This is a genomic window from Fusobacteria bacterium ZRK30 (genome assembly GCA_024628785.1).
Taxonomy (GTDB): Bacteria; Fusobacteriota; Fusobacteriia; order Fusobacteriales; family Fusobacteriaceae; genus Psychrilyobacter.
Map to the genome: position 1 here is coordinate 749730 of CP102405.1, position 230686 is coordinate 980415.

The window sequence follows — 230686 nt, forward strand, 5'->3', positions numbered from 1 at the left end:
CTTATAAAAAACAAAAGTGAATATAGTTAGTTCTATTTTTTTAAATTTAAAATATATTCTTCCATTGCTGCTGCTACTTTTTTGGTAGTGACAACAGCTTCGACAACAGTTTTGGCTCCCGTAACTATATCTCCAGAAGCAAATATACCATCCTTTGTAGTGTGTCCGACTTCATCAATTAAAACAAGACCGGATTTATTTGTTTCTATATTTTCCTGAGTATTTGAGACAATATTATTTGCAGGGCTTTGACTTACAGCTATGATTATAGAGTCATATTGAATGAGAGTTTCAGAACCATCAATATTTATTAATTTATTATTATTATTATTATTATTATTATTATTATCTATACCCGATACAAGTTTTGTCTGGGTAACAATGATACCTTCATCGACTATTTCTTTGGGAGCTGTGTATAAACTGAATTGAACACCATCTTCCTCAGCTTCTCTAATTTCTGTCTTAGTTGCTTTCATATCTTCAATGCCTCTTCTATAAAGAACAGTTACTTTATCAGCTCCTAATCTTTTGGCAGTTCTGGCCGCGTCCATAGCAACATTCCCGGCACCGATTACAGCTACTTTTTGTCCTAAATCAAATGATCCTGGAGATTTTAGGTAGTTAATAGCATAATGAACATGTCCAAAGGTTTCGCCTTTTATTTTCAGAGGTCTTGGATTCCAAACCCCTGTACCGATAAAAACAGCATTATATCCATCCTCTAATAATTTTTCAACATTATTTACAGGGCCGATAAGATCGTTATACCTGATCTTGACTCCTAATTCTACTAGTCTTTTTTCTATAAGATCTAATCTGTCTTTGGGTAACCTGAATTCAGGGATTCCATACCTCAAAACTCCTCCCAATTTGGAGTGCTTTTCAAATATAGTAACTTTATAACCTTTTTTGGCAAGGATAAAAGCCAGGGTAATTCCTGAAGGTCCAGATCCGATTACAGCTATTCGGTCATCTAATTTAGTCTCTTGAGAAAAAATATTTTCATTCAGGTATTTTGTAGAAATTTCTTTTTCTATGGAAGGAAAATCAATGGGTTCACCCTTTATTCCTAAGATGCAGTTACCCATACAATTATCTTCATGGGGACAGACCATAGAACATATGAGGGAAAGCGGGTTATTTTCAAAAAGTATCTCTCCTGCTTTATCTAAGTCACCATTACGATATAGTTCTATTATTTGTGGGATAGCTGTGGATATAGGGCATCCGCTGCTGCATCTTGCATTTTTACAAGTTAAACACCTGTTAGCTTCCCTGGTTGTTTTATTATTTTTCATTTTTACCTCCTAAAGGTACAGACTTTATTATTTTTATTTTAACAAAGAAAAAAGGCTAACTGAACAGTCAGCCTTTTCTATAAAAATTTCTAGAATGTTACTTTTTCACCGTAGTAAACAGCTTTAAATAAGTTTTTCATCTCTTCTACAGATATCTCCCTTGGGTTTGTACCTGTACATGGATCTGCTACAGATGTTCTAGCGATCTCATCTAAGTTAGCCAAGAAGAACTCTTCTTCTACTCCAAATTCTTTTAATGAATGAGGCATATCCATCTGTTCTCTTAATTCTTTAACTAAGTTTACCAATGATTCTACTAATTCAGTTTCATTGTTTCCAGCTAATCCTATTGTTTTAGCTGCATGGGCATATTGTGCTTTTCCAACTTTATCTTTTGCATTGAATTCAATAGCATAAGAAAGGTAGATTGCATTGGCTAATCCATGGGCAATGTTTAATACCTTACCAGTTTTATGAGCCATTGAATGAACTATACCAAGGATAGCGTTTGAGAATGCCATTCCTGCTAAGTTTTGTGCAATATGCATATCTTTTCTAGACTGGTCCTCTCCATTGTAAGAGTTGATTAAAGTATCTGCGATCATCTCAATAGATTTCATTGCAAGTGCATCTGTAAATGGATTTCTAGCTTTAGAAACATAAGCTTCTAGTGCATGAGTTAATGCATCCATTCCTGTGTTTGCAACTAATCCCTTAGGCATTGTCTGTACTAAGTTAGTATCTACAATAGCTACATCTGGTGTGATGTTGTAGTCTGCGATTGGATATTTGATATTAGTTTCATTATCTGTGATTACAGAAAATGATGTAACTTCTGTAGCTGTACCACTTGTAGTAGGAACTGCTATAAATTTAGCCTTGTTTCTTAATTCTGGTAAGTTAAATGGTTTTGCAGCTTCTTCAAATGTGAATGTTGGGTGCTCATAGAAGATCCACATAGCTTTGGCAGCGTCGATTGGTGAACCTCCACCGATTCCTATTATTACATCTGGCTGAAATTTATTCATAGCTTCTACACCTTTCATAACAGTAGCGACTGAAGGGTCATTTTCTACACCTATAAATAATTCGCTCTCTATTCCAGCTGCTTTTAAATATTCAACAGCACTAGGTACTGTCCCGTCATTTACTAATCTTTGTGATCCTATAACGATAAAGGCCTTAGTTCCTTTAATAGTATTTAAGTGTGATAGTGCGTCCTCTCCGAAATATAGATCTCTTGGTATTGTAAATCTTTGCATATTTGTTTCCTCCTAAAATTCTTTAATATTTTCTACATGGGATTAGTATATATTAAAATTTTCAGAAAAAAAAGAAGGCACTTTTCGGTGGTGTAGTTACCAAAAGGTAGGAATTGGAGGATTAAAAGGCTTTAGATAGATGAAAAAATTATTTATTTTTTAGGAGCACAAGAGAATGTATAAAATATTGGGGCAAAAGATTTGTCAGATTGAAAAAAAGTGTATTATCTGATATAATTACCTTTAGAAAATTATAAAATAAAATAGAAAAATAAGGAATAAAAAATCATCTATAAAGAACAAAAATTTGATTTAATAGTGATTTTAATAAAAGGAGATAAAGATGGGAAAATTATTAAGAGGTTCAAGTAAAAATGCAAGGTTTTTTATAGTTGATACAAAGGATATAGTACAGGAAGCATTGGATATCCACAAATGCAGTCCTACAGCAATAAAAGCTTTTGGAAGATTTTTGACAGGAGCAGTTATGATGGGAGCTACTCTAAAGGGAGATGACCTATTAACTGTAAGAACGAACACTGATGGTTTATTAAAACAAATGTTAGCTACTACCGATGCTAATGGAAATGTAAAGGGATATCTCAGTGATCCGGAAGTTGACTTAGAGTTAAAAGATGGAGAAGTGCCTAAGGTTGGAGACTTAATAGGAAGAGGTTCATTAACTGTGATAAAAGATATGGGATTAAAAGAGCCATATGTAGGGGTATCACAAATAGTCAGTGGTGAAATTGGAGACGATATAGCTTATTATTACTATACGTCGGAGCAGACACCATCAGTAGTGGTCTTAGGAGTGTCGTTAGGTCCTGATATGAGGGTAAAAAATGCCGGAGGATATATGATTCAATTACTGCCGGATGCCAGCGAAAACTTTATTACAAAGTTAGAGGCTAAGGTAAAAGCTATGAGACCAATGACTGAATTATTAGCAGGTGGTATGAACTTAAAGAGGATAGCAAAATTAATCTATGAAGATATGGATTCACAGGATGAATTAGCACTGATTGAAGATTATAGTATCTATGAAGAAAAGAAGATATCTTATAAATGTAATTGTAATAAAGATAAGTTCTATAAAGGATTAATTACTATAAGAAGGGAAGAATTAGAGGAAGTATTTACAGAAAAACCTGAATTAGAGGTAGAGTGTCACTTCTGCAGAAAAAAATATTCATTCACAAAAGATGAATTATTAGGATAGATTTTAAGACTACTAAATTTAGTAGTCTTTTCTTTATATGATATAATAAATTAAAGTAAAAATAAAAGATTTTTTGACGCAGAATATGAAAGATTAACGTAGTTTCTCTTATATATTCAGTATGAATTTTTAATGACTAAAGAAATTAACTTGTGTTCAAAAAACTTAGAATTTTGGAGGTAAAGATGAAATTAGTAGATACACACTGTCATATAGACAGTGATAGATATGATGAGGATAGAGATAATATTTTAAAGGATATAGAAGAAAATTTACAATTTGCAGTAAATATCGGATATGATTTAGAATCTTCTAAAAGATCGATAGATTTGGCAGACAGATATGATTTTATGTATGCTGTGGTAGGAGTTCATCCTACAGATATAAATGGATATAACGATGAATTAGAGGAACAATTAGAGGCGTTAGCTAGTAATCCTAAGGTAGTTGCAATAGGTGAGATAGGGCTAGATTATCACTGGATGAAGGATGAAAAAGAGGAGCAGAAAGCTGTATTTCGAAAACAGTTGGAGATGGCTAAAAGAGTAGATAAACCAGTAGTTATCCATACCAGGGAAGCTACCCATGATACTCTAGAAATTTTAAAGGAATATCCTGAAATAAAAGGGATAGTTCATTGCTATCCGGGGTCTTATGAAAGTGCAGCAGAGATTATGGATAACTATTATTTTGGAGTAGGAGGAGTGATTACCTTTAAAAATGCTAAAAAACTTGTAGAAGCAGTATCGAAGATACCTTTGGACAAACTGGTAGTAGAAACAGATTCTCCATACCTGACTCCTACACCATTTAGAGGGAAGAGAAATCATCCTATCTATGTGGAACATATAGCCAGAAAGATAGCAGAGATAAAGGAAGTATCCTATGAGGAAGTAGTGAGAGTGACTACGGAAAATGCCAAGAAAATTTATGGAATATAAGTTTATTTTTACCAAGAAAGTTTAGTAATAGAATTAAATATTGAGAAAATCCTATTCATAGCAAAAAAAGAATTATGTGTAAATTATAAAGAATACGAGCTTGTATAAAAATATATTCCAGACATTATTTGTTATGAAAAAATAATTTTAGAATTAAAAGCCGTAAAAAAATATCAAATGAACACAAAGCACAGTTATTTTATTATTTAAAAGCTACAGGGTATAAACTTAGGTATATTAGTTAATTTTGGAAACTATCCTAAATTAGAATATTATAGAATTGTGCTCTAAAAATTTATGTGATAAGTGTTATTTGTAGTGAACAAAAAAGGAGAAAAAATATGAGTATATTAAAGTGTCCTGTATGTCAGGAGGAATTAAATAGAGTTGAAAAAAGTTATAGATGTAAAAATAATCATACCTTTGATATGGGGAAGCAAGGGTATGTGAATCTGCATATGTCCAACGAGAAGAGGAGTAAAAATCCCGGGGATGATAAGGAGATGATAGTCTCCAGAAAAAACTTTTTGGAGAAGGGGTACTATAAAAAAATATCAGAAACTTTGAATGGAAGGATAAAAAAGGAGATAGGCAATAAAAGTGGTATAAATATCTTAGACATAGGTTGCGGGGAGGGTTATTATACCAACCTTTTGAGAAACAGTCTGCAGGAGGAAAACACAGACTCCCATATCGTAGGAATAGATATATCTAAAGAGGGGATTATCCATGCTGCCAGAGCCTATAAGGGGATTGAATGGATTGTAGCAAGCGGGTCAAATCTTCCCGTTGCAAATGAATCACTGGATTATGTGATCTGTATGTTTAGTTATATAGATCCTTCTGAGTATAAAAGAGTACTAAAAAAAGGCGGAAAATTAATAACTGTCAGTACAGGAGAATACCATCTGGTGGAGATCAAAGAGGTGGTATACGACAAGCTGAAGATGGATTATTACAGACCTACCCAGGATATAGTAGATGGATACAGCCATGAAGAATTGATAAATGTGAGATATGAAACGAAATTAGAAGACGGTAAAGATATAAAAAGTTTATTTGATATGACTCCCTACAGGTGGAAAAGTCCCAAAGATGGAGTTGAAAGGCTGTTGAATTTATCTAAATTAAAGATAACGGTAGATGTGAATATAGATATTTTTGAAAAAAACTAAAATTAAAAATTGAACCACGAATTAAAGGAATTTACACAAATTTGCACAAAAATAAAGTATAAATGAGGAAAGGCAAAAAGACACAGAGTAAAATTTATTTTTTAATCAAAAAAGTTAAGAGATAGATTACGGAGTAATCTATCTCTTATATAATATGTTGGTTTTCCCTAAAGGGAAAACCGTAAAGGAAAAGGGTGGATTGCCATGATTATAGGATTAGGAACAGATATAGTAGAAATTTCCAGGATAAAAAAAGCTATTGAAAGGACTTCGACTTTTTTAGAAAAGGTATATACAAAAAAAGAGATAGAATATATTTCCAAGAAAAAAAATCCATACCCCAGTTATGCTGGAAGATTTGCAGCCAAGGAAGCTATCTCAAAAGCCTTTGGAACTGGTGTCAGGGAATTTGGACTACTGGATATAGAGATTTTAAATGATGACTTAGGAAAACCTGTAGTTTACCTGTCGGATAAACTGATTGAAAAATATAAGGGAAAATTAAATTTAAGTATCTCCCATTCTAAGGAATATGCAACTGCAACTGCTATTTTAGAAGGGTAAGCAGATGAAATTATAAGGGGGAAGATTGAGAGTTATAATTGTATATTTTACATTAATAACAACTGTATTTGCCATTAAATTAACAGATGGGAATTATTCAGTTGTGGAAAATGTGGTAAGGGGAAAAAAATGGAGAACCAAGGTGGATTTGAGGGTGAAAAACAATCAAATTGACTGGATAGATGTAGATATGGTAACTAAAGAGGGAAAGTTAATTAGTCAGGATAAAAAAGACTTGAAGGTAGTTTTAAAGGATACAGGGGGAATAGATCCATATGCAGAACTACCTAAAGAGTATATGAAAAAACTAAAAGAAGTTAGAAATTATAAGATGTCCAGGGTAGATACCATAGCAGGAGCCACAGCTGTCTGTAATAAATTTAATAAGATGACTGTGTTTTTGATAAAAAAATCTGAAGAGGGGAAAACAGGTAACTTTGAAGGTTGGTTTCATTAAGAGTAAATTATAAAATAGGAGGAAGCTATGAAGAAAATAATATTATATCTAATTATGGCAACAAGTATTTTAGGAGCGCAATTGATGGATGGACATTATGTAGCACAGGAAGCCAAATATTATGCAGATGGATATGCGGCAATTACCAGTATCAGGGTAAAAAATGGTGAGATAGTAGAAGTGGTAGCAGATTTGGTAGATAGAAAGGGTAATTTAGTCAGTGAGGATAAAAAGTATAATGAGGAGATGAAGGCTGTAACAGGAACTGATATGAAAGAATTTTCAATGAGAGTCCCTGAAAATTTTATGAATTCATTGAAAGAAAGAGATACTATGGGAGGGACATCCATGGAAAACGTGGATTTTCAGATGCCATATATAGATACTATTGCAGGTGCTACCAGTTCCAGTAAAAAATTTAAAAAGATGATGAAATTTTTGGTAAAAAAGGCTGAGTCTGGAGATACAGGAAAACATAAGATTAAATTATAAAAATAGGGGGAGTTTATGAAAAAAATAATATTATATCTAATTATGGCAACAAGTATTTTAGGAGCACAATTGATAGACGGGGAGTATTTTGTACAGCAAGATGAGTATCCCCATGGATGGGCTTCAACAGCAGGTATCAGGGTAGAAGATGGAAAGATAGTGGAAGTTAGGACTGATAAGGTGAATAAAGCAGGGGAATTAGTCAGTGAAAATGTAGAATATAGTAAGAGGATGAGGGCTAAATCAGGAACTGATCCTAAGGAATATTCGGTAGTACTGACTGAAAATTTTATGAAAGAATTGAAAAAAAATGATGGTATGAAAAGAAAAGATGATTTTCGAATGCCTGAGATCGATATTGTAGCAGGGGCTACAAGTTCAAGTAAGAAATTTAAAAAGATGATGGAGTTTTTAGTGGAGAAGGCAGAATCTGGAGAGGTTGGAGATCACAGGATGAAACTATAGATTTAGGGGGGAGGATCATGTTTTTTAAGCCTACATTTTTCAGGGGGGGAATCCACCCCAGAGAGAAGGAGATAACTTCCGATAAAAAGATTGAAAAGATGCCAGAGGTGGGGACTTACAGAGTAACGACCCTGCAGCATATAGGTGTCCCTGCAGCTGTTATAGTTAAAGTGGGGGATCGAGTAAAAAAATACCAAAAAATAGCTAGAGCAGAGGTGAAATTTTCTGCTTTTATTCACTCTCCCTGTTCCGGGAAAGTTACACAGATAAAAAAAATTCATATAAAGGGAAGGGAAGCAGAAGAGATAACTATAGAAAATGATTTTTTAGGAGAAGAATTTAAGAGGGAAAAACTGCAGAGTTTTACTCCTGAAAAATTACAGGAATTGGTGGATGATTTGGGGATAGTAGGTCTTGGAGGAGCTACCTTTCCTACCCATATCAAACTGGAAGGAAAATTAAAAACTATCATAATAAACGGTGTTGAATGTGAACCTTATTTAAACGCTGATAACAGAGTAATGATCGAGAATACAAATGAAATCTTAGAGGGGATAAAAATCCTTATGACAACATTTGAGATGGAAGAGGGAATAATAGGCATAGAGGAAAATAAAGCCCAGGCCATTGAAAAAATGGAAGAGGCTGTAAAGGAATACCCAGAGATCAAGGTACAAAAATTGCCAACTATATATCCCCAGGGGGGAGAAAAACAGCTTATAAAAGCGTTGTTGAAAAAAGAGATAAAATCTTTTCCAAGGGAGATAGAGGCTGTAACTTTAAATGTAGGGACTATTTTGGCTATCTATAGGGGAGTAACCTATGGAACACCAATAGTTGAGCGTATAGTTACAGTATCTGGAGAAGGGATAAGAGATCCTAAAAACCTGTCTATTCCTATAGGAACTCCCATAGAAAACATTTTAGATTATGTAGGAATTAAAGAAGATACAGTGACTAAAATAATAGCTTGCGGACCTATGATGGGTCATGAAATAGGGGAAACAGATGTTACTTCTAAAGGAATGAATGGAATTTTGGCCTTAGGAAAGGAAAAATTTCCTCCGAAATTACCCTGTATAAGGTGTGGCAGGTGTGTAGATGTGTGTCCTATGGGACTGCTTCCCCTGGAATATGACAGACTGGCAAAAAAAGGGAAGTATCATCAGATGGAAAAAGAATTTTCCCTCTCATCCTGTATAAAGTGTGGCAGTTGTGAATACATATGCCCTAGTCAGGTTCCTCTGATGGAAGCTATATTTTTAGGATTGGAAAAGGGAAGGGATGACCATGATTAAAAGAGCTCCTTATATCAGTTCAGAGAATACAACTCAAAATCTTATGATAGAAGTTGGTATAGCACTTTTTCCATGTGCGGCAGTGAGTATCTATTTTTATGGAATAGCAGCAGTAAAGATCCTGTTGGGAACGGTAATATTTTCATTTTTTACTGAAATTTTTTGGCAAAATATAAAAAAAGAACGAACTAAAGATGGAAGCAGTATAATAGCCGGGTTGATTTTGGGGCTGTCTCTTCCATCCACAACTCCATTTTATGTAGCAGGAATAGGAGGAGTTGTAGCTGTTTCAAGTAAATATATCTTGGGAGGGCTGGGAAAAAATTTATTTAATCCGGCAATCTTAGGAAGATTATTTTTAATGATACTATTTCCTATGTACCTCTATCAGGTAAATAACTTTGATGGAACTGCCGGAGTATCCCTCTATCCTATTATAAAATATGGGGGACTGACTAAAATCATAAGTGACTTAGGAGAACCTTTATTTTATAGGGATTTAATCCTGGGAAACAGGCTGGGAAGTATAGGAGAAAGTTCTATAATAGCAGTCTTTTTAGGGTATGTTTATCTGGTCTATAAAAAATCTATAAAATGGGAGGGGCCGGTAATTTTATTGGGAACAATATATGTATTGAACAGTTTTGTTTCTCCTAATCCATTTTTAACTATGATTCTAGGGGGGGGATTATTTGCTTCGGTATTTATAGCTACAGATCCCGTTACCAGCCCATATACAAGGCTGGGATATACCTTCTATCTGGTATTGATGGGAATCTTTATTTTTGGAATAACTGAATTTACCAGCCAGCCCACAGGGATAACCATGGGGGTATTAGGAGCAAATTTAATGGTTCCCATAATCAATAGATATACTCCAAACAGGATTTTTGCAAGATCCTATCCCTATATTAAACTTGTAAAAATGATCCTGATCAGTGTTTTAGCTGTAATGGGAGGATTTTATGCAATTACCTATAAAAGTGAAGATGTGATTCCTAAGGGGATAAACTATATAAATTTGAGAAAATATTTTGGAAGTGATGTGGAGTTTGAGGATAAAATAATTGTGGATGGATTTATCTATTATCCCCTAAAAAAAGATGAACTGGATATAGGAACTTATGTTGTAGGAGACTCTAAGGGATATGGAAAGGAAAGGATAGGTTTTGATCTGGCTATAGATACAGAACATAAGATAAAAGGACTGACAATAATTCATGAGAAGGAAACCTGGAGGTTGGGAGACCAGATCTCTTCTTCCTACTGGCAGGATCAGTGGATAGGAAGGGACAGCAGCTATAAGTTTAATAAAGAAGTAGATGGATTTTTAGGAGCTACATATACCTGTAAAAACCTGCATAAAACCTTAAGAAAAATCTTGAAAACTCATGAGGGGCTTTTTGATAGTGGTTATTCTGAGATAGACGGAACCGGAGGAGCTACAGATATGGAAAAGACAACAACAGATCCAGATGAAACTATGGATATAGACGGAGTCGGCGGAGCTACAGACTAGAAAGATAAAAGGAGAGGAAATATATGGATCTACATAAAGAGGTAGAAAAAATTATAGAAAATTTAGAAGATAAAAATAATGAATTAGAGGTGTTGGAATTTATTCAAAATGCCCAGGGGTATATATCTAAAGATATGGTAAAATTTGTTGCAGATAAGATGGATAAATTTGATTTTTCTATTGAGAATACAATAAAATTTTACCCCCATCTGAAGGATGAGGGGAAACAAGTCATAGAAGTCAAGGTATGCACCCATACAGCCTGTAAAAATAATGGTAGCGGGAAGATATTGGAGGAAGCTAAAAAAATATTGGGAGTAGAGATAGATGGAATAACTTCTGATGGAAAATACAAATTGATGACCCAGAGATGTTTTGGTCAGTGCGGAAAGGGTCCTAATGTGAAGGTTGGCAGTGAGATCTATAATAAGATGACACCTGAGATACTGGGTAATTTATTAAAAAAATAGAAGAGAATTTAAGTGGAAATTTCACTGAAAGATATAAAACAGAAAATAAAAATATGAGTAGTTATAAGAAGAGGAGATATAAGATGACAATAAAAGATTTAAAGATAGATCAAGTTTTAGAAAATAAGGAGATAGCAGAAACTTTTTTGTGTTCAAACCAGGGGGGAGTGAGAAAGAGTAAGAAAACTAATACTATAGTCCTGCTGGCTAAATTTAATAATTGTTCATATAAACACAGGAAAGATGGAGATATCTTATATTTTACCGGAATGGGTAAAAAAGGTGACCAGGAGATGAAAAGACAGAATAAATCTATCCTAAATGCTAAGGAGGAGGGGTTTGCCCTTCACCTGTTAGAACTGTATGAGGATAAAAAATATATCTATAAGGGAGAAGTAGAACTGATCTCAACTCCTGTAATAGAGAGACAATTAGACGACAATAAAGAGGAGAGGGATGTTTTTATGTTCCCCCTAAAGGTAAAGTAAAAATAAAAAAAGGACACTGATCTTGGTGTCCTTTTTAATACTGGCTTTACTGGATTAAATAGGAGGAAAAGGATGAGAATATTTCACTTTGAGGAGCTGGGATCAACCAGTGACTATCTGAAGGAAAAAAAAGATAAAAAGGAGTGGGATCTGGTTGTAGCAGATATTCAAACTTCTGGACGGGGACGTAGGGGGAATCTTTGGGTATCTCCTCAAGGAGCAGGGCTGTTCAGTTTTGCGCTAAAGGAAGATCCCAACCTGAGTATGGAAGAGTACAGTAAATTGCCCTTGATTGTAGGGATTGGACTGTTAGAGGGATTGAAAAATATGGTAGAATTAGACTATAAATTTAAATGGACCAACGATATCTATTTGTTTGATAAAAAACTGTCTGGAATCCTGGTAGAAAAAGTAGGAGATTTTTTTATTATAGGTATAGGGATAAATATAAATAATTCAGAGTTTTTAGGAGAGTCTAAAAATGGTATCTCCTTAAAAAGTGCAACTGGAAACAAGTATGAAGTTCTGGATACAATAAAAATAATTGTAAATTCATTTGAAAAATATTGGAATAGATACATAAGGGGAGAATGGAATGAAATTTTATACGAGATAAATGAAAAAAACTACCTTTTAAACAAGGATATAGAGATAGATTTTTTAGGGAGTAAAATATCTGGTATAGGAGGAAAAATCTTACCAAATGGAAGATTAGAGGTAGAAACTGCAGAAGGAATAAAGGAATTTATGGTAGGAGAGATCCATATAAAATTATAGAGGGAGGCTGTGGTGAGAAAAAAAATGAAAAAAGGACTGATAAATATAATAATTCTTATGATCATCTCTATTATTTTAGGAACTACCTTGAGGATAGATGCGGACATAAATGAAAGTTTGAGAGTTAGAATGTATTATAGTTTGGCTATATTTATGAATTTAATCCCCATAGCCTATTTTTTACTCAAATTTAGAATAGCTAAAAAAAGACCGGTATTCTTCATAGGTTTTATCTTCTACTATCTGATAATTCTGCCCATATGGATGAGTTTTGCCTTTGAAGAGGGAATGGTGGGTAAATTTGGTTTAACCAGGGATAATTTAACATCATTGAAATGGGTAATAATATTAAACTTAATACTTTTAGTGATCTCCCAGTTTTTTATAATCAAATATGTATTTGTGGATATTTTATCCGGCAGAAGGAGAGCTAAGAGTGATGACATAGGAATAGTTCTTCTAACCTATATAACATTGGGAATAATTTTTGGTTTTTTCTATATATTATTAATAGAAAATAATCCTAATGCATTAGATGGGATTATATCAAAGGGATTAGGAGCAAGAGGTTTGTATTTCAGAGGGATGTATTTTAGTTTCATAACCTTAACCAGTGTAGGCTATGGAGAGATAGTTCCTGTATCTCTGGCTGCCCAGGCATTGACCATATTAGAGAGTGTAATGGGGGTTTTACTCCTAAGTTTTTCTTTGGGAATTGTATTTAGTTCAAACCTAAATATAAAGGAGGAGCAGGAGAAAATCGAAAAAGAAAGGTTGGAGAAAGAAAATGTAGATAGAGATATTTCGCCGAAAAAATATATGGCATTGAAAAGAAAGTTAATGATGGAATTTGAGGAAAGTTTAGATAGGAATATCGAAAGATATATTGAGGAAAAAGATGAAAGTTAGTGTGAAATTTATCTAAAAAAGATAAGTTTTAGACAGATTAACAATAAAGAAAATTTGAAAAATATGTAACAAAAAAAGGAGAATAAAAAATGGAAAAAGTAATAGTTGGATTAAGTGGAGGAGTTGACTCCTCAGTAACATCGTATATTCTGAAAGAAGAAGGATATGAGGTAATAGCGGTAACTCTCCAGGTAGATAAAAAAAACCAGGGAGAGATAGGAGAAGCTAAAAAAGTAGCTGATTCGTTAAAAATAAAACATGTAGTCTTGGATGTATCAAAAGACTTTGAAAATATAGTGATTAAGAACTTTTTAGATGGATATAGTAGTGGTACTACCCCATCTCCTTGTGTAGTATGTGATGAGAGGATAAAGATAAAAACTCTGATAGACTATGCAGATTCAGTAGGAGCAAAATATATAGCTACAGGACATTATTGTAATTTGGAATATTCTCCTGAAATGGATAAATATCTCCTGAAAAATGCAGCGGATATACGTAAAGATCAGACCTATATGCTTTACAGGTTAGATGAGGACACTCTCAAAAGGATGAAATTCCCCCTATATAACTTTACCAAAACTGAGGTCAGAGAGATGGCCAAAAAAATAGGGTTGGTAACTCATAATAAAAAAGACAGCCAGGGAATATGTTTTGCCCCGGAAGGGTATAAAGAGTATCTGCAAGAGAAATTAAAAGATAAGATAGAAAAGGGTAACTTTGTAGATGAAGATGGAAATATAATGGGAACTCATGATGGATATCAACTTTATACCATCGGGCAGAGAAGAGGTTTAAATCTAAAAAAACCAAGACCCTATTTTATACTGGATATAAGACCTTCTAAAAACGAGATCCTTTTGGGCGATTATGATAAACTCTTTATAAAAGAGGTGGAGCTCATAGACTATAAGTTTATAGTTGAGATAGATAAATTGTTGGAGGTAGAACTCATGGGAAGGCCGAGGTTTTCAAGTCACGGGTCTATGGGCAGGTTAAAAAGAGTCGCTGAACCTGGGGAAAAAGACAGGATATATTTTGAATACGAAGAAAAAAATCCCCAAAATGCTAAAGGACAGCATATGGTGTTATATTATGGTAAATACCTTATAGGAGGAGGAGTTATAGGATGAAAAAAATATTTATAATGTTAATAATTTTAATCTTTATAGGGTGCAGCAGAGCAGATGAAAAAACTGAAAAATTAGTTTTTAACAGACAAATGATTCAGGTTACTATAGATAGTTTAGAAGAATTAGATCTTGGAAATGATTCAAAAATAACTTTTAAATTATGGGGGTATGACCTGTATATAGCCGATGTCAGTGCTACTTTGTTGAAAGAATATAAATATAATCTTTCGAAATTACCGGTGACCTATGGGGTAGACTATGAAAAAGAATGGGAGAAAAAAATAGAACCTGCTGGAAGTGGTAAATACGGATATTATATAACTTTGGAAATGGAAAGCCCAGATGGTAAAAAATATAAGGTAGATTATGAGGCAACTGACAAAGGTTATTTTGGGACCAGAAAAACTAAGATTGAGGAACTCTCAGGAAAGATCTATATAAAAGAAATAAAATAAATTATTATTTTAATATTTTAAATTTATAGAGTATACTCAAAATAGAAATGGAGGCGATTATATGGGTAAGAGTGTTGAAATAACTTTTAAACAAATAATTTTCATCTTAATAATAATATTTGGTTTTATATTTTTTGAAATGGCCGATAAAAATGACACACACTCATTAAATTTTTTTTCAAGTAGAACTCATTCGAAAGGTGATATTATAGCAAATAAAATGTCTAAAATTGTAATTTTAAAAAAAGTAGGAGTAACAGCTAAACAAGAACTCGCTAATGAAATAAAAAAATCTGGGAACTATAATTTTTCGTATAATATATTGAAAATAGATGAAGCAATAAGAGAACTTAACGAATTAAAAGTATTTGATGAACTATTACATTACAAAGGTTTAACTTTATCTTATTTAAAAGAAATTAAGAAATTATTAGAACTTGGAGAAGAAACATTCAAAGATTATAATAGTGTAACAGCATCTAGATTTAATATTCAAGCAAAAATAGTTGAAAAATTGTATAAATTAGATAGAGAAGAATTATTAAAAATTCTCCAGAAAAATAATATTGAATATGATATAAGAACTGATGGTGGAATTAGATTTACTTGGAAAAAATTAAAATAAATTTTATACAAAATATATCAAAATTAGTAATAAAAAATCAGGAGGAGGGAAAAATGTCGCACAGAATAAGAAAAGATGAGTGTATTTCGTGTGGAGCATGTGAAGATGTGTGCCCAGTAACTTGTATTTCAGAGGTAGAAGATGGTAAGAGGTTGATAGATGAGGATGCATGTATCGACTGCGGAGCATGTGTAGGGGTGTGTCCCGTAGTTTGCATAGATCAGGTATAAGGTTATCAGGGGATTAAAATATTCTATGAATATTTTAATCCTCTTTTTTTGTGTAAAAAAGTTTATTAGTCTCTTTTCTGATCTTGTAATTATATAGGATTAAAGGGAAGGAAAAATAAAGTTCATATAAAATTAACTTAAAAAAGTCTAAAATATTGTTGACATTATCCATATATATGTTATAGAATGATACGAAATTAATTAATAAAATACATTTTAGGAGGAAATATGAGATTTTTTCAATGAAAGTGACAATCACTTAAAACTTCCGGTGGAAGTTATGAGATCTATTATAAATGGAGAAAACGAATAAATTAATTAAGGTTATAATATCTTTCTTTTCCTGTAGTTTAAAGCTACACCTATTCATTCTTTTTTTTACCACAGATCACTTTTTATATTTTTAAACAATTTCCAAACTTTTATGAAACAAAATCCCAAAGGGATCCATATTTTATGCCACCGATCATAGGGGCTTTTTTTAGATGAAAAATAATTGATATAAAATAGAGGACGCTCTTTTTTGTATTTTTTTATGATGTCAAAATATTTGTTAGGAAAAGGTTGTTATACAAAACTTACCATTTGGAATTTTTAAAATTAGTACAGCTGGGATTACTTTCCAGTTGATCAAAATCTATTCAAAATTTAAGGAGGAAAAAATGAAAAAAATAATGATATTAATCGGTCTGCTTATGCTAGCTTTTACCTGCTTATCTGCGGAACAGAAAGTAAAAAAAATATCTTCTAAACAAGCTATCGAATATTTAACAGATGAAAATTATTTATTTGTCGATACCAGAAGTGTTGATGAATATATAGGTTGGCCTGTTAATATAGAAGCAGAAGGACATATCCAGGGGGCTGTTGATTTCCCGATAACATGGTTTTCAATGCTCAATAAAAAAAACTTAGAAAAAGAACTTCTAAGACGGGGAATATCTAAAAATAAAACTTTAATTTTATATGATAATTTTGGAGAAAAAATAGAAACCCCTCTAGCTCAAATGGGATACAATATCCAAATTTTAAAAGGCGGAATAGAGGAGTGGAATAATTTAAAATATCCAATTGAAAAATTGAAAGGATATAAAATGTACGTTTATCCTCAATGGATTGATGACCTGATTGACGGAAAAAAAGTTGCTAACTATGATGGCAGAAAATACGTAATTTTAGAAGTCAGTTATAGACAAAAGCCAAAGGGACAAATAAGAAATTCTATTCACATTGATGACTCGCTCAATCACTTAAGAGGTGAAAGAAATGTTTTCAAATATAAAAATATACCATTAGAAATAAAAGAAAAATTTTGGAATCGACCAAATGACGAAAAGATAAAGGAAATATTGTTATCTAAAGGAATTACCAAGGATACAATGGTTATTTTATATGGACCAAATTTATTAGCTGCAAACAGGTGTGCCGCTGTAATGAAATATGCCGGAGTTGAAGATATTCGTATCTTAAACGGTGGTACCAAAAGACTGGAAAAAGAAAATTATCCCTTTGTTAGAGGTTATATAAAGCCTATTCCTGTTTCAGGATTTGGAGCTGAAATTCCTGTAAATAAAGATGTATTGATTGATTTTGATAAAGAACTAGACTTAGTTAATTCTCCAGATGCAGTTATAGCTTCAATAAGAAGCTGGCCGGAATATATAGGGAAGGTCACAGGATATACCTATATAAATGTAAAAGGTGATATTGCAAATTCAAGATTTGGATATGCGGGAAGTGATCCCTATCACATGCAGGATTATAGAAATATAGATAACACTATGTTTAATTACAATATCATGAGAAAAAGATGGGAAAAATGGGGTATTACTCCAGATAAAGAAGTCAGTTTCCATTGCGGTACCGGCTGGAGAGCAAGTGAAACATATTTTTATGCCAAAGCTATGGGCTGGGATAATATCCATGTGTATGATGGTGGATGGTATGAGTGGCATATGAGAAAAGACGCACCTAGAAAATCTTTTGGGGTTCCTAGTGATGCTCCATTTTCAAAACTATAAAGAGGTTTATAATCTCAAGAAATTAAAAAAAATAATAGAAAAAAAGGTCTGGGTTTTCAAATCCAGACCTTTTTTTCTATTTCCTAGATCGATATCCAATTGTCAAATTAAATGTAATAATAGGTTTTTCTAAGAGTGATATATGGGAGTAAAATTAAGACCATAAGAAGGACAAAATCTAGATTTGCAAGGAACAGGGATGTAAGCTTTAAAACTTTTAGCTATTTATTTATAGATGAATAAATTAAAAAAAAATGATATAATAAACCAAAACAATAGGGGGACCAATGGATATAAAAAAATATGCTCAGGAAATATTTGATATTGAAATAGAAGAACTAAAAAAAGTAAGAGATAAGATAGGAAAAGAGATAGAAAAAACAGCTAAGCTGATCATGGATTGTAAAGGGAAAGTTGTTGTTACAGGGATCGGAAAATCCGGGATAGTAGGGAAAAAAATAGCTGCAACGCTAGCTTCTACAGGAACATTGACAGTATTTATGAACTCTGCTGAAGGTCTTCATGGAGATCTTGGAATGGTAGACAGGGAAGACGTGGTAATAGCTATCTCAAATTCAGGAAACAGTGATGAAGTGGTGTCAATAATCCCATCCATAAAAAAAATTGGTGCAAAATTAATAGCTATGACTGGAAATAAAAATTCTAAATTAGGGATGGCCTCTGATGAAATATTGGATATAGGTGTTGAAAGGGAAGCCTGCCCTATGAATATAGCTCCTACATGCTCTACAACAGCTACTATAGTTATGGGAGACGCTCTGGCATCGGTACTTATCAAACTCAGAAATTTCAAACCAGAAAATTTTGCTGTATATCATCCGGGAGGAAGCTTAGGAAGAAGGCTCCTTATGAAGGTAAAAGATGTGATGCATAGTGGAACTGATCTTGCAGTTGTAGAAAAAGATACCGATATAGATGAGATATTAGTGACTATGACAAAGAAAAAATTAGGAGCTGTCTGTGTATTGGAAGATGGGAAGATGACAGGGATAATCACAGAGGGTGATATCAGAAGAGCATTGGGAAATAAAGAGGAGTTTTTTACTTATAAAGCTGTGGATATTATGATCTCAAAATTCACCTATATTGAAGCTGAAAAGATGGCTGTAGATGCACTGGAACTCATGGAAAACAGGGAAAGCCAGATCTCGGTTTTACCTGTATTAGAAGGGCAGAAATTAATAGGTATGGTAAGGATTCATGATTTATTAAATAGTGTCAATTAATCTTGACAAGATTACTATGATAATATATACTCTATATATTAAGAGAACATAATATTGATTTTAGGAGGAGTTAAAATGGTAAATAAAGATATGAACATATTAGAAGCTGTACAACAGTATCCAGTAATCGTTCAAGTATTCCAAAGATACGGACTTGGGTGAGTAGGTTGTATGGTAGCCTCAGGTGAGAGCTTAGGAGAAGGAATCGCATCACACGGATTAAATGCAGATGTTGTAATCGAAGAAATGAACAAATTAATCGAAGAGACTAAGTAATTTATTAAGTGATTTATATAAAAAAGACCTTTGAAAATTTCAAAGGTCTTTTTTTGTATGCTTTTTATAATTTTCTTAGACAACCATACTGTAAACCATCTTGCTGGCCATTACTAAAGACATAACTATAAAGATAGGTTTTATAAATTTAGCTCCATTTTTTACAGCCATCTTAGAACCTAATTTAGAACCTAAGATCATAAAGACAGTGGAGATAAGACCATACCTAAGATTCACTTGTCCGTTGTATAAAAAAGTAAGGAGAGCTGCAATACCGGTAGTTAAATTCAATACCTTAGTATTGGCAGTGGCAACGGTGAAATCAAATTTAAAGATTTTGACCAAACCAAACATAAAAAATGTTCCTGTCCCGGGACCAAAAAATCCATCATAAAATCCCAATACGGAAGTTAAAACTTTACCTAAGAATTTATTTTTAGGAGTAAATCCATCAAAGGAATTTGTCATTCCTACTTTTTTAGAGATAACAGTATAGATAGCTACTCCAAAAATCATAAATGGAATTATCATCTCCAGGATATCAGGAGTAATAAATTGTAAAGCGGTTACACCAATAACTGCTCCTATAAATGCAAAGGGGATCATAAGTTTAAGTAATTTAAAATTTAATTTATTACTCTTAAAAAATTCATGACTACTGACCATTGTTCCGGCAGAAGCAGCCAGTTTATTTGTTCCTAAGGCAAGGTGGGGAGGGAGACCTACTAACAGCAGTGTAGGAGTACTAATAAGACCTCCTCCTCCAGCAATAGAGTCTATAAATCCAGCAATAAACATACCTAATCCAATCAATAAAATTTCCATAATACCTCCATAATTTTTAATAACTAATATAATATAGCAAAATCAAGAAAAAATCAAGTACAACTATATCAGATAAAAGTAAAGTTTAAAAATCAATTATAACGAATAATCAAGAAAAATTGATATTAAAATTTAGATTTATTGGTTTTTGTTTTACTTTAGATGATAAAATTTATAATCTTCACTAAAATATTGTTAAAAAAATATCAAACAAAAAATAATTTCTATTTGGAATGTTAAAAAAATAAACGTTTTGAATTAAAAATGAACTAAAACATTGTTAAAAAATAATCAATTATTGATTTAACTTAAATATAGTTGTATATAAGTGATGTAGCTAATGTGTTGCTGAGCTTGACTTTTTAGTAGTGTTGTTGTAAAAATTTGGACAGGTTTGAATTTTGATAGATAGTTTATTAAATTAATTATCATCAAGATGTTTGGATTTTTTTTTAGTAATGATGTTTATAAAATTTTGAGTAAAAATTTTTTTAGGAGGTTTTATGAAAAATAAAGATGTGTTTATATTTGGTTTGGCGATATTTGCCATGTTTTTTGGTGCGGGAAATTTAATTTTTCCACCAGAAATAGGGATGGTATCTGGAAAAGAGTGGTTAAAAGCTACTATAGGTTTTTTTGCAACGGGGATATGTCTGCCTGTCTGTGGTCTGTTGGCTTTTAGTCAGGTTGGGGATATAGATAATTTTGCAGTAAAGGTATCGGATAAATTTAATACGGTGTATTTTATGCTTTTGATTATAGCGATAGGTCCAATGTTAGGGATTCCAAGGACTGGGGCTACAGTATATGAGATGGGGATAGTGCCGAATTTCGGGAATATAAATTCACTGGTAGTCTCTTCTATATATTTTTCCATTGTACTTATGTTGGTTATAAAGCCCACTAAATTAATAAATACAATAGGGAAATATCTTACACCTATAATTCTTGGTATATTGGCAATTATAATAGTAAAGGGAATTTTATTTAAAATAGGAACGCCAGGGGAAAAAATGATAGAGCAAAGTGCATTTTCTTATGGTTTTTTAGGCGGGTATCAGACTATGGATGCTATTAGTTCTGTTCTTTTGGGAATAATAGTTATAAAAGGACTTAAGGAAAGCGGGTATACAGATATAAAGGTTCAAAAGTCTATGATTATGAAATCAGGATTGATAGCAGGATTAGGGATGGCTTTGGTTTATGGAGGACTGTTATATCTAGGGTCTATGGTAAATGGAAGCGGATTAACATTAAACAGAACAGGGCTGACTATGTATCTTGCTGTGGCTACTCTGGGAAAATTTGGAAAGGTTGCCCTGGGAGTATGTGTAACGGTGGCATGTTTGACAACTTCTATAGCCTTAGTTGCTATAACTTCTGATTTTTTTTCCAATCGGTTAAAAATATCTTATAAGATAACAGCCATAGTGATTTGTGTGTTGTCAGCGATATTGGCGGCTACAGGGGTTGGATTCATAGTGAAAATTGCGATTCCTATCCTAACTTTACTCTATCCTGTAACCATAGTACTCATATCTTTAAATATCTTTAAAGTTAAGGAAAATTTGGTTTTTAAAATAGGTGCCTATACAACATTATTTTGCAGTGTATTTGAGTTGATCAACAAATATGAGATTCTGCCTGCAATTGGAGGTTATTTTGAACTTATACCTCTTAGTTCATTTGGTTTTGGTTGGGTGATACCGGCGATACTGGCAATTATGTCGACAAAATTAGCCATAGATATATTTCCTAAATTGGGAGTTGAAACAGAAAAAAAAGCACATTAAACATCGAGAGTAATTATAGTCGATTGGATAAAAAACTAAAAAACTATATAAAGAAAAACCTCTGAATTTTCAGGGGTTTTTCTTTATATAGTTTAGAAGACCCTGGAAGACTAAATAAATATACATTTAATAGACGTTTAATATACACTCAGTATATATTAGATATATGTACTGGTTGAACGTAGTTATAAATTTGAATGGAAATGGGAGAGAATTATATTGAATGAAAGTGGCAGATGTTCTATAATAGATTGTTATGTTAAATTATTAAAGGAGGATTGGTGTGGAACATAAGGGGTACGGACTTGCATTTTTAGCAGGAGTTACATGGGGGACTCTAGGAATCATCTCATATTATTTAGGGGAAACAGGAGTTGGACCATTTGAAATAGCTTTTCTGAGGTTATTATTTGCTTTTTTATCGATGTTTATTTTTTATTTGATTACAGATAGAAAAAAGTTAAAAGTAAAGAGAGAAGAGGTAAAACATTCTCTATTAATCGGTATAATAACACAGGGAACCATGAGTTTAGCAATCTATAAATGTATATCTCTTACATCTACCACAGTAGGAGTAATGATGGTATGCTTAGGGCCGCTTTTTACAGCAATATTGTCGAGAATATTCTTCAAAGAGAAGATCACTCTCTTTAAAGGTTTAGCCCTGACACTGGCATTTTATGGGGCATTTCTTGTGGTAACCGGGGGAGATGCATCTACTTTACAAGCTAATGTAATTGGACTTTTGATAGGTTTAGTATCAGCACTGGCATATGGTTTTTTTCCGATATTGACTAAGAGAATACCTGAGAAATGTAATTTAACAGGGATACTTATGTACAGTTTTTTAGTAGGAGCTGTATATGTATTTTCCATGGTGGATATCAAAATATTATTAGAAGCACTTAGCTTGAAAATGGTCATAATATCTGTGATATTAGGGTTGATTCCGACGGTTTTATCTTGTACTTTTTATTCTTTGGCACTTAGATATACTACTCCTACAAAGGCAGGAATAATGAGTCTGGTGGAACTTCCAACAGCTGCTATTATAGGGCACTTTTTCTTGGGTGAGTACTTATTTGTTGTGAATATAATAGGAATTGTCGTATTACTGTTAGGAACAGTAGTATCAAAGATAGAACTGCCTAAGAAAAAAAATATACTTGTAACAGGAAATTTGAATTAAAAAAAGACCCCTAAACTTTAATTTTAGGGGTCTTTTTTTTTATGAATATTTAAATTAAAGAGTTCTAATTTCAACTAATATACCGAGAGTAAAGTCATTTTTATTCTTTAATATTTATATTTTGATCTTGTATTTTACTTCGGGACGTCCTACACTTCCGTAAGAAATATCGCTTTTTATCTTTCCTATTTCAGTTAAATAATCTAGATATTTTTTCACAGTGACAGCACTGCTTTCTAAAAGATCAGCTATCTCTTTAGAGGACCATTCTTTCATGGGATCTGAGATAACAGCATTCATAACTTTCTCTAAAGTTTTTTCACTTATTCCTTTAGGGAGTCCATTTTCTAAAGTGTTTATCTCGCTGTTTCTTCCATGATAAAGTTTATCTAACTCATTTTGTGTTAAAATTTTCTTTTTAGAAGAAGAAAGCATTTTTTTGGAAAGATATCTAGCTAAGGCTTCCTGTAACCTTTCGAATTCAAATGGTTTTATAAGATAATCAACTATTCCTAACTGAAATGCTTTTTCTATATGATCCTTGTCGTTAGAAGCTGTAACAAATATGGTGTTTATATATTTATTTTCCCCGACTTCTCTTTTTCTCAACTCCTCTAAGATATTCAAACCTTCAGTGTCAGGCAAATACATATCTAAAATGATTAATTCTATATTGTTTTCTATTATATAATCTACTACCCCTTCTCCTTTAAAGAAAGTTTTAGAGACATTAAACTCTTTTTCAGTATTGATTATCTTCTCTGTTATCATACTTACCATGGGATCGTCTTCTATAATAACTACGTCTATCATTTGTATTCCTCCTTGATTGCCTGCTGCAACATCAAACTTTTGTGTTATTTTAACATTTTAAAGTTAGAAATTCTTTATTTCTTACTATTTATTTAATTTTATATAAAAAGTTTTATAATTTTCTTTGTTAATGATTTCAATATTTCCATTATATAATTTTACAAGATTTTTAATAAGTGCCAGTCCAGAACCGCGTCCTTGTCCTTTAGAGGAGTAACCTATCTCAAAAATTTTATCGATATCTAAATCTCCTATCAGACCACTATTATCACTGACCTGGATGAGTATTTGTTTGCTGTCCTCTAAAACTTGAAGGATAATCTCTTTATTGTCAATCTCTTTTAAATCAAAAGATTCAGTGGCATTTTCAATGAGATTTCCAATTATAACGATGAGATTATCTGACTCTATATTACCATGGGTTTTCATGAGATTACTCATTTCATCGATGGTAAGGGTGATCTTCCTTTCTTTGGCCAGACTTATCTTAGTGAGGAGGAGTGCAGAAATAATAGGGTCATGGATTCCTTCGATCTCTTTATTCTCATTGTCTAATTCATTTTTTATAATTGAAATATACTTTTTAAGCTCTTGGTATTCTTCTAATCGCAGTAAGCCGGATATTACGTGGATCTTATTTTTAAATTCATGTACATTGGCTCTCATGGAGTTGATTATCTGGGTAACTCCTGTAATCTCCCGGGCTAATTTTTTTATTTTTTGACCTTGTTTAATAATAAATAAAACTTCAGAATCATTATTTTCCTGGATGATATTTATGGCAGTAATAAAAACTTTACGATTAGTTAAAATTATTTCCCGGTTATCAAAAGTAATATTTTTAGAGATAATTTCATTGTATAAATCTCTCAAAATAATTTCATCAGAGGGCTGTAATCTTTCTTTTGCAACTTTATTGGCTTTAGTTAGTTTTCCACTATTGTTTATAGTTACGATCTTGTCGCTGAGATGATCGAATAAGATTTGTCTTTCAGCGTAGATATGTGCAAATTCAATAGGTTCATATCCAAAAATTTGTTTCTTTATGTTTTTGGCTAAAAAGACAGCGAACAGTATAGACATAACAATAACAATGAGAATAGCAACTAAGACTTCTATAAAGAATATATTTTTTAAATCTTCATTTTTATGGTGATATTCCTGAACTCCTAACATTCCAATTAATTTATTGCGATAGGTTATTGGCACAAACTCCTGGAGGAAATTATTGGCAGGATCTAAATTATAATATTGAGTCGGTTTATCTATTATTTTTTTTAACATATTCTTATAATTTTCTTCTGGAAGGGGAGTATTATCTTTATTTTTATAGGAAAAAACCTCTCCTTTTAGATCCATAATAATAACATAGTTTAAATTGATTAGTTTTGGCCAGATAGATGCTATATATATATTGAGGGTATCCTGATTTTGTTTGGATAAGTTTTTTATAATAATTGGATCTTTAGAGAGAACATAAGCATAGCTGTTTAGAACACGTTTTTTATTTGAATCCAATAATTTATATGAATTTCTAAAAAAGATAAATTGCATAAGAAACATAGCTAGAAGTACTAATATCAACATATATATAGTCATTTTTTTTTCTAATTTCATAGGGGTCACCTCTTAGAATTAATTTTGGATATATTTCTTATACTAGTATATACTATATATTAAAAATAATCTTAGTTATCATTTTATTTCTTTTAAAAAAAATCTTATTATGTTATAATTAGGAAAATATAGACTAAGAAATTAGGAGAAAGACATGAAATTTAATGACAACCAAACTTATTATTACTATTATTAATTGAGGGACTGTGTAGAAATATTACAGCCCATTTTATAGTATACTAATAGGGGTTGTATCTGAATTAAACTTTTTAAAGCTTGCAGATATAATCTGTGAGCTTTTTTTTATAGTACAGGAAATCATACCCGCAAGGGGCATCACCAAAATCTCTACTCGATAAAGAATATCACCAAAGTATCTATAAATTTACGATGTAAGTTAAGAACTTTGAGATAAAGATTATTACATAATCTAAGGGTTTTGAGATGAAATTTATGAAGTAAATAAAAAGTTATAAAAGATTGAATTGCGCTTGTCTAGATGCAACGTCATGTTGCTTTTTTAATAAAAAATAAAATTATATATAGAAAAGGAGATTAACTATGGATATCAATGTAGAGGTTCAAAGACAGTTAAATATATTAAAAAGGGGAGTAGAGGAATTAATTTCTGAAAAGGAATTAGAAAAAAAGTTAAAGAAATCATTAGAGACTAACACTCCGTTAATCGTAAAATTAGGGATAGATCCAACTGGTTCAGACTTACATATAGGTCATGCAGTACCCCTTAGAAAGTTAAAGCAATTTCAAGATCTAGGACATAGAGTGAAGTTTTTAATAGGTACATTTACAGCTAGAATAGGAGATCCTACAGGAAAATCTGAAACTAGACCAATGTTGTCTTCTGAAGATATCACAAAGAATATCCAAACATATTTAGACCAGTTAAAGCTGATCTTAGATATGGAAAAAACAGAAGTTGTATATAACGGTGACTGGCTGGAGAAATTAAAATTAGAAGATGTACTAAAATTATTATCTCAATTTACAGTAGCACAAATGATTCAAAGAGATGATTTTTCTAAAAGATTAGCAGCAGGAAAACCTGTATCATTGGTAGAATTTATGTATCCGATCTTACAGGGGTATGACTCTGTAGCTATCGATGCAGATGTAGAATTAGGAGCAACTGAGCAGACATTTAACTTATTGAGAGGTAGAGATCTGCAAAGAAATGCAGGAACAGAACCACAAATATGTATGATGATGCCTATCTTAGAGGGACTAGACGGAGTAGAAAAGATGTCTAAATCATTAAATAACTATATTGGGATAACAGAGGCTCCCAACGATATGTTTGGAAAGGTAATGTCTATCTCAGATGAACTTATGTGGAACTACTATGAAGTAGCTACAGATGTTCCTATGGAAGAGATCGCAAGATTAAAAGCAGGAGTAGCCGATGGAAGTATCCATCCTATGGACTGTAAAAAGAGGTTAGGAGCAGAGATAGTAACTATCTACCATAATGAAGAAGAGGGAAAAAAGGCCTATGACTGGTTTGAAAATGTATTCTCTAAGAGAAATATGGATGTAGATTTACCAGAGGTAAAGGTAGATGAAGATGAAGTAGGAGCAATCGATCTATTGGTAAAAAAATTAAACTTCTTTAAGGGAACTTCAGATGCCAGAAGACTGATCACTCAAGGTGGATTTAAAGTAAATGATGTGGCAATTAAAGATGTAAAAGCAATTATAAAGATTGAAGCTGGAATGATAGTAAGAGCTGGAAAGAAGAAGATAGTTAAGATAGTTAAATAATATGTACCTCCATGACAGGAGGCCGAAGGAATCCTTAATTTTTTAGGGATTCCTTTTATTTTTATAACCTTTATACTTTTAATTTTTTTAATTTATCCACAAACATCTCTATGGGCTGCACACCTAACAGGTCATCTTTGTCATTAAAAAAGATCCTAGGAACAGAACTTATTCCAAATTTATTGGCAAGATCACTGTATAGGTTGGTCTGTATCATCTCAGCATCAATATTTTTATTTAATAGAGCTATTTTGTAAGCTGTCATAACTGCCTTGGGACAATGTGGACATTGTAAACTTACAAATACCTTGATATTTATTTTTTTGTTGATCTGTTTAATGGCATCTACTAATTTAGGATCTAATGGAGTAACTATTCCAGAACTTTCCAGTACAGCAAATAGAAGTGAGTTGATTTCATGTCCGCTGGGAATTCCATAAAATTTAATACCGGTAGGCTTATCTTCTGCCAGAATAGTAGTTCCCGGGACTTTGTCAATTCCATATTTTTCAGCTAGATCAGAATTTTTAACAAGATCATATTCTGTAAATTTTATCTTATTATTTAATGCGGCTAACTGCATCATCATAGTTACTACCTCATCACATAGAGGTTTTCCGCTTTCTATAAAGGTAACAATTTTAATTGGATTTTTTATTTTATTCAGACCTTGTTTCAATTGATTTAAAATTTCTTTTTTGAATATTTCTAACATTTTTTCCCTCCCTTTTCATCTGTTCTGAAACTTGTATCGAATATTTGTTCTCTAAAGTTTGAGTTATTCTCTAATTATATATTTACCATAGATAAAAAAATCCTTTAAGAAAAGAGAAAAAATATGCTAAACTTTTATCATGTTAGTTCATTTGATTAAAAAGCAGGGGGAGAATATGAGGTTAGAAAAGAAAATATATATATATTTAGTGGTTTTGATAACGGTTATACTACTTATAACTCACTTTATTGTTTTTAAAAATAAAGTTAAAATAGAAAATTTAAATGAACGGAAAAACCTTGGAAATATAGCACTGACTCTCAGTCAGGACCCCTTTATAATAGAAAATTTATATGAAAAAAATTCTGAAAATATCCAGGCTTACACCAATAAAATATGGTCTAAATTAGGGGATGTAGATTTTATAACCATAGCTGATATGAACAGCAGGAGATATTCCCATAGAGATCCCCAATATATAGGTAAAATATTTAAGGGTGGAGATGAGAAGATGGTTGTGGAAGAGGGAAAATCCTATTTTTCAATGGCCAAGGGAACCCAGGGAGTATCCCTTAGAAAATTTGAGCCCATAAATTATAAGGGAAAGCAGATAGGATTTATAAGTGTAGGAAAACTACAGGTAGAGAGGGATAAGTGGAAAAATAATTTTATTTTTGAATCAGTATTTTTATTTTTGATAATCCTTTCATTTGGAGCTCTTTTATCATATTTTTTAGCCAAGAGTATAAAAAAAGAAATTTTTGGATATGAACCTGTGGAAATAGGAAGATTTTATGCAGAAAAAAAAGTTATATTTGATAATATGCATGAGGGGATAGTCACTATAAATGGTAAGGGAGAGATTACCAAAACCAATATAGCGGCTCAAAATATGCTGACTTCCAAGGACGATGATATATTTAAACGGTTATTTGAAACTGTGATAGATACCCAGTCGGGATTCAATGACAGAGAGATAATGGTAGAAAGCGGAAAATTATTTGTAAGTGCGATAAAATTAAATAAAACAAAAAAAATATTGGATGTTATCTTTATATTGAGAGATGGTGGAGAGGTAAAGAGGGTAGCTGAGGAGATAACGGGAGTTGCACAGATAATTAACTCTATGAGAGCCAATGTCCATGAATTTAAGAATAAGATCCATGTAGTTTCTGGACTTCTTCAGTTGGAGGAGTACGAGAAAGCTAAAGATTATATACTCTACTTAGAATATGAAGTTGAAAATGAAAAACATAACGTTGTAGGAGTAAAAGATCCGATAATTGAAGCACTTCTTCTGGCAAAGATGAGTTTAGCCAAAGAAAGCAGGATAAATTTTAAGGTAGATGAAAAAACGAAATTAGATAAAAATCATGACAATATAGATACCAATGATCTGGTTGTAATAATAGGGAACCTATTGGAAAATGCCAGAGAAGCCTGTGAAAAAAGTGTAGAGAAGAACATACAGGTCAGTTTTTTTGAAGATGAGAGTAAATTAAGAATAGAGGTTACAGACAGCGGTCGAAGTATAGATACCAATGAGATGGAAAAAATATTTAATGTAGGTTATTCCTCCAAGGGTGAGGGCCGAGGCTCTGGACTGGCACTTATTAAAAATCTTGTTGAGGTATATAAGGGGAGCCTGAATATTAAGAGTCGAAAAAATAGTAAAACATTTTGTGTGGAACTAAGTAAGGAGGGGAAGTTATGATAGATGTAGTTATTATAGAAGATGATCCCATGGTAAGTATGATAACGGAGAAGATAATAAATTCTGTAGGAGAATTTCGTGTAGTAAAAACTTTTAAAGAGGGGAAAAAAGCCATTAAATATTTGGAACAAAATCATGTGGAACTGATAATATTGGATATGTTTTTACCCGATACCAATGGTTTAGTAACTTTAGAAACTATAAGAAAGAAAAAAATTGGTGTGGAAGTTATTTTCCTCACAGCTTCAAATAATACTGTGGAGATAGAGAGAGCATTTAAATTAGGAGCTATAGATTACCTCATAAAACCCTTTGATTTTAATAGATTAAAGGATTCTTTGGGAAGGTATTTAAATAAAAAATCAAATATTTTAGGAAAGGAAGTTTTAAGCCAAGGTGAGGTAGATAAATTATTTTTAAGGAATAAAACTAAGGGGAGCAGTGTCAAAGGGATTAGTGAAAAAACTTTGAAAAAAATAATGGATGTATTATTATTGGATCCATCCAAGGAGTGGTCCTCTAAGGAGATTTCCGATATTTTAAATACAAGTACAGTAACAGTAAAAAAATATTTGGATCACCTTATGGAGTTAGGAAGGGTAGAAAATTCAATCTACTACGGTAGTGTAGGTCGTCCTGAATATAAGTATAAGGTAATACTGTAAAAATTATAACTAAAAGCATTAAAAAAAGCATCACTTTAAATGAGCAATAAACTTAGAACATTCACAAAATAAATAATTGAATTATTTATTTTTACAGATATAATATGTTAATTAGTTTAGAAGAAGGGATTGAAAAGATGGAAATAAGAGAAAGTTTAAAAAGATTACAGATTGCTAAAAATTTAATTTCAAATTTAAAAGTTTTAGAAGTCTTAAAAAAATATGGAACACCTCTTGTTATAGGAAGCGTAGCTCAAGAAGTTGTTTGTAAAAGAGATATTGATATTGTCATAGAAACTACAAACTTGAGGGATACCTCTAAAAAAATCCTCTATGAATTTATTGAAAATGAAAACTTTAAAAAGATACAATATGGAGATTTTATTAAGTTTCCAAGGAATAATAGACCTAAAGGATTTATTATAAATATTTTTGTAGATGACGTTGAAGGGAACCCTTGGGAATTTGAAATATGGATTTTAAGCGATATTAAAAATTATAAAATGGAACTAAAAAAATTAAATCATAGGTCACAAGAAGAAAAAAATAATATTATTATAGGAAAATTTAGGAGTAGTAAAAATTTAAATAAAGTTGTATAAATCATTTATAAAAATTATTTGTAGTAATCAAACGTAGATATAGTTATGGTTAGACTCAATGAAATTAAAGGTAAAAGGACACTAAAATTAGTGTCCTTTTACTTTGTATCCTAAAAAAATTACTTACGATTTTTGGTTGAATTTGTCTTCTAGATCAATTAGATCTTCTAAATCTTTCTCCAATTGATCTATTTTTCCATTTCTATTTTCAGATTTATAATCTTTTTCTAATCTCTTTAATTCTTCTTCAGCGGCTAATTTTCTTATTTTTCTTAATTCTTTGATTTCTTTTAATTTATTAATCATAAAAAACGACCTCCCAGATGATCTTATTTAAATTATTCAATTAAAAATAATTTTTCCTTTAAGCCTAATTCTAGTTTTTTCCTATTTATTTTCAGGGTGTTCTTCAAATACACCTAAAGTATCACCGCTACAGAGATCACAGATGAGAACCAAAACAATAAAGGCTGATTATGATATTGCACTTCCTTCTGTTATGATAGTTTTGGAAAATCAAGGGTATACAGTTGAAAATACAGATATAGTTCAGGGAGCATACGGATCTAAATCTGCTAAAGATATAGACGATCCGGCGGTATATGGATCTTTATTTAATGAACTTAGAACAGAAACAGAAAGAATGAAGGCTATCAACTATACCTCTATATATGAGGAGCTTAGAACGGAACTTGAAAGGGTAAAATCTATTAAATAATTTTTAAGAAAAAGATTGCGATTAAATTAGCAATCTTTTTTTAATTTAATAATTATTTTTTTAGTTTTGTTTTATATCTTTAGGAAAAAATAAGGAATATACTAGACATATAGAAAATAAAGATAAAAAATGAAACAGGGGGGAAGAAGATGAAAACAGCAGTTTTGTCTAAGGATAAGGTACAGAAAAAATTTAAATTATTAGGTTTGGAGATGAAATATTTTATACCTATAACAGCAGTAGTATTAGGTGCAGCATTTACAGGAGCACTGCCAAAAGGGATGGAAGGTGTGATACCTTTTTTACTGATAATGGGAGTATTATTAAATGAAATAGGTAACAGGACACCTATTATAAAAGATTATTTTGGTGGTGGACCTATAGTAGCTATATTTGCAGCAGCAGCATTGGTTACATATAATGTTTTACCGGAAACAGTAGTTAGTTCTTCTGCAACGTTTATGAAAAGTGGAGGATTTTTAAATTTTTATATAGCTGCCCTTATAACAGGTAGTATATTAGGTATGGACACGAAACTATTGATAAAGGCTGGATTAAAATATCTTCCAGTAATAATAGGTGGAGTATTTGTATCGATCTTAATGACTGGAACAGTAGGAGCATTGATGGGTTATGGATTCACCAATGCAGTGTTTTATATAGCTATCCCAATAATGGGTGGTGGAATGGGAGCAGGAGCTGTACCACTGGCTCAAATTTTTGGTAAAGCTATGGAGCAGGATCCCACTAAGCTTCTTTCTATAATGGTTCCAGCAGTAGCATTAGGTAATGCAGTAGCAATAGTTTGCGCAGGAATATTGAATAAATTAGGAAAAAAACATAAGAAATTTTCAGGTGACGGGAAATTATTAAAGGGACAGGATGACGTAGGTATTGAAGAGGAAAAAGAGTTAAAGGTAGACTATGCATCTCTAGGAAAAGGTCTGTTGATAGCCACATCATTCTATGTATTAGGAAAGCTTTTAGGAAAATATATACCACTGCATCCATATGCACTTATGATCTTATCGGTAGCTTTTGCTAAGTTGACAGGTATTTTAAAAAGAGAGCATGAGGAAGCAGCAACAACATGGTTTCAATTTGTAATGAAAAATTTTACACTGGCACTATTAGTAGGGATCGGGATAGCGTACACAGATTTAGGAGCAGTAATCAGTGCATTTAGTTTAACTTATCTATTGTTGGTAGTTACAACTATAGTAGGTGCTATGATAGGGACTGCAATAGTTGGTCGTATGTTAGGATTCTACATGATCGAAGGAACTATAACAGCAGGATTATGTATGGCAAACATGGGTGGTACAGGAGATATCGCAGTATTATCAGCTGCTAATAGAATGGAATTGTTGCCATTTTCACAGATATCATCTAGGATTGGAGGGGCATTTATGCTCATCCTGACATCATTACTTATAAATTTATTTGTTTAAAAAAAGGTGCCCCAGGATACTATACCCTGTCAAGTTCCGATTAATAAAAAAACTAATTCGAATTTAAAAATTGAATAGGTGATTGGTAGTTTAAATCTTTTTGAATGCGTTCAGTGTTGTACCACTGAACGTATTTTTTTCTACTTTTTCTTGTCTCAGATTTAGACTGCTTTCCTATCCTTCGTAATTGTTCTTCTTTTAATTGGGAAAACCAATTTTCTATTGGGGAGTTTTCCCAACATGCACCTGGGCGCGACATACTCCTTAAACACTCATTCTTTTCTAAGTGATTCCTATAACTCCAGCTATGATATAATGACCCCTGATCGGAATGGAGAATGCTCCCCCTAAGGTTAACTCCCTTTAAAGTGTTTATTATAAGATCGGTGTCATTTTTATTAGATAAATCATATGAGATAATTTGCTTAGAATACAAATCTTTTATAGCTGAAAGGTATAACCTACCATCAGAACAATTTATATAACTAACATCTGTTGAATATTTACTACGGGGTTTTTCTGCTTTAAAGTTACAGTTTAAAAGATTTTCAGCCATATAAGACTTATTTCTTTTAACTTGAATTCTTCTACTTATAGATTTCTTTTTGCGCGTGATTGTTTTTAAATTTAAGATATTTTTATATCTTAAGATCTTCTTATGGTTAAAATTTACATTAAGTTTTTTCAACAAATGGTATTTAAGCCTCAGCGTGCCATAGACTTCAAAATTGTTTAAATGCTCAACTAATATTAATTCCGCGTGGTCGTCATTAAAATTATTAGCTATAGGTTTTCCCTTTGAAATCCATTTTCTATAAGCTCTAGAAGTTATATTTAATAAACTAGCTAATTTTTCAATAGTATAAACTTTTTTAAGAGAATCAATAATTTGATATTTTTCAATATTAGTTATTTTGAACGGATTTTCATCAATTGAGCAAAGCACTTTTTTAAAATTTCAACATCATCAACTTCACATTTTTTTCGTCCCTGTTTGCTATCTTTAGTAAGGGTTCCATCTAAATAGGATTTCTTCCAATTCGCTAACATTCCAGTACTTTTAACGTTATATTCTTTAGCTAAATAAGAATATGATTCACCTGCAATTAAGCGTTTACAGATTTCAACTTTTAATTCGTAGCTCCATTTTCTATTTTTTGACATAAAAAAATACCTCCTAAAGTTCTCAATTAAATAATAACATAAATGCTTTTTATTTAATCGGAACTTTAAAGGTATTATAATCCCAGGGCACCTTTTTTTTACATAATTTAGTAAAAAAAATATGCTTCTAAAGGTTTGAAATAAAAAATAAAGTTTTATTTTTTAAAAAAAAATGATAATCTTTTAGAAAGGAGGCTGAGAAAATGAAAGTAACCATAAAAGATGTAGCTAAGGATGCAGGAGTAGCTCCTTCTACAGTATCCAGAGTAATATCTAATACTTCCAGGATAGGAGAAGCAACCAGGATAAGGGTTCTAAACTCCATTGAAAAATTAGGGTATACACCGAATATACTAGCTAGAAGTTTGGTGAATAAACAAACTAAGATAATTGGTGTAGTCATGCCCCATGAAGCTGACTCCCTCTTTTCCAATCCCTTTTATATTCAAGCTATGAAGGGAATAAGTATAGCTGCAGAAAAACATAAATATCATATTATGTATGCCTTTGGAAAAAATAAAGACAATGAATTAGAAGCAGTAAAAAACTTTATTTCATCTAATATAGTGGATGGGATATGCCTGCTGACTACCAGAAAAAAAGATGAATGTCTTGAGTATTTAGAAAAACATGAATTTCCATGTGTAGTAATCGGCCGGCCGGAAAAAATTGATTCTGCCAACATTCTCTGGGTAGATAATAACAACGAAGAAACTACAAAACATCTTGTAAGAAAATTAATCTTAGATGGTCATAGGAATATAGGTTATCTTGGGGCAAAAAAAAATTGGACTGTATCCATTAACAGAGAAAAAGGGTTTAAAGAGGAGTGTAAAAGGGAAAATATAGATGCAGAAATTATATATAAAACTGATTTTAGCAGGGAAAATGGTTATAGCGGGGCTGAAAAATTACTTTCAAATAAAAATTTAACAGCAATAATATGTACCGATGATATCTTAGCTTTTGGTGTTCAAAGATATTTAATTGAAAGAAATATAAAGGATATAAAGATAATAGGATTTAATAATATTGATCCACTGGGAAACTTTGGACCTAAATTTTCATCTGTTGATATAAATGCATTAAAACTTGGAAAAGAAGCCATGAGTTTACTCATATCAAAACTTAATAAAAGTAATAAAAGTAATAATAAAATTGTTAGATCAAAATTAAGAGACATAGAGGAGGAATAATATTGAAATATTATGCAGGAGTAGATTTAGGAGGGACAAATACAAAAATAGGCCTTTTAGATGAAAACGGTGAAATTTTAACAAAGGAAACAATAAAAACGTTTTCGGAAAAAGGTATGGAAATAACATTGAAGAGGATATGGGAAACAATAGAAAAACTAATGGATCAAAAAAAAATAAGTAAAGAAAAGATGGGTGGAATAGGAATAGGGATTCCAGGGCCTGTAATAGATCAAGAGATCGTAGCTTTTTTTGCTAATTTTGACTGGGAAGCTAATGTAAATATCAGTGAAGCAATGGAAAAAATCTCAGGTGTATCGACAAAATTAGAAAATGATGTAAATATGATAGCCATTGGAGAGAGTAAGTTTGGAGCAGGAAAAGGAAGTACCAGCAGTATTACAGTGGCTCTTGGAACTGGAGTTGGCGGTGGAATAGTAGTAAATTCTAAATTAGTTTCCGGAATGAATGGTGCTGGTGGAGAGATTGGTCATATGAAATTAGTTGAAAATGGAAAATTATGTGGATGCGGTCAAAGAGGTTGTTTTGAAACTTATGCATCTGCCACCGGAGTAATCAGAGAAGCTAAGTCACGTCTGGCTGTAAATAAAAATAACCTTTTATATAAGAGCTTAGATGGGGATATGGAAAAATTAGAAGCTAAAGATGTCTTTGATTGCGCTAAAGCTGGAGATGAATTTTCTATGGAAATAGTTAATTATGTAGGAAATTATTTAGGTATGGGAATAGGAAATTTATTAAATGTAATAAACCCGGAAATTATTATTTTGTCAGGTGGAGTTGCGTTAGCAGGAAAGATACTTTTAGACGTAGTTAAGGAAAAATTAAAACAATATGCTATGCCGGTAACTTTGAAAAATTTAGAAATCAAATTAGGAGAACTAGGAAATGATGCAGGGATTAAAGGTGGAATCGCCCTTTTCTTATAGAAAAGTGTGCATAAAATAGAAAAATGTATTTATTTGAGTACATTTTTCATTATATTTAACTAGACAATGAAAAAAAAATATGATATAAATTATCTATAAAATATCTATGTGTGGATGTTTAAATTTTTATTTATTTGCGCAAACGTTTGCGCAACTAGGAGGAACTATGGATAAAAAATGGTGGAAGGAAGCTATAGGGTACCAGGTATATCCTAGAAGTTTTAAAGATTCCAACGGAGACGGAATAGGTGATTTACAGGGACTTATTTCTAAATTAGATTATTTAAAAGACTTGGGAATAGACATTATTTGGATATGTCCTATGTATAAATCACCAAATGATGACAATGGATATGACATCAGTGATTATAAAGAGATATTAGAAGAATTTGGAACAATGGAAGACTTCGACGAACTATTAAAAGAAGTTAAAGATAGAGATATGAAACTTATTATAGACTTGGTGATAAATCATACAAGTGATGAACATCCGTGGTTTGTAGAATCGGCATCTTCAAAAGATAATCCAAAAAGAGATTGGTATATCTGGCGTGATGGTAAGGGTGAAAAAGAACCAAATAACTGGGAAAGTATTTTCAGCGGTTCTGCCTGGGAACACTCAAAAGAAAGAGAGCAATACTATCTTCATCTTTTTTCTAAGAAACAGCCTGATTTAAACTGGGAAAATAAAGAGATGAGAGAAGAGATCTACAGTATGATCAACTGGTGGTTAGAAAAAGGAATAGATGGATTTAGAGTAGACGCAATAAGTCATATAAAAAAAGAAGACGGCCTTAAAGACATGCCTAATCCAGATGGATTAAAATATGTATCTTCTTTTGATAAACATATGAATCAAAATGGAATTCATAAATATTTAGATGAACTTAAAGAAAAAACATTTGAAAAATATGACATCGTAACTGTTGGTGAAGCAAATGGCGTTAGTTCTCACAATAGTAAAGATATCAAGGATTGGGTATGTTCAAAAGATGGGAAATTTAATATGATCTTTCAATTTGAGCATTTAGATCTATGGAATAGTTGTGGAAATAAAGCGTTTGACGTAAAAAGATATAAAAAAATATTGAGTAAATGGCAAAACACAGTAAATGACATAGGGTGGAATGCATTGTATATTGAAAATCATGATATTCCCAGATCTATCTCTACACTGGGAAATGATGAAAAGTATAGAGTCCAGTGTGCAAAATCATTTGCTGCAATGTATTTTTTACAAAAAGGGACACCTTTTATATATCAAGGTCAGGAGATAGGAATGACAAATATTTCTTACCCTAGGATAGATGATTATAACGACGTTAGAATCATGAATGAATACAAAGAGTTAGTTTTAGATAATAAAGCAACTGAAGAAAATATAGAAAATTTAAAAAGTTCTTCTAGGGATAATGCAAGGACACCTATGCAGTGGGATGATGGTCAAAATGCCGGATTTACCAGTGGTACTCCTTGGATAAAGATAAATGAAAATCATAGTTGTATAAATGTAAAAAATGATTTAGAGGACGAAGATTCAGTTTTAAACTTTTATAAAAAAATGATTGAGTTGAGAAAAAACTCAAAAGAGATTTTATATGGAGACTATAATTGTCTGATTGAATCAGATGAAAAAATATATAGTTATACAAGATTAGTGGATGGGAAAGGTTATATTGTAATTTGTAATTTAACTGAAGCAATATGTGAGTTTAAAGAGGAAAATTATCCTTTAAATTCTAAAAATCTTGTATTGAATAACTATAAAGTAGAGGATCATAAGACAACATATGAATTATTATTGAAGCCTTATGAGTGCAGAGTTTACACGTTGAAATAAAAAACAAAAGGGGGGAAAGATGAAAAAATTTAAATTCGGTTCATTTGATTTTTGGCAGAAATTTGGAAAGTGTTTAATGGTAGTTATTGCAGTAATGCCTGCAGCCGGGCTTATGATTTCACTGGGGAAATTAACGACTACATTTTTAGGAATAGATTTAATTGGAAGGGTAATGGAAGATATTGGTTGGGGAATAATTGTAAATTTACACCTGTTATTTGCAGCAGCTATTGGTGGATCTTGGGCTAAAGAAAGAGCCGGAGGAGCTTTTGCAGCGGTACTGGCGTTTATTTTAACAAATAGACTTACAGGAACAATATTTGGTGTTAATGGTGGGATGATGAGTGATCCTACTGCAACTATCAGTGTATTCGGTGGGAAAGAATTATTAGTGAAAGATTTTTTTACAACAGTATTAGGAGCTCCGGCTTTAAATATGGGAGTATTTATAGGAATAATCACCGGGTTCTTAGGAGCCGCTCTATACAATAGGTTTTATGATTTTGATGGTTTACCAGAACCATTGGCATTCTTTAATGGTAAAAGGTTTGTGCCCTTTATGGTAATATTCGGTTCAGTTATAATGGCATTTTTCTTATCATTTACATGGCCGTTTATTCAATATTCTCTTAATATGTTTGGAAATTGGATTGCAACATCTAGAGATACAGCTCCAGTAATTGCTCCCTTTGTCTATGGGGCATTAGAGAGAATGCTGTTACCATTTGGTCTGCATCATATGTTAACTATTCCAATGAATTACACGGAGTTAGGAGGGACATATCAGGTATTAACCGGATCGGAAGTCGGTGCAGTAATTGCCGGTCAGGATCCTATCTGGTTAGCTTGGATTACAGATTTAAATAACTTGAAAGAACTAGGGAATGCAGACGCGTACAAGGAATTATTGAAATCGGTTGTGCCGGCTAGGTTTAAAGCCGGACAGGTTATTTTATCATCAGCATCACTATTAGGATTTTCATTAGCTATGTATAAAAACGTAGACAATGATAAGAAGCATAAATATAAGATGATATTCTTTTCAGCCATATTAGCTGTATTTTTAACAGGAGTAACGGAACCTATCGAATTTATGTTTATGTTTGTAGCACCTATTTTATATGTGGCTCATGCAATATTAACTGGTTTAGCATTTGCATTGACAGATATTATTGATTTAAGAATACAAGCTTTTGGATTCTTAGAGCTGCTTACTAGAACACCTCTAATGATTCATGCTGGAATTGGAAGAGACCTAATAAATTTCGTGGCAAGTTGTGTCGGGTTCTTCGGATTGAATTTCTTCATTGTAAACTTTTTAATCAAAAAATTTGACCTACCTACACCAGGAAGAAAAGGGAACTATCTAGATGAAGAAGTAGAAGAAAGCGGAGATAAAAAAGTTAATCAAAGCAATGATACGTTGATTGAAACAATTATCGACCTTTTAGGAGGAGGATCTAACATAGCAGAGGTAGATGCCTGTATGACTAGATTACGTGTGTCTGTAAAGGATAACGCCTTGGTGAAGGAAGAGTCGATGTGGAAAAAAGCAGGAGCCATTGGACTGATAGTAAAAGGAAACGGGATCCAGGCTATCTATGGTCCTAAAGCTGATAACATTAAAAATAAAATAATTGATGTTTTAAATTAATAGGGGATAAAAATGAAAATTCTTACATTAAACTGCCATTCGTGGCAGGAGGAGGATCAGCTGGAGAAGATCAAGTATCTGGCTGAGACTATATATGAAAAAAACTATGATGTCGTAGCTCTTCAGGAAGTCAGCCAGCATAGGGATAGTCAGATAATTTATGATAATATAAGGGAAGATAACTTTGCACTTCTACTGGTTGAAGAGATAAAGAAGTTAGGAAAAGCTTATAATTTTATCTGGGACTTTTCCCACTATGGGTATGATATATATGAAGAGGGAGTAGCTCTTTTGAGTAAGGAGCCCTTTATTAAATCTGAAAGTATATACATTTCCCAAAGCAGCAGTATAGAAAACTGGAAAAGTAGAAAAATTGTAGGCGGATCTATTGATCTGCATGATGAGATCTACACTTTTTACAGCTGCCATACAGGATGGTGGAATGATGAAGAAGAACCTTTTAGATATCAGGGGGAAAAAATATTAGAAATTTTAAAAAATACAGATAATAAAGTATTTTTTATGGGAGATTTCAACAATGATGCCAATGTAAGTGGAGAGGGGTATGATTTTTTAATAAAGGATGGTTTGATAGATACTTTTATAACAGCTGAAATAAAAGATGATGGCTGCACTGTCCCAGGGGAAATTGCAGGATGGGAGAATAACTCATCTAAAAAAAGACTGGATTTAATTTTAGCAGGAACACCTATGAAAATATACTCGAGTAATGTTATTTTCAATGGGAAAAATAAAAAGGTAGTTTCGGATCATTTTGGTGTTGAAATAATTTTATAAGAAAGAATCGAGAATTAATTCTCGATTCTTTTTTTGACACAACAAAATTTATAGTGAAATATATAGTATAAAGAAGTATATATTATAGTATAAAAGAATGTTCAAGGTGGTGAGAAAAATGAAGATAGGTTTAGCTCTGGGAAGCGGCTCATCCCGCGGATGGGCACATATAGGTATAATAAAGGCTCTGGCTGATCTGGGGATCGTGCCGGATATTGTGTGCGGGACTTCTATAGGTGCAGTGGTTGGAGCATCTTATCTGTCAAATAATCTTGAAAATTTAGAAGAATGGGCATGCTCACTGACTAAATTTGAGGTGGCTAAATTTTTTGAGATAAATATGTCTTTGAATGGATTTATTGATACCCACAGACTTCATCATTTTTTAAATAAATATGTAGCATCTGATAATGCCAGCATAGAAGAATTTAGTAAACAATATGCAGCTGTAGCAACAGATTTAGAGACCGGGAAGGAAATATGGTTAACTAAAGGGTCGGTTTTAGAAGCAGTTTGGTCTTCAGTTTCGTTGCCGGGATTATTTCCTGCTATAAAAACCAATGACAGGTGGCTTGTAGATGGGGGATTGGTGAATCCTGTACCAGTATCTACATGTCGTGCTTTGGGAGCTGACATAGTAATAGCTGTGGATTTAAATGGTGACATTGTTGGAAAACATTTTAAAAAATCTCCCCCTCCTAAAAAAAGATCGGGAATGATAAGTAAGATAAATAATTTGGTCAGAGAGTATACGCCTTCTATATTTGATACAGATGAAAATAATGAATCTCCTCCAAATTTATTTGATGCTATAGCCAGCTCAATTAATATAACCCAGGATAGAATAACCAAAAGCCGTATGGGAGAAGATCCGCCGGATATCCTTCTTTCTCCTAAGTTGGCTCGTATCAAACCACTGGAGTTCTATCGGGCAAGGGAGGCCATCGATGAGGGGATAAAGTGTGTTAAAAATAACATGAGAGACTTAAATGCTATTCTAGAAGTTATAGACAGGGAATAGTTCTCCTTAGAGTTCCAAAGTAGAAAAATAGGAAGTAATATGATAGAATATAAAGAATAGAATGTATTAAAGTTAAGGGGAGATAGATGATACCAAAACATATAGCAATTATAATGGATGGAAATGGAAGATGGGCTCAAAATAGGCACCTGCCTAGATTTGTCGGGCATCGTGAAGGTGCTAAAAGGATAAAAGCAATAATAGAGCACGCAGGGAATATAGGAATTAAATATTTGTCTGTATATGCTTTTTCTACAGAAAATTGGAAAAGACCTCAAAAAGAGGTGGATGCTCTTATGGATATCTTTCAAAAATATCTAAAAGCTGAAGCTAAAAATATGTTAAGAGATAACATAAGACTGATAGTTACAGGAAGAAAAGAAGGGGTATCTCCTAAACTTCTAAGTGCTATATCTGAAGTAGAAGAATTGACTGCAGGTAATGACGGATTGACCTTTAATATCTGTTTTAACTATGGAGGAAGATCGGAAATAATAGATGCAGTGAAAAAAATAATTGAATCTGGAGAAAAAAATATCAATGAAGAGAACTTTAAAGATTATCTTTATTCCGATATACCGGACCCTGAGCTAGTTATAAGAACCAGCGGGGAATTCAGAATATCTAATTTTTTACTTTGGCAGATGGCTTATTCAGAAATATATGTAACAGATGTATTGTGGCCTGATTTTGATGAGAAAGAATTTGACAGGGCGATAGAAAATTTTAAAAATAGAGACAGAAGATTTGGAGGAGTAAAAGATGTTAAATAGGATATTGGTGGCTTTAATATTGGTTCCTCTGACGGTATATGTATACCTCTATGGAGATAAGAGTTTTATGGCATTTACAGTGCTTTTAATTGGGATAGGAATATATGAGATCTATCAAATGATGGAATCTAAAGGAGTAATTGTAAATAAGGCTGCGGGGATAATACTTGGAGGAGCAATACCACTGGCATTGTATTCTAGTATATCATCGAGTAAAGATTTACTGGGGAAATTTATTGGAAATAATGTGGATATGTCCAGAGGAACAATGGTTCTTATTTTGGGAATATTTATCCTGATGTTTATCAGAATATATCAAAATAAAGTAGAGGGCAGCAGCAGCTATATAGGATATACAATGTTAGGAGTACTCTATGTAGGATTTTTATTTTCCCATATAGTTCCTATAAAATATATGTTAAATGGAAGTAAGTGGCTGATGACCATTCAAATACTGGTCTGGATATCGGATACATTTGCATACCTTGTAGGAGTAAAGTTTGGAAGAAAATTCTTTTCTCGTGGACTCTGTGAGATAAGTCCTAAAAAATCCATAGAGGGTTCTTTGGGGTCGATAATATTTACCGTGATAACTATGTTACTCATAAAAGCATTCCTATTTAAAGATCTGAATATATCAGGGATTCATCTGATAATAGTCCCTATATTGGTGGCTGTAACCGGTCAAATCGGTGATTTAGCAGAATCGGTATTCAAAAGAGAATTTGGTGTAAAAGATTCAGGTAAAATATTAGGTGGACATGGGGGGATCTTAGACAGATATGATAGTTTAATCTGGGTATTCCCGCTTATGTATTATTATATTAATTTTTTCCTATAAAAAGCAACGTGACGTATGCATCCAAACAAGTACAATTTAGGTTTTTATAATCTTTTATTCATTTTATAAATTTTATAAATTCCTAGATAATAAAAAAAGAGAGCGAAAGCTCCTTTTTTTTTGTATAATATAATAATAAACTCTCATTCTTTTTAAATATGAATCTCATAGGAGATATTAAGGGTGATTGAGAAAAATAGTGTCCGTTAGGATGAGTGATAAACTAAGGGGTTGATTAAGATTAAAAATATAACAATATTAGGAAGTACTGGAAGTATTGGAACCAATGCACTGGAAGTAATTAGGAATAAAAGTTCGGAATTTAATGTGGTTGCTATGAGTGCTCACTATAACCATAAATTATTGATGGAACAGATAGAGGAATTTAAACCATCCTATGTATCTATAGGGACACAAGATGGGTACGAAGAGATAGTCAAAAAATATCCTGATCTAGAGGTATATTTAGGAAATGAAGGGCTTAAAAAATTAGGAGCTTTAGATGAAGCAGATATAGTCCTTACAGCAGTAAGTGGTGCAGTAGGAATCGAAGCAACTATAGAAGCGATAAAAAAAGAGAAAAGGATAGCCCTTGCTAATAAGGAAACTATGGTAGCAGCAGGGGATCTGATAAATAATATGTTAAAGGAATATAAGGCAGAGATAATTCCTGTAGACAGTGAACATTCAGCTATCTACCAGTCTCTTTTAGGTGGGAAAAAAAATGAGGTAAATAAGATAATCATCACAGCAAGTGGGGGAACTTTCAGGGGAAAAACATTGGAAGAATTAAAGGATGTAAAGGTAGAAGATGCGTTGAAACATCCAAATTGGTCCATGGGAAAAAAAATAACTATAGATTCATCTACCCTTTGTAATAAAGGGTTAGAAGTTATAGAGGCACATCAGCTCTTTAATGTTTCCTATGATGATATAGAGGTATTGGTACACCCACAGAGTATAATTCATTCAATGGTGGAATTTAATGATATGTCTGTAATAGCTCAATTAGGGGTTCCGGATATGAAGGTGCCTATCCAATATGCTTTTACTTATCCAGACAGAGTATCTAATAGGGTCTTGGAAAGTTTAAATTTTAAAACACTCTCCAACCTTACCTTTGATGAGGTAGATAACGATGTATTTAAAGGTGTAGAGTATGCATATTTTGCAGGAAGAACAGGGCAGTCTATGCCGGCAGTCTATAATGCGGCCAATGAAATAGCTGTAGATCAATTTATAAATGGAAATATTAAATTTTTAGAGGTCTATAAAGTTATAAAAAATACCATGGATAACCATGAAGTGCATCCAGTGGATACCTTAGAAGCAGTTATAAAAGCTGATAGCTGGGCAAGGAAAGAAGCCACAAGAATAATTAAAACTTATCAATAGGAAAAGCTAAATTAACGACTCTACAGCTCAAAAATAGGAGAGGAATATGTTGAAATTAATTGTATATTATCTACCTATGCCCTTTGTTGTGTATCTCTTGTATTTATTGACAGGGAGTTATCTGGCAGGAGGATTATTTTTTCTAGGTTCTTTTTTATTTTTAATAAGGACCACCGAGATAAAGAGTGAAAATTTAAGGAAGAAATTAAAGATCGTTGTAGCCAATTATTTATTTATATATAAAACCCTATGTTTTATAACTATTTCAGCCATTGGTTTAGAAATTTTCGGATGGGGAAGTATAGTCAAGACACCTGTATTTCTTTTTTTGAGTCTTATATTCTATATTTTATTGATGTGTAGAGGATACCAAAATTATATTAAAATAAATATAAAGGAATACACGGTGGAAATATCTGACTATGACACCGAATTAAATTTGGTATTTCTATCGGATATTCATCTGAGCGAATTAAGGTCTATAAATTATGTGGAAGAGATAGTTGAAAAAGTAAATGAATTATCTGCAGATTGTATATTGGTAGGGGGAGATACAATAGAGTCCCATATGGAATATCTGGAAGGTAGAGGATTTGATAAAATATTGAGAAAGATGAGATCTGAATATGGAGTTTACGGTGTACTGGGGAATCATGACTATACAGGTGATTTGGATAGAAATATAGAGTATTTAGATAGGTGTGGAATTAAAATTTTGAGGGATGAATCGATTGTAATAAAAAAATTAGAATTTATCTTTAGAGATGATGAGACAAATCACTCTAGAAAAAAAATAAAAAATATCTATAGAACCGCTTGTCCAAAAGTTGTAGTGGATCATCGGCCAAAATTTGATGAAGCAATCAGTGAAGGGGCAGAACTACAACTTTCAGGACATACCCATGGAGGGCAGTTTTTTCCTATAAATTTAGGGTATATGCTTAAATATAAGGTTATCTACGGATATAAAAAAATAAAAAATATGGCAGTTATAGTGTCTTCCGGGGTAGGAACAGGATTTTTTACTTATAGAACCTGGAGTAAGTCTGAGATAGTAAAGATAATCATTAGGGGGGAAGCTCATGAATAAGGTTATAATAACTTTAGTAGTGGTGGTTTTCATCCATATGGGTTATAATTTTTTAAATAAGGATTTAGGTGAGACTAATTTGACTAAAGAAAGTATTTTAATCTGTTACGGGGATAGTTTAACAGCTGGATATGGTGCTCCTACAGGGGGCAGTTACCCGGATTATTTACAGTCTAAACTCAAATTAAAGGTTATTAATAAGGGGATAAATGGGGATACGACAGTATCTGCACTCCAGAGGTTTAAAACTGATGTCTTGGATTATAATCCGGATGTGGTCATAGTAGAATTGGGAGCAAATGATCTGATCCAGGGAATAGATGCATCTGAAACAAAAATGAATTTAAACTATATTGCAGATGAACTCCTAAAAAGAAATATAAGAGTTTATGCAGTTAAATTTTATGGTAACCAGTTAATTTTTAATATTTTAAAAAATGATTCTAAAAAAGAATTTGATAAAATTTTTGAAGAGTTAGAGGATAAAGAGGGCGTATATCTTATAGAAGATATATGGAAAGGGGTATGGAATAAACATATGTACGATAGTATCCATCCCGATGAAACAGGGTATAAAAAAATGGGAGAGATTTATCTAGAGGAATTGAGACCCATCTTAGAAAAAAATAGATTGATTATAGGAGAGTAGAAATGGGCAAATTAATAGTAATAGAAGGAACTGATTCCAGCGGGAAGCAGACTCAAGCAGAATTATTGTATGAAAAATATAAAAAAATGGGGAAGAAGGTTATGAAAGTTACCTTCCCAAACTATGAAAGCCCGTCATCAGCACCTGTAAAGATGTATTTAAATGGTGAATTTGGAGAAAATGTAGGAGAGGTGAATACCTATGCTGTATCTACTATGTTTGCAGTGGATAGATATGCATCTTTTAAGACTATTTGGGAGAAGTTCTACAACGATGGAGGAATAATCATCTCAGACAGATACACAACTTCTAATATGGTCCATCAGGCATCTAAGATGGATGATAAGGTGGAAAAAGATGGATATTTAGAGTGGCTGACTGAGTTGGAATATGAAAAAATGGGGATACCCAAACCAGATATGGTAGTGTTTTTAAATATGCCTACTGAGATGGCATATAAATTGATGGAAAAAAGAAAAAATAAGATCACAGGGGAAGACAAAAAAGATATTCATGAAAATGACCGTGAATATATGCAGAAATCCCACGACAATGCGTGCTATATAGCAAATAAATATTCGTGGAAGGAAATAATGTGTGTAAAAGGCGGAGAATTGAAAACTATAGATGAGATTGGCAATGAAGTTTTGAGAGTTTGTGAGGAGTTGTCTAGATGAATATAATAATAACGATACTTATACTTGGAATCATAATAATGGTTCATGAATTGGGGCATTTTTTGACAGCTAAATATTTTAAGATGCCGGTGGAGGAGTTTTCCCTGGGAATGGGACCTGTTTTATTTTCCCATGAAGGACTGCATACGAGATATTGTCTGAGAGCTATACCTATTGGAGGATTTGTAAATATCAAGGGGATGGAGGTAGAATCTGTAGTAAAAGACGGATTCAACACTAAATCGCCATTTCAAAGATTTGTAGTTTTGGTTGCAGGTGTGGTGATGAACTTTATATTGGCTTACATTATAGTCTTTGGAAGTTTACTCTATAACGGAAAGGCAGTTCAAAATGAAAAACCTGTAATTGGAAATATGGTAGAAACTTCTAAATCTTTTGGAAATTTAAAAACAGGAGATGAGATCCTGGAGATAGATGGAAATAAGATAGACAGGTGGGAAGATATAAGCCGTGTAAACGGCGAGATAGACAGCAGCAGTATGGAATTTCTTATAAAAAGAGATGGAGAAATCATAAAAAAAGAAGTTGAACTTACCTTTGATGAACAGAGAAACGACTATTATATTGGGATACTGCCAGAATATAGTATCGAAAAATATGGGTTTATAGATGCTGTATCTGAATCCGGGACTGCCTATAAAAATTTATTTACAATGATCTTAAAAGGATTTAAACAACTTGTCACAGGGCAGGTAAGTGCTAAGGAGATATCAGGGCCTGTGGGAATAGTTAAGATTGTAGGAGATGCCAGTCAAGGTGGGATGGGAATCTTATTTTGGTTAACGGCACTTCTCTCAATAAATATAGGGTTCTTTAATCTGCTTCCGTTTCCTGCTCTAGATGGGGGAAGGATAATATTTGTCCTTTTAGAAGTGGTAGGTATAAAAGTAAATAAAAAGTTTGAGGAGAAATTCCATATGGTGGGAATGATAATCTTATTTGGGCTTATTATTCTGATAACTTTTAACGATGTATTAAATATATTTAACGGATAAAAATAAAAAAAGAAGGTGAAATTCTTAAATTTCATCTTCTTTTTAAGTATCTAGGTAATTATAAAGTTTATAGAATAACTAAAAAATTATAAAATCTGAATTGTGTTTATCTAGATGCAACGTTACGTTGCTTTTAATTTTATTAAGAATGGTGACCCTGACGCGATTCGAACGCATGGCCTACTCCTTAGGAGGGAGCCGCTCTATCCATCTGAGCTACAGAGTCATCCCATAGATTATATAATATTTTTTCAAAAAAAGAAATATAGTTTTTATTTTTTTTTGATTATTAGGAGGAAAAGTAGACAAAAAATTAGTTTTTTGAGAAAATCTTTAATTATTTTCTAAGAAATTAGTTATCGTTGATAGCTACATATGTTATAAAAAGTAGTTAAAAAATGATACTTTTGCTTTTTTTATTTAAGAAAATTACAAAAAACTTTGAAAACTTATAAAATTGTGCTAAAATATATTGGAAACAAAACGTATTCTTCGTTTTATGTACAGTTTATGTACAGACGAAGAGACGTTGAAAATAGTTAAAAACAGTTAAAAACAGGAGGATATTCAAATGATAACAAGTGTATTTAGTTATTTTTCGTTATTGATATTATTCATAACGGCAGTATTGTATTGTGAAAAAACATTAAAATTAAAATTATTCAAGGTTATACCGGGATTAACATTTATTTATTTTGGTGGAATGATAGGTGCAACATTGCACGTTTGGGAATTAACACCACAATTATCGAGTTTTATCGGACAATTAAAATATTTTTTACTACCAATGATGTTATTTTTATTACTATTAAAAAATGATATTAGAGATGTATTTAAATTAGGACCAAAGTTAATGGGTTCATTTTTAGCGGTAACAGCCAGTATCATAATTGGATTTATAATTGTATTCGTTGCATTAAAATCAAGATTTGATGCAGATGCATGGCAAACATTCTCAATCTTATCTTCTTCATGGGTTGGAGGGTCAACAAATATGGCTGCTGCTCAAGCAGGATTAGGAGTAAAAGATGGATCACAGGCACTGACATATGCATTCTTAATGGATAATATCTGTGCATCATTCTGGTTAGTATTACTTATCAGTTTGGCTCCAATGAGAGAGAAGTTTAATAAGTTCTCTGGTGCAAACAGTGATGAAGTAGATAAAATCATAAGTCATATCCATGCTACAGCAGCTAAAAATGAAGACAAAAGAGACTATGAATTTATGGACTTTATGTTAACATTAGGACTAGGTCTTGGAGTAGCAGGAATAGTATTAGTTCTTGGAAAACAAGTAGTTAACCCAGGTGGATTAACTGATGCGAACTTCTTATCTGGTCTTAGAGGATTCTTTAGTGGATCTGGATGGGTAGTAATCTTAGCTACAATGTTTGGTATCTTAGGAAGTATGACTCCGTTAAAGAGAATCAAAGGAACTGACCATGTAGGTAGTGTACTTTTATATGTAGTAGTAGGATTAATAGCAACAGCAACAGATTTCTCTACTATTGATATGGGTCAAGCAGCTATCTATATTGTAGCAGGTGTATTAGTATTATTATTCCATTTAGTGGTATTATTAGTATTAGCAAAAGTATTCAAGTTAGATCTTTATATCTGTGGTATAGCTTCTCAAGCTAACGTAGGTGGATCTGTATCAGCTCCAATCTTAGCAGGAACATATGATGAAGCATTGATTCCGGCAGGGCTTATGATGGGAATATTTGGATCGGCAATAGGAACGGTAACAGCTCTTATGTTAGCCAAACTATTAATGACATTATAAAAAAATAGATAATAAAAACAGGAGAGTCCATTGGACTCTCCTATTTTTATTATCTGAGAAATTCTACCAGTGGGGAGAAAGAGCAAGATTTCTAGAAATAGCAATTTACTTTGGAGTAATAAAATTATAAAATTTTATATTAGACTATCTGGATGGAGCATTACATTGCTATACGATCTTAATATCGAAATCTCTGACTAATCCAACCAGGTCAGGGAGGGAAAATTTGGCTCCTTTAATACGATTTGTCAGAGGATTTATCCTATAATCAGCCGCTCCTTTAAAGTCAGCCCTTTCCAGGTTACATCTGTCAAAAGATGAACCCTCTAAATTTGAGTTATTGAAAGCAGCCTGACTCAGGTTAGTTTCAAAGAATAGACATTCCTTTAAAGTTGAATTTGAAAAATCTGTTTTATTCAGATCTAATTTACTGAGATCGCAATACTTTAAATAGGAATCAGTAAATGAGACTTCAACTATAAATTTATTGATAAGACTTAGATTGATACTGATAAGTTCAGAATTTTCAAAATTAAGGTCTATAAATTTAGAATCCTGGAAGGTGGAAGAAGTTAACTGGCAGGATTTAAAGGTACAATTTTCCAGTGTAGTTCCATTAAAACTTATCCTATCAAAAGTTATACCTTTAAAAATACAGCTTAAAAATTCACTATTTTCAAAAACTAACAGAGCTATATCTTCTTTGGTAAAGATCATATCTTCGTAATACATATATCACTTCCTTTAATATAATTTAAATCTTGTATATATAATTATTTTTTAATTAATTTATTGTATAGAAATTATATCATTTCCTTTAAATTATATCTATTTTCTTGTTTTAATATCATATTCTCTATTATTTTCTAGGTATAGAAAAAAATTAATAAAGATTATATATTTAAATAGTTGATTTCAACCAAAATTCATATACATTTCCATAGATTAAATTTAATTTCATAAAAAATAAAAGTAATTTATGAAAAATTAAGAATATTCGAAAATAGAGATAAAAAATATAGTTAGGTGAATAATTAAAATTAAATAGTCTGTTTCACAGGGACTAGTCCGTCTAAAAAAGAGTTTTATTTCATTTTTCTGTAATAAAAGTTATTTAAGTGATTGTTTTCTTAAGTAAAACATCACTATTTTAAACTTAATTTAAGTTTTTTAGGAATAACTTGTATTTTAAAACAAAACAAAATGCAAGTTATGTTACAGATAAACGAACTTTCGTGTCAAAATATAGGTTCTTGACTTAAAACCGAAAGAAGGTTATCATTATTGTACAATATAGTGAAAATTAACTTTATTGAAATTTAAGGAGGAAAGAAATGAACGAGAAGAAACATCAATTTAAACCTTTTGTATCTATGGATACAGCGATGTCTGAAACTACAGCAGTTTCTATAGGATTAGGAATCTTATTTGCAGTAATATTTGCAGCATCAAATGTATATTTAGGATTAAAGACTGGATTAACAATTGCAGCAGCAATTCCAGCTTCAATATTAGGAACAGGAATATTAAAGGCTGTATTTAGAAAGGATTCTATATTAGAAGCTAACTTAGTGGCTTCAGTAGCCGCAGTAGGAGAATCTATCGCAGGTGGAATTATCTTTACATTACCAGCTATTATTATATGGGGACATGATTTAAGCATGGTTTCTATAGCTATCATAACTATATTAGGTGGATTAATCGGAACTTTATTCGTAATTCCATTTAGAGAATATCTAATAGTTGAGGAACACGGAGTATTAATGTTCCCTGAATCAGTTGCAGCTTATGAGATTCTGGTAAATGCCAATAAAGGTGGAGAAGGATTTAAAACTGTATTGAAAGGTTTAGGAATGGGTGGAGCTTTCAAATTCCTATCTGGTGGATTAGGACTTTGGTCAGAAGGACCAGTTTGGGCTATCACAAAGTTAGGAACAGCTTTTGGATTTAATGCAGTAGCATCATTATTAGGTGTAGGATTTATCGTAGGAACTGGAGTAGCTATCTTAATGTTCTCTGGAGCATTATTAGCATGGTTTGGCTTCATACCATTAATCAAATTTATAGGTTCAGGAGCTACAACTCCTATATTCCCGGCAACTCAATTAATATCAGAGATGTCAGCTATAGCTATCTGGTCTAACTATATTAGATATATAGGAGCAGGAGCAGTAGCAACAGGTGGATTTATCTCATTAGCTAAATCAGCACCAGCTATCATCAGCTCTTTCAAAGAAGCTATGAAAGGTTTAAAAGCAGAAAAAACTGCTCATAAAGTTGAGAGACAACACATCGATACTCCACTAACATTTGTTGGAGCAGGAGCTATCGCAGTATTCTTAATAGTATGGTTATTACCATTATCAGCAGGAATACCTAAAGTAGGATTTATCGTATCATTCTTAGTAATATTCTTTTCATTCTTTTTCGGTGTAGTATCTGCAAGAATGACAGGAATCATGGGTGCATCAAATAACCCTGTATCTGGAATGACTATCGCTTCATTATTAGTAATCGCATCAGTTATCAAAGCAACTGGTGTAAACCCTGAATTAGGAAAAATCATGGCTATCATAGCTGCTGGTGTAGTTTGTATCTCAATTGCAACTTCTGGTGGAGTAGCACAAAGTTTAAAGCATACATACTTAATTGGTGGAACACCAAAGAAAATAGAGTGGTCAATGTTTGCTGGATTAGTAGTATCAGCATTTGCAGCTGGTGGAGTAGTACTTATGCTGCATAAAGCTTTCGGATTAGGATCGGCAGACGTTCCTGCACCTCAAGCTGGATTGATGAGAATGTTATCTGAAGGTGTTATGACAGGAGAGATCCCTTGGACATTGGTTATCATCGGTGTAGTTATCGGTATAGTTATTAACTTCTTAGGATTATCTATCTTACCTATCGCTTTAGGATTATACTTACCAATTCAATTATCAGCTGCTATCTTAACTGGAGCATTAGTAAGAGAAGTTGTTGAGATGAAATTTAAGAAAAATAAAACAGAGCAAAAAGGAAGAATAGAGAAAGGTATCTTATTATCTTCTGGATTAGTTGCCGGAGATGCTTTAATCGGTATATTACTAGCGGTATTCATCACTTTAGGAAAAGACTTATCTGCATTCGGAAGAAAATTTGGAGCTATCACTACAAATTCTACTGTAGGATTTGTAATCTTCTTAGCGTTAGCTATCTGGATCTATACTCAAGTAGTTTCTGGAAAAGCTTCGGATGAACAACTACCTGAATAATAAAAATTAATAAGCTACATTGAGAATAAGGAGCAAAAATGAAAAAAAATGAAGAAAATTTTCTAGATATTGTCCCTGTAAAACTTCATTTGGATTGTAAAAGGCAGGATGGAAACATCCATCTTGTCTTTACCCATACTAGTTTTCTTCAAAAGACTTTGAGGTGGATGACCAAAAAATCTAATACCAGTACCCTGGAATTGGATGGATTAGGTAGTTTAGTCTGGGAGAATATCGATGGAAAAAATACAATATATGACATCATTAATATTCTTTTGGAAACAGAGGAAGATACATATGAATCTATGCAAGAAAGAGTATTTATGTTTATCAGAATATTAAAAAATAGAAAAATAATTGCTTTTAAAGAATTTGATTAAAAGCAAAAAACTCCTCCAAAACACAGTTTTGGAGGAGTTTTTTTATCTACATTTTAACCTTAATTTTAATTGAACCATCCTTTGATTCCTTTAAATATCTTTTCAGTGATTGTATCAGGAACCTGTCCCTTTTTAAATAAGACTTCCCTTCTGAATTCCTTGGAAGCTCTCTTTATCTCTCCACTCCGGAGATCAATACTTCTACTGACTAATTCATCACTCTTGATATTTTCATCTATAAAATCAAATGAGGAAGGGTTATATATTCCCTTATCGATCATTGTCTGATAGTAGTTTTTCCATAGAGGAACTGCCATACGTCCACCGGAGGAGCTCTTTGGCATAGGAGTATTGTCATCATAGCCCATATATACTACAGTGACATAGTCAGGGGTGAATCCGGCATACCAGGCAGATCTAAAGTCGTTGGAAGTTCCTGTTTTTCCACCCTGATCCACATTAAATCCAAGACGTGAGTTTAATTTTGCTCCCCTTCCAGACCCATGTTCTACTACTTTTTCAAGCATATAGGTCATGAGGGAGGTATCTATTGAATCATAGACATTTTTGCCCTTTAAATCTTCATTTTCATAGATAATATTTCCATCTGTATCTTCAATTCGAGTAATAAAGGAATTTCTATGTGCAATACCACCATTAGCAAATGGAAGGTATGAACTAGCTAACTCCAATGGGGTAGCACTGGTAGAACCTAGAGCTATTGTAAGATCTCTGGTAAATTCTACATTTACTCCTGTCTTATTAAAATTATCTATGACATCATCTATTCCCACATCGTTTAACAGCTTTACAGCTACTGTATTAATTGATTTTTCCAGGGATTGTATGAGGGTAATGTTTTTATACTTGGCATTACTATAGTTTTTAGGAGACCAGTTACCATATTTGGTATTGGAAGCATCTATAATTTGATTCATAGTATACCCCTTTTCCAGGGCTGTATAATATATAAATGGTTTAAAGGTTGATCCAACCTGCCTTTTAGCATGGATACCACGATTAAAGTTACCGGATCTATAACCCTTTCCTCCTATGATACTCCTAACTTCCCCTGTCTTGGCATCCAAAGTAACCATGGCACCCTGGAGCTTTTTATCGGATTTAAATTTTGAATAACTTTCAAAGGTGTCCTTTGCAATTTTCTGCATCTCATTATCTAAAGTAGTATATACTTTGAATCCACCCCGGGAAAAGGTAGAGGGATCCACCAGATCGGCGAGCTTTTCTTCGACTATATCCATAAAGTCGGGAGCTTTGGTAGATTCTCTTTTTCTTCTTCCGTCTTTTACGATGACAGTTATATCTCTGTCAGGAAAAAAAGTTTTTTTGTAGTCAGCTTCCATAACAAATTTATGTTTTATAGCTGAATCATACTGATTTTGAGAGATATAATTTTGATTTAGCATAAGTTTTAAAATAAGGTGGGCTCTCTTCATGGCAGCTTTTAAATTTTTTCTGGGATTATACATGTTAGGTCTATTGGGAATACCAGCCAGCATAGCACTTTCAGCCAGGTTTATCTTTGAAATATCTTTATTAAATATATCTTTGGCAGCTTCCCTGACCCCATAGGACCCGGAACCAAAATAGATCTCATTGAGATATTTTTCCAAGATCTCATCTTTAGAATAAACTCTTTCGATCTCCAATGTTATGATAACCTCTTTAAATTTACGACTGAATGTACGTTCATTGGATAAAAAGGCGTTTTTAGCCAGTTGTTGTGAGATTGTACTTCCCCCTTGGGCGATCCTTCCTCTGGAAAGGTTTACCAGAACTGCTTTTCCAAGACGCCATATGTCTACTCCATGGTGGGAATAAAATCTTCTGTCCTCAACAGAGATAAAGGCTTTTTGAAGATAATCAGGGATCTCCTCAATATCAGCACTTTCACCTTTTTGTTTAGACAGGTAATCTACAATCTGTTGATCCTTATCATAGATTATAATTGGTTCCGAAGCTGTGTAGGAGGTTATTTTTCCTTTGACACTAAAATATGTGATGGTTGTTAATGCTGTGAGACATAATATTAGCCCCAGGATGGCAATAAATATATTTTTCCTTTGTTTTTTCAAAAAATTGCTGATTTTTTTTACATAGTTCATTGAATAATCATTCCCTTTATTTTATTTTTATCAACTATATTATATCATGAATATAATAAAAAAGGAGTCAGACATTTGTCTGACTCCTCGGTCTTTGTTTGAGTTATTCAACGTTAAATTCTTTTTTAGAAAGAACGTTGTCATCCTCACCGACTACCTCTACACTCCATTTCCCGGATAAAAATAAATTTTTTCTGGACCAGGTTCTCCACCTAGGTCCTGAAATTTTTAACGGAACACTGGCCATAAGGGTTTTTTCCCCATCTTCTTCTAGAAGGTACCAATTGTGATAGATAGTTTTTTCTGCCCCTATATCTTTAAATTCAGTATAAAAATAACCCTGGGAATACAGCTTAAAGGTATCCATTATTTTTACCGGTTCTTTTTCTGCAATTTCATTGGTTAAAACTGCTCTGCTGAGATAATAAGAACTTTCCCCATTGGGTTTTCCATAGGCTGCAAGAGTCCCAAGAATAATTAGTATACATATCAATAATTTTTTCATAATTTTCTCCCCCTTTGAAATATTTATTATATAAATTTAATCTGAATATAATTTACAGATATTCATTCTATTAATATTTTAGCCTTAAATCAAAAGTTTTACAAGTGTTTCTAAAGAATTAAGAAAAACTTATATTTTTATTAATTCTTTACAGTTGTGGTAAAAAAACTTGTAAATATTCTATTTACGTTATATAATCTTTTCATAAAGTTTGTTAGTCAAAGCTTTTTATTGTGGCTTACAAATTAAAATATTATCAGGAGGAAAGAAATGAAAAAAATTATACCGTTTATATTATTATCTGCCGGTTTATTAACTGGATGTTTTAAAGGAAAAGAAGAAGTAAAAACTGTTGAAGAAACAAAAGTACCAAAGGCTACAAAAGAATTAAATATATATACAGAAAGACATTATGACATAGACAAAGAATTGATTGCAGAATTTGAAAAAGAGACTGGAGTTACTGTAAATGTAGCTAAAGCCGGGGCAGACGAACTGTTAAAAAAGTTAGAGATAGAAGGAGCTGATACTCCTGCTGACCTATTCATTACTAAAGATGCAGCAAGGCTTGGGAGAGCAAAAGATTTAGGATTATTACAACAAATAAAAGATAAAGAAGTATTGGAATTAGTTCCTGCAAACATAAGAGATAAGGACAACTACTGGACTTCATTTACTTACAGAGCCAGAATATTTGCATACAACAAAGAAACTACAGATCCTTCTATATTTTCTACATATGAAGATTTAGCTGATCCTAAGTGGAATGGAAAAGTGTTAGTTAGAAGTTCAACAAACTCATATAATCAGGCATTGATAGCTTCTATGATAGCTGCTAATGGTGAAGAGGCAACTAGAGAATGGATCCAGGGGTTAGTAGCTAATATGGCAAGGGAACCTAAGGGTAATGACAGAGACCAAAGTAAAGCAGTAATTGCCGGAATTGGAGAAGTTGCTATTATGAACTCTTACTATCTTGGAAAAATGATCCACTCAGCAGATCCTGAAGAGAGAAAAGTTGGGGAACAAATAGCTATATTCTTCCCTAATCAAGATGGCAGAGGAACTCATATCAACGTAAGTGGAATGGGAATTACAAAATATTCAAAAAATATTGTAAATGCTGAAAGATTCATAAAGTTTTTCTTAAATGAAAAATCACAAAGTAGATTTACAAATGAAAACTATGAATACCCTTCAAATAAAAACGTAGCAGTAAACGGTACAGTTAAGTCATGGGGAGATTTCAAAGTAGACAGCTTAACTTTATCTGAGTTAGGAAAGAACTTTAAAAAAGGAACGATCATAGCCGATGAGGAAGGTTGGAAATAAGCCAATGAATTTAAAACTTTTAAAGAGGAATCTAAATATTAATTTAGATTCCTGGCTTTTTATAAGCATAATTTTGTCGTTTTTCTTGTTAGCTCCCATTATAACTCTATTTACAAGTTTAGCGACTCAAAATATAGAAACTTTTATCCATATAGCTGAAACTCTTTTACCTGAGTATATAAGAAACAGCTCTATAATAGCATTATTTACCGGTTTATTTACCATGATTATAGGGGTATCTACAGCCTGGATTTTGACTATGTATGAGTTTAAATTTTCTAAACTATTTCATGTGGGGTTAATTTTACCCTTGGCAATACCCAGTTATATAGCAGGATATGTCTATTCAGGGATCTTTTCCTATACAGGGATAATCAGCAGAACAGCCAGGAATTTATTTGGATACAATTTAAATTTAGATATTATGAACATATATGGTGTGATATTTATCTTTACATTTTTTCTCTATCCCTATGTGTTTATCATAGCCAGATCATTTTTCGCCAAACAATCGTTATCTATGCTAGAATCAGCTAAGGTACTGGGAAAATCGGATACACAGACATTTTTTTTAGTGGTATTACCCATGGCAAGAACAGCTATTATTGGAGGAGTTACCCTGGTTATAATGGAGGTTTTAAGTGCCTTTGGATTGCCTAGTTATTTTGGTGTTCAGACCTTTAGTACAGGTATATTCAGGACATGGCTCACATTAGGAGATACCGATGCAGCTATAAATTTAGCTATTATTCTTATGGGACTTATCTTTACAATAATCTTTATAGAGAGAAAATCCAGGGGAAGAAAACAGTATTCTTTTACTAATACTAAGATAAAGCCGATAAATAAAAAGTCACTTTCAACTAAGCATAGTGTTATAGCAATTATTGTCTGTATGATCCCTGTATTATTTGGATTCATCATACCTCTGATGCAGCTATTTTCATGGTCACTCATGACCTATAAAGAGGTTATAGATGGAAAATTGATAAAAATAATAATGAATACATTTTTTATAGCTATCATAGGAGCAGTCCTTGCAACTATAATAGCAGTTATTATATCCAATACATCCAGGTTGAAAAAAGGAAAGATATCTAAATTCTTATCTAAATTAACTACGATAGGGTACTCTATTCCAGGGGCAGTTATAGCCATTGGAGTTATGACATTTTTTATCTTTATAGACAGAAAAATTTTAGGAGAAAGAGTATTCTATGGCACTTTATTTTTAATGGTCTTTGCTTATGTAATAAGATATTTAGCTGTGGCATACAATAGTATAGAGAGTGGATTTGATAAGATTGGAATGAAGTTTCACGAAGCTTCCAGGAGTCTGGGAGAAGGGAAAACCAAAACATTTTTTAGGGTAGATCTGCCTATGATAAAGGGAAGTGTTATAGGGGCGGTTATTTTAACGTTTTTAGAAATCATAAAGGAATTACCCCTTACCTTGATTTTGAGACCATTTAATTTTCAAACTCTATCTGCCTATGCTAAACAGTATGCAGATGACGAGATGGTACAGCATAGTGCCATTCCATCTATTATACTTATTCTCATAGGGATAATAATAATTCTATTTTTTGAGATAATCAACAAAAAAAAGGAGAAATAATAATGAATTATATAGAATTAAAAAATTTATTTTTTAAATATAGAAACTCTACAGAAGATATTTTAAAAAATATAAATTTTACTGCAAATAAGGGAGAAATTACGGCTATCATAGGTGAGAGTGGAAGTGGAAAATCTACCCTGTTACGTATTTTGGCAGGGTTAGAAGTTCCCCAAAAGGGAGGATTAACCATCAATGAGAGGATTTTTATAGGAGAAGAAACATTTGTTCCAGTGGAAAAAAGAGGAATTGGAATGGTTTTTCAAGATTATGCCCTTTTTCCCCATCTATCTGTGGAAAAAAATATTTTATTTGGAATGGGAAAGGTAGAAAAAAAATCAGCAAAAAAAAGAGCTGACGAGGTATTAGATCTAGTTAGTATGAAAGATTTTATAAAAAGATATCCCCATGAATTAAGTGGAGGTCAGCAGCAGAGAGTGGCATTAGCACGTGCTTTAGCTCCTAAACCAGAAGTTATTCTTTTGGATGAACCATTCTCAAATTTAGATGCTAATCTTCAGGGAAAGATAAGGAATGAGCTGAAAGCGATTTTAAAAACTACTGGAGAAACAGCTGTTTTTGTGAGTCATGATAAGGATGATTTAGAGATAGCAGATAGAGTTGTTATCCTGTATATGGGTGAAGTTATTCAGACAGGAGCTCCTATAGAAATTTTTGAAAACCCTAAAAATGAATATGTAAGGCACATTTTAGGTATATAAATAAAATATTAGATCAACTTATTTAGTATGTTAAATATAATACAGTTAAAAAAAGGAGGCTGCCCAATAGGCAGCCTCCTTATATTATTTGCTTAAACTTTATAAGAGGTAATGTGCTATCTAACTACCAGTTTTCCAGCCATTTTTTTATGTCCTGAACCACAGTATACGGAACATATAATTTCATAAATACCAGGTTTAGGAGCTATGAAATCACCCTCTGCAGGCTTTCCTTTTTTAGCTCTTAGATCAAAATTTATTTCAGAAATTTTAAATCCATGTTCTGTGTCCTGAGTAGAAAATTTTATCCTTATTTTTTCACCGTTATTGACAACAATAACATTGGGAGAATAGGAATATCTAAAAGATTCAACCTCTATCACTCTGACACCTGAAATTGTTTCACCGGAGAGATCATAGGTTGAATAATCCATCTTTTGAGTAGTGGCGAAACTAAGCATAGAAATAATAAAAGTAAATAAAAATATTAATTTTTTCATATATCTTCCTCCTTATATTTTTTTTAAAAGTTGTTCTATTGATTTTACCCTGTATTAACTAAAATTCCTTTAAAATTAATTTTCAAGACATAGAAGAATTTTTTTAGTATAATACTAAAGTAAATATAAATTTAGGAGGATAATATGAACTTTACATCACTTTTTTTTATCTCTATAGGATTAGCAATGGATGCATTTGCAGTATCGCTGACTGAGGGAATATCACTGAGAAAACTATGTGTCAAATCGATCCTTAAAGTAGCATTGGTATTTGGGTTATTTCAAGGGGTTATGCCCTTATTAGGCTGGGCAGTAGGAGGATTATTTTATGATAAAATAGCGAGATTTGACCATTGGGTAGCTTTTGGACTCCTTGCTTTTATAGGTGTTAAGATGATAATAGATGCCAAAGAATTTGGGAAATGTGATATTCATGGAAATTGTGAGAAAAGTACTAATATTATAGTTTTAGGAATAGCCACTAGTATTGATGCACTGGCAGTTGGATTTTCATTTTCATTACTACCAGGGTTAGATATCTATTATTCAATAGCTGTAATAGGAGTGATTACTTTTATTTTATCCTCTGTAGGAGTTTATCTGGGAAATAAAGTGGGGCAGCTATTGGGAGCTAAGGCTGAGTACATTGGAGGAATAATCCTTATAGGGATGGGATTTAATATACTAATACAGCATTTGACAGCTTGATTTAACTTTTAAAAGTAAATTTTAGAAGAATGCTGGATTATTATTTAAAAATATTGATAGTATTGAGTTGGAGTATATTATTACAAATAAAAAGATGAGTTAACTAAAATAGTTAACTCATCTTTTTATTTGTAAGTTATTTAGATCTGGAAAGAAAAATTTCTGCCATCATACACCTGACACTTCCACCTCCATATTTTTGGATTGTATCTATATCTACACTTAATATCTTGGAAGTTCTTTCTATGGATCGTATCTGATCTTCAGACAGGATCTCTTTAGCTGTTTTGGATAAGATAAGATATTTATCACCTCTAGAATTTTTTACCTGAAGAGCATTTCCGGCAAATTTCTCTACCTGTTTCTCTGTGATATCTATAATGGTCTTTCCATGGGAGCTCAATTCTGAAATAACTTTGTTTTTTTCACTTATATCATCGATAGAGCTAGAACAGAGGATGGCAAATTCCTCCCCTATAGCCATTAAAACATTGGTGTGGTAGATAGGAAGCCTCTCTTTATTAGACCATTGATAAGCGTGAAATAAAATAGGTATATAATCAAAATCACTGCAAAATTTATTTAAGAGATTAAGGTCAGCTCTGGGAGAGAGGGCACAGTAAACTTTTTTGGCTGGCCTGTCTAGGATCATGCTGCCTGTTCCCTCAAGAAAGATGCCTTTTTCCTCAAATTTTGAATAGTCTATAATATCATAAATCTTAAATTTTTTATCCCTTAATATATCTAGGATATCCATCCTTCTTTCAAGTCTTCTATTTTTGGCAAACATTGGATAGAGAGCTATCCTCCCATCGTGATGAAAAGATATCCAGTTATTTGGAAAGATGGAGTCAGGTGTAGGAGGGTATAAGGTGTCTTCTACAACCAAAACTTCAATACCTTTATGTTCTAAAGTATTTACAAAGTTATCGAATTCTATTAGTGCCTTTTCCTGGATTGAGGTGTTATTTATTCCACAGGGAGGAGTCTGATAGTAGTTGTTGACCGCAGTTTCAGGATTATAGTGAAATCTTACAGGTTTGATCATCAAGATAGTGTCTGTAATCTGGGAAACTTTATTGTTCATATTAATATCTCCTTTTATAAAATATTGTATATTAGATAATATTTTAATACTTCATAAATCTGGTAATAGTCAAGTATTATGATTATATTTAGACAAAAAAAGACCTCAGAATTTTCTGAGGTCTTTAATTTATTTATTCTTATAGATTAACTTCTTTATTGATAACAATTTTCTTTCCTGCTTTTCTCCATTCAGCAAATTCAGCTACAGCTGTAAATAATGCGTCTGTTGAAGAGTTAAGACCAGTTTCTACTGAATCCTGAATTACTCCGATTACGAATCCTACTCCAACAACCTGCATTGCTACTTCATTTGGGATACCAAATAAGCTACAAGCTAATGGGATAAGAAGTAATGATCCACCTGCTACACCAGATGCTCCACAAGCACTGACAGCTGATAAGATACTTAAGATAAGAGCAGTTCCGAAGTCTACTTGGATACCTAATGTATGTACTGCTGCAAGAGTTAATACAGATATTGTAATAGCTGCTCCTGCCATGTTTATTGTAGCTCCTAAAGGGATAGATACTGAATACATGTCTTTATCTAATCCTAATTCCTCACATAATTCCATATTTACCGGGATGTTAGCAGCCGAACTTCTAGTGAAGAAAGCTGTAAGTCCACTTTGCTTTAGACATCTAAATACTAATGGATAAGGGTTTTGTCTCATCATAACAAATGCAATAGTTGGATTTACTACAAGTGCCATAAATGCCATAGATCCTAATAATAATCCTAATAATTTACCGTAAGCTAATAATGAACCTAATCCACTAGTTGCGATTGAGTTGAATACTAATCCCATGATACCGAATGGTGCTAAGTGAATAACCCATCTAACAACTTGAGATAAAGCGTTTGAGAAATCTGTGATCATTGTTTTAGTAGAAGCTGGTGCATGCTTTAATGCTACTCCTAATAATAATGCCCAAACTAAGATTCCGATATAGTTAGCATTTGATAATGCATTGATTGGATTGTCTACAACGTTCATTAATAATGTTTTTAATACTTCACTTACACCACTTGGAGGAGATACATTTTCTACTCCTTTTCCTAAAGCGATAGTTACCGGGAATATGAAACTTCCTACTACTGCAACTACACCGGCTAAGAATGTTCCGATAAGGTAAAGACTGATAACTGATTTCATATTTGTTTTTTGACCAGGTTTATGTTGCGATACTGCTGACATTACTAAGAAAAATACTAAGATAGGTGCTACTGCTTTTAGTGCTCCTACAAATAATGATCCTAATAATCCAACTGGTGCAGCTGCCACTGGTGCAGCGATTGATAAGATAATACCAACGATTAGACCTATAACTATTCTTTTTACTAAACTTAATTGATTCCATTTACTAAACATAATTTTACCACCTTCTAAATTTATTTACCCTAATCAGTTAATTGATCTCCTTTAATTTGTTTTTTGAAATGTTAATCTGATAGGATACTTTTTTATTTGATAATATAATACCACACTTTCAGTTTATTTTAAAGTTAAAACGTAATAAAAAAGGTTTTTTAGTGCGATAAGAATACAAAAGTTATGAATTTTGCATTTTAGTAGTGGCGTAAAATTACTTTTTTAAAAAAGATACCATTTTTTTGTGACGCTTCGAGAAAAAATTAAAAAATAATAATTTCATTTTTTCATTAAAGTGAAAAAAGTATCTTAAAAAAGAGCTAAGCCAAAGGCTTAACTCTTAATATTTGATAAAATTATTTCATTATTTTTTCTCCGGCTCTCTTTCCAAAGACTAAGATGTCGGTTATTGCATTCCCTCCCAGTCTATTTGTTCCGTGAATACCGCCTACAATCTCTCCTGCAGCATAAAGACCTTTTATTATATTTCCTTTAATATCTAAAACTTCATTTTCGCTGTTTATCTTTATTCCACCCATAGTATGATGAACTGCCGGTGCAACAGTCTGGATATAGAAAGGACCCTTTTCTATCTTTATAAGATTTCCTCTTCTATTAAATTCTTGATCTTTTCCATTTTCCACATATGAATTATAGGTATTTACAGTATCTTTCAGTGTGTCTAAATTTATACCAAGTTTCTTGCTGCACTCCTCCATACTACCTTCAATAAATAGATCGGCTCTTTTTAAGCTATCTACCTCTCCTTTATTTTCAGTCGTTCTATTTGCAACTGCTTCTATTTCCTGTGCCCATACAAGATATCCTACCCCGCCATCTTGAGATAAAATAGCTTGAGAGACTACATCTCTTCTCTCTAATTCTTCTACAAATCTTTTTCCTGATCTATTAACCAGGATTGCACCATCAAACCTAGAACCACCTACATGAGATAATGCTCCAGTTAAAGGGTTAGCAATAGGAAAGGTTTGTATATATGACATATGGACAAAATCTACTCCCAGTTTTTCACACATCAGGTGTCCGTCTCCAGTTATTCCACTTTGATTAGTTGTTTTATATCTTTCATCTAACTCAGGATTATATTTTTTTCTCATCTCTATATTCCCAGAAAACCCACCTGTAGTAAATATAACTCCTTTACTGCCGAAAAATTCAACAGTCTTTCCCTCAGTGATAGCTTTGATGCCAACTACTTTTTTATCTTCTGTTATTATATCCTTGGCTTCTACTCCTGTTCTGATCTCTACTCCCAGGTTTTCAGCTTTTTTTCTTAACTTAGAGATTAATTCTACAGCATATTTACCTTTAAATATTGCTGCCCTTGGAACGGTATGACCACCAAAATGAATAAGTTCATCTTTTTTAAACTCCACTCCTACCTCTTCTTTGAGCCAGTTATATGTGTCTAAAGCATTTTCAGATAAGATCTTAAACAACTCCTTATTGTTTTCGCCATCTCCTCCAACAAGAGCATCATTATAGTAAAGTTCAGGATTATCTTCTATTTTTTTAGATTTTTGAGCATCACTTCCAGGAATATTTATTCCACCCATAGATACTAGGGTATTTCCCCCCACAGCTGCCATTTTTTCAAGGAGAACAACTTTAGCTCCTAAGTTTGATGCAGAAATTGCTGCACTGAGACCAGCTCCTCCTCCACCAACAATAACTATTTCGAAATTTTCAACAGGTTTGAATTTATTTTTACTTACTACAATCTTCTCTAAATTTTCAGCATCTTTGAATTCCTTTAGTAAATCTTCTTTATTTTCTCCAGAAAGGATAAGAGCATTCATAACAGCTTCCTTTATACCACGGGAACTCATAGAACATCCCTTTACATTGGGAACCATTATAGTGTTTTTTTCTATTATTTTAGAAGGGACATGATTAAAAGCTGGTTCTGATATTACCGGTGTCTCATTATGTGATAAAAATTCAATACTATTAATTCTACCTTGAACAACCGTGACTAAAGCCTCGATCTCTCCTGCATACCCAATACCAATACCTTTAAATGAACCATCTTTATATATTTTCATATTATTTACTCCTTAAATTAATTTATTAATACTATACTCTATATAGTACGATATCGTACTATATAGAGTATAGTATCCCAATATGCAAAATAAGTCAATTAAATTTTTATCTGACTTATTGCTTTGGATCCTGTACTTAATTTAATATTTGGGTTATTATATATGTAAATAATAATATTTAAGAGCATATATTATAGATAATAATATTCAGGAGGTGTTTATGAGAACAGATATAGTAATTGGTATAATATCAAATATCAGAGAAAAGAGTGCTCAGTTTATAAATGGAGAATTAAAAGAAAGAGAGGTCTCTGGACTTATCAATAGTCATGGGACTATTTTATCTGCAATGTATGATAATGATGGTCTAATGACAATGAACGGGATCGCTAAATTTATAGGGAAGAGAAAATCTACAGTAACTGATATGGTGAAAAAATTAGAAAAATTAGGCTATATAAGTCGTCAAAAGAGTGAAAGAGATGCCAGAGTCATAGAGGTTACCCTTACAGAAAAAGGATGGATTTTTAGAGATACTTTTAAAGAGATCAGTGCAGAACTTTTGGAAAAAACCTATGATGGTTTTACAGAGGAAGAAAAGGAAGTTTTAATGGGGCTGCTTTTAAAAATCAGGAAAAATTTTAAAGACTAAAATCTTTTGGAATTTTATAGTCTTTAAAATTTTTATTTTTTATAGTCTATTCACACTGGGTGCAATAGTTTTCTTCAATATTAACAGACATAAATTTTTTTCCGCAGTTTTTACAAGAATGCATCTTTAATTTCCCTAGGATACTATTAGAAGGTTTTTTCATAGATTTTTCCTTATTAGCCTGAATACGACACCCTTCACAACAATAATATTCATTGATATCAAATGTTGTAAATTTTACTCCACAGACCTCACAGATACGAGTTATAAGTTTATCTTCTTTAATTTTTGTCATCCCAGACCTCCAATGTTACCTTTTTATAATTGATTTAATTTCTTATTGAGTTTTGCATAGATCCTTTCTTTAAACCATACTTCTGTAGATTTATCTATAGATTCATCTAATTCAAACCACTCCACTCCGCTATTTTCATCTGCTTTTATAGTCAAAATTTCTTTTTCATCGGCTTCAAATAAGTATGTTATATTTAAATGCAGATGGGAAGATACGTATTCTCCTTTTTTTATATGCCCGTCAACTGTCAGTATTTCAAGGGAAAATATATCTTTTGATATAGGTATAATTTTGTTGAGACCACTCTCCTCCTGAACTTCCTTTATGGCTACAGCAAATAGATCTTCTTCTCCATCAGCGTGACCTCCCATCCAAGACCATGAATTATAGATATTATGATATATCATCACTACCTTATTTCTATCTTTATTTACAACCCATGCAGATGCCGTCATATGTGCTATTTTATTGTCTCTGCTGAAAATATTCTTTTCTTGTTTTAAATAGTTTAATATTCCTACTTTATCATGTTCTTCTTGTTCATTATATGGCTCATATTTCTTTATTTGATCGAGTATATCCATCTCTAAAACTCTCCCCTTTATATAGTTATTAATAGGTATTATAACATATAATTATTCAATACAAAAGCAACGTGAGGTTGCATCCAGAGAAGCGAAATTTAGATTTTTATTGATTTCATTAATTTTATCTCAAAATTTTTTAATTAATATCGTAAATTTATAGATACTTTGGTGATGCCTTTGTGGGTATAATTTTCTATAAAAAAAGGAATTAGACAATTGCCTAATCCCTTTTTTTATTAATCAGCTTCTACAGCTGTCATAGTTTTATTCTTTATTAAAGCTGCACCAACCGATCCAATCAATGTTGGAGCCAGCCATGCAAACCCTTCTGAAGCCATGGGTAAAGAATTGAAGGTATCTGTTAATATAGGTAAAATATTAAAACCAGCCAGAACCTCAAAGACACTAAAAACCAGTCCAATGGTAACGCTGACTTTAAAAACCCCGGTATTTTTTATTTTAAGGATATTTAAAATTATAAGTATAATAGTTACCGGATATAGAATTATAAGTATTGGGACAGCTATATCAACTATGAAGCCTAAACCAGTAGCGCCTAGGATAGTTGAGATGACACAGGTTACTATAGTTATGGTTTTGTAAGAAAACTTTGATTTTGCAGCAAAGAAATTAGATACTGTAGCTACCAGAGCTATAGATGTCGTAAGGCACGCTACTATTGCACATATTCCAAAAGCCATTACACCAAATGATCCTAAAGAATTTTTTGCAAGATACATAACAAGTTCCGCTTTTCTAAGGTTTAAATTGTTGCCATTGGCCATGGCACCTAGATATAACAGTCCTCCATATACCAATGCTAACCCAAGGGCTGCTATGATACCGGATTTGACGATCATAGAACTCTGTACCCTATCATCTGTATATCCATTTCCCTTTAAGCTTTCGACAATTACAGAACCAAATATAACAGAAGCTATTGCATCCATTGTCTGATATCCTCCAAAGAAACCATAGGAGAATGAATTTTGAATTATAGTTTTTTCTCCAGGAACTCCAAAACCTAAGAATATCCCCTTAACTATAACCAGTGAAAGGATGATAAGGATAATAGGAGTCATATATTTCCCGATATTATTAAGCAGCCGAGAAGGCTTTATTACCAATATATAAACTATTACGAAATATACAATTGAGGCCACCAAGGGGTTGATCTCTCCAAAATTTGGAACGATTCCCATCTCATAGGCAGTGGCTGCTGTTCTTGGGATGGCCAGCATAGGACCTATAGCAAGTATTAACAGCGAAAAGTAAATTGTGTTAAAATTTTCCGAGACTTTGTTGGCAAAATTATCGGTGTTTCCTGCTTTACTGAAAGCTATCAGTCCGCCCACAGGAAGACAAATCCCTGTAAGAAAAAATCCTGCTGAAGACATAAGCCATTCTTTACCGGTGACGATACCTATCTCCGGTGGGAAAATAAGGTTTCCAGCTCCAAAAAACATAGCAAATATTGCTAATCCAAATATAAATATATCATTATTTTTTTTCATCGTAGTTTCCTCCCTAGTAGTACTATATTTATGTAGTATTGTACTTGTTTTTGATGATTGTATAAGTTTAACATAAATAAAATAAAAAGTATATTGATTTTGTGCTTTTATTCACTTCTATACAAAAAAATTGTAAATTGACGGGTTATTTGATAGAAAGAAGATTCTCAGTGATAAAAAAAGCAGATAGAAGGTTCTATCTGCTGATTGACTATAATAATTATATTTTTCCAATGAACTAGATAAATAAGTATATAAATATCGGGATAAATGGAGCAAGACTGAGATTTGCAACTTTTATCTTGGTTACCCCTAAGATATTAAACCCTATGGCCATGATTACCAGTGATCCCACACATGTTATTTCATCAATAACAACTGCTGATAAAAATGGTGAAAGTGTTCCTGCAAATAAAACTATGGCTCCCTCATAAAATAGGATCAGAAATGCTGAGAAAAATACACCTATTCCCATTGTTGCTGACATTGCAAGGACTACAAAGAGGTCTATAAATGCCTTGGCATATAATATTTCGTGGTTACCAACAAGTCCGCTTTGAAGTGAACCCACGATTGCCATTGCTCCTACACAAATTACCATGGTAGCATTTAGAAATCCTTCTACTAAGGACTCTTTTTTTTCTTTATTTGTCTTAAATTTAGTCTCTACAGCCAGTCCGAATTTTCTGAGTCTGTTATCTATATCGATTAATTCTCCGATAATACCTCCTAAAGCTATTGAACCTATTGCTACCAATATGTTCTGCCCTTTCAAGGAACCTGATATTCCAATATATAATACACAGAGCCCCATACCACTCATAACAGTATCAATTATTTTTTTATTAAATTTATTTCTGAAAAAAACTCCCAATAAAGACCCGAAGCCCACTGCAACAGAATTTACGATTACACCACTTAATATCATTTTTCAGCCTCCAAAATTTGATTTGAAGTATTTTAGCAGTTCTTTTTACTTTTGTAAAGGAGGTCTCGGTGAGAGAATAAACTGAAAAAAGAAAATAGAGAGCTAAGGTTTTCCATGAACTCTCTATATATTATAAAATTACAATCTTATATTTTTTGTCGAAAGGAGTTATTTTTAGCAGGATTACTTTTGAATTTATTGTTTACAAGGAGTCCAGATATGGCTAAGAAGGAACCCCAAAAAGTATATGTTGTCATCCCTTCATGAAATAATATATTAGAGGTAATGGTAGCGACTAAAGGGTTGAGATAATTAAAAACGGAAGTTCGGGAAGCTCCTAATTCCTTAATCCCTCTATACCATCCATAATAACCAATCACTGTACAAAACAGAGCTAAATATAGGGCTGCTAAATATGTTTTACCTTGGATACCCCCGATCACGTTAAATAAAGAGGTCTTGGAGATAAAGTTATTTGTAAAAGTGATGGGGATTAAAGTAATTAGTGCACTAATATTCATATAAGCAATTATAACAAATGGGTCATATTTTTTTAAAAGATCTTTTGTGCTGATTGTAAATATTGCCAGCATTGCAGCATTTATAATCATTAAACCGTCACCTATTACTGAAGTTCCAGAAAATAAACCATCTATTTTACCATTTGTAATGATAAGACAAACTCCTAAAAAACTCAGCAATATTCCAGAACCTTGCAGTTTATTGATAGATTCATTTTTGGAAAAATGCATATACAGTGCTACAAAAATTGGAGATATAGCTATGAGTAAAGATGCATTTACTGTGGTGGTGTATTTTAAAGCTGAATATTGAACAATAAAATAACCGCTAATTCCAATAAAGCTTAAGATTACTAGGTGATAGAGATCTTTCAATGAGATTAATTTTTTTGATTTCGGGATGACCATTAAGCTGAGGCCAAAAATAACACTAGAAAACAGTACCCTTAAAAATAAAAAGTGAACAGGGCTCAGATCAGCTATCCCTATCTTACTAAATGCAAAGGATGTTCCCCAAAGTGTTACTGTTAATAAAACCCAAAGATAAATTCTTGTGTTTTTCAATTTTATCATCTCCTAATTGATTGGCACTCTAAAAATAGATACAGAGCCCTGATTGCTTTTATGTTAACATAAAGTACATAATAATGACACTTTCTTTTAATTAATATCTCTACTAGATATTATGCTGCCTTACTCAGCTTTTAAAAGGCCTCGAAAGACTATGCCTGCCAAAATGTTGAAATCAAAATAAGAGTTAGTGCTTCTATATTCTTTTAAATAATTACAGTACAAATTCTAATTGACGATCATAGGGTTCTTCTTCAACATGTTTTTTATCTATTTCTATTACATCAACACAACCTAATTTGTTATAAAATGCTTGTGTTTCAATTGCTGAATGAGAAGATATATATAATTTTTTAGCCCCTTGTTCCTTAGCCCAAGATGTAACATATCCAAATAACATTTTGCCAATGCCGCGACCACGCATATCATTAGATGTATATATATGAGACAATTCAATATACTCTTGCTTACTTCCGAATAATTTAGATTCCACAGAAGCAAAACCTTTTAGTTGATTTTCTAAAAAAACACCTACAACCAACCCTCCTGTTTTATCTGTATTCTGTAAACATTTTATTAAAAAAGTATATTCGTCTTCTTTCCAATCATCTACAAAGTTAAAATCTATTTCCTTCCATTCATCGCCTATCTGCTCCAAACGTGTAGTAACTACTTGTCTACGTTCAAAATTATTAAACAAAGATATGTGTATATCATTAACTTTTAACTCTCTATATTCCATTATTTACTCCTATGATCTTTATTTTCACTATTGATTATACCCTCTAAAAAAAGGAAGTCAAAAAAGTATTATAGAAAAAAGAGTTAGGTAATGGTCTAACTCCTTTCTCTATTTAAAACTCCTTTATAGCAATTAAAAAGTGTAAAAAAGGTTAAAATTTTGAAAAAATCAGAAAAAAAGGTTAGAATAGTTTTAACATAATTTTTTAAGAAAAGATTAGAAAAATTTGGGATTTAATTTAATGTGACACCCAGTCAGATATCTAGGTGGACCAAAGAGCTTAAAAGTAAAGTATTTTTTTTTCAAAAGATAAAAATACTTTTTACAATATAGATCAAAGGGGGAAGATTATGGATGAAAAGTTTTTAAAACACGAAATGGAAAACTATAAGAAGGAACAGGAAAAAATAAAAAAACTCATAGGAAGTATAGGAGCTACTCATAGTAGTAGAAATCATAAGATCTTTAACGGACTTTTTCTTATGCTTGTTGTTCTTTCATTCTTTGCAGGGGGAGTTTTACACTATATTCCATTCAATCTATCTATAGAGTTGGGAGTTCTATTGGTTTCCATAAAGATAGCATGGATGATCCACGAACAGCAGAAAGTTAATCATTTTCAGTTCTGGATATTAAACTCAATAGAGCTAAGGTTAAATTCTCTTCAAACAAATTTCAGAAAGATGGATAAGGAACTTAAAAAGCAGGGAGAAGAAAGGAAATAAATTGGGACTAAGTACGGTTATGAAGTTTATAATTATGAATTCAAATAAAAAAGGCTTGACCTTTAGATCAAGCCTTTCTCTATTTAAAACTCCTACAAATTTCTAGAACATTTGCAGTCGTGGATTTGTTGGTGGAAGTGACGGGAATTGAACCCGTGTCCAAGAACACCAGTATCATAGGTTTCTACAAGCTTATTTCGTGAATTAGTCTCATATAAACTCGTCTCACAAACAGAACCAGTCTATACCAGTCAATTAAAGATGTCCCGCAGGTTTAATGACGAAACCCTTGGTAAGCCTGATGTTAATTATATTCTACCAGCCTGCACAGGCCTTAGGAAGGTAGAACACGCTGCACTATTAGGCAGCTATTGCGTAATTTTCGTTTCCATTTAAAAAAATGGTTTGACCTCTCACAGCGATCAACCTGACCTGCTTCCTATAACCTGATGCCCCTGTCGAAACCAGTGCACTCCCGTAATGTCGAACCTTTATATTAAAGTCATATATCTTATCTATATGAATCTTTAAGAGCTCTGTCAATCTGCCTTTTGGCATCTTTTTTTGCCAGGGTATCTCTTTTGTCGTAGTTTGTTTTACCCTTCCCCAAAGCTATCTCTATCTTGATTCTTCCAGCTTTTTGGTATACTGAGATAGGTACTATAGCGTATCCTTTTTGAGATACTTTTTCATGGAGTTTTGTAATCTCTTTTCTATGAATAAGAAGTTTTCTTACCCTTTTCTCTTCGGGGTTGTATACACTCCCAAAGTTCCAGGGAACTACACTCATACCCATAATGAAGATCTCTCCATTTATTATTCTAACAAAGGCTTCCTTTATACTTACCTGACCAGCCTTTATAGATTTTACCTCACTACCAATTAATTCTATTCCAGCTTCAAGTCTATCTTCTATAAAATATTCATGAAACGCCTTTTTGTTTTTAGCCAATGCCATAATATCACCTCATTCTACTAGGATATTATACTATATATACATATATTTTACAACTTCTAATCGAAGACCTTGCTGTCAATGAACCCTAATTTACAGTACAGATAATTAATGAACTATCCTCCAGAAATTAAAATAAAAAAAAAGCAACATTTGCTGCTTTTTAGAAATTAAATCTATAACCGACTGAAAGGGAAATTCTATCATAGTCAGCTCTTTTTTTTGAATCACTGCCCTTAGCTGAGGCTTTACACTTATTAATTGCATACATTAATTCCATAGTGTAATTTTTGTATTCTATCCCGGCACCTATCCCTAAGTATAGACCACTATCTACATCTGTTTCGGTTTTTTCTGTATGGCCGGTGGATGTATTTTTAGCTTCTAAATCAGAAGAGTCAAAATTGAATGAGTATCCTAAATTGGTCTTTAAATATGGGGCTGCTTCTGAGTTGAAAAGAAAGTTGTATCTGCCGGTTACATATACCGGTACAGAACTGTATTGTATACCTGAGGTATCAACATTACCTGTATAATCAAAATGTTTTCTATCAGCATGAACCTGATAAGCCACACCTAAACCTAAATCTATATGTTCATTTAAAACTTTATATCCCTCTATTGCGATTTCTTTACCCAACCCTTTTGTTTTGCCATCTAAGAGAGTTTTTCCATTCTCATCATAAGTTCTTTCATACCCGGATATTATATCTACACCAATTTTTGGATTTATATAAAAACCAGACTGGGCAAATGATACAGTTGATAAGACCATTAATACGAATAAAAAGAATTTTTTCATGATTAAATTTCCTCCGTAAACTTAAAAATTTAGCACAAAAATCAACTTTTTCGTTATTAATGTGCTTATTTTATACTAGCATGTCATTTTATTTTAATCAAATTAATTTATTTTAATCAATTTTGTGTGTGATTTGTAATTTAAATTTTTTAATGCTAACATATTTACTACAAAGCATATGGGGGAAGAAGGGGTTATAATGGATATTTTATTGGGAACTAAACAGATATTATCCCAGAAAAACATAAGAAAATTAAAAATTTTAGAGATGAATACAGATGAACTGAACAGTTTTTTATGGAAATTTAAAAATGAAAATTTTATACCTACAACAGAATTAACAGATGAGATCTATGAGAAAAAAGAGGAATCGTTAGAGGAATTTTTATGGGATCAGCTCAGATTTTTAAAAATAGGCAGGCTGGAAAAAGAGATCTGTAGATATTTTATAGAGAGTCTAGATGATAAAGGTTATTTAAATATTTCATTGAATTCAGCTGCAAAAAAATTTAAAACGACAGTTTTTAAGATTAAAGAAGCAAAGGAAATGTTGGAGCCCCTGGAGCCGGCAGGGATAGGGTCCGAAAACTTAAAGGAAGCTATTATTATCCAGAGCAGGGATTATGAGGAATTGAAAAAGATATCTCCTAAGATATGGGATGATATTTTGAATATGAGGCTAGATCGTGCAGCTATAAAATTAGATATATCAATGAATGATCTAAAGGTTCTTATAGCTCCAGTGAGAAATTTTATATCCCATCCCAGGAGAGATTTCTCGGCTAAAAAAGCTATGATTCAAAGTTCAGACATAATAATATCCAATGAACTCATTTTAACTTTAGATAGGAGATATGAGTATCAATTTAATGGAGATGAACTGTCTCAATTTTTATCTAAAAAAAAATTAAAGGAGATAGACCTAATTAATACAGCTTTAGAGGAAAGAAGGAAAACACTTCTAAATATAGGTAAAATAATTTTAAAGAGGCAGATGGAATTTTTTAAAGGGGGGTATATGATTCCTTTAAAGTTATCGGATATTGCAGAGGAGTTGGAGCTGCATATATCTACAATAAGCAGAGCATGTAAGGATAAAATATTGGAATATAACTATAAACAATATAAATTAAATGATTTTTTTGTAGGAGAGGCAGGAGAGGGATGTTCATCCCAGAGGTTGTCTGTTGAGATCCAGAGGATAGTGGATGCAGAGAATAAAACTAACCCATATTCCGAAGAGGAGATAAGAAAAAGGCTGGAACAAAAGGAAATAAAGGTTGCCAGAAGAACTATAACTAAATACAGGGAAAAATTAGGAATATTAAAGGGGAGGCTGAGAAAGATCTATGAATGATAAAAATGAACTGAAATATTCAGTATTTAAAAATTTAGTAGATAATCTCTACGATGAAGTGATCGTATGGGATGAGAACTATAAGATAGTCTATGTGAATAAGGCCAGCTATCGACACTATGGAGTATCACCGGAAGAGCTTATAGGAAAATCATTTTTTGAATTGACGAAAAAAGAATATTGGTACCCCTCTGTTCTTCCTGATGTATATAAAAATCCAAGGATTGTAAGTATAATTCAAAAAACTCATTTGGGAGCAAAAATAAAAACCACGGCAGTACCTATTTTTTCAACTAAGGGAAAATTAGAATATGTGGCTATGAATGTAAAGGATGTCGTTTCAGAAGAAACTTCTACGGTCAAAGATACTGTGGAATTAGAAAATAAAAATTTTATTACCATGAGTAAGGAGATGAGTGATCTCTTAATCTTAACTGAAAAAATAGCAAAGATAGATTCAACAGTTTTGATTCAGGGAGAATCAGGGACAGGAAAAACATTTTTAGCCAAACATCTACATAAAAAGAGCAGGAGAAATAAAAATCCATTTATTTTTATAAATTGTGCTTCTATCAATGGGAATCTTTTGGAATCGGAGTTGTTTGGGTATGTAAAAGGAGCTTTTACAGGAGCTATGGGAAGTGGAAAGAAGGGATTTATCCAGATGGCAGATAAGGGGATTTTATTTTTAGATGAGATAGGTGAGATGCCCCTTGAATTGCAGGCTAAACTTCTCCATGTGATTCAGGACAGGGAGTTTATCCCGGTAGGAGGAACTAAACCTGTTAAGATAGATATTAAAATAGTGGCTGCGACCAATAGAAATCTAAAAGAGATGGTAAATATCGGAAAATTCAGGAGAGATCTTTATTATAGGCTGAATATTTTTGAACTTCTCATCCCACCTCTAAGAAAAAGAGAAAGAGATATAACCCCCTTGGCTAATTATTTTTTGAATAAAAATAATGAAAAATATGGAAGGAATTGTTATTTAGATGAAAAAACACTGAAAATAATGCTGGGGTATTCCTGGCCGGGAAATGTCAGGGAGCTCTCCCATATAATTGAACGATTGGTAGTGACATCTGAAAATACTAAGATAAAGCCTGATATTTTACCTAGTGAATTCTTCACACTTCAAGATGAAGGGGAAAATGATTTTGAAAGGACAGATATAAATTTAGATGAAATAATGAGAGAATATGAAGAAAAAATAATAAAAAAATACTATGAATTGTATCCCAGCTCTAGAAAATTAGCCAAAGAGTTAAAAATAAGCCAGAGTAAGGCAAATAGGTTAATAAAAAAATATGTTAAACCACAAATGACTCACGAGTCATAAGAGACTCTCCAGTTAGAAACCTATATGTTCTATAAACAACCTAAAAAAACCATAAAAAAACGAGTTATTTATGACTCGTTTTTTTAATTATTGCTTGTTTATTCCAAATTTAAACTTGTGTTACATATTTTAACTTTGATAAATAAGGTTTGGCACGATTTTTGCTAAAAGTATAAATGAGAAGATAATAGGAGGTTAAAATGAAAATAATAGATATTGAAGTGATTATACTTCGGGTTCCAGAAATAGGAAAAACATGTACTTGGGGTGATGACGCAGTTATTGTAAAAGTACATACTGATTGTGGAATTACAGGAATAGGTGAAAGTGATTCATCACCACTGGTTATAAAGTCAATAATAGAGACTCCCAATTCAAATCTATATTGCTATGGGTTAAAGGAATTATTGATTGGTGAAAATCCACTGGAAATTGAAAAGTTATGGAATAAGATGTACTGGGCATCTAACTATATGGGAAGAAGAGGAGCAGGGATTCATGCAATCAGTGCAATAGATATAGCTCTTTGGGATATTGCAGGAAAATACTATGGTGTTCCGGTTCATACACTTTTAGGCGGGAAATATAGAGATGAAATAATGGCATACGGGACTTTTATTCCGTACAGTGATTTAGAAAAGAACAAAGAAGAGGCAAGGCGTCTTGTGGACAAGGGTTTCAAAAGTCTTAAGTTTGGTGGAGGAGTTTTCGGAGAAGATCCAGATACAGATTATAATATTGTTAAGGCTGTTAGAGATGAAATCGGAGGGGATATCGAACTTCAAATAGATCTAGCAACCAAGTGGAGAACATCAGGTCATGCTATCTATATGGCAAATAGATTAAAGGAATTCAATTTAAATTGGATAGAGGAACCTATCTTGGCTGATGATTCGAATGGATATGCAAAATTCTCTAGCTGTGTAGAAGCTAAACTAGCAGGAGGAGAAGCTCTGACTACCGTACATGAATTTAGAGAATTTTTAGACAAATATGATGCTGATATAGTTCAGCCGGATATCACCAGGTGTGGTGGTATCACTGAAATAAAAAAAATATATGATATGTCTCAAATGCATGGGGTAAGATTGATTCCTCATGGATTTAGTACTGGAATTTTACTTGCGGCTTCTGTACAATTTTTAGCTTCAAGAGAGTATGGAACATTGATGGAATTCTCTGAAAGTCAAAGTCCTTTAGTGACAAAATTGGTTAAAGGAGCTCCAATGTTTAAAGGTGGATATGTCAATGTCAGTGATAAACCAGGGCTTGGAATTGAACTTGATGAAGAAATAATTGAAAAATATAGGGTTAAGATTAGTGATTTATTTAAGTAAAAAATAGGGGGAAGAAATGAGTAAAAAAACAGGTGTAAATGTAGGAGAATTAAAAACAGAAAAAAAAATAGAAGGAGCCAGAATTGATAAAGTATTAATCTCGATTAGTATATTTTTCGTTATTCTGCTAGTCGGGTTATTGTATACCAATCCTGAAACTTCTCAGAAAATTGCAAATATTATATTTGGTAAAATGACAAATTGGTTTGGGTCATTTACATTAATATTTACTTTTTCAGGTTTTGTACTATTAATAGGAGTAGCATTATCCAAATACGGGAACATTAAATTAGGTGACCATAAACCTGAACATACGACCTTTAAATGGGTTGCAATGATGATTAGTTGTGGGCTGGGGTCAGCTACTATTTATTGGGCATTTATAGAATGGGCTTATTATATAGGAACTCCTGGATTAGGAATAGAAGCTAACTCAATAAGAGCATTTGAAATGGCACTGCCTTACAATATGTTCCACTGGGGATTCAGTGCTTGGACATTATATGCTTTAGTTGGATTACCAATGTGTTATCATTTTTATGTTAGAAAAAACGAAGGTCTTAGCCTTAGTTCTATAATCAGTAAAATTACCGGAATTAAAAAAGATGGTGTTCTTGCTACGATCATTAATGTTATGTTTATTTTCATCTGTTTTGGTGGATTAAGTATTACTTTAGGAGTATCAGTACCTTTAGTTTCACAAGTATTATGTGCTGTAATTGGAATCACACCTACTTTCGGAATGAATGTTGCATTAATTTTATTAATTTCCATAGTTTATTCCCTCAGTTCATATATTGGTATCGAAAAAGGAATGGCCAGAATATCAGATTGGAATGGTAAATTAGCGATTTTCTTCCTATTAGCAATTGTAGTTTTAGGTCCTAGTTTATTTATCATGAATAATATTACTAATTCACTTGGATTAATGTTACAAAATTTCGTTGGTATGAGTTTATTTACAGATTCAATAGGGCAAACTGGATTTCCTCAATTATGGACAATATTTTACTGGTTATACTGGATAACTTATGCTCCATTTACAGGGATATTTATCGCAAAAGTTTCAAAAGGAAGAACTATCAGGTCAGTGATTATAAATACTTTAGTTATTGGAAGTATTGGTTGTTTTTCTTTCTTTGGAGTTATTGGAAGTTTATCTATAGACAGACAATTGAGAGGCTTAGTTGACATGACTGGCTTATTAGGTGCAGGTAAAGATACATTCGCCATAATCGAAGTTATGAAAACTTTACCTTTAGGTAGTATATTCATGATGATGTTCTCAATTATAGCTGTATTATTTTTGGCAACAACTTTAGACGGAGCAGCATTTACAATGGCATCTACAGCTACACCTGGATTAAAATCAAATGAAAACCCACATCCAATTCATAGATTGTTCTGGTGTGTATTATTAGCTTTAGTTCCTTTAGTAATGATATTTATAGGAGCAAATTTAAATACAATCAAAACAGCAGCAATTATTACAGGAGTGCCCATAATATTCCTTATGATAATAATGGTTTATGGATGGATAAAATGGATGGTAAAAGATTATCAAGTTCATACAAAAAAAGAAAATAATTATATTTTAATTGATAATGAAAAAGAAAATAATTATAAATAAATTTAGTAAAAAGGATGAAATTATGAATAGATTTAGTAAAAAGGATGAAAAAGATAATGTTGCAACAGCATTAGTTGATTTAGGAAAAAATAAAGTAGCCCATATCTATCTATCTAATGGTGAACATTTGATAAATATACAGTCTAACGAAATGATACCCCATGGAAATAAAATTGCTCTAAATGATATTAATAATGGAGATAAAATTTATAAATATGGTGAAGTTATAGGGATATGTACAGAGGATATAAAAAAAGGAGACTTAGTACATGTACATAATGTAAAAAGTTTAACAGTAGATATTCCACAAGAATTTAAAAAAGAAATAATGAGACAAATTAAAGTTATACAAAAAGAAGGTGAAGTAAATGAACTTTAAAGGATATAGAAGAGAAGATGGAAGTATCGGGATTAGAAATAAAACTCTGATTATAGTAGTAGATGAATGTTGTGATGGAATTGCCAGAAATATTTCAGAAAAAGTAAAAGATTCAGTAGTTTTGACTAATTCGTATACTTGTATGCTAGGTGGAAATGAAGAAACTTTTAACCAAATGATAGCAGTTGGAAAAAATCCAAATGTAGGAGGAGTTTTAGTTATTGCAATGGGGTGTGGAAGTATTTTACCTGAGCAAATCGCTGAGCCAATTGCTAAAATAGGTAAGCCTGTAGATATACTGACATGTCAAAAAAATGGTGGAACACGTAGAACAATTGAGGTAGGAATACAAAAATTAAAAACAATATCAGATGATATTAATAAAACTCCAAGAGAAAATGTTTCTATTGATGAATTGATAGTAGGTGTGAAGTGTGGTGGATTGGATACAAGTTCTGGAATGGCATCTAATCCTAGTGCAGGAAATGCTATTGATAAATTAATTGATGCAGGTGCCATAGGAATTGGTGGTGAATTGTTTGAACTTCAAGGGTGCCAGGAAAATCTAAGAAGGCGTGCTGTTTCTGAAGAAGTGTTTAATAAAATAGATTCACTGATTGAAGCTGAAAAGTTAAGATGGAGTGTAGAAGGAACAAATGTTGAAACAATGAGTATTGGTAATAGTGTAGGAGGACTTATTACTATTGAGGAAAAATCACTTGGTGCACTTTATAAAATGGGTACCAAACCAATAAAAGATATTTTAGAGATCAATAAAGATTTTATTGATAAACCGAAAGAGAGTGGATTTTATTTATCGGAAGCAACAATGTTATGTGGTGGAGCTGGGGTAAACTTTGCATCTTTAGGAGCTCAAATGGTTTTATGGACAAGTGGAGCTGCGGGATTTAACAATCCAATTATTCCCGTAATTCGTATAAGTGGAAATGAAGATCTATTCAACGCTGATATGGATATTGATGCTAGAGGAATAATGAATGGATCAGATACTGTTGATAATGTTGGTAATAATATAATTAAAAAAATTATTGAAGTTGCAAGTGGTGAAAAGACACAGTTAGAAGATCTAGGAAGTGCAACTCTGACGTTATATCAAAAAGATCAAAGATTAGATAAGCTATTGGGGAATTGTAAAAACAGATAAAAATGAGAATAAAAAAGCTCCTCCTAAATTAATTTAGGAGGAGTTTTTTTACTATCTAGAATTGTGCTTGTTTGGATACAACGTCACGTTGCGTTATTATTGTAAGTTTTTTTAGGAAAAGAGCTATAAATATTTCTTTAAAAATTCTCCGACTCCAGATTCATCGTTAGAGGCAGTAACATGGTCAGCAACCTGCTTTAATTCTTCGAAGGCACCGTCCATAGCAACTCCAACTCCGGCAGTTTCCAACATCTCCTTATCGTTTAACCCGTCCCCAAAGGCTATAACCTGAGATAGAGAAATATTCTCAGCCTCCATGATATTTTTCATAGCTGTGCCCTTGTTGACATTCCCGTCTAAAATTTCCAGGAAAAATGGTCTTGAGAAGGTAGTGTAGACACTTTCTCCTAACTTATCTTTTATATCTTTTTCTATCTTTAATAGATCTTCGTGTTCTCCTACATAGAGAGCCTTTGTAGAAAACATCTCATCTAAGCGATCAAAATCTTTTTCTACAGGGTCTAGTCCTGAGATCTCTTTATATATTTCAGTCTCTTCATTTTGGATATTTTCAGAATACCATATTTCATGCTGGTACAGGTTTAAATGAGTTTTGTGCTCCCTGGCAATCTTTATCAATGCTTTTAGTGATCTTTCCTTTATAGGATATTCTTTTTCACTACCGTTGTGATATATTATTTTAGCTCCATTATAGCAGATAGCAGGAGTCGTTAAGTTAAGTTCTTCATGGTATGACCTCATAGACTCAAAACTTCTACCGGTTGCTAAAAAGATCTTTACTCCCTTATCTTCTAATTTCTTTAATACTTTTTTATTCGTCTCGCTGATCTTATGAACGTTATCTAATAATGTTCCGTCTAGATCCAGCATAATCGCTTTTATCATTGTTCCTCCCATCTGTTAATATACTGCATCAGTAATGTATCTATATCTATTGTACCTTCCATCTGATTTTTTTCTCCATAATTGATGATATCCATATAGAAATCAACAATGGTATAGGTATTTGATTTACCCCTGATAAAGTGCATAAATCTTTCGGTTTTAAAAAACTTTAGCCCCTCTTTATTGTGGGTTAGTTTTTCTAAATCAACAGCAAACTTTTTTTTAACCCAGTCACCGGAAGAATTCTGTTCTACAAAGTTCCATATCTGTTTTTTTATATGGAGGATAGTTTTATAGTTTGTAGTTCCCTCATAAAGATCCATCAATTCACCAAAAGTATCTACATCCTGTCCCTTTATAAGGAGGAGTTCTTTGACTCCTTTAAGAATGTCTCCCTTAAAAGTTTTTTCTTTTTTCAATGTTTTAGAGAGCCAGTCTTGGATGGTAGAGCTTTCCGATCCAATATCTAAGTAAAGATCTTCTAATTCTTCCAATCCTATATTTTTTCCATTTTTTAAAAATTTAATTTTTCTATGGCTAAATTTGAAGTACTGTACAATAAATTCAGCCTCATCTATTTTTTTAGGAGAAAGGTAGTCAAATGTCGGAATTAAAATCTCCAAGATATAGTCTAAAATTCCCTCTCTGATTGAGACATTGGAATAATTTTTTTTATAATAATTCATATAATCCTTCAATTCTCGGTATAATTTTAACTGGTTTTTTTGAATCAATTTGGAAGGTTCAAATAATCTGGATTTGTCTATAAAAATATCGATAGTTGTTCGAAGTTTTGTATAATACCATGATCTGATATCCCTCCTGATTACCTTGGAAAAATAGAGTTCATCTGTAAAATCCCCTCTGATTAATTCCCGGAGGTCTAAAAGTTTATTCTTTTGAACCTCATCCATAGAACTTTCCTTATCTAATTTATATAGTCTCCTAATGAGGGAATCAATATAGCGATTGATTTGTATCTGGGTCTGGATGGTATACTTCTTTCCCAGATAGACCATATTCATATAATCAACTAAGGCATAGGAATAATCATATTTTTTAGTGTTGTTGATCAAATATCTTCTGTGCTCTAAAAATTTTATATAGAGATCACCCTCTAATTTTTTCTCTAAAACCATTCCATTAAATCGCAAAATTTTTATAATTGGAGTATATATATTTTGATACCAATATTTGGATTTTACAAGGGTCTTCCCATGCCCTTCCAAACTTTCAATATCATCCAGGAGCTTTTTATAGTCACCACTCTCTGTCAGATCGAGGTTTAGCTGAGTTTGTTTGGTAAATTTAAATTTTTCCCTATAGTTCAGTTCCTCCTCAGTATCTTCCCCTGAAAAAAATTCCGTTACAACTGCTTCTATAGATGAAAAATTAAGAAAATTAGCTACAGAGATCCTGTGGTTTCCATCGTAGACGTAGTATTCATCCCTTATTTTATAAAGTTCAACTGGAGGAAGTTTAAAATCTCCTAACATCTCAATATAGATGTTACACCACCTGATCTTGACGATACTATTTTTGGGAATAAATCCCTTTTTGAAATCTTCAGTTTTCTGCACACTGCCGACAATTTTAGAGAGAGGAACACTTTGAAGTCCTAAGAGGGAATTGTTATAGGCTGAGAGTTCTTTCTGTATATCTGAAAATTTTTTTAAATCCTCTCTGTGACCCACTGAAATTCCTAATATCTTTCCCTTGCCGACAAATTTATCATAAGCATTTTTAGCTTCTTCCTGGATATATGAACTATTCATAAAGACCTCCTAATTTTTCATATATTCTATAACTTTATATCCATAGGCATTGATAATCCGAGTATCTCCTACGACAGTTTCCTGGGTATCCATATGGGAAACCAGATGAATATGCCCGTGGATCCATAATTTAGGCTTAAAATACTTTAAAATTTTATGAAAGACTTCAAATCCCTGATGGGTAAAATCTTCCCGGTCATTTATCCTCCGTGGAGGAGTATGGGTTACCATGATATCTAGTTTTCTTCCCCAGAAAAGGGAACCTAAATTTAAAATTATCCTCTGGGTCATCTCAAACTCAGAATATTGATTTTCCTGGTAGGAGTACTTTTTACTCCCTCCTAAACCAAATATTTTCAGTCCTTTATATCTTATGATCTTCCCATCTATATTTTTACAGAATGAGATATCATGTCCTTTTTTATGGACATGATTTCCATTGACATAGATGATATCCTTATTGAGAGTTGTAAAAAGGTAATCCAAATAATCATTTCCCAGATCTCCTGCTGAGATTATAAAATCAATATTGGAAAACATCTTTTTTAGCCTATCCATGGGATATCGTCCCAAAATTTCTGTATCACTGATGATAAGTATCTTATATTTTTTCCCCATTGGAGTCCTCCCTTAGCAAAAAAGGAGGAAAAAATCCCCCTAATTTTAATATCTAAAAATATATAAATTACTTAACAAGTTAAAGATAAAATTAAGTTCAAATTACGTCTATTTAAATTTAATATCATGTTCTTTTTATAATTCGTCTAAGTTATATCCCATTTCCTTTAGGAACGGCTTTTTCTTTCTCCACTTATCTTTAACTTTAACCCAAAGGTTTAAATAGATTTTTTTCTCTAATAAAGTCTCAATATCTTTTCTAGCATCGGTACCAACAGCTTTTAAAAGGGCACCTCTTTTACCGATAACTATTCCTTTTTGAGAATCTCTCTCTACATAGATATTGATATCATATTTATCCTTACCATTTTCCCTTCTCTCTACATTGATGATCTCAACAGCAATAGAATGAGGGATTTCATCTCTGGTTCTAGTTAATATTTTTTCTCTTACAATCTCTATAATCATCTTATACATAGGCATATCAGTATACATATCCTCTGGATAGTACATGATTCCTTCCTCTAAAAATGGATTGATAGCTTCTAATAATTTAGGAATACCAATAGCATATTCAGCTGACATAGTTACGATCTTGTGGAAATCTCCTAATTTTGCTCTGATCTCTCCGATTTTTTCCTCGATCTCTTCATCTTTCATAAGGTCAATCTTGTTGATAACTGCAATTCTAGGAGTATTAGGAGCTTTCATAATTTTATCAAAAACAAACTGATCTCCTGTACTGATCTCTTGAGTCCCGTCTAACACCATCATAACTGCTTCTACTTCCCTCAGTGCATTGATAGCTGTGTTGGTCATATGTTCACCTAAAAGATGCTTAGGTTTATGAATTCCCGGGGTGTCAATAAATACATATTGTGTATCTTGGATAGTTAAGATCCCCTTGATTGAATCTCTAGTTGTTCCAGCTTTATTAGAAACTATGGCTACCTTTTCATTTACTATCTTATTCATTAATGTAGATTTTCCTACATTTGGTCTTCCTACTACTGCAATAAATCCTGCTTTCATTAATTCTCCTTTTTTCCTGTTAAATTTTAATCTTTTTTATTATTTCCTGCTTCTTTTAAAATAAGCAGAGGTTATTCATCTCCGATTCCTATCTCCATATATATCTTTTTAATCTGCTGGGTATTCCTGCTGCTGTAAAGACTGGTATTTTGAATGGTAGAATATCCCATCCTATCCTTTACAACATGGGCTCCCTCTGTGTCCAAAATATTTTTTAGAACAGAGTTTCTGATCATATGGGTATATATTTCCCTGTCTAGACTGGCTCTTTTCCCATATTTTATAAGTCTGGCTCTATAATTCTGCCTGGAAATACTGGAAAATATTTTGGTATTTTTATTTCTCAATTGATCTCTTTTTTCCTCTATAAATATCTGCAATCTTTCACTTAAAGAGTTGTCTAAAGGGATCTTATTTATCTTAACGCCCTTAATTTGAGTGATAACCTTATAATCTTCTGATATTATGTCTTCACATCGAAGATCTAAAACTTCTGAGATTAAAATACCAGTCTCATAGAGGATGTCCAAGATGGTCCTATCCCTGTATTCCTTAGGGGAATCATCCATAATCTCTCTCAATTTCTCAATCTCTTCCAAACTTAATATCTCTAAAGTTCTTTTTTCAGGAGGGAGATTTTTTATCTTTTCCATAGGCAGACTATCAATTATACCATTTTTGTAAAAATATTTTAAATATCCTCGAATAGATATTATTTTTCTGTTGATACTGTTATTGGAATAGACTTTTTTTAGGTCTTTTATGAAGTTTAAGATATCTTCCTCTACTATTTCATTTAGAGGTTTATATCTTATAAAGATAAAAAAATCATCTATATCTTTTTTATAAGCTTCGCAGCTGTTATAACTAAAGCTGCTGTCTTTCATGTGTTTTTCAAATTCTTTAAATCCCGGTATTTTGCTGAGCATATTCTCACCCCTTCAGCAGTTCTTTTGCATGTTTTTTTACACTGTCACTGACCTGATCTCCTGCCAGCATTCGTGCGATCTCATCTATCCTCTCTTCTGGATTTAGATTTTTTACTGTGGCTATAGTTTTTCCCTGGATATTTTTTTTCTTAATATAAAATTGCTGGCTGGCCTTAGCTGCAATTGCAGGGGAATGGGTTATACATATGATCTGGGCATTCTCTCCGATATCATACAATTTATCCGCTATCTTTCTAACTGTCTCTCCTCCTACCCCAGTATCGATCTCGTCAAATACCAGTATAGGAACATTATCTACAGCTGAAAATATTACCTTTAGAGCCAGCATGATCCTGCTCATCTCTCCTCCGGAAACTACCTTGGCAAGGGGTTTCATCTCCTGCCCCAGGTTGGGAGCAATCATGAACTCTACTATATCTATTCCAGATCTTGAGATCTTCTCATCGACTTTAAAATCGACCTTAAATCTGGCATCTTTCATATTTAAATATATTAGTTCAGAGGTAAGGTGCTCCTCGATCAGTTTAGCTTTGGTCTTACGGACAGCAGAGAGTTTACCAGCGATCTCCTTATATTTTTTTAGGAGATCTTGTATTTTTTTATTTAACTTTTTTTCCTCAAAATCACTTTCATCCAAAAGATCCAATTCATTTTTTATCTTATCCCGATATCCTAAAATTTCTGAGATATCTTCTCCGTATTTTTTCTTGAGATTGTTTATCTTGTCTAATCTGTCCACTACAGCGTTGAGCCGGTACTCATCTACATCCATATTATCCTGAATGTTTTCTATATTGTATGTGAGATCCTCAACTTCGTAGTAGATTTTTTCTACTTTCTCAAAGATGGCCTCATAGTCTTTTCCATATTGGGAGAGGGTCTCCATATTTTTTTTCACACTGTGGAGTAAAGAGGTTACGTTTACCTCTCCGTCACTTATACTATAGTAGGAATTTTTTAATTTTTCAGTAATCTTACCGGCATTAAAAAGGATCTTATATTCATCTTCTAATTCCTCATCCTCATTTTTAGATAAGTTTACCTCTTCGATTTCTGCTAACTGATATTCATAGAGATCTTTTTTCTCTTTGATATTGTTTCTTGTTTCCGAAAGCTGTATTAGGAGTCTATGGACCTCCTCATAATTAGAGACAATATCTCCCAGCTGATCTTTGATAAGGTGTTCATCTTTATTTAAAAATCTATCGATTAATTTTATATGATTTCCCCTATGGAGGAGCATCTGGTGGGAATGCTGACCTACAATATCTACCAAGGTTCCCATAATCTCCTTTAGGTTGCTCATGGGAACTCTTCTGCCATTTACAAAAGCTTTTCCGCGGCCATTGGATTCCATCCTTCTTTGGACAATTATTTCATTATTTTCCACATCTATCCCCATCTCATGGAGTTCTTCTGCCTGATTTTCATTGGCATCAAAGACACCTTCAGCCAAAAGATAGTCAGCCCCATCTCTAAGCATCTCCATATTAGTTTTTTCACCAATAAGGAGGTTGATACCTGTAAGGATAATCGATTTTCCTGCTCCTGTCTCACCTGTGAGAGCTATTAATTTATCTTGAAATTCTAATTCTAATTTATCTATAATTGCTAAATTTTCAATTCGAAGTTCCCTTAACATATCTTATCTCCCCACTTTAATTTTTCCCTTAAAACAGAATAATAATTTCTCGACTTTGGCAGCACTAACTTTAGTTTTTTATCTGAATATCTGATCTTGATAATATCCTCTTTGGTAACCTCGATAGCGTCATCTCCATCGACAGCTATATAGGCGGAATCTTCTCTACCCTCTAATCTCAGTGTGATCTCCTCTTTCCCATCTACTATTATAGGTCTGGTGCTTAAGTTGTGTGGAGCGATAGGAGTAATTAAAAGTACATCCAAATTAGATCTGATGATGGGCCCTCCTGCTGAAAGGGAATAACCTGTTGATCCTGTAGGAGTAGCAACAATTAATCCATCTGCCCTGTATGTATTGATATAGTATTCCCCTGAAGCTCTAATTCTGATTAATTTTTGCAGGATTCCTCCCTTTGCCAGAACCACCTCATTGAGACCGGTATGTGTTTCTCCCCTGACTTCTACCTCCAACATGTGTCTTTCCTCTAACTTATAGTTGCCCATCAAAACATCTTCATAAACTTGAAGCGCTTCGATCCTCCTTATGTCTGTAAGAAATCCAAGACTTCCCATATTTACAGCAATAGCAAATTTGTTGTGATTAGCTATATCTTTGCTGGCCTGTAGGAGAGTTCCGTCTCCACCGATAACCACGACAAAAGCTGATCCCTCTATCTCTGACTGGACCTCTATACCGCAATTCTCGAAGAACTCTTTGGATACTTCATAAAATTTTATTGCATCTTTTTTAGAGGTATTATATATGATACATACCTTTTTTTTCATCTTTCTCCCCCTATGTGACCAATGGTCAAATATATGATGTATATTTTCAACCTAGAGATATGAATCTCACTGGAAACTTTAAATCCCTAGGCTGATTATGTGATTCTGATTTTATAGTTAGTCTTTAGATAGTTCTAAAAGTTATTTGGATTGGAAGATTTTAGGTTAAACCTTGTCTCATAATAAAGATATGATCTTCCATCGGAGTTAAGTCCTAAAATTCCGATTTCACTTCCTTTTCCTACGGTCTGCCCTAATTTTACATAGTTAGAGATTAGGTTTCCATAGATAGTGATCAAGTTATATCCATGGTCTATCATGACAACTTTTCCCATATTCATAAATTTACCTGCATAGATAACCTTACCCTTATTTGCAGAAACAACCCGATCTCCTAAGTTTCCTTGGATCTCCTGTCCTGAACTACGGATTCCACCGACCTTGGCCTGATTAAATCCAACCAGAACTTTTCCAGAGATAGGTTTTTTAAAACTTCCTAAGTTTTTGGCAACAGTGGAATAATTTACATTTCCCAGCTGCTTGGTTCTGGTTCTGATTATATTATCGATCTCTTTTTCAATAGCAGCTTTTTGCTTTTGAAGGTTTGTTATCGTGTTTTTAGCCTGGTTTGTTTTAGCTGTTGTTATCTTCTTATCTTTATTATACTGGGCAATCAGGTTATTGTGTTGTCTCTTCTTACTCTCTTGCTGTCGTTCCTTATAAGCCAGTTGAGATTGGAGTTTTTTCAGATTTCTCTGCTCCTTTTCGATATCTTCTTTTACTTTTTTTATATTGTTTTGGACACTTTTTATCTCATCCTGTCTCTCCTGGTTGGCCTTTAGGATCTCCTTAAAATTATAGGTATCAATTTCATCGGTTATATCTTTTTTCTGCCACGACTGGAGCATAGCTACATAATCATTTTCCATATTGGTAAGTTCTTTAGAACTAAATTTTAGATTCCGCTTACCATAATCTACCTTTCTGCTGACTACATCAATCTTTATCTTTAAGAGTTCTTTTTCACTTTCGATAATTTTTAATTCTTTTTCTACACGGATTATCTGTTCTTTTAGAGTTTCTGTTTTTTTATCTATAGTCTTGATTTTTTGAGCGTTTTTTTTGATCTCTTCACCTTTTCTTTTGATCTCGTTTTCAATCTGACTGATTTGATTTTTTTTTTCATCGATACTGTTAGAGAATGTATTTGTAGTAATAATCATCAAAGTCAGTAAAAATATTAGTTTTTTCATAGATCTACCTCTTAACCTTTATTAAGTTAAAAGATACAAATGGAAAAATTAAACCGACAAGGAGAATGATAATCCCTACAACTATTCCAGCCTGGACGGTAGAAACTATATAGTTCAACCCGGCTATCTCACTTCGAATAAATTCATAGAGGTTTAAAAAGGTTAAACTTCCTATAATTGCTGCTGAGATAAACTTTATATTATTTATAAAATAATAGGGTCTTAAGATCTCTCTTTTTTCCATACCCAGATATAATTTAGCTTCTATATCATGATTTTGACTGACAACACTGCTATGCATTATATTAAATATCATTATTTTTATAGGAAGCAGTGTGATTAAGAGCAATCCAATTAGAAGTTTATTATTTCTTTTTATCTTTTCATCTAATTTAGTAACACTCTTTTTATTGATTACAACTTCTTTTACACCGTCGATCTCATCGATGATGACTTTTGCTTGATTCAGGTTTTTTTCTCCCTCAGTCTTTACGACAAATGAGTTTAAGAGAGGGTTACCTATCCCACGATTACTGAGACCTAGTTGATCAGCTAATTTTTTAAATGCTAACTCTTTATTTATATAGCTGATTTGTTCGATACCATCAAGGGTTAAAATGTTTTTTTCAATCTTCTCAATACTATTTTGAGAGACGTTGTTATTCATATACACGCTGAGAGTATAACTTTTGTTTAAAGTTTTATTGCTTTGATAGATGTTATAGATAGAGATAACGCTTATATTAAAAAATAAAAATGCAAAGATCAAAGTAGTAAAACTAAGAGTATAGTAGGTTATATTTTTTTGGATTAATTCATTTATCTCGGTATTCATTTGACGTATTTTTTTAAACATTGGATATTGCTCCCTTCTCTAAGATATATTTATCACAATTTATCATATTTTCAATTTTTTTATTGTTGGTAAAAATTACTATGGTTTTGCCCTTGCTGTTGAGATCCTGGAAATATTTCATTAAACTCTCAATTTTTTCAATTTTTAAATGAATTTGAGGATTATCCAAGATGATTAATTCAGGATCTAAAACCAGAGATCTGGCGATGTTAAGTCTTTGCTTTTCCTCTAAATTCAGAGTTGTTAAAGAATTATTTTTTTTATCTAAAAGACCAAAATTTTTTAACTGTTTTTCACCTGTTTCAATGAGTTTCTTAGGAGGTAATTTTGTATGGATCTCCAAAGGAAGAGTTATATTTCCCATGACATCTTTTGTTTGTATAAGCTTAAAATCTTCAAAACAAATTCCTATTCTTTTATGAATTATTTTTGAACGACAATTAAACTTAGAGAGGTTTTTTCCTCCGATTATGATACCTCCGGATTTAGGGATATCCAGCTGGCAGATTAAGTCGATTATCTTATCTTTTTCTGTTTTAGATCTATAATTTAAAAGGATAAATTTTCCATTTGAAACATTTAAATTTAAATTATTAAGATGGGGTTTCTTCTCATTAGTAGTTATATTTTTAAATTTTAACATATTGATTTCTCCTATGAAACAAGAGTTGATAATTGAAAGTTTACAGATAGAAAATAACTACCTATTTATCATTAAATTATATCAATATTAAGAGGATAAGGTCAATTTTCTTTTTTTCTTGATTTAAACCTTCCAATACTCTAAAATTAAAAGAGAAAACCTTTGTTATGAAGAGTATTAAAGTAAAGAAAGAAAACCTTAGTTAGTAAAACAAAAGGAGTAAATGATGAAAAAATTAATTATAGCGGAAAAACCCAGTTTAGGGAGGAATATAGCCAGTGCATTAGGTCTGAAAAAAAGAGGAAACGGGTATATAGAAGGGGACAAATATATTGTTTCATGGGCATTCGGTCACCTGTTCGAACTATCCAATGTAGATGATTATTTTGGCAAGAAGATGAAGTGGAAGGAGGTAGAACTACCCTTTACACCGAAGAAGTTTAAATTTAAATTAAAGGAGAGCAAGGGGATTGCTGAACAATTTAAAGTTCTTAAAGATCTTATGGAGAGGGAAGATGTAGAAGGAATTATTAATTGCGGAGATGCAGACAGAGAGGGACAGATAATAATAGATAGGATTATAAAGGAATCCAAGATAAAAAAAGAGGTATACAGGTTATGGCTTCCGGAACAGACCAAGGAGACCATCATAGAGGAAGTTAAGAATATAAAACCTGACAGGGAGTATATAAAATTAGCGTTTGAGGGATATTCCAGAACTGTGATGGATTGGCTCTTTGGTATAAATTTAACCAGATATATCACACTGAAAAGTGGTCAATTGATGCCGGTAGGAAGGGTATTGATACCGGTATTAAAATTTATCTATGACAGGGATACAGCTATAGAGAAGTTCGTCAAGGAAAAATATATCCAGCTTGAGAGTGAATGTGAGAAGGACGAGGTTAAATTTAAACTGTCTAAAAGCACAAAATATCTCATAAAAGATGAGAAAAAAGCTGACTTAAAATGTGAAGAACTCAACTCCTGTGAGGGAAAAGTTTTATCCAAGGAAAATAAGGAGATTAAAAAACAGCCGGGGAAATTATTTTCATTGTCAAAATTACAATCCCAGCTTTCGAAAAAAAATAAGATAGATTTTAAGGGATCTTTGGAAATAATTCAGAAATTATATGAAAATGGATATATCACATATCCAAGGACAAATACAGAATACCTGGCTGTGAATGAAAAGGGAAAGGTTAAGCAGCTTCTAAAGGTGCTTTCAAAGGATCACAATGTAAAGTTTAAAGATTCTAAAAAGATATTTGATGATGATAAGGTGGAGAGTCATAGTGCGATAATTCCGACTATGAAATTTCCAAAGAACAATTTAAACGGACGGGAAAAAATAATCTATGAAACTATCTTGAATCGTTTTATCTCAAACTTTGTAGCTGAGGAAACTATTACAGCTAAGGTTGTAGTCACTATAGGTGTAGGAGATGAAAAATTTAAGCTTTCAGGAGAAAGTGTTGTACAGGCAGGATTTTACAAATACGAACCTGCGGTTTTTGAAAATAAACTACCTAATTTTATTGTAGGAGATACCTTTAAAGTTGAGTTTAAAAAAATACTTAAGGAAACTAAGCCCCCCAGAAAAGTCTCAGAAAGGGAACTGGCAGCCCATTTAAAAAATCCATTCAGAAAGGACAGTGATACCGAAGAGGATGAGTATAAGGCTATATTAAAAGGGATTGAGATAGGGACTGAGGCAACAAGAACAGGGATAATAGAAAATGCCAAAAAATATGAATATATATCCCAAAAAGGATCTAATTTTTCTTTGGAACCATTGGGAGGAAAAGTAGTTGAGACATTGGATAAATTAAATATAGATCTGTATAAAACAAAGACTGTAGAGTTTTCTAAACTCCTGAAAAAAGTATATAAGGGAAATAGCACTATCCAGGAAACTATCGATCTGGTTACAGAGGAACTCCAGAGAATTATAGGCCAGAATATAGAGATACCCAGGGTATACAATGATTCAGAAAGGGAGATAATCGCAGTCTGTCCCAGATGCGGAAAAAATATCTATGAGAACAGTAAGGGGTTTTCGTGTGTGGGGTATAGAGATGCCCCGCCGTGTAACTTTACCCTGTGGAAAGAGAGTAGATATAAGTCTATAGAGGTAAAGATTTCCAAAACCAGGGCTAAAAAATTAATAAAAGGGGAAACTATCTCTTTAAAGAAGATAAAAGGGAAAAATGAAAAGATATACTCAGCTGAATTTAAATTAGAAGATACGGGGAAATATGTGAACTTAAAGTTAGAAAAATATTTTCCTGTGGAAGAGTAAAAGAGCAACGTGACGTTGCATCCAATTTTGCAGGTGTAATTAAATAAAAAAAATCCCTCTATCTATACGATGGAGGGGGAATAACTATATAAAGTGAAAGAGCCAGTAAACCTTTTGAGAAAGTTTACTGGCTCAGCATTAGAAACACCATAATGTCGCTAACACATTTCAAAAGAATTATAACCTAATTTTGAAAAAATGTAAAGTTTTATTATTGTCGTAGGGGAGGCTGGAGATGTTAAAGGGGAAAAATTTAAAAAAGGGAGATACCATAGGGATAGTGGCTCCTGCTAACTCAGGTTCTAAAGAGAAGGTGCTCAGTTCAAAAAAAAAGTTAGAAAGCCTGGGATATAAGGTGAAATTAGGAAAACACATTTTTGATACCTGGCATTCATTTGCAGGAACAGATAAAAGCAGAGTATCAGATATAAATAATTTTTTTAAAGATCCAGAAGTAGATGCAGTCATGTGTCTTCGTGGGGGATATGGAAGTATAAGGATTGTGGAAGCACTGGATATTGATATGATAAAGAAAAACCCCAAGATATTTATAGGGTACAGCGATATTACAACACTTCACACTGCTCTGAATCAAAGAGCTGGTTTGGTTACATTCCATGGACCTATGGCAGTTTCTAATTTTTTTGATATAGAAAAATTTACGGTGGATTCATTTGTAGAAAGTATGGAAAATATCTGTGGCAGAGAGATAATAAATCCAACAGAATTAAAATCTATGGTAGGAGGGAAGGCTATTGGAATCGTAGCAGGGGGGAATTTAATTACCCTTATGGGGGACATGGGAACTCCCAATGAACTTGATTTTAAAGGTAAAATATTATTTGTAGAGGAGATCAGAGAACCTACGTATAAGGTAGATCGTGCTCTGACCCAGCTTTTAAATTCAGGAAAACTAGGCCAGTTAAATGGAATTATATTGGGAGATTTTAATAACTGTATTCCTGCATCGGAATATGACATGCCCCTTATGGATCTCTTAGAGGACAGGTTAAAGAAGCTGGGTATTCCTATAATTTATAATTTTAAATCGGGCCATTGTAAACCTATGGTAACACTTCCCCTAGGGATAGAGGTGGAGATAGATTGTGATAAGTTAACGATTAGAAGTTTAGAGGGAGCGGTCAGATGAAAAACATATTAAAAAAATTGATTGTATTGATAATTTTAGTGTCTATAATTTCGTGCAGGAGTGCCGAGACCCCAACTGTTTCAATAAGATCTAGGACAGAAGCAGTGGTAAGTGATTTTAGGAAACTGCCAAAAATAGAAAGTGCCAGCCTGGGGATAAAAGTTATGAACTTAGAAACCAATAAAACTTTATTTGAATTAAATTCTGACAAATCCCTGGTACCGGCTTCTAATATGAAATTATTGACTACAGGAGCAGCACTAGAAGTTTTAGGGGCAGATTATAGGTTTAAAACTACATTAGTCTATGACGGACAAATTGGGGAAGATGGAACTTTAAATGGAAATATCTATATTATTGGCGGGGGAGATCCTACTTTGGGGTCTAAATATCTGGCTGCAAAAAATCCTGAAAGGGTAACAGCAGAGGAAAAAAAGAAACAACTGGAATTTTTAAATATCTGGGTAGAAAAAGTAAAAACTATGGGGATAAAAAAAATTAATGGTCAGATAGTTGCTGATTGTTCTTATTATCCTGAAACAACCCTGTCTCAAACTTGGGAATGGGGGGATCTGAGGTATACCTTTGCTTCAAAGCCCAGCGGACTTACTTTTTTGGATAATAGTATCAGACTGACACTCCGAAAGGAAGATAAAAATATCAGGGCAAGTGTGTCTCCTTTATGGGTTAATACTGTGGTAACTAATAGAGTTGTAGGAGATGATAAAAGACCGTCTAAAATAACATTGGTAGTACCTCCCTACAGCAATGAAATAATTGCATTGGGAACCATGAATAGACCTATAATTTCATATAATACAGTGATGCAGGATCCGGCTTCTGCTTTAGGGGCAATATTTTCTGAAACTTTAGAACGGGATGGTATAGAAAATGATGGAAGCAGATTGAAGAATAGAGATGAAACAGTAGAAAATAAAAAAAATATTATTTATACCCAGTATTCTCCTAAATTAGAGGAGATCATAGGTTATATGAATAAGTACAGTGTAAATTTATTTGCAGAGCACCTAAAGATGGAGGTGGAGAAAAAGTTAAGGAGAAAAAATAAAGAGGTAAAGGGAAACAAGGCTGAAACGATGAAGGGATACTGGAGTAGACGTGTATCTGCAAGGGGGCTCTATATATACGATGGAAGCGGATTATCCCGTTACGATGGAGTGACTCCTGATACTGTAGTAGAGGTCTTGAAATATATGAATAAATCTAATGATTTTTTGAGTTTTTATAATTCTTTAGCTGAGCCTGGAAAGGGTGGAACCTTTAAAAAATTTAAAGAAAAGACGGTCTTAGTGGATAATCTCCATGGAAAAAGCGGAACTCTTACAGGAATAAAATCCTATGGGGGATATATTTATAATATTGATGGAGATCTCCTGGCCTTTTCTATAATAATAAATCATCACGGGATGAACGGCACTGGAATATCTAAAAAATTAGAGCAAGTAATGGAGAGTATCTATTATCTGAAATAAATGAATTTTAAATAACATGGATAAATTGAAGTGTTTAGATAATGAGCACGACGAAACTCGTAAGAGATATACTGAGTAGCAAGGTAACACTTTGAAAAAGGAATTAAATTCAAAAGAAAGGTTAGATTTTAGTCTGTGTCAAAAGAGAAAAGGTTATAACCAAGAAAAAAACGATTACTGAGCTCTCTAGGTTTTTCCTCTGTGAGCTTCGTGTAAAGGTTTTGGTTTTAATAATTAGATTAGGTCTGTGTGCTATGGGTTAGATATTTTTTAGGGGGGGATTTTTTATGGACAGCAATAAAATTTTAGAATTAGCTAAAAAGATATCTCCCTGGCTTTCTAAAGTCAGGGGAGACTTTCATATGTATCCGGAGCTGGGAATGCAGGAGTTTCGTACCCAGAGAAAAATTTGTGAATATTTAGATGAATTTGGGATATTGCATAAAAAGATGGCAAAAACAGGGGTAGCAGGAGAGATAAAGGGGAAAAATGCGTTTAAGACTATAGCTCTTCGAGCTGATATTGATGCTCTGCCTATTTTGGAAAAAAATGAAGTTTCTTACAAATCTAAAAACCATGGAGTTATGCATGCCTGCGGTCATGATGCACATACCACTATCCTTTTGGGGGTAGCTAAAATACTCAGTGAACAAAAAGATGAATTAGGAGTAAATGTAAGATTTATATTTCAGCCTGCAGAAGAAACTGTAGGAGGAGCAGAGCCTATGATTAAAGAGGGAGTTTTAGAAGGTGTAGATGCTATATTTGGATTACATGTGAGTTCTCTGATAGAAAAAGGAAGTGTGGAATACAGGTATAAGCAGATGAATGCTTCTTCAGACAGTATAGAGATAGAGGTTCAGGGAAGGTCTGCTCATGGGGCTTATCCTGGAGAGGGCGTAGACGCAATTGTCATAACAGCACAATTGATAACAGCTATGCAAGCCATAGTCAGCCGGATAGATGCCAGAGACAGTGCAGTGTTGACCATGGGGATGATTGAGGGAGGGAGTGCACCTAATATCATAGCAGATTCTGTAAAATTAATGGGAACGTTAAGGACTTTGGATCCTGAAGTAAGAAAATTAGTTAAAGAAAAATTAAAAGTTTTAGTGGATACCCTGCCTGTTTCCATGGGTGGAAAGGGAATACTAAAGATTGGGAAAGGGTATTCTTCCCTTATCAACGATGATAATATGGTAGAGTTGATCAAGAGAAATGCCACGGATATTTTAGGGATAGAGAGTGTCCTGGAAAAAGAAAAAGCTAATATGGGTGTGGAAGATTTTGGATATTATTTAGAAAAGATACCGGGAGTGTTTTTTTATCTGGGAGTAAAAAATGAAAAAAAAGGGATAACGGCATCAGCTCATAATGAGTGTTTTGATATAGATGAGGAAGCATTGCATCTAGGGGTTGCTATTCAGATTTTAAATGTCTTATCGGTATAATTTTTATGAAAAAACTAAAAAGGTATCAAAAGTATAATGCTTTTGATACCTTTTTTTTAAAATGCCGGCGGATTGGATACCCATAAAACTTTAACTATATTTTTTCCTGCATTGGAAATGTAGTGATTTTTTCTAGATTTATAGTAAAATGACTCCCCTTTACGGGCCTTGTATGTTTTTTCTCCTAAGTGAATCAATACGGTACCGCTCAGTACGTATCCAAACTCCTCTCCTTCGTGGGGGAGCTCCTCCTTATACCTTCCTCCCTCTTCTATGGTTATAAGAATAGGTTCCATTTGATTTTTCTGTGCATTGGGAACAATCCATTCGATCTTATATTTTAACTCTTCATCGATATTCTCAAAGACATCTTCCTTTTTAAAGACGATTTTTTCATCTTCATCCTCATTAAAAAAATCTCGAAGGTTGGTGCCCAATCCCTCTAATATGTCTATTAGGGTAGTGATAGATGGAGATGTAAGATCTCTTTCTACTTGGGATATAAAACCTTTGGATAGTTCACATCTCATAGCTAACTCATCTTGAGTGAGAAATTTTTCCTGTCTCAGTCTTTTAATTTTTTTGCCTATATCCATTTTTTACTCCCTTTTATTTATTTAAAATTATTTATTTGAAATTTAAAAACCTATTTAATATTATAGCTTGATATATGAAATAAATCAATTGACAAAGTATAGTTTTTTTTATAAAATATAACGCTAGATGTTTAGTAATACTATTTTTGTAAACGTATTATATAAAACATAAAATAGTAATAACTTAATATATTAAATTAAGTGTATTTTATCTGAAATTGATACTGTTAAAATTTATATAGCAAGGAGAGATTTTATGAAACAAGGAAATATAAAAATTGATTCTATATCTAAGTCTTTTGACGGAGTAGAAGTATTAAAAAATATTAGTTTTGAGATTAAAGGTGGAGAGTTTTTTTCTATTTTAGGAGGATCCGGATGTGGTAAAACTACTCTTCTTAGGATGATAGCAGGATTTATAGAAGCTGATGGAGGTGCAATCTATCTGGGGAAAGATAATATCACTCATCTGAGCCCGGACAAGAGAGATGTTAATACGATATTTCAGACCTATGCACTGTTTCCTCACCTTACAATTTATGAGAATATAGCATTCCCATTGCGGCTAAAAAAAATAAAGGAAGCAGAGGTAGATAGAGAGGTAAAAAAATATTTAGAGATGGTGAAACTCTCTGAACATGCAAATAAATATTCAACTCAACTTTCAGGGGGACAAAAGCAAAGGGTTGCTATAGCCCGTGCATTGATAAACAAACCGAAGGTTCTGCTTTTGGATGAACCCCTGTCTGCATTGGATGCAAAACTCAGACAGCATATGCTGATAGAGCTAGACAATATCCATGAGGAGGTAGGAATTACATTTGTATTTGTTACCCATGACCAGCAGGAAGCCCTCAGTGTATCCGATAGGATTGCAGTGATGAAGGATGGAGAGGTCCTCCAGATAGGAACTCCCAGCGAGATCTATGAGAGTCCGGCCAATGCATATATAGCTAACTTTATCGGTGAAACCAACTTTATAGAGGGTGAAGTCGTTGAGATAGAGGGTGAATTCGGATACCTGGAATCATCGGATTATGGAAGGATAAAATTTGAACTAGACAAGGAAGTTATGGTAGGGAACTCTGTACAATTAACCATCAGACCTGAAAAAGTAAAGATATCTAAATCAAAACCTAGATATTTAGATGACAACGACAATATATTAAAAGGAAAGATCGAGGAGGTTATCTACTCAGGATTTCAGAGTAAGTTCTTTGTAACTGTAGGAGATAAGCTGTTCAGTGCATTTAAACAGCATGTGGATTTCTTTGAGGAAGATGCAGAAACTATCCATTGGAAAGATGAGGTCTATGTTATTTGGGATTCAGCTGACAGCTTCCTCTTAGAGGTGATGTAGATGAAAAATCAGAGAAGCGGTTTGGTTTATTCAACTCCGATCACCCTTTGGCTGACCTTATTGTTTGTAGCTCCTACATTAATAGTAGTAATTTACAGCTTTTTAAAAAAAGGGATTTATGGAGGAGTGGAATGGATATTTTCCGTAGATGGATACAATTTTTTCAGCAGTTCATACTTTTTAAAAGTAGTCTGGAATACGGTGGAGATATCTGTGATTGCAACTGTAATTACAGTCTTAATAGCTATACCAACAGCTCTTTATATAGCCACATCTAAGTATAAAAACTTTTTATTGTTTCTAATAATAATTCCATTTTGGACAAATTTTTTGATAAGGATCTATTCCTGGATAGCTCTCCTTGGAAATAATGGTCTGTTAAATAATCTTTTGATAAAACTGGGGTTTGAACCCCATCAATTTATCTATAATAAGTTTGCAGTAATATTGGTAAGTGTCTATGCGTATCTGCCATATGCTATTTTACCTCTGTATTCTGCCATAGAAAAATTTGATTTTGCAATAATTGATGCAGCAAGAGATTTAGGGGCGAGCAAGATGAAAGCTTATATTAAAACGTTTTTACCCAACATAAAACCGGGAGTTATAACCGCTACATTATTTACATTCATACCGGCCTTGGGATCTTATGCTATTCCAAAATTAGTCGGGGGAAATGATTCTCAAATGCTGGGAAATATCATAGCCAGAGAACTTACAATTACTCGAAACTGGCCTAAAGCTGCAGCTATTTCAACAATTTTAACAATAATAACGGTTGTTTTTATTGTTATTTTATCAAAATATGACAAGGATCATAAGGGAGGGAAGGTATAGAGATGAATAAAAAGAATTTTTCATTGAATATGTTTATATTAACTTTAATATTTTTATACCTTCCCCTGGTAGTTCTTATTGTTCAATCTTTTAATTCTGGTAAGGGAGTAGCCTGGGATGGGTTTTCTCTTAAGTGGTATGATGAATTATTCAATCACTCTGCCAGATTATGGAAATCGTTTAGGTACAGTATTTTAATTGCGTTAACTTCATCTGTTATATCTACAGCAATAGGGACTTTAGGAGCAATCTCATTGCAGTGGTATAGTTTTAAACATAAAAAATATCTTCGGGTAATATCCTATCTGCCCTTAGTTCTGCCGGATATAATAATGGGTGTATCATTATTAATTTTATTTACCAGTATAAAGTTTAAATTGGGACTAATGACTATATTTTTAGCCCATACAACATTTAATATCCCCTTTGTATTGTTTATTGTGTTGTCGAGGTTACATGATTTTGATTATTCTATAGTAGAAGCGGCATATGATCTTGGGGCTACTGAAAAGCAAGCTCTTACCAAGGTAATATTACCTAACCTTATGCCAGGGATAATATCCGGACTTTTAATGTCTATTACCCTGTCATTGGATGACTTTGTAATAACGTTTTTTGTAGCAGGACCGGGTTCTTCTACCCTGCCGCTGCATATCTACTCAATGATTAAGTTTGGGGTTTCACCAATTATAAATGCACTTTCAGTGATATTGATTGCAGGAACAATAGCACTGGCTATGTCAACGAAAAAGATACAAAAATATATGGTAAGTTAAAAAAAGGAGGGAAAAGATGAAAAAGAGTATTGTTTTTATTTTAATGTTACTAGCCTTGATAGGTTGTGGGAAAGAGGAGCAGAGAAACGAGTTATATCTATTTAACTGGTCGGATTATATTCCAGATGAAGTGATTACTGATTTTGAAAATGAAACAGGGATAAAGGTTATAACTGATTATTATTCTTCCAACGAAGAGATGTATGCAAAGATAAAGGCTGGAGGAGATGGTTATGATATAACTGTTCCATCTACTGACTATGCTGAAATCATGATGAAACAAGGGATGTTGGAAAAGATAGAAAAATCTAAAATTTCAAACCTGAAGGAACTGAATGAAGATATCGGATCTAAGATTAGTTTTGACCAAAATCACGACTATATCATCCCATATTCTGTAGGAGCAACTGGAATAGCTGTAAACACAAAATATGTAAAAGATTTTGAAAGGTCGTTTGATATATATAACAGGGAAGATCTAAAGGGAAAGATGACTCTTTTAGATGATATGAGAGAGGTTATGTCTAGTGCACTAATCATTGCAGGACATTCACCAGAATCTTCTGATCCACAAGACTTAGCGGATGCTCAAAAGATCATCTTAGGATGGAAGGAAAATATCTTAAAATTTGACAGTGAGAGTTTTGGAAAAGGATTTACAAATGGTGAGTATTTAGTGGTACATGGTTACTATGAAAATATAGTGGCTCATATGACTGATGAACAGGCTGAAAATATGGTGTTTTTCCTACCGGAAAAGGGAGCTCAGATGTATATAGACAGTATGGTTATACTAAAGGGAGCTAAAAATATTGAAAATGCCTACAAATTTATAGATTATATCTATAGACCGGAAGTATATGTAAAGATTGTAGATTATTTAGAAACTCCTTCTATAAATATAGGAGCAAATAAACTCAGAGAAACTAAACCTGTCTATGATGTAGAGGATCTAAAAGATGCTTACCTTATGAAAGATTTAGGAGAGGCATTGACACCTCAAAGTGAAGTTTGGAATGAAATTTTAACTCAATAAATAAAATAAAGAAGATCGTAGATAAAGAGAGTTATCTACGATCTTCTTTTATTTGCAAAAGAAAAAATAGATTGACAAAGTTTTATTTTTTTTATACAATTAAATGAAAAAAGTTTAGTAATACTGTTTTTTAAAACGCGCTATATAAAACATAATAAGTTAAAAAAATAAGGTTTCTAAATTCTAATTTATGGGAAAAATAAATAACAAAATATTGCTCTTTCAAAATTTTGAAGGGACAATATTTTTTTTAGAAAAAAGGTTTAGTATTGGTAAACTTTGAATATAGGAGGGATCATGCAAAAAAAGACACCACTCTTCGACGCATTAAAAAACTATCATAAAACAGAGATAGTATCTTTTGATGTTCCGGGACATAAAAAAAGGTTTCAAAATGAATTTTCAGATTATATAGGTCATAAAATAATAGAATTAGACACCAATTCCATGAAGGAACTGGATATACTAAATAACCCAACCGGGGTAATAAGGGAAGCACATCAATTAATGGCTCATGCTTATAATGCAGATGAAGCTTTTTTTCTGGTCAATGGAACAACTTCCGGAATACAGACAATGGTTATGAGTGCCTGCAATCCCGGGGATAAAATAATCCTTCCTAGAAATGTTCATAAAAGTGCTATCAATGCACTTATTCTAAGTGGAGCTACTCCAGTCTATATAGACCCTGAAGTAGATGAAACTCTGGGAATAAGTTTAGGTGTATGTATAGAAAAAATAAAAGAAGCTGTAATAAAAGATCCGGATATTAAGGCGGTATTTATAATTAATCCGACATATTACGGAGCTGTATCTGATTTGAAAGAGATTATAAAATTCTGCCATAAAAAAGAAATAGTAGTATTGGTAGATGAGGCTCATGGGGCACACTTTCCATTTCACGATAATTTTCCTAAAAATGCCATGGCTTTAGGAGCGGACATGTCTGCAATAAGTATCCATAAAACAGGTGGATCTCTGACTCAAAGTTCGGTACTTCTCTTAAAAGGGGGACTCATAGATCAACAGAGGGTAAAGAAGATGCTGAATTTGACCCAGACTACAAGTGCTTCCTATCTTTTGATGACCAGCTTAGATGTAGCAAGAAAAACTTTGGTTACAGAAGGAAAGGGGATCTTTACCAATCTTTTAGATATGATATCTAAATTTAGAGAGGAACTAAATTTCATTCCAGGGATAAGATGTTTTAAATCGATATTATCGGATAAACTCTATGATTTTGATGAGACTAAGATAGGTATCAATCTCCATGGTCTTGGACTTACCGGATTTGAAGGTTATGACATCCTGAGGGAAAAATATAATATCCAGATGGAGTTAGCTGATACTCATAATATACTTGGGATAGCCAGTATAGGAGATCTTTGGGAAGACTATCAAAAACTCATAGATGCCCTGAAAGAGATGGCAAAAGATCATAAAGGAAATAATAAAACAATAGATTTTAATGAACTTGAAAGTCCGGAATTGGTAGTATCTCCAAGGGATGCTTTCTATTCGGAAACTGAAAGTATTTCATTAGAAAAAGCAATAGGCAAAGTAAGTGGAGAGTCCATTATGGTATACCCTCCAGGGATTCCACTGCTGATCCAAGGGGAACGAATTACAAAGGATTTGATAGACCATATATATTTTTTAAAGGAACAAAAGGCTGTTATAACTGGGATGAACGATAAAACATTGAACAATATAAGTATTTTAAAAGGAGAATAGAAATGACGTTAGAAACTTTAGGTAGACATATTTTGATAGAATTTTATAACTGTAATGAAGAGATACTGGCGAGCCCGGAACTTATTGAAAAACATATGAATAAGGCGGCTGAGATAGCCAATGCGACTATAGTAAATTCGGTATTTCATCATTTTAACCCTTATGGAGTATCTGGAGCCGTTATCATCTCTGAATCTCACTTGGCTATTCATACTTGGCCGGAATATGGGTATGCAGCAGTAGATGTATTTACATGTGGAGACAAGATAAATCCATGGACAGCTTTTGATTTTTTAGAGAATGTATTTGAAGCAGATAGAAGTGAATCTATGGAGATCCCTAGAGGTATGGTGGAAAAGATCAGAAAATTCCACCCTGAACAACTGGGAAAGGTAACATTTAAACCGGAAGATAATCAAGAATCAGTTAATTATTAATTAAAATCAGGAGGAAGTTATGTTAGATTTATGGTATACAGAAAATTGGACTGAGAATACAAAGTTCTCTATTAAGGTAAAAGAACACCTTCACAGCGAGATGAGTAAATTCCAAAAGATAGATTTTTTTGATTCGGAAGAATATGGTAAGTTTTTTACTTTAGACGGACTTATGATGGTCACAGAAAAAGATGAATTTATCTATCATGATATGATTACCCATGTAGCTATGGCAACCAATCCAAAGGTAAAAAAAGTATTGGTAATTGGTGCTGGTGACGGCGGAACTGTAAGAGAACTTACTAGGTATAAAAATATAGAAAAGATAGATATGGTAGAAATAGATGAAAGGGTAGTAAGGTTATCCCAGCAATTTCTACCAGTTACAGCTGAGAAATTAGAAGATCCTAGAGTAACTATGTATTTTGAAGATGGATTAAAATTTGTAGAAGAGGCAGAGACAGGGAAATATGATCTGATTTTAGTGGATTCTACCGACCCAATATCTGTAGGTGAGGGATTATTTACAACAGAATTTTATAACAATTGCTTCAGAGTATTAGGAGAGGAAGGAATCTTAATAAATCAGCATGAATCTCCATATTTTGAAAAGTTCTCAAAAGAGATGCAGAAAGCTCATAGAAAAATATTGGATACTTTTCCAATAGCTAAAGTATATCAATTTCATCAACCTACTTATCCTTCAGGACACTGGTTATTTGGATTTGCTTCTAAAAAATTCGACCCTATAAAGGATCATAACCCGGAAGAATGGGAAAAATTAAATATAAAAACTAGATATTATAATTCAGAGCTGCACAGAGGATGTTTTGCTCTACCGAATTATGTTAAGGAGATGTTAGAGATTGAGAAATAAAAATATTTCTACTTTTATTGGATTTGATAATGAATACCACGAATCCAAAATAGTAGTGTTTGGTGCTCCCTTTGATGGAACCACATCTTTTCGACCTGGCACCAGGTTTGCTCCAGAAGTAATGAGGAGAGAATCTTACGGATTGGAAACTTACAGCCCTTATTTAGAAAAAGATTTAGAAAATTATAATGTTTTTGATGGAGGGGATTTAGAGTTTTCATTTGGAAATCCAAAGAGTACTTTAGACAGCATATATAGATATGCAGAAAAAATATTAAAAGATGATAAAGTTCCATTTATGGTAGGAGGGGAACATCTGGTTTCCTATGGAACAATAAAGGCTGTACATGAGAAATATCCTGATCTTCATGTTATTCATCTGGATGCGCACGCAGATCTGAGAGATGACTATATGGGAGAGAAATTTTCCCATGCTTCGGTATTAAGAAGGTGCTGGGATATTTTAGGAGATGGAAAGATCTATCAATTTGGCATTAGATCCGGAAACAAGGAAGAATTCTTATGGGCCAAAGATCATACCTATATGGAAAAATTTGGTATAGATACCTTAGCCGAGATAACAGAAAAATTAAAGGATGTTCCAGTATATATAACTATTGATCTAGATATTCTGGACCCCTCTATCTTTTCGGGAACTGGTACACCAGAACCGGGAGGACTGACATTCAATGAGATTGTAAAGGGGATAAAAGAATTTGAAAAATTAAATGTTGTAGGAGGAGACATAGTAGAGCTATCTCCTAACTACGATACAAGTGGAGCTTCTACAGCAACAGCTTGTAAAGTTTTAAGAGAAGTAATCCTAACTATGGTATAAAAAAAAGTCACAGACAAATTTGTCTGTGATTTTTTTATACTAATGTTTTATTCTTTAGAAATATTTAACGAATAGATAGATATTTGCTATGATTAAGGTCTGAACAGCTATGACTATACCGAACTTCATAAATTTACCAAAGCTTATCTTACATCCTGCCTTATTGGCTGAATTTATAGCTACGACATTGGTTGCCGATGCTAAGATGGTGATATTTCCTCCTAAGAGTGATCCCATAGACAGTGCCCACCAAAGTGACATGGTATTTCCCCCTGAAAAAGTAGGGAGCATAAAATGGATGATCTTAGAAACCATAGCTGCATTGGCTACATTCCCTATAACAGATGTAAAAGCGGCGGAAACCCAAAGCACCATAGCTGCTGCATAGTGCAGGTGACCATCAGCTAACTCTAAAACTTTATCTCCTACAAGATCTACAATTCCTGTAGCTTCTATCCCCTGTATCAACATGAATAATCCCATAAAGAAAAATAGTGTATCCCATTCTACATGTTTAAAAACTTCTATAGGTTCCCTTTTGGTTATCAGGATCAATACCACTGCACCAGTAAGAGCCATGATCGCCAATCCCTTGTCGATGAAGTTATTCATCAAAAATCCAAAGATTACCAGAGCAAATATAGTAGCAGATTCCTGGAGCAATTTCATGTCCTTTAGGGATCTAGAGGCATCGAGTTCCATTACTCTGGCTTTTAAGTCCCTAGAGACTATCATCTTTCTACCATACATAAAATAAACTGTGATAAGAAGCACAACCAGTGAAATGATAGCTACCGGAGCTGTATTAATCAGGAAATCATTGAAACCAAGTTTACCCTCTGCTCCTATGATAAGCTGGGTAGGGTCACCGATCAATGTAGCTAATCCACCTATATTGGCTGACATTATAAGGGTCATAATATATACAAAGGGGTCTACCTTTAGTTGGTTTGCCAGTAAGATAGATACCGGTGCCATGAGTAAGATAGTAGTTACATTATCTAAAAATGCTGAACATACAGCTGTAATTACTGCAAGGAGCACAAGTAATGGGAAAGGTTCCCCCTTAACTAGTTGCGCTACCTTTACTGCTAAATATTGAAATACCCCTGTCTCTGAGATGAAATGAACTATTATCATCATCCCTACCAGCAGGAGGATGATCTCCAATCTTGAACCAATAGCATGGAGTGCTTCATGCTCATTTATAATTCCTACAAGTGCCATGGAAAGACCACCTAAAAGAGTGGCTATGGGACCTGGAACTTTCTCTGTTATTATTAAATAAAATGTTGCTATAAATATAATTAAACCTATTGCTAACTGCATCTTTACTTTCCTCCTAAACTTATATATGTAAAACTTTTTTGATTATATGTGATCTTAAAATTGTTCCGTAATATTTTCCCTTTTCAACCACATATATTCTGGTAAAGCCTTTATTTACCATGAGCAGGCATATTTCCATTATAGGAGTTTTTCTGTCTACAACTATTGTTTTTTTTCTGTAAATTTCATCGATTGTGGCTGTTTTTTCATTTTTTAAATACTCCTCGAAGGGCTCCCCTATGGTGAAGAAATTTAAGTCATCCATTACCGATGTATAGTCGGGCATACCATAGGAAATTAACTCCCTTTCTGTTATCTCTCCTAAGAAATTTCTGTTATCATCTACCACAGGAAATCCCGGTTTCTCCTCTGTGATAAGCCTTCTGGCTATATTATCTAAGGTATCGTCCGGACTCACTGGTTTTATTGTAGGATCCATAACATCTTCAGCAGTGATCTTATTTTCCACCTTTACATCGATATGACTTAAAAGATCATATATCTCAGCTCCTGTCTTGGCGTTTTTCAATTTGTCTAAGAGGACCTTATCTTTAACAGCTATCTTAGTGATAGAAGACATGATCTTTAAGATAACTTTACTCTTTAGAGTTTCGGCTGTGATCATAAAGAAGATCTTTACCTGATCTTTATTTCTCATATCTGCCATATCACATTCAATAGGTTCCTTCATGACACCTATAGAGATAAGGATATCGTCATATCCATCTACCCTGGCATGGGGAATAGCAATCCCACTCCCCATTACAGTAGACACCTCAGCTTCCCTGGCAAAGACTGATTTTCTTATGAGATCTACAGATTCATTGAATATCTTGTCATTTTTAGCTGTGTTGTCGATCATTTGACCGATAATATCTTCCTTAGTATCTCCCTCTAAATTTAAGTAGATACACCTAGGATTCAGATAACTTGATAATTTCATATATAACCCCCAAAATTTTTTTATTTAAAATCGAGAAAAAAATAAATTTTTTCTCGATCTTTATTTTTATATTATATTATACAATTTATTCAGATTTTTTTTATTTTTATTTTAATATTAATTTTATTAAAGTTATTAACATAGTAATTTATTTTTTTTAGTATTGATATTGTTTGAATTTTTATTTCTGATAAGGAAGAAGACTAAAACTACTCTTCCTAACATACTGATCCTGATCATTTTAAATAAGATGGAAAATTTAGCGGCTTCCTCTCCTAAAAAAATACCTCTAGCGACGACTTGACCTCCAGTATATTCCAAGAGATTGAGTGAGAAAAAACTGAAAATCAAATTTCAAACCTTAATTTTCAGAACTATCTCTTCAATTACTTTAAGGTATTATATAACTTTTAAGGGAAATTTAATAATACTAATTTCCTTTATTCTATATAAGTAAATCATTATGATAAAATCAAAAATAATAAATTATACAAGATCAAGAAAGACTATTTTATTTTATCCAAATCTTTTAAAGATCTCAATATATGCAGTTTAGTTGATAATTTTGCCATCTCTATATCCCTGTCTAAGATAGCATCCAGTATTTTCTTATGTTCCTCTATTCTTTCAGCAGGGGGAAGTTTATGGTATTCTTCGGTATAATTGTATTTTAGGATGTTAAAAATTATCTGGTTGACCTTGGATAACATCTTATTCTGGCTTCCGCTTGCAATTTCCTGGTGAAAATCCATATCCAAAAGAAAAAACTCTTCTCCTCCATTGCTGATTCTCATCTTATCAAATATAGATTGTAAGTTTTCTTTATTCTCTTTGTCAGCATTTTTTATAAAGAGCTCTACTGCAAGAACATCCATATAACTACGATATTCCAGGATCTCATGGTAGCTGCTCCCACTGATTGCCATAAAAGGAATAAGGTTATTTAAATAGGTTCCCTCATCGACCTTATTTACAAAACTTCCCCCTCCTCTTTTTTTAGATAAGATATTAAGTGCTGCTAATTTTTCAATAGCAGATCTTACAGAAACTCTGCTGATCCCTAGTTCCTCAGCCAGTCTGACTTCAGGGGTAATCTTGTCTCCTGCCTTCCACTCCCCCTTAACGATCATCTTTTCGATATATTCGTATGCTATATCTATAGCTGTTTTCTTCATAAAACTTCAACTCCTTACTTTTAACTATTAACATCATACCCTATTAAGGGCAAAATAAAAAGTAGCTAAACAGTGTGTCTAGCTACTTTTCCTTTAAAAAATTATAATTTTATTTGATTTCTGCCTTGGCAGCAGACAGCCTTGCTATGGGAATTCTGTATGGGGAACAGCTGACATAGTCAAAGCCCAGGCCATTTACAAATTTAATGGAATGGGGCTCACCTCCATGTTCACCACATATTCCAATCTCCAAATCTTTATTGATATTTCGTCCTTTAGTGCTGGCAATATCCATGAGCTGTCCTACACCTTCTGCGTCTATTATTTTGAATGGATCAGCCTCTAATACTCCCTCTTTCAGATAAGTCGGTAAAAATGTTCCTGTATCGTCTCTGGAGTATCCAAAGGTCATCTGGGTCAGGTCGTTTGTACCAAAGGAGAAAAATTCTGTTTCTAAAGCTATTTTATCTGCTGTAAGAGCAGCCCGGGGAACTTCGATCATAGTTCCTATTTTATATTTGATGCTATTATTTTTCTCTTCAAAAACCTTTGTAATGGTATCCAGGATCAGTTGTTTTTGTAATCTATATTCCTCTACCTTTCCAATAAGGGGTACCATTATTTCTGGATAGACATCTATCCCTCTAGAATGTACCTCTAGAGCAGCCTCTATAATAGCCCGGGTCTGCATAATGGTGATCTCAGGATAGGTGATTCCCAGACGGCATCCACGATGGCCTAACATTGGGTTGGATTCTTTCAGATGCTCTACAGCTTCTCTGATCTTCCCGGCTGGAACATGAATTTCATGGGCCAGTTCCTCTTGTTTTTCCTTGGTATGTGGAAGGAATTCATGGAGAGGCGGATCGAGTAACCTTATGGTGACGGGTTTTTCTTTTAAAACTTCAAAGATCCCTATAAAGTCCTCCCTTTGAAGGGGCAGCATCTTAGCCAGAGCTTTTTCCCGTCCTTCTTTATTTGGAGCTAAGATCATCTCCCTCATGGCTTTGATCTTGTCTTCTTCAAAGAACATATGCTCTGTCCTGCAGAGACCGATTCCTTTAGCTCCAAATTCAATGGCTTTTTTAGCATCTTTTGGAGTGTCTGCATTTGCTCTTACTTCCATTCTGGCTAGTTTGTCTGCGATCTCTAAAATTTGGTGGAAATTATCGTCTAATTTAGGAGCTTTAGTGATAAGTTTACCCTCATATACCATTCCGGTGCTACCGTCGATAGAGATAAAATCTCCCTCTTTGAATACCTTATCTCCTACCTTAAATTTTCTTTTTTTATAGTCGATCACTATCTCTCCGGCTCCGGCAATGCAACATTTTCCCATTCCACGGGCTACCACAGCTGCATGGGAGGTCATCCCCCCGCGAACAGTTAGGAATCCCTGAGCCAGATTCATACCGTTGATGTCCTCGGGAGAAGTCTCGAGTCTGACTAAGATAGCTTTTTCATATTTTTCAACCTCATCAGCAAAGAAAACAACCTGACCTACAGCAGCTCCTGGTGCAGCAGGCAGTCCACGTGTAAGAACTTCTACATCTATTTTATCCTTATCAAATACCGGGTGGAGAAGTTCGTCTATCTTGCTGAGTTTTATCCTCCTGATTACTTCCTCTGAATCTATCTTATTTTCATTGTAGAGGTCCATAGCTATCTTTATCATGGCCATACCTGTTCTTTTTCCAGTTCTGGTCTGGAGGAGCCAGAGTTTTCTGTTTTCAACTGTGAATTCCATATCCTGCATATCTGTATAATGATCTTCCAATATTGACTGAATCCTATAGAGATCTTTATATACTTCTGGCATGAGTTCTTCTAAAGATGGATGGATCCTTCTTCTATCTTCCATAGAGATATTATTTCGGACTGCCCACTCAATAGATTCTTTTTTAGTTATTTGCCATGGAGTCCTGACACCTGCAACTACATCTTCCCCTTGGGCATTTATTAAAAATTCTCCATTAAAATAATTTTCACCAGTAGCGGCATTTCTTGTAAAGGCTACCCCAGTAGCAGAATCAGAACCGGTGTTTCCATAGACCATAGACTGTACATTTACAGCAGTTCCCCAATTAGATGGGATCCCCTCGATAGCTCTATAGGTGATAGCTCTGTCATTCATCCAACTCCTAAATACGGCCAATATAGCCAGCCATAGCTGCTCATATGGATCCTGGGGAAACTGGATTCCCATTTGTTCGTGTATAATATCTTTAAATCTACTCACTAATGTTTTTAGATTTTCCACATTAAAATCAAGATCAGTTTTGATCTTTAAATCTTTTTTATAGTTGTCGATTATCTTTTCAAAGGGGTTGATATCCTCTTTGGATTCAGGTGTCATCCCCAGGACCACATCTCCATACATTTGAATAAATCTTCTGTAGGAGTCCCATGCAAACCTTGGGTTGTGAGTGATAGCAGCTAATCCTTCCACTATTTCGTCATTGAGTCCAAGATTTAAAACTGTATCCATCATCCCGGGCATAGACTGTCTGGCTCCAGATCTGACTGAAAATAATAATGGATTTTTAGAATCTCCAAATTTTTTACCTAAGATACCTTCAACTTCATGAATACCGTCTTTTATGTCGTTCCAAATAGAATCTTTTAGGGCTTTTTCCCCGAACTCAGTATAAAAATTACACATTTCAGTAGTCAATGTAAACCCGGGAGGTACTGGAACACCAATCTTGGCCATCTCAGCTAGATTGGCCCCCTTTCCTCCCAGCAAATTTTTAAGTTCTGCTCCACCGTCGGCTTTTCCATTACCGAACCTATAAATCTTACCCATATCCACTACCTCCCTTATTTTAAACTAAAACTTTATTATTGATTTATAAAATATGACCAACAAACTATTTTTTACTGCATTTTAATTTTCCTAACATGTATTATGTATTTACTGCTTTGTCTGTTGTTTACCTACAAAATAAAAGAAGAGCAGAAAAAAATCTGCTCTTTTGTGAGTTCGTGTTAAAATGCTTCCATTGTGTCTCCATAGATAGTTCTGCTGCCAACTATAATTGTACTTACATCGGAAAGATCACTTATTTTATCTCCTACTTTGATAGTACTGTCTTTACTGTCTAAATAAAATTCTTTTCGTCCGATATATATATCCCCATTTTTATAAATTACGACTAACATATAATCACCTCTTAAAAAATATTTTGTTATTATAGATAATACTCTACTTTATATATTTTCCTTTTAATATTTTAAATTAGGATATTTATAAGAAAAAAGTGACAGGAAATAAAAAGAAGGGGTAGTATACTCTGTTAAGATATTTGTATTGTGACAGGGAGGAGATTATGGAGAATAAAAAAAGTCAGGAGACACGAAAAGCTGTGAATATCTTTATACGGATAAGTTTTATAGCGATCCTTTTTATATGGAGTTTTACAATAATAAAGCCGCTTTTTATGATTACCCTATGGGGGATAATAATAGCAGTATCGAGTTTGCCGCTCCATAAGGGCCTCACAAAAATATTAAGGGGGAGAGATAAATTATCGGCGATATTATTGGTACTCACAGGGTTAATATGTGTGATATTACCTGTGGTGTTATTTATGGATTCTACAATAGGAAGTTTGGGAAAGATAGCGGGGAATTTAAAGGCCGGAACACTGACGATACCCCCAGTGAGCGAAGAAATAAAAGAAATTCCTATATTAGGTGAAAAAATAGGAGAGCTTTGGACATTGTTTAGAGGGGATTTTAGAGATATAATAGAAGCAGCAGCTCCTCAGCTCCAGATATATGCTCCTAAAATTTTAGGAATAATTTCAGCATTGGGGATAACCATAGTTCAATTTATTTTTTCCATATTGATAGGAGGAATATTTCTTATAAATGCAGAGGTTTCTAGCAGAGGAGCCGGGAAAATTTTTAAAATATTAATAGGAGAATTTGTTGAGGACTTTCATGAGGTAGCGGCAGGAACCATAAGAAGTGTCGTCCAAGGAGTTGTGGGGATAGCAGTAATCCAGGCTATTTTTGCAGGGATAGGGATGTTGGTAGCAGGAGTTCCAGGTGCAGGGATATGGAGTATATTGGTCATGATCTTGGCTGTAATTCAACTGCCGCCAATGATAATACTGTTACCCATAGCGGTATATGTGTATTCTACCCAGACTATAACCATAGGTGTGCTGTACATAATATGGACCCTATTTGTGGGTATATTAGATAACCTATTGAAACCATTTCTCTTGGGAAGGGGTGTGGATATCCCCATGCTTGTAATCCTCTTGGGATCTTTAGGAGGGATGCTTACTTATGGAATAATCGGGCTTTTTGCCGGACCTGTTATTTTAGCTTTGGGATATAAGTTTATGGTGGCCTTGGTGGAAAAAAATGAAACAAAAAATAGTGATTAGATATTTAATTTAAGATAACAGTGGGGGACAGGATGAAATTTTTTACATTTGAATATGAAGGGTTAGAGGAAATAGGGATATTAACGAGAGATGGGAAAAAAATAATACCCATAGATGAGGTTGAGTTGAGTCAGGAGTTCTTTGATATGAATGATTTTATAGAGACCCATGAGAAAAGTGATATAGAAAAATTGGACAAACTCTGGAAGGGAGAGAAAAAAGCAGATGTATACTACGATTTTGATAAGGTTTTAGTATTAGCTCCTATTCCTCTGCCCCTTCACGACATTATATCCATCGGATTGAACTATAAGGCACATATATCAGAGACAGTGTCTGAGTTGAAACTAAAAAATGAGGTTCCTGTGAGTCCTGTAATATTCAGTAAGAGAGCAAGACATGCAGGTGGCTCTGAGGCTGTAATACCATTACACGATGATATTACAAAAAAATTAGATTATGAAGTGGAATTAGGGGTAGTGATAGGAAAGGAAAGTTCCAAAGTCATAAAATCAGAGGTAAAGGACAGTATCTTTGGGTATACGATTATGAACGATATATCTGCCAGAGATCTTATGGTTGAACATCAGCAGTGGACTATGGGAAAGGGTCTGGATGGAGCTGTAGTTATGGGACCATGCATTGTTCATAAAGACTATATAGATTATCCGGTGAGATTAAATATATCTGCTAAGATAAACGGTGAAATGAGACAAAATTCCAATACTGAAAACTTTATATTTGATATAGATACATTGGTTTCAGATATATCAAAGGGGATGACTTTAGAAGCGGGAGATATAATCTCTACTGGAACTCCGGCAGGGGTAGGGATGTCCTTTGATCCACCTAAGTATTTAAAAGATGGAGATATTATAGAGTGTGAGATTGAGGAGATAGGAGTATTGAAAAATACCGTGAAGGGATAGATTATGGAGATCAAAATTATTTAAAATAGATTTATATAAATAGAAAAACGATTAAATCTAAAAAATGGATTTAGTCGTTTTTTTATATATTATGGTATAATATATAAAAAAATTAACTTTTCGTAAATGGAGAGATTGATTATTAAAGTTGGAGGTAAAGATGAAAAAGTTTAACTATATGGAGATGACAAATGACGGGTATAAGATTACTTGCGGTATAGAAAATGAAGTGATGTGTAATATATATGTCTGTGTAAAAGAGGGTGTAGCTGAAAAATTAGCTAAGGAACTATCTGAGAAAAGGATGAATGCAGGTATGGAATGGGAACTGTATGATTTTGAGGAAGAGAATGGAAATAAGGGGATAGGATATACATTTAATGCTGAGGAAGAAGATGTAGATTTTGAAGCTATGGTGGAACTATGTCATATCAATGACTTTAACTGTGTATATGAGATGGAAGCTCCCAATGGAGATTTAGATATCTATGAAGAGAAGATCGAGGAAGAGTTTGGAGAGTTCTTTGATGAAAAATTTGAAGAGATTGAAGAGTTAGAGGAGCAGATAGCTAAGGAAAGCAATAAATAAAGATAATTCCAACGTTTTAGCCACCTAGATGATAGGTGGCTAATTTTATGAGAAAAAGTGTTGACAAAGTTGGCAAAGAGGTATATACTTCATCATAAGTTAGCAATCTAATCTAATGAGTGCTAACAACTGGCTGATTGGAGTGGTGAAGATGATTACAGATAGAGAAAAGCTAGTGTTAGGAGCAATAATTGACTACTACTTGACTTCAGGTGGGACCATAGGTTCCAGGACATTAGTAAAAAAATATAATATAGAGTATTCATCGGCAACTATTAGAAATGTAATGGCTGATTTAGAAGATTTAGGTTATCTGTCGAAGACCCATACATCGTCGGGAAGAATACCTACAGATCTAGGATATAAATTTTATCTTTCGGAACTCCTTAAGATAGAAAAATTATCCAGAAAAGAGATGGAAAAAATACATCAAATATATGATGAAAAGATCGGAGAATTTGACGGGATACTGAGAAAAACTTCTAACTTGCTTTCTAAATTAACATCCTATGCAGGGATTGTACTAGAACCCAGCATAAGTCATGAGACGATAAAAAAGGTTGAATTAGTCCATGTAACTGATTATATGGCTATGGCTGTAATAGTTATGGATGACTCTACGGTAAGGACGAGAAAGATACATTTTGAAAATCCGATAGATGAGATAGAGTTAAAAAAAATATGTATAAAACTAAATGAAAAATCATCTAAAGGTGAAGTTCAGACCTTTGAGATAGAAGAATTTGTAAAGGAAAAAGGAAACCCGGTATTAGAGTCTATATCGGATAAAGTATATCAGGATATGGAGGGGGAATTTTTTATAAACGGTGCTTCTACTATATTTGAGGATAAGACGGTAGAGGAAGCCAAGGAAGCCCTGGAAATCTTTAACAGACGTAAGGGACTCGATGAAATATTTAAAGAACTGGTCAGCACAAGGGAGCATAAACAGGGAGAGGTGTATGTAGTATTTGGGGATGAACTAAATATAAAAGCACTGAAAGATTTTAGCTTTGTATATTCTTTCTATAAAAATGGTAGTTCCCAGGGAATTATAGGAGTAGTAGGGCCTAAAAGGATGGCTTATTCTAAAACTGTAGGCTTGGTGGAATACGTTACTGAAGAAGTTAATAATATGATTAATATAGCACTAAAAAAAGGAGACAGTCATGAGTAAGAAAAAAAAGGTTGAAGAAGAAAAAGTGGAAGAAGTGTTAAATGAGGAAAAAATAGAAGAGGTTGTAGAGGAAACATTAGAAGATAAAGTAGCTAAGATCGAGGCTGATCTTGAAGATTGGAAGAGTGCGTATGCTAGAAAGAATGCAGAATTTCAAAATTTTACTAAGAGAAAGCAAAATGAATTAGAAGAATTTAGAAAATATGCTTCAGAAAAAGTAATCTTAAAAGTATTAGAAGCTGTGGATAACCTTGAAAGAGGAGTTGCGGCATCTGTTGAAACAAAAGATTTTGATGCGTTGGTAAAAGGAGTAGAGATGACACTATCTCAAATGCATGGAATCATGAATACAGAAGGGGTAGAACCTATTGAAGCATTAGGAGAAGAGTTTGATCCTCATCTTCACCAAGCTGTGATGACAGAAAATTGTGAAGATATCGATAATGATCACATCATAATGGAATTACAAAAAGGATATAAGATGAAGGAAAGAGTAATCAGACCTTCAATGGTAAAAGTTTGTAAAAAATAGTACTCATCGATGGAAATATCGAAGTGAAAAATAAAATAATAATATAAGGGTAGAGTCTTAGACTTACCCATGATAATAGGAGGCAAAACAAAATGGGAAAAATAATAGGAATTGACTTAGGAACAACTAACTCATGTGTATCAGTAATGGAAGGTGGAAACTTTACAATAATAACAAATGCAGAGGGAGTAAGAACTACACCTTCAGTTGTAAACGTAAAAGATAACGGTGAGATCATAGTAGGAGAAATAGCTAAAAGACAAGCTGTTACTAACCCAGACTCTACAGTAGCATCTATCAAGACTCATATGGGAGAAGCTCATAAAGTAAATATTCATGGGAAGGATTACGGACCTCAAGAGATCTCAGCAATGATCTTAAAGAAATTAAAGAAAGATGCAGAAGCATATTTAGGAGAAGCAGTAACTGAAGCAGTAATCACAGTACCTGCATATTTCTCAGATGCACAAAGACAAGCAACTAAAGATGCAGGAGTAATCGCAGGATTAGATGTAAAAAGAATCATAAACGAGCCAACTGCAGCAGCATTAGCTTATGGATTAGATAAAAAAGAAGAGGAAAAAGTATTAGTATTCGACTTAGGAGGAGGTACATTTGACGTATCTATCTTAGAGATCGGAGACGGTGTAGTAGAAGTATTATCAACATCTGGAAACAACCATTTAGGTGGAGATAACTTTGATAAAGCAGTAATTAACTGGTTAGAATCAGAATTCAAAAAAGAAACTGGATTAGACCTTTCTAACGATAAGATGGCAGTACAAAGATTAAAAGATGCAGCTGAAAAAGCGAAGAAAGAATTATCAACAATGATGGAAACTCCTATATCATTACCATTTATCACAATGGATGCTACAGGACCAAAACATTTAGAGATGAAACTTACTCGTGCTAAATTCAATGAATTAACAGCTGACTTAGTAGAAGCTACAAAAGAACCAGTAAGAATAGCTCTTAAAGATGCAGGATTAACTCCTTCAGATATCGATGAGATCTTATTAGTAGGTGGATCTACAAGAATACCGGCAGTACAAGAATGGGTAGAATCATTCTTAGCTAAATCTCCTAACAAAGGAATCAATCCTGATGAAGTAGTAGCAGCAGGAGCAGCAATCCAAGGTGGAGTATTAATGGGAGACGTTAAAGACGTATTATTATTAGACGTAACTCCATTATCACTAGGAATCGAAACTTTAGGTGGAGTATTTACTAAGATGATAGAAAAGAACACAACTATACCTGTAAAGAAATCACAAGTTTACTCTACAGCTGTAGACAATCAACCGGCAGTATCAATCAACGTATTCCAAGGGGAAAGATCAAAGGCTGCAGATAACCATAAATTAGGAGACTTCAACTTAGAAGGAATCCCAGCAGCACCAAGAGGAGTACCTCAAATCGAAGTAACATTTGATATTGATGCAAACGGTATCGTACATGTAACTGCAAAAGATTTAGGAACTGGAAAAGAAAACAAGGTAACTATCACAGGATCTACAAACCTTTCAGAGGAAGAGATCGAAAGAATGAAAAAAGATGCTGAAGCTCATGAAGCTGAAGATAAGAAATTCAAAGATCTAGTAGAAGCTAGAAACAAAGCTGATATGATCATCTCATCTACTGAGAAATCTATAGAAGAGCATGGAGATAAAGTAACAGAAGAGGAAAAAACTGCTATTAAAGAAGCGGTAGAAGGATTAAAAGCTGTTAAAGACGGAGAAGATAAAGAAGCTATCGATACAGCAATGAAGACTTTAGAAGAAAAAGCTCATAAATTAGCTGAAGAGATATATAAAGAAGCTCAAGCAAAAGCTCAAGCTGAACAAGGTGGAGCTGCTCAAGGCGGAACTGAAAATAAAGCCGATGAAGATGTAGCAGAGGCAGAAGTAGTAGACTAAGAATAAGAGTGGGTTTGAAAAAAATAAGAGGGGGCTAAGCTTATAGGGTTTAGCCTCTCTTCTTGTATGGTATGGAAATCTATATTTTTCATATACATGAATTGGTGTCCGAAAGGACGGATGAAGCTAAAAAATGACATGAAATAGGGGGATACAATAGATGTTAAAATTAGAGAGAATGTCAGAATCGGACTTTAATATGGTAAAGGGAAAGATGATTGCTGATTACGCTAAAGACAAAGTAAAGGTTGGACACTGGTCGGATAGAGATGCTTTAGAGTTATCTAAGGAAGCGTTGGATAAGATTTTAAGTGAGGGAATAGCTACTCCTAACCACTATTTGTTAAATGCCTATGAAGATGAAGTTAAGGTAGGATTTGTTTGGATGAATGAATTTAACAATGAGATGTTTGTAAATAACACTTGTATCTTTGAAGAGTTTCAGGAAAAAGAATATGAGTTGCAGTTCATTGAGTTAATTGAAGAAAAGGCCAATGAGTTGGATATAAAAAAAATAAATGTCCATTCATATGGATATAATGAAAAAAATATAGCAGTATACAAGAAAATGGGATATGATATAACTGATATATATTTAAACAAAGGAATATAACTATAAAAGTTGGACTTTGAATGAGGAGAATAACTATGGGATATAAGATAACCGATGGAATCGCAGAGGCTGTTATAGATAGTCATGGTGCAGAGTTAAAAAGTTTAAAACTTTTAAAAAATAATGAAGAATTTATGTGGAATGCTGATCCTGAATTTTGGGGACGAACTTCACCTGTATTGTTTCCTATTGTAGGGGGATTAAAAGATGGGAGATATAGTTACCATGGAACAACCTATGAGATGGGACAGCATGGATTTGCAAGGGACAATAAATTTAAGGTTATTTCCCACGGGGAAACTAAGATAGTTTTTTTATTTGAGTCAAATGAGGAAACATTACAAAATTATCCATTTGAGTTTAAATTTTATATGGAGTACAGTCTGGAAAATGGGTGTCTATCCATTGAATATAAGGTGGAAAATTTATCTTCTGAAGAGATGTATTTTTCAATAGGAGCACATCCTGCCTTTAGTACTCCTGTAGATCAGGATATTCAAATTTCAGATTATTATCTGGAATTTGAAAAAAATGAAACAGCTTCAATACTTCCTTTAGAGGGGAGAAATATATCTAGAAATACCATGAAATTTTTAGAAGACAGTAAAAAAATAGAGTTAAGCAAAGATCTGTTTAAAAATGATGCCCTTATATTTAAAGGTTTGGATTCTAAAAATGTATCTTTAAAGTGTAAAAAAAATACCAGAGTTGTAACTATGGACTATAGTAACTTTGAATATATTGCATTCTGGAATAAGGTAGGAGCAGAATTTATATGTCTGGAGCCCTGGAATGGAATAGCAGATTTTATCGATGCAAGTGGCAGATTAGAGGAAAAAGATGGGATTCTTAAATTAGAGGGTCAGGGAAAATATAAAGCTAGTCTAAAGATAAAGGTTGAAGGTCAGAAATAACTGATAATTAAGATCTATATTTAAAAAATAGAAATTGAATCACTAAACAACTGTAAATTGGCGGCAAAAAGAAGAAGAAAAAAAGGAGAAAAAAATGTCTAAAAAAGATTTTTATGAAACGCTGGGAATACCTAAAGGAGCCAGTGAAAGTGAGATAAAAAAAGCCTATAGAAAAAAAGCTATGAAATATCACCCGGATAAATATAGTAATGCAAGTGCAAAGGAAAAAGACGATGCAGAGCATAAATTTAAAGAGGTAAATGATGCATATCAAGTTCTTTCAGATGGAGAGAAAAGATCTAAATATGACAGGTTTGGTCATGATGCATTCTCCCAAGGAGGAGGCGGAGCTGGAGGCTTTGGCGGATTCGGAGGATTCGGAGGAGCCGGAGGTTTTGAAGATATTTTTGGTTCATTCTTTGGAGGCGGAGGTTCCCGTGGTCCCCGTGTAGAACCTGGGGCAGATCTTAGATATACTGTAGAAATTACCCTTGAAGAAGCTGCGAAGGGGACAGAAAAAGAGGTTAAATACTTCAGGAAAGGTGAATGTCATACTTGTCACGGAAGTGGAGCCAAGCCGGGAACAAGTAAGAAAACCTGCCCAAAATGTAACGGTAATGGAAGGATAAAAGAGATCCAGAGAACTATGTTTGGAAACTTTGAAAATGTAGTCGAATGTGATAACTGTCATGGTCAGGGAGAGGTTCCTACAGAAAAATGTCCTACTTGTCATGGAACAGGGGTAGAGAAGGAAAAAGTAGAAAAACATGTGAAGATTCCGGCTGGAATAGATGATGGTCAAAGACTTAGATTAGGCGGGCTGGGAGAAGCCAGTGAAAATGGCGGACCAAATGGAGACTTGTATCTATTTATAAGGGTAAAAGAACATGCTATATTTGAAAGGCACGGATCGGATATAGTTTGTGAAGTACCAATCTCTTATACTAAGGCTGTTTTAGGAGGAGATATACAAATTCCTACCCTGGATGAAGCGATAAAGATAAAAATTCCAGAGGGAACTCAAACTGGAAAGGTATTCAGACTTCGTGGAAAGGGAATGCCTAGTACAAGAGGTGGAAGAGTAGGAGATGAATTGGTAAAAGTTGTAGTTGAAACTCCTACAAAACTAAATTCAAAACAAAAAGAATTATTAAAAGCCTTTGAAGATAGTTTAAAGGATAAAAACACAGGTATGAAAGAAGGATTTTTTGATAAATTAAAAGATCTATTTAAATAGAGATAAAAAAATAAAAAAGGGGAAGGAAATCTTCTCCTTTTTTTATATATCTTAATATAGGTATGAAAAAAATAAGGTTGAGAATTTAAAGTTTAATTGTGCAGGGGTTTAATGAAGGATTATTCTTGGTTTTAACAAAAAAAATTTTAAAAATGTGAAAGATAGTGCTATACTTTAGATAATAAAACTTAACAAAAAGGAGTACGATATGTTTAGTAATTTTTTAGCTTTTGGAGCGGAACAAGCAGGACAAACATCTGGTTACACAGGGATGGCAGTAACACTTATTATATGGGGGGCAATTTTTTATTTGTTTTTAATCAGACCGAATAAAAAGAAGCAAAAAAAACATGCTGACATGATAGATGCCTTACAGCCTGGAAAAGATGTTATAACTGCCGGGGGAATCAAAGGCGAAGTTGTATCTGTAAGCGATCAATATATTGTGATCAGAGTAGATAAAGGAGTTAGACTTACTTTTTCAAAAGACTCTATAAGAAAAGTATTATAGTGATCAGAAGTAATTCTAATAATAGGAGGTTAATCATGAAGAAGATAATGTTAATTTTAGCTATAACAGGAGTATTGATAAGCTGTTCTAGCAAAGATGAGACTGTAAAAAAAGAAACAACAGTTGAAGTGGTGGCACCTCAAGAAGAGGTTGTTGCTCCGGTAGAGACAACAGAAGTAGAAGCTACTGAAGTAGTTACAGTAGAGGTAGAAAAACCAGCTTTAACCGATGAGGACTATAAGTCGGTATCGGAACCGGCAAAAAAAACGGTGAAAAAGCCAGTGAAACAAACTAAACCTGCTCCTAAACCTGTAGAGAAAGAAGAGACAGCACCAGTAGAAGCAGTTATGGAAACTTCTGTAGATGACACTGTAGATTCAGATGTGGACAAGCAGATAGCAAAGACAGAAACTGAGACTAAAGCTGTAGAAGTAGAAACTCCAGTTGAAGAAAGTAGCAGCAATAAAACTCTTTTTGGAATTTTAGGAGCTATATTAGTAGCAGCAGCAGCAGTATTTGTATTTAAAAAGAAATAAAAAACCACCTTTTAGGTGGTTTTTTATTTTAAAATGGACTTTTGTAATAAAAAATTCTGTTTGTAGCCCCGGAATTGTATAAAATGTGAAAAAAATAACCACTTTACATTATAAAACGAACAATTTTCTTGACTTTTGAGTATTTTTGTCATATTCTTAATATAAGACAAAAATAAATACACCTAGAGTAAATAGAGTTGGGTTATTATAAATTGTATGGTTGCATACAATATTTTTATAATAACTTTTTTTGTTGTCTTTACGAAGAATTTACTCAAAAAATACGAAGAATTCACATGAAAGTGTTAAAATATCAGACGTTAGAGACGTTTAGGAAGAAAAAGGTTAAAAAAAGTCAGATTATATTTATCTAGTGGAAAAGACGATATTTTATCGTAAATAAAAAAGGGGGGAAGATGAAAAAAATAATTGGTTTATTGTTGATGTTAGCATTTGTAGGATGCACTAGCACAGGTGTTGTAGGGGATAAAAAAGCAGAAACAAAAAAGATCGTAGTAGCTCACAGAGGAGCCAGCGGTTATCTGCCAGAGCATAGTATGGCAGCAAAATCTATGGCATATGCAATGGGAGCAGATTATATTGAACAGGATGTAGTTATGACTAAGGATAATGAATTGGTTGTATTGCATGATCACTATTTAGACAGAGTAACCAATGTAGCTGAAGTTTATCCATATAGAAAGAGGGAAGACGGCAGATATTATGCTATCGACTTTACATTAAAGGAAATAAAAGGTCTTAAGATGACTGAAGGGTTTAATGTTAAAGATGGAAAGACAGTAGCAGGGTTTCCTGAAAGGTTCCCGATTTGGAAATCAGATTTTAAAGTTCATACTTTAGCTGAGGAGATCGAATTAATCCAGGGATTAAATAAAAGTACAGGTAAAAACATTGGAATTTATCCAGAGATTAAGGCACCTTGGTTCCATAGACACGAAGGGAAAGACATCAGTGTAGCAGTATTGAAAGTTCTTAAAAAGTATGGATATACTGAAAAAAGTGATTTAGTTTATTTACAATGTTTTGACCCTAATGAAGTTATACGTTTGAAAAAAGAGTTATTACCAGAATTTGGAATGGATATAAAATTAGTACAGTTAATAGCAGAGACCAGCTGGGATGAAACAATGGTATATGAAGATGGAAAAGCAGTTCCTTATAACTACGACTGGATGTTTGAAGATGAAGGAATGAAAAAAATATCTCAATACGCTGACGGGATAGGGCCTTGGAAGCCAATGCTTGTAACAGATGAATCTACAAAGGATAATCTGGTTATTACAGATATGGTGAAAGATGCTCATAGATATGGAATGGAGGTACATCCTTATACATTCAGATTAGATGAGGGGAGAATACCTGCATATGCATCGGATTTTGAAGATATGCTGGATATCTTTTATAATAAGGTTGGAGTAGACGGGGTATTTACAGATTTCCCTGATCGTGCTGTAAACTTTATAAATAAGTAAATAAATAAAAAAGTTATTAATAAGAACTGTTTATTAAAATAAAAAATTAAATAATAGGGGGAAAAAAATGAGGAAAGTTTTTAAGATGTTAACATTGTTAATAGCAGCTACTATGTTATTTGTTAGTTGTGGGAAAAAAGAAGAAGCAGTAACAGAAAATGGTGAAAAAAAGGTAGTTATTAAATTAAGTACTAAGTTTGTAGAAGACGAGCAGACAGCTAAGTCATTAAAAAGAGTAGCTGAAAAGATCAAAGAAAGATCTAATGGAAATGTTGAAATTCAAGTATACGCCGGTGGACAATTACCAATCGGTAAGGACAGTATGGAGCAAGTAGCCAATGGTGCAAACTGGATATCAGTAGACGGACTTAACTTCATTGGGGACTATGTACCTGATTTTAACGCTATCAACGGACCTATGTTATATAAGAACTTTGATGAGTATTTAGCAATGACTCAATCAGATTTAGTAAAAAAATTAAAAGGTGAAGCAGATAAAAAAGGAATCAAAGTATTATCTTTAGATTACTTATTTGGATTCAGAAGTATGTTAACTGATAAAGTAGTAAAAACTCCTGCAGATCTTAAAGGGTTAAAAATAAGAGTACCAAACAGTCAATTATATATGTATACATTAGAGGCAATGGGAGCTAATCCTACTCCATTACCATTTACAGAGGTATACAGTGGAATTCAACAAGGAGTAGTAGATGGTTTAGAAGGTTCTCTTATGACTATCTATGGAACTAAAATATATGAAGTTAGAAAAAATGTTTCTTTAACTAATCATTTATTAGGTGTATCAGCAGTATCTATCTCTAAAACAGTATGGGAAGGATTATCTGAAAACCAAAGAACTATTATCCAAGAGGAATTTGATGCAGGAGCTAAATATAACAATGACGTTACTGTTGAATTACAAAAAGAATACAAAGTTAAGTTAGAAGAATTAGGAGTTAAATTCAATGAGGTAGACCTACCTTCATTCAATGTAGAAACTGCTAAAGTATTCTCTAAGTTCCCTAAGTGGACTCCTGGAATCTACGAAGAAATTGAAAAAGAATTAAAAGTAATTAGAGCTAAATAATAAGAAAAAATTAAAAATTTTAAAGGTATAATTCGATAATCGTGACTAGTTGTGGTAGGAGTTTATCACTGACTGTTCACGATTATCCTTTATACATTAAAGATAACTGAATATGGGGTGGAATATGAAAAATTTCTTTAGAAATATAGAAGTAATTCTGGGGAGTATAACGATAAGTGTAACAGTATTATCTGTAATAACCAATGTTATTTTAAGATATGGTTTTGGAATTCAATTCGCTTGGATTGAAGAGGTATCGGTAGGATGTTTCATATGGACTGTATTTTTAGGAGCTACAGCAGCTTATAAAGACAAAGCATTGATAGGGGTAGAAGTTTTAACACAGGCACTACCATATAAAGGAAGAAGGTTTTTAGAATTAATAATATATAGTTTCTTATTTGTTCTAACTGCAACCCTCTTTTATTTGAGTTACAACTATACAGTGGGGTCGGATAAGATTACTTCAGCATTAGAAGTATCCTATGTATATATAAACTCATCTATAGTAGTTTCATTCGGATTGATGACCTTTTATTCATTGGAATTTTTGGTTAAGGATATAATCTTATTTATGGATGAACAAAGAAAAGTAGAAAAAAATTAATTTAGTCGAAAAGGAAGTGAGAAAGTGGAAGGTTTTTATCCAATAATAATTTTATTTATATTGTTTTTCTTAAATATACCAATAGCCTTTGCATTAATGGGTGCATCGATGTATTATTTTATCTTCGTAGATAATATTATGTCAATGAACATGATCATGCAAAGATTTGTAACCTCTATTGAGTCATTTCCATATTTAGCGGTACCGTTTTTTATAATGGTAGGATCGGTAATGAACTATTCTGGAATCAGTAATAGTTTGATGGCAATGGCAGAGGTATTAGCTGGTCATATGGCCGGAGGATTAGCTCAGGTAAATGTAGTTTTAAGTATGATGATGGGTGGTATTTCAGGGTCTGCCAATGCAGATGCTGCTATGCAGTCCAAAATATTAGTACCAGAGATGAGAAAAAGAGGGTTTAGTGCACCCTTTTCAGCAGCAGTAACGGCAGCTTCATCTTCTGTCAGTCCGGTAATACCACCGGGAACAAACTTGATTATCTATGCATTGATAGCCAATGTATCTGTATCAAAGATGTTTTTGGCAGGATATACACCGGGAATATTGATGACATTGGCACTTATGATAACTGTTCATGTGATCTCTAAAAAAAGAGGATACCTGCCTTCGAGAGATAAGATTGCAAGTCCTAAAGAGATAGCTATTCAGTTTAAAGATTCTATCTGGGCATTACTCATTCCGTTTGGAATTATATTAGGAATGCGTTTTGGACTCTTCACTCCTACAGAAGCAGGGGGAATGGCAGTATTATTTTGTGTAGTAATAGGAACCTTTGTATATAAAAAATTAAAGTTAAGGCATATCCCGATTATCTTAAGGGATACAGTATATGGTACAGGATCGGTTATGTTTCTTATCATAGGAGCTAAAGTATTTGGTTACTATCTGACTTTAGAAAGAATACCTCAGACAATCACAACATTCCTGATGGACTTTACAGACAGTAAGTTTGTATTACTAATAATAATCAACTTGTTATTATTATTTATCGGGATGTTTATAGAGGGTGGAGCAGCACTTATTATATTGGCACCATTATTAGTACCGGCAGTAACCAGTATGGGAATAGACCCTATTCACTTTGGGGTGATCCTGATAGTTAATATTATGATCGGTGGAATAACTCCTCCATTCGGATCTATGATGTTTACGACCTGTACCATAGTCGGCGTCAAATTAGATGATTTCGTAAAAGAGATAATACCATTTATAGTGGCTCTGATGATAGTATTGATAGTTCTTACTTATTCAGCACCTGTAGCTATGTTTATACCTAACTTACTGGGGTAGATGAATTATGAGTGAATTAAAAAATAAAAAATGTTTTATATTTGATATGGACGGAACCATCTATTTAGGAGATCATTTTATAGATGGGGCTGTGGACCTCTTAAAACATATAGAAAAAATAGGAAAGAACTTTGTATTTTTAACCAATAATTCCTCCAAAAACAGCGGAGTTTATTGTGAAAAATTAAAGAAAATGGGATTTGAAGTAAAAGAGGATAAGATATTTACCTCAGGAGAAGCAACCAGGATCTATATAAATAAGTTTAAACCAGGAGCCAAAATTTATTTGCTGGGAAATGAATATTTAGAGGCAGAGTTTGAAGAGAATGGATTCATCCTAGTTAAAGACAGAAATTCCAATCCAGACTATGTGGTCTTAGGATTTGATACTACTTTAACCTATGAAAAAATATGGACAGCTTGTGATTATATAAAGGATGGAGTGGAGTTTTTAGCTACCCATCCGGATTATGTGTGTCCTCTACCTATGGGTAAGAGTATGCCTGATACAGGTGCTATGATAAAGATGTTTGAGGCAGCTGCAGGTGTATCTCCAAAGATAATAGGTAAACCAAATAAGCTGATAATAGAGTCTATCTTAGATAAATATCAGCTGAAACCGGAAGATGTGGTTATGGTAGGAGACAGGTTGTATACAGATATGAAATTAGGAGAAAATGCCGGGATAGATTCTATCTTGGTGCTTACAGGTGAGGCTACAGAGGAAGATGTGAAAACCTCTAATATCCTGCCCACCTATATATTTGAATCTGTAAAGACAATATATATAAATTTGAAATAAAAAAATAAAAAGGAAGTTTTGTACATTTAAGGTATACAAAGCTTCTTTTTTGGAATATATTAGATGGTATCTGTTAAGGATAGATTAGGGCCAGGGTAGCCCGTGCAGGGAGTGGATAAATTATGGAAATGATAATGACGCTTTATGGAATGAGTTTATATGAATTTATGCTCCGGGTATTGATAGCCTGTATAGTTGGGGCATTGTTCGGATTAGAGAGAAAAAGCCGGGGGAAACCTGCAGGGATGAAGACAAATATGCTGGCTTGTGCAGGAGCCGCAATAGTATCGGTAATTCAGCTTATGATATCTAATAAAACAGCCGAAGCAGGGCTGGATATAGGAAATATAAAAGCTGATCCCACAAGGTTAACAGCTCAGGTTATTTCAGGACTTGGTTTTTTAGGTGCCGGGGTAATTATGACTGGGGGAGATAAGGTCAGGGGTCTAACCACTGCAGCAACCCTTTGGCTGGTAGCAATATTAGGAATAGGAATAGGATATGGATTTTATCCCTTTATACTCCCGGCTTCTGCTATGATATTATTCTTATCGTATCTGATGAAGAAGATTGAAACAACATTTATTGAAAAGAGGAAGATAAAGAAAATCATCTTAGAATACGAACAAAGTGAAGACTTAGAGAGTATAATTAAGGAGATTGCCAAGGAAAAGGATATAAAGATAGTTGTGGATAAAAAAATAAGCGAGATAGATGACGGAGAACACATCCTTATAAAGAAAGTGATGCATTTTTCACTGCCTAAATATGTAAGCTCAAAATATTTTTTCAATATAATAAGGAAATTTGAAGAGGTCATAAGTGTGACACGGATCAATTAAGAAAAAGAGCTCAAATAAGGGTGAATACACTTTTTAAATAAAAAAATTGTAAAAATAAGGGTTATAGTGTATAATTACGGTATAAATTGAATAGAAGCTAGAGATGAAGAGAGCTGGACAAAACAGAGTATACGTATTCTGTTTTGTTCAGCTATTTTTGTTTTCAAATAAAAATTAGATTTAGTTATTTTTAAGGAGGTAGCAATGCAAGATATTTTAATAGTAGGGGCAGGAGTAATAGGGGGGTCTATAGCAAGGGAACTTTCGAAATATAGTCTGAATGTGGTGGTATTAGACAAGGAAACAGATGTAGCCAATGGAACAACTAAGGCGAATTCAGCCATTGTACATGCAGGATACGATGCTACAGAGGGAACTTTGATGGCTAAATATAATGCCTTGGGAAATACAATGTTCGATAAATTAAGTGAGGAATTAGACTTTCCATTCAAAAGAATAGGATCATTGGTAGTTGCAAACAGTGAAGAGGAAAGAAAACATATAGATGAATTATTACAAAGGGGAATAGAAAATAAGATTCCAGGTGTAAGAATAATTGAAAAAGATGAATTAAAAAAAGTTGAACCAAAGATAAATGAAGATGCCGTTGCGGCACTATTAGCTCCTACAGGAGGAGTAGTAGGACCATGGGAGATGACTATAGCGCTTATGGAAAATGCTGTAGATAACGGTGTAAAATTAGACTTAAATACAGAGGTTTTGGATATAGAAAAAATAGAGGGCGGATACAGAGTAATCACAAACCAAAGAGATTATGAAACTAGATGTATCATAAATGCTTCTGGAGTATATGCAGATAAGATCCATGGAATGGTAGCAGAGGAGACATTTAAAATAACTCCTAGAAGGGGACAATATTTCGTCTTAGATAAAACACAGGGAGAATTAGTTAACCATGTTATATTCCAATGTCCAACTAAATTAGGAAAGGGTGTTTTGGTAACTCCTACAGTTCATGGAAATGTATTGGCAGGACCAGATGCTGAGGATCTAAGTGACAGAGCTAACTTAGCGACTACAGCAGACAGATTGGATTTCGTAAGGGAGCATGCACTGAAATCTATAAAGGAGTTAAACTTCAGAGAGGGGATTAGAAACTTTGCAGGACTCAGAGCACAGCCGAGCACAAACGACTTTATAATTGAAGAGGTAGAGGGAGCTAAAGGATTTATAGATGTAGCAGGAATAAAATCACCGGGATTATCATCTGCTCCAGCTATTGCAGTAGACGTGGTAGAGATAGCTAAAAAGATCTTAGGAGATGTAGCATTAAACAAGGAATTCAAGCCTAACAGAAAAAAACATTACGAATTTATAACTGAAACTGCTGAAAAAAAAGCAGAATTAATAAACCAGGACAGAAGATATGGAAACATGATATGCAGATGTGAAAATATCACGGAGGGTGAAATAGTAGATTCTATCCATAGAAATGTAGGAGCAACTACAGTAGATGGTGTGAAAAAAAGGTGCAGACCGGGAATGGGAAGATGCCAGGGTGGATTCTGCGGACCTAGAATACAAGAGATCTTAGCCCGTGAATTAGGAAAAAGCTTGGAAGAGATTGTATTAGATAAGGCAGATTCATACATACTGACTGGAGAAACTAAAAAATAAGACTGTCTTTTAGATATCCCTTTCTAATATAGGCAAGGAATATCTAAAAGACAAGATAGAAAATCAAATTATAATTCTGGAGGAAATAGATGAAATATGAAGTGGTAGTATTAGGTGGTGGGCCGGCAGGACTGGCTGCAGCAATAGAAGCTAAAAAAAATGGAATTAAAGAGATACTTATCATTGAAAGAGATAATGAGTTAGGAGGGATCTTACAGCAGTGTATCCATAATGGATTTGGATTACATGAGTTCAAAGAGGAGCTTACAGGACCTGAATATGCCCAAAGATTTATAAATCAAATGGCTGAAGAGGGAATAGAATATAAATTAGATACAATGGTACTGGATGTAAGTGAAGATAAGAAGATACAGGCTATCAACTCTGTAGACGGATATATGGAGATAGAAGCAAAAGCGATAATTTTAGCAATGGGATGCAGAGAAAGAACAAGGGGAGCTATAGCTATACCAGGAGACAGACCAGCAGGAATATTTACAGCAGGAACAGCTCAAAGATTTGTAAATATGGAAGGATATATGGTAGGAAAAAAAGTAGTTATCTTAGGATCCGGAGATATCGGACTTATCATGGCTAGAAGGATGACATTAGAGGGAGCAAAAGTAGAAGCTGTAGTGGAACTTATGCCTTATTCAGGTGGACTTACACGTAATATAGTACAGTGTTTAGAAGATTATGATATACCATTGTTACTCAGCCATACTGTTACAAATGTAAAAGGTGACGGCAGATTAGAGAGAGTAACAGTAGCAAAGGTTGACGAGAACAGAAAACCTATTCCGGGAACTGAGATCAACTATGATGTAGATACTTTATTACTATCTGTAGGATTAATCCCGGAAAATGATCTTTCCAGAAATGCAGGAATTGTACTGGACAGAAGAACATCAGGGCCTATTGTAAATGAATCTATGGAAACATCTATCGAAGGGATATTTGCATGTGGAAATGTAGTTCATGTACATGATTTGGTAGATTTCGTAAGTGCTGAATCTAGAAGAGCAGGAATAAATGCTGCTAAATATATAAAAAATGAGATTAAAAGAGATGAAGAGTTTGTAGAGATAGATGGAACGAACGGTGTCAGTTATACAGTCCCTCAAAAATTCAGAAAAGAAAACGTAGACAAAGGTTTAGAAGTATTCATGAGGGTTAGAGAAGTATTTAAAGATGTAAAATTAGAGGTGAGATGCGGGGATGAAACAATAATGAGTTTGAAAAAATCTCATATGGCCCCTGGAGAGATGGAAAAAATAATGATTCCAAAAGTGTTTATGGATAAGATCAAAACAAATAAGATCGAAGTTACAATAAAGAGATAGGAGGAGAATAGATGAAAAAACTAATATGTATAGTTTGTCCAATGGGATGTCATATAGAGGTAGATGAACAAAATGACTACAAAACAACAGGAAATCAATGTCCTAGAGGAGCTGTATACGGTAAAAAAGAATTGACTGCTCCTACCCGTGTGGTAACTTCTACCATCAAAATATCAGGTGGAATTCATAACAGGGTTCCTGTAAAAACAGCAGGAGATATCCCTAAAGAGTTAAATTTTAAATGTATGGATTTGATAAATACCTTAGAGGTAAAATCTCCGGTAAAGATGGGAGATGTTGTCAGTGAAAATATTTTTGATACAGGGGTAAACATAGTAATAACGAGAGATATGTAAATTAAAAAGATAGAGTTTTCAACTGAGAAAACTCTATCTTTTTTAGTTTTAGGAAAACTAATCACAAGAAGTGTTCTAAAAGTATCTACTAGCGAGAAGCATTGCAAAGAGACTAATAGTTTATTACATAGATATAGAAATTTGAGATAAAATTTATGGAATAAATAAAAGAATATAAAGATATAGACTGTGCCTGTCTGGGTGCAGCGTTACGTTGCTTTTTTGTCTTTAAAAAATAAATTAGGAGATGAATTATTACTTATAATATTTAGTCTCATATATTCTTACGATAATTGTAGAACTCCTTGAAAAAACTACGAAAATGGAATATAATTATAAGAGATAATAAATTAAAAGGGGTAAGTATATGGAAAAGATAATGGGAAAGGCTATTTTTGAAGGTATAGTAATAGGGGAACCATATCTAAGAGGAAAAAAACAGGCAGCATTGGAGGAGTACAAGATAGAGCCGCATATGCTGGAAGATGAGATAAAGAGGTTTGAGGCGGCAATAAGAGATGCTAAGCAGGAGCTTAAATTTTTAAAATCATCGTTAAAGGGAAAAGTAAAAAGCAATGATTTAAAGATCCTAAATGTACATCTTATGATATTAGATGACCCGGTATTATTATCAGAGATAGGTAAGAGGTTAAAAAAAGAATTAGTTAATATTGAAAAAATTGTAGCAGATGTAGTGGAATTTTATGTGGATATGTTTAAAGACATGAAAGATCCGGTCTATAGACAAAGAGCGGTAGACATACAAGACGTCGGTGAAAAGATAATAGGGCAGTTGATGGTGGAAAACTGTGAATTGCATGAATTGGATAATAAGATCCTGGTAACCAAGGAGATCCTTCCTTCGGAACTATTTAAGATGCACCATGATAAGATAAATTTATTGGGGATAGTCACTGAGTACAGCGGGGCAACCTCCCATGTAGCTATCTTGGCTAAGACCTTTGGGATACCTACCCTTATGGGGGTAAAAAATGTATCTCGAATGGAATGGAAAAATAAGATAATATTAGACACCAGAAAAGGTGAACCCTGTGTAATCAAAGATCCTACAGATGAGCAAATTATAGAATATAAGAAAGAAAAAGCAAAATTACAGGCTATAAGGGAAGAAAATAAAAAATTAAAGGGACTGCCCGCTGTAACTAAAGATGGTAAAGAGATAGTTTTGAATGCCAATATCGGTGGGATAACAGATCTTCTGTCACTAAATAATAGTATGGCAGACGGGGTAGGACTTCTCAGAACAGAATTTTTATATATGGAAAGTAAATTTTTTCCTACAGAGCAGCAGCAGATAGAGCTATATGAAAGAGCCTATAAAAAGGTGGAAAAATTAGAGGGTGAGAAAGAACTCATCATAAGGACTCTGGATATAGGAGCAGATAAACAGTTGCCTTACTATGAGATGCCCTTTGAAGGAAATCCATTTTTAGGATTTAGAGGGATCAGATTTACCCTGGCCCATGAAAATATCTTCAGGACCCAGTTAAGGGCAATATTAAGGGTAGCTAAGGATAGAAAAATCAAGGTTATGTTTCCTATGATATCTAATTTGCAGGAGATAATTCAAATAAAGAAAATACTGGCTTCAGTAAAAAAAGAGTTGAAAGAAGAAGGGTTAGAGTATGCCGGTTATATAGAAACAGGGGTAATGGTAGAGGTACCTTCTACAGCATTCTTGATAGATAAGTTTTCAGAATATGTAGATTTCTTTAGTCTGGGAACTAACGATCTTACTCAGTATGTTATGGCGGCAGACAGGCTCAGTGCAGATGTAGCTTATCTCAATGATTACTTTGAACCTGCAGTTCTTAGAACTATAAATCATATAGCTGAAGAAGCTATAAAACAAAAGAAGAAAATAAGTGTCTGCGGTGAGATGGCTAATGATCCAATGGCTATTGCAGCTCTTATGAGTTTTGGGATAGATAGGTTCAGTATGTTATCTACATATATACCTATGGCCAAAAGAACGATTTTAAGGTTGGACAGAAGGGATCTCCAAAATGAACTAAAACCTAAATTACTAAATTGTAATAATGGAAAGGAAGTCAAAGAGATACTAAAAGAATATATAGAGGTGATTACAGTTGAAAACGATAGACGTAGAGATCAAAAATAAAGCGGGACTACATGCAAGACCATCTTCATTGTTTGTACAGATAGCTACTGAATATGATTCAGAGATAATGGTTATTTGTGACGATGAGGAGATCAATGGTAAAAGTATCATGGGTCTTATGCTTCTTGCTGCAGAGCAGGGGAGAACACTAACTATTACAGCAGATGGTGAAGATGAGGGTGCAGCACTGGAAGCACTAAAAAAATTAGTAGAAGTAGACACCTTTAATGAAGAATAATTATATATTAAAAAGAGCAGAGAAGATGGGGTTTTGTTTTGGTGTGAAGGAAGCTGTAGATCTGGCAGAAACCATAAAATCGGATCAAAAAGTATATATGCTGGGGATGTTAGTTCATAATGAACAGGTAATAGAGCGTCTAAAGTCCAAGGGAATTATAGTTGTCACAGAGGAAGAAGTCCTAGAGGGAAGAGATGAAATTCGTGAGGGAGATTCTGTAATAATTCGTGCCCATGGAACAATAAAAAAAATATATGAGATTTTAAATCAAAAAAATGTTAGAATATATGATGTAGCGTGTATTTTTGTAAAAAGAAGTAGGGAAGAACTTATAAAACATGAAAAAAATGGATATAAGATCATCTTCATAGGAGATGAATTTCATCCTGAGGTAAGGGGGATCATATCTTTCGGATGTGATGTAAAAGTAGTAAAAAATTTTGAGGAATTAAAAAAGATGAAATTTGAGGAATCAGAAAAATACTATATATTAGCTCAGACCACTTTAAATAAAAATCTCTATAGGGAGATAACTGAATACATAGAAAATAAATATGAAAACTGTAAGGTTGGAAATACTATTTGCGGGGCTACTTTTGAAAGGCAGAAAGCAGTAGAAAAATTATCTACCGAGGTAGATGTAATGCTCATTATAGGTGGAAAAAATAGTTCAAACACAAAAAAATTATACAATATCTCCAAGGAGATAAACCAAAAGAGCTATCTGATACAAACTTATAAAGATTTAGACTTTAAATGGTTTGAAAAGGGTAACAAAATAGGTATAACAGCAGGTGCTTCCACACCTGATGAAATAGTTGAAAAAATAGAAAGTATATTATTAGGAGGACGTTGTAATGGTTGATAACACAGAGAATTTTGAGGAATTAAGCTTTGAGGAAATGTTAAATCAATATGCACCAAAGCAGGTACAAAGAGGGGAAATAGTAGAAGCTGAAATAATTAGTAAGGAGAGAGATTATTCTTACTTAGATATAAAAGGAGCTACTGAAGGAATCGTTAGAACTGAAGAGATTACTGAATTTGAAGTAGGAGATATGATCAGAGTAGCTATCACTGAAGATAGTGATGATGAAGGACATATCAGAGTATCAAGAAGAGCAGTAGTACAAGAGGAAGCTGTAGTTAAATTAGAAGCTGCCCTTGAAAATAAAGAAGTAGTAACTGGTAAAATTGTAAGAAAAGTAAATGGTGGATATATAGTAGAGGTAATGGCTCACTCAGCATTCATGCCTAACTCTTTATCTCAAATAAGAAAAGATTCTACAGAAAACGTAATTGGTTTAGAAGTAGATGTTATAGTTAAAGATATCAAAACAGAAAGAAACAGAAAGAAAGTATTAGTTTCTAGAAGAGATGTAGTAGCTATGGTAGAAGCAGAAGCATTTGCTAAATTAAGCGAAAATCAAATCGTTGAAGTAGAAGTTAAGAGTGTATTAAAGTTTGGATTATCTGTAAGAGTAGAAAATGTATTAGGATTCATCCATATCTCTGAAATTTCATGGGGTAAGGTAGACGACTTAAATACTTTATATAAAGCAGGAGATAAAATCAATGCTCAAATCATCACATTAGATGCTGAGAAGAAGAGTCTTAAATTATCTATCAAACAATTATCACAAGATCCTTGGGCAACAGCAGCAGAGAAGTACTCTGTAGATACTACTGTTGAAGGAGAAGTTACTAAAATTGTTAAGTTCGGAGCTTTCGTTAAATTAGAAGACGGAATCGAAGGATTAGTTCATATCTCTGATTTCTCTTGGAACAACAAGAAGATCAACTTAGGTGAATTCATTTCAGCTGGAGATAAAGTACAAGTTAGAATCTTAGATTTAAACTCTGAAGACAAGAAATTAAAATTAGGGATCAAGCAATTAAGCGTAGACCCTTGGGCTATCATCGATGAGAAATTCAAAGAGGGAGATAAAGCAACTGGAACAATAGTTGATACTAAACCTTACGGAGTTTTCGTTGAAGTTGAAGAGGGAATCGATGCATTTATCCATACATCTGACTTCGCTTGGGCTAAATTAGAGAACAAATTAGCTGTAGGAGATAAGGTGGAATTCCAAATCTTAGCTATCGATAAAGAAAACAAGAAGATCAAAGGTGGAATCAAGCAATTAACTAAGAGTCCTTGGGAAATCTTATCTGAAGAAGTATCAGTAGGAAGCGTAGTTACTAAGAAAATATCTAGTATCGCTGATTTCGGAATCTTCATCGACATGGGACATGGTTTAGACGGTATGATCCATATCTCTCAAGTTTCAAAAGATTTCGTTAAAGATTTAAAAGAAAAATTTGAAATTGGTCAAGAAGTAACTGCTGAAGTTATTGAAATCTCAGCTGCTGATCAAAAAGTAAAATTATCTATCAAGAAGATAGAATTAGATGCTGACAGAGATGAAGATGCAGAATTATTAAAGAAATATGGAATGACTGAATAATTGTAAAATTATAAGTTATATTATTAGGAGATGACCTAGGTCATCTCCTTTTTGTTATATCTATAAAAGGAAAGTAAAAAATATTTTGTATATAGAAAAAAGTGTAAGAAAATTATAAATTCCATATAACGGAAAAAATGTGGAGAACTATAAGATACTATAATACTATAGAAAAATAAAATGCCAAAATTATTATGATAAACTGATCAGTAACTAAAGAATGTTGATATAAAACTCGGAGTAACAAAAAGAATGTAGAGAAAAAATCTATAAATTTTTGTTACCTCTGAGTTTTTGTTTTAAAAAGGTGGTGGCAAATTGAATAAAGAAGATTTTTTTAAGACAGCTAAAAATGATGAATATCAAATAAAAACTTTTAAAAAAGGGGAATTTATCTATACTTCAGGTTGGGATAGAAAGGTTGGGTATATTTTAAATGGAGAAGTATTAGTTTCTAAACATCTTTCCGAAAGGATAATACTTTATCCAATTGGATTTAAGTCAGGTGAATTTATGGGGATTAATTTATATTTCTTTGATTCCAACAATGATAATGTTTTTGATTGTTTAGCTAAATACGATGATACGAAAATAGCGTTTTTAGAAAAAAAATTATTTGAAAAATTGTTAGAGAGAGCTGATTTTTTGAAGATGTTAATCTATGACAACGAGAAAATAATATTGAATGCAATAGGATTAACGATGTTTTTAGCTCACGGTCCTTTGGGATATTTTGCCTATATCTTGGATATAACGGCTATAGAGGATAAGGTTTTTTATGAAAGATTTTTAGATTATTGTGACTATTTAAATATTAATAAAACAAGACTTTATGAGATAACCAATGAATTGATTGAGGAGCAGGTTATTGTCAAAGAAAGAAAATATATAGAAATAATAGATAGAGATAGGTTAAGGGAATATTTTGAAGGGAATAAAAACTAAAAAATCCGTTTTTCGGAATTTCAGATTCCATTTATAAGTTATAATCATCCTGTAAAAATAATATAATTTATGGAGGGATGAAGTGAAAAAAATAGTATTAATATTAATGTTGGTAATAGGTTCTATTTCTATGGCAAATGGTATAGATGAGAAAAATACAGGTGCAAGATTAAATGTTTTATTCTGGACAGCAGGTGGAACTTTAGACGGTGAAGTAGAGATGGGAGAAGGGAATAAAACAAGAGACTACAACGGATTAGATTTAAATTTATTATCATTATCTAAATCAAAAGATTTTACCGGATATCAGTTCTCAATTTTTGGAATGAATAAAGTTGATGGAGACTTTACTGGTTTAGGTCAAGGAGCAATTAACTACCATAAAGGGAAAAGTGAGGGAGTACAGGTTGGGACAATCAATGTAGCTCAAAATATTAAAGGAGCCCAGTGGGGATTGATCAATACAACAAAAAAATTAGATGGGTTTCAAATAGGTCTAGTAAATTATTCGCCTGATGGATTTTTACCGATCTTTCCATTTTTTAACATTTCAAAATCAATGATTGATTAGTATATTTTCAAGAATTAATTCTTTTGGTTAGTATAGAAAATTTATTGAGAGGAAAAATTAAAACTCCGTTTTCCGGAAATTTTAAAATTAGTTATATGTTATAATTACTCTATAAAAAGAAAGATAACCTAGTCTATGGAGGGGTAATTATGAAAAAAATTATAACAATATTATTTTTAATGATGGGATTGGCAAGTTATAGTGAGGAAGTAAGATTAGCTATACCGAGAGGAACTTCTGTAATGATAAAAACTGTCGATACTATAGATGGGAGTAAACACAATGCAGGACATAAATTTGCTGCAATATTAGAAGGAGATATAGTTATAGACAATAAAGTAGCTATAAAATCTGGAAGCAAAATCTATGGTACGGTTGTGGAATCTGTTCAGGCCGGTAGGTTGGTAGGGTCATCTAAACTAACTATTAAATTAACCCAGGTAATGGTAGATAACAGGCTGGTACATATATCTACGAACCAACTAAACTACACAGGTGAACAAGGGTCAGGAGCCAACACAGTGGGAAAAACTGCCAGAGCAGCAGCGATAGGTGGATTGATAGATGGCAGCAGTGGAGCAAAAACAGGAGCCAAAGTAGGATTAGGTGTGTCTGTACTCACAAAGGGAGGAGCCATAGGAATTCCTAGAGATACATATCTGGATTTCACCTTTGATCAAGAAGTTTTAATATAAGGAGATGACTTAGGTCGTCTCTTTTTTATTTATCTAATAAAAGAAATTTTCTACAAAAAGACTAATGATTTTCTAATAATTCTAATAAAAAACTTGAAATAAATAAAGAAGTATATTAAACTAGTACAATAGTTTAAAAAAGGGGGCTTCTGGATCTGCAAAAAATGAGACAGGAGGCAAAAAAATGCAAGGTAGTAATGTAGTAGGAGTTTCAAAGAAAAAAAGGGTTCAACAATTTTTAAATGTAGTGGAAAAGGTAGGGAATAAGCTGCCTCATCCGGTAATTATGTTTTTCATGTTTACAGTAGGAGTATATGTATTATCATTTTTATTATCTAAACTAGGAATGGAAGTAACGTATAAAAGTGTAAAAGGTGGAGACGTAGTAAACGTAACAACAGGGATAGTAAATTTAATCTCAGTAGAGGGAATAAGAAATTTATTTATGATGGTAATACCTAATTTCGTAAATCATCCAGCAATCGGAGCTATCCTTATAGCTATGCTGGGAGTAGGAGTATCAGAAAAGTCAGGTCTTATAAATGCTATGATAAAGAAGATTGTATTAGGGGTACCTAAATCATTGGTAACACCGGTTGTAGTATTTGCAGGTATCATGTCGAATATGGCAGCAGATGCAGGATATGTAGTATTGATTCCATTGGGAGCTATTATATTTATGGGGTTCAAAAGACACCCATTAGCAGGTATGGCAGCGGCCTTTGCAGGAGTATCAGGAGGGTTTTCAGCTAACTTATTAATTGGAACAGTGGATACAGTTATGGCTAGTATAACTACTCCAGCAGCTCAAATAATAGATTCTGGTTATGCAATAGATCCTATGAGTAACTGGTATTTCTTAATTGCATCGACAGTTCTTATAACTTTAATAGGATGGGTAGTAACCGATAAAATAGTAGAACCAACACTGGGCAAATATATAAGAAAAGAAGATACAGAAGATGAAGGGAATGAATTTGAGTTATCTAAGGGTGAGAAAAAAGGACTTAAGATGGCATTATTATCTATAGTTTTATTTATCCTAGGAATTTATCTATTGACAATGGAAGGGGCTCCATTGGGAACTTATGTAGATGCCAATGGAAAAACTGTTGATCCATTTACAGGAGCTATAATCTTTATCTTAGGATTATTTTTCTTTATACCTGGAATTGTATTTGGATTTACAAGTGGTAAATTTAAAAATGGTGCACTAGATATAGTTGATGGTCTTGTAGATGCAATGAAGCAGTGTGCATCTGTAATAGTAATTATATTTATTTCCGCTCAATTTATCTATGCTTTTAATGCTTCTAAGATAGGAACAATAATAGCAGTTAATGGAGCAAATTTATTAAAATCAACAGGTCTTACAGGAGTTTCATTGATGGTTGCATTTATTTTGTTAACGGCAGTAATCAATGTATTCATGGGTGGACTGACGAGTAAATGGCTTATGATGTCGCCGGTATTTATACCGTTATTTATGCAGTTGGGATATTCTCCGGAGTATACGATGTTAGCTTATAGAATAGGAGATTCAACGACAAATATCATATCCCCGTTGATGACATACTTCCCAATTATAGTAGCCTTTGCGGCTAAGTATAAGAAGGATAGTGATGAGATGGGTGTAGGAACGATAGTTTCAATGATGGTACCATATTCAGTAGCATTCTTAATTGGGTGGATAGTTTTATTTATTTTATGGTCATATTTAGGGATTCCTATTGGCCCGGGAGCAGCATCGACTTATATAATGGGGGCATAAAAAAATACGATGTAATAACAGAGCAGACTATAGAAGAGACAAAAGAAGTTAAATATATTTTTAGGAGATGACTTAGGTCGTCTCTTTTTTTATTATTTTAAATATAAAGAAACTGTGGTGGCGGGAGGAGTAATATAGAATTTTATGGTATACTTTTACTAAATAATTTAAATATATTCAGGGAGGGTGAAGATGTTAAAGATTTTGTTGGAGAGAAGAAGTATCAGAAAATATAAGGAGAAAAAAGTAGAAGAGGAAAAAATAAATCAGATATTGGCTGCCGGGAAAGTAGCTCCCAGCGGAAAAAATAAAAAGCCATGGGAATTCGTGGTAATAGAGGATAAAGACGTGTTAAAAAAATTATCTATGGTAAAACCAAAGGGAGGATTATTTTTGGCAGAATCTCCTACAGCCATAGCTGTAGTAGGAGATGAAGAGATATCTGACACCTGGATAGAGGACTGCAGCACTGCATCGACATTTATCCAATTAGAAGCTCGTCATCAGGGGTTGGGATCATGCTGGGTACAGATGAGAAATAGGTTTACTAAAGATGGAGGAGATGCAGAGATTGCTGCCAAAGAGATCTTGGAAATAGCAACTAATAAAAGACTTCTATGCATAATTTCTATAGGGTATCCAGATCAAGAAAGACCTGCGTATAAAGAGGAGGATCTTTTGTAGGGAGGAACCTTCTAAAGAGTCCCTCTTTAATACGGCTGTATTTTAAGTATAAATAAATTTAATATTTATGAATCGAAATAGAAAAAAACTTAAACCTAAGGGCATCACCCTTAACTGACTCCATTTCAGATATGCGGATATTTTATTTTCCTCTAATAACATTAGAAAAAAAATTAAAATCTAAGATAACGCTCTTAGTAGGATGAGAATTGTTAAAGTGGAATTGTCTTCAAAATTAAAAAAAAGTAAAAAGACTCTGACTTTGTATAGAGTTTTTTAAGCTCGTCTTAGCGAGAATGTTTAAAAACAATCACAATGAATAATGGAAAGGAATTTGCAGGATTTAAAGAAATAGAAAAAAACTTGAACGTTGATATATGGATAGGAGGAATTGAGATGAAAGAGTTAAAGAGTGAAGTGTTTGATATTGAAGAATTAGAACTTTTTGATGTGTCGGGGTACTGGAAAGACAGAGAGGATCGGCGTGAGCGTGATTCTGGTACTGGTTCTGGGTCTACGGATATTTGGTCTAATATTTCATCATCAAAAGTTGAAATTGTAAGTAGTCGAAATACAAATTACGATATTTCTAAAGGCTCTTCAAGATGGAACAGCGATATTTTATCTCATGACAGAGGACGTGACTGATGAAACTATCCAAAAAAATTATAGTCATTATGCTAGCTGTTGTTATAACAATGTTCACAACATGCGGAAAAGAAGAAAAAGTAAAAAAAGTAAAAAAAAGTAGTATGCTCCTGATGATCGTTTTGCTATACGGGATCTAGCAGGAGGATATTATTATTTTGAACAATACGATGAAGCTCTTAAACTTTACAACCGGCTTTTTAAAGAAAATAAGGCTACAAAACATAGCTACAAATTAGCAGGATATTGCTATTACAAAAAAAATGAATTTGAAAAAGCTGAAAAATATATCAAGATTGCTTTAAAAGATATAAAAATAAAAACTGGTCATAATATAAAAAATTTTACTTTTTTGGGGATGACATATCTCCAACAAAACAGAAGAAGCTGAGAAGTTATTTAACAAGGTTCACAGACTTTGTCCAGAAAAAATTGAAAACCTTTATGGGCTAGGTATGGTTTATTTTCAAAAACAAGAATATTCCAAGTCAGAGATGTATTTGAAAAAATTTATAGAACAAAGTAATGATCTAAAAAAAGATTATTACAATATAAGGGGAAAGGGGCCAGAAGATATTCTTCTAGAGATCAAGAGAATAAAAGAAGGAAAGAGAGGAGCAACTAATGAAAACAGTTAGATTAATATTTATTTTTTTATTTTTGACTTTCAATTTGAATTCATTTTCAGAAATTTACGATGATAATATAAATCAAAAAAATAAAGATCTATGGGCAAAATTTTATGAACGTCAAGCATACTATGAAGTATTTGAGGAAGGAATTGAGACCTTAGAAACTTCGGAAAACCTTTCTACTAAAGCTGAGATACATTCTATATTTGGGGCTATATTCTATAAACGAACTAAATATGATCTGGCTGAGGAGGAGCTCAATAAAGCTTTAAATTTCAATCCAAACTCTAAAAGTGCCCAATGGACAATTTCATTAGTATATTCAAAAACAGATAGACTGGAAAAAGGAATAAAAAGGTTGGAAAAACTGGCAAAAGAATATCCGAATGACAGTCAATTATTATGGGTATTAGGAGATCTCTATTTTGAAAACAAAGAATTTGAGAAAGCCATCTATAATTATGAAAAAATAATTGGAGGAGTGGAAGTAAAGAAATATAAAGTTGAAATTAAAACTCTCCTGGAAAACATGATATATATATACATGTTAAAAAATGATTTAGAAAATGCCCATAAATATATGGATAAATTTTTGGATTATTTTCCAATAGACTATAAGGCTTTGTTGTTAGCGTCTGAAATTTTAATGAAACTTGAAAAAAATAGGGAAGCCATAGAAAAATTAGATATAGTCATGGATAACTTTGACCCTGGAAAGAAATATTATTTTTTCATGGGACAGGCATACTATAATTTAAAGGAATATGATAAGGCAAAGTACTATACAGATGAATCTCTCAAGCTGGATGAAAATTATGAAAGCGCCTTAAAGTTAAGTTCGGAGTTAAATAAAATTCACTAAAAAAGCAACGTATGCTTGCATCTAGATATTCAAAATCTAGATTTTTTAATTTTTTATTTATCTCTTGGTTTTTATGATTTCCTATACAATAAAAAAATAGAACCTCTCGAATTTCGAGAGGTTCTATTTTTTTATCCTACCAATATATTCCTTAACAAACTATGATTTAATTCCCCTTCAAGACTTAACTCCTTTAAGGTAAGAATTATACTTCTAACAGTCTGGAGATATTCCTGCGGTTTATCCTTAGGAGTGATAACTAGAAAAACTATGTCTATCGGCTTTCCATCTGGAGAGTTCCACTCTACAGGGTCTTCTAAGAACCCACACACACAGATAGTTTTGCTTACGTCATCTGTACGGCAATGGGGAATAGCTACCCCCTTTCCTAAAGCTGTACTGGCTAATTTTTCCCTGGTTAAAATTGCATGGGAAATTTCATGGGTATCTTTGATCAATGTTTTTTCTTTAAGCAGTTTAGTTAATTTTTCAACTGTATCTTCTTTATTCTGGGCTTTAAATTCCCAAATGTTCCCTACGATATCTTCAATGGCGAAATGTTTTTTCTTTTTATGGGATTTATATTTTTCACCCATAAATTTATTCCAGGATATGAGAGTTCTCTCAGATATCCATGCTCCTCCAATCTCAAAGATAACCAGAGCAGGAATGATAGTATTGAAGATAAGATCTCCTCCGTTATTTTTTAAGACAGTGGCTACCAGGATAGTTTCGACTGCTGCCATTCCAGCCTGGGGAAGCATCAGTTTCGGTAAACTATTTGTGATCTCTTTTTCCTGACCTGTTATACGACACCCAAGCCATGTTCCTATAAGCTTTGCACTACCCCTTACCAACAGATACCCTAAAACAAAGACAAATGTTTTGCTAGAGAAAGTTTCTAACTTTACACTGGCTCCGATTAGTGCAAAGAAGAATAAATTTAAGGCCGGCATAACATTACCTAATTGCAGGGAATGAAAGATAGCGTGATAGTGATAGTTCGATACCAAAGCACCTGCAACTACTGCCATTACTAAGAACGGTAGGTGAAAATGCAGTGCTACAGCAGAACCTACAGCAATAATACCTGAGATAATAAAGAAAAGTTCTATTGAAGGCATGGGCCCGTAAAAACTTTCAACTTCAATTTCAAGTCCCTCTGTCTCGTCTACTTTTTTAGGTTTAACAGTGAATTTTAGGAGGAAAAAGATAACTACTCCTATCAATATAGCAAAGAAAAATTCCTTTACAACTTCAAAGGCAAGGAATCCAAAAGATAACTCCTCTCCATTCTGCATCATTACGGCTATTCCTAAAAATACAGAAAAGAATATAACTTCGATAATATCATCTAAGACCACTATGTTGGCCAGAATATTTTTTAATTTCCCCTCAACTTTTAATTTATTCATAAGGATAAAAGTAAGAGCCGGTGCTGTAGCTATTCCGATAGAACCTACAATGGCGGCATTGATAACCGGAAAGTGAAATACTTTATAAAAGATCAGAGTTATAGAAACCCATGCAAGCATTGCCTGAGTAAGACATATGATGGTTGGTTTAACCCCCATCTGTTTTAATCTGTCAAAATGAAGTTCCTCTCCTAAACTAAAGGCTATAAGCCCCAGAAAGAAAAATACAAAAAAATGACTTTCTTCTATAACATTCCCATAGGTTGTAAAACCATGGGTATACAGATATTCTAATTTTTGAAAAATAGATGTAGTAACTAAATTTTCCTTTGTAGAAGCCCAGTCATGTACAAGTGTCCAAAAATGCGGCCCTACAATCATCCCACCTAAAATTTGACCTACAGTTTCCCCTAATTTTATCTTTTTAGCAATTACTCCCCCTGTGTACGCTCCAAGTATCAGCATTCCGATAGCTAATATTTGAATTTTCATAAAATCCATGTAAATCCCCCTAATAAATTAATTAGCATTATAAAATATTGTTCAAAATTTAACAATTATTACACCATTATAAGATATTTTTAATAAATTGTAAAAATGTTATTTGAATTTATGTAATTTAGGAAAGAATGGGGATTATATGATATAATTTTAAGAAATAGAATAGTTTTAGAGGTGGAATAATGGATTATAAGATAACAGAGGAATACAAAGATACCAGAGTGGATAAGTTTGTCAGAAAAAAATATGAGGGGGTAAAATTAGGAGAGATATTTAAATATCTTAGAACCAAGAAGATCAAGGTAAACGGGAAAAAAGTAGAGGGAAAATACAGGCTCCAGGTAGGAGATGTGGTAAATGTATTTTTACGTGAGGGAGCTACTGTGCAAAAATCATTTATAGAGCTGACAGAAAAAGAGATAAAATATCTAAAAGCCGGAATTGTATATGAAGATGAGAGGGTACTGATATTTGATAAAAAACCAAATATGGTAATGCACAAGGGAAGCGGGCATGACTATGGATTGTCAGAGATGCTAAAAGCATATACAAATAACATGAATTTTACATTTGTAAACAGGATAGATAAGGCTACCTCAGGGATGATTATAGGAGCTAAGACCTTACCGGTAGTAAGAGAACTATCGGAAGAGATCAGAGAGAGAAGGGTAGAGAAAAAATATTATATCCTGGTAGACGGGAAACCAAAAAAAAATAAGTTTACAATAAAGTCTTATCTGAAGAAGACAGAAACAAAGGTGATAGAATTAGATGAGTATGAAGAGGGAGCTAAGGAGAGTATTAGTTATTTCAAGACAATTAAAAATGGAAAAGAGAGAACTCTGCTGGAAGGACTATTAGGAACTGGAAGAACTCATCAGTTAAGAGTACAGTTAGCTAATGAGAAGATGCCTATCGTAGGAGATATGAAGTATGGGATCAGCAAGGAAAGTATGATGTATCTTTATTCATACTATGTGAATATACCTAAGTATAATATTGAGATAGAGAGGGAGATACCTGAAAATTTTCTGAAGAAAATTTAAAGAATAAGGGTTAAAGTAAAATCAAAATAATATTTGGTATCTACAGAATTTAACTACCAAAAATATGAATAATGGATTAGGAATTTATATCTATAATAATGAAAAGGAGGGTATGGTAAAAAAACTAATATTTATCATACAGAAATATGATTTTTTTAAATAGAGTAGCAATTGAAAATATAATTTCTTTAGAAGAAGTTATGGATAGTGTAGAAGATGCATTTTTAGCTTATGAAGATAATAATTTTGAGATGCCCGATAGGATCCATGTAAATAATAAAGAAAATACACTTCTCTATATGCCTTGTTTTACAAATGAGATTTTTGGGACAAAATCTTTGACTATTTTTCCTAAAAATAGTCAAATAGGTAAGCCGGTTATAGATGGTTTTATGACTTTAAATGATCCTAATACAGGAGAACCACTAGCAACGATAGATGGTAAAACTCTAACAGAAGTTAGGACTGGAGCAGTGGGGGGAGTAGGAGCTAAATACCTTTCTGAAATGGACACCTCGACTTTAGGTCTTATAGGAACAGGAGTTCAAGGTTTTCAGCAAATATTGTTTATATCAAAAGTCAGACCTATAAAAAAAGTAAAAATCTATGGTTCGAATATTGAAAAATTAAAAGATTTTTCTAATCGTTTAAAAAAGAAGATTGATGTAGAAGTGGTTATTTGCAGTTCTGTAGAAGAAATTTTAGAGGGGACTGATATTGTGGTTACCGCTACCAGCTCAGATAACCCTGTTTTACCTAATAAAGCTGAGCTTTTAAAAGGTAAAACTTTTATTGCAATAGGATCATATAAACCTACTATGAGGGAGCTTCCAAAAGATATATATTCTCTTGTAGATAAAATCTATACAGATACTTATTTTGCAAAAGAAGAATCGGGAGACCTTTGTTATCCCTTATCAGAAGGTCTTATTAAAGAGGAACAAATCCATACTATAGGTTCTTTTCTCAAGGGTAAAGAAAAAAAAATTGATGAAACTGTTTTTTTCAAATCAGTAGGGATGGCTCTTTTAGATCTATATGTTGCAAAAACTATATATGAAAAAGCAGTTCAGTTGAATATAGGGCAAAAAATAAATATTTAAAATATAAAATCATTATAGATTAAAAGATTTGATACATTTAAAATTAAGTTTGAAACTTTGCTATAGGAGATTATAGGAGGTAAAAGTTGAAAAATATAGAAAAAATATTAAAAAATATTGAATATAAAATATTAAACTCCGGGGAAGAGATGGAGTATACCGGAATGGAGTATGATTCTAGAAAGATAGTGGGTGGAAATGTATTTGCTGCATTGGATGGAAGTGTAGTAGATGGGCATGATTATATAGAAAAGGCTGTATCTTTAGGAGCAAGGTGTATATTGGTTTCTAAAGAGGTAGAGATATTAGATAAGGAGATTACATATATCCTGGTGGAAGATTTAAGATTACACCTGGGAATTATAACTTCTAATTTTTATAACTGGCCCCAGAAAAATCTAAAGGTTATAGGGGTTACAGGAACTAATGGGAAAACAACGATCACCTATATCCTGGATAAAATCCTGAAAAATACCATGAGAATAGGGACTGTGGAATATAAGATCGGTGAGGAGATAATACCGGCTCCCAACACAACTCCGGAATCTATGGATCTGGTAAAAATGTGTAAGAAAGCTGTAGAAAAAAATATAGAATATTTAGTGATGGAGGTCAGTTCCCATGCCCTTGAGATGGGAAGGGTAGAGATGCTGGAGTTTGATGCTGGGATATTTACTAACCTGACTCCGGAACATATGGATTATCATAAAACAATTGAAAATTATTATCTGGCTAAGAGAAAACTATTTACTAAATTAAAAGATGGTAAGTGTGGGGTATATAATGCAGAAGATGCCCATGGAAAGAGGTTATACGATGAATTCGGTGGTATAGGCTATGGGGAAGAGATCGGGAATCTAAGAGGAAAGATAATAAGTGTAGATAACATAGAGCAGGAGATAGAGGTAATCTATGAAGGGAAAAGCTATAGATTAAAGAGTGGCCTTTTAGGAAGGTTTAATCTTATGAATATCTTAGGAGCTATCGGAGGAAGTATTCAGTTAGGGCTGGACATCGAAACTATCCTAGAGAGGTTGAAAGGGTTAAAGGGAGTTCCGGGCAGATTTGAAACTGTAGACAGAGGACAGAATTTTATGGTCGTTGTGGACTATGCCCATACTGAGGATGCATTAAAAAATATTTTAACTGCTCTAAATGAGATAAAAAGAGGCCGAGTCATAACTGTATTTGGATGTGGAGGAGACAGGGACACCACCAAAAGACCTAGGATGGCAGCCACAGCAGAGTTACTCAGTGATTTTGTGGTATTGACATCGGATAACCCGAGAACTGAAGATCCGGAACTAATCTTAAATGATGTGGAAAAAGGGTTTAAAGAAGCTAAAGATTATATAAGGATTGCTGATAGAGAAAGGGCTATAGCAGATGCTGTATCTATGGCAGATAAAGATGACATCATACTGATTGCAGGTAAGGGACATGAAGATTACCAGATAATAGGCAGGGAAAAGATCCATTTTGATGACAGGGAGATAGCGGGAAAATATATTGAAGTAAAGATCAAATAATAACTAGTCACAATTTTAAAGAGATTGTCACAGAGCAACACAGATAAATAATAAAAACTCTGGGAATCTCTTTCCCTGACTCTGTGAGTCTCTGTGTCAAAAATTTATTAGTTATTATTTTCGCTATAGGCGACAGGGAGGGGAAGATGTTTTTATTACAAAAATTTATATCGAATATATTGATATCTCCTGGGATATTTATAATTTTTCTGATTATTGTACTTATGATGAGTTTTCGTAAAAGGTCTGCGACGAAGGCAAAATTGTTATTGTTGATGACAATAACAGCAATCTATTTATTATCTATTGAACCAGTAAAAGATATGATAGTAGAGCCTTTGGAAAAAAACTATCTTCCCATAGACAGAGATCAGTTGGAAGAAGTTGATTGTTATGTAATCTTGGGAAGAGGGATCTATGACAATTCTCCTAAAAGCTTATCTTCTTTAACTGGCAGTCCAAGTAAAGCAGCGTTATTTCGGGTAATTGAGGGAGTGCGTCTGTATAAAGAATTTCCTAAAAAGATAATAGTTACAGGTGGAATAGTATATAACGAAGAAAAATCAGAGGGAAGCATATATAAGGAATTGATGGTGGATTTAGGAGTGCCTGACAATGACATAATAATTGAAGGCAGGAGCAGAACTACAGAAGAAAATGCAAAATTAACAAAAGGTATAATGAATAAAAATGGGTATAAAAAAGGAGCCCTTATAACTTCTGCAACACATATGAAAAGATCAAAATATATCTTTGAAAAATATGGTGCAGAGGTAATACCAGCTCCTACAGGATATATATCCAGGTATAAAGAGAGTTACAGGATGGATAGTTATTTTCCCAATGCCAGTAATTTTGCAGATATTAGGAGTGCAGTGTGGGAATATGTTGGGTTGATATTTTATAAGATAAAATCTTAGTTTTGAATAAGTTATTATTGAGAATGAAATTTGAGTTTATGGAGGGGCAATTCATAAGTTGTCCTGTATTTATTAGTTCGCAATAGGCGATAGGGAGGAATAAATATGTTGATGAAAGAGGTAAAATCAGTAAGGATAGCAGATAGATTTGAGATAGGTGGGAATAAAGGTAAATTTACCCTTTTAGCAGGGCCTTGTGCAATTGAATCTGAGGAGATGAGTATTAGAGTAGCTGGTAAGATCAAAGAGATATGTGACAGGTTAGAGATAAATTATGTATTTAAATCATCTTTTGATAAAGCTAATAGATCGTCGATCCACGGGTTTAGAGGAGTAGGGATAGATGAGGGACTAAGAATCTTACAAAAAGTAAAGGATACCTATGATATACCTGTGATTACAGATGTACATGAGCCTTGGCAGTGTGAAAGGGTAGCAGAAGTTGTAGATATGATACAGATCCCTGCATTTTTATGCAGACAGACCGATCTGTTGGTAGCAGCGGCTAAAACAGGGTTACCTGTAAATGTTAAAAAAGGTCAGTTTTTAGCTCCTTGGGATATGAAAAATGTGGTCAACAAGATGCAGGAAGCCGGGAGTGAGAACTTTATGTTGTGTGAAAGGGGAGCAACCTTTGGATACAATAACTTTGTGGTAGACATGAGATCATTTATGGAGATGAGAGAATTTGGATATCCTGTGATATTTGATGCTACCCATTCGGTACAAATTCCAGGAGGACAGGGAACGTGTACCGGTGGAAATCGTGAATATGTATTCCCACTTATGAGAGCGGCACTGGCTGTAGGAGTGGATGGAATATTTGCAGAGGTACATGAAGATCCAGATTGTGCTCCTTGTGATGGTCCTAATATGTTAAAATTAGAAGATTTAGAAGAGATATTAAAGGTAGCATTAGAGATAGACGGAATAGTAAAAAGATAGAAAAATTGTAAATAAAAAAACCTCCTAGTTTTTAGGAGGTTTTTTTAGTATCTATATAAGGGGATTAAATTTTTTTCTTATTCAAACTTAAATATATGTTGTTTCCTTAATTTTTTTGACCTTTTCTATAAGGGCTTCTATATGATCGGCCATGGCTTTTTCTGCACCTTCAGGATCTTTTTTTATTATAGCCATAGCTATAATTTTATGTTCCTCAATAGTTTTTGTTCCCAAACTTTTTTCTATTTTTTTTAAGGCTGGGGTAAATCTGGTATCATCCATAACCATTTGAAGCATAAGTTCCAATATTTTATTTCCTGCAAGGGTTGCTACATACTTGTGGAAGGGAATATTATATTCATATTCAGTGAGATTCTTTATCACTTTTTCGTGACTTTCTATAATTACCTTAAAATCTTTTTCAGTTTGAATATTAGAATTTGCAGCGGCAAATTTAGCCATTTGGCTCTCAACTACTTTTCTGGCTTCTAAAGCTTCTAAAAGTCTGTCGATCTCCTGTATATCCAGAACATTTAAAAATAATTCTCCCTTTTTTCTTCTATCTTTTTTCCTTTGAATATTTTTTAAGTAAAGTTTTCCCTTATCGGTTATAACCCTGCCCCTATATCCATCTTTTATAGTTAAGCCAATATTATCCAGATTAAAAAGAACCCTCCCAATAGTTGCTTCACTGATGTTTATCTTTAAATTTTTAAGTTCCCTCTTTATTAGGGAAGCTCCTGTAGGTTTTTGATGCTTTTCAAGGAGTTTTAATATAGAGTAATCGTAATTTATCTCATCATTGTTCACTTTTTTCACCTCAATTTATTTGATTCTATTTTAATTATACTTCCATTTTATCTAAAAACAAAATTTTGGCTACTCATCTGTGAGGGGTGTTTTGAATCTGCAGAACAAAAACTTTAGCTTTTAAACACTTTAGCTGTCTGCCCTGGAAATAAAGGGATCAAAAAAAACTAACAAAAAAGACTTTTTTTTAGAATAAAAATAAATATTGTTTTATGGTTGCTTTCACTGATAATCTCAGCCATATACTTATCATGTAATCATTTTATTAGTTAGATAAAAAAAGGAGGTTATAAAATGAGGGTAGTTAATCATCCTATACTAGGTGAGGAAGAAAGAAAAGAATATGTCACTATTTATTACAATGGAAAGCCATTAAATGCTATGGCAGGTGAGACAATAGCGGCGACTCTTATGAGTGCAGGAATAAGAAAATTTAGAAAAACTCCTAAATACAAGAGGGATAGAGGTGTATATTGTGGAATAGGCAGATGTACAGACTGTGTCATGGTAGTGAATGGAAAACCCAATGTCAGAACTTGTGTAACTCCTGTAGAGGAAGGAATGAGTGTAGAAACACAGATCGGATATGGAAAGGGGGAGGAGTAATGAAAGAAACTCAGGTTGTAATTGTAGGAGGTGGACCTGCAGGTCTTGCTGCAGGAATAGAAATTGCAAAATCCGGAGGTCAAGTTACTGTTTTAGATGAAAATAAAAAACCCGGAGGACAGCTTTTTAAGCAGATTCATAAGTTCTTTGGTTCAAGGGAGCATCTGGCAGGAACCAGGGGATATGAAATAGGAACTAAACTTTTAGAGGAAACGAAGGAATTAGGAGTGGACGTTATACTGGATGCTCCTGTTTACGGAATATTTGAAGGGAAAACAGTGGTCTATTCAAAAGACGGGAAGCAGCATCAAATAAAAGGAGATAAAATTATCCTTGCAACAGGGGCGACAGAAAATACCCTTGCTTTCCCGGGATCAGATCTTCCAGGTGTCATGGGGGCAGGAGCAGCTCAAACGATGATAAATGTAAACAGAGTTTTACCGGGAAAAAAAGTTCTTATGGTTGGATCAGGGAATGTAGGATTAATTGTTTCCTATCAGTTGATGCAGGCTGGTGCAGATGTAGTTGGACTGGTAGAAGCGGCTCCAAATGTAAGTGGATATGGTGTTCATGCTTCTAAAATAAGCCGTGGAGGAGTTCCTATCTATACTTCCCATACTGTAAAAAGAGCTATGGGAGATGGTGAAGTCAGTAAGGTGGAGATATGTGAACTGGATGAAAGATTTCAAATGATTGAAGGTACAGAGAAGATTTTAGATGTAGATACTATCTGTATTGCTGTAGGGCTTAGTCCCATGTCTGAAATAGCTTGGACTATTGGGTGTGATTTTACATTTATTCCGACTTTTGGAGGACATGTGCCAAAACACAATGAGAATATGGAATCTACAATTTCGGGAATATATGTGTCAGGAGATATTTCGGGAGTAGAAGAAGCCAGCTCTGCCATGGAAGAGGGACGTCTAGCCGGTATAGCAGCTTCAGAATCTTTGGGACTCTATAGTGAAGAGAAAGCAAAAGAGTTGAAAGGCCAGGTATGGAATAGGTTAAATACTTTGAGAGATGGAGAATTTGGTGAAAAAAGAAAACAATCTAAAAATGTACAGATAAGTAGATATATGGAGGATGCTAATGAATAAAGGAGTAAAGTTTACGGGAGTTCCTTCTATGGAGGAGATAAAAGGCTGTCCTGGAACCCCAGGTGAGGAGAGATTTGAAAAAGGGCCTGTTGTATCAATAGAGTGTGTTCAAAAAATACCTTGTAATCCCTGTGAGGCAGCTTGTCCATTTGGTGCAATAGAGGTGGGAAGTTCAATTACAAGCCTTCCAAAATTAGATGAGGAAAAATGTATAGGGTGTGGAGTCTGTATTCCAAAATGTCCTGGGCTGGCGATCTTTAAAATTCATAAAAATTATAGTGAAAAAACTTCAATGGTAGAATTTCCATTTGAATATCTCCCCCTCCCTGAAAAAGGAGATCAGGTTCCTTGTGGAGACAGATTTGGAAAATATATTGCTGACGGTAAAGTATTAGATGTAAAAAATGATAAAAAAAATGATGGTACAACTCTTATCAGTGTAGAAATTCCAAAGGAATATTTTATGGGAATAAGAACCATCTATAGGGGGTAAAAATAATGTGTGATGATAAAGTTTTTGTATGCAGATGTCAGGAAGTAACGGTAGAAGATGTGAAAGAGGCCATAAAAGACGGGGCTACAACTGTAGCAGGAGTAAAGATAAGAACCCATGCAGGAATGGGTCTCTGTCAGGGAAGAAGTTGCGGTAAGATTATTGCCAGGATGCTTTCAGAAGTAGAATCTCCTGAAAAAATAACTCCAGGTTCATCCAGACCTCCTGCAAGAGTAGCAAAAATAAGTGAATTTTTGGAGGTGAAATAGAAACTATGAACAATAAAAATATAAATGATACAGATGTAATTGTAATAGGCGGGGGAGTAATCGGAACTTCTATAGCTTATAACCTCTCTAAAAGAGGAAAAAAAGTAACTATCTTTGAAAAATATGATCATGCCAGAGGTGCATCAGGTTCTAGTGACCAGCTGGTGTTGATGCAGTCTAAAAAACCAGGTGTGCATTTAGCCTTGGCTCTTGAAAGCTTAAAGATGTACAAAACTTTAGAAGAAGAGCTGGGAGAACCTATCCACTTTAGGCAAAAAGGCGGAATGATCCTTATTGAAAATGAAAAAGAGATGGAGATAATGAAGGGATTTGTAGAAAAACAGAAAAAAACAGGATTGGATGTCGATATTATTTCACTGGATGAGGTAAATAAACTCCAGCCGGGAATCTCCCAGGATATTATAGGAGCTACTTATAGTCCTATGGATGGAGAAGTTGATCCTATAGCCTTAAATATAGCTCTTGCAAAGGGAGCTAAGGCCAATGGAACCAAGATAGTTCTGGGAACCGAGGTAAAGGAAATAATTACAGAGGGGAAAAAAGCAATAGGAGTGGAAACTTCAAAAGGGAAGTTTTATGCTCCTACTATAATAAATGCAGCCGGTGTATGGGCGCCTCTGCTATGCAAAAAATTGGGGATAGAAGCCCCTATAAAACCAAGAAGAGGGCAGATATGCATAACTGATGAAGTGGATTATTTTATAGATATGCCTATCCTTTCGGCAAAATATATGATGGCAAAGCATAATCCGGACCTTTTAAAGGATGCTCCTGAAATGATTGCCAAATTAGGAATAGGACTTGCTCTAAGTCAGTCTCCAAAGGGAAATATCATGTTTGGAGCTACAAGAGAATTTGTAGGTTATGATAAAAATGTTACCTATGAAGGGATTGGAGAGGTAATCAGGAATGCAGTCACTTATTTTCCCCAATTAAAAGATATGAGTATAATCAGAACTATGGGAGGATTGAGACCATTTACTCCAGACGGTCTTCCCCTCATTGGATGGACTGGGATAGAGGGATTTTTCATGGCTGCAGGTCATGAGGGAGACGGAATTGCTCTGGCTCCAGTAACCGGGAAAGTTGTGGCAGATATTATCATAGATGGAGAAACATTTGTGGACATGTCAGGCTTTGCTCCAAATAGGTTTTCAAAATAAAAAGAACAAAGGCCGTCAAGCCTACTAATAATATTGAGCTCATAATGATAGCCTTTTACCCAAATAAAATAGGAGGTATTTTATGAGTTCGGCATTAGTAGTTATAATTTTTTCTGTGATTATTATAGGGATAGGGTTTTCGATAACCTATGTAATAAGCAGAAAAACTAAGGGAAGTGAAGAGGCTTGGGTTAATGGGGGAAGATCTTTACCATTATATGTAACAATAGGTACACAGTTTGCAGCAATAATGGGTGGAGGTTTTGTTGTAGCCCATGTAGGTATCGGATATACCCATGGATGGAGTGTTTTGACCTATGGGATCATAATGGCATGTATATTTTTTGTACTATGTTTTATAGCAGATTGGCTGAGAAAAGAAAATTTTAACACCATACCAGATGTTTTGGAAAAACTCTATGGGAAAAATAGGGGATTAGCTTTATTTTCTACCATAGCGGCAATAATAGTACCTTTTGGATGGCTCTGTACACAACTGGTAGCTTTTTCCAAATTGTTTTCACCTATAATCGGAGTAGATCCTAAATACATGATTGTAGGGTTTGCAACTCTTTGTCTGATATTTGTACTTCCAGCAGGACTTTCATCTGTAGCATGGACAGATTTTTTCTTTGGCTGTATGATGCTCATAGTAACTGCAGTATCTTTATTTTTCCTCATAAATATGAATGGAAGTGTAGGGGAGATGATTTCCAGAGTACCTAAAGATATGACGGAGTTTCCAAAGGGAATGACCCTTATCGGGTGGGGAACAATACTTCTCTGGGTTACCTCTGTAATTCCTGGGGGGATTACAAATCAGATGGCTATCCAAAGGATATGTGCTATTAAAGATGCCAAAAGCGTCAAGAAAAGCCTGATTATAACAGGAGTAGTAATAATAATAGTTGAAATATGGTCTGTAGTAACAGGAATAGGAGTTAGGAGTCTTATGCCAGGAATGGACGGGGAGATGGCTACAGGGTGGCTTTTAGCTCAATTCCCTAAATGGTTTATGGGACTTTTCTCTGGATTTCTTATGGTGAGTATATTATCTACGGTAAATGGTTCTATCCAGTCGGTGGTAGTAAGTGTGTCGGAGGATTTTTTTAAGAAGGTAATGCCTTTAAATAATTTTTCCAATAAACTTTTGGTAACGAGGATAGCGGCTGTTATAGTGACTTATTTAGCAGCTTTTCTTGCAATTTTATACCCACAGGCTCTTCAATGGCTTATATTATCATATGGACTGTCAGCTGTAGTTTTATTAGGACCTATTTATTTAGGATATATTTTAAAGAAACGAATGGTATTAAACTATAAAGGAGCTATTTTATCTATGATTATAGGGGTATGTTTCACTGTATATAATCTTTATACAAATTCAGCGATACCATTTACAATAGTTGGAATAGGTTCTTCATGTATTGTACTTTACCTTTATCATCTGATTACTGCTGAAAAAATAGTTCCTAAAACTAAAATTGAAATAAAAGGAGAATAATATGAATATTGAACGACATAACACTAAAAAAAGGATGAGTCATGCAGTGATTCATAATAATGTAGCTTATTTATGCGGACAGGTTCCCAAGGATGAAACAAAGGGGATGGCAGATCAGACAAAAACAACTTTGGAAAAGGTTGATCAGCTTTTGGCTGATATTGGAAGTCATAAGAGTAAGATTCTTTCGGCTACAGTTTACATTAAAGATATGAACCAGTTCAAGGAGATGAATGAAGTCTGGGACAGATGGGTAGAGGAAGGAACTGCTCCGGCAAGAGCCTGTGTAGAGGCAAATATGGCCAGAGAATCTCTTTTGGTAGAGGTATCTGTTATAGCAGCTGTATAGGTAGATTATAAAAGTAAAAACCCCTCCTAATTTGTAGGAGGGGTTTTTAAACTAATACCATAAAAAAGGTATTTAGTTCTAAAAATAGAGTCTTCTATATTTTTTATGAATAACAATATATATTAATTATATAAAAAAAACTAAAAATTAAACTTCGTTTTTAGTTATTTTTATATTTTCACTTATGAAAATTTAAAATTTTATAGGGAAAAACAATTAAAAAATAAATTAATTTTTATTCATCTAAAATGTTATGTGAATTATTTTTAAATCTACAAATGTAATAAAAAAATACTACAAAAACTGTATTTTGAAACTATAAAGTTATAAAAAATTGTTTTTTATTGGCGAGATTAATTTGGATACTTAGAATTTATGTGCTATATTTATAGTTATATATATCGAGAATGATATGTGTAGGTTAAGCAAAATTTAATAATAAGGGAGGAAGAAATGGGAAAGTTTATTTTTAAACGATTAGGTCAAATGTTATTTACACTGTATATAGTTGTTACAGCGACTTTTTTCTTGATGCATGCTATTCCTGGGGGGCCTTTTACAAGGGAAAAGCCATTGCCACCAGCAGTAATTGCAGCATTAGAGGCTAAATTTAATTTAGATGCACCGTTGCATATACAATATATCGACTATATTAAAGGGGTATTTAGTTTTGATTTTGGTCCTTCGTTTCAAAAAGTAGGGGTAGATGTAATTGATCTGGTAAAAGTCGGATTGCCCGTATCTGCAAAGGTAGGAGGAACAGCAGTACTAGTGGTGCTTATAATAGGTATTCCATTGGGGATAATATCTGCACTGAAGCAAAATAAGTGGGAAGATTATATAGTAACGGTATTAGCTACTTTAGGGGTTACAATCCCGAGTTTTGTAATAGCGACTATGATTATATATATATTTAGTGGGAAATTGGGAATACTGCCATCTTTCGGGCTTACTTCTTGGAAACATTATATTGGGCCGGTAATAGCTCTCTCTGGATTCTCTTTAGCTTTTGTATCTAAGCTGACCAGGTCATCGATGTTAGAGGTGTTACAGCAGGATTATATCAGGACGGCCAGAGCCAAGGGCTTATCAGAGTTTGTAGTAATTGGTAAACATGCTCTTAAAAATGGATTATTACCAGTGGTTACCTATGTAGGGCCAATGGTAGCAGGAATTTTGACTGGGTCATTTGTTATCGAAAAGATCTTTGCTATACCTGGAATGGGAAAATATTTCGTAGAAAGTGTAGGAAATAGAGACTATACAGTTATCATGGGAGTAACAATCTTTTATGCAGGATTTTATATAATTATGGTATTTTTAGTAGATATCATCTATGTATTAATAGATCCTAGGATTAAATTACATGATTAAGGGGGAAGGTATGGATAATAGATGGGAAAAAGCATCAGAGGAAATTAAAGGCGAGAAGAAGATAAGACCTAGTCTTACATATTGGCAGGACGCTTGGAGAAGATTGAAACAAAATAAACTATCTATGATAGGACTAGTGGTGATAATCTTATTATTTATAACAGCAATTTTTGGACCTATGTTTTCTAAATTTAGTTATGAAGATCAAGATCTTAAATTCGGAAATATAGCTCCTAGGTTTGATATATATGAAGTAGATAAATCCAATTATATATATGTACATCCAGAATATAAAATATTTACTGTAACTTCTGACGGGAAATTGTTGGATTCATTGAAACCAGTTAAAAATGATATGATGAATTTACAAAAAATCTATGAAGTAGACGGGAAAAAAGTAGTATTGGATTATAAAAATGCTAAATTAGCTAAGAAAGATCCAAGTATACAAAAATATAAAATATTGGTAGAGAACAAAGAGACAGAAGTAGCAAAGAGAGTTTTTAACAAAACTTATTTCTTTGGGACTGACTCCCACGGAAGAGACCTCTTCATAAGGGTACTCTACGGAGCAAGAATATCACTTACAGTAGCAATAGTAGCTACCCTGGTAAACTTCTTTATTGGGATCTTCTATGGAGGAATAGCCGGTTATTTAGGTGGAAGGGTAGACACAATAATGACAAGAATAATGGATATAATAAGTACAATTCCATTACTACTGTATGTAATTTTACTTATGGTAATCATAGCTCCAGGATTAAAAACAATTATAATAGCCATGGGAATTACCTTCTGGGTAAGGATGGCAAGGATTGTAAGGGGGCAGACTCTCAGTATAAAACAACATGAATATGTTATGGCAGCTAAAACTCTAGGAGCCAAAAACTTTAGGATACTCAGCAGACATATCATACCAAATGCAATGGGACCTATCATCGTATCACTGACTATGATGATACCAAATGCAATATTTACAGAATCATTTTTAAGTTTTATAGGACTAGGAGTAAGTGCTCCTCAAGCATCATGGGGAACCTTAGCCAGTGATGCCTTAGCAGGAATAAGAACTTATCCATATCAACTGCTTTTTCCATCAATGGCAATAAGTATAACAATGCTTGCATTTAACTTTTTAGGGGATGGACTTAGAGATGCATTAGATCCAAGATTGAGAAAATAGGGGGGAACATGGAAAAATTAATTGAATTAAAGGACGTAAAAACTTCATTTTTTACCCACCTAGGGGAAGTGCAGGCTGTAAGAGGTGTAAGTTATAGTTTAAATAAAGGGGAGGCCTTGGGAATTGTAGGGGAATCAGGAAGTGGAAAGAGTATTACCTCGATGTCTATAATGGGACTACTGCAATATCCGGGAGTTGTAAAAAGTGGTGAGATAGTGTTTAAGGGGGAAGACCTTTTAAAGAAGGATAAGAAAGAGATGAGGAGTGTAAGAGGAAATGAAATAGCAATGATATTTCAAGACCCAATGACCTCATTAAATCCTGTATATACTGTAGGGGATCAGATTATGGAAGCTATCAGGAAACATCAAAATGTATCTAAAGCTGAGGCTCTTGAAAAAGCCATTGAGATGTTAACATTAGTAGGAATACCTGATCCGGTGAAAAGGGTAAAATCATATCCCCACGAATTCAGTGGTGGAATGAGACAAAGGGTAATGATTGCCATAGCTCTTTCATGTGAACCGGATCTGCTTATTGCTGATGAACCAACTACAGCATTAGACGTTACTATCCAGGCTCAGATATTAGATCTTATGAAAGAACTGAAGGATAAATTAAATACATCGATAGTTTTAATAACCCATGACCTGGGTGTAGTGGCCGACGTCTGTTCGAGAGTATTGGTTATGTATGGTGGACTTATTATGGAGGAAGGGAAGGTAGAAGATATATTCTATAATCCGAAACATCCATATACAGTGGGGCTGTTAAAATCAATACCTAAGATAGAAAACAAGGAAAGACTGGTACCTATCGATGGAACACCGCCAGATCTATTACACCCTCCAAAGGGGTGCCCTTTTGCAGCAAGATGTGAACATGCTATGAATGTATGTATGGAGGAGCGTCCAGAATTCTTTCAATGCGGAGAAGGGCACAAATCTATGTGCTGGTTACTTCATCCTGATGCACCAAAGACAGAGTTAAAGGGAGGGGTCAGATAGATGGAGAATAAAAATGATAACAATCTGATAGAGATAAAAAATCTAAAAAAGTATTTTTCTAAAAATAAAGGTTTTTTTAAAAAGAAGATGCAGCATCTAAAAGCTGTAGATGATATTAGTTTTCATATAAAAAAGGGTGAAACTTTTGGACTGGTAGGGGAATCAGGGTGCGGAAAATCTACCACTGGAAGGACTATAATAAGACTCTACGATGTAACCGGTGGAGATATAATCTATGATGGTAAAAATATAAGTCATCTGAATGAAAGGGAATTAGAACCCTATAGAAGAAAGATCCAGATGATATTTCAAGATCCCTATGCGTCATTAAATACAAGGATGACAGTAGGAGATATTATAGGAGAACCACTGGATATCCATAATCTGGCAAAGGGGAAAGAGAGACAAAAAAGAATCTATGAGCTATTGGATACAGTAGGATTGAGTAAGGAACACGCAAGTAGATATCCCCATGAATTTAGTGGAGGACAAAGACAAAGAATAGGAATAGCTCGTGCGTTGGCAGTAGAGCCAGAATTTATAATCTGTGATGAACCCATCTCAGCACTAGATGTATCTATCCAGGCTCAGGTCGTAAATATGTTGGATGATCTGCAGAAAAAATTGGGATTGACCTATCTGTTTATAGCCCATGACCTGTCTATGGTAAAACATATTTCAGACAGAATAGGAGTATTATATCTTGGTAAGATGGTGGAGATAGCAGAATCAGATGCTCTCTACGATAAACCTATTCATCCATATACCAGAGCATTACTCTCATCAATACCTATCCCGGATCCAGAGCTCAACGCTAAAGTGGACAGGGAAATATTAAAGGGAGATGTACCCAGCCCGTTAAATCCACCTAGTGGATGCAGGTTTAGAACCAGATGTAAATATGCAGAAGGAATCTGTAGTGAAAAAGAGCCATTATTAGAAGAGATAGCTCCAGGAAGGATAGTAGCTTGTCATTTTTCCAGGGAGTTTTATGAGGGAACCAAAAAATAGAGGATTCCATAGAAAGAATATGTATAATAACTTATTGCTTTAGTGATTGGTTTTTTTAGTAACAACGTTTATCAATTTATTTGAGGAGGAAATTTATGAAGAAAATCTTTTATGTAGTGACACTTCTAATGGCAGTATTACTTACTGCTTGTGGAGGGGAAAAAGAACAGCCTAAGGAAACAGACGCAGCAGCAGTGGAAAAACAGGTAGAACAGGTAATGACATTTAATTTAGGAGCAGATCCTAAATCAGTAGATCCACAGCTGAACTCTGCAACAGACGGAGGAATTGTTGTAAACAATACTTTCGAAGGTCTTATGAGGGTAGATGCCAATGGAAAACCACAGCCAGCAGGAGCAGAATCTGTAGATATTTCAGATGATAAGATGACATATACATTCCATCTTAGACAAGACGCTAAATGGTCTGATGGAAAACCTGTAACAGCAGCAGATTATAAATATGCCTGGTTAAGAGCATTAGACCCGGCAGTAGCTTCGGAATATTCATTCCAACTTTACTATATCAAAGGCGGGCAGGAGTTCTTTGAAGGGAAGGGAACTAAAGAGGAGGTAGGCTTAGAAGCAGTAGATGACTTTACTTTTAAAGTAACTTTAAAAGCTCCTACAGCGTATTTCTTGAACTTAGTAACATTCTATACATTTATGCCGGTTAGAGAAGATGCAGTAGTTCAAAAACCAGAGGGATGGGCAAAAGATCCTAGCATCACAATTTCAAATGGTCCATTCAAAGTTTCTGAATACCATATGAATGACAAAATTATCTTAACTCCTAACACAAACTACTGGAATAAAGACAGTGTTAAATTAGAGAAGATAATTCTAACTATGATAGTTGATAATGGAACATCATTAACAGCCTACGATAACAATGAAATAGATGTATTAGGTTCTAACCAAGTACCGGTACAAGAAATTCCTAAGAGACAAGTGGAAGATCCAACTTTCCATATAGTTCCATTTTTAGGAACATATTACTATATCTTTAATGTAAATAAAGCACCAACTAACGATATCAATGTAAGAAAAGCTCTTGCATTAGCTATCGACAGAGAAGAAATTGTAACTGAAGTAACTAAGGCCGGACAGCAGCCAGCTACCGGGTTTGTTCCAACTGGATTAGTGGATTCACAAGGGAATGACTTCAGAGCAACAGCAGGAGATTATGGAATTTCAACTACTGTTGATGTAGAAAAAGCAAAGGAATATTTAGCTAAGGCCGGATATCCAAATGGTGAAGGAATGGCACCAGTTGAACTTATCTATAACACTAATGAAGGACATAAAGCAATTGCAGAAGCTATCCAAGAGATGTGGAAGAAGAACTTAGGGATCGAAGTCAACTTAGTAAATCAAGAGTGGGCTGTATTCCAAGATACCAGACATGTAGGAAACTTTGAAGTAGCAAGAGCTGGATGGATTGGAGACTATAACGACCCTATGACATTCTTAGATCTATGGACTTCTTACTCAGGAAATAATGATGCACAATGGAACTATACTAAAGGCGATTTCCCTGAGAATAAAAAGTTTGATGCATTGATTGAGAACTCAAAAGTAGCTCAAGGTCTAGACAGAGATAAAGACCTTTATGGTGCAGAAAAAATCATGATGGATGAATTAATTACTATGCCTATCTATTACTATACAGGTGTAATAATGGTTAAAGATAAGGTTAAAAACTGGGAAAGAGATATCTTAGGTACTTGGTACTTTGGAAATATCGAAATGACAGAATAAAACGTATCTGTCTTACCTATAATTAGAATAAAAATAAGGGAAGCCTCCTAAAAGTATTTATACTTTTAGGAGGCTTTTATTATTATTGAGTAAACTATATTCGTAAGGTGTATCTCCAAAGTATTTACTGGCGAGTAGCACCATCAAAATACTAGTGGTTTATTACATAAACATAGAATTTTGAGATAGAAATTTACTATGAAAATTTGAAGTTTATTTTATTTTATAAACATAAATTTTTGCATAATTGGATGGAACGTCACGTTCCCAAAAAAAAGTTTGCCTTAAACCATGGTTTAAGATGTATACTCAATGTATAAGAACTTAGGAGGTGATTTATGACTATAGATGAGGTAGCAAAACATTTTCGGATATCTAAATCCAAGCTCAGGTACTATGAGAAAAATGGAGTTATAAAGGAAATTGCCAGAGATAATAATGGCAACAGAGTTTATACAGATAATGACTTAGTTTGGATTGATTTTTTTCTCAATCTCAAGGATACAGGAATGTCACTGAAGGAAATAGTGTACTATATAGGTTTAAAGAAGGGCGGCAAAGAAACCGTTATAGAAAGGAAGGAAATTTTATTAAATCATGTAGATATAATACAGGAAAAGATAGAGGAACTGAATCTGATAAAAAAAGAGGTCTTGGAACAGGTAAAAAGGTATGAAAATGAGGAAGGAAACTGTATTATTAAATCTAAGGTCTATGAGGAAGATGGATGCGAAGATAATAAAAAATAATTAATTATGAAGGGGCAATCCATGAATTGTCCGTACAAGGAGGAAAAGATGTTAAATTTTAATTTTTATAACCCTACAGAGATAGTATTTGGAAAGGGTCAGATGAAAAAGTTAGATGGGTTGGTACCTAAAAATTCCCGTATACTTATTACATATGGTGGTGGATCGGTAAAAAAGTTTGGAACTTTAGATAAGGTGATAGATGAGTTAAAGAAATCCAAAAGGGAAATCTTTGAATTTGGAGGGATAGAACCTAATCCTAAATTTGAGACTCTGATGAAAGCTGTTAAAATAGTAAGAGAGGAAAAGATCGACTTCATCCTGGCTGTTGGAGGAGGTTCTGTTATGGACGGGACTAAATTTATCGGGATAGCATCGTGTAAGGATAAATATATTGGAAAAGAAGATGAATTATTAACTCAAGGGATGATATCAGTTGATAGAACCATACCATTTGGGACTGTGGTAACTCTGCCAGCTACAGGTTCAGAGATGAACAATGGAGGAGTAATAAGTAATGGGGAAAATAAATTAGCTATTTTTAGTAAAAAATCGTTTCCTATATTCTCTATACTAGATCCGGAACTCACATATACACTGCCTAAAACTCAGGTAGCCAATGGAGTTGTAGATACCTTTGTCCATACTGTGGAACAATATGTTACCTACCCGGTAGATGCTAAGTTTCAAGACAGGACTGCTGAGGGTATCCTTCAGACATTGATAGAAGTAGGTGAGGAAACTATAAAAACCCCTACTAATTATGATGCCAGAGCCAATTTAGTGTGGTCAGCGACAATGGGACTTAATGGACTTATTGGTGCCGGAGTACCTCAGGATTGGTCTATACACATGGTAGGACATGAAGTGACAGCAATATTTGGAATAGATCATGCTAAGACTTTGGCTGCAATCTTACCTGCTACCTGGAAGGTTAGAAAAACAGAAAAATTTGAGAAATTAGTACAATATGCAGAGAGAGTATGGGATTTAAGAGGGGGAACAGATGAAGAGAAGGTAGATTCAGCTATTGAAAAAACTGAGGAGTTTTTCCATAGCTTGGGAATTACAACTAAGTTATCAGATTATGGGGTGAAAGAGGAAGATATAGATAAGATTATCAACTCTTTAAAATCACATGGAATGGTAAAATTATCTGAAAGAGGAAACCAGACTCTGGAAATAACAAGGGAAATTATAGAAAAAGCACTGTAGATTAAAATTTTAAAATAAGAATATTATTAAATAAAAAGAGGAGGCAGCCCATGGCTATCTCCTCTTTTTATAATCTATCTTACATTCCTTGGCTGGCAGCCATAAGGAAAGGAACAATTTGTTTTTTTCTTGAAACTACACCCTCTAACCAGGCAGTCCCAACTTCTAATTCTACATTGAATCCTTTTTCTACTAATTCAGTAGAATCACCTAATGCTAGGATCTTAGAACCATTGTTTACTATATCAGTCATAACCAGTACGAATAAATCGTAGTTATTATCAGCGATCATACCATTCATAGCAGATTCCAGATTTTCTCTATTACTTAGTAATCCGTCAATATCAACTGTGTTGATCTGTGCTACAGCAGTCTGGAATTTTCCCATAGAAAATTCTTTCATATCCATAGTTATAATCTCATTAGGAGTTTTATCTCCTAGCGAAGTTCCTGCAATTAACATCTCCATCCCATATTTTTCATAGTCGATTCCTGCAATTACAGCTAATTCCTTGGCTGCTTCTACATCTTTTTGTGTGCAGGTAGGAGATTTAAATATCAATGTATCCGATAAAATAGCACTTAGCATAAGTCCGGCTATAGTTTTATCAGGAGTAAGTCCGTTTTCTTTAAATAATCCATAAACTATTGTAGAAGTACATCCGACAGCTGCTGCTCTGATCATAAGAGGTTCAGAAGTTTCAAAGTTTCCAAATTTATGATGATCTACTATCTCTAATATCTTAGCAGTTTCAATTCCATCTACCGATTGAGAGTTTTCATTATGATCTACTAAGATAACTTCATTTTTCCCAAAATTCATAATATGCTTTGATCTGATAGTCGAGAATATAGTTCCGTCTTCATTTACAACTGGGAAATTAGTCTGAGAAGAATCTTTCATAATATCTTGGATATCTTCTATAAAGTCAGTAGTTTTAAAATGGAAAAAGTTTTTATGTTTTAAGATTGCCTTTACAGGTACTGATTGTGAGATCATCTTAAATGTTTTAAAAATTCCCTTATTAACTCTAACAAGTGGTATGTTTACATCGTAATCAGGGATCTCATCATTTTTATCTACACATAAAAATATGATTTTTGCCCCGGCTTTTTCAGCATTTTGGATATGTCCGGAAAAAAGTGTAGTGATTACTACATCTCCCTCAGAAATTTTAGCTAGTTCAGAAACTCCTCTCAGTCTCCCCTCTATCTTACCAGTAGGATATACTCCATTGATAACAACAGCAGAATCTTTTAAAGTTTCCCAGATATTTTCAAATGTTGTTTCATAGTCAAAGAATATATCTCTGGTACTCATCTCTAAATATGCATTTGCAATCTCAGATATATGAATCATATTTTCTAATTTATTGTCTTTATTTACAACAGGTAAACTTGAATAATTTTCAGTAGTCATGATCTCTAATGCTTTTTGAATAGAGTCAGTTTCCTTTATTAATTCTTTTTCAACCTTAGTCAAATCTTTGACCTGTGGCTTTATAGTAGTAAGTAACGGTGGTGTCGTTACATTAAAATGATTTAAAATAAATTCAGTTTCCTTATTTAGTTCTCCTAATCTAACAGCCTTTGTATTAAGTCCTAATTGATCCTTAAGGTTAGAATATGCAATAGCTGAACATATAGAGTCTGTGTCTGGATTCTTATGTCCAAAAATTAAAACCTTGTCCTTCATTGTTGACCTCCTAAAATTATAGTAAAATATCAGGAGCCTTACCTATTGCAGATAGAAACTCCTAATTCACTGTGTTTATATATTTTTTTAACCTAAATATATTACCATTTAAATCATTAAATAACAAGGGTAAGTTATAACTAAAAAGGAACAAAGAAAGTCCAAAGTTTTCGTCTTTGATCCAAGAAAAAGATCCAAAGAAAATCAGTGGCTAATAAAAATATCTATTTAGTAATCTAAAAGACTGAAAAAATCGAAACTCGCTATGCTCAGACAATCGAATATTTTTCAGAATCTTTTATTCATACTAAAATTAATGATATTTTTATAATGCCATTAGGAAACTGAAATTGGAATAGAAAGGGATAAAAATCTATGATATCTGTTTCAGGGGTTTAAATTTTATGATATAATTTAGTATAAAAAAAGAAATTTTGAGGAGAATAACAATGATGAAAGATAGAGAAACTATAAAAGCAGAGATAGAGAAAATAAGGGGAGAACTCCATAAACATAACTACTACTACTATGAAAAAAATGAAAGTTTAATCTCAGATGTAGAGTATGATAAGTTATTGAAAAGATTGGAAAAATTAGAGGCAGAAAACCCTGAATATAAGACAGCAACCTCTCCTACAGTAGTTGTAGGAGGAGGGCTAAAAGATAGTAAATTTACGAAAGTTACCCATAAAAAACCAATGCTGAGTCTATCCAATACCTATAATTTAGGAGATTTAGAAGATTTTGACGGTAGGGTAAAAAGGATTTTAAATAAGGACAGTATGGAAAACGATAATACCCAGGTAGACTATGTGCTGGAATTAAAATTAGATGGAATTTCCATAAGTATCCACTATGAGAATGGCCGTTTAATCCAAGCTGTAACCCGTGGTGATGGAAAAGTAGGAGAAGATGTAACTGAGAATATAATGCAGATAAATTCTATCCCTAAATATTTAAAGGAAAATGTATCGATAGAGGTCAGAGGAGAGATCGTATTACCTCTGACTGAATTTGAATCAGTGAATAAAAAAAGGTTGGAGTCAGGAGAGGAAGTCTTTGCTAATCCTAGAAATGCAGCCGGGGGAACCCTTCGTCAAAAAGATGCTGCCATTGTAGGAGAGAGGAATCTGGATGCCTATATATATTATCTGGTGGACAGTGAGGAGTTGGGGTTTGAAACTCATATTGACAGCATAAAATATTTAGAAGAACTGGGATTTAAAACTACAAAGGTCTATGATCTCTGTGAAACTATAGAATATTTAGGAACCAGAATAGAATACTGGGAAAACGAAAGGAACTATTTGGACTATGAAACCGACGGACTGGTAATAAAAGTCAATAACTTAAGTTTATACGAAGAATTAGGAGCCACAACTAAAGCCCCTAGATGGGCTATATCCTACAAATTCCCTGCTAAACAAGTGACTACAAAATTAAATGATGTAACTTGGCAGGTAGGAAGGACAGGGAAGGTCACTCCAGTGGCAGAATTGGAAGCAGTAGAAGTATCTGGAAGTATAGTCAGGCGTGCCAGTCTTCATAATTATGATGAGGTACTCAGAAAAGATATAAAAATTGGAGATACAGTATTTATTGAAAAAGCTGCTGAGATAATTCCCCAGGTTGTAAAACCAGTAAAAGAACTAAGAGACGGAACAGAAGGGAAAATTATCCCTCCTACAAATTGTCCTGTATGTGATTCAGAGTTAGAAAAAGAGGAAGGACTAGTAAATTTAAAATGTATGAATCCCCACTGTAGAGCAAAATTACAAGGGAAGATGGAATATTTTATCTCTCGTGATGCTATGAATATAATTGGCGGATCAAAAATAGTGGAAAAATTTATAGAATTAGGATTTTTAAAGGAAATAAGTGACTTCTACGAACTTCATCTAAAAAAAGATGAGCTGGAAAAATTAGATAACCTGGGAAGCAAGAGTATAGAAAAACTGCTTACCTCTATCGAGGAGAGTAAAAAATTAGATTATTCTAAAACCCTCTATGCCCTGGGAATTCCCTTTGTAGGTAAATTTTTAGGAGGATTGCTGTCTAAAGAGAGTAAAAATATAGAAAATTTAGCAACGATGGAAGTAGAAGATCTGTTATCCATAGATGGTGTAGGAGGAAAGGTAGCCCAATCTGTATATGGATACTTTAGAGACGAAGACAATATGAAAATATTAGAAAAATTAAAGGATGCCGGGGTTAATTTTGAGATAGAAGAGGTAGATGAAGGAGCCCACCTAGAGGAGTTTGTAGGAAAAACCTTCCTGGCTACAGGGAAATTGATTCACTTTAAGAGACAGGAGATCAAAGATATCGTAGAAAAATTAGGCGGGACCAATATGTCTGGTGTATCTAAAAAATTAGACTATCTTATAGTCGGAGAAAAACCAGGAAGCAAGCTGAAAAAAGCAGAAGAATTGGGCAGTGTAAAAATTCTTACTGAGGAGGAGTTCTTAGAGCTGACAAAATAAGGATCATCAAAAAAAGATGCATAATTGCATCTTTTTTTTAATTTTAAATTAATTGACTTTAAATAAATCAATCTCTTTATAAATTAATTTTATATGGCCAGATTTATCTATATATTCAAATGCTATTTTCAATTTTTTAGAACTATCAGGGGTAACGCCTATATTATGATTTGGAATATTGATTCCTTGGCCACTGTAGTTTGGAGTTCCTGAACCATTATTTATTAATTTGTCGTCGATAAAAATATGAAAATTACCATTTAGTTTAGCACCATCGATACCTAAATATCCAACACCTGGATTAATAGAAGTAACATATTTTCCACTTCCCCAAGGGTTCTCGTAATAACCTCCACCACTACCAGTAAAAACAGAATCTGATTCTGTTGAAGGGAGACCCATATTCTCCCAATCGTTTTTTTCGGTATCTGGATCTACAGGTTTATTATTGTCCTCTGAACCTAGTTCATCCCATATCTCGTATTTTTTATCTTTTGTATAGGCTCCATTTGGAAGATTAGCATAAATCTCACCTGTTTCTCTAATGTAGAACCATCCTCCTGTATTATCTCTAGGAGTAACAACTTGGGAAGTTTCTTTATGACTAATTCCATCTGAATTTGTAAATGCAGGGGTAGGTTCGATGCTGTAAGATTTTAATAAATTCGTTTTATCTATATTTTCATCAAGAAAAAAATCTGGAAATTCCTCTGATAAAGTGTCATCTAGGGATAGCCTAGATCTGATTACACCTAAATTATGCTGAACTTCGGCTACTGTTGCCTTTCTTATCTCTTTTAAAAGTTTTGGAGCTAAAGTTGTGGCTAAAATACCTATTATAGCAATAACTATAAGTAGCTCAATTACTGTAAATCCTTTATTTAGTTTTTTCAAATTAAACCCTCCTTAAAACAATATTATATCAAAAAAATCATAATTTAGAAAGAAAATTAATTTATATCTAAGTTGATTTAGGTTTTGTTCCTAAATCAAAAATTATCGGTTTAAGTTCTTTTTCCCTGGCTTGATTAGTAAGGATGAAAAGGGTGTCACCGCTGAGTATTTTTGTGTTGCCCTTAGGAATGATGTCGTAGCTGTCTCTTTTTATCTTTATCAAAAGGGAATCATGAGGCCATTTGACCTTACTGACTTCCATATCATCTAACCATGAACCTCCTAAGATAGGGGAACTGAAAATTGTAGAATTTTTACTCAGCTCTTTTCGATGAATATTTTTACTTTTCTCTAAATTTTCATATAAAACACTGGTAATTGGACGAATCCCCATTAATTCAGTAGTGATATAAGAAACCGTGGTAACTAAGATAAGACTAGATAAATAGTCGAAAGAACCGGTCATCTCTAAAAGGAGGATGTTACCTGTAAGAGGGGTCCTCATAACAGCTGTAAAAAATGCAGCCATTCCTAAGACCATAAAATACTGTTGTAGATTTTTATTGTCACTTGAAAGTGCTTCTAAGAGTAGACCAAATAAATTTCCAGATAGAGCCCCTAAAACCAAACTGGGAAGAAATAAACCTCCGGGGAACCCTGGACCATTACTTAAAATAGTAAATATTAGTTTTCCTAATAATAAGGCGGCAATGAGTTTAAATGAAAATGTTTCATGTCCAGTTTTTAATATTAATTTATATCCAACTCCTTGAATATCAAGGATAAAGATACCTACCGTAATAGAAATAGCAAAGATGACTAAAGATTTAAAAAGTGGAGTAAGTTTTAACTGTAAATAAAATTTTTGAAATTTTAGGAGAGAAGTTGTGAATATAACCCCTAAAATACTAATTAAGATTGCAAATATGAATATAAATATAAAATTTTCAAATTTGTCGAGACTGTTTGGGATGATCCCTTTGAAGTCAAATAATCTATTATCTCCCAAGATAAATTGGGTAACAACTTCGGCCGAGATACTAGCTAAGGAGATACAGATTAAAAGTACAGGAGTAAGGTATTTATGGATCTCTTCAATGGTAAAAATAATACCAGCAAGTGGGGAACTAAAAGCTGCTGAAAGGCCGGCACTGATACCACTGCTAATGAGGAACTTTTCATTGACATTAGACCCCTTAAATATTTTTCTAACTCCATATGCAATTTGCGACCCCAATTGGATAGACGGCCCTCCCCTTCCAAGAGATAGGCCACTTCCAACACTAAGAATTCCACCTATAAATTTATAAATGAGTTCCTTTATCCAATTAAATTCAAATTGCATAAGTAAAACACCTTTTATTTGAGGAATTCCACTTCCTTTTATCATTGGATATTTTGTGATGAGTTTATTGAGTAATATGGCAGTAAAGATAAAAGCTATAATAGTTATTCCAAATAAATGATAGTTACCTAGGGTAATTTTAGAAAAAGTTTCTATTCTAAGGTTGGTAATGAAGGTAAGGGAGGCTCTATAAGCTACGACGACTAGTCCTGTAAAAAGACCAATTAAAATACTTAATAGATAGAGTTTTACATTTTTATTTTGAATTAATTCATCGAGGTTATCAAGTTTCATTTCATTTCTCCTTTAAAGTTACCAATAATAACTTTATAATACAGGGTAAAGAGAAGGATTAGCAAATTTTTTTATGAATGTTTTATTTGAGTCCTTACTTAATCCCTAAAGAACTTCGATAATGAAAGAAAGAAGAATAAAGAAATTATAAAGTCTTAGAAGGAAGGATTTATAATTTTTTAGTATATTTTTTTTATAGAGATGCGGTCTAAGCCTTTATTTTTAAATGGTTTAGACTAGGTTTTTTATTTCTGGTTTGATTGACGGTCTCTCCTTTTTTATGTTATCATTATAAGCGGTGAAGTGTATTGAAATCAAAGTTTCTGACTTTGAGAAATCAAAAATTGAGTGAGGTAATGACAGATGATCGGTAACTTAGTAAAGAAAATTTTTGGAACAAAAAATGACAGAGAAATAAAAAGGATTTTAGCTATTGTAGATGAGATCAATAACTTAGAACCTGAGATAAAAAAATTAGGAGATGAAGATCTTAAAGCTAAAACTATAGAGTTTAGAGAGAGATTAGATAAGGGTGAAACTTTAGATGATATCTTAGTAGAAGCTTTTGCAGTAGTAAGAGAAGGTGCTGTAAGAGTTCTTGGAATGAGACACTACGATGTACAAATGATAGGTGGAGTAGTCCTACACGAAGGAAAAATAACTGAGATGAAAACAGGAGAGGGAAAAACATTAGTTGCAACTCTGGCTGTATATTTAAATGCGCTGACTGGTAAAGGGGTTCATGTGGTAACAGTAAATGATTACCTTGCTACCCGTGACAGAGAATTAATGGGAAGATTATATGACTTTTTAGGATTAACTTCAGATGTGCTATACAATAACATGCCTATGGATAAAAGAGGGGCAGCCTATAGAGCTGATATTACATATGGAACAAACAGTGAATTCGGTTTTGATTATTTGAGAGACAACATGGTATCTAGAGTGGAAAACAGGGTTCAGAGAGACCTTCATTTCTGTATTGTAGATGAGGTAGACTCAATTTTAATAGATGAGGCTAGAACACCGCTTATCATATCAGGGGCAGCTGCAGATACTCAAAAATGGTATAAAGTATTTGATGGAGTATCTAAAAAATTAGTTAGAAGTTATGAAACGGAAAAAATCAAGGATATAAAGAAGAAAAAAGAGATGAATATCCCGGATGATGTTTGGAAAGATTATGAGGTAGATGAAAAATCAAGTAATATCACTCTGACAGAAAAAGGAATAGCTAAGATAGAGAAAGAATTAGATATTGAAAACTTATACTCTCCTGAAAATGTAGAGTTGACTCACTATATGATGCAGGCTCTAAAAGCTAAGGAATTATTTTATAGAGATAAGGAATATTTAGTTAGAGATGGTCAAATCGTAATTATTGATGAGTTCACAGGAAGAGCCATGGAAGGCAGAAGATATTCAGATGGTCTGCACCAGGCTTTAGAGGCTAAAGAGGGATTAAAAGTAGCTGGAGAAAACCAGACTTTAGCATCCATAACACTACAAAATTACTTTAGAATGTATGAAAAATTATCTGGAATGACAGGTACTGCTGAAACAGAAGCACCTGAATTTATGCATACATACAAATTAGGAGTAGTAGTTATTCCTACAAACAGACCCATAGTAAGGTTGGATAACCCGGATTTAGTTTATAAAACACACGATGAAAAAATAAATGCCATAATAGAAAGAATTGAAGAACTTTATACCAATGGACAGCCTGCCTTAGTAGGAACAATCTCTATTGAAAGTTCAGAAGTTTTATCTGAGCGTTTGAAGAAGAGAAAAATACCTCATGAGGTTTTAAATGCTAAATTCCATGAAAAGGAAGCAGATATAGTAGCTCAGGCTGGTAGATATAAATCAATTACTATCGCTACAAACATGGCTGGAAGAGGAACTGACATCATGTTAGGGGGTAACCCGGAATTCTTGACTTTGGATGAAGTTGGAACGATTGATGCTCCTAACTATGAGGAAGTATTAGCAAAATATAAATCTCAGTGTGAAAAAGAGAAAGTAAAGGTATTACAAGCTGGTGGATTATTTATCCTGGGTACAGAGAGACATGAATCTAGAAGAATAGACAACCAATTAAGAGGTAGATCAGGTAGACAAGGTGACCCGGGAGCAACAGAATTTTATCTTTCATTGGAAGATGAGCTTATGAGATTATTTGGGTCGGAAAGAGTAGCTGCTGTAATGGATAAATTAGGGTTGCCGGAAGGGGAGCCTATTGTACACAGTATGATAAGTAAAGCCATTGAAAATGCACAGAAAAAAGTAGAAGCCAGAAACTTTGGAATCAGAAAAAATCTATTGGAATTTGATGATGTTAACAATAAACAGAGGGAAGCTATCTATGAGAGTAGGAATACAGCCTTAGAAAAAGATGATCTTAGTGAAACTGTTTTTGGGATGTTAACTGATACTGTCTCATGTGAAGTTGTTGAAAAATTCGTAGGAGAATTTAAAGAAGACTGGGATATAGACGGGTTAGTAGAAAAAATAGAAGAACTGTTTGATTATGTCATAGAGGATAAGGAAGAATATAAAGGTTTGACTATCGAGGAATATTCTAATTCTTTATCTGAAAAAATAGTAGAAAAATATAAAGCCAAAGAGGAAGAATTTAGTACTGAACTTATGAGAAAGTTGGAAAAATATATATTATTTGAGATAGTAGACTCTAGATGGAGGGAACATTTAAAGACTTTAGATGCCTTAAGAGAGGGAATCTATCTTAGATCATATGGACAAAAAGACCCACTTACAGAATATAAATTAATCTCTGGAGATTTATATGCTAAGATGCTAAAAACTATAAAAGAAGAGACTATTTCTTACCTGTTTAAGGTACAGATCAGGGTACCTGAAGAGAGAGAAGTAGAGATAAAGGAAGCAAAAAATAGAAATAAAAATATAAGATATGAGGCTAATGATGATTCGGAAGGGAACACAGATTCAGCTAAAGAATCTAGAGTTTCTGATAAAGTAGGTAGAAATGACTTGTGTCCTTGTGGATCTGGAAAGAAATACAAAAAATGTTGTGGAAGGGTGTAGACTATGAAGAAAATGAATAAAATTTTATTGGCAATAATGGTAGTATTTTTAGGAGCATGTTCATCTCTGGATATAGATACTAGTAAGTATAAGATCACTACAGAAACGTTAAAAGAACCATACAAAGTAATGGATGATATACTAATAAGGGAATCTATTTTATCTGACTGGTATAACAATGAAGAACCGGTTCACTATTTGACAACTAGACAAGTTATAAAAAAAGATGGTAAGGATGAGGTCTTTTTAAATAGTTTGAAAACTAAAGAAATCACAGATAAAGATATTGAAGAATTCAATAAATTAACTAAAAAATATCTGAACAAGTTAGAGAGAAAATATAAGTTAAAAGATGAAAATATCAAAGATACCAAGGAACTTGTAAAGAATTTGGTAATTGGATATAATGTTGTTTATCCTACTACTTCAAAGCATTTGATGACAGTGGTTGCGACTGAAAAAGAAAGAAATTATATCTTGGAATTAAATAAAAAAACTGAAGATGAGATGACGGATAAAGACAGAACGAAGGTAAGAAAATTATTGAATAAATGGTTGGAAAGAAAGGAATTTTTTGATGGAGAATCAATCTATAGTGCTGAGATATCAAAGGATACAGTGAAACTTGTAGAACTATCTAAGAAGAAAAATTTAACTACTTTAGAATTGAATAACTTAAATGCTAAAGCTATGGAAATAGCATTCCCGGAATTAATATCTAGTTTATCTAGATGGGGAAAATAAATTAATATTGAATTAGGAGATGGGTTGTTCTGTCTCCTAATTTTAATATTGAATTATAATAAAATTTAGTCAGGAGGAGAACTATGGATAGAAAAATATGTCCTATTTGCGGGAATGAGAATAATTGTGCTCATGAAAATGGAAAAGACCCTCATACTTGCTGGTGTATGAATGTAAAGATCCCAAAGGAAGTTTTGGAAAAATTAAAAAAAGCAAAAAAAAATAATACAGGTGGTTGTTTTTGCAGGTCTTGTGTGGAAAAATTTATGAAAGGTGAGTAGAGAAAATAGAATTAGAAGCTATAGGGTATTTAAAATTAGTATAAAAAAAAGAGAACTAAATTAATTTAGTTCTCTTTTTTTTATTATACTTCTATATATTTTCTTTCAGGTAATTTTTTCTTATTTTTCTTATCCTTATACATCTCTATGTCTGCTAGGTTGATATATTCTTCCAAGGTATCATCTCCAGAACACTCGACCATTCCAACACTTATACTGGTTTTGTATTGTTTTGAATTATTTTTAGTATATTTTTCAAATTGCTTTTCAATTTCATTAAATAACTTCCTTACTTCTACTATGTTTAACCTGTCGAATCCCAGGATAAATTCATCTCCTCCAAACCTGAGGAAGATATCTTCCGGCTCTAGGTTATCTTCTATAATTTTAACAATATTTTTAATTAATTCATCTCCTTCTTCGTGGGAAAATCGATCATTTACATATTTAAGGTCATTTATATCGATAAAAACAGTTACCAAATTTCCTCTTTTTTTCTTAACAAGTTTAAACTTTTTATCTAATTTTTCCAGTCCGATATGCCTGTTAAGTATTCCTGTCATTACGTCGTAAGTGGCCAGACTATAGAGTCTTTTTTTCATTATTTCAATATCTTCTAAGAGATTATTTATATTTTTTCCTAAATTTCCAATTTCATCTTTCCCGCTGATTTCAAGACGTTTCCCCAGATCTTTATGCTTTATTATCTCTTTAACTGAATGCTCCATATTTCTCAGTCTTTTTACAATAAATCTTTCCATAAAGATATAGATAACAAAAATCAAAATTAAAAAGTTTATTAACAGCATCACTATATATTTTTTTATATTTTCTTTTCCTAAAAATAATATATTGGCATCTCTTTGATTTTCCAAGATAATACTCCGACTAGAAAGGGTTGGAATATAGAATTTATTGAGGACTGTATCTTTTTCTATCTTAATTTCATATGGATATTTTGAGTCTTCAGAAACGCCTAATATATTAAATGGGATTCCTAATTTTTCTTCTAAAGTTTTCAATTTATTTTCATCTAAAAAATAACCCATAACTAAGTTACCTACTGGCTTTTTCAAATTATTGCTGTCTGTTATTCCTAAGTTGGAAAAAATTAAAATCTTATTATTTTTCCTGGCTATCATCCCTATTTTTTCATTATGAAACTCTATTTCATTTTTTAGTTTTCTGATATCTTCTAAAGAAAGAGCCTTATCGGAGTCGTTGTCATAACTTGTCTGGTATACTATTTCCCCACGATCATCTAAAAAGATAACAAGGTTTAAATCTAAATCATCTAAAAGAGTATCGACTAAGTTACTCCTTGTATAATCTTCTTTTATTTTAGGATCCTCTGAAGCTATGAACTCATAGCTGTCATCCCATTTAGACCAATCAACATTAAGTCTTTCTAAGTTTGAATATAAACTACGAAACTCATTGTTTATCAATTTGTATATGGATTTAGATATTCCAATTTCTATTTGCTCGTAATCTTTTTCTACCGATTTTTTTAGATTAAAAAAGATCAAGATAAAGACTACGATACTAGAAATTGTTACTATAAATAAGCTTTTTGCTCTTAACATTATGTCCAACTCCCTTTGGGTAATTTATTCAGATTTATTTGTATAAATATACTTATTCTGAAAGAGAAAACCTCTAATTTCTTAATAAATTAGAATCATATAGATTATTTTAGAATAAAGTTGTATTAATTACTGTATTATAAACGCATCTCTAGAGAAAATTTGCCGTTATTCTCTATGTAAAATAAGAGGCATCTCCATTTTATAGGAAAATTTTACTTATAATTCTACAAGAAAAGATTAGGATAGCAAATGAAATCAAAATATTTCTAGGATGAATATAATATATAGTATAACATATACAGGATGAATAAAATGAATTATCTTTTTTTGTGAAGAAGAAGTAGAATATATAGGTGGAAAGAAGATGAATATAGTGAATATTTCAATTTATTATATCTGTAGGTTAGGTTAGCATTTTGGTTATACAAAAGGGAAAGGTGATTAAAATGAAAAAAAGTTTAGTAGCAGATGTAACATTATTATTGGTATCAATTGTATGGGGGTCAGGCTTTGTAGCCACCAAGATACTATTGGATGCAGGGATATCACCATTTTATATGATGGGATTTAGATTTTTAATAGCAGGAATATCTCTAGGAGTTATTTTTTTTAATAGGATAAAGAAGATGAAAAAAGAGGATATATTGGGAGGATTTTTAGTAGGGATCTTATTGTATTTGGCTTTTGGAGCACAGACAGTAGGATTACAGTATACGACACCGTCTAAAAATGCTTTTTTGACAGGGGTAAATGTAGTCGTAGTACCTTTTTTATATTGGGCTGTAACTCAGAAAAAACCTGATAAATACGTTTTTGCAGCAGTTATTATTTGTTTTTTAGGGACAGCGTTTTTATCTACAGGAAATAATATGAGTTTTGGATATGGGGAATTTTTATCTCTAATCTGTGCATTTTTATTTGCAGGACACATAGTTTCTAACGGTTATTATGTGGACAAAACAGGGCCTTTTATCCTTTGTTTCTTACAGATGATCTTTGCATCGATCTTTGCCTTTGTGACAGCATTTAGTGTAGAAACACTGCCTCCAGTGATATCTACTCATACTTGGGCAGCTATATTTTATGTGGGATTAGTCACAACAATGCTGGCATTTTTTCTGCAAACCTGGGCACAAGCTCATACAACTTCTACAAAGACAGCGATAATTATATCCACAGAAGCAGTTTTTGGAACCTTGTTTTCAGTGGTTTTATTGGGAGAGTTATTGACTGTAAATATGATTATTGGAGGATTTGCTATCTTTATAGCAATAATAACCGCAGAAACAAAATGGAATTTTTTGAAATTTAACAGGAAAACAGTTAAAATATAGGAAAGATAAAAAAGAGTAGCTTAAGCTACTCTTTTTTTATCTTTCTTGATTAAAAAAAATGAAACAGGGAGGGCTAAGATGTTTAAATTAGTGTCAAATTACACCCCTACAGGAGATCAGCCAAGTGCTATAAAAACTCTGGTAGAGGGGTTAAATAATAATTATAGGGATCAGACATTATTAGGAGTAACGGGATCAGGGAAAACATTTACCATAGCCAATATAATTAAGGAAACCAATAGACCGGCTCTTATTATGGCTCCCAATAAAACTCTGGCAGCACAACTATATTCGGAGTATAAAAAGTTTTTCCCTGAGAATGCAGTAGAATATTTTGTATCCTACTATGATTACTACCAGCCAGAGGCTTATATTCCCTCTACAGACACGTTTATAGAAAAAGACTCATCTATCAACGATGAGATCGATAAAATGCGACATTCGGCTACTGCGGCCCTCTTAACCAGGAAAGATGTTATAATAGTAGCTTCTGTATCGGCCATCTATGGATTAGGATCACCTGAAACATATAAGAAGATGACCCTGGCTATCGATCTTAAGAGCGGTATGAGCCGAGATGAAGTTATGAAAAAATTAATATATTTAAGGTATGAAAGAAATGATATAGCCTTTGAGAGGGGAAAATTCAGAGTCAAGGGAGACATTATAGATATCTATCCTGTTTATCAGGAAAGTGGGTACAGGCTGGAATACTGGGGGGATGAACTGGAAAGTATCTCTGAAATAAACACCCTTACAGGTCAGAGTATAAAAAGAAATATTCAGAGGATAATGATCATGCCAGCTACCCACTACCTGACAGAAGGGGAGAAATTGGAGCAGATCATGGAGGAGATAAAAAATGATCTGGAGATCCAGGTGGAAAAATTTGAAAACAAAGGAAAACTTCTGGAAGCCCAGAGGATAAAACAGAGAACTGAGTATGACCTGGAGATGATAAAGGAGATCGGTTACTGTAAGGGGATAGAAAACTATTCCAGATATCTGTCGGGTAAAAAAGAGGGAGAGAAACCCCATACACTACTGGAATACTTTCCCGATAATTTTTTAATCTTTATAGATGAATCCCACATAGGACTGGCCCAGATTGGCGGGATGTACAAGGGAGACAGGTCCAGAAAAACAACTTTAGTGGAAAATGGATTTAGGTTACCATCTGCTTTAGACAACAGACCCCTAAAATTTGAAGAATTCAGAGAGGTAGGAGGGCAGATGGTATTTGTTTCGGCCACCCCTGGAGACTTTGAATTGGAAAATAGTGAGTCTGTAGCAGAACAACTGGTTCGTCCTACAGGGATTGTAGAGCCTAAGATAATAATAAAACCGACTAAAAACCAGGTGGATGATCTTCTGGAGGAGATAAGGTTGAGGGTAGAGAAAAAACAATGTGTTTTAGTGACTACCCTGACAAAAAAAATGGCAGAGGAGCTGACAGAATATTACCTTGATTTAGGAGTGAGGGTGAAATATATGCATTCCGGGGTAGATACTTTGGAAAGAATCGAGATAATTCGGGGATTAAGAAAAAAGGAATTTGATGTATTAGTAGGAATAAATCTATTGAGGGAAGGATTAGATATTCCAGAGGTATCCTTGGTGGCTATATTAGAGGCAGATAAGGAAGGGTTTTTAAGGAGCAGGAGATCACTGATACAGACCATGGGAAGAGCAGCCAGAAATATAGAGGGAGAAGCTATCCTGTATGCAGATGTTATTACAAAATCTATGGCAGAAGCTATCTCAGAAACAGACAGAAGAAGGGAAAAACAGCTAGAATATAATATAAATAATAATATAGATCCAAGATCCACTATAAATGAGATATCGGAAGATCTTTTAAATCTCGATTATGGTTTAGATATAGATGAGATAAATGAAGAGGTAATGGTATATAGTTCTAAAAAGGATATAGTAGAGCAGATAGAAAGATTAAAGGCTGAAATAAGTCAGTTAGCTGGAGAATTGGATTTTGAAGGAGCTATAAAAAAGAGAGATGAGATGTTAAAATTAGACAAATTATTGTTGGAAATATAGGTGATTAGGAGGAAATCATGAAAAATATAAAAGTAGACAGATTTCTAAAGAAATACGATAAGATGCTGCCTGTCTATAATGAGATGGTAGAGGTTATACAAGAGATCTTTGAAAATGAGATTGAAAACAGGGATTATAGACTTCAAAGTATAGATTTTCGAATAAAAACCAAGGGAAGTTTGAGCAAAAAAATTCATGATAAGGGGAGAAAATACCAGAGGTTATCCGATATTACCGATGTTGTAGGAGTCAGAGTAGTTACTTTTATGGAGGATCAGGTAGACATAGCTGCTGAAAAAATAAAAGAATTTTTTGTGATAGATGAAAAAAATACTATCGATAAGAGAAAAGCATTGGATCCTAGATCTTTTGGATATCTGTCTCTGCATTATGTAGTTTCATTTCCATTGGAAGAGAAATATAAAAAATTTAAAGGGATAAGGTTTGAGATTCAGATAAGGAGTCTTCTACAGCATACTTGGGCTACCATAGAACATGATTTGGGGTATAAAAGCAGGATAGGAATCCCAGATGAATTGATAAGAAGTTTCTCTAGAGTCGCAAGTTTACTGGAGTTAGCTGATAAGGAATTTGTAAATATAAAACAGGATCTGATAAAATATGAGGAAAAAGTACATGATTCTATGAAGATGGGGAAAAATATGCCTAGTGATAGCCCGTTAAATAATATAACCATTAGGTATTTTATGGAAAATAATATTATCTTGAATAAACTTTTTAGAGAGACTCTGGCAGAACTTAACTTAGAGGAAGAGGCCAGGGAGGAAGCCCCAGTAGAGATAATAAAATTATTGAACTATTTTAAATTAAAGAGGATAGGAGACCTAGAAACTATACTCCAGACTAAAAAAAGAGAAATAATTTTTGTAACCAATAAAATAGTCCAGGAAACAGGGGAAAATGTAATAGAGAAAAGAGGTATATTTTATTCCATGGCCTATGTGTTGCTCGGAGGAGAACCACTCAGTGAGAAGTTAAAATTTTTAGAGATGTTTAAGATATTAACCGATGACGAGAGAAAAGGGATGGCAGAGATGATGGAGAAATATCATCTGGAATATAAAAATAAATCCAAAAAGCCCACTAAATATTCCTTAAAGAATATTATTTTCAGAAACAAAAAGGGGGCTAAATGAAAAAAATAGAGTATTATGGGGAATTTTTAGAGAAGCTCAGTGAGTATTTAGGGGTACAATTAAAGCTAAAAGCTCATGGTAATCATGTGGAATTTATACCTGAATTTAATTCAAAATTTATTAAGAAAACTCTGGAACATATAGGTGAGATTTTTGAGATCTTGGATATAATCTTAGAGGAATACTATGAGGAAAATAATAATATCTACTTTACCGATCTGATAGAGGAATTTTCTCAAAAATTAATAGGGCACATGGTAAAGGAAAAGTTGGTAGTCACAAGTGAACAGATGAACTTTATGGATACCATAAAAAGGATATGTAATGAAACTTATGAAAGTGAAAATTCAAGTTTAAATATATTACTTTTTAAAAACAGGGAAATTATCCCAGAGGAATTGAAAAAAATGGGGTTAAATTTCCTTCCCTTTGATACTCCTAAAAAAATAGAGGAGATATTTAAAGAGAAACTATCCCTGAAGATGTTAAATGGGGATAATTTGGTGTTGATCATTGATAGTGACTTCAGAGGTTATGGATTAGGAGTAAATGATGAGAAAAATAAGGTGTTCAAGGAGAGGATGCTGGTTAAACTAAGGAGTCAAAATAACGGATATTTAATCTCATTTATATCCATGTTATCTAAAAACATTTTAAGCTATATAGATAAAGACAGTATAAGTGTAGAAGTTAAGGCTGGATTTAAGATGAGTGAGGAAAAGATAGAAAAATTGGTTAAATATTCTAACGAAGAGATGATCTCATCTAAAGTTCTTTTTAACACTTATAATAAGGAAAAGAGAGAGAGATTCCCTTATATCTATATGGAAATTAAAAATAAAGAGTTAAAATTATATTTACAGAATTCTATAGACAACTACCTTTCATACAGGGGAGGGAAATGGAAGTTAAAATCTTTTCATATATTAAAATTTTTGATTATAGAAAAATTTTACATGGATTCTTTTGTATTTCACCTTTTTAATGATAAAATAGAAAAAAAAGATATAATTGAAAATATTATAATGAATGTAGATGTTTTGGTCTGCCTCATTAAAAACCTCCTGGAAGAAGGCAAGGGAGGACTTTTTATAATTCTAGAGAGAAGTATAAAAAAAATAGAGAGGGAAAAGATATTTGTAGGGGGAAATGAAGACAACAGCATATATAAAAGGACAGTTTTAAAGGATGGCAATAATACCAGAATAAAAAATCATAATTTTGAATATTTGAAGCTAATATCTAAAGTAGATGGTGCTGTGACCCTGGACAATGAATTTAACCTTTTATCATTCGGCAGATTGGTGAAACTGGATATGAATGGAAGTAAGGAGAAGGTCGAAGGGGCCAGAACTGCTGCTGCAATAAGCGGGTCTAAATATGGCTTAGCTATAAAGGTATCCGAAGATAAAAAAATAACTGTTTGGGAAGATGGGATAAAAATATTGGAGATATAATTCTTTCTCTTTACTTTTAATAACCATAAAACGGATATCTGTAGATGAGAGAGGGCAAAGAGGAGAAATATATGAAGGATAGGATATTTACAGTAAGTCAGATGAATAAGATGGTAAAGGAATATTTGGAGGGAAACGACAGTTTTAATAATTTTTTCCTTAAAGGGGAGATTTCAGGGATAAATTACTATAAGAGCGGCCATCTGTATTTTACCCTTAAAGACAGTAGGGCAAGTGTAAAATGTGTATCTTTTGGATATAAATTTAAAAAGATACCGGAGGACTTGAAAGAGGGGGATAAGATAAAATTATTTGGAAAGGTGACTCTCTATGAAGCTAACGGGAACTATCAAATACTGGTAGCCCATGTGGAAAAAGAGGGAACTCTGGGGAAACTCTTTGAGGAACTGGAAAGGACTAAAAGAGAGTTGGCTAAAGAGGGTTATTTTGACGCAAAATATAAACTGCCTATTCCCAAATTACCTCAAAATATAGGGGTAGTAACTTCTGGAACAGGAGCGGCAGTAAAAGATATAATAAATACAGCTAAACTCAGATATGAAAATATAAATATCTATGTCTATTCTGCCAAGGTTCAGGGAATAGGCTCTGAAGATGAGATCATAAAGGGAATAAAAACTCTGGATAAGATGGAGGAGATTGATCTTATCATAGCAGGACGGGGAGGAGGAAGTGTAGAAGACCTGTGGTCATTCAATAAAAAAGAGGTGGCTCTGGCATACTTTAACACTAAAACGCCCATTGTTTCAGCTGTGGGCCATGAGATAGACAACCTTTTGACAGATCTTACAGCAGATATGCGAGCTTCTACTCCGACCCATGCAGCGGAGTTAGTCGTTCCCAGAAAAGACCAGTTGATGGAAATGTTGGAAGATAGGAGGAGAAAGCTAAATAACAGCCTGCTGGCCAATTTACAGAAGAAAAAGGAAAAATTAGAAACTTTAAAAAGAAGTTATATCTTGAGGAGTTATTTAGAGACAGTTGTAGACAGGAATAACCTGTTAATGGACAGGGAAGACAGGTTAAAAAAAGCTATTAACAATAGCTTAATGCAAAAAAAACACCTTTTAGAAGTGAGGATGGAAAAACTCCGTTCATTGAACCCAGAAGGGATATTAAAGAGGGGATATACTATAACTAAAGCAGGAAATAAGATTATAAGAGGGGCAGGAGAACTAAAAATAGATGAAAAAATAGAGATTATATATCACGATGGTAGTGTAATCAGTAGAGTAGAGGAGATAAAATAGATGAAAAAATTATTGATAGTGTTATTTATTGGGATAGTCTCAATAGGGTATGCAGAAGTTCAGGATGGTTTTATTACAGAAAATACTTATAAAATGACAGAGAACACACTTGGAACCTATGAAAAATATATGGAGGCAGGAGAGGACTCTTATTTAGAGGGAAATTACAGTGATTCGTTGGATTTTTATTTGAATGCCTTTAAGGTGAAAAAAGATGATATAGAATCTCTTCGTGGGGTGGCTAGATCATATGAGGGACTGAACCAGCCGGAGAAAGCTTTGGGAGTATATAGAAAAATTTTAAAAGTAAACCCTGAAGATATAAAAGCGTTGCAAAAAAAACTTATTTTAGATAAAAAAAATGTTTCTAAGTGGGGATACGATAAAAAAGAGGAATATTTTGAGGAGTTTGAAAACTATCTGAAGAAAACTAATTATGTAAACAGCGAGGATATTTATACCTTGGGAAGTATATATATGAATGATAAATCTTTTGAAAGAGCTTATACTGTATTTAAGAGGGATAAGGCTGGCGATTACAGAAATTATTTCGGTACAGCTACAACTGCCAGATTTTTAGGAAAATATGATACTGCTATTACATTCTATAACAAACTTTTATCTGTAAAACCAGATTTTTATAGAGGGTATCTCGGACTGGGAACTTCTTACCAGATGAAAGGAAATTATGATAAGGCAATAGAAAATATGGAGAAATATCTGATCTACCAGGAGGACGAAAACGTCTATATAGCCATGGCGAATATCTATATGGCAGAGGATAGATACAGCAGTGCTAAAGATATTTTGGAGAGGGCACAGGTTAAATTTCCTGACTCGAAGAAAATAAGAAAAAATTTAGGGTATATATATAGTAAGTTAGGGAGAAATTAAGTGGTGAAAAATTAAATAAAAAAGGTTTTTAAATTATATTTTGATTAAAACTGTCGTGGAGGTGAAAGCTTTGGATTCTTGGTATAAATTGAGAGTGGCAGGAGTAAGAGACAGTATAATAATTAAACTGATGAATTTGTGTGAAGAATTTGAAGAAATTTTCCTCCATGACAGGGTATTTTATAATAAAATTATGAGGTTTAAATATGAGGATATTGATAAAATTTTAAATTCTTATAAAATTAATCTTGATTTTTATAGGGAAAAGATGCTAGATTTAAATATTGAAACAATTTCTATAAAGGAAAGAGAGTATCCATTATATTTAAAAAATATCTCACATCCACCGGTATTTCTATACATAAAGGGAAAGATGACCTTTTATGATAAAAATATAGGAGTAGTCGGAACACGGAAGATGAGTAGTTATGGGGAATCTGCGTGCAGGGAATTAGTAGGAGATTTAGTAGGGGCAGGAGTTACTATAACTAGTGGACTAGCAATTGGAGTAGATGTAACTGCTCATAAGAGGGCCTTGAACCTAGGTGGAAATACCATAGCTGTTGTAGGAAGCGGATTAGATGTAATCTATCCTCCTCAAAACAAATATGAATGGGAAAGGATAGCCAGAGAAGGGACCCTTATAAGTGAATATCCATTGGGCACTCCTCCAGAGAGGTATAATTTTCCCAGGAGAAATAGGATAATAGTGGGATTGACCAGGGGAGTTACAGTAGTAGAGAGTTATAAAAAAGGCGGAAGTTTAATAACTGCTAAACTGGCTTTAGAGGAAGGCAGAGATGTGTTTGTTATTCCGGGATTTCCAGGCTATATCTCCTTTGAGGGTAATAATAATCTCATCAAAGACTCCTATGGTAAGTTAATTACCTGTGGAAAAGATATATTAGAGGAGTATGGCTGGGATGGTAAAAACCAAATTAATGTAAAAATAGATATAGATCCGGAAGAGGAAAAAGTATATAGTGCATTGGTTGTAGAAAAAAGTTTGGATGAACTGATGACAGAAACACATATCCCTATAGGGAAACTTTTAGGATTATTGACAAATTTAGAATTAAAAAAACTTGTGAGAGCTATTGCAGGTGGTAAATATAGAAGAGTGTAGTAAAGACAAAATATTGGAGTGATAGAAGTGGCTAAAAAAAATCTAGTTATAGTGGAGTCGCCGGCAAAGGCAAATACTATAAAGAAAATATTAGGACGTAACTATGAGGTTACAGCCTCATATGGACATATAAGGGATCTTCCCAAGACAAAGATGGGGATAGATATAGAGAATGATTTTACACCCTCTTATTCGACAATAAAGGGTAAGGGAGAAATAACCAAAAACTTGAGAGCATTGGCAAAAAAATCAGATAAAATTTATCTGGCAGCCGACCCGGATAGGGAAGGGGAAGCTATAGCCTGGCATATAGCTCATATATTAAAATTAGATCCAAAGGAAAAAAACAGGATAGAATTCAATGAGATAACTAAAACTGCAATAAGAGAAGCAGTAAAAAACCCTAGAACTATAGACCAGGACAGGGTCGATGCACAACAGGCAAGAAGATTATTAGACAGGATAGTAGGGTATTCTATCAGTCCATACCTGTGGCAGTTAATATCTTCTAACACCAGTGCAGGAAGGGTCCAGTCGGTATCATTAAAATTAATCTGTGATTTAGAAGATGAGATAAAGGCATTTATTCCTCAAAAATATTGGGAAGTAAGCGGAAATTTCAGTGACAATATAGATCTGAATCTCTATAAATCAGGGGATGACAGGGGAATTAAAATCTGGGATGAGGAAAAGATGGAGGAATTAAAGAAAACTCTGGAAATGCATCCTACTTTTGAAGTGACCAGCACTGAGATATCCAAGAAAACTAAGAAGCCTCCACTACCATTAAAGACAAGTACATTACAACAATTAGCTTCATCATATTTAGGTTTTTCAGCTTCTAAAACCATGAGGGTAGCTCAGAGTTTATATGAAGGGTTGAAGATAGATGGAACTCAAAAAGGTCTGATTACCTATATGAGAACTGACTCTACCAGAATATCAGAGGAAGCTCAAGGGCAGGCTAAGGAGTTTATTTTAGAAAAATATGGTGAAAAGTATATAGGAAAAGAGAAGAAGAAAAAAACAGATGATAAAAAGAAAATACAGGACGCCCATGAGGCGGTAAGACCTACCTATATAGATTTAGAACCGGATAATATTGAGGAATACCTGAATTCTGACCAATACAGGTTGTATAAATTGATTTGGGAAAGGTTTATAATCTCCCAGTTGGCTCCTATGGAATATGACCAATTTACACTGATAAGTGGATATGATAAATATCAATTCAGAGGGATAGTAAATAAGGTAACCTTTGACGGATACTATAAGGTATTCAAAGAGGAAGATGAAATAAAAACAGCTAGTTTCCCTAGTATTGAAAAGGGGGATAAGTTAAATTTAGAAAAATTAAATATAAAGGCAGACGAAACTAAACCTCCTAAAAGATTTACAGAATCTTCACTGGTAAGAAAATTAGAAGCTGATGGAATTGGAAGACCTTCTACCTATGCATCTATCATAGAAACTTTGAAGAAGAGGGAATATGTAGAATTTATGGGGAAATCATTTGTACCTACTAAGTTAGGTTATGATGTAGAAAAGATATTGAATAAATATTTCCCAAGAATATTGGGAGTAGAATTTACATCTAGTATGGAAGACGCTCTGGACTCAATTGAAGAAGGAGAAATAAAGTGGACCAATGTTTTAGATGACTTTTATATAGATTTTAAAAAGGCACTGGATAACTTTGATAAAGAAGTAGAAAAAATTACCAATAGAAGGATTGAATCTGATGTACCATGTCCAGTGGATGGCTGTCCAGGGAAGATGCTCCTAAAAACAGGTAGATTTGGAAAATATTTAGAGTGTGAACACTTTGAAACCTGTAGTGGAAGGATTCCATTAAAAACAGTGGAGATCGATGAACAGGAATTAGAGGATGGGCATATCTTTATCAATGAGGTCGTACAGAAGAGAGAAAGAATTAAAAAGGGAATACCTACTGATATAGTGATCAAAGGTGTGAGATATAACCTGAAAAAAGGAAGATTTGGAGAATACCTAGAGAGTGAAGATTATGAAACAGATAATAAAAGACTGCCATTATCCAGTGCTGTTATAGGTGTTTTGAGAGATGGAAGTATAGAGATCGATGTGGAAATGATAGCTCTAAAAGAAAGATTGTTAGAGATGAATGAGTATTTTGAAGAAAAAGATACCGACATGAAAACAGAAGATGGAACTATGATGATCTTAAAAAAGGGAAGATATGGAGAGTATTTGGAAAGTGAAAACTTTGCTACTGATGAGATCAGAATCCCGCTCCCGGCCAGTATAAAAAAGATAGTAAAGGAAGGGCAGTTAGAGGAAAAAGATGGAGTTATAATAATTAAATACCTATTGGATGAGATCAAAGCTGTAGAAGACAAACTCATAGCTGAAGCCGGGGTATGTGAAAAGTGCGGCAGTAAATTTGAGATAAAGGCAAGCAGAAGGGGGAAATTCCTGGCTTGTAGTAACTATCCAACCTGTAAAAATACAAGAAAAATATTAAAAGATAAGGAAACAGGGGAACTTTCGGTAGCTCCTCCTGCAAAGAAAAAAGAACCGGTAAAAAAAGCAGCGGTAAAAAAAGCAGCAGCAAAAAAAGCACCTGCAAAGAAGACGGCAGCTAAGAAGAAAACAACAACTAAAAAAGTAAAAGAAGAAAAATAAGAAAATTGCTAGATCTCCCATTATTTCAATGGGAGATCTTTTTGCCTTCACATAATTTTCATATTTAAGGAGTAGAGTTAAGTATAAAAGGAAATTAAATTGATAAAGGGAAAATTTATAAATTATTCTACTAAAGGAGGTCGGGGAAGATGAAAATAAAATTTATAGGGATCGTAATGATATTGGTGTTGAGTAGTTTAACCTTTGCTGGTTATGGTAATAAAGGAGCTGAAAAGGATAGTAATATAACGGTACAGGAGATGATTAAATATTCAATAGAGGATGAAATCTTTGCAAAAACAGAATATGAGAAGATAATGAAAACTTTTAATATCGACAGACCATTTTCAAATATAAAAAGAGCAGAGGAAACTCACATGGAACTATTGCAGCCCCTTATTGAAAAATACAATGTCCGTTATGAAAAATTAGAGGAAAAGGACCTTGTAGTTCCAAAAACTTTAAAAGAAACTTTTGAAATAGGAGTGCAGGCAGAGATAGATAATATAGCCATGTACGAAAAGTTTCTAAAAGATGAAAATTTACCTGATGATGTAAGGGAAGTGTTTACCTATCTCAGAGATGGATCAAAGAACCATCTGAGAGCATTTGAAAGACAGTTGAGTAAATACTAACTGATTACGAATATTAGGGAATTCCTGTATTAAAAAAAATTCTAAATGTGAAATTAGAGAAAACCAGGTGGAATTTAATAAGTTCAAAAGCTTATGCTTTCGTTAGAAGGTATAGGCTTTTTTTAACAAAGAGGAAATGAGTAATGTTTTTAAAAGGAAATTTAATAGAGTTAAATAATAACATTAATGTATATTATTTTATTTGGTAACGAAGAAGGGAGGTTTAATATGGTTCGATTTATTGATTTTCACGGAGAAATAAAAAGTTTTTATGGAGAACACTATCATACTTTTGAAGAAGTAGAAGTAATAGGCTTAGAAGAAAAAGTATATATGTTAAAAGTTGGAGAAGTAATTCATTACATTAGGAAAGACGTTTATGAAAAATTACAAAGGATAAAAGCTTATAAAGAAAGTGAGGGAGAATCATGTGAACAGTTATAGATAAATTTTAATAAAAAAAAGAGATGTATTCCCACAACAGTGGAAATATATCTCTTTTTGAAATAACCTTATCTCTTTGAGAATTGAGGTGATTTTCTTGCTTTTTTCTTTCCGAATTTCTTTCTTTCAACCATTCTTGAGTCTCTAGTTAAGAATCCAGCTTCTCTTAAAGCACCTTTTAAAGTTTCATCAGCCATTAATAATGCTCTAGCAACACCATGTCTGATAGCTCCTGCTTGACCAGTAGTTCCTCCACCGTTTACGTTTACTTTAACTCCAAATTTCTCAGCAGTTTCAGTTAAAACTAAAGGTTGGTTTACGATATCTCCTAAGATTCCTCTTCCGAAATACTCGCTCATTTCTTTTCCATTTATAGTAACACCTGTTTCACCAGGCACTAAGATTACTCTTGCTACTGAAGTTTTTCTTCTTCCAGTTCCTCTAAATTGTACAGCCATTTTAAATTTACCTCCTATTTATTATAATGATTTAGTTTCAGGGTTTTGAGCAGCATGCTCATGTTCAGATCCAACAAATACTCTTAATCTAGTTAATTGTTGTGCACCTAATCTGTTCTTAGGTAACATTCTCTTAACTGCTAAAAATAAAGCTTCTGCAGGGTTCTTCGCTAAAACTTCTTCTAATCTTCTCTCTCTTAATCCACCTGGGAATCCTGAGTGATTGTAATAAATTTTGTCAGTTAATTTTTTTCCTGTAACTGCGATTTTTTCCATGTTAGTGATTACTACGTAATCTCCACCATCGATATGAGGAGTGTAAGTTACCTTATCTTTTCCCATTAATTTCTTTGCGATTTCTGCAGCTAGTCTACCTAATACTACACCATCAGCGTCATAATGTAACCATTCTCTAACTACATCTTCTTTTCTTAACATAAAACTATATTTGTTTTTCACGTTTTGTTCCTCCTTGAAATAAATGTTATAAAATACTATTTATAACGGCTCCTCGTGGGAAAGGGCTTTATCTTTGATATTATATAACAGTTAGCTCATTGTGTCAATGATTTTTTGTTGACAAATGGTATTATTCGGGAGGAAGAATTTAATTTTTTTAAAAAATGAGATTAATTGATCTTATCTGTTATTTTTATAAAGTAAAAGAGTTAGAGATAAGGCTTTAATTTTTAAATATTGAAAGGGTTCAATGAAGAGATTTTTTTACTTTGATATGTTAAAACTTTTATTCCGAAAAAAGTGAAAAAAATACAGAATTGAAAGTGAAGGGAGATGAAAGTATAATTTTAGTATATTTGAGTTTTAAGGGGGAAGGTTTTATGAGTACAGGTACAATTAAAATGAAGAGTGCAAAAAAATCAAATGGTGTCAGTGGATGGGAATTTTTTCAGAACTTAGGAAAAACTTTTATGTTACCGGTGGCATTGCTGGCAGCTATGGGGATCTTGCTGGGATTAGGAGCAGCATTTACAGGGGCTACAACTATTGAAATGTTTCCCTTCCTGGGAATACCGGCATTACAATTTATATTTAATTTTATGATAAAGATCAGTTTGGTTGCATTTATATTTTTACCATTGATGTTTGCCGTTTCCATACCTCTGGGTTTAGCCAGGGAAAATAAGGAGATAGCAGCATTTGCAGGATTAGTAGGATATATATCGCTGCAGCTGGGAACAAATTTTTATCTGACATCTAGAGGGATATTGGAGTCTACCGATACAAGGATGATAATGGGAATAGAGAGTATAGATACAGGGGCACTGGGTGGACTCATATGTGGTATCTTGGTTTATATGATCCATTCAAAATATCAAAATATTGAACTTCCAGATGCCTTTTCTTTCTTTGGGGGGACAAGATTTGTAGCCATAGCTACCGTACTTATCATGTCGATAGTAGGAATTTTGGTGCCTATTATCTGGCCATTCTTTGAGACAGGAATATTAGCAGTTGGAAGGGGGATTCAAAAAGCAGGAATCTTTGGGCTGTTTTTGTTTGGAGCAGGGGAAAGATTGTTATTACCATTTGGGTTACACCATATATTAGTGGCAACAATAAGGTTTACCGAAGCTGGGGGACAGATTGTGACTGCTGGCGGGGAAACTATATCAGGTGCACTAAATATATTTTATCATCAATTTACTCAGGGACCAGAATTTGTATCTCCTGAATATACTAGATTTTTATCACAAGGGAAGATGCCGTCATTTATATTTGGATTGACAGGAGCAGCTTTTGCTATGTACAAATCATCTTTTTTAAAAAACAGAACCAAGGTAAAAGGATTACTTATATCGGCAGTTGTAGCAGCAGCAGTAGGAGGGATCACAGAACCTATTGAATTTATATTTTTATTTATAGCACCGGTTCTTTATCTTTTTCATACTGTTATGACAGGACTTGGATTTATGGTGATGGGGATCTTAGGTGTGGTTATCGGAAATACAGATGGGAACATAATAGACTTTTTCGTATTCGGAGTATTACAGGGATTATGGACTAAATGGTATTTAGTACTGCCGGTAGGAGTTATATGGTTTGGATTATACTATGTAGTATTCAAATGGTATATAGAAAAATACAACATATTGACCCCAGGAAGGGATGACTCTGAAGAAGCTGTAAGTGCTATGGACAGCGGGAATATGGCAGGATATAATGCCAAAATAATGTTGGAAGCAATAGGCGGAAAAGAAAATATAGTGAGTTTAGATAATTGTATAACAAGATTGAGACTTGTGTTAAAAGATGCATCTATTATCGATGTGGAAGCTATAAAAAAAGCCGGTGCTGTAAATGTGGTAAAACTAAACGACACAAATGTTCAAATAATAGTTGGGACAAAAGTACAGGTATTAAAAAAACAGATGCAAAAACTTATTTAGATAAAAAGTATTTTAGGGGGCTGTCAGACTGCCTCCTATTCTTGGAGGAAAAGATGAATTTTGATAATGTAATTGATAGAAGAGGAACCTATTGTACCCAATGGGATTATATAGAGGATAGATTTGGAGAAGGGACGAAAAATTTAACGCCATTTACAATTTCAGATATGGATTTTCGTTCTCCTAAAGAGATAGTTGAAAAAATAGTTTCCAGAGCAGAACATGGTGTTTTTGGATATTCTCGTTGGAATCACGCAGACTATAAGGGAGCGATAAAAAACTGGTTTTTAAAAAGGTGTGACACGGTAATAAAAGAGGAATGGATCTCCTATTCACCATCGGTACTTTATTCTATTACATTACTTTTAGAAAAAATATTAGAAAATGGGGGTAAAGTAATGACTCATACCCCAAAATATGATGGATTTACAAAATTACTAAAACCATATGATTTTTTTGAAATCCAATTGACAGAAGATGAGGAAGGAAAATATTACACAGATTTTATAAAGATAGAGGAGGGCTTTAAGAAGGGAGTTAAGGTTTTTTTACTTTGCAGTCCCCAAAATCCAACGGGGAAGGTATGGAGTATAGAGGAACTGACAACCTTAATAAATTTATGCATCAAATATGATGTATATTTGATTTCAGATGAGATCCATATGGATGTTGTAAGAAAAAAGCATACTCCGGTTTTGAAGTTAGATACTCTGAGGTCGATCATTGTTTCATCGCCTTCCAAGACTTTTAATACTCCTACCCTTGGGGGATCGTATGTTATAATTCCTCAAAAAAATATCAGAGAAAAATTTATTGATCATATAAAAAATATAGACGGAGTATCCACAGCAGCAATATTTGGAGTTTTATCAACTATTTCTGCTTACAATCAGTGCGATTACTGGGTGGATGAATTAAACAGGTATATTGATGAAAGTTTTAAACTGGTAAAGAGGGAGTTGGACGGGTATATGGGATTAAAAGTAAATATACCAGAGGCAACCTACCTTATGTGGATAGACTTTAAAGGAACAGGATTAAAAGCTGAGGAATTTCAAGAGCGTCTGATAAAAAAAGGTAAAGTTGCTATAATGTCGGGAGATCTTTATGGGGATCCCTATAAGATACGTTTAAATGTTGGATGTTCCAGAGCAAAACTAAAAAAAGGGATAGATGGGATAAAACTGGCATTAAATAAATAGGTAAAATCTATCATCATATTATATAATTTATATAGGCAGGTGATGACGATGAGTTTAAAACAAAAAGAATTAACTATTTTGATGTTGATAAATAAAAATCCCATTACAATAAAAAAACTTTCCCAGGAGATCAATCTCAGTGAAAGAAATCTTCGATATAGCTTGGAAAATTTGGAATACTATTTAAAACAATTTTTTTCAGAAAGCAGTTTGATAAGAGCTCAAAAAAAGATATCTACAGAGTTCACAGAGGAAGAAGTAGGAAATTTTTTTAATTATATATATGATGATTACTATATATACACCAGTAAAGAGAGGCAGGAGTATATATTAAACTTTTTCTTATTTGAGGATAAGCCGACTTTAAAAAAATTAGAAGAAATTTTAGATGTGAGCAGAACTACATTAAAAAAAGATATACAGGGATTAAAGGGGGAATTGGAGGAGTACAGCTTATATTTTAAATACGATGTAACCAGAATCTATATAGGTGGAAATGAAAAAAAAATCAGACATTTGATGATGTTAAAGGTGATAGATAGTTTGGAAAAACCAGAAGAAAAATATGTGAAACCTATTAAAACAATGATAAAAAAATTAATTTTAACTCATCGAAAGGAGATCGATAATAGAAAAATCGAAGAGGTTATTCAGAGGATTGAAGGAGAATTTATGTATGGATTCTCAACAGAGTTTAACAGAATAATCAGGCACTATCTTTGGGTGACTTTATTTAGAATATCTAGGGGATATTATATATTAAAAAAGCATAATGCAGAATTTCTAAAAAATACATCACAGCATAAAGTTATAAAAAAAGCATTGGAGAAGATAATCCCTCCAAAATTAACCTTTGAATTTATCCATTTGACAGAATATTTTTTGAGCAGTTCTTTAAACGGTAAATTTAATGATGAACTATTGAATATTCAGCTGTTTACATTTTATCTTTTAAAAGAAATGGAGAAGAAAGTTGATTATGATCTGTTAAAAGAGGATTTATTTCAAAAAATATGCAGTTACTTAACCTCGGCTTTCTACAGAATGAAAAATAATTTTATCTTGGGAGCAGTTAACAAGGAGAGGTTAGAAGGCAATGAGATAATCTTCATTCTAAATAAAATATCTAATAGAGATAAATATTTAAATGAAAAATTAAGAGATGAGGAGATCTATTTTATAGGAAAGCTGATAGAGGAAGAGATTAGAAATCAGAAAAAAAAAGTTATAAAACTTAGTAAGCTAATAGAAATTTCTAAAAAACACAGCACCGCTTTCAATGAAAAGTTATTTATAAAAGAGATATTAGAAGTTTATGGAGAGTGTGTCTTAGATGATAAGGAAAAAGGATCATCAATTACCTCTCCTTTTAAAAAATTAATAGAAGCAGATAAAGGTTTGAAATTATAGTAAATAAAGATAAAATTAAATAATATTTTAAATGAAGCAATAGAGAAAAAAGAAAGACAGGAATATTACCATTGTAAGTGTAAAGTTCCTGTCTTTTATAAATATACTCAGTTTATTGTTTTTTAGGTTTTAATAGAGTAGTGATCGTTGCAGTTAGGATAGATCCAGTAATTATAGCGATTAAAAACATGATCTTGTTATCTACAACCGGGAGAACTATCAGACCTCCGTGGGGAGCATGATCTGCTACACTACCTATAGCAGCTATAATAGCTCCTACACCAGCACCAATCATATTAGCCGGAATTACTCTAAGTGGATCCGCAGCAGCAAATGGAATAGCTCCTTCAGTGATACCAATACAACCCATAGCTAAAGCAGCTTTACCGGCTTCCCTTTCTTCAGTTTCAAATTTCTTAGGTGCCATAAGAGTAGCCAATCCCATACCGATAGGCGGAACGCAAATAGCAACTGCAATAGGACCCATAACTGTAGATACGCCCTGACTGATCATACTTGCACCAAACAAAAATGCAACTTTATTAACAGGGCCACCCATATCAAAAGAGATCATAAGTCCTAAAATAAGAGCTAAGAGGATAGAACCTTGTTCCATACTTTTAAGTCCGTTAGTCATAAACTCCATAAATCCACTAATAGGAGCACCGACGATATGCATAATTAATCCAACTAAACATGTAGCAACTAAAGGAATAATGAAAATAGGCATTATAGGCTGCATACTTTGTGGAACTTTCCAGCCTTTTACCCATTTAGCTATGTATCCAGCTGCAAAACCTGCGATGATTCCTCCCAAAAATCCTGCTCCTATATTATTAGCAATAACTCCTCCAACAAGTCCGGGAGCTAAACCAGGTCTATCAGCAATACTCGAAGCGATAAATCCTGCTAAGATAGGAACCATAAGACCAAATGCAACTACCCCTAAATCCAACATTTGTTTAAAAAATGGATTGGTAACAGCAGCACCTTCTCCAGCTTTTACTCCAGAAAGAGCAATGGAAAGAGCGATTAAAACCCCACCACAAACAACTAAAGGAAGCATGTGAGAAACACCATTCATAAGATGTTTATATATTCCATTTTTTTCTTTACTTTTTAAGCTTTTATTTTTAGAACTATTTCCTCTGTGTATAGGAGCTGTTGTAAGAGCCTGGGTTATTAGTTCATCAGGTTTTTTTAAAGCATCTTGAACACCTACTTGAACTAGAGGTTTACCATGGAATCTATCCGTATCTATATTTTTATCGGCAGCAACGATAATTCCTTTGGCATTTTTAATATCTTCTTCTGTAAGTGGATTCTTAATACCAATAGATCCATTTGTCTCGACCTTGATAGCAACACCCATCTCTTTTGCTTTTTTTCTAAGAGAGTCAGCGGCTAAATAGGTATGAGCTACTCCAACTGGACAAGCTGTTACTGCAAGTATTAAATCAGAAGATTTAGTAGATTCATCAATATCTTCTTCAATAATTTCTGTTCCTAAAATATTAATTATTTCATCTTCTGTTTTGGCTTTTTGTAATTTATCAATAAATCCATCTTGAATGAATAGAGAGGTAAGTTTTGTCAACACCTCTATATGTGTGTCTCCCTGTTCTGATTTTGGGATAGCCAGTAAGAATACCAAAGTTACTTCATTATCTTCGTCTATTGATTCCCAATCTTCTATAGGGGTTTTAAGTCTTGCGATTGCAAAAGTAGCTTTCTTTACAGCTGTGGATTTCCCGTGTGGAATTGCAAGTCCCTCCTCTAGGCCTGTAGGAGAAAGTTTCTCTCTGTCTAATACTGCTTTGAGAAACTCCTCTTTAGATTCTAATACTCCTTGATGATCTAATTGTTTTACTAATTTTTCAATGACTTCTGCTTTAGATTTAGCTTCCAAATCTAAAGTAACTAAATTTTTGTTTGTTAAAGTGCTTAAATTCATAATATTCCTCCCTTTTCTTTATGTTAAAATGATACCACTTAAAATTCTCTTTTTAAATTATATATATTTTTCAATCTTTTATGAAAAATTTATGGAATAAAATTAAAGGTATAGTTGTTTTTATTTTGAAAATATGGATTATAATATTATTATAGATGTGGGAAACCCTTATAATTGCTTGATTTAAAAAAAAATTAATATTTTAATTTAGAATGTGCACAATGAAAAATTTTACTATTAAATTTTTTTCTTTTTTTTTTGAATAAAATTTTGAAATGTATTTTTTTAATAATTTTTGTATAATTATAGTAATAAAACCGGAGGAGGAGGACGATGCTTAATAAAAGAATGCTTAATATTATTGAGTATTTAATCAATAATGAGGGGAAGGGAGTTCTAAAAGAGATGCTTGGTTCAATCGAAGTAAGCGAAAGAACTCTAAGGTACGATATAGACAAAATAAATGAATTTCTTTTAGAGAATCAGAGTGGAGAAATTATTAAAAGGTCTAAGGGGAAGATAGAACTATTAAATCCTCATGAAGTGAGAGAATATCTTATTATAAACTTTCATAGGATATTTTTTTTAGAATATAGAGACATATCCATATTAATATCAATAATTTTTTGTGGAAAGGTAAACATATCTCATATCTGTGAAAAATTTGATCTGAGCCGTCCTACGATAAACAATGATATGAAAGAAATAAAAAAAATGTTATCTAGATATAATTTACAGCTTATTATGAATAATAAGGAAGGATTTCTTCTCATAGGGAAGGAAGAGGACATTAGGAGGATACAATTAAAGGTGTTGAATAAGTACTTTAATGTAAATGGTTCAAACTCATTGGAAATTATTTATACGACTAGTTTAATTAAAGAAAATCTAAAGGATATTCAGGTAAATATTGCCAATAATTTTATTGATTACATCACTAAATCTATGAATAAAGTTATATCTGATGAAGCATACACTATTATCAGAAATTATATAATTATAATGGTAGTTCGGGTAAGGAATGGTTTTCTTCTAAAGAGTTCTTTAAATCAAAAGTTTTTATCTACAACAGATGAATTTTTAACAATTTCAAAAGCAATACCAGTATTAGAAGCTGGATATCAGATAAAATTAAATGAGTTTGAAATTTATAAAATTACAGATTATTTTTTAGGGAGCCATAGTTATAATCCCAAGATGTCTTTTTACGAAAATTGGATCGAAGTTGAAACCAATATAAAGAAGATAATAGGTGAAGTTAGTGATGAACTACAGTTAGATCTATCCAAAGATAAACTTTTAATGGACGGGCTTTTAAATCATATTAAACCTGCAATACACAGGGTAAAAAATAAAATAGAACTTAAAAATTCAATTTATTTTGAGGTTGTTGAGGAGTATCCGGAACTTTTTAGAAAAGTAAAAAAATCTATGATACTTTTAGAAAAATTTATTGGACTTCCATTTTCAGAAGATGAAATAGCTTACATAGTTTTGCATTTTAAAGGAGCGGTAGACAGAAATTTATATCAAAAAAAAGAAACTAAAGATATTTTATTGGTCTGTGGTGAAGGGTTGGGAACCTCTAAATTAGTAGAGCAGCAGTTGAAAGAAAATTATAATATAGATGTGGTTGAGAGTATCCCTCTAAATCAATTGAAAAACTTTATATCCAGTGGGAAGAAAAAGGTTGATCTTATAATTACCACGGTAAAAATTAATCAATTTGAGAGTGAGATACCGGTAATACATGTAAGAACTATCTTAAATACAGAGGAATTAAAAAAAATAGATAAGTATAATCTGCCTAAATACAATAAAAAAATTCTTTTATCTAATATATTAAACAGCTTAAAAAAAGGCGCTGTTATTGAAAATCAAAAAATTATTATAGAGGAACTTAAAGCTCATTTAGGAAATAAACTTATAGATGATATCAAAATAAAGGAATTATCAATATTGGATCTTCTTCCATTGAATAATATTAAATTAAACGTTAGAGCAGATTCATGGGAAGGAGCTATAAAAAAAGCAGCAGATATACTTTTTGAGGGAGGGTATACACATTACGGCCACGGAGAAGAAATGATAAGGCTGATAAAAAAACACGGTTCATATATTGTAGTTGTACCTAATTTGGCTATTCCCCATACAAATAAAAAATTTGTTAAAAAAACTGGAATGAGTCTGATAACTCTCAGTGAACCTGTTTATTTTCCGGGGAAAGTTCCTGTGAATACAATTTTGGCATTTTCTTCAGTAGATAATAAGGACCATTTTTCCGCTCTTTCTAATTTTTTAGAAATAGTTAAAAATTATGACTTTATAAAGAAAGCCCATAGGGCTTCTACACCTAAAAAAATAATAAAGATCTTTGAAAAATATGAATTTTTTATAAATTTAGGTAAGAATAAATAGAATTAAAAAAAGGAGAACTTATGGAAAAATTATATCCATTAAAATTTAAAAAAGTATTTAAAGAGAAAGTTTGGGGAGGGCGAAATTTTAGTGAAAAACTAAATATGGATCTGCCCCCAGAGAAGTTATACGGTGAATCCTGGGAGGTTAGTCCACATAAAAATGGGATGAGTGTTGTTGAAAACGGAAGGTTGGAAGGAAAGACTCTGGAGGAATTATTTTTAGATTATAAAGGTGAGTTGGTAGGAGAAAATATCTATTCTAAATATGGGAAAAAATTCCCGTTACTAATAAAATATCTGGATATAAACGACAGATTGTCTGTGCAGGTACATCCCGGTGATGAATATGCCATGAGGGTAGAGGGAGAATTTGGAAAATCTGAATCATGGTATATATTGGAAGCCAGTTTTGATGCTAAGTTGATCATGGGATTAAAAAGCGGGATAACTCCGGATATTTTTGCACGAAAAACCAAAAATAAAGATTTTGAAAATTTATTCAATGTTATTTCGGTAAAAAAAGGTGATTTTATAAATGTAACCCCCGGAATTATCCATGCAAGTCTGGAAGGAAGTATAGTAATATGTGAGGTACAGCAAAACTCAGATATGACCTATAGAATATATGATTTTGACAGATTAGTTGACGGGAAATTTCGTGAGCTTCATTTAGAAAAAGCTATGGAAGTGATAGATTATGGAAATACTCCTCAGATTTCTACTAATGAAACGAGAAAGAGTGTAAAGTTTGACGGAGGGTCAAAGCAGGAAATTGTCAGAGATAGATATTTTAATATAGATAAATTGTTAGTAGAGGATAGTCATAAAGATTTAGATGAGAATTCCTTTATGATCTACTCTATCTTAGAGGGAGAGGGAAACCTCAATTGTGATGGAGAAATCTATCCTATAAAAAAAGGCGATACATGGTATATTCCTCCTAAATTAGGAGTAACATTAGAGGGGAAATTAGAAATTTTGAAAACTTTTTTATAAAGTTAGTTTATATATAGATAAAAAAATGGCTTCCCATAGGGAAGCCTTAATTTTATATAAATGGCGATGAGAGAGGGATTCGAACCCTCGGTAGATTGCTCTACACATACGTTCCAGGCATGCGCCTTCGACCACTCGACCATCTCACCACTGCTCAACTATAATACTATATTCTATAGGATAAAGCAAGGGGAAATATTAATCAAAAATTATACTGAAAATATTACAATGTAATATTTTTTTGAAAAGATATCATGTATTTAATGAAAGACCTCCTATAAAATAGTGATCTCACAGAAGAATTTGTGATAAAAAATAATTTCTTTTAAAGAACTCTAAAAATATCATCGGTAGAATAGATCATCTCAAATTTATCTAAATTATCGATAATATGTACTTTTTTCTTAGTTGGCAGTTTTTTAGTGTAGTAGGTCTTGGTTTTATCATAACCTTTAACCAGCTCAAATTCCTCTAAAATACTTATATTTTTAGGTGAAGTTAAATCATCAACGATTTTAACAGCTCCGTCTACATGAACATCTTCTTTTGTGACAACCATAAAATCTCCTTGAACTTTGGTAACAGGGAGTTCATTGTAGAAGATATAGTAGTCATAGCCATCACAGTATCTATCTGAAATATTTAAAAATTCAGAAAAATAGTGGGGAAGGGAGTCCTTGGTTATAACTAAAGTTTTTTTATTGTGTAACTTATTCCAAAGTCCCATGGTATAAATTATAGTTTTCATCCCCCGGTTTCCTGAATAGATGACTGTAGGGTTTTCTTTTTTTCTAAAAACTGTCGATAAAACTTCTTTTTGCAGGGTGTTATAGTCCAAGTCTCCTAAGATAAAGGTTTTAATATCCTTTAATATCCCTCCAGCTTTAAAATGATTGGTTTTAAAATTATGATCATGATCTATGGTAATATGGATATTATAATTTTCCTCTTTTTTTATAATATCTGTAATTTTTACATTAAATTTAAAGTCGTAGTCATATGTTAAACTTTTTAATATACTTTCAGTCTGCTGGGGAAGGTATCCGACAATAGATCTTCCTGAATTTATAGTGATCCCGTTGGAATACTCAAGATATGTAGGAGAGTTGATATCTATATCTCTCTTGGTATAGATAACTTCTTTCATGGGAAATATGGTATCATACAGGTCGATACTTTCCTTCAATAGATTTTTTTCTGAGTTTCCTTCCCTGATATCTTCTACAAACATCTTCACATTAAACCTATCCATATATGTATCCACCTTTAATTTAAAGGCCACATCTACAGATTTCATCTCCATCAACCTTTCAAAGTGGTGGGAACTGCCGAACCAGACGCAGTTTTTTAAAGCAGTACCGTTGGCGGACACTGCATCAAACATGATGTGAGTTTTATCCTTCCCTATCAGTCTGACCCTGTCTAAGATAACATTTTTTACCTCAAAGAGAGGTGTTGCATTGCCAAAACCATAGGGCTCAGCTTTTTCCAATTCATTGTTAAAATCATATGTGAGTTTTGTAAAACTGATTTCCTTGTCGATCTTTATGGGTTTTTTATAATCTTCATCGGATAGTTTAGAACCTGCTTCTTTGTTTATCTTATCCCTGAATTCATCGACTCTGTCAGCATCTATGGAAAAACCTGCTGCTCCTGCGTGACCCCCATATTTAATAAATATCTCTCTCATAGAATTTAATCCCTCGATAATTGAATATCCCTCGATACTCCTGCATGAGGCTTTGGAAATACCGTCTTTTTCCTCCATGATTATAGTGGGCTTATAATATTTATCCACAATTTTAGAGGCTACAATCCCAACTACACCGTGATGAAATCCTACTCCAGAGACAACGATAACATTATCTTCATAGTATCTGTTTTTTTCAATATCAGCTTCTACTTTTTCTAAAATATCAGCCTGAACTTCTTTTCTTTCAGAGTTTTGTCCGATTAACTTTTTGGAGATCTCACGAGCTTCTACCATAGAATCACTGATGAGAAGTTTAACAGCCATCTTGGCATCCTCTAATCTGCCGGCAGCGTTAAAGATAGGTGCTATGATAAATCCTACATCATAGGTATTAAATTTTTTCTCCTCTAAATCGTCAAAGATAGTCTGGAGCAAGATCTGCAAACCTGAGTGATTGGTATGTTTTAACTGTTCTAATCCCAGTTTAGTAAAGATTCTGTTCTCTGCCTTTAGAGGGACTATATCGGCAATGGTACCGATGGCAACTATATCCAAATACTGGTAGATCTCCTCCTTCCTGCCTAAAGTTTCGTAGAGTCCCATCATCAGCATAAATGCAGTTCCTACACCGGCAAGATATTCAAATTTGTAGGAGTTATCCTCCCTTTTAGGGTTTACCACAGCATATGCAGGAGGTAAAATATTATTTATGTCGTGGTGATCGGTGATAATAACTTCTAATCCGATGGAGTTGGCATACTCTACCTCTTCTACAGACGAAACACCACAGTCTACAGTAATAACCAGGTCTCCTCCCTGTTCCCTGATGTGAGATAGAGATCCCTTGTTTAATCCGTATCCTTCATCCCTTAGGGGAATATAGTAATCCACCTTATAACCTAATTCTTTTAAGGCTAAATAACAAAGGGATGTAGAGGTTATTCCGTCTACATCGTAGTCACCATAGATAAATATTGTTTTTTCTGCTTTTCCTACTTCTATAATTTTATCTACAGATTTTTTCACATCGGAAAATTCAAAGGGTGAAACTATATTTTCTATCTTTGGGTGGATAAATTTTTCTATCTTTTCATGGGTATCTATCCCACGGTTAATCATGATATTAAGAAAATCTTTACTGAGTCCCAGGGACTCAAATTGTTTTGTATTATGTATATCTTTATGTAACCATCTTGTTTCCATATATATTCCTCCAAACTCTCTCTAAATTCAAAATATTCGGCACAGATTATGCGGATTTAAAGTTTTTTTTTATAACTGAAAATACCGGGGAAAGAACTGTAACCATGAATTATTATTTTATAACTATATATTACCATAATTATTTTTTTTTGTTATGAGAATAAAAAGTCGTAAACTTATAATAGAATAAAAAATGGAGGTAAGATATGAATGAAACTTTGAAAACTATAAATAACAGAGTATCCCTGAGATGGTATGACAAGAAAAAGATATCAACCGAACATATGGACAAAATAATAGAATCGGCAATCAATGCTCCCACAGCTGGAAATATGGTCATGTATTCAATTATTCATATCCAAAATAAGGAAACTATGGCTAAATTAGCAGTATCCTGTGATGATCAGCCTTTTATAAAAGCAGCTTCCGATATACTTATCTTTGTAGCTGACTTTAAAAAATGGAATGATTATTTCAAAGATGAAGGTATGTATAAAGAGGGGAATAGAAAGATTGGTAAAGCAGAGATGATATTAGCATTTGAGGATGCAATGATTGCCTCTGAGAATGCAGTAATTGCAGGAGAAAGCTTAAATATAGGAAGTTGCTATATAGGTGATATATTAGAAAATTGTGAGTATCACAAGGAATTATTAAATCTACCTGAATATACTATCCCAATTGGAATGCTAACCTTTGGGTATTATCCGGAAGATTATAAAAGAATAAAAAGAAGAAGATTTGATAAAGAGTTTGTGGTGTTCAAAGAGAAGTATAAAGAATTTGATAAAGAAGAAATAAAAGCTATGTTTAAATTAAAAGAAGATGAATTTAATTCAAAAGAATCAAATAAAGGTAAGAGGTTTGTAGAGGCTTTTTATAATAGAAAAACAAATTCAGATTTTATGAAAAACTTTGAAAGTTCAGTAGATAAATGGTTTAAAAATTGGAAATAAAAAAAAGATTACTTCTATGTATTAATACATAGAAGTAATCTTTTTTACTAAACGCATAGGTCTCCTACCAGGAGATGATTTCTATCCTCATGTAGAGCAACTATTAAAAGCTTTGAGGCCACCCTTAAGACTTTTCATAGATTTAAATCCATTTTTTTCCATAGTAATGCAAGCACCCCTAGCGTAATTTCCACGGGTACATACAACTACATAAGTTTTATTTTTATCCAATTTTTTTATTTCACTTTCAAAGTTTTTATCTTCATAATCTATCATGATAGCATCTTCAACTAACGAAGGAACGGCGATTATCTCCTTTGGAGTTCTGACATCTAAGACTATTGTGTTGTCACTTTCTAATAATTTCAAAGCTTCGTCTTTTGAGATGTCGAATGCTTTCCCTTTTTTTCCGAATCTTAAACCTAAGATTTTTAACATAGGTCAATTACCAGTTTTAATTTTATCTATAATATTCATGACTTCCACTCCCTTTATCTATAGTTTTTATTTATTTTTTTACAAAAAAAGAACTTCGATGATTTTTATTATCTTTTCATTGGAGATGGAATAATAAACTTCTAATCCCTTTCTTTCCCCTTTTATAATTTTTTCAGCCTTTAATTTAGATAAGTGCTGCGATATGGTAGATTGTGGTGCCTCTAGACAATGTTGCATTTGAGTTACATTGGCTTTTTTTGCTGCAATTAAATTTTTTACTATGCATAACCTTATAGGATGAGATAGAGCTTTTAAGACACTAGCTTTATTTTCAAATAATTCTGGATCATCTTTGTAATATAACAAATTGTACCTCCTGTATAAAATTCATTTATTTGTATATTCGAATAATACGATTTAATTGACTATATGTCAAGTAATTATTAAAAAAACACAAAATATATACTTGACCTCAAGTATATATTTTGCGTCTGAATAGATAATCTTAAGTTTGATGTTCATCTAAACACATCTTTCTTTAACCTGCTAAATCGGTCAAAGGCAATTTTATTTATAGCAAAGGTTGTGAATAACAGAGATAAACCCCTGATACAAAAGATTGCAAGCATGATACTTATCTGGTATTTAATAGCTGTAAAGGGAGAAGCTCCTGCTAAAATTTGCCCTGTCATCATCCCTGGCAGAGCCACCAACCCGATGGTAGCCATATTTGCAAGACTAGGCTGGAGGGATGAGATGATAGATCTCCTGTAAAACTCCCGAAGTGCCTCAAACTTTGTGGCTCCCATGGAAAGAAGGTAAAAATATGAATCTTCTCCGTCCTTTATTTGGGTGAAAAAGTTATTTAAAAATATAATCTGTCCCTGCAATAAATTCCCCAATAGCATTCCGCTGACAGGGATGATATATCTGGATTCAAAAAAATTAATGTCGTGTAAAATTATAAATTGATATAGGGTATAGATTATAACCCACGATAAAAATATAGACCCAAACAGAGGTAAGATAAACTTCTTATAGTTTAATTTAACTACATCTATTGTGGAGATAGATGCAACTAAAACCATAATAAGGATATAGATGAAGTTTACAGCCCAGTTATTAAATTTAAAGATATATTCCAGGTAGACACCTACTAAAAATAACTGGAGAATCATTCTCCCAATGGAGGTGAAAGCCCTTTTTAGAAGGTTTACTCTGAAAAATCTCAAACCTAAAATCAATAAAAAAAGCGGTATCAAAAGTAAGAAAATATTCAAAAAAGATATATTCATAAGATCACCATCCCACTACTTCAAACTCGTCATAATCCAGCCATTGGTTGTCATGGGAGGAAATTATAACTGTTTTATTTAAATCTTTTATGATTTCGATAACTTTTATTTTTAAATCATGATCTAGTCCGGAAGTAACCTCATCTAGGAGGAGAATCTCCCTATCTAAAAGTAAAACTAATATAAGTGCAATTCTCTGTTTTTCTCCTCCAGATAAAAGTGAAGGGGATTTTTTTAATATACTTTTATCCAGATCAAAATTTTCAAGGAGTTTATAGAGAGCAGAATTAGATAACTGAATGCCCTTGTTTTTCTGAAATGAAAATACAAGCTCTATGTATTTTTCTACACTTTCTTCGGTAAAGAAGATATTCTGTCCGATGTAGGCAAATTTTTGACGAAGGGTGTCTATATTATTCTGTCCTAAAATTTCTCCATCTATAAGAATTCTGCCGCTGTTCACAGGGATATATCCCATAATTACTTTTAGGAGAGTACTTTTCCCGGCTCCAGAAGGCATCTTAAGGAGAATTTTTTTATTTTTCTCAATGTTTAAATTTAAATTTATAAAGATTGACTGCTGTTTTAATTTTAAATTTATCTGCTCTAACTTTATCATAAAATAACCTCCCTACATATTTTTGCTCAATTCACGGACTTTTTCTTCACCCTTCTTCAGAACTATCTTACCCAGATCTGTAGTAGTGTAATATTTCCTGATCTTTCCTTCTACTTTTTTTTCCTCTAAAAAGAGAAGACCGTCTCTGCACATATTTTTTAAAAGGGGATAGATGGTTCCCGAGCTCATATTGTAACCATGCTCTTTCAGATGATCCATAAGCCATACCCCGTAGATGGGTTTTTTACTGCCATGCCTGAGGATATGCAGCTGGATAAACCCTAAAAATAACTTTCTTAATACTTTTTCTTCCATAATCCCTCCTAATATCGATGATTGATATCGAATACCGATATTAGAGTTTAACCCGGGAATTTTACTTTGTCAAGGGGAGTGGAATAAAAAAAATCCTCCCCTTTCAGGAAAGATTTTTTTCTTTAGTCTTTATAGAGACTTTTATATTTATAATAGTTGGTAATAACTCTTTTTATGAATCTTTGTGAATCTGAATATGGTATCTGCTCCACATCTATATCTCCGTTTTTATCTAATTTCCAATTGGAGATCAGTTCTTCTCCATCATGAAAACCAGCGATGGTCAGGCTGATATTATCATCGGAATTAGATAGAAGGTATTCTAGATGCCTGACTCCAATACTGATGTTTACTTCAGGGTCTAAAAGTTTTTTAGTGGTTATATCAGGGTCATATAGTTTAGCTGTTTTAAGATCTAACTGCATAAGTCCGAAATAAGTACTTTTAAAAATCAGGTTTGAATCAAACTTACTTCCCTCCTTAATAAGACTGAAGATAAGTGCTTCCTCTACATCATATTTTTTACTGTATTTTTTTACCAGATCACCATAATATCTGGGATATAGGTAGGGATAAAGATTTGAATATTTAGAAAACTCTTCCTCCGCAGAGAGGGAAGATTTCATAGCCAGATCATACAGTTTAATTTTTTCTAAATAAGATGTTTTGATAAAAGTTTCAAAGATCTTATCTTTAGAAAAATTAAGGGTATCGGATTCAATAATTAACAGCTGTGGATCACCTAAGACAGCTAGCTGATCTAAGACAGCTAAGGAATCTTTGTAGAAACGTTTCTTATAATCTACAGGGTATTCCTCCAACACTCTGGTGGTTTTGGTGATATTGAAAGCTACTTGATAGTAGTAGGAGTTCAGGTTGTGTTTGATTATCCAGTTTAAATAATTAGGGTTTTTACTTTCATTATAGAGCATATTCCTGTAATAACCGGCCAAGTTGGAATTTGGATAGGCCTGTATATACTTGATTGCAGATTCCTTAAATAGATCCATCTGAGATGAGTTAAAATAAGATCTGGTCAATAGTTCATGAGCCTTGTCATTATTTAATTTTTTACTCCATAGGATAGATTCCTGGTAATTTTCCAAAATAAAATAAATTCTCCCGATGGAATAGATGGATCTTTCCAGATATGGAGATTTATCCACTAATTTATATTTTTCTATAGCCTCCAATGGTTTATTGGATTTTTTTAAGGCATTTCCCCAGAAATAATAGTAATCTGAATCTGTATTCCCCGAACTGAATTGATTTTTTATGAGCTCTATCATAAGATCATATTGGTCTGCTTCTTCTAAGATATTAAGGGTGCCAATAACGATATCTTTATTGTTAGAGGAATAATTAATTGATTTTTTATAAGCTTTATAAAACTCTAAAAAGAGTCCCTTTGAATATAGGTAGTGTCCTATCATCTTGAGATCATCGCTTTTTAGTTTGTCTATATTTTTATAGTTATTTTTGTATTTTATCTCCAAAATATAGTTGTAATAAGAATCTTTGGAGGCCAGGATATTAAGCGCTTTTTTTTCAAAGGGCTCTAAATCAGGGGAATAATAATCCTTTATAAGGGTCAGATACTGGTAGTGTGCATTGGTAAAATATCCTAAACGAGAATAGATCTCACCCAGATAAAATCCACGTTTGAATTCAAAATAATTGGATTTTTTAAATCCTAAAAAATTTAAATATTTAGGGGTATAGATAGATGACTCTAAATATTTAAGGGCATTTTTCATCTCCCCGATCTCGTAGTAGTTCATGGCGATATAGTAATCAGGGTAGTGAGAGTTAACTAGTTTAGAGTCTTTATAGATCTCTACAAAATTTTCAAATTCTATTTTTGCCTGATCAAAATTTCCGTTGAGATAATGATTCTTTGCCTGGATAAAGGCTCTATACCCTCCTATATCATCTGAGGGGAATAGAGTGGTAAAAATAAATATATATAGTAAGATAATTTTTTTCATGAAAATCTCCTTTTTAATTAATATTTGAATTTTTAAGTTATTCATTCTTTTATTTGGCATTTCCGAACCTTCAATGGCCGGAAAATATCACTAAACATATTGAATATCAATTAGAGTATACCATAAAAGTAGTTGATATAGAGTAGGCAATAAAAAGTAGTCGATTTTTTTAGTTTTAAGGGTCAAAAATAGGGTATAATAAGTTAAATAAAAAAATGAAATCATTAAACTAAAAAAGAAATAGTCAGAATTTTATAATTTTGCTATAATATTAAGGCTATTTTTTAGAAGGGGTAATATTATATGAGTAGGATAAGAATACTAGATGAAAGTGTATCTAATATAATCGCAGCAGGAGAAGTAGTTGAGAATCCAGCCAGCATGATAAAGGAACTGATAGAAAACTCCTTAGATGCATCGGCAGGATCTATTAGAATAGAGGTAAAAAATAATGGTCGAGATGTAAGGCTTGTTGATACAGGGATGGGAATGGGAAAGGAAGACCTGTTTTTATGTGTGGAGAGACATGCTACTAGTAAGATTAAAGATAAAAGGGATATCTTTAATCTTACTAGCTATGGATTCAGAGGTGAAGCCCTGGCTTCTATCGGGTCTATATCCAAGATGATTATTTCAAGTAAAACCGATGATTCTAAAGTCGGGCATAAGATAAATTTAAATGCCGGTAAGATTACTAAATATGAAGAAATATCTAGAGCAGGAGGGACAGAGATAGTTATTAAAGATCTGTTTTTTAATACTCCAGCAAGACTTAAATTTTTGAGAAAAAAATCTACTGAATATGCACGGATAAGGGAGATTGTTTTAAAGGAAGCTCTATACAACACCGAGGTTTCATTTTCTTTACTTTTAGATGGAAGGGAAGTGGTGAAGACCAGCGGTCGTGGGATAGAAAATACAATCGTAGAACTGTTCGGCAGAAATACATTAAAAAATTCAACAAAATTTTCTTTGGGATATTGGGGAAATATGAACCTCCTAAAATCTAATAAAGATTCTATATATACCTATGTAAATGGCAGATATGTCAAATCTAAAACTATTGAAAAAGCAGTTTTAGACGCTTATTATACTAAATTGGTTAAGGGAAAATATCCCTTTACAATAATATTTTTTAATGTTTCACCTGACTTAGTTGATGTCAATGTTCACCCATCTAAAAAGATCATTAAATTTGTGGATGAAGATGGTGTATACAAGGAAATATTAGATCAGTTGACCGATGCTATCTATAGGGATGACAGGAAGAATTCGATCTCTTTAAAGATTGAGGAGGATGTAGATGAAAGTCCGGAAAAGAATAACCTTTTGGATTTTCAGGAGTTGGAAAACTTAATAACTCCTACAGTCAATAAAGTTATAAAAACAGAACAGCCTGTCCTTATCAAAGAGGAAAAATTAGAGAATAAGGTAACTGAGAGGATTGCTAAAGCTAATAGGTATAGCCAAAAATATGAGGAAACTCTTCCTTCAGATCTTTCTCCTTTGGAAATAAAGGAGAGTAAGATTGAAGGTGAAGATAAGAAAATTGAGAGTAGAGAAGATGAAGTTGTTCCAGAGAGAGGGAATAAATCCATTGAGATTGAAAAGATCCTTAAGGCTGAAATACAGGATGATGAAGACTATAAAGATCTAGAGAAAGAAAAAGAGATCAAAATTGACTACAGGGTTTTAGCCCAGCTTCATGATATGTATATCCTGGTTGAAACAGAGGAAGAATTAGAGATCTATGATCAACATATTGTCCATGAAAGGATCCTATATGAAAGGTTGAAAGAGAAGCATTATAACAAAAAAATATCTGTACAAAACTTATTAGTTCCTATAAAATTAGAGTTAAATGGTTATGAAACTGAGATTGTAAGGGGAAATTTAGAGTTATTTAGTGAATTTGGATTCGAAGTAGAGGAATTTTGTGACAACGAAATTTTAATCAGAGGAGTCCCTATATTTAACTTTAGAGTCAGTGTAGAAGATACATTCAGACACCTTTTAGAAAATTTAGGAGGCAATGACCCAAGGGAAAAAGTTATTATATCCATGTCTTGTAGAAATGCTATAAAGGCAGGTGAAAAGCTGACTTTAGAGGAGATGGAAACCTTGATATCAGATCTTCACAAGGTAGGAAAATATACTTGTCCCCACGGAAGACCTATAATATTAAAGATGACTTTTGATGAGATGAATAAAAAGTTTAATAGAAAATAATATTTTTGGAAAAAAAAGAGCTGTTTGACGTCTAAAGAATAGTGAAAGATAAAAAAGAAAAATTAAGATAGGAAAATTTACATTTTTTGTGTAGAATTAATTAGGGACAAAGATCTTGAGTAAGGAGATAAAGATGGTAAATGTAAACATTGTTTGCGTAGGAAAGGTAAAAGAAAAGTATATCAATATGGGAATAGATGAATTTACTAAAAGGTTGTCTGCCTATGCAAGATTAAAAGTTATTGAATTAAAGGAAGATGGAAACGATAAAAATAGAAATCAATCTATGGAGAAGGAAGCCAAACAAATAATAGAGACGATCTCTAAAAATAAAGGGTATTCTATCCTTATGGATATTGGTGGAAAAAAGTTTTCATCAGAAGAGATGGCTAAAAAAATAGAACAAATAACAGTCAACGGGAACAGTACAATTAACTTTATTATTGGAGGATCTTACGGAGTTACAAAGGAAGTCAGAAATGCCGTAGATCTAAGGATGAGTTTTTCAGACCTGACATTTCCTCATCAATTGATGAGACTTATATTGTTTGAGCAGGTTTATCGTTGGTTTAGTATATTAGGAAATAGTAAATATCATAAGTGAGGTGGGAAAAATGTATGCTGTTGGAGAAAATTTTGAATATATGATAGAGGATGAAGAATATGACATATCTGTAGTAGGAGATATAATGATGTTCGGAGATGAATATTTAATCGGAGAAGACCTAGATGGGAAAAGGTATGTTTTTATATATAGAGAAGACGAAGAAATGGTAGAATTAGTGGATGAAGAGGATGAAGCATCAGATATCTTAGATAACTGGGAAGATGAGTATTATGCCGGTGGAACAAATATCGGTGACTGGGATGATGATTCTTATTACGAGAGAGAAGACAAAATAACTACAGGTTCAGAGGATACAGTAGAGTATTTTGAAGATGAAGATTATTCTGAAATTGAAGAAGATGTAGATTCATTTATATCCGGCTTAATGGGAGACTAGAAGATGAAATTAAGGATAAGAACAACAGATAGTTTTGGAGAAAATTATGATGCTACCTTTGATGCGACTAAAGAAGAGAATAAACTAGGTATTAAATACACATATGCCGATGAATATGCAAAGGTAAAAATATTTATCTTAAAGGACAAGATGCAGATAGTAAGAGATGGAGATATAAAGAGTAATAAACTCTTGAAAAAAAATCAAAAGACAAGTTTCTCTTACAGGGCGTCATATATGAATAGAAATTTTGAAATTTTTACGAAGTCTCTAATCATAGAAGAAAAAAAGATCAGTGCTGTATATTCTATAATTGAAGAAAATTCAGTTGTGAATGAATTGACACTAAAGATAGATGAACTATAATTTATGGTAAAAATATAAAAAATTTGATATAATAGAGCAAGAGATTGCTCTATTTTTATTTAAAATTAACCTTTGGAGGATGAGATGAAAAAATTAATATTATTTATGACCATCTTATTGGGGGTTAATATAGGATCTTATAGTGCTGTAAACAGTTCAGAGGAGATCGATGAAGTTAATAAAAAAATAATTAAAGAACTATCTTTATTCTATGGAGGATATGAAAAAATATATTCCCTTGGGATAGATAAACAAAATATTAATTTCCTTTTAGGAGAAGTAGAACCTAAGGGAGCTAAAAAGATTGAATATGACTTTCAGAGCATTCCAAATGGAAAGGAAATAAATCTGGCTTTAGATGAAAAAATTGAACTTAAAAATATATCTGAGATAAAAAAACTAAAAGTAGTGGGAAAGACCTATAAAAATTCCCTTGTAGACCTAAAAAAAGAGGGGGGGAATCTGAGCATTACCTTTTCTAGTATAGGAGAATATAAGATATCTTTTACAGAAAAAAATCAAGAGACTAAAGAGATAATTTTTAAGAAAGTGTCAAAATATCAGCCATATCCTGAAGACATAGAGAATAATATAGAGGACTCCTACAACGACGGGGATTTTAAATTCTTAAATAAAAACTTATTGCTTTTAGAAACTTTTTTCCCGGATTCAGAGGAGATAGAAAAGGGCCTTTTCTATGCTTTGGAATTAAATGAGAAGAATAAAAACTACCATATGGTGAGAAATATCTCAAAAGTATTGGTAAGTAAATATAGATTAGATGATGAGAAGAAGGCAGAGATAATAAAGATATACCTGAATGCCCTGAAAGAATTAGGCGAAACAGAGGAATATCTTAAGTTTTTAGAAAAATTATCTACATACGATAAAAAATATGAATTGGAGTACTTAGATGCTTCTATAAATTATAAAAATTATAGTTCAGGAGCTGTTAAACTAGCTGAGACTAAAATCTTAACTGAACCTGCTCCAAAGGTATTGGATTATTTAGGAGATTACCACTACCAGTTAAAAGATTACAATAAAGCGATAACCTATTATAAAACGAGTAAAAATTTAGAAAAATTAGCTCTCATATATCTGGAAACAGATGATAAGAATAGCTACGAAATTCTAAAATCAGAGGTAACTTCTGAACAACTGGATAAAATTAAAGAAATAGAAATAAAATATTTAGACAGGAAAAAACTTGAAAAATATATTGGAACTGCTGAAAAATATACCCAGGAGGGAAGACTTCAGGAAGCTGAACTTTACTATAAGCGGTCTCTAAAAAAAGATATATCACCTGAATTAAAAAATAATATCTACTATAAATTGGCAGATCTGTATTATAATTTAAATGAATTGGAATTGGCAGAAAAAAACTTGAAATTAATAGATATTAAAGTTTTAGATGACGAGTTTTTCGGAGATTATTATTATTTAGGCGGGATGATCTATTATAACTTAGAAAACTACGATGAAAGTTCTAAATATTTTAAAACATTGATTAAGAAATTTCCAAACACTACCCTTAGTAATAGGGGAAGGATATATATATTAAAAATAGAAAAATTAAATAAAAATAAATTAGAGAAAGAGGTAGAGAATGAATCAAACAGTTGAAAACAATGACCACATTGTCCAAGACAAGTGGAACAAGGTAGAAGAGATCAAAGCAATGGGAATCGAACCATTCGGTAGAAAGTACAGTAAGTTAAATATGGTAGAAGATATTATAAATTCAGAGGTTGAATTTGATAAAGATCCTGAAAATTATAATGAAATATTCCAAACTGCAGGAAGAATAATGGCATTTAGACCAGCAGGGAAAAAAGCAGTATTTGGTCATATTGAAGACCAAACTGGAAGAATCCAATTTTATATCAGAAAAGATGTAGTTGGAGATGAAGCATTTGAAGTAATCAGTAAAATTGGAACTGGAGATTTTATTGGAATCAAAGGTGGAGTATTTAAAACAGGTAAGGGAGAATTCACTCTAAGAGCAGTTGAATTTGAATTTTTATCTAAAAATATCAAACCATTACCAGATAAATTCCACGGTTTAACAGACGTAGAAACTAGATACAGACAAAGATATGTAGACCTTATCATGAACAGAGATGTAAAGGAAACATTTATAACTAGAACAAAAATAGTTAGTTTTATAAGATCATTCCTAACTAAGAAAGATTTCTTAGAAGTAGAAACTCCTATCATGCATCCAATCGTTGGTGGAGCTTCGGCAAAACCATTCGTAACACACCATAACGCTTTAGATATGGAATTATACTTAAGAATAGCTCCGGAATTATACCTAAAAAGGTTAATTGTTGGTGGATTTGACAAGGTATTTGAAATCAATAGAAGTTTTAGAAATGAAGGAATATCTACTAGACATAACCCTGAATTTACAATGATGGAATTATACCAGGCATATGCTGACTTTGAAGATATAATGGATCTTACAGAAGAGATCATCACAAACACTGCAAAAGAAGTACTTGGAACAACTGATGTTGTATATAATGGTAAGGAAATAAAATTAGAAGGGTTTAAAAGAATACACATGGTTGACATAATTAAAGATGTTACAGGTGTAGACTTCTGGCCTGAGATGAGTGTAGAAGCTGCCAAGGAATTAGCTGAAGCAAATGAAGTACACTTAGCTCCTCATATGGATACAGTAGGACATATCATCAATGAATTCTTCGAGCAAAAATGTGAGGATACAATAGTACAACCTACATTTGTAATGGGGCATCCAGTAGAGATCTCTCCATTAGCTAAGAGAACAAAAGATGATGGTAGATTTACAGATAGATTTGAGTTATTTATCGATGCAAGGGAATATGGAAACGCATTCTCTGAGTTAAATGACCCAGCTGATCAAAAATCAAGATTTATGGACCAGGTAGCAGAAGCTACAAAGGGTAATGAAGAAGCTAATGCAGTGGTAGATGAAGATTATATCAACGCATTGGAATACGGTCTTCCACCAACAGGAGGATTAGGAATAGGTATCGATAGATTGGTAATGTTATTAACAGGAGCTGAATCTATTAGAGACGTATTATTATTCCCACACATGAGAAAAAAATAGACTCCTACTTCTATGGTTTTTATAACCTGGGCAGGAATCAAAATTATAAATTATAATATGAAAGGGCATAGAGAGATCTATGTCCTTTTTGTTTGAAAAAATCTTAATTTTATAGGGCTAATTGAGGTTGTTTGAAAAACTTTATCAAATAGGTAAGAAATAATTGTTGACAGGGCTAGTAACCTATGGTATTATCATTTTATAGATAATTACTTAATTCCTATGTATTAAGTGTATTTTAGGAGGGGAAAGATGACAACAACTAAAAAAAGTAAATATGGATTGAGAGCTTTGGTATATATGGCATGTAATCCAGAAAGAAAATTTAGTGTTAAGGAGATATCTGAAAAAGAGGATATTTCTAAGAGGTACTTAGAGCAAATATTTTTAACTTTAAAAAAAGCAGGACTAATAATAAGCAGTAAGGGAGCTCAGGGAGGGTATGTTTTGGCCAGGTCTCCAAAGGAAATAAATGTTGGAGATATCTTAAATATATTGGAAGATACTCAGGAATCACCCTGTTGTAGCAGCTATGATTTAGAAGCTTTAGAATCTGTCTTGGAAAAAGAAGTATGGGAAAAGATAGATGATAAAATAAAAGAATTAACCAAAAATATAAGTTTAGAAAGCTTAAAAGATAAATACAATGACGGCCGTACAGATATTTATTATATATGATTAAATAGGAGGAAATTATGAACAGATTTAAAATTTTATTATTGGGAATATTATTAGGAACTTTATTTATAGCATGTGGAAAGGAAGAGTCTAAAAAAGAGGTTATCAGAGTAGGAACTTCTGGGGGATACTATCCATTTACTTATACAGAAAATGATGAACTTAAGGGTTTTGATATAGATGTCTGGAATGAAATAGGGAAGAGACTGGGGAAAGATATAGAGTTTAAACAGGCTAAATTTAGTGGTTTATTTGGAATGCTGGATACAGGAAAGATAGATACAATATCTAATCAAATTACCATTACAGATAAAAGACTGGAAAAATATAACTTCTCAGTTCCATATGTTTATTCTGGAGCGCAATTCTTTGTGGCTAAAGGAAATCCAAAAGGAATAACAGGAATAGAAGATCTGGCAGGTAGAAGAGTTGCCACTGAAGTAGGAACAAACTATGAAGAGATAGTCAGAGAACTATCTAAAAAAATAGATTTTGAAACTGTTGTTTATAATTCAGGAAGTTTAGTTAAAGATGTAGAGTTAGGAAGAGTTGATACATTTATGATGGATAAGGTGTCTATCATAGAGCTGATCAAGAAAAATGATCTTCAAATTGAACTATTAGATAAACCGGCTAAATATATAGCTAATGCTTTTCCTTTTGTAAAGAGAGAAAAAAGTGAAACTATGATGAAAGAGGTCAATGATACTTTAGATGAGATGAGAGCCGACGGAACTCTTGTAGAGATCTCTAATAAGTATTTTGGGATGGATATAACTTCAAATTAATTTAAAATTAATTTGAAAAGATCGAAACAAATAATTAATAGGCATTTTAATTCTGAAGAGAGAAAACTTTCTAAAAGTTAAAATGCCTGTTTTTTTTTAAAAATAAAATTAAAGAGAGGGAAAAAATGGATTTTAAAATAGAAGCAATGATAGGGTTGTTCCCAATTTTATTAAAAGCTTTGGGACTGACATTAAAAATAACATTTATATCAACACTTATATCGGTTTTATTGGGGATATTAGTAGCAGTTATTAGGTTTTTTAAAGTGAAAGTTTTATATGAAATAACAGGATTATTTGTATCTTTCTTCAGAGGAACCCCATTATTGGTACAATTATTTTTAATTTACTATGGATTGCCTCAGGTATTTCCTGTCTTTACAAATATGAGTGCCTTTGTGGCAACAGTATTAGGGCTTAGTCTGCATTTTTCTGCTTATATGGCTGAAACTATAAGGGGAGCCCTGTCATCGGTAGATAAAGGACAATTAGAAGCCGGTTACTCAGTTGGGATGAATACTATTCAAGTGATGGTAAGGATAGTCATACCTCAGGGGATAAGGGTTGCAATTCCTTCAATTGTAAATATTTCTATAGACCTGTTGAAATCTTCATCTTTAGCATTTACTCTGGGGTTAGCCGATATCATGGCAAAGACACAACTAGAAGCAGCCAGTTCATATAGATTTTTAGAGAGTTATCTGGCCGTGGCTTTAGTTTATTGGGCATTAGTAATTTTACTTGAAAGGGTTCAAAAAATACTGGAAATTAAATTGAATAGAGGTTATTAGGAGGGGAACTGTGAATAGAACTAATATATTAGAGGTAAAAGAATTACATAAAAGTTTTGGAGAATTAGAAGTTTTAAAAGGAATAGATTTTTCTCTGGAAAAAGGAGAGATAGTATCTATTGTAGGACCCTCTGGAAGTGGAAAATCAACTTTTTTAAGGTGTTTAAATTATTTGGAAGAACCGACAAATGGTTCTATAACAATAGATAGTTTAAGGCAGGAAGCCAACAATCATAAGAAGAAAGACATAGTTGCTTTTAGACAGAAGACATCTATGGTATTTCAAAACTATAATCTATTTAAGAATAAAACAGCTTTGGAAAATATAACAGAAGCTCTTATAATAGTAAAAAAAATAGATAAGAAATCAGCTGATAAAAAAGGCAGAGAGATAATAAAAAAAATAGGATTAGAGGGAAAAGAAGATTTTTATCCCAGTGAACTCAGTGGAGGACAGCAGCAAAGGATAGGGATAGGAAGGGCTATGGCTCTTGAAAATAAATTGATATTGTTGGATGAACCTACATCGGCCTTAGATCCTGAATTAGTAGGAGAGGTTTTAGATCTCATAAGACTATTGGTTTCTGAGCATATAAGTATGATAATAGTGACTCATGAGATGAAATTTGCGAAAGAGGTATCTGACAGGGTGATCTTTATGGAAGATGGAGTAATTGTAGATCAGGGAACTCCTGATGAAATTTTAGTATCTCCTAAAAATAAGAGGATAGAGTCGTTTTTGGGAAAAACCTCATAGAGCGAAGTGACATCTGTTTAAAAATAACTATAATAGTTAGCGTTAAAGTATTATTTAAAAGTAAATAGATTTATTTATATTAAAAATAGGCAGTCCTTTGGACTGTCTATTTTTGTTTTGCTTCAACGTTTCTTCACACAATCTTCACAAAGAGATAATAATATCCCTATATAAAGAAAAATAAGGGGGAAGATTTTAATGAAAGTGAAAAAAATTAGACTAGGGATTCAGTTGGGGATATTATTTCTTGTAACAATGGCTGGAATTTTACATCAAAAAATAGGTGGAGGACCAAATGGTGTGGCTTCAATTCATGCTCTTTGTCCATTTGGTGGAATAGAGAGTTTCTATTCCCTTGTGACGAGGGGTACTTTTATCAAAAAGACATTTTATTCCAATATAATCCTTGTGGGAGGATCTACGTTTTTGGTGATTACTCTGGGAAGGATCTTTTGTGGCTGGATCTGTGCTCTGGGAACTTTGCAGGATATCTTTGGGAAAATAGGAATGCGATTCTTTAAAAAGAGGTATCATCTGCCTAAATCATTGGATAGTGTTCTTCGATACCTAAAATATATAGTTCTCGTTGGTATTATTTATTTTACCTGGAAAACAGGTCAGTTGGTGATCAGTTCTATCGATCCTTTTGTAGCTTATAGCCACCTTACGGCAGGCTGGGAAGAGCTGTTAAATGAATATCTTATTGGATTTGGAATATTGCTGGCAATGCTGCTCTTTTCCCTTTTTTATGAAAGGTTATTCTGCCGGTATCTCTGTCCCCTGGGAGCTTATTACGCAATCATGGGAAGGTTTTCATTGTTAAAAATAAAAAGGAATAAAAATGTCTGTGTGAACTGTAAGAAGTGCGACAGAGAATGTCCTGCAGCACTGGAGATTTCATCTGTAAATAAAATTAACAAGAGTGAATGTATAAGCTGTATGAACTGTGTGGAGGTTTGTCCCACTGCTAAGAAGTCTTTGGAAATAGATATTATGAAGAAAAAATTCAGTGGAGGTAAATTAGGAATAATCGGTGTGACTATCTTCTTTGGGATAATCCTAATAACCAAAGGTCTGGGAATATACCAAACTACGCCAGAGAGTCTGTCTGGAATTTTCAAAGGAGATCCTGGCAATATCAGGGGATGGATGAGTATAGAGGAGGTGGCTCAAGGGTTTGATATTCCGTTGAAGAAATTTTATAAAGAGTTAGGAGTGAATATAGAAGATCTTCCACCTGAAACAACTATAAAAAGCAGTGAAGAGGTACTGAAATCAGTGGGAATTGATTTTGATCATGACAAGATATATGAAATAATAATACCACTTCTCAAAGAAAGGGAGAATAAAGAATCGTCGGAATAAAATGTTAACCTTAATGAGAGAATTTATTAAAAAAAACTGCCAAAATTTATCAAGTGCACACTAATTCCATACCTATATAGTTATAAAAAAAAGCAATTAATAGCTTTTCCCTATAAATAACCAACGAAATTCATATATGGTATATATTGACAAAGAAAGATATATATACTATACTGATGGAATAAATAAATAATAAAGCATTAGGGAGGAATTAAAGTATGGTAGATTTTTTAAATAACATTTTATGGTCATATGTATTGATAGTAGGTTTGATAGGTGTGGGGATCTATTTCTCTATAAAAACAAAGTTTGCTCAGTTTAGAATGATAAAGGAGATGGTAAGACTTTTAACTGAAGGAGCAGCAGATGGAGTAAAGGGGAATAAAGAGGAAAAAGGAATATCATCATTTCAGGCTTTTTGTATAAGTACAGCTTCTAGAGTAGGAACCGGGAATATGGCAGGAGTGGCACTGGCTATCGCAGCAGGAGGACCAGGAGCAGTATTCTGGATGTGGATGTTAGCACTTATTGGTTCAGCATCTGCTTTTGTAGAATCTACTCTGGCACAATTATATAAGGTAAAGGATGGAGACGCATTTAGAGGCGGACCTGCATATTATATGGAGAAAGCTCTAAAAAACAGAACATTAGGGATTGCGTTTTCAATATTAATCACAGTATGTTTTGGACTGATCTTCAACTCAGTTCAATCAAATACAATCGCTATGGCGTTTAACGGATCATTTGGAATAAGTAAAACTGTAGTTGCTGTTGTATTATCAGTATTGACTGCTGTTATAATCTTTGGTGGTGTAAAGAGAATAGCAAGTTTCGTAGAGAAGGTAGTTCCTGTAATGGCAGTATGCTATGTAGTTGTTGCAACGGTTGTTATAGTGATGAATATTACTCATATACCGGCAGTATTCGGGATGATTATTGATGGAGCGTTTAACTTTAAATCAGCAGCAGGAGGAGCACTAGGTGCAGCTCTTATGCAGGGAATTAAAAGAGGATTATTTTCTAACGAGGCAGGAATGGGTAGTGCTCCTAATGCGGCAGCTACGGCTACAGTAACTCATCCGGTAAAGCAGGGACTTATCCAGGCATTGGGTGTATTTACAGATACAATATTAATCTGTAGTGCAACAGCATTTATAATCTTATTATCAGGATATCAGTCACTTAGCGGAGACGGGATCCAAATGACTCAGTCAGCACTTAGCATGCATTTAGGAAACTTCGGTGGAATATTTATCGCTGTATGTATCTTCTTATTCGCATTCTCTTCAGTAATTGGGAACTATTATTATGGGGAAGCAAATATCGAGTTTATGACTGAAAATAAATTATGGTTACAAGGATATAGAGCAGCAGTTGTTATGATGGTGTTATTAGGAGGAATTGCAGGGTTAAAAGTAGTATGGGGATTAGCGGATCTATTCATGGGATTCATGGCTTTATTAAACCTATATGCGATCTTAAAGTTAGGTCCTATTGCATTCAGATTATTAGCTGATTACTCAGATCAAAGAAAGCAAGGGTTGGATCCAGTTTTAAAAGCTGAAACAGTGGCAGACTTAGATGGTGTAGAGTGCTGGACTGGTTCTGAAACAGCTACTCAAAAAACAGGACAAAAATTAAAGACTATATAAAAAATATGAAATGCCTCCTAATAATAGGAGGTATTTTTTTTGTCTAGGAAATTATAAAATTTATTGAATAAATAAAAGATTATAAAAATCTAGATTGTGCCCGTTTGGATGCAATGTCACGTTGCTTTTATTATTATTAAAGAATAATAACTATGTAAAACTTTAATATAATGGAGGGATGAAATGGATAAGGAGATGATGGAATTCTTTTTTAAGATTCATAATGGAGACTTCAGAGGAGGACCGGGAAGTAATCTATCCACTGAAAGAGCCTATAATATTGCAAAGGAATTTTTAGGAAAGAATATAAGTATACTGGATATAGGAGCCGGATCTGGGTTTCAAACCAAGGTACTAAAGAGTTTGGTGGATGGAAATATTACGGCTATAGATAGATCGGAAATTTATTTGGAGAAGATAAAAAAAGAAGTAGGAGTCAAGACCGTCAATTGTTCCATGGATAGTTTAGACAGCTCTTTATCCCATAATACCTTTGATCTCATATGGAGTGAGGGAGCCATCTATATAATGGGGTTAGAAAATGGGTTGAAACACTGGAAACATTTTTTAAAACAGGGGGGGATTATAGGCTTTTCTCATATCTCATGGATTAAGGATAATCCTCCTAAGGAGATCTTAGAATATTGGGAGGCAGAGTATCCCCAGATAGCGACACTGGATGAAAATAAGAAAATTATAGACGAAGCCGGATATGAGATAAAGGATTATTTTATCCTGCCGTCAACCGACTGGATGGCAAATTTTTATGATAGTATGATTGACAGGCTGAAAGAATTAGAGAAAGAGGAATTATCTGAAAAAGAAAAGATGGTAATGGATATTCACTGGGAGGAGGTAGAGATGTATAAGAGATATGGGGACTACTATGGATATGTATTCTTTATAATCTCTCCTAAATAAAAAAACTCCTTCGTTGAAGGAGTTTTTAAATAAATTTTATAAATCGAATCTGTAACCAGCTGAAAGAACAACTCTTCCATAGTCGTTATCTTCTTTTCCATAAAAGTCATTAGCTGTAGCTTCTGCTTTAGTAACAGCATACATTAGGTCTACAGTGAAGTTTTTATATTCTACTCCTCCACCTACAGCCCAATATAGACCATTCTCTACATCTATACTTGTTTTCTCATTGTCACCTGCGCTTACTCCAGTTTCTTTTGCTTCTAAATCAGATTCACCAAAGTTAAATGAATAACCTAAATTAGCTTTTAAATATGGCTTGATCTCTGAATTAAGATTAAAGTTATATTTAGCAGTTAAATATATAGGTAATGAATTATACTCTGCTCCTGAAATTTCTCCTGTGTTCCCTGCTTCAGAAACTTCTTGAGTTTTTCTGTCTGCATGGAATTGATATGCCAGACCTAAACCTAGATCAAAATTATCAGTTATACTTTTATAACCTTCTAATGCTAATTCTCCACCAAATCCGTCTGTGTCCTCATTCAAGAGATCCACTCCATTTAACTCGTGCCCAGTATATGAAGCACCTAAATCTCCACCAAATCTTGCATTTAAATATGTGTCCCCTTGTGCAGCAAACGATACTGCTGATAATGCTACTAATCCTAATAATACTTTTTTCATATTTTGTTCCTCCCTAGTAATTATATTAATAATGTCTTCCTATAACTTTATTTATCCAGCTATTAGCTTTTCTTTGTTTAGGAGTATTATTGTTTAAAAATTCACTTCCCCTGATTCCTTAAGTGTCTAAGCTTTTGATATTTATCTTGATTTTTTACTCGATAAATAATATCATTTAATAAAAACAAAAGTGTCCAATGGGTGGACTTTTTATGTTTTTTTTAAGTTTATCAATCAAAAAAATCAAATAACGAGTCGGAGGTCAATAATATGGAAGGGAAATTTGGGGTTTTGGAAAAAATATTGTCTAAAGATTTGATTAAAAACTTAAGTATCAGGGAATATAATAGGGGAGAATTCTTACTGGCTATAGATGAACATAAAATCTTATATCTCCTTGAGGGAACGGTATACGCTGTGAGATATCATGATGGGGAAAAGATAATTCACCCTTATTTTTTTAAGCCGAATCAATTTATAGGGATAAATATGTACCTGCAAAAAGATATAAGAGATTGGGAGATGGTGGCTGCCACCAAAAAAGTAAGGGCAGTAATATTAGAAGAGAAATTTTTGGAAGAGCATATGTTCAATGATGCCAAGATCCTCAGGTTTATTTTAGAAGGAGGTTCCGGAGTAATAAGAAGAGGGGGAAGGGGATACTTTATGCGCTCCCATGGGGGAGCCAAGGTATTCTTTGCCTTTATACTTATGAGTAATTCGGTAGAGGGGAAGATGCATTTTTTAAAGTATAATGACATTGCCCATGTTCTTAATGTGGGAAGGAGTATGCTCTATAAATTAACCGGTGAGTTAACAGAGGAAGGGTGTATAAAAAAAGAAAAAAATTTTATAACTATATTGGATGAAGAGAAGTTGAAGAAGTATTATGAGGAATATATGTATTAGATAAAAAAACATATTTTATGATATAATTAGAGTTGAAAATAATAAAAAATAAGATTTTTATCTCAAAAAAACAGAAAACTCCGCCAGAGGTGAAAAAAAGTCTCTAATAATGATAAAAAACTATACAATAAACCAGGTAAAATAACAATCATTTAATGGTAAAATAAGACAAAACGCGCAATAAAAGAAACCAAGGAGGAAATCAGTGTCGATCTACATATTATTTTACTTTACATTCTACTTTACTTTAGGAGCTAGTATGCTCTATTTCTCCCAATTTTTTGAAACTGTCAATATATCAGGGGGCCAGTCAGGGATGATTTTTGCTATAGGATCATTTTTAGCCATGGCTTTTCAGCCGGTTTTAGGGTATATAAACGATAAGACAAAAAAATCGAAAGAAATTCTGATCACAATTACGGGAATTATTTTTATTACTTTATTCCTGATGAACTATATAAATTCATTTGTAGGGATATTGATTTTATATTCCTTCTATGCAATAGCGGTTTTTTGTGAGATGCCCCTTATGGATACAGTGTCTCTATCTACCCATTATGCCTTTGGAAAGATAAGGTTGTGGGGTTCGATTGGGTTTGCTGTGGGAGCTTTGGTTTCAGGAAAAGTTATAGAGTTATTCGGGTCTTCGTCATTTTTATATTTAGCAGCAGTTACTTCAATTATAACAGGAATAATTATCTTGAAGATCCCTGTGAAAATTAATAGTTTACATGAAGACGATGAAAAGGTAGATTTAAAGAAACTTTTAACCAATAAAAAATATATTGTTTTTGTAATGGTTTCCATGTTATTTTTAGGAACTAACAATGGACACAACAGTTATTTTGCAGTTTATTTTAAAGAGATCGGTGGGTCCATGGCATTATTGGGAACAACGATTTTCCTGATGACCCTCAGTGAAGTACCTTTTATTGGGGTTTCTACAAAATTAATAAGTAAAAAAGGGGTAGAATTTGTAGTTACTTTAGCGGTACTGTGTATGACTGTCAGATGGGGAGTATACTTTTTATTCTCTAAACCATCTGTGATTGCAGGAACTTTTTTATCTCAGGGAGCATCTGTAGGGTTGTTCTTTGCAGGAGCAAATCTATTTATTCGAAATATTGTAGAAAAAAATACCCTGGGGACGGCAATAACGGTATTTATGGCAGCAGGTTCATTAGGAGGGATGTTTGTTCAATATATTTCAGGAGTGATCATAGAGCAATATGGAGCAGTTTATATCTATGGATTTTTTACTATCCTGGCATTTGCAGCCTTGATATTGATGTTTTTAGGAAAAAAATTAAAGAACTAAAAAAATGGAATAAAAGGAGATTGTAGTTATGGCAAGAGGATATGATGAGGCAAAGGACAGAAAAAATAAGGTATCATTATTTGGAAAAACATTGGTAAGAAGATCTAAATCAACATGTGAGTTATGTGGTGAAACAGGTCAGAAATTAAATATATTTGAAGTTGGAAAGATAGAGGTAGAACCGGACTATGATAGATGTATCCATATCTGTGATACATGTATGGACACAATAGACAGGTTACAAAAAGCCGATGAAAACGATCTGAGATTTTTAAATCACGCCATTTGGAGTGAGGTAAATATAGTAAAGGCTACAGCAATAGATCTTATAAAACAGATTGAAGGAAAATATTCGTGGATAGATGACCTATTAGACATGGTCTATATGGATGAGGAGTTAGAAGAGATAGTTGAAAAGATAAGCAAGAAGTAAAAATAAAAAAAGTTTCTTTATAAAAATGAGGTGCTTATCCATTTTTGGATAGCACCTTTTTTCTTATAAAGTATTGAAAAAATCATACAAAATGTTGATTTAGTTCTAAAATAGTTCTTTTGGTTCGGAAATGAGAATAAACATTTGGTTATATAGAAAAAGTGTTGTATAAACATAAGGTGTAGAAATAGTATAAAAACTATATAAGTTATACTGGGTTTATTGTATATTAAAAAATAAAAAATTGGAGGAAGAAAATGAAACAAGAAAACATTAAAGCAAGTTTTAAGGGATTGGTACCATTTTTTGTTTTTATTGGAATTTATTTGGGAAGCGGATTGATCTTGCAGTCTCAGGGGGTAGAACTAGCATTTTATCAACTGCCTGCTCCTATAGCGGCCTTTGCCGGAATTGTAACTGCTTTTATTCTTTTTAAAGGCACGATCAATGAAAAATTTAGTACTTTTGTCAAGGGATGTGGTCATCAGGATATAATAATCATGTGTATAATATATCTTCTTGCCGGGGCATTTGCCGGAGTATCCAAGGCCATGGGAGGAGTAGATTCTACTGTTAATTTAGGGCTTACTTATATACCGGCACAATATATTGCAGCTGGATTATTTATCATCGCCGGATTTATCTCTACAGCTACAGGGACTTCTGTGGGTGCTATTGTTGCCATTGCTCCAATTGCTGTAGGATTAGCTGAAAAAGGGGGACTTTCCCTTCCACTAGTACTTTCTGCTGTTATGGGAGGGGCTATGTTTGGAGATAACCTTTCAATAATCTCAGATACGACAATTGCAGCTACGAGAACTCAAGGTGTAGAGATGAAGGATAAGTTTAGGGTAAATATTTTAATTACTGCTCCTGCAGCTATTATTACAATTATCCTTCTAATTATTTTCGGAAGACCTGAAATTCTGCCTGAGGTTCAAAACTATGACTTTAGTCTGATTAAAATTTTGCCATACCTCTTTGTATTGGGATTTTCTCTGATTGGAATGAATGTTTTTATCGTTTTAACTGGAGGGATTGCTCTTTCTGGAGTAATCGGGCTTATTTATGGAAACTTTACTATCCTTACTTTTTCAAAGGAAGTTTACAATGGATTTGTAGGTATGAACGAGATCTTCCTCCTTTCATTTCTTACAGGCGGTTTAGCCGCTATGGTAACTAAAGCCGGCGGAATTCAGTGGCTCCTTGAAAAAATACAGAAGAGTATCAGAGGACCGAAAACAGCTCAATTAGGAATTGGGGCCTTGGTGGGACTTACAGATATGGCTGTAGCAAATAATACTGTTGCAATAATTATAAATGGTTCCATAGCTAAAAAACTCTGCAGGAAATATGAAGTTGACCCGAGAAAAAGTGCCGCTATATTGGATATTTTTTCTTGTATAGCTCAGGGTTTTATCCCCTATGGAGCTCAGATGTTAATTTTAGTAGGTTTTGCAGGGGGAAAAGTAACACCTCTAGAAGTTATGCCTCTATTGTGGTATCAGCAGTTATTGTTATTAGCTGTTATAGTTTCAGTTCATATACCATTTGCTGATGGTCTTATGAGGAAAGAACCATGGGTATGGGAAGTTGATGCAGAAAACCTATAGGTGTGTTCTTTAAAATAATATTTTTTTAGAAAAAATGTTGTGTTTTAGAAAAAAATGTTATATACATGAAGTGAAAAGATTAAAATTTAAGGGGGCTTAAAATGAAAGGGATTCAAGAAAAAGGATTTGGAACAAAGGCGATACATGGAGGAGCAGAAAAAAATCCATTTGGAACATTAACTACACCAATATACCAAAGTTCTACATTTGTATTTGACAGTGCAGAACAAGGTGGTAAAAGGTTTGCTTTAGAAGAAGCAGGATATATTTATTCAAGATTAGGAAACCCTACATCAAGTGTTGTAGAGGGGAAATTAGCATTATTAGAGGGAGCAGAAGCGGCGTTAGCGACTAGTTCAGGAATGGGAGCTATCTCATCTACTATGTGGACATTACTTAAAGCCGGAGATCATTTATTAGCTGACAAAACTTTATACGGGTGTACATATGCTTTTTTGTGTCATGGATTAACTAAATTTGGAATCGATGTAGAATTTGTTGATACTTCTGATTTAGAAGCAGTAAAAAAAGCTATGAAACCTAATACCAGAATAGTTTATTTAGAAACACCAGCAAATCCTAACTTAAAAGTTGTAGATGTAACAGCTGTTTGTGAGATAGCTCATAAAAATGAAGGAACTAAGGTAGTGGTAGACAACACATTTGCAACACCATACCTTCAAAATC

213 protein-coding genes, 2 tRNA genes, 1 other RNA gene and 1 pseudogene (1 of these 217 running past the window's edge) are annotated in these 230686 nt (G+C 33.2%); 157 read left to right on the forward strand and 60 right to left on the reverse strand.

Annotated features, from left to right (window positions below):
• Positions 1–32: 32 nt before the first annotated feature.
• Both NRK67_08740 and NRK67_08745 read right to left on the reverse strand, forming a co-directional pair.
• On the reverse strand, positions 33–1301 hold the full coding sequence (locus tag NRK67_08740; protein ID UUV19499.1) for an NAD(P)-dependent oxidoreductase: 1269 nt from the start codon (positions 1299–1301) through the stop codon (positions 33–35).
• Positions 1302–1390: 89 nt separating this feature from the next.
• A complete protein-coding gene (locus NRK67_08745) occupies positions 1391–2563 on the reverse strand; it encodes an iron-containing alcohol dehydrogenase (GenBank protein ID UUV19500.1) in 1173 nt (390 codons plus the stop codon).
• A 343-nt stretch (positions 2564–2906) separates the two neighbouring features.
• Between NRK67_08745 and hslO the strand changes: the two genes are divergently transcribed.
• From hslO to NRK67_08845, 20 genes and pseudogenes are all read left to right on the forward strand, one after another.
• Positions 2907–3785 carry an Hsp33 family molecular chaperone HslO gene (hslO, locus tag NRK67_08750; GenBank protein UUV19501.1) on the forward strand — a complete coding sequence of 293 codons (879 nt, stop codon included), beginning with the start codon at positions 2907–2909 and terminating at the stop codon, positions 3783–3785.
• A 185-nt stretch (positions 3786–3970) separates the two neighbouring features.
• Positions 3971–4726 (forward strand): TatD family hydrolase, encoded by a 756-nt coding sequence (locus tag NRK67_08755; protein UUV19502.1) that lies wholly within the window; start codon positions 3971–3973, stop codon positions 4724–4726.
• A gap of 341 nt (positions 4727–5067) precedes the next feature.
• Positions 5068–5901 (forward strand): methyltransferase domain-containing protein, encoded by an 834-nt coding sequence (locus NRK67_08760; protein UUV19503.1) that lies wholly within the window; start codon positions 5068–5070, stop codon positions 5899–5901.
• 204 nt (positions 5902–6105) lie between these two features.
• Positions 6106–6465: a holo-ACP synthase gene (gene acpS, locus NRK67_08765; protein ID UUV19504.1), complete on the forward strand. Its 360-nt coding sequence runs from the start codon at positions 6106–6108 to the stop codon at positions 6463–6465.
• A gap of 25 nt (positions 6466–6490) precedes the next feature.
• Entirely contained in the window at positions 6491–6922 is a 432-nt protein-coding gene (locus NRK67_08770) for a hypothetical protein (protein ID UUV19505.1), read from the forward strand.
• A 27-nt stretch (positions 6923–6949) separates the two neighbouring features.
• Positions 6950–7414, forward strand: a complete 465-nt coding sequence (locus NRK67_08775; protein ID UUV19506.1) for a hypothetical protein — start codon at positions 6950–6952, stop codon at positions 7412–7414.
• Between the two features lie 15 nt (positions 7415–7429).
• Complete coding sequence (locus NRK67_08780; protein ID UUV19507.1) at positions 7430–7879, forward strand: FMN-binding protein; 450 nt, start codon at positions 7430–7432, stop codon at positions 7877–7879.
• A gap of 17 nt (positions 7880–7896) precedes the next feature.
• Entirely contained in the window at positions 7897–9177 is a 1281-nt protein-coding gene (gene rsxC / locus NRK67_08785) for an electron transport complex subunit RsxC (GenBank protein UUV19508.1), read from the forward strand.
• Positions 9170–10696 (forward strand): RnfABCDGE type electron transport complex subunit D, encoded by a 1527-nt coding sequence (locus NRK67_08790; GenBank protein UUV19509.1) that lies wholly within the window; start codon positions 9170–9172, stop codon positions 10694–10696. Before rsxC ends, NRK67_08790 begins: the two co-directional genes overlap by 8 nt.
• A 23-nt stretch (positions 10697–10719) precedes the next feature.
• Positions 10720–11166 carry an NAD(P)H-dependent oxidoreductase subunit E gene (locus NRK67_08795; protein ID UUV19510.1) on the forward strand — a complete coding sequence of 149 codons (447 nt, stop codon included), beginning with the start codon at positions 10720–10722 and terminating at the stop codon, positions 11164–11166.
• 83 nt (positions 11167–11249) lie between these two features.
• Positions 11250–11654 (forward strand): restriction endonuclease, encoded by a 405-nt coding sequence (locus NRK67_08800; GenBank protein UUV19511.1) that lies wholly within the window; start codon positions 11250–11252, stop codon positions 11652–11654.
• 72 nt (positions 11655–11726) lie between these two features.
• Positions 11727–12431 carry a biotin--[acetyl-CoA-carboxylase] ligase gene (locus NRK67_08805; GenBank protein UUV19512.1) on the forward strand — a complete coding sequence of 235 codons (705 nt, stop codon included), beginning with the start codon at positions 11727–11729 and terminating at the stop codon, positions 12429–12431.
• Positions 12432–12455: 24 nt separating this feature from the next.
• A complete protein-coding gene (locus tag NRK67_08810; GenBank protein UUV19513.1) occupies positions 12456–13340 on the forward strand; it encodes a potassium channel family protein in 885 nt (294 codons plus the stop codon).
• Positions 13341–13429: 89 nt separating this feature from the next.
• Complete coding sequence (gene mnmA, locus NRK67_08815; protein UUV19514.1) at positions 13430–14473, forward strand: tRNA 2-thiouridine(34) synthase MnmA; 1044 nt, start codon at positions 13430–13432, stop codon at positions 14471–14473.
• Positions 14470–14928 carry a hypothetical protein gene (locus tag NRK67_08820; protein ID UUV19515.1) on the forward strand — a complete coding sequence of 153 codons (459 nt, stop codon included), beginning with the start codon at positions 14470–14472 and terminating at the stop codon, positions 14926–14928. Before mnmA ends, NRK67_08820 begins: the two co-directional genes overlap by 4 nt.
• A gap of 61 nt (positions 14929–14989) precedes the next feature.
• On the forward strand, positions 14990–15553 hold the full coding sequence (locus NRK67_08825) for a hypothetical protein (protein ID UUV19516.1): 564 nt from the start codon (positions 14990–14992) through the stop codon (positions 15551–15553).
• 53 nt (positions 15554–15606) lie between these two features.
• Positions 15607–15783, forward strand: coding sequence for a 4Fe-4S binding protein (locus NRK67_08830; GenBank protein UUV19517.1), 177 nt, complete (start codon positions 15607–15609; stop codon positions 15781–15783).
• Positions 15784–16445: 662 nt separating this feature from the next.
• Positions 16446–17804, forward strand: a complete 1359-nt coding sequence (locus tag NRK67_08835; protein ID UUV19518.1) for a rhodanese-like domain-containing protein — start codon at positions 16446–16448, stop codon at positions 17802–17804.
• A 287-nt stretch (positions 17805–18091) separates the two neighbouring features.
• Positions 18092–19051 carry a KpsF/GutQ family sugar-phosphate isomerase gene (locus tag NRK67_08840; protein ID UUV19519.1) on the forward strand — a complete coding sequence of 320 codons (960 nt, stop codon included), beginning with the start codon at positions 18092–18094 and terminating at the stop codon, positions 19049–19051.
• A gap of 75 nt (positions 19052–19126) precedes the next feature.
• Positions 19127–19327: pseudogene (locus NRK67_08845) on the forward strand (DUF1858 domain-containing protein).
• A gap of 75 nt (positions 19328–19402) precedes the next feature.
• Here NRK67_08845 and NRK67_08850 read toward each other — a convergent pair.
• Complete coding sequence (locus tag NRK67_08850) at positions 19403–20152, reverse strand: TSUP family transporter (GenBank protein ID UUV19520.1); 750 nt, start codon at positions 20150–20152, stop codon at positions 19403–19405.
• A 503-nt stretch (positions 20153–20655) separates the two neighbouring features.
• Between NRK67_08850 and brnQ (NRK67_08855) the strand changes: the two genes are divergently transcribed.
• Both brnQ (NRK67_08855) and NRK67_08860 read left to right on the forward strand, forming a co-directional pair.
• Positions 20656–21945 (forward strand): branched-chain amino acid transport system II carrier protein, encoded by a 1290-nt coding sequence (gene brnQ, locus NRK67_08855; protein ID UUV19521.1) that lies wholly within the window; start codon positions 20656–20658, stop codon positions 21943–21945.
• 283 nt (positions 21946–22228) lie between these two features.
• The gene (locus NRK67_08860; GenBank protein UUV19522.1) at positions 22229–23134 is read left to right on the forward strand and encodes a DMT family transporter; all 906 of its coding nucleotides are present in this window, start codon (positions 22229–22231) and stop codon (positions 23132–23134) included.
• 114 nt (positions 23135–23248) lie between these two features.
• Here NRK67_08860 and NRK67_08865 read toward each other — a convergent pair whose 3' ends face one another.
• Both NRK67_08865 and NRK67_08870 read right to left on the reverse strand, forming a co-directional pair.
• Positions 23249–23947, reverse strand: coding sequence for a response regulator (locus NRK67_08865; GenBank protein ID UUV19523.1), 699 nt, complete (start codon positions 23945–23947; stop codon positions 23249–23251).
• A gap of 84 nt (positions 23948–24031) precedes the next feature.
• Positions 24032–25564, reverse strand: coding sequence for a GHKL domain-containing protein (locus NRK67_08870; GenBank protein UUV19524.1), 1533 nt, complete (start codon positions 25562–25564; stop codon positions 24032–24034).
• Between the two features lie 561 nt (positions 25565–26125).
• Between NRK67_08870 and tyrS the strand changes: the two genes are divergently transcribed.
• Positions 26126–27343: a tyrosine--tRNA ligase gene (gene tyrS, locus NRK67_08875; GenBank protein ID UUV19525.1), complete on the forward strand. Its 1218-nt coding sequence runs from the start codon at positions 26126–26128 to the stop codon at positions 27341–27343.
• Positions 27344–27413: 70 nt separating this feature from the next.
• On the opposite strand, the gene NRK67_08880 is transcribed toward tyrS, so the two are convergent.
• Entirely contained in the window at positions 27414–28058 is a 645-nt protein-coding gene (locus NRK67_08880) for a thioredoxin family protein (protein UUV19526.1), read from the reverse strand.
• A 175-nt stretch (positions 28059–28233) separates the two neighbouring features.
• On the opposite strand from NRK67_08880, the gene NRK67_08885 reads away from it, so the two are divergent.
• The 3 genes from NRK67_08885 (at position 28234) to NRK67_08895 (ending at position 31039) form a co-directional block, all read left to right on the forward strand.
• Positions 28234–29772: a sensor histidine kinase gene (locus NRK67_08885; GenBank protein UUV19527.1), complete on the forward strand. Its 1539-nt coding sequence runs from the start codon at positions 28234–28236 to the stop codon at positions 29770–29772.
• Positions 29769–30437, forward strand: a complete 669-nt coding sequence (locus NRK67_08890; GenBank protein UUV19528.1) for a response regulator — start codon at positions 29769–29771, stop codon at positions 30435–30437. The genes NRK67_08885 and NRK67_08890 overlap by 4 nt, the downstream gene beginning before the upstream one ends.
• 137 nt (positions 30438–30574) lie before the next feature.
• Positions 30575–31039: a hypothetical protein gene (locus NRK67_08895; protein UUV19529.1), complete on the forward strand. Its 465-nt coding sequence runs from the start codon at positions 30575–30577 to the stop codon at positions 31037–31039.
• A 123-nt stretch (positions 31040–31162) separates the two neighbouring features.
• Here NRK67_08895 and NRK67_08900 read toward each other — a convergent pair whose 3' ends face one another.
• Entirely contained in the window at positions 31163–31345 is a 183-nt protein-coding gene (locus NRK67_08900) for a hypothetical protein (GenBank protein UUV19530.1), read from the reverse strand.
• A 142-nt stretch (positions 31346–31487) separates the two neighbouring features.
• Here NRK67_08900 and NRK67_08905 point away from each other — a divergent pair, with 142 nt between their 5' ends.
• Complete coding sequence (locus tag NRK67_08905) at positions 31488–31757, forward strand: hypothetical protein (GenBank protein ID UUV19531.1); 270 nt, start codon at positions 31488–31490, stop codon at positions 31755–31757.
• 149 nt (positions 31758–31906) lie between these two features.
• On the forward strand, positions 31907–33208 hold the full coding sequence (locus NRK67_08910) for a 2-hydroxycarboxylate transporter family protein (GenBank protein ID UUV19532.1): 1302 nt from the start codon (positions 31907–31909) through the stop codon (positions 33206–33208).
• Positions 33209–33260: 52 nt separating this feature from the next.
• Here NRK67_08910 and NRK67_08915 read toward each other — a convergent pair whose 3' ends face one another.
• Positions 33261–34154: an IS3 family transposase gene (locus NRK67_08915; protein ID UUV19533.1), complete on the reverse strand. Its 894-nt coding sequence runs from the start codon at positions 34152–34154 to the stop codon at positions 33261–33263.
• The gene (locus tag NRK67_08920) at positions 34118–34372 is read right to left on the reverse strand and encodes a transposase (GenBank protein UUV19534.1); all 255 of its coding nucleotides are present in this window, start codon (positions 34370–34372) and stop codon (positions 34118–34120) included. Before NRK67_08920 ends, NRK67_08915 begins: the two co-directional genes overlap by 37 nt.
• A 203-nt stretch (positions 34373–34575) precedes the next feature.
• Here NRK67_08920 and NRK67_08925 point away from each other — a divergent pair, with 203 nt between their 5' ends.
• The 13 genes from NRK67_08925 to rseP all read left to right on the forward strand — a co-directional run bounded on the left by NRK67_08925 (position 34576) and on the right by rseP (position 48272).
• Positions 34576–35568 carry a LacI family DNA-binding transcriptional regulator gene (locus tag NRK67_08925; GenBank protein UUV19535.1) on the forward strand — a complete coding sequence of 331 codons (993 nt, stop codon included), beginning with the start codon at positions 34576–34578 and terminating at the stop codon, positions 35566–35568.
• A 2-nt stretch (positions 35569–35570) separates the two neighbouring features.
• Entirely contained in the window at positions 35571–36518 is a 948-nt protein-coding gene (locus NRK67_08930; protein UUV19536.1) for an ROK family glucokinase, read from the forward strand.
• Positions 36519–36684: 166 nt separating this feature from the next.
• Entirely contained in the window at positions 36685–38358 is a 1674-nt protein-coding gene (locus NRK67_08935) for an alpha-glucosidase (protein UUV19537.1), read from the forward strand.
• A gap of 19 nt (positions 38359–38377) precedes the next feature.
• Positions 38378–40012: a PTS transporter subunit IIBC gene (locus tag NRK67_08940; GenBank protein ID UUV19538.1), complete on the forward strand. Its 1635-nt coding sequence runs from the start codon at positions 38378–38380 to the stop codon at positions 40010–40012.
• Positions 40013–40024: 12 nt separating this feature from the next.
• Positions 40025–40810, forward strand: coding sequence for an endonuclease/exonuclease/phosphatase family protein (locus tag NRK67_08945; protein ID UUV19539.1), 786 nt, complete (start codon positions 40025–40027; stop codon positions 40808–40810).
• A 118-nt stretch (positions 40811–40928) separates the two neighbouring features.
• Positions 40929–41831, forward strand: coding sequence for a patatin-like phospholipase family protein (locus NRK67_08950; GenBank protein UUV19540.1), 903 nt, complete (start codon positions 40929–40931; stop codon positions 41829–41831).
• 86 nt (positions 41832–41917) lie between these two features.
• Positions 41918–42604, forward strand: coding sequence for an isoprenyl transferase (locus NRK67_08955; GenBank protein UUV19541.1), 687 nt, complete (start codon positions 41918–41920; stop codon positions 42602–42604).
• Positions 42594–43445, forward strand: a complete 852-nt coding sequence (locus tag NRK67_08960) for a phosphatidate cytidylyltransferase (GenBank protein ID UUV19542.1) — start codon at positions 42594–42596, stop codon at positions 43443–43445. The genes NRK67_08955 and NRK67_08960 overlap by 11 nt, the downstream gene beginning before the upstream one ends.
• A 231-nt stretch (positions 43446–43676) precedes the next feature.
• Positions 43677–44840, forward strand: coding sequence for a 1-deoxy-D-xylulose-5-phosphate reductoisomerase (locus NRK67_08965; protein ID UUV19543.1), 1164 nt, complete (start codon positions 43677–43679; stop codon positions 44838–44840).
• A gap of 46 nt (positions 44841–44886) precedes the next feature.
• Positions 44887–45930 (forward strand): metallophosphoesterase, encoded by a 1044-nt coding sequence (locus tag NRK67_08970; GenBank protein ID UUV19544.1) that lies wholly within the window; start codon positions 44887–44889, stop codon positions 45928–45930.
• The gene (locus NRK67_08975) at positions 45923–46579 is read left to right on the forward strand and encodes a GDSL-type esterase/lipase family protein (protein ID UUV19545.1); all 657 of its coding nucleotides are present in this window, start codon (positions 45923–45925) and stop codon (positions 46577–46579) included. Before NRK67_08970 ends, NRK67_08975 begins: the two co-directional genes overlap by 8 nt.
• Before the next feature lie 2 nt (positions 46580–46581).
• Positions 46582–47256 carry a deoxynucleoside kinase gene (locus NRK67_08980; protein UUV19546.1) on the forward strand — a complete coding sequence of 225 codons (675 nt, stop codon included), beginning with the start codon at positions 46582–46584 and terminating at the stop codon, positions 47254–47256.
• Positions 47253–48272 carry an RIP metalloprotease RseP gene (rseP, locus tag NRK67_08985; GenBank protein UUV19547.1) on the forward strand — a complete coding sequence of 340 codons (1020 nt, stop codon included), beginning with the start codon at positions 47253–47255 and terminating at the stop codon, positions 48270–48272. The genes NRK67_08980 and rseP overlap by 4 nt, the downstream gene beginning before the upstream one ends.
• Positions 48273–48421: 149 nt before the next feature.
• Here rseP and NRK67_08990 read toward each other — a convergent pair.
• Positions 48422–48498 (reverse strand) — tRNA-Arg (locus NRK67_08990).
• A 345-nt stretch (positions 48499–48843) separates the two neighbouring features.
• On the opposite strand from NRK67_08990, the gene NRK67_08995 reads away from it, so the two are divergent.
• Positions 48844–50061, forward strand: a complete 1218-nt coding sequence (locus NRK67_08995; protein ID UUV19548.1) for a DUF819 family protein — start codon at positions 48844–48846, stop codon at positions 50059–50061.
• Positions 50062–50229: 168 nt separating this feature from the next.
• Here NRK67_08995 and NRK67_09000 read toward each other — a convergent pair whose 3' ends face one another.
• Positions 50230–50793, reverse strand: coding sequence for a pentapeptide repeat-containing protein (locus NRK67_09000; GenBank protein UUV19549.1), 564 nt, complete (start codon positions 50791–50793; stop codon positions 50230–50232).
• 602 nt (positions 50794–51395) lie between these two features.
• Between NRK67_09000 and NRK67_09005 the strand changes: the two genes are divergently transcribed.
• Positions 51396–53312 (forward strand): oligopeptide transporter, OPT family, encoded by a 1917-nt coding sequence (locus NRK67_09005; GenBank protein UUV19550.1) that lies wholly within the window; start codon positions 51396–51398, stop codon positions 53310–53312.
• Between the two features lie 38 nt (positions 53313–53350).
• Complete coding sequence (locus tag NRK67_09010; protein UUV19551.1) at positions 53351–53692, forward strand: PqqD family protein; 342 nt, start codon at positions 53351–53353, stop codon at positions 53690–53692.
• A 65-nt stretch (positions 53693–53757) separates the two neighbouring features.
• Here NRK67_09010 and NRK67_09015 read toward each other — a convergent pair whose 3' ends face one another.
• Both NRK67_09015 and NRK67_09020 read right to left on the reverse strand, forming a co-directional pair.
• Entirely contained in the window at positions 53758–55818 is a 2061-nt protein-coding gene (locus tag NRK67_09015) for a PBP1A family penicillin-binding protein (GenBank protein ID UUV19552.1), read from the reverse strand.
• Positions 55819–55921: 103 nt separating this feature from the next.
• Positions 55922–56323: a DUF2914 domain-containing protein gene (locus NRK67_09020; protein UUV19553.1), complete on the reverse strand. Its 402-nt coding sequence runs from the start codon at positions 56321–56323 to the stop codon at positions 55922–55924.
• Between the two features lie 270 nt (positions 56324–56593).
• On the opposite strand from NRK67_09020, the gene NRK67_09025 reads away from it, so the two are divergent.
• Genes NRK67_09025 through NRK67_09035 form a run of 3 tightly spaced genes read left to right on the forward strand, consistent with a single transcriptional unit; the run spans position 56594 to position 59995 of the window.
• Positions 56594–57655 (forward strand): Fe(3+) ABC transporter substrate-binding protein, encoded by a 1062-nt coding sequence (locus NRK67_09025; GenBank protein UUV19554.1) that lies wholly within the window; start codon positions 56594–56596, stop codon positions 57653–57655.
• Positions 57656–57659: 4 nt separating this feature from the next.
• Positions 57660–59273, forward strand: coding sequence for an iron ABC transporter permease (locus NRK67_09030; protein UUV19555.1), 1614 nt, complete (start codon positions 57660–57662; stop codon positions 59271–59273).
• Between the two features lie 2 nt (positions 59274–59275).
• Positions 59276–59995, forward strand: coding sequence for an ABC transporter ATP-binding protein (locus NRK67_09035; GenBank protein ID UUV19556.1), 720 nt, complete (start codon positions 59276–59278; stop codon positions 59993–59995).
• Positions 59996–60111: 116 nt separating this feature from the next.
• Here NRK67_09035 and NRK67_09040 read toward each other — a convergent pair whose 3' ends face one another.
• A complete protein-coding gene (locus NRK67_09040) occupies positions 60112–60495 on the reverse strand; it encodes a cupredoxin domain-containing protein (GenBank protein ID UUV19557.1) in 384 nt (127 codons plus the stop codon).
• A 144-nt stretch (positions 60496–60639) separates the two neighbouring features.
• Here NRK67_09040 and NRK67_09045 point away from each other — a divergent pair, with 144 nt between their 5' ends.
• Entirely contained in the window at positions 60640–61203 is a 564-nt protein-coding gene (locus tag NRK67_09045) for a manganese efflux pump MntP family protein (GenBank protein ID UUV19558.1), read from the forward strand.
• A 136-nt stretch (positions 61204–61339) separates the two neighbouring features.
• On the opposite strand, the gene NRK67_09050 is transcribed toward NRK67_09045, so the two are convergent.
• The 3 genes from NRK67_09050 to NRK67_09060 form a co-directional block, all read right to left on the reverse strand.
• The gene (locus NRK67_09050) at positions 61340–62290 is read right to left on the reverse strand and encodes an arginine deiminase-related protein (protein UUV19559.1); all 951 of its coding nucleotides are present in this window, start codon (positions 62288–62290) and stop codon (positions 61340–61342) included.
• A gap of 139 nt (positions 62291–62429) precedes the next feature.
• Complete coding sequence (gene sstT / locus NRK67_09055) at positions 62430–63665, reverse strand: serine/threonine transporter SstT (GenBank protein UUV19560.1); 1236 nt, start codon at positions 63663–63665, stop codon at positions 62430–62432.
• Between the two features lie 356 nt (positions 63666–64021).
• The gene (locus tag NRK67_09060; protein ID UUV19561.1) at positions 64022–65731 is read right to left on the reverse strand and encodes a flavocytochrome c; all 1710 of its coding nucleotides are present in this window, start codon (positions 65729–65731) and stop codon (positions 64022–64024) included.
• Between the two features lie 220 nt (positions 65732–65951).
• Here NRK67_09060 and NRK67_09065 point away from each other — a divergent pair, with 220 nt between their 5' ends.
• Positions 65952–66383, forward strand: coding sequence for a MarR family transcriptional regulator (locus NRK67_09065; protein UUV19562.1), 432 nt, complete (start codon positions 65952–65954; stop codon positions 66381–66383).
• 46 nt (positions 66384–66429) lie between these two features.
• Here NRK67_09065 and NRK67_09070 read toward each other — a convergent pair whose 3' ends face one another.
• The 6 genes from NRK67_09070 to NRK67_09095 all read right to left on the reverse strand — a co-directional run bounded on the left by NRK67_09070 (position 66430) and on the right by NRK67_09095 (position 71540).
• Entirely contained in the window at positions 66430–66678 is a 249-nt protein-coding gene (locus tag NRK67_09070; protein UUV19563.1) for a hypothetical protein, read from the reverse strand.
• A gap of 23 nt (positions 66679–66701) precedes the next feature.
• On the reverse strand, positions 66702–67262 hold the full coding sequence (locus NRK67_09075; GenBank protein UUV19564.1) for an NUDIX hydrolase: 561 nt from the start codon (positions 67260–67262) through the stop codon (positions 66702–66704).
• Positions 67263–67501: 239 nt separating this feature from the next.
• A complete protein-coding gene (gene brnQ / locus NRK67_09080) occupies positions 67502–68779 on the reverse strand; it encodes a branched-chain amino acid transport system II carrier protein (protein ID UUV19565.1) in 1278 nt (425 codons plus the stop codon).
• Positions 68780–69017: 238 nt separating this feature from the next.
• Complete coding sequence (locus NRK67_09085; protein UUV19566.1) at positions 69018–69707, reverse strand: DUF554 domain-containing protein; 690 nt, start codon at positions 69705–69707, stop codon at positions 69018–69020.
• A 146-nt stretch (positions 69708–69853) separates the two neighbouring features.
• On the reverse strand, positions 69854–70792 hold the full coding sequence (locus NRK67_09090) for a DMT family transporter (GenBank protein UUV19567.1): 939 nt from the start codon (positions 70790–70792) through the stop codon (positions 69854–69856).
• Positions 70793–71012: 220 nt separating this feature from the next.
• The gene (locus NRK67_09095) at positions 71013–71540 is read right to left on the reverse strand and encodes a GNAT family N-acetyltransferase (GenBank protein ID UUV19568.1); all 528 of its coding nucleotides are present in this window, start codon (positions 71538–71540) and stop codon (positions 71013–71015) included.
• Between the two features lie 350 nt (positions 71541–71890).
• Between NRK67_09095 and NRK67_09100 the strand changes: the two genes are divergently transcribed.
• Complete coding sequence (locus NRK67_09100) at positions 71891–72265, forward strand: hypothetical protein (protein ID UUV19569.1); 375 nt, start codon at positions 71891–71893, stop codon at positions 72263–72265.
• Positions 72266–72394: 129 nt separating this feature from the next.
• Here NRK67_09100 and ssrA read toward each other — a convergent pair.
• From ssrA to NRK67_09115, 3 genes are all read right to left on the reverse strand, one after another.
• Positions 72395–72742: a transfer-messenger RNA gene (ssrA, locus tag NRK67_09105) on the reverse strand.
• A gap of 34 nt (positions 72743–72776) precedes the next feature.
• Entirely contained in the window at positions 72777–73223 is a 447-nt protein-coding gene (smpB, locus tag NRK67_09110; protein ID UUV19570.1) for an SsrA-binding protein SmpB, read from the reverse strand.
• A gap of 160 nt (positions 73224–73383) precedes the next feature.
• Positions 73384–74022: a porin family protein gene (locus NRK67_09115; GenBank protein ID UUV19571.1), complete on the reverse strand. Its 639-nt coding sequence runs from the start codon at positions 74020–74022 to the stop codon at positions 73384–73386.
• 199 nt (positions 74023–74221) lie between these two features.
• On the opposite strand from NRK67_09115, the gene NRK67_09120 reads away from it, so the two are divergent.
• The 6 genes from NRK67_09120 to NRK67_09145 all read left to right on the forward strand — a co-directional run bounded on the left by NRK67_09120 (position 74222) and on the right by NRK67_09145 (position 81232).
• Positions 74222–75379, forward strand: a complete 1158-nt coding sequence (locus tag NRK67_09120) for a hypothetical protein (GenBank protein UUV19572.1) — start codon at positions 74222–74224, stop codon at positions 75377–75379.
• On the forward strand, positions 75372–76721 hold the full coding sequence (locus NRK67_09125) for a sigma 54-interacting transcriptional regulator (protein ID UUV19573.1): 1350 nt from the start codon (positions 75372–75374) through the stop codon (positions 76719–76721). Before NRK67_09120 ends, NRK67_09125 begins: the two co-directional genes overlap by 8 nt.
• A 200-nt stretch (positions 76722–76921) precedes the next feature.
• On the forward strand, positions 76922–78058 hold the full coding sequence (locus NRK67_09130) for a mandelate racemase/muconate lactonizing enzyme family protein (GenBank protein ID UUV19574.1): 1137 nt from the start codon (positions 76922–76924) through the stop codon (positions 78056–78058).
• A 16-nt stretch (positions 78059–78074) separates the two neighbouring features.
• On the forward strand, positions 78075–79688 hold the full coding sequence (locus NRK67_09135; GenBank protein ID UUV19575.1) for a BCCT family transporter: 1614 nt from the start codon (positions 78075–78077) through the stop codon (positions 79686–79688).
• A gap of 22 nt (positions 79689–79710) precedes the next feature.
• Positions 79711–80067 (forward strand): UxaA family hydrolase, encoded by a 357-nt coding sequence (locus NRK67_09140; GenBank protein UUV19576.1) that lies wholly within the window; start codon positions 79711–79713, stop codon positions 80065–80067.
• Complete coding sequence (locus tag NRK67_09145; GenBank protein UUV19577.1) at positions 80057–81232, forward strand: UxaA family hydrolase; 1176 nt, start codon at positions 80057–80059, stop codon at positions 81230–81232. The genes NRK67_09140 and NRK67_09145 overlap by 11 nt, the downstream gene beginning before the upstream one ends.
• A gap of 123 nt (positions 81233–81355) precedes the next feature.
• On the opposite strand, the gene NRK67_09150 is transcribed toward NRK67_09145, so the two are convergent.
• From NRK67_09150 to NRK67_09195, 10 genes are all read right to left on the reverse strand, one after another.
• Positions 81356–82138 carry a Cof-type HAD-IIB family hydrolase gene (locus NRK67_09150; GenBank protein UUV19578.1) on the reverse strand — a complete coding sequence of 261 codons (783 nt, stop codon included), beginning with the start codon at positions 82136–82138 and terminating at the stop codon, positions 81356–81358.
• Complete coding sequence (locus tag NRK67_09155; protein ID UUV19579.1) at positions 82135–83913, reverse strand: hypothetical protein; 1779 nt, start codon at positions 83911–83913, stop codon at positions 82135–82137. The genes NRK67_09150 and NRK67_09155 overlap by 4 nt, the downstream gene beginning before the upstream one ends.
• 9 nt (positions 83914–83922) lie before the next feature.
• Positions 83923–84531 (reverse strand): metallophosphoesterase, encoded by a 609-nt coding sequence (locus NRK67_09160; GenBank protein UUV19580.1) that lies wholly within the window; start codon positions 84529–84531, stop codon positions 83923–83925.
• A 135-nt stretch (positions 84532–84666) separates the two neighbouring features.
• Positions 84667–85563, reverse strand: a complete 897-nt coding sequence (gene era / locus NRK67_09165; GenBank protein UUV19581.1) for a GTPase Era — start codon at positions 85561–85563, stop codon at positions 84667–84669.
• Positions 85564–85634: 71 nt separating this feature from the next.
• A complete protein-coding gene (locus NRK67_09170; protein ID UUV19582.1) occupies positions 85635–86492 on the reverse strand; it encodes a tyrosine-type recombinase/integrase in 858 nt (285 codons plus the stop codon).
• 4 nt (positions 86493–86496) lie between these two features.
• Positions 86497–88155, reverse strand: coding sequence for a DNA repair protein RecN (gene recN, locus NRK67_09175; protein UUV19583.1), 1659 nt, complete (start codon positions 88153–88155; stop codon positions 86497–86499).
• The gene (locus NRK67_09180; protein UUV19584.1) at positions 88149–88943 is read right to left on the reverse strand and encodes an NAD(+)/NADH kinase; all 795 of its coding nucleotides are present in this window, start codon (positions 88941–88943) and stop codon (positions 88149–88151) included. The genes recN and NRK67_09180 overlap by 7 nt, the downstream gene beginning before the upstream one ends.
• Positions 88944–89077: 134 nt before the next feature.
• Entirely contained in the window at positions 89078–90196 is a 1119-nt protein-coding gene (locus NRK67_09185) for a peptidoglycan DD-metalloendopeptidase family protein (protein ID UUV19585.1), read from the reverse strand.
• Positions 90197–90200: 4 nt separating this feature from the next.
• Positions 90201–91052 (reverse strand): permease-like cell division protein FtsX, encoded by an 852-nt coding sequence (locus tag NRK67_09190; GenBank protein UUV19586.1) that lies wholly within the window; start codon positions 91050–91052, stop codon positions 90201–90203.
• Entirely contained in the window at positions 91045–91695 is a 651-nt protein-coding gene (locus NRK67_09195) for an ATP-binding cassette domain-containing protein (protein UUV19587.1), read from the reverse strand. The genes NRK67_09190 and NRK67_09195 overlap by 8 nt, the downstream gene beginning before the upstream one ends.
• A gap of 226 nt (positions 91696–91921) precedes the next feature.
• On the opposite strand from NRK67_09195, the gene NRK67_09200 reads away from it, so the two are divergent.
• The 4 genes from NRK67_09200 (at position 91922) to NRK67_09215 (ending at position 98091) form a co-directional block, all read left to right on the forward strand.
• Complete coding sequence (locus NRK67_09200; protein UUV19588.1) at positions 91922–93997, forward strand: DNA topoisomerase; 2076 nt, start codon at positions 91922–91924, stop codon at positions 93995–93997.
• Between the two features lie 235 nt (positions 93998–94232).
• Positions 94233–95147 carry an LD-carboxypeptidase gene (locus NRK67_09205; protein ID UUV19589.1) on the forward strand — a complete coding sequence of 305 codons (915 nt, stop codon included), beginning with the start codon at positions 94233–94235 and terminating at the stop codon, positions 95145–95147.
• Positions 95144–96640, forward strand: a complete 1497-nt coding sequence (gene dacB, locus NRK67_09210; GenBank protein ID UUV19590.1) for a D-alanyl-D-alanine carboxypeptidase/D-alanyl-D-alanine-endopeptidase — start codon at positions 95144–95146, stop codon at positions 96638–96640. Before NRK67_09205 ends, dacB begins: the two co-directional genes overlap by 4 nt.
• Before the next feature lie 287 nt (positions 96641–96927).
• Positions 96928–98091, forward strand: a complete 1164-nt coding sequence (locus NRK67_09215) for an amidohydrolase (protein UUV19591.1) — start codon at positions 96928–96930, stop codon at positions 98089–98091.
• 56 nt (positions 98092–98147) lie between these two features.
• On the opposite strand, the gene NRK67_09220 is transcribed toward NRK67_09215, so the two are convergent.
• The gene (locus NRK67_09220) at positions 98148–98687 is read right to left on the reverse strand and encodes an XRE family transcriptional regulator (protein ID UUV19592.1); all 540 of its coding nucleotides are present in this window, start codon (positions 98685–98687) and stop codon (positions 98148–98150) included.
• 256 nt (positions 98688–98943) lie between these two features.
• Between NRK67_09220 and NRK67_09225 the strand changes: the two genes are divergently transcribed.
• The 8 genes from NRK67_09225 (at position 98944) to speB (ending at position 106582) form a co-directional block, all read left to right on the forward strand.
• Positions 98944–100047: an ABC transporter ATP-binding protein gene (locus tag NRK67_09225; GenBank protein ID UUV19593.1), complete on the forward strand. Its 1104-nt coding sequence runs from the start codon at positions 98944–98946 to the stop codon at positions 100045–100047.
• Entirely contained in the window at positions 100048–100884 is an 837-nt protein-coding gene (locus tag NRK67_09230; protein UUV19594.1) for an ABC transporter permease, read from the forward strand.
• 2 nt (positions 100885–100886) lie between these two features.
• On the forward strand, positions 100887–101660 hold the full coding sequence (locus NRK67_09235) for an ABC transporter permease (protein ID UUV19595.1): 774 nt from the start codon (positions 100887–100889) through the stop codon (positions 101658–101660).
• A gap of 16 nt (positions 101661–101676) precedes the next feature.
• A complete protein-coding gene (locus tag NRK67_09240; GenBank protein UUV19596.1) occupies positions 101677–102696 on the forward strand; it encodes an extracellular solute-binding protein in 1020 nt (339 codons plus the stop codon).
• Positions 102697–102993: 297 nt separating this feature from the next.
• A complete protein-coding gene (locus NRK67_09245; GenBank protein UUV19597.1) occupies positions 102994–104430 on the forward strand; it encodes an aminotransferase class I/II-fold pyridoxal phosphate-dependent enzyme in 1437 nt (478 codons plus the stop codon).
• 2 nt (positions 104431–104432) lie between these two features.
• On the forward strand, positions 104433–104867 hold the full coding sequence (gene speD / locus NRK67_09250; protein UUV19598.1) for an adenosylmethionine decarboxylase: 435 nt from the start codon (positions 104433–104435) through the stop codon (positions 104865–104867).
• A 19-nt stretch (positions 104868–104886) separates the two neighbouring features.
• The gene (gene speE / locus NRK67_09255; protein UUV19599.1) at positions 104887–105744 is read left to right on the forward strand and encodes a polyamine aminopropyltransferase; all 858 of its coding nucleotides are present in this window, start codon (positions 104887–104889) and stop codon (positions 105742–105744) included.
• Positions 105734–106582 (forward strand): agmatinase, encoded by an 849-nt coding sequence (speB, locus tag NRK67_09260; protein ID UUV19600.1) that lies wholly within the window; start codon positions 105734–105736, stop codon positions 106580–106582. Before speE ends, speB begins: the two co-directional genes overlap by 11 nt.
• A gap of 54 nt (positions 106583–106636) precedes the next feature.
• Here the strand turns inward: speB and NRK67_09265 are convergent, their stop codons facing one another.
• From NRK67_09265 to NRK67_09285, 5 genes are all read right to left on the reverse strand, one after another.
• A complete protein-coding gene (locus tag NRK67_09265; protein UUV19601.1) occupies positions 106637–107911 on the reverse strand; it encodes an ArsB/NhaD family transporter in 1275 nt (424 codons plus the stop codon).
• Between the two features lie 19 nt (positions 107912–107930).
• Positions 107931–108854, reverse strand: a complete 924-nt coding sequence (locus NRK67_09270) for a PTS sugar transporter subunit IIA (protein UUV19602.1) — start codon at positions 108852–108854, stop codon at positions 107931–107933.
• 506 nt (positions 108855–109360) lie between these two features.
• Positions 109361–110029: an FCD domain-containing protein gene (locus NRK67_09275; protein UUV19603.1), complete on the reverse strand. Its 669-nt coding sequence runs from the start codon at positions 110027–110029 to the stop codon at positions 109361–109363.
• A 109-nt stretch (positions 110030–110138) separates the two neighbouring features.
• Entirely contained in the window at positions 110139–112835 is a 2697-nt protein-coding gene (ppdK, locus tag NRK67_09280) for a pyruvate, phosphate dikinase (protein UUV19604.1), read from the reverse strand.
• A gap of 182 nt (positions 112836–113017) precedes the next feature.
• A complete protein-coding gene (locus tag NRK67_09285) occupies positions 113018–113191 on the reverse strand; it encodes a hypothetical protein (GenBank protein ID UUV19605.1) in 174 nt (57 codons plus the stop codon).
• 167 nt (positions 113192–113358) lie between these two features.
• Here NRK67_09285 and NRK67_09290 point away from each other — a divergent pair, with 167 nt between their 5' ends.
• The 32 genes from NRK67_09290 to NRK67_09445 all read left to right on the forward strand — a co-directional run bounded on the left by NRK67_09290 (position 113359) and on the right by NRK67_09445 (position 144522).
• The gene (locus NRK67_09290) at positions 113359–114429 is read left to right on the forward strand and encodes an AI-2E family transporter (protein UUV19606.1); all 1071 of its coding nucleotides are present in this window, start codon (positions 113359–113361) and stop codon (positions 114427–114429) included.
• A gap of 32 nt (positions 114430–114461) precedes the next feature.
• Positions 114462–115358 carry a fumarylacetoacetate hydrolase family protein gene (locus NRK67_09295; protein ID UUV19607.1) on the forward strand — a complete coding sequence of 299 codons (897 nt, stop codon included), beginning with the start codon at positions 114462–114464 and terminating at the stop codon, positions 115356–115358.
• Positions 115359–115518: 160 nt separating this feature from the next.
• A complete protein-coding gene (locus NRK67_09300; GenBank protein ID UUV19608.1) occupies positions 115519–115947 on the forward strand; it encodes a hypothetical protein in 429 nt (142 codons plus the stop codon).
• A gap of 115 nt (positions 115948–116062) precedes the next feature.
• Positions 116063–117124: a heat-inducible transcriptional repressor HrcA gene (hrcA, locus tag NRK67_09305; protein UUV19609.1), complete on the forward strand. Its 1062-nt coding sequence runs from the start codon at positions 116063–116065 to the stop codon at positions 117122–117124.
• Positions 117117–117656 (forward strand): nucleotide exchange factor GrpE, encoded by a 540-nt coding sequence (gene grpE, locus NRK67_09310; protein ID UUV19610.1) that lies wholly within the window; start codon positions 117117–117119, stop codon positions 117654–117656. The genes hrcA and grpE overlap by 8 nt, the downstream gene beginning before the upstream one ends.
• Positions 117657–117748: 92 nt before the next feature.
• Positions 117749–119575: a molecular chaperone DnaK gene (dnaK, locus tag NRK67_09315; protein ID UUV19611.1), complete on the forward strand. Its 1827-nt coding sequence runs from the start codon at positions 117749–117751 to the stop codon at positions 119573–119575.
• A gap of 160 nt (positions 119576–119735) precedes the next feature.
• The gene (locus NRK67_09320; GenBank protein UUV19612.1) at positions 119736–120188 is read left to right on the forward strand and encodes a GNAT family N-acetyltransferase; all 453 of its coding nucleotides are present in this window, start codon (positions 119736–119738) and stop codon (positions 120186–120188) included.
• Between the two features lie 35 nt (positions 120189–120223).
• Entirely contained in the window at positions 120224–121102 is an 879-nt protein-coding gene (locus tag NRK67_09325) for an aldose 1-epimerase family protein (protein UUV19613.1), read from the forward strand.
• Between the two features lie 94 nt (positions 121103–121196).
• Entirely contained in the window at positions 121197–122339 is a 1143-nt protein-coding gene (dnaJ, locus tag NRK67_09330; protein ID UUV19614.1) for a molecular chaperone DnaJ, read from the forward strand.
• A gap of 208 nt (positions 122340–122547) precedes the next feature.
• Positions 122548–122850, forward strand: a complete 303-nt coding sequence (gene yajC / locus NRK67_09335) for a preprotein translocase subunit YajC (GenBank protein UUV19615.1) — start codon at positions 122548–122550, stop codon at positions 122848–122850.
• A 35-nt stretch (positions 122851–122885) separates the two neighbouring features.
• Positions 122886–123386 (forward strand): hypothetical protein, encoded by a 501-nt coding sequence (locus NRK67_09340; GenBank protein ID UUV19616.1) that lies wholly within the window; start codon positions 122886–122888, stop codon positions 123384–123386.
• A gap of 443 nt (positions 123387–123829) precedes the next feature.
• Positions 123830–124879, forward strand: coding sequence for a glycerophosphodiester phosphodiesterase (gene glpQ / locus NRK67_09345; protein ID UUV19911.1), 1050 nt, complete (start codon positions 123830–123832; stop codon positions 124877–124879).
• 67 nt (positions 124880–124946) lie between these two features.
• Entirely contained in the window at positions 124947–125966 is a 1020-nt protein-coding gene (locus tag NRK67_09350) for a C4-dicarboxylate TRAP transporter substrate-binding protein (GenBank protein ID UUV19617.1), read from the forward strand.
• Between the two features lie 124 nt (positions 125967–126090).
• The gene (locus tag NRK67_09355) at positions 126091–126573 is read left to right on the forward strand and encodes a TRAP transporter small permease (protein ID UUV19618.1); all 483 of its coding nucleotides are present in this window, start codon (positions 126091–126093) and stop codon (positions 126571–126573) included.
• A 24-nt stretch (positions 126574–126597) separates the two neighbouring features.
• A complete protein-coding gene (locus NRK67_09360) occupies positions 126598–127884 on the forward strand; it encodes a TRAP transporter large permease (GenBank protein UUV19619.1) in 1287 nt (428 codons plus the stop codon).
• A gap of 7 nt (positions 127885–127891) precedes the next feature.
• Positions 127892–128686 carry an HAD-IIA family hydrolase gene (locus NRK67_09365; protein UUV19620.1) on the forward strand — a complete coding sequence of 265 codons (795 nt, stop codon included), beginning with the start codon at positions 127892–127894 and terminating at the stop codon, positions 128684–128686.
• 122 nt (positions 128687–128808) lie between these two features.
• A complete protein-coding gene (locus NRK67_09370) occupies positions 128809–129528 on the forward strand; it encodes an MgtC/SapB family protein (protein ID UUV19621.1) in 720 nt (239 codons plus the stop codon).
• Between the two features lie 204 nt (positions 129529–129732).
• On the forward strand, positions 129733–131166 hold the full coding sequence (locus NRK67_09375) for an NAD(P)/FAD-dependent oxidoreductase (protein UUV19622.1): 1434 nt from the start codon (positions 129733–129735) through the stop codon (positions 131164–131166).
• A gap of 89 nt (positions 131167–131255) precedes the next feature.
• A complete protein-coding gene (locus NRK67_09380; protein ID UUV19623.1) occupies positions 131256–132509 on the forward strand; it encodes an FAD-dependent oxidoreductase in 1254 nt (417 codons plus the stop codon).
• Positions 132510–132520: 11 nt separating this feature from the next.
• On the forward strand, positions 132521–132865 hold the full coding sequence (locus NRK67_09385; GenBank protein ID UUV19624.1) for a DUF1667 domain-containing protein: 345 nt from the start codon (positions 132521–132523) through the stop codon (positions 132863–132865).
• Between the two features lie 367 nt (positions 132866–133232).
• A complete protein-coding gene (gene ptsP, locus NRK67_09390; GenBank protein UUV19625.1) occupies positions 133233–135008 on the forward strand; it encodes a phosphoenolpyruvate--protein phosphotransferase in 1776 nt (591 codons plus the stop codon).
• Positions 134977–135246, forward strand: coding sequence for an HPr family phosphocarrier protein (locus tag NRK67_09395; protein UUV19626.1), 270 nt, complete (start codon positions 134977–134979; stop codon positions 135244–135246). Before ptsP ends, NRK67_09395 begins: the two co-directional genes overlap by 32 nt.
• Entirely contained in the window at positions 135236–136111 is an 876-nt protein-coding gene (ispH, locus tag NRK67_09400) for a 4-hydroxy-3-methylbut-2-enyl diphosphate reductase (protein ID UUV19627.1), read from the forward strand. The genes NRK67_09395 and ispH overlap by 11 nt, the downstream gene beginning before the upstream one ends.
• Complete coding sequence (locus tag NRK67_09405) at positions 136104–137714, forward strand: S1 RNA-binding domain-containing protein (GenBank protein UUV19628.1); 1611 nt, start codon at positions 136104–136106, stop codon at positions 137712–137714. The genes ispH and NRK67_09405 overlap by 8 nt, the downstream gene beginning before the upstream one ends.
• Before the next feature lie 318 nt (positions 137715–138032).
• Positions 138033–138659 (forward strand): hypothetical protein, encoded by a 627-nt coding sequence (locus tag NRK67_09410; protein ID UUV19629.1) that lies wholly within the window; start codon positions 138033–138035, stop codon positions 138657–138659.
• An 82-nt stretch (positions 138660–138741) separates the two neighbouring features.
• Positions 138742–139230 (forward strand): hypothetical protein, encoded by a 489-nt coding sequence (locus NRK67_09415; protein UUV19630.1) that lies wholly within the window; start codon positions 138742–138744, stop codon positions 139228–139230.
• 149 nt (positions 139231–139379) lie between these two features.
• Positions 139380–139925, forward strand: coding sequence for a hypothetical protein (locus NRK67_09420; GenBank protein UUV19631.1), 546 nt, complete (start codon positions 139380–139382; stop codon positions 139923–139925).
• Between the two features lie 184 nt (positions 139926–140109).
• Complete coding sequence (locus NRK67_09425; protein UUV19632.1) at positions 140110–141696, forward strand: AbgT family transporter; 1587 nt, start codon at positions 140110–140112, stop codon at positions 141694–141696.
• A 192-nt stretch (positions 141697–141888) separates the two neighbouring features.
• Positions 141889–142380, forward strand: coding sequence for a nitroreductase family protein (locus NRK67_09430; protein UUV19633.1), 492 nt, complete (start codon positions 141889–141891; stop codon positions 142378–142380).
• Between the two features lie 315 nt (positions 142381–142695).
• Positions 142696–143028, forward strand: a complete 333-nt coding sequence (locus NRK67_09435) for a hypothetical protein (protein UUV19634.1) — start codon at positions 142696–142698, stop codon at positions 143026–143028.
• A 455-nt stretch (positions 143029–143483) separates the two neighbouring features.
• Entirely contained in the window at positions 143484–143666 is a 183-nt protein-coding gene (locus NRK67_09440; protein UUV19635.1) for a hypothetical protein, read from the forward strand.
• Positions 143653–144522 (forward strand): tetratricopeptide repeat protein, encoded by an 870-nt coding sequence (locus NRK67_09445; protein ID UUV19636.1) that lies wholly within the window; start codon positions 143653–143655, stop codon positions 144520–144522. Before NRK67_09440 ends, NRK67_09445 begins: the two co-directional genes overlap by 14 nt.
• 131 nt (positions 144523–144653) lie before the next feature.
• Here the strand turns inward: NRK67_09445 and NRK67_09450 are convergent, their stop codons facing one another.
• Positions 144654–146438: a cation:proton antiporter gene (locus tag NRK67_09450; GenBank protein ID UUV19637.1), complete on the reverse strand. Its 1785-nt coding sequence runs from the start codon at positions 146436–146438 to the stop codon at positions 144654–144656.
• 182 nt (positions 146439–146620) lie between these two features.
• Between NRK67_09450 and NRK67_09455 the strand changes: the two genes are divergently transcribed.
• The 5 genes from NRK67_09455 to kdsA all read left to right on the forward strand — a co-directional run bounded on the left by NRK67_09455 (position 146621) and on the right by kdsA (position 151981).
• Positions 146621–147484, forward strand: a complete 864-nt coding sequence (locus NRK67_09455; protein UUV19638.1) for an RluA family pseudouridine synthase — start codon at positions 146621–146623, stop codon at positions 147482–147484.
• A gap of 146 nt (positions 147485–147630) precedes the next feature.
• Positions 147631–148587 (forward strand): ornithine cyclodeaminase family protein, encoded by a 957-nt coding sequence (locus NRK67_09460; protein UUV19639.1) that lies wholly within the window; start codon positions 147631–147633, stop codon positions 148585–148587.
• 95 nt (positions 148588–148682) lie between these two features.
• Entirely contained in the window at positions 148683–150116 is a 1434-nt protein-coding gene (locus NRK67_09465) for a UDP-N-acetylmuramoyl-L-alanyl-D-glutamate--2,6-diaminopimelate ligase (GenBank protein UUV19912.1), read from the forward strand.
• Positions 150117–150262: 146 nt separating this feature from the next.
• Positions 150263–151036: a YdcF family protein gene (locus NRK67_09470; GenBank protein ID UUV19640.1), complete on the forward strand. Its 774-nt coding sequence runs from the start codon at positions 150263–150265 to the stop codon at positions 151034–151036.
• 105 nt (positions 151037–151141) lie between these two features.
• On the forward strand, positions 151142–151981 hold the full coding sequence (gene kdsA / locus NRK67_09475; GenBank protein ID UUV19641.1) for a 3-deoxy-8-phosphooctulonate synthase: 840 nt from the start codon (positions 151142–151144) through the stop codon (positions 151979–151981).
• Positions 151982–152068: 87 nt separating this feature from the next.
• Here the strand turns inward: kdsA and NRK67_09480 are convergent, their stop codons facing one another.
• Positions 152069–152791 carry an FCD domain-containing protein gene (locus tag NRK67_09480; protein ID UUV19642.1) on the reverse strand — a complete coding sequence of 241 codons (723 nt, stop codon included), beginning with the start codon at positions 152789–152791 and terminating at the stop codon, positions 152069–152071.
• Positions 152792–153085: 294 nt separating this feature from the next.
• Here NRK67_09480 and NRK67_09485 point away from each other — a divergent pair, with 294 nt between their 5' ends.
• The 14 genes from NRK67_09485 to NRK67_09550 all read left to right on the forward strand — a co-directional run bounded on the left by NRK67_09485 (position 153086) and on the right by NRK67_09550 (position 166595).
• Positions 153086–153397, forward strand: coding sequence for a (2Fe-2S)-binding protein (locus tag NRK67_09485; GenBank protein ID UUV19643.1), 312 nt, complete (start codon positions 153086–153088; stop codon positions 153395–153397).
• Positions 153397–154497: an NAD(P)/FAD-dependent oxidoreductase gene (locus NRK67_09490; GenBank protein ID UUV19644.1), complete on the forward strand. Its 1101-nt coding sequence runs from the start codon at positions 153397–153399 to the stop codon at positions 154495–154497. The genes NRK67_09485 and NRK67_09490 overlap by 1 nt, the downstream gene beginning before the upstream one ends.
• Positions 154490–154990 (forward strand): 4Fe-4S binding protein, encoded by a 501-nt coding sequence (locus NRK67_09495; protein UUV19645.1) that lies wholly within the window; start codon positions 154490–154492, stop codon positions 154988–154990. Before NRK67_09490 ends, NRK67_09495 begins: the two co-directional genes overlap by 8 nt.
• A gap of 5 nt (positions 154991–154995) precedes the next feature.
• Positions 154996–155259, forward strand: coding sequence for a (2Fe-2S)-binding protein (locus tag NRK67_09500; protein ID UUV19646.1), 264 nt, complete (start codon positions 154996–154998; stop codon positions 155257–155259).
• 5 nt (positions 155260–155264) lie between these two features.
• Positions 155265–156443, forward strand: coding sequence for an FAD-binding oxidoreductase (locus tag NRK67_09505; GenBank protein ID UUV19647.1), 1179 nt, complete (start codon positions 155265–155267; stop codon positions 156441–156443).
• 82 nt (positions 156444–156525) lie between these two features.
• Complete coding sequence (locus tag NRK67_09510; GenBank protein ID UUV19648.1) at positions 156526–157947, forward strand: sodium:solute symporter family protein; 1422 nt, start codon at positions 156526–156528, stop codon at positions 157945–157947.
• A gap of 1 nt (position 157948) precedes the next feature.
• Positions 157949–158296, forward strand: coding sequence for a RidA family protein (locus tag NRK67_09515; GenBank protein UUV19649.1), 348 nt, complete (start codon positions 157949–157951; stop codon positions 158294–158296).
• Positions 158297–158749: 453 nt separating this feature from the next.
• Positions 158750–159670, forward strand: coding sequence for an ABC transporter permease (locus NRK67_09520; GenBank protein UUV19650.1), 921 nt, complete (start codon positions 158750–158752; stop codon positions 159668–159670).
• Positions 159671–159680: 10 nt separating this feature from the next.
• Positions 159681–160853 carry an ABC transporter permease gene (locus tag NRK67_09525; protein UUV19651.1) on the forward strand — a complete coding sequence of 391 codons (1173 nt, stop codon included), beginning with the start codon at positions 159681–159683 and terminating at the stop codon, positions 160851–160853.
• An 8-nt stretch (positions 160854–160861) separates the two neighbouring features.
• On the forward strand, positions 160862–161860 hold the full coding sequence (locus NRK67_09530; protein UUV19652.1) for an ABC transporter ATP-binding protein: 999 nt from the start codon (positions 160862–160864) through the stop codon (positions 161858–161860).
• On the forward strand, positions 161861–162871 hold the full coding sequence (locus tag NRK67_09535) for an ATP-binding cassette domain-containing protein (GenBank protein ID UUV19653.1): 1011 nt from the start codon (positions 161861–161863) through the stop codon (positions 162869–162871).
• Between the two features lie 95 nt (positions 162872–162966).
• Positions 162967–164631 (forward strand): peptide ABC transporter substrate-binding protein, encoded by a 1665-nt coding sequence (locus NRK67_09540; protein ID UUV19654.1) that lies wholly within the window; start codon positions 162967–162969, stop codon positions 164629–164631.
• 338 nt (positions 164632–164969) lie between these two features.
• Entirely contained in the window at positions 164970–165380 is a 411-nt protein-coding gene (locus NRK67_09545; protein UUV19655.1) for a MerR family transcriptional regulator, read from the forward strand.
• 48 nt (positions 165381–165428) lie between these two features.
• Positions 165429–166595: an iron-containing alcohol dehydrogenase gene (locus NRK67_09550; GenBank protein ID UUV19656.1), complete on the forward strand. Its 1167-nt coding sequence runs from the start codon at positions 165429–165431 to the stop codon at positions 166593–166595.
• A 79-nt stretch (positions 166596–166674) separates the two neighbouring features.
• On the opposite strand, the gene NRK67_09555 is transcribed toward NRK67_09550, so the two are convergent.
• Entirely contained in the window at positions 166675–168291 is a 1617-nt protein-coding gene (locus NRK67_09555; GenBank protein UUV19657.1) for a putative manganese-dependent inorganic diphosphatase, read from the reverse strand.
• Positions 168292–168740: 449 nt separating this feature from the next.
• Here NRK67_09555 and ligA point away from each other — a divergent pair, with 449 nt between their 5' ends.
• Complete coding sequence (gene ligA, locus NRK67_09560; GenBank protein UUV19658.1) at positions 168741–170774, forward strand: NAD-dependent DNA ligase LigA; 2034 nt, start codon at positions 168741–168743, stop codon at positions 170772–170774.
• Positions 170775–170822: 48 nt separating this feature from the next.
• On the opposite strand, the gene NRK67_09565 is transcribed toward ligA, so the two are convergent.
• Positions 170823–171668 carry a type II secretion system GspH family protein gene (locus NRK67_09565; GenBank protein ID UUV19659.1) on the reverse strand — a complete coding sequence of 282 codons (846 nt, stop codon included), beginning with the start codon at positions 171666–171668 and terminating at the stop codon, positions 170823–170825.
• A 67-nt stretch (positions 171669–171735) separates the two neighbouring features.
• Positions 171736–173307, reverse strand: a complete 1572-nt coding sequence (locus NRK67_09570; protein UUV19660.1) for a ClC family H(+)/Cl(-) exchange transporter — start codon at positions 173305–173307, stop codon at positions 171736–171738.
• 363 nt (positions 173308–173670) lie between these two features.
• On the opposite strand from NRK67_09570, the gene secA reads away from it, so the two are divergent.
• From secA to NRK67_09585, 3 genes are all read left to right on the forward strand, one after another.
• On the forward strand, positions 173671–176376 hold the full coding sequence (gene secA / locus NRK67_09575; protein ID UUV19661.1) for a preprotein translocase subunit SecA: 2706 nt from the start codon (positions 173671–173673) through the stop codon (positions 176374–176376).
• 3 nt (positions 176377–176379) lie between these two features.
• On the forward strand, positions 176380–177120 hold the full coding sequence (locus tag NRK67_09580; GenBank protein UUV19662.1) for a hypothetical protein: 741 nt from the start codon (positions 176380–176382) through the stop codon (positions 177118–177120).
• Positions 177121–177203: 83 nt separating this feature from the next.
• Positions 177204–177401, forward strand: a complete 198-nt coding sequence (locus tag NRK67_09585) for a cysteine-rich CWC family protein (protein UUV19663.1) — start codon at positions 177204–177206, stop codon at positions 177399–177401.
• A gap of 83 nt (positions 177402–177484) precedes the next feature.
• Here NRK67_09585 and NRK67_09590 read toward each other — a convergent pair whose 3' ends face one another.
• Complete coding sequence (locus tag NRK67_09590) at positions 177485–178987, reverse strand: diguanylate cyclase (protein UUV19664.1); 1503 nt, start codon at positions 178985–178987, stop codon at positions 177485–177487.
• 449 nt (positions 178988–179436) lie between these two features.
• On the opposite strand from NRK67_09590, the gene NRK67_09595 reads away from it, so the two are divergent.
• From NRK67_09595 to NRK67_09640, 10 genes are all read left to right on the forward strand, one after another.
• Positions 179437–180324 (forward strand): DMT family transporter, encoded by an 888-nt coding sequence (locus NRK67_09595; GenBank protein ID UUV19665.1) that lies wholly within the window; start codon positions 179437–179439, stop codon positions 180322–180324.
• A 78-nt stretch (positions 180325–180402) separates the two neighbouring features.
• Positions 180403–182379 (forward strand): excinuclease ABC subunit UvrB, encoded by a 1977-nt coding sequence (uvrB, locus tag NRK67_09600; protein UUV19666.1) that lies wholly within the window; start codon positions 180403–180405, stop codon positions 182377–182379.
• 17 nt (positions 182380–182396) lie between these two features.
• Positions 182397–183536, forward strand: a complete 1140-nt coding sequence (locus NRK67_09605) for a hypothetical protein (GenBank protein ID UUV19667.1) — start codon at positions 182397–182399, stop codon at positions 183534–183536.
• Positions 183533–184993 carry a diadenylate cyclase gene (locus NRK67_09610; protein ID UUV19668.1) on the forward strand — a complete coding sequence of 487 codons (1461 nt, stop codon included), beginning with the start codon at positions 183533–183535 and terminating at the stop codon, positions 184991–184993. Before NRK67_09605 ends, NRK67_09610 begins: the two co-directional genes overlap by 4 nt.
• A 71-nt stretch (positions 184994–185064) precedes the next feature.
• Positions 185065–186264, forward strand: a complete 1200-nt coding sequence (gene xseA, locus NRK67_09615) for an exodeoxyribonuclease VII large subunit (GenBank protein ID UUV19669.1) — start codon at positions 185065–185067, stop codon at positions 186262–186264.
• Positions 186265–187158, forward strand: coding sequence for a tetratricopeptide repeat protein (locus tag NRK67_09620; protein ID UUV19670.1), 894 nt, complete (start codon positions 186265–186267; stop codon positions 187156–187158).
• Positions 187159–187228: 70 nt separating this feature from the next.
• The gene (gene dprA / locus NRK67_09625; GenBank protein ID UUV19671.1) at positions 187229–188284 is read left to right on the forward strand and encodes a DNA-processing protein DprA; all 1056 of its coding nucleotides are present in this window, start codon (positions 187229–187231) and stop codon (positions 188282–188284) included.
• Between the two features lie 27 nt (positions 188285–188311).
• On the forward strand, positions 188312–190948 hold the full coding sequence (topA, locus tag NRK67_09630) for a type I DNA topoisomerase (protein UUV19672.1): 2637 nt from the start codon (positions 188312–188314) through the stop codon (positions 190946–190948).
• Between the two features lie 149 nt (positions 190949–191097).
• Entirely contained in the window at positions 191098–191583 is a 486-nt protein-coding gene (locus NRK67_09635; GenBank protein UUV19673.1) for a DUF2202 domain-containing protein, read from the forward strand.
• Between the two features lie 228 nt (positions 191584–191811).
• Entirely contained in the window at positions 191812–192027 is a 216-nt protein-coding gene (locus tag NRK67_09640) for a hypothetical protein (protein UUV19674.1), read from the forward strand.
• Between the two features lie 68 nt (positions 192028–192095).
• On the opposite strand, the gene rpsI is transcribed toward NRK67_09640, so the two are convergent.
• Together rpsI and rplM are read right to left on the reverse strand one after the other, a co-directional pair.
• The gene (gene rpsI, locus NRK67_09645) at positions 192096–192485 is read right to left on the reverse strand and encodes a 30S ribosomal protein S9 (protein UUV19675.1); all 390 of its coding nucleotides are present in this window, start codon (positions 192483–192485) and stop codon (positions 192096–192098) included.
• Positions 192486–192506: 21 nt separating this feature from the next.
• Entirely contained in the window at positions 192507–192923 is a 417-nt protein-coding gene (gene rplM, locus NRK67_09650) for a 50S ribosomal protein L13 (GenBank protein UUV19913.1), read from the reverse strand.
• A gap of 422 nt (positions 192924–193345) precedes the next feature.
• On the opposite strand from rplM, the gene malX reads away from it, so the two are divergent.
• Genes malX through NRK67_09665 form a run of 3 tightly spaced genes read left to right on the forward strand, consistent with a single transcriptional unit; the run spans position 193346 to position 197505 of the window.
• Positions 193346–194893: a maltose/glucose-specific PTS transporter subunit IIBC gene (gene malX, locus NRK67_09655; GenBank protein UUV19914.1), complete on the forward strand. Its 1548-nt coding sequence runs from the start codon at positions 193346–193348 to the stop codon at positions 194891–194893.
• Positions 194894–194946: 53 nt separating this feature from the next.
• Positions 194947–196095 (forward strand): aminotransferase class I/II-fold pyridoxal phosphate-dependent enzyme, encoded by a 1149-nt coding sequence (locus NRK67_09660; protein UUV19676.1) that lies wholly within the window; start codon positions 194947–194949, stop codon positions 196093–196095.
• Between the two features lie 48 nt (positions 196096–196143).
• Positions 196144–197505, forward strand: coding sequence for an HTH domain-containing protein (locus tag NRK67_09665; protein ID UUV19677.1), 1362 nt, complete (start codon positions 196144–196146; stop codon positions 197503–197505).
• Between the two features lie 112 nt (positions 197506–197617).
• Here NRK67_09665 and NRK67_09670 read toward each other — a convergent pair whose 3' ends face one another.
• Entirely contained in the window at positions 197618–199459 is a 1842-nt protein-coding gene (locus tag NRK67_09670; protein UUV19678.1) for a fructose-specific PTS transporter subunit EIIC, read from the reverse strand.
• A gap of 333 nt (positions 199460–199792) precedes the next feature.
• Between NRK67_09670 and NRK67_09675 the strand changes: the two genes are divergently transcribed.
• Positions 199793–201877 carry a BglG family transcription antiterminator gene (locus tag NRK67_09675; GenBank protein ID UUV19679.1) on the forward strand — a complete coding sequence of 695 codons (2085 nt, stop codon included), beginning with the start codon at positions 199793–199795 and terminating at the stop codon, positions 201875–201877.
• Between the two features lie 20 nt (positions 201878–201897).
• Complete coding sequence (locus NRK67_09680) at positions 201898–202875, forward strand: class I mannose-6-phosphate isomerase (protein ID UUV19680.1); 978 nt, start codon at positions 201898–201900, stop codon at positions 202873–202875.
• 61 nt (positions 202876–202936) lie between these two features.
• Here the strand turns inward: NRK67_09680 and NRK67_09685 are convergent.
• Both NRK67_09685 and recJ read right to left on the reverse strand, forming a co-directional pair.
• Positions 202937–203024, reverse strand: a tRNA-Ser gene (locus NRK67_09685).
• 176 nt (positions 203025–203200) lie between these two features.
• On the reverse strand, positions 203201–205771 hold the full coding sequence (recJ, locus tag NRK67_09690) for a single-stranded-DNA-specific exonuclease RecJ (GenBank protein ID UUV19681.1): 2571 nt from the start codon (positions 205769–205771) through the stop codon (positions 203201–203203).
• Between the two features lie 206 nt (positions 205772–205977).
• Between recJ and NRK67_09695 the strand changes: the two genes are divergently transcribed.
• Positions 205978–206727 (forward strand): nitroreductase family protein, encoded by a 750-nt coding sequence (locus NRK67_09695; protein ID UUV19682.1) that lies wholly within the window; start codon positions 205978–205980, stop codon positions 206725–206727.
• 87 nt (positions 206728–206814) lie between these two features.
• On the opposite strand, the gene NRK67_09700 is transcribed toward NRK67_09695, so the two are convergent.
• From NRK67_09700 to NRK67_09725, 6 genes are all read right to left on the reverse strand, one after another.
• On the reverse strand, positions 206815–207165 hold the full coding sequence (locus NRK67_09700; GenBank protein UUV19683.1) for a rhodanese-like domain-containing protein: 351 nt from the start codon (positions 207163–207165) through the stop codon (positions 206815–206817).
• Between the two features lie 78 nt (positions 207166–207243).
• Positions 207244–207531 carry a metalloregulator ArsR/SmtB family transcription factor gene (locus NRK67_09705; protein ID UUV19684.1) on the reverse strand — a complete coding sequence of 96 codons (288 nt, stop codon included), beginning with the start codon at positions 207529–207531 and terminating at the stop codon, positions 207244–207246.
• Between the two features lie 152 nt (positions 207532–207683).
• Positions 207684–208460 carry an ABC transporter permease gene (locus tag NRK67_09710; protein UUV19685.1) on the reverse strand — a complete coding sequence of 259 codons (777 nt, stop codon included), beginning with the start codon at positions 208458–208460 and terminating at the stop codon, positions 207684–207686.
• Positions 208461–208464: 4 nt separating this feature from the next.
• Complete coding sequence (locus NRK67_09715) at positions 208465–209079, reverse strand: ATP-binding cassette domain-containing protein (GenBank protein UUV19686.1); 615 nt, start codon at positions 209077–209079, stop codon at positions 208465–208467.
• Positions 209080–209091: 12 nt separating this feature from the next.
• Positions 209092–209394 carry a PadR family transcriptional regulator gene (locus NRK67_09720; protein ID UUV19687.1) on the reverse strand — a complete coding sequence of 101 codons (303 nt, stop codon included), beginning with the start codon at positions 209392–209394 and terminating at the stop codon, positions 209092–209094.
• Positions 209395–209516: 122 nt separating this feature from the next.
• Positions 209517–211382: a transglycosylase SLT domain-containing protein gene (locus tag NRK67_09725; protein UUV19688.1), complete on the reverse strand. Its 1866-nt coding sequence runs from the start codon at positions 211380–211382 to the stop codon at positions 209517–209519.
• A gap of 303 nt (positions 211383–211685) precedes the next feature.
• On the opposite strand from NRK67_09725, the gene mutL reads away from it, so the two are divergent.
• The 13 genes from mutL (at position 211686) to NRK67_09790 (ending at position 225039) form a co-directional block, all read left to right on the forward strand.
• Entirely contained in the window at positions 211686–213611 is a 1926-nt protein-coding gene (gene mutL / locus NRK67_09730; protein UUV19689.1) for a DNA mismatch repair endonuclease MutL, read from the forward strand.
• 133 nt (positions 213612–213744) lie between these two features.
• Positions 213745–214215 (forward strand): 23S rRNA (pseudouridine(1915)-N(3))-methyltransferase RlmH, encoded by a 471-nt coding sequence (rlmH, locus tag NRK67_09735; protein ID UUV19690.1) that lies wholly within the window; start codon positions 213745–213747, stop codon positions 214213–214215.
• A gap of 10 nt (positions 214216–214225) precedes the next feature.
• A complete protein-coding gene (locus NRK67_09740; protein ID UUV19691.1) occupies positions 214226–214615 on the forward strand; it encodes a hypothetical protein in 390 nt (129 codons plus the stop codon).
• Positions 214616–214618: 3 nt separating this feature from the next.
• Positions 214619–214981 (forward strand): DUF1934 domain-containing protein, encoded by a 363-nt coding sequence (locus NRK67_09745; protein UUV19692.1) that lies wholly within the window; start codon positions 214619–214621, stop codon positions 214979–214981.
• An 84-nt stretch (positions 214982–215065) separates the two neighbouring features.
• Positions 215066–216610 (forward strand): tetratricopeptide repeat protein, encoded by a 1545-nt coding sequence (locus NRK67_09750; GenBank protein ID UUV19693.1) that lies wholly within the window; start codon positions 215066–215068, stop codon positions 216608–216610.
• Positions 216594–218087, forward strand: a complete 1494-nt coding sequence (lysS, locus tag NRK67_09755) for a lysine--tRNA ligase (protein ID UUV19694.1) — start codon at positions 216594–216596, stop codon at positions 218085–218087. Before NRK67_09750 ends, lysS begins: the two co-directional genes overlap by 17 nt.
• A gap of 252 nt (positions 218088–218339) precedes the next feature.
• Positions 218340–218765, forward strand: a complete 426-nt coding sequence (locus tag NRK67_09760) for an Rrf2 family transcriptional regulator (GenBank protein ID UUV19695.1) — start codon at positions 218340–218342, stop codon at positions 218763–218765.
• A 17-nt stretch (positions 218766–218782) separates the two neighbouring features.
• On the forward strand, positions 218783–219553 hold the full coding sequence (locus tag NRK67_09765) for an amino acid ABC transporter substrate-binding protein (protein UUV19696.1): 771 nt from the start codon (positions 218783–218785) through the stop codon (positions 219551–219553).
• Positions 219554–219678: 125 nt separating this feature from the next.
• Complete coding sequence (locus tag NRK67_09770; GenBank protein ID UUV19697.1) at positions 219679–220344, forward strand: amino acid ABC transporter permease; 666 nt, start codon at positions 219679–219681, stop codon at positions 220342–220344.
• A gap of 25 nt (positions 220345–220369) precedes the next feature.
• Positions 220370–221101: an amino acid ABC transporter ATP-binding protein gene (locus tag NRK67_09775; protein ID UUV19915.1), complete on the forward strand. Its 732-nt coding sequence runs from the start codon at positions 220370–220372 to the stop codon at positions 221099–221101.
• Positions 221102–221299: 198 nt separating this feature from the next.
• A complete protein-coding gene (locus NRK67_09780) occupies positions 221300–222466 on the forward strand; it encodes a 4Fe-4S binding protein (protein ID UUV19698.1) in 1167 nt (388 codons plus the stop codon).
• Positions 222467–222684: 218 nt separating this feature from the next.
• A complete protein-coding gene (locus NRK67_09785; protein UUV19699.1) occupies positions 222685–224118 on the forward strand; it encodes an alanine:cation symporter family protein in 1434 nt (477 codons plus the stop codon).
• Positions 224119–224301: 183 nt separating this feature from the next.
• Positions 224302–225039, forward strand: coding sequence for a class I SAM-dependent methyltransferase (locus tag NRK67_09790; protein ID UUV19700.1), 738 nt, complete (start codon positions 224302–224304; stop codon positions 225037–225039).
• Between the two features lie 36 nt (positions 225040–225075).
• On the opposite strand, the gene NRK67_09795 is transcribed toward NRK67_09790, so the two are convergent.
• Complete coding sequence (locus NRK67_09795) at positions 225076–225726, reverse strand: porin family protein (protein ID UUV19701.1); 651 nt, start codon at positions 225724–225726, stop codon at positions 225076–225078.
• Between the two features lie 270 nt (positions 225727–225996).
• On the opposite strand from NRK67_09795, the gene NRK67_09800 reads away from it, so the two are divergent.
• From NRK67_09800 to megL, 5 genes are all read left to right on the forward strand, one after another.
• Positions 225997–226635: a helix-turn-helix domain-containing protein gene (locus tag NRK67_09800; GenBank protein ID UUV19702.1), complete on the forward strand. Its 639-nt coding sequence runs from the start codon at positions 225997–225999 to the stop codon at positions 226633–226635.
• Positions 226636–226840: 205 nt separating this feature from the next.
• On the forward strand, positions 226841–227953 hold the full coding sequence (locus NRK67_09805) for an MFS transporter (protein ID UUV19703.1): 1113 nt from the start codon (positions 226841–226843) through the stop codon (positions 227951–227953).
• A gap of 28 nt (positions 227954–227981) precedes the next feature.
• Positions 227982–228386: a PhnA protein gene (locus NRK67_09810; protein ID UUV19704.1), complete on the forward strand. Its 405-nt coding sequence runs from the start codon at positions 227982–227984 to the stop codon at positions 228384–228386.
• Between the two features lie 257 nt (positions 228387–228643).
• Positions 228644–229999, forward strand: coding sequence for a Na+/H+ antiporter NhaC family protein (locus tag NRK67_09815; protein UUV19705.1), 1356 nt, complete (start codon positions 228644–228646; stop codon positions 229997–229999).
• 101 nt (positions 230000–230100) lie between these two features.
• On the forward strand, positions 230101–230686 hold the 5' end (the start) of the coding sequence (gene megL / locus NRK67_09820) for a methionine gamma-lyase (GenBank protein ID UUV19706.1). The gene runs 605 nt beyond the window's last position; the window shows 586 of its 1191 coding nt (coding positions 1–586); its start codon is at positions 230101–230103; its stop codon lies beyond the right edge, outside the window.

Coding starts and splice junctions, on each gene's coding strand:
- dacB (UUV19590.1), top strand. CDS start 95,144: ATGAAAAACATATTAAAAAAATTGATTGTATTGATAATTTTAGTGTCT.
- NRK67_09065 (UUV19562.1), top strand. CDS start 65,952: ATGAGAACAGATATAGTAATTGGTATAATATCAAATATCAGAGAAAAG.
- glpQ (UUV19911.1), top strand. CDS start 123,830: ATGTTAGCATTTGTAGGATGCACTAGCACAGGTGTTGTAGGGGATAAA.
- NRK67_09385 (UUV19624.1), top strand. CDS start 132,521: ATGAAAAAACTAATATGTATAGTTTGTCCAATGGGATGTCATATAGAG.
- NRK67_09795 (UUV19701.1), bottom strand. CDS start 225,726: ATGAAAAAAGTATTATTAGGATTAGTAGCATTATCAGCAGTATCGTTT.
- NRK67_09230 (UUV19594.1), top strand. CDS start 100,048: ATGAAAAATCAGAGAAGCGGTTTGGTTTATTCAACTCCGATCACCCTT.
- NRK67_09365 (UUV19620.1), top strand. CDS start 127,892: ATGAGTGAATTAAAAAATAAAAAATGTTTTATATTTGATATGGACGGA.
- NRK67_08775 (UUV19506.1), top strand. CDS start 6,950: ATGAAGAAAATAATATTATATCTAATTATGGCAACAAGTATTTTAGGA.
- smpB (UUV19570.1), bottom strand. CDS start 73,223: ATGGCATTGGCTAAAAACAAAAAGGCGTTTCATGAATATTTTATAGAA.
- NRK67_08995 (UUV19548.1), top strand. CDS start 48,844: ATGATAACAAGTGTATTTAGTTATTTTTCGTTATTGATATTATTCATA.
- NRK67_09500 (UUV19646.1), top strand. CDS start 154,996: ATGTGTGATGATAAAGTTTTTGTATGCAGATGTCAGGAAGTAACGGTA.
- malX (UUV19914.1), top strand. CDS start 193,346: ATGAAGAGTGCAAAAAAATCAAATGGTGTCAGTGGATGGGAATTTTTT.
- NRK67_09580 (UUV19662.1), top strand. CDS start 176,380: ATGAAGAAAATGAATAAAATTTTATTGGCAATAATGGTAGTATTTTTA.
- NRK67_09010 (UUV19551.1), top strand. CDS start 53,351: ATGAAAAAAAATGAAGAAAATTTTCTAGATATTGTCCCTGTAAAACTT.
- hslO (UUV19501.1), top strand. CDS start 2,907: ATGGGAAAATTATTAAGAGGTTCAAGTAAAAATGCAAGGTTTTTTATA.
- ptsP (UUV19625.1), top strand. CDS start 133,233: ATGGAAAAGATAATGGGAAAGGCTATTTTTGAAGGTATAGTAATAGGG.
- NRK67_09320 (UUV19612.1), top strand. CDS start 119,736: ATGTTAAAATTAGAGAGAATGTCAGAATCGGACTTTAATATGGTAAAG.
- NRK67_08950 (UUV19540.1), top strand. CDS start 40,929: ATGAAGATAGGTTTAGCTCTGGGAAGCGGCTCATCCCGCGGATGGGCA.
- NRK67_09770 (UUV19697.1), top strand. CDS start 219,679: ATGGATTTTAAAATAGAAGCAATGATAGGGTTGTTCCCAATTTTATTA.
- NRK67_08825 (UUV19516.1), top strand. CDS start 14,990: ATGGGTAAGAGTGTTGAAATAACTTTTAAACAAATAATTTTCATCTTA.
- NRK67_09640 (UUV19674.1), top strand. CDS start 191,812: ATGGTTCGATTTATTGATTTTCACGGAGAAATAAAAAGTTTTTATGGA.
- recN (UUV19583.1), bottom strand. CDS start 88,155: ATGTTAAGGGAACTTCGAATTGAAAATTTAGCAATTATAGATAAATTA.
- NRK67_09670 (UUV19678.1), bottom strand. CDS start 199,459: ATGAATTTAAGCACTTTAACAAACAAAAATTTAGTTACTTTAGATTTG.
- NRK67_08805 (UUV19512.1), top strand. CDS start 11,727: ATGAGAATATTTCACTTTGAGGAGCTGGGATCAACCAGTGACTATCTG.
- NRK67_09145 (UUV19577.1), top strand. CDS start 80,057: ATGAACTTTAAAGGATATAGAAGAGAAGATGGAAGTATCGGGATTAGA.
- NRK67_09665 (UUV19677.1), top strand. CDS start 196,144: ATGAGTTTAAAACAAAAAGAATTAACTATTTTGATGTTGATAAATAAA.
- NRK67_09180 (UUV19584.1), bottom strand. CDS start 88,943: ATGAAAAAAAAGGTATGTATCATATATAATACCTCTAAAAAAGATGCA.
- NRK67_09135 (UUV19575.1), top strand. CDS start 78,075: ATGAGTAAAAAAACAGGTGTAAATGTAGGAGAATTAAAAACAGAAAAA.
- NRK67_09350 (UUV19617.1), top strand. CDS start 124,947: ATGAGGAAAGTTTTTAAGATGTTAACATTGTTAATAGCAGCTACTATG.
- NRK67_09785 (UUV19699.1), top strand. CDS start 222,685: ATGGTAGATTTTTTAAATAACATTTTATGGTCATATGTATTGATAGTA.
- NRK67_09800 (UUV19702.1), top strand. CDS start 225,997: ATGGAAGGGAAATTTGGGGTTTTGGAAAAAATATTGTCTAAAGATTTG.
- NRK67_08800 (UUV19511.1), top strand. CDS start 11,250: ATGACAATAAAAGATTTAAAGATAGATCAAGTTTTAGAAAATAAGGAG.
- NRK67_09485 (UUV19643.1), top strand. CDS start 153,086: ATGAGGGTAGTTAATCATCCTATACTAGGTGAGGAAGAAAGAAAAGAA.
- NRK67_09170 (UUV19582.1), bottom strand. CDS start 86,492: ATGCTCAGCAAAATACCGGGATTTAAAGAATTTGAAAAACACATGAAA.
- NRK67_09100 (UUV19569.1), top strand. CDS start 71,891: ATGGATGAAAAGTTTTTAAAACACGAAATGGAAAACTATAAGAAGGAA.
- NRK67_09725 (UUV19688.1), bottom strand. CDS start 211,382: ATGAAAAAAATTATCTTACTATATATATTTATTTTTACCACTCTATTC.
- NRK67_09195 (UUV19587.1), bottom strand. CDS start 91,695: ATGTTAAAATTTAAAAATATAACTACTAATGAGAAGAAACCCCATCTT.
- NRK67_09270 (UUV19602.1), bottom strand. CDS start 108,854: ATGAAATTATCAAGTTATCTGAATCCTAGGTGTATCTACTTAAATTTA.
- NRK67_09525 (UUV19651.1), top strand. CDS start 159,681: ATGGATAATAGATGGGAAAAAGCATCAGAGGAAATTAAAGGCGAGAAG.
- NRK67_08790 (UUV19509.1), top strand. CDS start 9,170: ATGATTAAAAGAGCTCCTTATATCAGTTCAGAGAATACAACTCAAAAT.
- NRK67_08835 (UUV19518.1), top strand. CDS start 16,446: ATGAAAAAAATAATGATATTAATCGGTCTGCTTATGCTAGCTTTTACC.
- NRK67_09635 (UUV19673.1), top strand. CDS start 191,098: ATGAAAATAAAATTTATAGGGATCGTAATGATATTGGTGTTGAGTAGT.
- NRK67_09450 (UUV19637.1), bottom strand. CDS start 146,438: ATGGATTTTATGAAAATTCAAATATTAGCTATCGGAATGCTGATACTT.
- NRK67_09515 (UUV19649.1), top strand. CDS start 157,949: ATGAATATTGAACGACATAACACTAAAAAAAGGATGAGTCATGCAGTG.
- kdsA (UUV19641.1), top strand. CDS start 151,142: ATGTTGATGAAAGAGGTAAAATCAGTAAGGATAGCAGATAGATTTGAG.
- NRK67_09340 (UUV19616.1), top strand. CDS start 122,886: ATGAAGAAGATAATGTTAATTTTAGCTATAACAGGAGTATTGATAAGC.
- NRK67_09075 (UUV19564.1), bottom strand. CDS start 67,262: ATGGATATACTCGATCAAATAAAGAAATATGAGCCATATAATGAACAA.
- NRK67_08780 (UUV19507.1), top strand. CDS start 7,430: ATGAAAAAAATAATATTATATCTAATTATGGCAACAAGTATTTTAGGA.
- grpE (UUV19610.1), top strand. CDS start 117,117: ATGAGTAAGAAAAAAAAGGTTGAAGAAGAAAAAGTGGAAGAAGTGTTA.
- NRK67_09240 (UUV19596.1), top strand. CDS start 101,677: ATGAAAAAGAGTATTGTTTTTATTTTAATGTTACTAGCCTTGATAGGT.
- NRK67_08745 (UUV19500.1), bottom strand. CDS start 2,563: ATGCAAAGATTTACAATACCAAGAGATCTATATTTCGGAGAGGACGCA.
- NRK67_08830 (UUV19517.1), top strand. CDS start 15,607: ATGTCGCACAGAATAAGAAAAGATGAGTGTATTTCGTGTGGAGCATGT.
- NRK67_08850 (UUV19520.1), bottom strand. CDS start 20,152: ATGGAAATTTTATTGATTGGATTAGGTATGTTTATTGCTGGATTTATA.
- NRK67_09370 (UUV19621.1), top strand. CDS start 128,809: ATGGAAATGATAATGACGCTTTATGGAATGAGTTTATATGAATTTATG.
- NRK67_09225 (UUV19593.1), top strand. CDS start 98,944: ATGAAACAAGGAAATATAAAAATTGATTCTATATCTAAGTCTTTTGAC.
- era (UUV19581.1), bottom strand. CDS start 85,563: ATGAAAGCAGGATTTATTGCAGTAGTAGGAAGACCAAATGTAGGAAAA.
- NRK67_09510 (UUV19648.1), top strand. CDS start 156,526: ATGAGTTCGGCATTAGTAGTTATAATTTTTTCTGTGATTATTATAGGG.
- NRK67_09610 (UUV19668.1), top strand. CDS start 183,533: ATGAAAAAAATAGAGTATTATGGGGAATTTTTAGAGAAGCTCAGTGAG.
- NRK67_09200 (UUV19588.1), top strand. CDS start 91,922: ATGAAAAAATTAATTATAGCGGAAAAACCCAGTTTAGGGAGGAATATA.
- NRK67_09000 (UUV19549.1), bottom strand. CDS start 50,793: ATGTATTACGAAGATATGATCTTTACCAAAGAAGATATAGCTCTGTTA.
- NRK67_09810 (UUV19704.1), top strand. CDS start 227,982: ATGGCAAGAGGATATGATGAGGCAAAGGACAGAAAAAATAAGGTATCA.
- NRK67_09130 (UUV19574.1), top strand. CDS start 76,922: ATGAAAATAATAGATATTGAAGTGATTATACTTCGGGTTCCAGAAATA.
- NRK67_08945 (UUV19539.1), top strand. CDS start 40,025: ATGAAAATTCTTACATTAAACTGCCATTCGTGGCAGGAGGAGGATCAG.
- NRK67_09620 (UUV19670.1), top strand. CDS start 186,265: ATGAAAAAATTATTGATAGTGTTATTTATTGGGATAGTCTCAATAGGG.
- xseA (UUV19669.1), top strand. CDS start 185,065: ATGAAGGATAGGATATTTACAGTAAGTCAGATGAATAAGATGGTAAAG.
- NRK67_09115 (UUV19571.1), bottom strand. CDS start 74,022: ATGAAAAAATTCTTTTTATTCGTATTAATGGTCTTATCAACTGTATCA.
- NRK67_08925 (UUV19535.1), top strand. CDS start 34,576: ATGAAAGTAACCATAAAAGATGTAGCTAAGGATGCAGGAGTAGCTCCT.
- NRK67_09300 (UUV19608.1), top strand. CDS start 115,519: ATGAAAAAGTTTAACTATATGGAGATGACAAATGACGGGTATAAGATT.
- rplM (UUV19913.1), bottom strand. CDS start 192,923: ATGTTAAGAAAAGAAGATGTAGTTAGAGAATGGTTACATTATGACGCT.
- acpS (UUV19504.1), top strand. CDS start 6,106: ATGATTATAGGATTAGGAACAGATATAGTAGAAATTTCCAGGATAAAA.
- NRK67_09160 (UUV19580.1), bottom strand. CDS start 84,531: ATGGGGAAAAAATATAAGATACTTATCATCAGTGATACAGAAATTTTG.
- NRK67_09790 (UUV19700.1), top strand. CDS start 224,302: ATGGATAAGGAGATGATGGAATTCTTTTTTAAGATTCATAATGGAGAC.
- NRK67_08910 (UUV19532.1), top strand. CDS start 31,907: ATGAAAACAGCAGTTTTGTCTAAGGATAAGGTACAGAAAAAATTTAAA.
- NRK67_09040 (UUV19557.1), bottom strand. CDS start 60,495: ATGAAAAAATTAATATTTTTATTTACTTTTATTATTTCTATGCTTAGT.
- NRK67_08755 (UUV19502.1), top strand. CDS start 3,971: ATGAAATTAGTAGATACACACTGTCATATAGACAGTGATAGATATGAT.
- NRK67_09005 (UUV19550.1), top strand. CDS start 51,396: ATGAACGAGAAGAAACATCAATTTAAACCTTTTGTATCTATGGATACA.
- dnaK (UUV19611.1), top strand. CDS start 117,749: ATGGGAAAAATAATAGGAATTGACTTAGGAACAACTAACTCATGTGTA.
- NRK67_09325 (UUV19613.1), top strand. CDS start 120,224: ATGGGATATAAGATAACCGATGGAATCGCAGAGGCTGTTATAGATAGT.
- NRK67_08760 (UUV19503.1), top strand. CDS start 5,068: ATGAGTATATTAAAGTGTCCTGTATGTCAGGAGGAATTAAATAGAGTT.
- NRK67_09505 (UUV19647.1), top strand. CDS start 155,265: ATGAACAATAAAAATATAAATGATACAGATGTAATTGTAATAGGCGGG.
- NRK67_09070 (UUV19563.1), bottom strand. CDS start 66,678: ATGACAAAAATTAAAGAAGATAAACTTATAACTCGTATCTGTGAGGTC.
- NRK67_08955 (UUV19541.1), top strand. CDS start 41,918: ATGATACCAAAACATATAGCAATTATAATGGATGGAAATGGAAGATGG.
- NRK67_09085 (UUV19566.1), bottom strand. CDS start 69,707: ATGATATTAAGTGGTGTAATCGTAAATTCTGTTGCAGTGGGCTTCGGG.
- NRK67_09745 (UUV19692.1), top strand. CDS start 214,619: ATGAAATTAAGGATAAGAACAACAGATAGTTTTGGAGAAAATTATGAT.
- NRK67_09535 (UUV19653.1), top strand. CDS start 161,861: ATGGAGAATAAAAATGATAACAATCTGATAGAGATAAAAAATCTAAAA.
- NRK67_08870 (UUV19524.1), bottom strand. CDS start 25,564: ATGAAATTAGAAAAAAAAATGACTATATATATGTTGATATTAGTACTT.
- NRK67_09490 (UUV19644.1), top strand. CDS start 153,397: ATGAAAGAAACTCAGGTTGTAATTGTAGGAGGTGGACCTGCAGGTCTT.
- hrcA (UUV19609.1), top strand. CDS start 116,063: ATGAGTGCTAACAACTGGCTGATTGGAGTGGTGAAGATGATTACAGAT.
- NRK67_09220 (UUV19592.1), bottom strand. CDS start 98,687: ATGGATATAGGCAAAAAAATTAAAAGACTGAGACAGGAAAAATTTCTC.
- NRK67_09520 (UUV19650.1), top strand. CDS start 158,750: ATGGGAAAGTTTATTTTTAAACGATTAGGTCAAATGTTATTTACACTG.
- NRK67_09680 (UUV19680.1), top strand. CDS start 201,898: ATGGAAAAATTATATCCATTAAAATTTAAAAAAGTATTTAAAGAGAAA.
- rlmH (UUV19690.1), top strand. CDS start 213,745: ATGGTAAATGTAAACATTGTTTGCGTAGGAAAGGTAAAAGAAAAGTAT.
- NRK67_08920 (UUV19534.1), bottom strand. CDS start 34,372: ATGTCAAAAAATAGAAAATGGAGCTACGAATTAAAAGTTGAAATCTGT.
- NRK67_08900 (UUV19530.1), bottom strand. CDS start 31,345: ATGATTAATAAATTAAAAGAAATCAAAGAATTAAGAAAAATAAGAAAA.
- NRK67_09470 (UUV19640.1), top strand. CDS start 150,263: ATGTTTTTATTACAAAAATTTATATCGAATATATTGATATCTCCTGGG.
- uvrB (UUV19666.1), top strand. CDS start 180,403: ATGTTTAAATTAGTGTCAAATTACACCCCTACAGGAGATCAGCCAAGT.
- NRK67_09700 (UUV19683.1), bottom strand. CDS start 207,165: ATGTTAAAAATCTTAGGTTTAAGATTCGGAAAAAAAGGGAAAGCATTC.
- NRK67_09740 (UUV19691.1), top strand. CDS start 214,226: ATGTATGCTGTTGGAGAAAATTTTGAATATATGATAGAGGATGAAGAA.
- NRK67_09190 (UUV19586.1), bottom strand. CDS start 91,052: ATGTTTAAAAAAATACGTCAAATGAATACCGAGATAAATGAATTAATC.
- mutL (UUV19689.1), top strand. CDS start 211,686: ATGAGTAGGATAAGAATACTAGATGAAAGTGTATCTAATATAATCGCA.
- NRK67_08935 (UUV19537.1), top strand. CDS start 36,685: ATGGATAAAAAATGGTGGAAGGAAGCTATAGGGTACCAGGTATATCCT.
- NRK67_09765 (UUV19696.1), top strand. CDS start 218,783: ATGAACAGATTTAAAATTTTATTATTGGGAATATTATTAGGAACTTTA.
- lysS (UUV19694.1), top strand. CDS start 216,594: ATGAATCAAACAGTTGAAAACAATGACCACATTGTCCAAGACAAGTGG.
- NRK67_09495 (UUV19645.1), top strand. CDS start 154,490: ATGAATAAAGGAGTAAAGTTTACGGGAGTTCCTTCTATGGAGGAGATA.
- NRK67_08960 (UUV19542.1), top strand. CDS start 42,594: ATGTTAAATAGGATATTGGTGGCTTTAATATTGGTTCCTCTGACGGTA.
- NRK67_08980 (UUV19546.1), top strand. CDS start 46,582: ATGGGCAAATTAATAGTAATAGAAGGAACTGATTCCAGCGGGAAGCAG.
- ispH (UUV19627.1), top strand. CDS start 135,236: ATGAAGAATAATTATATATTAAAAAGAGCAGAGAAGATGGGGTTTTGT.
- sstT (UUV19560.1), bottom strand. CDS start 63,665: ATGTTTAGTAAATGGAATCAATTAAGTTTAGTAAAAAGAATAGTTATA.
- NRK67_09275 (UUV19603.1), bottom strand. CDS start 110,029: ATGAAGAAAACAGCTATAGATATAGCATACGAATATATCGAAAAGATG.
- secA (UUV19661.1), top strand. CDS start 173,671: ATGATCGGTAACTTAGTAAAGAAAATTTTTGGAACAAAAAATGACAGA.
- NRK67_09235 (UUV19595.1), top strand. CDS start 100,887: ATGAATAAAAAGAATTTTTCATTGAATATGTTTATATTAACTTTAATA.
- NRK67_08975 (UUV19545.1), top strand. CDS start 45,923: ATGAATAAGGTTATAATAACTTTAGTAGTGGTGGTTTTCATCCATATG.
- NRK67_09605 (UUV19667.1), top strand. CDS start 182,397: ATGAAAAATATAAAAGTAGACAGATTTCTAAAGAAATACGATAAGATG.
- NRK67_09155 (UUV19579.1), bottom strand. CDS start 83,913: ATGAATAGTTCATATATCCAGGAAGAAGCTAAAAATGCTTATGATAAA.
- tyrS (UUV19525.1), top strand. CDS start 26,126: ATGGATATCAATGTAGAGGTTCAAAGACAGTTAAATATATTAAAAAGG.
- NRK67_08880 (UUV19526.1), bottom strand. CDS start 28,058: ATGTTAGAAATATTCAAAAAAGAAATTTTAAATCAATTGAAACAAGGT.
- NRK67_09125 (UUV19573.1), top strand. CDS start 75,372: ATGAATGATAAAAATGAACTGAAATATTCAGTATTTAAAAATTTAGTA.
- speE (UUV19599.1), top strand. CDS start 104,887: ATGTTAGATTTATGGTATACAGAAAATTGGACTGAGAATACAAAGTTC.
- dnaJ (UUV19614.1), top strand. CDS start 121,197: ATGTCTAAAAAAGATTTTTATGAAACGCTGGGAATACCTAAAGGAGCC.
- NRK67_09290 (UUV19606.1), top strand. CDS start 113,359: ATGGAGAATAAAAAAAGTCAGGAGACACGAAAAGCTGTGAATATCTTT.
- NRK67_08940 (UUV19538.1), top strand. CDS start 38,378: ATGAAAAAATTTAAATTCGGTTCATTTGATTTTTGGCAGAAATTTGGA.
- NRK67_09355 (UUV19618.1), top strand. CDS start 126,091: ATGAAAAATTTCTTTAGAAATATAGAAGTAATTCTGGGGAGTATAACG.
- NRK67_09540 (UUV19654.1), top strand. CDS start 162,967: ATGAAGAAAATCTTTTATGTAGTGACACTTCTAATGGCAGTATTACTT.
- NRK67_09660 (UUV19676.1), top strand. CDS start 194,947: ATGAATTTTGATAATGTAATTGATAGAAGAGGAACCTATTGTACCCAA.
- mnmA (UUV19514.1), top strand. CDS start 13,430: ATGGAAAAAGTAATAGTTGGATTAAGTGGAGGAGTTGACTCCTCAGTA.
- NRK67_09215 (UUV19591.1), top strand. CDS start 96,928: ATGGACAGCAATAAAATTTTAGAATTAGCTAAAAAGATATCTCCCTGG.
- NRK67_09720 (UUV19687.1), bottom strand. CDS start 209,394: ATGGAAGAAAAAGTATTAAGAAAGTTATTTTTAGGGTTTATCCAGCTG.
- ligA (UUV19658.1), top strand. CDS start 168,741: ATGATGAAAGATAGAGAAACTATAAAAGCAGAGATAGAGAAAATAAGG.
- rsxC (UUV19508.1), top strand. CDS start 7,897: ATGTTTTTTAAGCCTACATTTTTCAGGGGGGGAATCCACCCCAGAGAG.
- NRK67_09185 (UUV19585.1), bottom strand. CDS start 90,196: ATGAAAAAACTAATATTTTTACTGACTTTGATGATTATTACTACAAAT.
- NRK67_09150 (UUV19578.1), bottom strand. CDS start 82,138: ATGATAAAAGCGATTATGCTGGATCTAGACGGAACATTATTAGATAAC.
- NRK67_09455 (UUV19638.1), top strand. CDS start 146,621: ATGGATTATAAGATAACAGAGGAATACAAAGATACCAGAGTGGATAAG.
- NRK67_09060 (UUV19561.1), bottom strand. CDS start 65,731: ATGAAAATATATAAAGATGGTTCATTTAAAGGTATTGGTATTGGGTAT.
- NRK67_09675 (UUV19679.1), top strand. CDS start 199,793: ATGCTTAATAAAAGAATGCTTAATATTATTGAGTATTTAATCAATAAT.
- NRK67_09715 (UUV19686.1), bottom strand. CDS start 209,079: ATGATAAAGTTAGAGCAGATAAATTTAAAATTAAAACAGCAGTCAATC.
- NRK67_08740 (UUV19499.1), bottom strand. CDS start 1,301: ATGAAAAATAATAAAACAACCAGGGAAGCTAACAGGTGTTTAACTTGT.
- NRK67_09245 (UUV19597.1), top strand. CDS start 102,994: ATGCAAAAAAAGACACCACTCTTCGACGCATTAAAAAACTATCATAAA.
- brnQ (UUV19521.1), top strand. CDS start 20,656: ATGAAAAATAAAGATGTGTTTATATTTGGTTTGGCGATATTTGCCATG.
- NRK67_08970 (UUV19544.1), top strand. CDS start 44,887: ATGTTGAAATTAATTGTATATTATCTACCTATGCCCTTTGTTGTGTAT.
- NRK67_09375 (UUV19622.1), top strand. CDS start 129,733: ATGCAAGATATTTTAATAGTAGGGGCAGGAGTAATAGGGGGGTCTATA.
- NRK67_09050 (UUV19559.1), bottom strand. CDS start 62,290: ATGAACAATAAAGTTTCCCAGATTACAGACACTATCTTGATGATCAAA.
- NRK67_09570 (UUV19660.1), bottom strand. CDS start 173,307: ATGAAACTTGATAACCTCGATGAATTAATTCAAAATAAAAATGTAAAA.
- NRK67_09460 (UUV19639.1), top strand. CDS start 147,631: ATGATTTTTTTAAATAGAGTAGCAATTGAAAATATAATTTCTTTAGAA.
- NRK67_08895 (UUV19529.1), top strand. CDS start 30,575: ATGGAAATAAGAGAAAGTTTAAAAAGATTACAGATTGCTAAAAATTTA.
- NRK67_09205 (UUV19589.1), top strand. CDS start 94,233: ATGTTAAAGGGGAAAAATTTAAAAAAGGGAGATACCATAGGGATAGTG.
- NRK67_08905 (UUV19531.1), top strand. CDS start 31,488: ATGAGAACCAAAACAATAAAGGCTGATTATGATATTGCACTTCCTTCT.
- NRK67_09020 (UUV19553.1), bottom strand. CDS start 56,323: ATGAAAAAATTATTGATATGTATACTAATTATTCTTGGGACTCTTGCA.
- NRK67_08840 (UUV19519.1), top strand. CDS start 18,092: ATGGATATAAAAAAATATGCTCAGGAAATATTTGATATTGAAATAGAA.
- NRK67_09015 (UUV19552.1), bottom strand. CDS start 55,818: ATGAACTATGTAAAAAAAATCAGCAATTTTTTGAAAAAACAAAGGAAA.
- NRK67_08810 (UUV19513.1), top strand. CDS start 12,456: ATGAAAAAAGGACTGATAAATATAATAATTCTTATGATCATCTCTATT.
- NRK67_08885 (UUV19527.1), top strand. CDS start 28,234: ATGAGGTTAGAAAAGAAAATATATATATATTTAGTGGTTTTGATAACG.
- NRK67_09590 (UUV19664.1), bottom strand. CDS start 178,987: ATGTTAAGAGCAAAAAGCTTATTTATAGTAACAATTTCTAGTATCGTA.
- NRK67_09555 (UUV19657.1), bottom strand. CDS start 168,291: ATGAAGGACAAGGTTTTAATTTTTGGACATAAGAATCCAGACACAGAC.
- NRK67_09095 (UUV19568.1), bottom strand. CDS start 71,540: ATGGAATATAGAGAGTTAAAAGTTAATGATATACACATATCTTTGTTT.
- NRK67_09530 (UUV19652.1), top strand. CDS start 160,862: ATGGAAAAATTAATTGAATTAAAGGACGTAAAAACTTCATTTTTTACC.
- NRK67_09585 (UUV19663.1), top strand. CDS start 177,204: ATGGATAGAAAAATATGTCCTATTTGCGGGAATGAGAATAATTGTGCT.
- NRK67_09030 (UUV19555.1), top strand. CDS start 57,660: ATGAATTTAAAACTTTTAAAGAGGAATCTAAATATTAATTTAGATTCC.
- ppdK (UUV19604.1), bottom strand. CDS start 112,835: ATGGGTAAGATTTATAGGTTCGGTAATGGAAAAGCCGACGGTGGAGCA.
- NRK67_09550 (UUV19656.1), top strand. CDS start 165,429: ATGTTAAATTTTAATTTTTATAACCCTACAGAGATAGTATTTGGAAAG.
- NRK67_09780 (UUV19698.1), top strand. CDS start 221,300: ATGAAAGTGAAAAAAATTAGACTAGGGATTCAGTTGGGGATATTATTT.
- NRK67_08795 (UUV19510.1), top strand. CDS start 10,720: ATGGATCTACATAAAGAGGTAGAAAAAATTATAGAAAATTTAGAAGAT.
- NRK67_08890 (UUV19528.1), top strand. CDS start 29,769: ATGATAGATGTAGTTATTATAGAAGATGATCCCATGGTAAGTATGATA.
- NRK67_09440 (UUV19635.1), top strand. CDS start 143,484: ATGGTTTATTTTCAAAAACAAGAATATTCCAAGTCAGAGATGTATTTG.
- recJ (UUV19681.1), bottom strand. CDS start 205,771: ATGGAAACAAGATGGTTACATAAAGATATACATAATACAAAACAATTT.
- yajC (UUV19615.1), top strand. CDS start 122,548: ATGTTTAGTAATTTTTTAGCTTTTGGAGCGGAACAAGCAGGACAAACA.
- NRK67_09120 (UUV19572.1), top strand. CDS start 74,222: ATGGATATTTTATTGGGAACTAAACAGATATTATCCCAGAAAAACATA.
- NRK67_09710 (UUV19685.1), bottom strand. CDS start 208,460: ATGAATATATCTTTTTTGAATATTTTCTTACTTTTGATACCGCTTTTT.
- NRK67_09420 (UUV19631.1), top strand. CDS start 139,380: ATGAAAAAAATTATAACAATATTATTTTTAATGATGGGATTGGCAAGT.
- NRK67_09445 (UUV19636.1), top strand. CDS start 143,653: ATGAAAACAGTTAGATTAATATTTATTTTTTTATTTTTGACTTTCAAT.
- NRK67_09025 (UUV19554.1), top strand. CDS start 56,594: ATGAAAAAAATTATACCGTTTATATTATTATCTGCCGGTTTATTAACT.
- speD (UUV19598.1), top strand. CDS start 104,433: ATGACGTTAGAAACTTTAGGTAGACATATTTTGATAGAATTTTATAAC.
- NRK67_09265 (UUV19601.1), bottom strand. CDS start 107,911: ATGCAGTTAGCAATAGGTTTAATTATATTTATAGCAACATTTTATTTA.
- NRK67_09435 (UUV19634.1), top strand. CDS start 142,696: ATGAATAATGGAAAGGAATTTGCAGGATTTAAAGAAATAGAAAAAAAC.
- NRK67_09595 (UUV19665.1), top strand. CDS start 179,437: ATGAAAAAAAGTTTAGTAGCAGATGTAACATTATTATTGGTATCAATT.
- NRK67_09430 (UUV19633.1), top strand. CDS start 141,889: ATGTTAAAGATTTTGTTGGAGAGAAGAAGTATCAGAAAATATAAGGAG.
- NRK67_09295 (UUV19607.1), top strand. CDS start 114,462: ATGAAATTTTTTACATTTGAATATGAAGGGTTAGAGGAAATAGGGATA.
- rseP (UUV19547.1), top strand. CDS start 47,253: ATGAATATAATAATAACGATACTTATACTTGGAATCATAATAATGGTT.
- NRK67_09695 (UUV19682.1), top strand. CDS start 205,978: ATGAATGAAACTTTGAAAACTATAAATAACAGAGTATCCCTGAGATGG.
- NRK67_09815 (UUV19705.1), top strand. CDS start 228,644: ATGAAACAAGAAAACATTAAAGCAAGTTTTAAGGGATTGGTACCATTT.
- rpsI (UUV19675.1), bottom strand. CDS start 192,485: ATGGCTGTACAATTTAGAGGAACTGGAAGAAGAAAAACTTCAGTAGCA.
- NRK67_09545 (UUV19655.1), top strand. CDS start 164,970: ATGACTATAGATGAGGTAGCAAAACATTTTCGGATATCTAAATCCAAG.
- NRK67_09380 (UUV19623.1), top strand. CDS start 131,256: ATGAAATATGAAGTGGTAGTATTAGGTGGTGGGCCGGCAGGACTGGCT.
- NRK67_09285 (UUV19605.1), bottom strand. CDS start 113,191: ATGTTAGTCGTAATTTATAAAAATGGGGATATATATATCGGACGAAAA.
- NRK67_08820 (UUV19515.1), top strand. CDS start 14,470: ATGAAAAAAATATTTATAATGTTAATAATTTTAATCTTTATAGGGTGC.
- NRK67_09035 (UUV19556.1), top strand. CDS start 59,276: ATGAATTATATAGAATTAAAAAATTTATTTTTTAAATATAGAAACTCT.
- NRK67_09760 (UUV19695.1), top strand. CDS start 218,340: ATGACAACAACTAAAAAAAGTAAATATGGATTGAGAGCTTTGGTATAT.
- NRK67_09750 (UUV19693.1), top strand. CDS start 215,066: ATGAAAAAATTAATATTATTTATGACCATCTTATTGGGGGTTAATATA.
- NRK67_09405 (UUV19628.1), top strand. CDS start 136,104: ATGGTTGATAACACAGAGAATTTTGAGGAATTAAGCTTTGAGGAAATG.
- brnQ (UUV19565.1), bottom strand. CDS start 68,779: ATGAAAAAAAATAATGATATATTTATATTTGGATTAGCAATATTTGCT.
- NRK67_08865 (UUV19523.1), bottom strand. CDS start 23,947: ATGATAGACGTAGTTATTATAGAAGACGATCCCATGGTAAGTATGATA.
- NRK67_09425 (UUV19632.1), top strand. CDS start 140,110: ATGCAAGGTAGTAATGTAGTAGGAGTTTCAAAGAAAAAAAGGGTTCAA.
- NRK67_09140 (UUV19576.1), top strand. CDS start 79,711: ATGAATAGATTTAGTAAAAAGGATGAAAAAGATAATGTTGCAACAGCA.
- NRK67_09045 (UUV19558.1), top strand. CDS start 60,640: ATGAACTTTACATCACTTTTTTTTATCTCTATAGGATTAGCAATGGAT.